General features: G+C 60.9%; 219 protein-coding genes, 1 other RNA gene, 2 pseudogenes and 1 riboswitch (2 of these 223 only partly in view). Of the genes and pseudogenes, 129 read left to right on the top strand and 93 right to left on the bottom strand.

The window, feature by feature from the left end:
• Positions 1–420: the start of an exopolyphosphatase gene (gene ppx / locus PSH76_RS29210; protein WP_003195352.1), read on the bottom strand. Its footprint begins 1083 nt before the window's first position; the window shows 420 of its 1503 coding nt (coding positions 1–420); the start codon lies at positions 418–420; its stop codon lies off the left edge, out of view.
• Between the two features lie 479 nt (positions 421–899).
• Between ppx and PSH76_RS29205 the strand changes: the two genes are divergently transcribed.
• The 4 genes from PSH76_RS29205 (at position 900) to PSH76_RS29190 (ending at position 5400) form a co-directional block, all read left to right on the top strand.
• The gene (locus PSH76_RS29205; RefSeq protein ID WP_032894588.1) at positions 900–1547 is read left to right on the top strand and encodes a DUF1120 domain-containing protein; all 648 of its coding nucleotides are present in this window, start codon (positions 900–902) and stop codon (positions 1545–1547) included.
• Positions 1548–1723: 176 nt separating this feature from the next.
• Positions 1724–2353 carry a fimbria/pilus chaperone family protein gene (locus tag PSH76_RS29200; RefSeq protein WP_305494503.1) on the top strand — a complete coding sequence of 210 codons (630 nt, stop codon included), beginning with the start codon at positions 1724–1726 and terminating at the stop codon, positions 2351–2353.
• 7 nt (positions 2354–2360) lie between these two features.
• Positions 2361–4859, top strand: coding sequence for a fimbria/pilus outer membrane usher protein (locus PSH76_RS29195; RefSeq protein ID WP_305493335.1), 2499 nt, complete (start codon positions 2361–2363; stop codon positions 4857–4859).
• Positions 4825–5400: a hypothetical protein gene (locus tag PSH76_RS29190; RefSeq protein ID WP_370874626.1), complete on the top strand. Its 576-nt coding sequence runs from the start codon at positions 4825–4827 to the stop codon at positions 5398–5400. Before PSH76_RS29195 ends, PSH76_RS29190 begins: the two co-directional genes overlap by 35 nt.
• Here the strand turns inward: PSH76_RS29190 and PSH76_RS29185 are convergent.
• The 4 genes from PSH76_RS29185 to PSH76_RS29170 are packed head-to-tail and all read right to left on the bottom strand — an operon-like array spanning position 5372 to position 8211.
• On the bottom strand, positions 5372–6109 hold the full coding sequence (locus tag PSH76_RS29185; RefSeq protein ID WP_034134034.1) for an amino acid ABC transporter ATP-binding protein: 738 nt from the start codon (positions 6107–6109) through the stop codon (positions 5372–5374). The two genes, PSH76_RS29190 and PSH76_RS29185, sit on opposite strands and share 29 nt — an antisense overlap.
• The gene (locus PSH76_RS29180; protein WP_032894590.1) at positions 6096–6746 is read right to left on the bottom strand and encodes an amino acid ABC transporter permease; all 651 of its coding nucleotides are present in this window, start codon (positions 6744–6746) and stop codon (positions 6096–6098) included. Before PSH76_RS29180 ends, PSH76_RS29185 begins: the two co-directional genes overlap by 14 nt.
• Positions 6743–7411, bottom strand: a complete 669-nt coding sequence (locus tag PSH76_RS29175; protein ID WP_305493334.1) for an amino acid ABC transporter permease — start codon at positions 7409–7411, stop codon at positions 6743–6745. Before PSH76_RS29175 ends, PSH76_RS29180 begins: the two co-directional genes overlap by 4 nt.
• A 14-nt stretch (positions 7412–7425) precedes the next feature.
• Positions 7426–8211, bottom strand: a complete 786-nt coding sequence (locus PSH76_RS29170; RefSeq protein WP_305493333.1) for a transporter substrate-binding domain-containing protein — start codon at positions 8209–8211, stop codon at positions 7426–7428.
• A 255-nt stretch (positions 8212–8466) separates the two neighbouring features.
• Between PSH76_RS29170 and PSH76_RS29165 the strand changes: the two genes are divergently transcribed.
• The 6 genes from PSH76_RS29165 to PSH76_RS29140 all read left to right on the top strand — a co-directional run bounded on the left by PSH76_RS29165 (position 8467) and on the right by PSH76_RS29140 (position 15740).
• Positions 8467–9162, top strand: a complete 696-nt coding sequence (locus PSH76_RS29165) for a FadR/GntR family transcriptional regulator (protein ID WP_056791056.1) — start codon at positions 8467–8469, stop codon at positions 9160–9162.
• Positions 9163–9282: 120 nt separating this feature from the next.
• Positions 9283–9612, top strand: a complete 330-nt coding sequence (trxA, locus tag PSH76_RS29160; RefSeq protein WP_032894595.1) for a thioredoxin TrxA — start codon at positions 9283–9285, stop codon at positions 9610–9612.
• A 234-nt stretch (positions 9613–9846) separates the two neighbouring features.
• Positions 9847–11106, top strand: a complete 1260-nt coding sequence (rho, locus tag PSH76_RS29155) for a transcription termination factor Rho (RefSeq protein WP_003176825.1) — start codon at positions 9847–9849, stop codon at positions 11104–11106.
• Positions 11107–11263: 157 nt separating this feature from the next.
• The gene (locus tag PSH76_RS29150) at positions 11264–13246 is read left to right on the top strand and encodes an acyltransferase family protein (RefSeq protein WP_305493332.1); all 1983 of its coding nucleotides are present in this window, start codon (positions 11264–11266) and stop codon (positions 13244–13246) included.
• Between the two features lie 59 nt (positions 13247–13305).
• Positions 13306–14772: a 4-hydroxy-3-polyprenylbenzoate decarboxylase gene (gene ubiD / locus PSH76_RS29145; RefSeq protein WP_003195329.1), complete on the top strand. Its 1467-nt coding sequence runs from the start codon at positions 13306–13308 to the stop codon at positions 14770–14772.
• Positions 14772–15740, top strand: coding sequence for a CDP-6-deoxy-delta-3,4-glucoseen reductase (locus PSH76_RS29140; RefSeq protein WP_305493331.1), 969 nt, complete (start codon positions 14772–14774; stop codon positions 15738–15740). Before ubiD ends, PSH76_RS29140 begins: the two co-directional genes overlap by 1 nt.
• Before the next feature lie 576 nt (positions 15741–16316).
• Here PSH76_RS29140 and PSH76_RS29135 read toward each other — a convergent pair.
• Positions 16317–16799, bottom strand: a complete 483-nt coding sequence (locus PSH76_RS29135; protein ID WP_032894600.1) for a hypothetical protein — start codon at positions 16797–16799, stop codon at positions 16317–16319.
• 250 nt (positions 16800–17049) lie between these two features.
• On the opposite strand from PSH76_RS29135, the gene PSH76_RS29130 reads away from it, so the two are divergent.
• Positions 17050–17703, top strand: coding sequence for a gamma-glutamylcyclotransferase (locus PSH76_RS29130; RefSeq protein ID WP_032894602.1), 654 nt, complete (start codon positions 17050–17052; stop codon positions 17701–17703).
• Here the strand turns inward: PSH76_RS29130 and glpT are convergent.
• Both glpT and PSH76_RS29120 read right to left on the bottom strand, forming a co-directional pair.
• Entirely contained in the window at positions 17700–19037 is a 1338-nt protein-coding gene (gene glpT / locus PSH76_RS29125) for a glycerol-3-phosphate transporter (protein ID WP_032894604.1), read from the bottom strand. The two genes, PSH76_RS29130 and glpT, sit on opposite strands and share 4 nt — an antisense overlap.
• Before the next feature lie 291 nt (positions 19038–19328).
• On the bottom strand, positions 19329–20306 hold the full coding sequence (locus tag PSH76_RS29120; RefSeq protein ID WP_305493330.1) for an NADPH:quinone oxidoreductase family protein: 978 nt from the start codon (positions 20304–20306) through the stop codon (positions 19329–19331).
• Positions 20307–20456: 150 nt separating this feature from the next.
• Here PSH76_RS29120 and PSH76_RS29115 point away from each other — a divergent pair, with 150 nt between their 5' ends.
• The gene (locus tag PSH76_RS29115) at positions 20457–20864 is read left to right on the top strand and encodes a flagellar basal body-associated protein FliL (protein ID WP_003195317.1); all 408 of its coding nucleotides are present in this window, start codon (positions 20457–20459) and stop codon (positions 20862–20864) included.
• Positions 20865–20975: 111 nt separating this feature from the next.
• On the opposite strand, the gene PSH76_RS29110 is transcribed toward PSH76_RS29115, so the two are convergent.
• Positions 20976–21425 carry an EVE domain-containing protein gene (locus PSH76_RS29110; RefSeq protein ID WP_032894608.1) on the bottom strand — a complete coding sequence of 150 codons (450 nt, stop codon included), beginning with the start codon at positions 21423–21425 and terminating at the stop codon, positions 20976–20978.
• 195 nt (positions 21426–21620) lie between these two features.
• Between PSH76_RS29110 and PSH76_RS29105 the strand changes: the two genes are divergently transcribed.
• Positions 21621–21770, top strand: a complete 150-nt coding sequence (locus PSH76_RS29105) for a hypothetical protein (RefSeq protein WP_010207387.1) — start codon at positions 21621–21623, stop codon at positions 21768–21770.
• A 9-nt stretch (positions 21771–21779) separates the two neighbouring features.
• Here the strand turns inward: PSH76_RS29105 and PSH76_RS29100 are convergent, their stop codons facing one another.
• The 4 genes from PSH76_RS29100 to PSH76_RS29085 form a co-directional block, all read right to left on the bottom strand.
• On the bottom strand, positions 21780–22412 hold the full coding sequence (locus PSH76_RS29100; protein ID WP_305494501.1) for a 5-formyltetrahydrofolate cyclo-ligase: 633 nt from the start codon (positions 22410–22412) through the stop codon (positions 21780–21782).
• A gap of 58 nt (positions 22413–22470) precedes the next feature.
• A non-coding RNA gene (gene ssrS, locus PSH76_RS29095) (6S RNA) lies at positions 22471–22649 on the bottom strand.
• A 30-nt stretch (positions 22650–22679) separates the two neighbouring features.
• Positions 22680–22997 (bottom strand): cell division protein ZapA, encoded by a 318-nt coding sequence (locus PSH76_RS29090; protein ID WP_014720410.1) that lies wholly within the window; start codon positions 22995–22997, stop codon positions 22680–22682.
• Positions 22994–23203, bottom strand: coding sequence for a TIGR02449 family protein (locus PSH76_RS29085; RefSeq protein ID WP_003177365.1), 210 nt, complete (start codon positions 23201–23203; stop codon positions 22994–22996). The genes PSH76_RS29090 and PSH76_RS29085 overlap by 4 nt, the downstream gene beginning before the upstream one ends.
• A 138-nt stretch (positions 23204–23341) precedes the next feature.
• On the opposite strand from PSH76_RS29085, the gene PSH76_RS29080 reads away from it, so the two are divergent.
• The 8 genes from PSH76_RS29080 (at position 23342) to gcvH (ending at position 32360) form a co-directional block, all read left to right on the top strand.
• On the top strand, positions 23342–23899 hold the full coding sequence (locus PSH76_RS29080) for a YecA family protein (RefSeq protein ID WP_014720409.1): 558 nt from the start codon (positions 23342–23344) through the stop codon (positions 23897–23899).
• A 20-nt stretch (positions 23900–23919) separates the two neighbouring features.
• Positions 23920–25242, top strand: a complete 1323-nt coding sequence (pepP, locus tag PSH76_RS29075) for a Xaa-Pro aminopeptidase (RefSeq protein WP_003195303.1) — start codon at positions 23920–23922, stop codon at positions 25240–25242.
• On the top strand, positions 25239–26426 hold the full coding sequence (gene ubiH / locus PSH76_RS29070; protein ID WP_305493329.1) for a 2-octaprenyl-6-methoxyphenyl hydroxylase: 1188 nt from the start codon (positions 25239–25241) through the stop codon (positions 26424–26426). Before pepP ends, ubiH begins: the two co-directional genes overlap by 4 nt.
• A 60-nt stretch (positions 26427–26486) precedes the next feature.
• On the top strand, positions 26487–27704 hold the full coding sequence (locus tag PSH76_RS29065) for a 2-octaprenyl-3-methyl-6-methoxy-1,4-benzoquinol hydroxylase (protein ID WP_305494500.1): 1218 nt from the start codon (positions 26487–26489) through the stop codon (positions 27702–27704).
• Between the two features lie 162 nt (positions 27705–27866).
• Positions 27867–28871, top strand: coding sequence for an extracellular solute-binding protein (locus tag PSH76_RS29060; protein WP_305493328.1), 1005 nt, complete (start codon positions 27867–27869; stop codon positions 28869–28871).
• Positions 28872–29068: 197 nt separating this feature from the next.
• Positions 29069–30685, top strand: coding sequence for an iron ABC transporter permease (locus PSH76_RS29055; RefSeq protein WP_305493327.1), 1617 nt, complete (start codon positions 29069–29071; stop codon positions 30683–30685).
• 156 nt (positions 30686–30841) lie between these two features.
• A complete protein-coding gene (gcvT, locus tag PSH76_RS29050; RefSeq protein WP_305493326.1) occupies positions 30842–31924 on the top strand; it encodes a glycine cleavage system aminomethyltransferase GcvT in 1083 nt (360 codons plus the stop codon).
• Between the two features lie 52 nt (positions 31925–31976).
• On the top strand, positions 31977–32360 hold the full coding sequence (gcvH, locus tag PSH76_RS29045) for a glycine cleavage system protein GcvH (RefSeq protein WP_032894619.1): 384 nt from the start codon (positions 31977–31979) through the stop codon (positions 32358–32360).
• Between the two features lie 130 nt (positions 32361–32490).
• Here the strand turns inward: gcvH and PSH76_RS29040 are convergent, their stop codons facing one another.
• The 6 genes from PSH76_RS29040 to PSH76_RS29015 form a co-directional block, all read right to left on the bottom strand.
• Positions 32491–33633 carry a DegT/DnrJ/EryC1/StrS aminotransferase family protein gene (locus PSH76_RS29040; RefSeq protein ID WP_138762029.1) on the bottom strand — a complete coding sequence of 381 codons (1143 nt, stop codon included), beginning with the start codon at positions 33631–33633 and terminating at the stop codon, positions 32491–32493.
• A gap of 164 nt (positions 33634–33797) precedes the next feature.
• Positions 33798–34112: a DUF2388 domain-containing protein gene (locus PSH76_RS29035; protein ID WP_003176799.1), complete on the bottom strand. Its 315-nt coding sequence runs from the start codon at positions 34110–34112 to the stop codon at positions 33798–33800.
• A gap of 68 nt (positions 34113–34180) precedes the next feature.
• Positions 34181–34627, bottom strand: coding sequence for an NfeD family protein (locus tag PSH76_RS29030; protein WP_098950082.1), 447 nt, complete (start codon positions 34625–34627; stop codon positions 34181–34183).
• Between the two features lie 10 nt (positions 34628–34637).
• Complete coding sequence (locus PSH76_RS29025; RefSeq protein WP_003195285.1) at positions 34638–35558, bottom strand: SPFH domain-containing protein; 921 nt, start codon at positions 35556–35558, stop codon at positions 34638–34640.
• Between the two features lie 76 nt (positions 35559–35634).
• Positions 35635–37329 (bottom strand): GspE/PulE family protein, encoded by a 1695-nt coding sequence (locus tag PSH76_RS29020; protein WP_098950084.1) that lies wholly within the window; start codon positions 37327–37329, stop codon positions 35635–35637.
• A gap of 82 nt (positions 37330–37411) precedes the next feature.
• The gene (locus tag PSH76_RS29015) at positions 37412–37750 is read right to left on the bottom strand and encodes a hypothetical protein (RefSeq protein ID WP_032894623.1); all 339 of its coding nucleotides are present in this window, start codon (positions 37748–37750) and stop codon (positions 37412–37414) included.
• Positions 37751–37877: 127 nt separating this feature from the next.
• Here PSH76_RS29015 and PSH76_RS29010 point away from each other — a divergent pair, with 127 nt between their 5' ends.
• Positions 37878–38351, top strand: a complete 474-nt coding sequence (locus PSH76_RS29010) for an Lrp/AsnC family transcriptional regulator (RefSeq protein ID WP_056783155.1) — start codon at positions 37878–37880, stop codon at positions 38349–38351.
• Positions 38352–38457: 106 nt separating this feature from the next.
• Here the strand turns inward: PSH76_RS29010 and PSH76_RS29000 are convergent, their stop codons facing one another.
• Positions 38458–39825, bottom strand: a complete 1368-nt coding sequence (locus PSH76_RS29000) for an inorganic triphosphatase (RefSeq protein WP_305493325.1) — start codon at positions 39823–39825, stop codon at positions 38458–38460.
• A gap of 158 nt (positions 39826–39983) precedes the next feature.
• Between PSH76_RS29000 and argE the strand changes: the two genes are divergently transcribed.
• Both argE and argA read left to right on the top strand, forming a co-directional pair.
• Entirely contained in the window at positions 39984–41132 is a 1149-nt protein-coding gene (gene argE, locus PSH76_RS28995) for an acetylornithine deacetylase (RefSeq protein WP_278918598.1), read from the top strand.
• Between the two features lie 133 nt (positions 41133–41265).
• Positions 41266–42564 carry an amino-acid N-acetyltransferase gene (gene argA, locus PSH76_RS28990; RefSeq protein WP_003195273.1) on the top strand — a complete coding sequence of 433 codons (1299 nt, stop codon included), beginning with the start codon at positions 41266–41268 and terminating at the stop codon, positions 42562–42564.
• A gap of 133 nt (positions 42565–42697) precedes the next feature.
• Here argA and tauA read toward each other — a convergent pair whose 3' ends face one another.
• Positions 42698–43684, bottom strand: a complete 987-nt coding sequence (gene tauA / locus PSH76_RS28985; protein ID WP_305493324.1) for a taurine ABC transporter substrate-binding protein — start codon at positions 43682–43684, stop codon at positions 42698–42700.
• A 370-nt stretch (positions 43685–44054) separates the two neighbouring features.
• Here tauA and PSH76_RS28980 point away from each other — a divergent pair, with 370 nt between their 5' ends.
• The 8 genes from PSH76_RS28980 to PSH76_RS28945 all read left to right on the top strand — a co-directional run bounded on the left by PSH76_RS28980 (position 44055) and on the right by PSH76_RS28945 (position 51289).
• Positions 44055–45395: an OprD family porin gene (locus PSH76_RS28980; protein ID WP_032894627.1), complete on the top strand. Its 1341-nt coding sequence runs from the start codon at positions 44055–44057 to the stop codon at positions 45393–45395.
• A 275-nt stretch (positions 45396–45670) separates the two neighbouring features.
• Positions 45671–46309 carry a peroxiredoxin gene (locus PSH76_RS28975; protein ID WP_098950086.1) on the top strand — a complete coding sequence of 213 codons (639 nt, stop codon included), beginning with the start codon at positions 45671–45673 and terminating at the stop codon, positions 46307–46309.
• 312 nt (positions 46310–46621) lie between these two features.
• On the top strand, positions 46622–47215 hold the full coding sequence (gene ssuE, locus PSH76_RS28970; protein ID WP_020301824.1) for an NADPH-dependent FMN reductase: 594 nt from the start codon (positions 46622–46624) through the stop codon (positions 47213–47215).
• 97 nt (positions 47216–47312) lie between these two features.
• On the top strand, positions 47313–48281 hold the full coding sequence (locus PSH76_RS28965; protein ID WP_305493323.1) for a sulfonate ABC transporter substrate-binding protein: 969 nt from the start codon (positions 47313–47315) through the stop codon (positions 48279–48281).
• Between the two features lie 26 nt (positions 48282–48307).
• Entirely contained in the window at positions 48308–49456 is a 1149-nt protein-coding gene (ssuD, locus tag PSH76_RS28960) for an FMNH2-dependent alkanesulfonate monooxygenase (protein WP_278918600.1), read from the top strand.
• 9 nt (positions 49457–49465) lie between these two features.
• Positions 49466–50251: an aliphatic sulfonate ABC transporter permease SsuC gene (gene ssuC / locus PSH76_RS28955; protein WP_003195258.1), complete on the top strand. Its 786-nt coding sequence runs from the start codon at positions 49466–49468 to the stop codon at positions 50249–50251.
• On the top strand, positions 50248–51054 hold the full coding sequence (ssuB, locus tag PSH76_RS28950; protein WP_305493322.1) for an aliphatic sulfonates ABC transporter ATP-binding protein: 807 nt from the start codon (positions 50248–50250) through the stop codon (positions 51052–51054). Before ssuC ends, ssuB begins: the two co-directional genes overlap by 4 nt.
• A 19-nt stretch (positions 51055–51073) precedes the next feature.
• On the top strand, positions 51074–51289 hold the full coding sequence (locus PSH76_RS28945; protein WP_003176783.1) for a molybdopterin-binding protein: 216 nt from the start codon (positions 51074–51076) through the stop codon (positions 51287–51289).
• A gap of 521 nt (positions 51290–51810) precedes the next feature.
• Here the strand turns inward: PSH76_RS28945 and PSH76_RS28940 are convergent.
• Positions 51811–52440 carry a TetR/AcrR family transcriptional regulator gene (locus PSH76_RS28940; RefSeq protein WP_003195254.1) on the bottom strand — a complete coding sequence of 210 codons (630 nt, stop codon included), beginning with the start codon at positions 52438–52440 and terminating at the stop codon, positions 51811–51813.
• 231 nt (positions 52441–52671) lie between these two features.
• Complete coding sequence (locus PSH76_RS28935) at positions 52672–54048, bottom strand: glutamine synthetase family protein (protein WP_003195252.1); 1377 nt, start codon at positions 54046–54048, stop codon at positions 52672–52674.
• Between the two features lie 278 nt (positions 54049–54326).
• Between PSH76_RS28935 and PSH76_RS28930 the strand changes: the two genes are divergently transcribed.
• From PSH76_RS28930 to PSH76_RS28895, 8 genes are all read left to right on the top strand, one after another.
• Positions 54327–54566 carry a hypothetical protein gene (locus PSH76_RS28930; RefSeq protein WP_032894633.1) on the top strand — a complete coding sequence of 80 codons (240 nt, stop codon included), beginning with the start codon at positions 54327–54329 and terminating at the stop codon, positions 54564–54566.
• 79 nt (positions 54567–54645) lie between these two features.
• Positions 54646–56004, top strand: coding sequence for a glutamine synthetase family protein (locus PSH76_RS28925; RefSeq protein WP_003195249.1), 1359 nt, complete (start codon positions 54646–54648; stop codon positions 56002–56004).
• Between the two features lie 322 nt (positions 56005–56326).
• On the top strand, positions 56327–57691 hold the full coding sequence (locus PSH76_RS28920; RefSeq protein WP_003195247.1) for an aspartate aminotransferase family protein: 1365 nt from the start codon (positions 56327–56329) through the stop codon (positions 57689–57691).
• Positions 57692–57874: 183 nt separating this feature from the next.
• Positions 57875–58969 (top strand): polyamine ABC transporter substrate-binding protein, encoded by a 1095-nt coding sequence (locus tag PSH76_RS28915; RefSeq protein ID WP_305494499.1) that lies wholly within the window; start codon positions 57875–57877, stop codon positions 58967–58969.
• A 254-nt stretch (positions 58970–59223) separates the two neighbouring features.
• Positions 59224–60318 carry a polyamine ABC transporter substrate-binding protein gene (locus PSH76_RS28910; protein ID WP_138762037.1) on the top strand — a complete coding sequence of 365 codons (1095 nt, stop codon included), beginning with the start codon at positions 59224–59226 and terminating at the stop codon, positions 60316–60318.
• 66 nt (positions 60319–60384) lie between these two features.
• The gene (locus PSH76_RS28905; RefSeq protein WP_003195240.1) at positions 60385–61527 is read left to right on the top strand and encodes an ABC transporter ATP-binding protein; all 1143 of its coding nucleotides are present in this window, start codon (positions 60385–60387) and stop codon (positions 61525–61527) included.
• Positions 61524–62444 (top strand): ABC transporter permease subunit, encoded by a 921-nt coding sequence (locus tag PSH76_RS28900; RefSeq protein WP_003195238.1) that lies wholly within the window; start codon positions 61524–61526, stop codon positions 62442–62444. The genes PSH76_RS28905 and PSH76_RS28900 overlap by 4 nt, the downstream gene beginning before the upstream one ends.
• On the top strand, positions 62441–63325 hold the full coding sequence (locus PSH76_RS28895) for an ABC transporter permease subunit (protein WP_003195236.1): 885 nt from the start codon (positions 62441–62443) through the stop codon (positions 63323–63325). Before PSH76_RS28900 ends, PSH76_RS28895 begins: the two co-directional genes overlap by 4 nt.
• A gap of 138 nt (positions 63326–63463) precedes the next feature.
• Here PSH76_RS28895 and PSH76_RS28890 read toward each other — a convergent pair whose 3' ends face one another.
• A complete protein-coding gene (locus PSH76_RS28890) occupies positions 63464–64105 on the bottom strand; it encodes an HD domain-containing protein (RefSeq protein ID WP_305493321.1) in 642 nt (213 codons plus the stop codon).
• 266 nt (positions 64106–64371) lie between these two features.
• On the opposite strand from PSH76_RS28890, the gene PSH76_RS28885 reads away from it, so the two are divergent.
• The gene (locus PSH76_RS28885) at positions 64372–65337 is read left to right on the top strand and encodes a GlxA family transcriptional regulator (RefSeq protein ID WP_138762091.1); all 966 of its coding nucleotides are present in this window, start codon (positions 64372–64374) and stop codon (positions 65335–65337) included.
• On the opposite strand, the gene PSH76_RS28880 is transcribed toward PSH76_RS28885, so the two are convergent.
• On the bottom strand, positions 65315–65668 hold the full coding sequence (locus tag PSH76_RS28880) for a carboxymuconolactone decarboxylase family protein (protein ID WP_034128991.1): 354 nt from the start codon (positions 65666–65668) through the stop codon (positions 65315–65317). The genes PSH76_RS28885 and PSH76_RS28880 overlap by 23 nt on opposite strands.
• A gap of 99 nt (positions 65669–65767) precedes the next feature.
• Between PSH76_RS28880 and PSH76_RS28875 the strand changes: the two genes are divergently transcribed.
• Positions 65768–66670, top strand: coding sequence for an AraC family transcriptional regulator (locus tag PSH76_RS28875; RefSeq protein WP_305493320.1), 903 nt, complete (start codon positions 65768–65770; stop codon positions 66668–66670).
• 135 nt (positions 66671–66805) lie between these two features.
• Here PSH76_RS28875 and PSH76_RS28870 read toward each other — a convergent pair whose 3' ends face one another.
• Together PSH76_RS28870 and PSH76_RS28865 are read right to left on the bottom strand one after the other, a co-directional pair.
• Entirely contained in the window at positions 66806–69160 is a 2355-nt protein-coding gene (locus tag PSH76_RS28870) for a penicillin acylase family protein (RefSeq protein ID WP_305493319.1), read from the bottom strand.
• A gap of 26 nt (positions 69161–69186) precedes the next feature.
• Positions 69187–69762 carry a DUF6436 domain-containing protein gene (locus PSH76_RS28865; protein WP_032894642.1) on the bottom strand — a complete coding sequence of 192 codons (576 nt, stop codon included), beginning with the start codon at positions 69760–69762 and terminating at the stop codon, positions 69187–69189.
• A 98-nt stretch (positions 69763–69860) separates the two neighbouring features.
• On the opposite strand from PSH76_RS28865, the gene PSH76_RS28860 reads away from it, so the two are divergent.
• Positions 69861–70802: an alpha/beta hydrolase gene (locus PSH76_RS28860; protein ID WP_098950095.1), complete on the top strand. Its 942-nt coding sequence runs from the start codon at positions 69861–69863 to the stop codon at positions 70800–70802.
• Between the two features lie 86 nt (positions 70803–70888).
• Here PSH76_RS28860 and PSH76_RS28855 read toward each other — a convergent pair whose 3' ends face one another.
• A complete protein-coding gene (locus tag PSH76_RS28855) occupies positions 70889–71641 on the bottom strand; it encodes a DUF2059 domain-containing protein (protein ID WP_056783130.1) in 753 nt (250 codons plus the stop codon).
• Positions 71642–71772: 131 nt separating this feature from the next.
• Between PSH76_RS28855 and PSH76_RS28850 the strand changes: the two genes are divergently transcribed.
• Both PSH76_RS28850 and PSH76_RS28845 read left to right on the top strand, forming a co-directional pair.
• A complete protein-coding gene (locus PSH76_RS28850; protein WP_003195222.1) occupies positions 71773–72405 on the top strand; it encodes a 2OG-Fe(II) oxygenase in 633 nt (210 codons plus the stop codon).
• Between the two features lie 2 nt (positions 72406–72407).
• Positions 72408–72890: a DUF523 domain-containing protein gene (locus PSH76_RS28845; protein WP_278918345.1), complete on the top strand. Its 483-nt coding sequence runs from the start codon at positions 72408–72410 to the stop codon at positions 72888–72890.
• Between the two features lie 486 nt (positions 72891–73376).
• On the opposite strand, the gene PSH76_RS28840 is transcribed toward PSH76_RS28845, so the two are convergent.
• On the bottom strand, positions 73377–73850 hold the full coding sequence (locus PSH76_RS28840; RefSeq protein WP_032894645.1) for a transporter substrate-binding domain-containing protein: 474 nt from the start codon (positions 73848–73850) through the stop codon (positions 73377–73379).
• A 134-nt stretch (positions 73851–73984) separates the two neighbouring features.
• Between PSH76_RS28840 and PSH76_RS28835 the strand changes: the two genes are divergently transcribed.
• Positions 73985–74425 carry a DUF4399 domain-containing protein gene (locus PSH76_RS28835; RefSeq protein ID WP_044269662.1) on the top strand — a complete coding sequence of 147 codons (441 nt, stop codon included), beginning with the start codon at positions 73985–73987 and terminating at the stop codon, positions 74423–74425.
• A 136-nt stretch (positions 74426–74561) separates the two neighbouring features.
• On the opposite strand, the gene serA is transcribed toward PSH76_RS28835, so the two are convergent.
• Entirely contained in the window at positions 74562–75791 is a 1230-nt protein-coding gene (gene serA / locus PSH76_RS28830; protein ID WP_003195214.1) for a phosphoglycerate dehydrogenase, read from the bottom strand.
• A 205-nt stretch (positions 75792–75996) separates the two neighbouring features.
• Here serA and PSH76_RS28825 point away from each other — a divergent pair, with 205 nt between their 5' ends.
• From PSH76_RS28825 to PSH76_RS28810, 4 genes are all read left to right on the top strand, one after another.
• The gene (locus PSH76_RS28825) at positions 75997–77391 is read left to right on the top strand and encodes an FAD-binding oxidoreductase (RefSeq protein ID WP_305493318.1); all 1395 of its coding nucleotides are present in this window, start codon (positions 75997–75999) and stop codon (positions 77389–77391) included.
• A 22-nt stretch (positions 77392–77413) separates the two neighbouring features.
• Positions 77414–78079 carry a fumarylacetoacetate hydrolase family protein gene (locus PSH76_RS28820; RefSeq protein WP_305493317.1) on the top strand — a complete coding sequence of 222 codons (666 nt, stop codon included), beginning with the start codon at positions 77414–77416 and terminating at the stop codon, positions 78077–78079.
• A 247-nt stretch (positions 78080–78326) separates the two neighbouring features.
• Positions 78327–79250, top strand: a complete 924-nt coding sequence (locus PSH76_RS28815) for an SdiA-regulated domain-containing protein (protein ID WP_032894651.1) — start codon at positions 78327–78329, stop codon at positions 79248–79250.
• A gap of 121 nt (positions 79251–79371) precedes the next feature.
• On the top strand, positions 79372–80280 hold the full coding sequence (locus PSH76_RS28810; protein ID WP_305493316.1) for an SdiA-regulated domain-containing protein: 909 nt from the start codon (positions 79372–79374) through the stop codon (positions 80278–80280).
• On the opposite strand, the gene PSH76_RS28805 is transcribed toward PSH76_RS28810, so the two are convergent.
• Positions 80281–82227, bottom strand: coding sequence for an autotransporter domain-containing protein (locus PSH76_RS28805; protein ID WP_305493315.1), 1947 nt, complete (start codon positions 82225–82227; stop codon positions 80281–80283).
• A gap of 348 nt (positions 82228–82575) precedes the next feature.
• Entirely contained in the window at positions 82576–83247 is a 672-nt protein-coding gene (rpiA, locus tag PSH76_RS28800) for a ribose-5-phosphate isomerase RpiA (RefSeq protein ID WP_003195201.1), read from the bottom strand.
• Between the two features lie 138 nt (positions 83248–83385).
• On the opposite strand from rpiA, the gene ilvA reads away from it, so the two are divergent.
• Positions 83386–84900, top strand: a complete 1515-nt coding sequence (ilvA, locus tag PSH76_RS28795; RefSeq protein WP_098950103.1) for a threonine ammonia-lyase, biosynthetic — start codon at positions 83386–83388, stop codon at positions 84898–84900.
• A gap of 40 nt (positions 84901–84940) precedes the next feature.
• Positions 84941–85354, top strand: a complete 414-nt coding sequence (locus PSH76_RS28790) for a DUF2269 family protein (protein ID WP_014720366.1) — start codon at positions 84941–84943, stop codon at positions 85352–85354.
• Positions 85355–85459: 105 nt separating this feature from the next.
• Here the strand turns inward: PSH76_RS28790 and PSH76_RS28785 are convergent, their stop codons facing one another.
• On the bottom strand, positions 85460–86116 hold the full coding sequence (locus PSH76_RS28785) for an HAD family phosphatase (RefSeq protein ID WP_305493314.1): 657 nt from the start codon (positions 86114–86116) through the stop codon (positions 85460–85462).
• A gap of 143 nt (positions 86117–86259) precedes the next feature.
• Between PSH76_RS28785 and PSH76_RS28780 the strand changes: the two genes are divergently transcribed.
• On the top strand, positions 86260–86739 hold the full coding sequence (locus PSH76_RS28780; protein WP_305494498.1) for an RNA pyrophosphohydrolase: 480 nt from the start codon (positions 86260–86262) through the stop codon (positions 86737–86739).
• A 22-nt stretch (positions 86740–86761) separates the two neighbouring features.
• Positions 86762–89041 carry a phosphoenolpyruvate--protein phosphotransferase gene (ptsP, locus tag PSH76_RS28775; RefSeq protein ID WP_003195193.1) on the top strand — a complete coding sequence of 760 codons (2280 nt, stop codon included), beginning with the start codon at positions 86762–86764 and terminating at the stop codon, positions 89039–89041.
• Between the two features lie 98 nt (positions 89042–89139).
• Here the strand turns inward: ptsP and PSH76_RS28770 are convergent, their stop codons facing one another.
• The gene (locus PSH76_RS28770) at positions 89140–89886 is read right to left on the bottom strand and encodes an NRDE family protein (protein ID WP_305493313.1); all 747 of its coding nucleotides are present in this window, start codon (positions 89884–89886) and stop codon (positions 89140–89142) included.
• A gap of 216 nt (positions 89887–90102) precedes the next feature.
• Here PSH76_RS28770 and lgt point away from each other — a divergent pair, with 216 nt between their 5' ends.
• Together lgt and PSH76_RS28760 are read left to right on the top strand one after the other, a co-directional pair.
• Positions 90103–90915 carry a prolipoprotein diacylglyceryl transferase gene (gene lgt / locus PSH76_RS28765; protein WP_003195189.1) on the top strand — a complete coding sequence of 271 codons (813 nt, stop codon included), beginning with the start codon at positions 90103–90105 and terminating at the stop codon, positions 90913–90915.
• 51 nt (positions 90916–90966) lie between these two features.
• Positions 90967–91800 carry a thymidylate synthase gene (locus PSH76_RS28760; RefSeq protein ID WP_014720362.1) on the top strand — a complete coding sequence of 278 codons (834 nt, stop codon included), beginning with the start codon at positions 90967–90969 and terminating at the stop codon, positions 91798–91800.
• 131 nt (positions 91801–91931) lie between these two features.
• Here the strand turns inward: PSH76_RS28760 and cadR are convergent, their stop codons facing one another.
• Complete coding sequence (gene cadR / locus PSH76_RS28755; protein ID WP_003195185.1) at positions 91932–92372, bottom strand: Cd(II)/Pb(II)-responsive transcriptional regulator; 441 nt, start codon at positions 92370–92372, stop codon at positions 91932–91934.
• Between the two features lie 85 nt (positions 92373–92457).
• On the opposite strand from cadR, the gene PSH76_RS28750 reads away from it, so the two are divergent.
• The 8 genes from PSH76_RS28750 to PSH76_RS28715 all read left to right on the top strand — a co-directional run bounded on the left by PSH76_RS28750 (position 92458) and on the right by PSH76_RS28715 (position 102144).
• Positions 92458–94764 (top strand): heavy metal translocating P-type ATPase, encoded by a 2307-nt coding sequence (locus PSH76_RS28750; RefSeq protein WP_305493312.1) that lies wholly within the window; start codon positions 92458–92460, stop codon positions 94762–94764.
• Between the two features lie 16 nt (positions 94765–94780).
• A complete protein-coding gene (locus PSH76_RS28745; protein WP_278918632.1) occupies positions 94781–95644 on the top strand; it encodes a LysR family transcriptional regulator in 864 nt (287 codons plus the stop codon).
• A gap of 212 nt (positions 95645–95856) precedes the next feature.
• Entirely contained in the window at positions 95857–96921 is a 1065-nt protein-coding gene (locus PSH76_RS28740; protein WP_305493311.1) for a putative 2-aminoethylphosphonate ABC transporter ATP-binding protein, read from the top strand.
• A gap of 1 nt (position 96922) precedes the next feature.
• Positions 96923–98635: a putative 2-aminoethylphosphonate ABC transporter permease subunit gene (locus tag PSH76_RS28735; protein ID WP_014720359.1), complete on the top strand. Its 1713-nt coding sequence runs from the start codon at positions 96923–96925 to the stop codon at positions 98633–98635.
• Positions 98636–98658: 23 nt separating this feature from the next.
• On the top strand, positions 98659–99672 hold the full coding sequence (locus tag PSH76_RS28730; RefSeq protein WP_305493310.1) for a putative 2-aminoethylphosphonate ABC transporter substrate-binding protein: 1014 nt from the start codon (positions 98659–98661) through the stop codon (positions 99670–99672).
• 123 nt (positions 99673–99795) lie between these two features.
• The gene (locus PSH76_RS28725) at positions 99796–100926 is read left to right on the top strand and encodes a TIGR03364 family FAD-dependent oxidoreductase (protein ID WP_305493309.1); all 1131 of its coding nucleotides are present in this window, start codon (positions 99796–99798) and stop codon (positions 100924–100926) included.
• On the top strand, positions 100923–101477 hold the full coding sequence (locus PSH76_RS28720) for a phosphonate degradation HD-domain oxygenase (protein WP_278918628.1): 555 nt from the start codon (positions 100923–100925) through the stop codon (positions 101475–101477). The genes PSH76_RS28725 and PSH76_RS28720 overlap by 4 nt, the downstream gene beginning before the upstream one ends.
• A 91-nt stretch (positions 101478–101568) precedes the next feature.
• Positions 101569–102144 carry a hypothetical protein gene (locus tag PSH76_RS28715; protein WP_032894668.1) on the top strand — a complete coding sequence of 192 codons (576 nt, stop codon included), beginning with the start codon at positions 101569–101571 and terminating at the stop codon, positions 102142–102144.
• Positions 102145–102189: 45 nt separating this feature from the next.
• On the opposite strand, the gene PSH76_RS28710 is transcribed toward PSH76_RS28715, so the two are convergent.
• Complete coding sequence (locus PSH76_RS28710) at positions 102190–103569, bottom strand: DUF3482 domain-containing protein (RefSeq protein WP_032894669.1); 1380 nt, start codon at positions 103567–103569, stop codon at positions 102190–102192.
• The gene (locus PSH76_RS28705; RefSeq protein WP_305493308.1) at positions 103562–104941 is read right to left on the bottom strand and encodes a DUF2868 domain-containing protein; all 1380 of its coding nucleotides are present in this window, start codon (positions 104939–104941) and stop codon (positions 103562–103564) included. Before PSH76_RS28705 ends, PSH76_RS28710 begins: the two co-directional genes overlap by 8 nt.
• A gap of 69 nt (positions 104942–105010) precedes the next feature.
• On the opposite strand from PSH76_RS28705, the gene PSH76_RS28700 reads away from it, so the two are divergent.
• Positions 105011–105523, top strand: a complete 513-nt coding sequence (locus PSH76_RS28700; protein WP_098950113.1) for a dihydrofolate reductase — start codon at positions 105011–105013, stop codon at positions 105521–105523.
• Between the two features lie 13 nt (positions 105524–105536).
• Positions 105537–105623 (top strand): annotated as a pseudogene (locus PSH76_RS30860) (outer membrane lipoprotein carrier protein LolA); the annotation flags it as partial.
• A 12-nt stretch (positions 105624–105635) separates the two neighbouring features.
• Here PSH76_RS30860 and PSH76_RS28695 read toward each other — a convergent pair.
• On the bottom strand, positions 105636–107027 hold the full coding sequence (locus tag PSH76_RS28695) for an L-cystine transporter (RefSeq protein WP_032894672.1): 1392 nt from the start codon (positions 107025–107027) through the stop codon (positions 105636–105638).
• 242 nt (positions 107028–107269) lie between these two features.
• On the opposite strand from PSH76_RS28695, the gene PSH76_RS28690 reads away from it, so the two are divergent.
• The gene (locus PSH76_RS28690; RefSeq protein WP_262381741.1) at positions 107270–108331 is read left to right on the top strand and encodes a haloacid dehalogenase-like hydrolase; all 1062 of its coding nucleotides are present in this window, start codon (positions 107270–107272) and stop codon (positions 108329–108331) included.
• Positions 108332–108522: 191 nt separating this feature from the next.
• On the opposite strand, the gene ilvD is transcribed toward PSH76_RS28690, so the two are convergent.
• Complete coding sequence (ilvD, locus tag PSH76_RS28685; protein WP_003195159.1) at positions 108523–110364, bottom strand: dihydroxy-acid dehydratase; 1842 nt, start codon at positions 110362–110364, stop codon at positions 108523–108525.
• Between the two features lie 383 nt (positions 110365–110747).
• On the opposite strand from ilvD, the gene PSH76_RS28680 reads away from it, so the two are divergent.
• Positions 110748–111206, top strand: a complete 459-nt coding sequence (locus tag PSH76_RS28680; RefSeq protein ID WP_305493307.1) for a transposase — start codon at positions 110748–110750, stop codon at positions 111204–111206.
• A gap of 123 nt (positions 111207–111329) precedes the next feature.
• Here the strand turns inward: PSH76_RS28680 and PSH76_RS28675 are convergent, their stop codons facing one another.
• Both PSH76_RS28675 and PSH76_RS28670 read right to left on the bottom strand, forming a co-directional pair.
• On the bottom strand, positions 111330–112526 hold the full coding sequence (locus PSH76_RS28675; protein WP_305494497.1) for an MFS transporter: 1197 nt from the start codon (positions 112524–112526) through the stop codon (positions 111330–111332).
• A 188-nt stretch (positions 112527–112714) separates the two neighbouring features.
• Positions 112715–113911: a class I SAM-dependent rRNA methyltransferase gene (locus tag PSH76_RS28670; protein ID WP_005792302.1), complete on the bottom strand. Its 1197-nt coding sequence runs from the start codon at positions 113909–113911 to the stop codon at positions 112715–112717.
• Positions 113912–114209: 298 nt separating this feature from the next.
• Between PSH76_RS28670 and PSH76_RS28665 the strand changes: the two genes are divergently transcribed.
• Both PSH76_RS28665 and mutM read left to right on the top strand, forming a co-directional pair.
• Complete coding sequence (locus tag PSH76_RS28665) at positions 114210–115022, top strand: HDOD domain-containing protein (RefSeq protein ID WP_192901638.1); 813 nt, start codon at positions 114210–114212, stop codon at positions 115020–115022.
• Between the two features lie 21 nt (positions 115023–115043).
• Complete coding sequence (gene mutM / locus PSH76_RS28660) at positions 115044–115856, top strand: bifunctional DNA-formamidopyrimidine glycosylase/DNA-(apurinic or apyrimidinic site) lyase (RefSeq protein WP_003195148.1); 813 nt, start codon at positions 115044–115046, stop codon at positions 115854–115856.
• A 123-nt stretch (positions 115857–115979) separates the two neighbouring features.
• Here the strand turns inward: mutM and PSH76_RS28655 are convergent, their stop codons facing one another.
• The 5 genes from PSH76_RS28655 to PSH76_RS28635 form a co-directional block, all read right to left on the bottom strand.
• Positions 115980–116231 carry a YfhL family 4Fe-4S dicluster ferredoxin gene (locus PSH76_RS28655; protein WP_003195146.1) on the bottom strand — a complete coding sequence of 84 codons (252 nt, stop codon included), beginning with the start codon at positions 116229–116231 and terminating at the stop codon, positions 115980–115982.
• A 102-nt stretch (positions 116232–116333) separates the two neighbouring features.
• The gene (coaD, locus tag PSH76_RS28650) at positions 116334–116813 is read right to left on the bottom strand and encodes a pantetheine-phosphate adenylyltransferase (protein ID WP_003195136.1); all 480 of its coding nucleotides are present in this window, start codon (positions 116811–116813) and stop codon (positions 116334–116336) included.
• Between the two features lie 103 nt (positions 116814–116916).
• Positions 116917–118512, bottom strand: a complete 1596-nt coding sequence (locus PSH76_RS28645) for a GMC family oxidoreductase (protein WP_305493306.1) — start codon at positions 118510–118512, stop codon at positions 116917–116919.
• A 53-nt stretch (positions 118513–118565) separates the two neighbouring features.
• Entirely contained in the window at positions 118566–119111 is a 546-nt protein-coding gene (locus PSH76_RS28640) for a hypothetical protein (RefSeq protein WP_032894686.1), read from the bottom strand.
• Positions 119112–119140: 29 nt separating this feature from the next.
• A complete protein-coding gene (locus PSH76_RS28635; RefSeq protein ID WP_305493305.1) occupies positions 119141–120568 on the bottom strand; it encodes a coniferyl aldehyde dehydrogenase in 1428 nt (475 codons plus the stop codon).
• 145 nt (positions 120569–120713) lie between these two features.
• On the opposite strand from PSH76_RS28635, the gene PSH76_RS28630 reads away from it, so the two are divergent.
• Both PSH76_RS28630 and PSH76_RS28625 read left to right on the top strand, forming a co-directional pair.
• Positions 120714–121385, top strand: coding sequence for a TetR/AcrR family transcriptional regulator (locus PSH76_RS28630; protein WP_032894689.1), 672 nt, complete (start codon positions 120714–120716; stop codon positions 121383–121385).
• 33 nt (positions 121386–121418) lie between these two features.
• Positions 121419–122273, top strand: a complete 855-nt coding sequence (locus tag PSH76_RS28625) for a sulfurtransferase (RefSeq protein ID WP_305493304.1) — start codon at positions 121419–121421, stop codon at positions 122271–122273.
• 118 nt (positions 122274–122391) lie between these two features.
• Here PSH76_RS28625 and PSH76_RS28620 read toward each other — a convergent pair whose 3' ends face one another.
• The 4 genes from PSH76_RS28620 to PSH76_RS28605 all read right to left on the bottom strand — a co-directional run bounded on the left by PSH76_RS28620 (position 122392) and on the right by PSH76_RS28605 (position 126943).
• Entirely contained in the window at positions 122392–123387 is a 996-nt protein-coding gene (locus PSH76_RS28620) for a hydrolase (RefSeq protein WP_305493303.1), read from the bottom strand.
• A gap of 112 nt (positions 123388–123499) precedes the next feature.
• Positions 123500–124105 (bottom strand): 16S rRNA (guanine(966)-N(2))-methyltransferase RsmD, encoded by a 606-nt coding sequence (gene rsmD, locus PSH76_RS28615; protein WP_032894696.1) that lies wholly within the window; start codon positions 124103–124105, stop codon positions 123500–123502.
• Positions 124105–125595, bottom strand: a complete 1491-nt coding sequence (locus PSH76_RS28610; RefSeq protein WP_032894697.1) for a pitrilysin family protein — start codon at positions 125593–125595, stop codon at positions 124105–124107. Before PSH76_RS28610 ends, rsmD begins: the two co-directional genes overlap by 1 nt.
• Positions 125588–126943, bottom strand: a complete 1356-nt coding sequence (locus PSH76_RS28605; RefSeq protein WP_003195117.1) for a pitrilysin family protein — start codon at positions 126941–126943, stop codon at positions 125588–125590. The genes PSH76_RS28610 and PSH76_RS28605 overlap by 8 nt, the downstream gene beginning before the upstream one ends.
• Before the next feature lie 232 nt (positions 126944–127175).
• Here PSH76_RS28605 and ftsY point away from each other — a divergent pair, with 232 nt between their 5' ends.
• The 4 genes from ftsY to rpoH all read left to right on the top strand — a co-directional run bounded on the left by ftsY (position 127176) and on the right by rpoH (position 131248).
• On the top strand, positions 127176–128576 hold the full coding sequence (ftsY, locus tag PSH76_RS28600; protein ID WP_138762063.1) for a signal recognition particle-docking protein FtsY: 1401 nt from the start codon (positions 127176–127178) through the stop codon (positions 128574–128576).
• Positions 128573–129244, top strand: a complete 672-nt coding sequence (ftsE, locus tag PSH76_RS28595) for a cell division ATP-binding protein FtsE (protein ID WP_003195112.1) — start codon at positions 128573–128575, stop codon at positions 129242–129244. Before ftsY ends, ftsE begins: the two co-directional genes overlap by 4 nt.
• Positions 129241–130263: a permease-like cell division protein FtsX gene (ftsX, locus tag PSH76_RS28590; RefSeq protein ID WP_305493302.1), complete on the top strand. Its 1023-nt coding sequence runs from the start codon at positions 129241–129243 to the stop codon at positions 130261–130263. Before ftsE ends, ftsX begins: the two co-directional genes overlap by 4 nt.
• Before the next feature lie 130 nt (positions 130264–130393).
• Positions 130394–131248 (top strand): RNA polymerase sigma factor RpoH, encoded by an 855-nt coding sequence (rpoH, locus tag PSH76_RS28585; RefSeq protein ID WP_003176698.1) that lies wholly within the window; start codon positions 130394–130396, stop codon positions 131246–131248.
• Positions 131249–131822: 574 nt separating this feature from the next.
• Here rpoH and mtgA read toward each other — a convergent pair.
• Complete coding sequence (mtgA, locus tag PSH76_RS28580; protein WP_032894701.1) at positions 131823–132545, bottom strand: monofunctional biosynthetic peptidoglycan transglycosylase; 723 nt, start codon at positions 132543–132545, stop codon at positions 131823–131825.
• A gap of 74 nt (positions 132546–132619) precedes the next feature.
• Here mtgA and PSH76_RS28575 point away from each other — a divergent pair, with 74 nt between their 5' ends.
• The 5 genes from PSH76_RS28575 to PSH76_RS28555 all read left to right on the top strand — a co-directional run bounded on the left by PSH76_RS28575 (position 132620) and on the right by PSH76_RS28555 (position 135750).
• A complete protein-coding gene (locus PSH76_RS28575) occupies positions 132620–132994 on the top strand; it encodes a DUF423 domain-containing protein (protein ID WP_032894704.1) in 375 nt (124 codons plus the stop codon).
• 79 nt (positions 132995–133073) lie between these two features.
• Positions 133074–133274: a sulfur carrier protein ThiS gene (gene thiS, locus PSH76_RS28570; protein WP_032894705.1), complete on the top strand. Its 201-nt coding sequence runs from the start codon at positions 133074–133076 to the stop codon at positions 133272–133274.
• Positions 133275–133328: 54 nt separating this feature from the next.
• The gene (locus PSH76_RS28565) at positions 133329–134123 is read left to right on the top strand and encodes a thiazole synthase (protein ID WP_305493301.1); all 795 of its coding nucleotides are present in this window, start codon (positions 133329–133331) and stop codon (positions 134121–134123) included.
• 9 nt (positions 134124–134132) lie between these two features.
• Positions 134133–134858 carry a tRNA (guanosine(46)-N7)-methyltransferase TrmB gene (trmB, locus tag PSH76_RS28560; RefSeq protein ID WP_003195101.1) on the top strand — a complete coding sequence of 242 codons (726 nt, stop codon included), beginning with the start codon at positions 134133–134135 and terminating at the stop codon, positions 134856–134858.
• Between the two features lie 79 nt (positions 134859–134937).
• Positions 134938–135750 carry a hypothetical protein gene (locus tag PSH76_RS28555; RefSeq protein WP_056783054.1) on the top strand — a complete coding sequence of 271 codons (813 nt, stop codon included), beginning with the start codon at positions 134938–134940 and terminating at the stop codon, positions 135748–135750.
• Here PSH76_RS28555 and PSH76_RS28550 read toward each other — a convergent pair.
• The 10 genes from PSH76_RS28550 to PSH76_RS28505 form a co-directional block, all read right to left on the bottom strand.
• A complete protein-coding gene (locus tag PSH76_RS28550; RefSeq protein WP_305493300.1) occupies positions 135743–136291 on the bottom strand; it encodes an RNA 2'-phosphotransferase in 549 nt (182 codons plus the stop codon). The two genes, PSH76_RS28555 and PSH76_RS28550, sit on opposite strands and share 8 nt — an antisense overlap.
• A 29-nt stretch (positions 136292–136320) precedes the next feature.
• Entirely contained in the window at positions 136321–136644 is a 324-nt protein-coding gene (locus PSH76_RS28545; RefSeq protein ID WP_003195099.1) for a DUF3392 domain-containing protein, read from the bottom strand.
• Positions 136645–136663: 19 nt separating this feature from the next.
• The gene (hemW, locus tag PSH76_RS28540) at positions 136664–137866 is read right to left on the bottom strand and encodes a radical SAM family heme chaperone HemW (RefSeq protein ID WP_138762065.1); all 1203 of its coding nucleotides are present in this window, start codon (positions 137864–137866) and stop codon (positions 136664–136666) included.
• A complete protein-coding gene (rdgB, locus tag PSH76_RS28535) occupies positions 137863–138459 on the bottom strand; it encodes an RdgB/HAM1 family non-canonical purine NTP pyrophosphatase (protein WP_032894708.1) in 597 nt (198 codons plus the stop codon). The genes hemW and rdgB overlap by 4 nt, the downstream gene beginning before the upstream one ends.
• Positions 138456–138890 carry a DUF4426 domain-containing protein gene (locus tag PSH76_RS28530; RefSeq protein ID WP_032894709.1) on the bottom strand — a complete coding sequence of 145 codons (435 nt, stop codon included), beginning with the start codon at positions 138888–138890 and terminating at the stop codon, positions 138456–138458. The genes rdgB and PSH76_RS28530 overlap by 4 nt, the downstream gene beginning before the upstream one ends.
• Before the next feature lie 21 nt (positions 138891–138911).
• Positions 138912–139532, bottom strand: coding sequence for a methionine biosynthesis protein MetW (metW, locus tag PSH76_RS28525; RefSeq protein WP_003195091.1), 621 nt, complete (start codon positions 139530–139532; stop codon positions 138912–138914).
• A 7-nt stretch (positions 139533–139539) separates the two neighbouring features.
• Positions 139540–140679 (bottom strand): homoserine O-acetyltransferase, encoded by a 1140-nt coding sequence (locus tag PSH76_RS28520; RefSeq protein WP_032894712.1) that lies wholly within the window; start codon positions 140677–140679, stop codon positions 139540–139542.
• Between the two features lie 220 nt (positions 140680–140899).
• The gene (locus PSH76_RS28515) at positions 140900–141487 is read right to left on the bottom strand and encodes a YggT family protein (protein WP_003195087.1); all 588 of its coding nucleotides are present in this window, start codon (positions 141485–141487) and stop codon (positions 140900–140902) included.
• Positions 141488–141512: 25 nt separating this feature from the next.
• The gene (gene proC / locus PSH76_RS28510) at positions 141513–142331 is read right to left on the bottom strand and encodes a pyrroline-5-carboxylate reductase (protein ID WP_056783041.1); all 819 of its coding nucleotides are present in this window, start codon (positions 142329–142331) and stop codon (positions 141513–141515) included.
• A 33-nt stretch (positions 142332–142364) separates the two neighbouring features.
• Positions 142365–143051, bottom strand: a complete 687-nt coding sequence (locus tag PSH76_RS28505) for a YggS family pyridoxal phosphate-dependent enzyme (protein ID WP_032894716.1) — start codon at positions 143049–143051, stop codon at positions 142365–142367.
• Between the two features lie 57 nt (positions 143052–143108).
• On the opposite strand from PSH76_RS28505, the gene PSH76_RS28500 reads away from it, so the two are divergent.
• The gene (locus PSH76_RS28500; RefSeq protein ID WP_305493299.1) at positions 143109–144143 is read left to right on the top strand and encodes a type IV pilus twitching motility protein PilT; all 1035 of its coding nucleotides are present in this window, start codon (positions 143109–143111) and stop codon (positions 144141–144143) included.
• Between the two features lie 148 nt (positions 144144–144291).
• On the opposite strand, the gene PSH76_RS28495 is transcribed toward PSH76_RS28500, so the two are convergent.
• Positions 144292–144930, bottom strand: a complete 639-nt coding sequence (locus PSH76_RS28495; protein WP_305493298.1) for a C40 family peptidase — start codon at positions 144928–144930, stop codon at positions 144292–144294.
• 249 nt (positions 144931–145179) lie between these two features.
• On the opposite strand from PSH76_RS28495, the gene PSH76_RS28490 reads away from it, so the two are divergent.
• Entirely contained in the window at positions 145180–145608 is a 429-nt protein-coding gene (locus tag PSH76_RS28490) for a TM2 domain-containing protein (RefSeq protein WP_032894720.1), read from the top strand.
• 145 nt (positions 145609–145753) lie between these two features.
• Here the strand turns inward: PSH76_RS28490 and PSH76_RS28485 are convergent, their stop codons facing one another.
• The 7 genes from PSH76_RS28485 to gshB form a co-directional block, all read right to left on the bottom strand.
• Entirely contained in the window at positions 145754–147025 is a 1272-nt protein-coding gene (locus tag PSH76_RS28485; protein ID WP_305493297.1) for a dihydroorotase, read from the bottom strand.
• On the bottom strand, positions 147022–148026 hold the full coding sequence (locus PSH76_RS28480) for an aspartate carbamoyltransferase catalytic subunit (protein ID WP_014720325.1): 1005 nt from the start codon (positions 148024–148026) through the stop codon (positions 147022–147024). The genes PSH76_RS28485 and PSH76_RS28480 overlap by 4 nt, the downstream gene beginning before the upstream one ends.
• A 24-nt stretch (positions 148027–148050) precedes the next feature.
• The gene (gene pyrR, locus PSH76_RS28475; protein ID WP_032894723.1) at positions 148051–148557 is read right to left on the bottom strand and encodes a bifunctional pyr operon transcriptional regulator/uracil phosphoribosyltransferase PyrR; all 507 of its coding nucleotides are present in this window, start codon (positions 148555–148557) and stop codon (positions 148051–148053) included.
• A gap of 148 nt (positions 148558–148705) precedes the next feature.
• The gene (gene ruvX, locus PSH76_RS28470) at positions 148706–149143 is read right to left on the bottom strand and encodes a Holliday junction resolvase RuvX (RefSeq protein ID WP_003195067.1); all 438 of its coding nucleotides are present in this window, start codon (positions 149141–149143) and stop codon (positions 148706–148708) included.
• Positions 149143–149712 carry a YqgE/AlgH family protein gene (locus tag PSH76_RS28465; protein WP_032894725.1) on the bottom strand — a complete coding sequence of 190 codons (570 nt, stop codon included), beginning with the start codon at positions 149710–149712 and terminating at the stop codon, positions 149143–149145. The genes ruvX and PSH76_RS28465 overlap by 1 nt, the downstream gene beginning before the upstream one ends.
• Positions 149713–149772: 60 nt before the next feature.
• Positions 149773–150678 carry an energy transducer TonB gene (locus PSH76_RS28460; RefSeq protein WP_032894731.1) on the bottom strand — a complete coding sequence of 302 codons (906 nt, stop codon included), beginning with the start codon at positions 150676–150678 and terminating at the stop codon, positions 149773–149775.
• Positions 150679–150755: 77 nt separating this feature from the next.
• The gene (gshB, locus tag PSH76_RS28455) at positions 150756–151709 is read right to left on the bottom strand and encodes a glutathione synthase (protein ID WP_003195061.1); all 954 of its coding nucleotides are present in this window, start codon (positions 151707–151709) and stop codon (positions 150756–150758) included.
• 238 nt (positions 151710–151947) lie between these two features.
• Here gshB and pilG point away from each other — a divergent pair, with 238 nt between their 5' ends.
• The 22 genes from pilG (at position 151948) to madM (ending at position 173482) form a co-directional block, all read left to right on the top strand.
• A complete protein-coding gene (gene pilG / locus PSH76_RS28450) occupies positions 151948–152355 on the top strand; it encodes a twitching motility response regulator PilG (RefSeq protein ID WP_014720321.1) in 408 nt (135 codons plus the stop codon).
• 46 nt (positions 152356–152401) lie between these two features.
• Positions 152402–152767, top strand: a complete 366-nt coding sequence (gene pilH, locus PSH76_RS28445; protein ID WP_014720320.1) for a twitching motility response regulator PilH — start codon at positions 152402–152404, stop codon at positions 152765–152767.
• A gap of 11 nt (positions 152768–152778) precedes the next feature.
• A complete protein-coding gene (locus PSH76_RS28440) occupies positions 152779–153303 on the top strand; it encodes a chemotaxis protein CheW (protein WP_305493296.1) in 525 nt (174 codons plus the stop codon).
• Entirely contained in the window at positions 153300–155351 is a 2052-nt protein-coding gene (locus PSH76_RS28435; RefSeq protein ID WP_032894736.1) for a methyl-accepting chemotaxis protein, read from the top strand. Before PSH76_RS28440 ends, PSH76_RS28435 begins: the two co-directional genes overlap by 4 nt.
• 169 nt (positions 155352–155520) lie before the next feature.
• Positions 155521–161337: an Hpt domain-containing protein gene (locus PSH76_RS28430; RefSeq protein ID WP_305493295.1), complete on the top strand. Its 5817-nt coding sequence runs from the start codon at positions 155521–155523 to the stop codon at positions 161335–161337.
• Complete coding sequence (locus PSH76_RS28425) at positions 161330–161785, top strand: chemotaxis protein CheW (RefSeq protein WP_003195048.1); 456 nt, start codon at positions 161330–161332, stop codon at positions 161783–161785. The genes PSH76_RS28430 and PSH76_RS28425 overlap by 8 nt, the downstream gene beginning before the upstream one ends.
• Before the next feature lie 451 nt (positions 161786–162236).
• Positions 162237–162476 (top strand): DUF6124 family protein, encoded by a 240-nt coding sequence (locus tag PSH76_RS28420; RefSeq protein WP_032894742.1) that lies wholly within the window; start codon positions 162237–162239, stop codon positions 162474–162476.
• Positions 162477–162537: 61 nt separating this feature from the next.
• Complete coding sequence (locus tag PSH76_RS28415; protein WP_305493294.1) at positions 162538–163167, top strand: nucleotidyltransferase domain-containing protein; 630 nt, start codon at positions 162538–162540, stop codon at positions 163165–163167.
• Positions 163130–163567 carry a hypothetical protein gene (locus PSH76_RS28410; RefSeq protein ID WP_305493293.1) on the top strand — a complete coding sequence of 146 codons (438 nt, stop codon included), beginning with the start codon at positions 163130–163132 and terminating at the stop codon, positions 163565–163567. Before PSH76_RS28415 ends, PSH76_RS28410 begins: the two co-directional genes overlap by 38 nt.
• 158 nt (positions 163568–163725) lie before the next feature.
• Positions 163726–163899 (top strand): polymorphic toxin type 44 domain-containing protein, encoded by a 174-nt coding sequence (locus tag PSH76_RS28405; protein WP_370874624.1) that lies wholly within the window; start codon positions 163726–163728, stop codon positions 163897–163899.
• Positions 163880–164296, top strand: a complete 417-nt coding sequence (locus PSH76_RS28400) for a hypothetical protein (protein WP_305493292.1) — start codon at positions 163880–163882, stop codon at positions 164294–164296. The genes PSH76_RS28405 and PSH76_RS28400 overlap by 20 nt, the downstream gene beginning before the upstream one ends.
• Positions 164297–164627: 331 nt before the next feature.
• The gene (locus PSH76_RS28395) at positions 164628–164852 is read left to right on the top strand and encodes a DUF6124 family protein (protein WP_305493291.1); all 225 of its coding nucleotides are present in this window, start codon (positions 164628–164630) and stop codon (positions 164850–164852) included.
• A 696-nt stretch (positions 164853–165548) separates the two neighbouring features.
• Complete coding sequence (locus tag PSH76_RS28390) at positions 165549–166277, top strand: hypothetical protein (protein ID WP_305493290.1); 729 nt, start codon at positions 165549–165551, stop codon at positions 166275–166277.
• Positions 166278–166360: 83 nt separating this feature from the next.
• Entirely contained in the window at positions 166361–168031 is a 1671-nt protein-coding gene (gene mdcA, locus PSH76_RS28385) for a malonate decarboxylase subunit alpha (RefSeq protein WP_138762077.1), read from the top strand.
• Positions 168032–168865, top strand: coding sequence for a triphosphoribosyl-dephospho-CoA synthase (locus PSH76_RS28380; protein WP_120247513.1), 834 nt, complete (start codon positions 168032–168034; stop codon positions 168863–168865).
• The gene (locus tag PSH76_RS28375) at positions 168865–169164 is read left to right on the top strand and encodes a malonate decarboxylase subunit delta (protein WP_305493289.1); all 300 of its coding nucleotides are present in this window, start codon (positions 168865–168867) and stop codon (positions 169162–169164) included. The genes PSH76_RS28380 and PSH76_RS28375 overlap by 1 nt, the downstream gene beginning before the upstream one ends.
• Complete coding sequence (locus PSH76_RS28370; protein WP_138762078.1) at positions 169157–169999, top strand: biotin-independent malonate decarboxylase subunit beta; 843 nt, start codon at positions 169157–169159, stop codon at positions 169997–169999. The genes PSH76_RS28375 and PSH76_RS28370 overlap by 8 nt, the downstream gene beginning before the upstream one ends.
• Positions 169996–170766 carry a biotin-independent malonate decarboxylase subunit gamma gene (mdcE, locus tag PSH76_RS28365; RefSeq protein ID WP_138762079.1) on the top strand — a complete coding sequence of 257 codons (771 nt, stop codon included), beginning with the start codon at positions 169996–169998 and terminating at the stop codon, positions 170764–170766. Before PSH76_RS28370 ends, mdcE begins: the two co-directional genes overlap by 4 nt.
• The gene (locus tag PSH76_RS28360) at positions 170760–171356 is read left to right on the top strand and encodes a malonate decarboxylase holo-ACP synthase (protein WP_305493288.1); all 597 of its coding nucleotides are present in this window, start codon (positions 170760–170762) and stop codon (positions 171354–171356) included. Before mdcE ends, PSH76_RS28360 begins: the two co-directional genes overlap by 7 nt.
• Positions 171353–172252 (top strand): malonate decarboxylase subunit epsilon, encoded by a 900-nt coding sequence (mdcH, locus tag PSH76_RS28355; protein WP_305493287.1) that lies wholly within the window; start codon positions 171353–171355, stop codon positions 172250–172252. The genes PSH76_RS28360 and mdcH overlap by 4 nt, the downstream gene beginning before the upstream one ends.
• A 67-nt stretch (positions 172253–172319) precedes the next feature.
• Complete coding sequence (madL, locus tag PSH76_RS28350) at positions 172320–172712, top strand: malonate transporter subunit MadL (protein WP_032894763.1); 393 nt, start codon at positions 172320–172322, stop codon at positions 172710–172712.
• Between the two features lie 5 nt (positions 172713–172717).
• A complete protein-coding gene (gene madM / locus PSH76_RS28345; protein WP_032897715.1) occupies positions 172718–173482 on the top strand; it encodes a malonate transporter subunit MadM in 765 nt (254 codons plus the stop codon).
• A 532-nt stretch (positions 173483–174014) separates the two neighbouring features.
• Here madM and PSH76_RS28340 read toward each other — a convergent pair.
• A complete protein-coding gene (locus PSH76_RS28340; protein ID WP_032894764.1) occupies positions 174015–174929 on the bottom strand; it encodes a LysR substrate-binding domain-containing protein in 915 nt (304 codons plus the stop codon).
• Positions 174930–175074: 145 nt separating this feature from the next.
• Here PSH76_RS28340 and PSH76_RS28335 point away from each other — a divergent pair, with 145 nt between their 5' ends.
• Positions 175075–175692: a hemolysin III family protein gene (locus tag PSH76_RS28335; protein WP_046069907.1), complete on the top strand. Its 618-nt coding sequence runs from the start codon at positions 175075–175077 to the stop codon at positions 175690–175692.
• On the opposite strand, the gene PSH76_RS28330 is transcribed toward PSH76_RS28335, so the two are convergent.
• On the bottom strand, positions 175673–176596 hold the full coding sequence (locus PSH76_RS28330) for a LysR family transcriptional regulator (RefSeq protein ID WP_032894765.1): 924 nt from the start codon (positions 176594–176596) through the stop codon (positions 175673–175675). The genes PSH76_RS28335 and PSH76_RS28330 overlap by 20 nt on opposite strands.
• A gap of 104 nt (positions 176597–176700) precedes the next feature.
• Between PSH76_RS28330 and PSH76_RS28325 the strand changes: the two genes are divergently transcribed.
• From PSH76_RS28325 to PSH76_RS28310, 4 genes are all read left to right on the top strand, one after another.
• The gene (locus tag PSH76_RS28325) at positions 176701–177942 is read left to right on the top strand and encodes a D-amino acid dehydrogenase (protein ID WP_305493286.1); all 1242 of its coding nucleotides are present in this window, start codon (positions 176701–176703) and stop codon (positions 177940–177942) included.
• Between the two features lie 118 nt (positions 177943–178060).
• A complete protein-coding gene (locus tag PSH76_RS28320) occupies positions 178061–179302 on the top strand; it encodes a D-amino acid dehydrogenase (RefSeq protein WP_098950141.1) in 1242 nt (413 codons plus the stop codon).
• Between the two features lie 10 nt (positions 179303–179312).
• A complete protein-coding gene (locus PSH76_RS28315) occupies positions 179313–179663 on the top strand; it encodes a RidA family protein (protein WP_032894771.1) in 351 nt (116 codons plus the stop codon).
• Positions 179664–179688: 25 nt separating this feature from the next.
• Positions 179689–180591, top strand: a complete 903-nt coding sequence (locus tag PSH76_RS28310) for a transporter substrate-binding domain-containing protein (RefSeq protein ID WP_078468104.1) — start codon at positions 179689–179691, stop codon at positions 180589–180591.
• 135 nt (positions 180592–180726) lie between these two features.
• Here PSH76_RS28310 and PSH76_RS28305 read toward each other — a convergent pair whose 3' ends face one another.
• Both PSH76_RS28305 and PSH76_RS28300 read right to left on the bottom strand, forming a co-directional pair.
• Positions 180727–181446 (bottom strand): 16S rRNA (uracil(1498)-N(3))-methyltransferase, encoded by a 720-nt coding sequence (locus tag PSH76_RS28305; RefSeq protein WP_032894775.1) that lies wholly within the window; start codon positions 181444–181446, stop codon positions 180727–180729.
• 137 nt (positions 181447–181583) lie between these two features.
• Entirely contained in the window at positions 181584–182990 is a 1407-nt protein-coding gene (locus PSH76_RS28300) for an adenosylmethionine--8-amino-7-oxononanoate transaminase (protein WP_032894777.1), read from the bottom strand.
• Positions 182991–183262: 272 nt separating this feature from the next.
• On the opposite strand from PSH76_RS28300, the gene PSH76_RS28295 reads away from it, so the two are divergent.
• Both PSH76_RS28295 and PSH76_RS28290 read left to right on the top strand, forming a co-directional pair.
• Positions 183263–183814, top strand: coding sequence for a cytochrome b (locus PSH76_RS28295; RefSeq protein ID WP_032894779.1), 552 nt, complete (start codon positions 183263–183265; stop codon positions 183812–183814).
• Positions 183815–183846: 32 nt separating this feature from the next.
• Entirely contained in the window at positions 183847–184425 is a 579-nt protein-coding gene (locus PSH76_RS28290; protein WP_032894782.1) for a YceI family protein, read from the top strand.
• A 157-nt stretch (positions 184426–184582) separates the two neighbouring features.
• On the opposite strand, the gene PSH76_RS28285 is transcribed toward PSH76_RS28290, so the two are convergent.
• The 5 genes from PSH76_RS28285 to ahcY form a co-directional block, all read right to left on the bottom strand.
• On the bottom strand, positions 184583–186460 hold the full coding sequence (locus PSH76_RS28285) for a DEAD/DEAH box helicase (RefSeq protein WP_044271888.1): 1878 nt from the start codon (positions 186458–186460) through the stop codon (positions 184583–184585).
• A gap of 222 nt (positions 186461–186682) precedes the next feature.
• The gene (locus tag PSH76_RS28280; protein WP_098950143.1) at positions 186683–187486 is read right to left on the bottom strand and encodes an ABC transporter substrate-binding protein; all 804 of its coding nucleotides are present in this window, start codon (positions 187484–187486) and stop codon (positions 186683–186685) included.
• Positions 187487–187549: 63 nt separating this feature from the next.
• On the bottom strand, positions 187550–188632 hold the full coding sequence (locus PSH76_RS28275; protein WP_032894791.1) for a hypothetical protein: 1083 nt from the start codon (positions 188630–188632) through the stop codon (positions 187550–187552).
• Positions 188633–188711: 79 nt separating this feature from the next.
• On the bottom strand, positions 188712–189557 hold the full coding sequence (gene metF / locus PSH76_RS28270; protein ID WP_003194992.1) for a methylenetetrahydrofolate reductase [NAD(P)H]: 846 nt from the start codon (positions 189555–189557) through the stop codon (positions 188712–188714).
• A gap of 178 nt (positions 189558–189735) precedes the next feature.
• A complete protein-coding gene (gene ahcY, locus PSH76_RS28265; RefSeq protein ID WP_003194990.1) occupies positions 189736–191145 on the bottom strand; it encodes an adenosylhomocysteinase in 1410 nt (469 codons plus the stop codon).
• A 21-nt stretch (positions 191146–191166) separates the two neighbouring features.
• Positions 191167–191273: riboswitch (S-adenosyl-L-homocysteine riboswitch) on the bottom strand.
• A gap of 198 nt (positions 191274–191471) precedes the next feature.
• On the opposite strand from ahcY, the gene PSH76_RS28260 reads away from it, so the two are divergent.
• The 3 genes from PSH76_RS28260 (at position 191472) to PSH76_RS28250 (ending at position 194858) form a co-directional block, all read left to right on the top strand.
• Positions 191472–191876: an acyl-CoA thioesterase gene (locus PSH76_RS28260; RefSeq protein WP_003194988.1), complete on the top strand. Its 405-nt coding sequence runs from the start codon at positions 191472–191474 to the stop codon at positions 191874–191876.
• 100 nt (positions 191877–191976) lie between these two features.
• The gene (locus PSH76_RS28255; RefSeq protein ID WP_305493285.1) at positions 191977–193896 is read left to right on the top strand and encodes a patatin-like phospholipase family protein; all 1920 of its coding nucleotides are present in this window, start codon (positions 191977–191979) and stop codon (positions 193894–193896) included.
• 71 nt (positions 193897–193967) lie between these two features.
• Positions 193968–194858, top strand: a complete 891-nt coding sequence (locus PSH76_RS28250; RefSeq protein ID WP_032894799.1) for a formate/nitrite transporter family protein — start codon at positions 193968–193970, stop codon at positions 194856–194858.
• A 19-nt stretch (positions 194859–194877) separates the two neighbouring features.
• On the opposite strand, the gene PSH76_RS28245 is transcribed toward PSH76_RS28250, so the two are convergent.
• Together PSH76_RS28245 and PSH76_RS28240 are read right to left on the bottom strand one after the other, a co-directional pair.
• Positions 194878–196167, bottom strand: a complete 1290-nt coding sequence (locus PSH76_RS28245) for a cation:dicarboxylate symporter family transporter (protein WP_278916339.1) — start codon at positions 196165–196167, stop codon at positions 194878–194880.
• 34 nt (positions 196168–196201) lie between these two features.
• Positions 196202–196615, bottom strand: a complete 414-nt coding sequence (locus tag PSH76_RS28240) for a VOC family protein (RefSeq protein WP_138762890.1) — start codon at positions 196613–196615, stop codon at positions 196202–196204.
• A 92-nt stretch (positions 196616–196707) separates the two neighbouring features.
• Here PSH76_RS28240 and PSH76_RS28235 point away from each other — a divergent pair, with 92 nt between their 5' ends.
• Positions 196708–197583 carry a LysR family transcriptional regulator gene (locus tag PSH76_RS28235; RefSeq protein WP_098950147.1) on the top strand — a complete coding sequence of 292 codons (876 nt, stop codon included), beginning with the start codon at positions 196708–196710 and terminating at the stop codon, positions 197581–197583.
• Here PSH76_RS28235 and PSH76_RS28230 read toward each other — a convergent pair.
• Positions 197567–198802, bottom strand: coding sequence for a sodium:proton antiporter (locus PSH76_RS28230; RefSeq protein ID WP_098950148.1), 1236 nt, complete (start codon positions 198800–198802; stop codon positions 197567–197569). The two genes, PSH76_RS28235 and PSH76_RS28230, sit on opposite strands and share 17 nt — an antisense overlap.
• Before the next feature lie 103 nt (positions 198803–198905).
• Between PSH76_RS28230 and PSH76_RS28225 the strand changes: the two genes are divergently transcribed.
• Both PSH76_RS28225 and PSH76_RS28220 read left to right on the top strand, forming a co-directional pair.
• Complete coding sequence (locus PSH76_RS28225) at positions 198906–199739, top strand: EamA family transporter (protein ID WP_305493284.1); 834 nt, start codon at positions 198906–198908, stop codon at positions 199737–199739.
• A 29-nt stretch (positions 199740–199768) separates the two neighbouring features.
• Positions 199769–200155, top strand: coding sequence for an MAPEG family protein (locus tag PSH76_RS28220; protein ID WP_003194977.1), 387 nt, complete (start codon positions 199769–199771; stop codon positions 200153–200155).
• A 164-nt stretch (positions 200156–200319) separates the two neighbouring features.
• On the opposite strand, the gene PSH76_RS28215 is transcribed toward PSH76_RS28220, so the two are convergent.
• Positions 200320–201513, bottom strand: a complete 1194-nt coding sequence (locus tag PSH76_RS28215) for a murein transglycosylase A (protein WP_305493283.1) — start codon at positions 201511–201513, stop codon at positions 200320–200322.
• 129 nt (positions 201514–201642) lie between these two features.
• Between PSH76_RS28215 and PSH76_RS28210 the strand changes: the two genes are divergently transcribed.
• Positions 201643–202092 (top strand): cytochrome c, encoded by a 450-nt coding sequence (locus tag PSH76_RS28210; protein ID WP_003194972.1) that lies wholly within the window; start codon positions 201643–201645, stop codon positions 202090–202092.
• A 6-nt stretch (positions 202093–202098) separates the two neighbouring features.
• On the opposite strand, the gene PSH76_RS28205 is transcribed toward PSH76_RS28210, so the two are convergent.
• From PSH76_RS28205 to PSH76_RS28185, 5 genes are all read right to left on the bottom strand, one after another.
• Positions 202099–202494: a DUF1090 domain-containing protein gene (locus PSH76_RS28205; protein WP_032894900.1), complete on the bottom strand. Its 396-nt coding sequence runs from the start codon at positions 202492–202494 to the stop codon at positions 202099–202101.
• A 39-nt stretch (positions 202495–202533) separates the two neighbouring features.
• Positions 202534–204195 (bottom strand): NAD-dependent DNA ligase LigB, encoded by a 1662-nt coding sequence (gene ligB, locus PSH76_RS28200; RefSeq protein WP_305493282.1) that lies wholly within the window; start codon positions 204193–204195, stop codon positions 202534–202536.
• A 99-nt stretch (positions 204196–204294) separates the two neighbouring features.
• The gene (locus PSH76_RS28195) at positions 204295–204462 is read right to left on the bottom strand and encodes a hypothetical protein (RefSeq protein ID WP_305494510.1); all 168 of its coding nucleotides are present in this window, start codon (positions 204460–204462) and stop codon (positions 204295–204297) included.
• A 50-nt stretch (positions 204463–204512) separates the two neighbouring features.
• Positions 204513–205703, bottom strand: a complete 1191-nt coding sequence (metK, locus tag PSH76_RS28190; RefSeq protein WP_003194964.1) for a methionine adenosyltransferase — start codon at positions 205701–205703, stop codon at positions 204513–204515.
• Between the two features lie 19 nt (positions 205704–205722).
• Positions 205723–206718, bottom strand: a complete 996-nt coding sequence (locus PSH76_RS28185) for a metalloregulator ArsR/SmtB family transcription factor (protein WP_003194962.1) — start codon at positions 206716–206718, stop codon at positions 205723–205725.
• Between the two features lie 260 nt (positions 206719–206978).
• Here PSH76_RS28185 and tkt point away from each other — a divergent pair, with 260 nt between their 5' ends.
• The 6 genes from tkt to fba all read left to right on the top strand — a co-directional run bounded on the left by tkt (position 206979) and on the right by fba (position 213332).
• Positions 206979–208976 (top strand): transketolase, encoded by a 1998-nt coding sequence (tkt, locus tag PSH76_RS28180; RefSeq protein WP_034133964.1) that lies wholly within the window; start codon positions 206979–206981, stop codon positions 208974–208976.
• Positions 208977–209145: 169 nt separating this feature from the next.
• Entirely contained in the window at positions 209146–210201 is a 1056-nt protein-coding gene (gene epd / locus PSH76_RS28175) for an erythrose-4-phosphate dehydrogenase (protein WP_032894906.1), read from the top strand.
• A 17-nt stretch (positions 210202–210218) separates the two neighbouring features.
• Positions 210219–211382: a phosphoglycerate kinase gene (locus tag PSH76_RS28170; RefSeq protein ID WP_003194956.1), complete on the top strand. Its 1164-nt coding sequence runs from the start codon at positions 210219–210221 to the stop codon at positions 211380–211382.
• A 31-nt stretch (positions 211383–211413) separates the two neighbouring features.
• The gene (locus PSH76_RS28165; RefSeq protein ID WP_003194953.1) at positions 211414–211641 is read left to right on the top strand and encodes a hypothetical protein; all 228 of its coding nucleotides are present in this window, start codon (positions 211414–211416) and stop codon (positions 211639–211641) included.
• A 61-nt stretch (positions 211642–211702) separates the two neighbouring features.
• On the top strand, positions 211703–212035 hold the full coding sequence (locus tag PSH76_RS28160; RefSeq protein WP_034133963.1) for an MliC family protein: 333 nt from the start codon (positions 211703–211705) through the stop codon (positions 212033–212035).
• 232 nt (positions 212036–212267) lie between these two features.
• Positions 212268–213332 (top strand): class II fructose-bisphosphate aldolase, encoded by a 1065-nt coding sequence (gene fba / locus PSH76_RS28155; RefSeq protein ID WP_003177554.1) that lies wholly within the window; start codon positions 212268–212270, stop codon positions 213330–213332.
• Between the two features lie 244 nt (positions 213333–213576).
• Here the strand turns inward: fba and PSH76_RS28150 are convergent, their stop codons facing one another.
• From PSH76_RS28150 to PSH76_RS28135, 3 genes and pseudogenes are all read right to left on the bottom strand, one after another.
• Positions 213577–214155, bottom strand: a complete 579-nt coding sequence (locus PSH76_RS28150; protein ID WP_138183513.1) for a hypothetical protein — start codon at positions 214153–214155, stop codon at positions 213577–213579.
• Between the two features lie 238 nt (positions 214156–214393).
• Positions 214394–214703: pseudogene (locus PSH76_RS28145) on the bottom strand (fructose-bisphosphate aldolase).
• 205 nt (positions 214704–214908) lie between these two features.
• A complete protein-coding gene (locus PSH76_RS28135) occupies positions 214909–215574 on the bottom strand; it encodes a polysaccharide lyase family 7 protein (RefSeq protein ID WP_305493281.1) in 666 nt (221 codons plus the stop codon).
• 312 nt (positions 215575–215886) lie between these two features.
• Here PSH76_RS28135 and PSH76_RS28130 point away from each other — a divergent pair, with 312 nt between their 5' ends.
• Genes PSH76_RS28130 through PSH76_RS28120 form a run of 3 tightly spaced genes read left to right on the top strand, consistent with a single transcriptional unit; the run spans position 215887 to position 218849 of the window.
• Positions 215887–217992, top strand: a complete 2106-nt coding sequence (locus tag PSH76_RS28130) for a bifunctional diguanylate cyclase/phosphodiesterase (RefSeq protein WP_305493280.1) — start codon at positions 215887–215889, stop codon at positions 217990–217992.
• A gap of 42 nt (positions 217993–218034) precedes the next feature.
• The gene (locus PSH76_RS28125; protein ID WP_003194942.1) at positions 218035–218535 is read left to right on the top strand and encodes a M48 family metallopeptidase; all 501 of its coding nucleotides are present in this window, start codon (positions 218035–218037) and stop codon (positions 218533–218535) included.
• A gap of 17 nt (positions 218536–218552) precedes the next feature.
• Positions 218553–218849, top strand: coding sequence for a helix-turn-helix domain-containing protein (locus tag PSH76_RS28120; protein WP_057710268.1), 297 nt, complete (start codon positions 218553–218555; stop codon positions 218847–218849).
• A 97-nt stretch (positions 218850–218946) separates the two neighbouring features.
• Here the strand turns inward: PSH76_RS28120 and PSH76_RS28115 are convergent, their stop codons facing one another.
• Positions 218947–219399, bottom strand: coding sequence for a GNAT family N-acetyltransferase (locus tag PSH76_RS28115; RefSeq protein ID WP_305493279.1), 453 nt, complete (start codon positions 219397–219399; stop codon positions 218947–218949).
• A gap of 197 nt (positions 219400–219596) precedes the next feature.
• Between PSH76_RS28115 and PSH76_RS28110 the strand changes: the two genes are divergently transcribed.
• On the top strand, positions 219597–220334 hold the full coding sequence (locus PSH76_RS28110) for an ABC transporter substrate-binding protein (RefSeq protein WP_138762881.1): 738 nt from the start codon (positions 219597–219599) through the stop codon (positions 220332–220334).
• 87 nt (positions 220335–220421) lie between these two features.
• Here PSH76_RS28110 and yccS read toward each other — a convergent pair whose 3' ends face one another.
• Together yccS and PSH76_RS28100 are read right to left on the bottom strand one after the other, a co-directional pair.
• A complete protein-coding gene (yccS, locus tag PSH76_RS28105; RefSeq protein ID WP_044271848.1) occupies positions 220422–222605 on the bottom strand; it encodes a YccS family putative transporter in 2184 nt (727 codons plus the stop codon).
• 143 nt (positions 222606–222748) lie between these two features.
• On the bottom strand, positions 222749–223897 hold the 3' portion of the coding sequence (locus tag PSH76_RS28100; protein ID WP_032897743.1) for an NAD(P)/FAD-dependent oxidoreductase. It continues 30 nt past the right edge of the window; the window shows 1149 of its 1179 coding nt (coding positions 31–1179); its start codon lies beyond the right edge, outside the window; its stop codon occupies positions 222749–222751.

The following is a 223897-nucleotide window of genomic DNA, read 5'->3' as shown; positions in this document are numbered from 1 at the left end:
CAGGCGTTTGCCGGGCGTATCGGCCAGGGTGTGGGACACGCCGAGGTAGATCAGGCGCGCCTCTTCACGGCCCGAGATGACTTCCACCGGATGCCCGAGGATTTCCTCGGCGCGATGGATGAACTCGTTGCGGTTGCGCGCTTCGCGCAAGGCGTTGGTGCCAACGATCCGTACCGCGCCAGGCGGCATGCCGTTGATCAACTGGGCGAAACGCTTGAGGCAATCGAGCCCGCGCTGCATGGATTCTTCATTGAGCTTGCGCTCGTCGTCGATCCCGGCGGCCAGTTGCACTTTCTCGCCGAGCCGCTCAAGGATGCGGATCTCGCCGTTCTGGGCCTTGGCCACGACCATATGAAAGCTGTTGGAGCCCAGGTCGATGGCGGCGATCAAGGACAGATTCTTGGCTTGGGATTGCGGCATGGTTTGGGGATCTCGGTCGATAACCTTGCCATCGTGCCACGATCGACCGCTGACGCCAACGCGTTGTGCTTCGGTAATTGGCCCGATGTTGCCCGCGGGGAAATATCTGGGAAGTGTAGGGCGGCTTCGCGCACTTTAAGCGAATAGGTAATCCGATACTGTAAGACGTTTTAACTGTATGTTGTCGTAAGTTGCGTACGACACTGCCTACAAGTAATTGGGGTAATAGATGATTCGGTTGCAGGTAGAGGACTACTTTGCTGGTGGAATAAATTCGCTTCCAGACTTAATAGAGGCCACAGTAAATACCGTGTTGTCTGATTTTTTTACCAAGCACCCAGGCACCAGACTGTCAGTCGGCAATTTTGCCTGGGTGTTATTTATTTATAGTTTTGTATTACGGAAAATAAGGTGTTGGGCGATGGAGTCGCCAGAACCAAAATAAAGAACGCCTGTTAATTCCAAATGACAGGACGAACATGAAAAAGATTATTGGATTAACCGTCGGTATGGCGTGCCTGGCTGCGACCCTCAGTGCCCAGGCAACCACCAGTGCGCAGTTGGTCGTCAGGGGCACGATTACACCGGCTGCCTGTAACCTCAGCCTGGCGGGCAGTGGCATCATCGACTACGGCACGATTCGCTCCGGCGAATTGTCCCAGACAGCGTTCAACCCGCGCGAAGAGAGGACCACTTCGCTGGTGATCAATTGCGGCACCACGCCTGCCAGGTTCGGGCTCACGTTTACCGATTTACAAGCGGGCAGCAAGGTGACGGGCATCCTCGGCGCGGGTTTCACCGAAGCACAGAACTATGGTTTGGGTATGGTGGGCGCCCGGCGTACCGGTGGCTATTCGGTCACTCTCAGGGACCTCAGGTCGTCCGGCACGACGCTGTTTCCGATCATGCGCACCGGCCTTGGGGCCTGGTACAACAGCGATGGCAAGGTGGCCCAGTCGCCCAGCCAGTACTCCTGGCGTAATGGAGCGGCGATTACCCCTGCCGCTATCAGCCAATTGACCGGCACGCTTGCGGTGAAAGCGGTGATCAATAAGGCTCAGGATCTGGATTTAAGCCGCGACATTTCCATTGATGGGCGCGCCACGCTTGTATTGAGCTACATCTAAATAACCGAAAACAGCCGATCAAGAAACTGACCCTTTCTTATTGGCTGTTTTTCTATGGGCGCGTGATTACCAATCGTCAACGGCATGAGTGAGGGGAATACTGAGTGCGTGGGTTTTTAATAAGTTGTGCGCTGTTGTGGCATCTGTTTTTCAGTACTGTTGCCGCCGCCGACGGTATGTTGCCGGAAACGACAGTGGTGGTGCTTTATGAAGAGGACGGCGAAGCTACTCTTAGTATCAAGAACACCGATGCGGGGCCGGCGCTGCTGCATTCCGTTGTTGAGAATGTGCCTGAAGACCTGGAGCCGCTACTGATTGTCACACCGCCGGTTACCCGTGTGGAGGCAGGCGACACCCAACTGGTGCGTTTTATCAGCACCCTGAAACAGCCGCTCAAGACCCAGCGGCTCAAGCGCGTGTCGTTCGAGGGCATACCCCAGGCGCGTGTTGCCGGTGGTGCGACCATCGGCATCACCCTGCGGCAGAATTTACCGCTGATCCTGCACCCCCAAGGCCTGCCGCGTCACCACACGCCCTGGGAGCTATTGACGTGGAAGCGCGTCGGGGACCGGCTCAGCGTCCACAACGACAGCGCCTATGTAGTGCGCCTGGCGCCGGATGTGCAACTGCTGCCACAAGGCACACTGGCGACATTGCCGCGCACTTACATTTTGCCAGGTGAGGCATTGGTGGCGAAGGGCCAAGGTCCGTTGGGCAATGTGGCTCACGTAGAAATCCAGCCCGCCACGGTTTACGGGTTTTCGGTAGATAACTACCGAGCGCCGGTCATCACCGATGAAGGTTGATCGGTTCATGATCCCTTCGAGGCGGGGCATCGCTGGTACTGCCTGGCCCGGTCGGTCCAAGTTGTCCATCGGCTTCGCGGCGCTCTGGAGTTTGCCTGGTATCGCGACCGCACTGGAACTCGGTGAAGGGTTTGACCTGGCGGCCCTCACCACCCACGGCATAGACCCCAAGGTTGCCGATTACTTTCGCAGTGCGGCGCGCTTTCGCGAAGGTGTCCAGGTGGTGGGGTTGCGGGTCAATGGCAACCCGCTTGGGCGGGTGGATGCTCGGTTTGGTCCACAGGGGGAGTTATGTTTCACCCCTGGGTTATTGGAGAAGGCCGGGCTGGTGAAACCCGGCGCAATCCTGCAGCCAGGCGCCAGGCCAGACCAGGCCTGTCATGATTTTCTCGGCGCATTTCCCGCCACGATGGTGCGCCTGCGTCCCGGTACCGATGAAGTGGTGCTGGTGGTGCCGACCCAGGCCTTGCGCGAACCCGAGTGGGATAGCGGGGATTTTTCCCAGGGCGGCGCGGCAGCGTTGTTCAACTATGACGTGCTGGGTTACGACAGCCATTCGCGCAGCGGACCCAGCCGGTTCGTGTCGGCCCACACTGAAGCGGGTTTCAACCTCGACGATTGGATTGTCCGCAGCCGCCAGTTCTATGTGTCGGACAACGGCCAGACCCGTACCGAACACTTGCATGCTTATGCCCAGCGGGATATCGCCGCGTTGCGTTCGACGTTCCAGGCAGGCCAGCTCTCCAGTAATAACCCGCTGTTTGGCGGGATCCAACTGTCTGGCGTGCAGTTTTCCCCCGATGGGCAGTCCAGGACACCCGCAGGCGGCAATATCGCAGTGGTCGAGGGGTTGGCCCAAAGCCAATCTCGCGTCGAGATACGCCAGTCCGGTGTGTTGGTCCACAGTACGTTGGTACCTGAAGGACCGTTCCGGCTGACGGGCTTGCCCCTGCTCAACGCCACCAGCGACCTTGAGGTCAGCGTGATTGATGTGCGGGGCGCCAAGCGCAGTTTCGTGGTACCGGCGGCGTCATTCGCGGGGGCTGCCCCGGCGGCGCCTGGTTACTATTTATCGGTGGGCGAACTGCGCAGAACGACGGGAGAGGAAGGGCCATCCCCGGTGATCGCCATGGGCAGTGGCACTTGGGGCCTGGGGAGTCATTCGTCTGCGGGTTTTGGCTTGTTGAGTACCGATGACTATTGGGCGGCAGGGGGGACCCTGAGCAGCGTGTTTTTCCAGCGGGTTTCTGTCAACGCACGCCATAACCTGTCCCGAGACAGCCATAAGGCCGTGTCCGGCTCACGCAGCAGCCTGTCACTGAGCAGCCCGGTCGGGGCCAATATCGACGTCAACCTCAGCGCCACCACCCAGACGCGTGGTTATCGCGAGGTCACGGAGGTGGGCCAGTCGCTCAGAGCCAATGATCTCAATTCCCACTTCAAAAACCAGTACACCGCAGGCGTGAGCTGGTCCGAACCCACGCTGGGCGTATTTTCTTTGAATTACACCCGCAGCGCGCAATTTGGCGGGCAAACCAGCGAGCATGTGTTTGCCTCATGGAACAAGTCGTTTGGCCGGGCCGACGTGGCACTGATCGCTGATTCCCAAGTGGGCGGTTCACGGGCTGGCCGTGACGCCAACTATGCCGGTAGCCGGCGTGATCGTGCGGTAGATAACGACGTGTCCCTGCGGTTGCAGGTCAGTGTGCCCCTGGGCGGCGATCGCCGTGTGAGCAGCTACACCAGCCGCCGTGGGGAGCAATTTACCGCCGGCACTGCACTGAGCGAACGGGTCAACGAGTATGTGAACTACGAAGTGGCGGTAGAGCGTGACATGCGGGCCCGGGAGCAATCGTTGCGTGGGCAAGTGGACGTGTTGCCACGCTACGCACGAGTGGGCCTGGGCGTCAGCCGCGACCCGTTGGGTAGCAGCTACACAGGCCAGTTGCAGGGGGGCGTGGTGGCTCATGAGGGCGGGCTGACCTTTTCGCCTTACAGCGTGCAGGACACGTTCGGCATCGTCTCGGTCGGCGATATCGGCTCGGCGAAAGTCGAGACGCCACAAGGCCCGGTATGGACCGACTTCAGCGGCCAGGCGGTGATCGCCGGCTTGCCGGCCTACACCAACAGCCGCGTCCAGGTGCAGACCCCTTCGTTGCCCAAGCAGGTAGACCTGAAAAACGGCACCCAGGTCATTGCGGCGGGCCGAGGCTCATTCAATCACGTGGATTTTGACGTGGTGAAAGTGCGCCGGATGCTGGTGACTGCCAACGATCAGCACGGCCGGCCATTGCCTCAGGGCGCCTCGGTGTTCGGCAAGGGCAATCGCTTTGTCACCAGCGTGGTGGGCGAGGGCATGATTTTTCTCAACGACGTCTCCGAGTCGCAAAACCTGAGGGTTTCATTGCCCGACTCTTCCACTTGCCTGTTGCACATCGACCCCGAGGCCAAGCCCGACAATGACAAATTCTATGAAGCTGCATCGGCGGTATGCCAGGGTGGTTAAGCGTACCAGCCTGCCCTTGGCGCTCTCATGCATGCTGCTGGCAACGCTCGATGCGCAAGCTGAAAACTGTCGGCTATCGCTGAGCCCGCCGCGCATCGACTATGGCGCAATACGCCGGGATGCAGTGGTCGACAATGCCGCTGTGGTACTGGCCACTCGCACGTTCAACCTGACTGTGCTCTGCGTTGAGCCGGCGGTAATGGCCCTGCGTTTTGTCGCAGCGCCTGCCGATGGGCAAGGGTTTCGGTTTGGTCGTGAGGGGCGTTTTCGCTTGCGTCTCAAGCATGCCCAGGTCGACGGGCGAGCTGTCGGCTGGGTGTCTGCTCAAGCGCCTGACGAGTCGGCCAATGGCCAGTTATTACCCGGCCAGGCCTTGGTCGCGCGCGCCGCAGGTGCGCCGGTGGCAGGGCGGCGACTCACCGCCCAGGTCGATCTCGACACCGAACTGCCCTTCGATGCGTTGATGGTGCGCGGGGAGGCCCGCCTTGAAGGGCAGGGCAGTTTCGAACTGATCAGCCAGGCTGTTCCACCGAGCCAATGAAGTTAGCGAGCTCGACTGTTTGCGGGTTGGCGAACAACACCTTCGGGTCACCGGTTTCATGCACCTTACCCTGGTGCATGAACACCAGCTTGTCGCCGACCTCACGGGCAAAACGCATTTCGTGAGTCACCATGATCAGGGTCATGCCGTCCTGGGCCAGTTGGCGCACCACGCTCAGCACTTCATTGACCAGTTCGGGGTCCAGGGCCGAGGTGATCTCATCGCACAGCAACACCTTGGGCGACATGGCCAGGGCGCGGGCAATGGCGACGCGCTGTTGCTGGCCGCCGGACAGGCGATCGGGAAAGGCGTCGAACTTCTCGCCCAGCCCGACCCGGTCCAGCATCTGCCGGGCCAGTTCGGCAGCCTTGGCCTTGGGCACTTTCTGCACCACTTGCGGCGCCAGCATCACGTTCTCGCCCACGGTCAGGTGCGGGAACAGGTTGAATTGCTGGAAGACCATGCCGACCTTCTGCCGCAGGCTGCGCAGGTCGGCGCGGGCGGCGTCGAGGTATTCGCCATCGACTTCGATGACGCCGTCGTTGATCGACTCCAGGCCATTGAGGGTGCGCAGCAAGGTGGACTTGCCCGAGCCGCTGCGGCCGATGATCGCCACAACCTGGCCTTCGTCCACCGTCAGGTCGATGCCCTTGAGTACGTGGTGATCGCCGTAATACTTATGCAGGGCAGAAATTCTAAGCAGAGGCATGCAGTCTCCTTTCCAGGTAGCGCGCACTGAGGGACAAGGGATAACAGAGCAAAAAGTAACCGAGGGCCACCAGGCCATAGACCATGAAGGGCTCAAAGGTGGCGTTGGCGAGCATGCCGCCCGTCTTGGTCAGTTCGGTGAAGCCGATGATCGAGGTCACGGCGGTGCCTTTGACCACCTGCACCGAAAAGCCCACCGTCGGCGCGACAGCAATACGCAATGCCTGGGGCAGGATCACATAGCGCAGTTGTTCAAGCGGGTTGAGGGCCAGGCTGGCCGAGGCTTCCCATTGGCCGTGGGCGATAGAGTCAACGCAGCCGCGCCATATTTCAGCCAGGTAGGCGCTGGTAAACAGAGTCAAGGCAATCGCCGCTGCCAGCCAGGGCGATATATCCACGCCAAGCAGGGCAACGCCGAAAAACACCAGGAACAGCTGCATCAGCAGCGGTGTACCCTGGAACAGTTCGATATAGGTGCGGGCCATATTGCGTGGGAACGCTTTGCGGCTGATGCGCAGGGTCATCACCAGTAAGCCGATCAGGCCGCCGCCCACAAACGCCACCAATGACAGCAGCAGCGTCCATTGCAGGCCGGTAAGCAGGTTGCGCACGATGTCCCAGAACGAAAAATCACTCATCGGCTGTTCCTCATGACAAACCGTCGGCCTATCCAGTTGAGCAATTGGCGAATCATCAGCGCCATGCACAGGTACACCAGGGTGGTCAGGGCATAGGTTTCAAAGGCGCGGAAATTACGCGACTGGATAAAGTTGGCGGCAAAGCTCAGCTCTTCAGTGGCGATCTGCGAACACACCGCCGAACCCAGCATCACGATGATGATCTGGCTGCTCAGGGCCGGCCACACCTTGCCCAGGGCCGGTAGCAGCACCACATAGCGAAACGCCTCGAAGCGCGTCATTGCCAGCGCCGCGGCCGCCTCCAGTTGCCCGCGTGGGATGGCCTGGATACCGGCACGGATGATCTCGGTGGAGTAGGCCCCCAGGTTGATCACCATCGCCAGCACGGCGGCTTGCCATTCGGTGATTTTCAACCCCAGGGACGGTAGGCCGAAGAAGATAAAAAACAGTTGCACCAGGAACGGCGTGTTGCGGATCAACTCGACATACACCCCAAAGAACCACGCAAACGGCTGGATCTTCCAAGCCCGTACCACCGCGCCGACAGTGCCCACGGCCACGCCGAGGATGGCGCCAATGGCCGTCAGCTCAAGGGTGAACAGCGCGCCGCGCAGGAGCAGGTCGGTATTGGCCAGCACTGGCACAAAGTCGAATTGATAGGCCATCGTTGAGCTCCGCGTCAGAGGTCGGCAGGCAGCGGTTCTTTGAGCCACTGCATTGCGTTTTTTTCCAGGCTGCCGTCAGCCTTGGCTGCCACCAGGATCTGGTTGACCTTTTCCAGCAGCGCCGGCTCGTTCTTGTTCACGCCCACGTACACCGGCGAGTCCTTGAGTTTCACCTTCAATGCCGGTACGCGTTTGGGGTTGCGTTCGCTGATGGCCACCATGACCACGTTGCCGCTGGCGATCAGGTCCACCTGGCCGGCCAGGTAGGCGGTGATGGTGGAGTTGTTGTCTTCAAAGCGCTTGATCTTGGCTTCCTTAGGGGCCACCGCGGTCAGCTCGATATCCTCGATGGCGCCACGGGTTACGCTGATGGTCTTGCCCTTGAGGTCGTCGAGGCTGGCGATGGCGGCGTCAGGCGGCCCAAACACGGCAAGGTAGAACGGTGCGTAGGCGTTGGAGAAGTCGATGACCTTTGCGCGCTCGGGGTTCTTGCCCAGGCTGGAAATCACCAGGTCGACCTTGCCAGTGGTGAGGAACGGGATGCGGTTGGTGCTGTTCACCGGGGTCAGTTCCAGTTTGACCTTGAGTTGGTCGGCCAGCAGCTTGGCGGTGTCGATGTCCAGGCCGCGTGGCTTCATGTCCGGGCCCACCGAACCAAACGGTGGGAAGTCCTGGGGCACGGCAACCTTCAGGGTGCCGCGGGCGACGATGTCATCCAGACCGTTCGCCTGGGCGGGTGCCTGGCTCAGCATCAGGCTGGCAAACAGGGCAGTGAGCAGGGCGCTGTAGCGCTTGGTCATGGCAACTCTCCGAAAATGGCGAAGGAATTTTCTGAGTTTGCCCAGTGCACAGCCCATGCCAGCACCGTTCGGATCGTCTGCAAGGCTGATGGTTGTTGAGGTGCACAGGTCTTACTGGTCTGAACAGTGGTCAGGTTTTGCGCACCCTTTTCGAGCGTTGGCAAAAAGCGGCGAGCCCCTTTGGGGCGTGGCTTGCAGCCGGCCATGAATAGTTTTACAACGGGTCACACCGCTATCTGGAACCCAGAGCTTTTTATGAATTCCATTGCCCAAGCCGTACCGGAAGCGGCCTTGCAGGCCATCCGCAAACTGATCAAGGAGCAAGGCTTCGGGCCGGGCGACGCGTTGCCGTCCCAGCGCGAGTTGGCGCTGCAATTGGGGGTGAGCCGGGCGTCGTTGCGCGAGGCGCTGTCGTCCCTCAGCGCCTTGGGCGTGGTCAGCGTGCAGCCGGGCAAGGGCGTGTTCGTACAGGACGTGCAAGAGGCGCCGGGGTTCGCCTGGCCCTTTGCGGCGCAGGCCACGCCTCCGGATATCTTCCAGTTGCGCTACGCCTTGGAGGGGTTTGCGGCGGGCTTGGCAGCGGTGACACTAACCCTCGATGCACTGGACAGCCTGCAAGACAATGTTCAAGCCATGCGTAAAGTGCTCAAGGCGGGCGATTTCGAAGCGGCTGCCCGCCTGGATTTCGAGTTTCACCAGCGCATTCTGCTGGCCAGCGGTAACCAGGCCATGGTGAGCATCCTCAGCGCCAGCGCCGAGGTGTTTCTGGAAAGTCAGAAGCTACCGTTCATCCGGCCGGAGCGGGCCATGGAAACCTGGCAGGAACATCGCAGAATCCTGCGCGCCCTGGCCCGCCGCAGCAGTACGGCGGCGCAGAAAACCATGCAGGAACATATACGTAATGCAGCGTTGCGCACGGGCATTGCGTTCGTGACGCCCGCTACGCCGTGACGGGGTCATACCCACACTCATTCAAGTTCATAGCAAGACTCAATCAGACGCGGCTTCCTGAACAGGGGAAGGGCGGCTATGATGGGCAACGTTTTTTTTGCTTACAATCCGGAGACATCCATGAGCAGCGATCTTATCAAGCACGTCACCGACGCGTCCTTTGAAGCCGAAGTCCTCAAGGCTGAAGGCCCGGTGCTGGTTGACTACTGGGCTGAATGGTGCGGCCCTTGCAAAATGATCGCTCCGGTCCTGGACGACATTGCGACCACCTACGAAGGCAAACTGACCGTTGCCAAGCTGAACATCGACGAGAACCAGGAAACTCCGGCCAAGCATGGCGTGCGTGGTATCCCGACTCTGATGCTGTTCAAGAACGGCAATGTCGAAGCGACCAAAGTGGGCGCGCTGTCGAAGTCCCAGCTGCAAGCTTTCCTCGACGCGAACATCTAAGCGTCGTCAAAAAAGCCCCGCAATTTGCGGGGCTTTTTCGTAAAACAGGGCTAGACGCTCCGAAATCCAGGTGGTACATTCGGCCCCGCAGTGGTTTCTCCACTGCCCCCTGCAAGCCGTCGCCGACGCATTCCTTTTCGATTAGTACGCGATCCTGTCGCCTTCTCTGCGGCGCGGCCTCATTAAGCCAAAAGCTTAATTTCCCCCCTCCATAAATGATTACGTCATTCCTATATGAATCTGACTGAACTCAAGCAAAAGCCGATTACCGACCTGCTCCAACTGGCCGAAGAAATGGGCATAGAAAATATGGCCCGTTCGCGCAAGCAGGACGTGATTTTCTCCCTGCTCAAGAAGCACGCGAAAAGCGGCGAGGAAATCTCCGGTGATGGCGTGCTGGAGATTCTCCAGGACGGCTTCGGCTTCCTCCGCTCTGCAGACGCGTCCTATCTCGCCGGCCCAGACGATATCTACGTCTCGCCGAGCCAGATCCGTCGCTTCAACTTGCGCACCGGTGACACCATCGTTGGCAAGATCCGTCCTCCGAAGGAAGGTGAGCGTTACTTCGCCCTGCTCAAGGTCGACACGATCAACTTCGATCGCCCCGAGAACGCGAAAAACAAGATTCTCTTCGAGAACCTGACTCCGCTGTTCCCGACCGTGCGCATGAAGATGGAAGCCGGTAACGGCTCCACCGAAGACTTGACCGGCCGTGTGATCGACCTCTGCGCTCCAATCGGCAAAGGCCAGCGTGGCCTGATCGTCGCACCGCCGAAAGCCGGTAAGACCATCATGCTGCAGAACATCGCCGCGAACATTGCACGTAACAACCCTGAAGTTCATCTGATCGTGCTGTTGATCGATGAGCGTCCGGAAGAAGTGACCGAAATGCAGCGCACCGTGCGCGGCGAAGTGGTTGCCTCGACGTTCGATGAGCCGCCAACCCGTCACGTGCAGGTTGCCGAAATGGTGATCGAAAAGGCCAAGCGCCTGGTCGAGCACAAGAAAGACGTGGTGATCCTGCTCGACTCCATCACCCGTCTGGCTCGCGCCTACAACACCGTGATCCCGAGCTCCGGCAAGGTGCTGACCGGTGGTGTCGATGCTCACGCCCTGGAGAAACCAAAGCGTTTCTTCGGCGCTGCGCGCAACATCGAAGAAGGCGGCTCGCTGACCATTATCGCCACCGCGCTGGTTGAAACCGGCTCGAAGATGGACGAAGTGATCTACGAAGAGTTCAAGGGTACCGGCAACATGGAACTGCCTTTGGATCGTCGCATCGCTGAAAAGCGTGTGTTCCCTGCGATCAACATCAACCGTTCCGGCACCCGCCGCGAAGAGTTGCTGACCGCAGACGACGAACTGCAGCGTATGTGGATCCTGCGCAAGCTGCTGCACCCGATGGACGAAGTCGCTGCCATCGAGTTTCTGATCGACAAGCTGAAAACCACCAAGACCAACGACGAGTTCTTCTTGTCGATGAAACGTAAGTAAATACTGCGTTTCTGGTCCAAAAAAATGGCGCCCCCCAGGGGGCGCCATTTTTTTTGCGTCGAGTTTGTGTGGTTTTTATGGCATAAGTATCAGTTAAGTAACAAAAATTGACGCGTGACTACGCTCATTCCTTTCGTCACAGACTGACCACATTCATATGACCACTCTTGCTTACCGCAGAGACATCGACGGCCTGCGTGCCATCGCTGTCCTTGCAGTCGTGTTGTTTCACTTTGGCGTTCCAGGCATTACTGGCGGTTTTGTTGGCGTTGATGTGTTTTTCGTCATTTCCGGTTTTCTAATCACGTCAATTATTTGGCGAGAGCGTCAAGCCGGACGCTTCAGCTTCATCGACTTCTGGGCTCGCCGCGCCCGGCGTATCTTGCCGGCACTGTTTGTGATGATTGCGGCGACACTGGCAGTGGGTTGGTTTCTGTTGGCGCCCAAGGACTATGAAGAGTTGGGGCGGTCTGCGCACTATCAGGTGACTTTTACCTCGAACCTGTTGTTCTCGCGTCAGCACGGATACTTTGATGCCTCATCGGACATCAAGCCGTTGCTGCATACCTGGTCATTGGCGGTAGAAGAGCAGTTCTATATTTTCTTCCCGTTGCTGCTGGCTTTGCTTTCCAGCCGCTTGAAGCACTGGCGCCTGGCATTGTTCGCGGTGCTGCTGGTGTCGTTCGGCATGAGCGTCTGGGCGGTTCAGCATGAGCCGCAGAAAGCTTTCTTCCTGTTGCACCTGCGGGCCTGGGAGCTACTGGCGGGTGCGATGCTGGCGGTGCAGCCCAAGCGTGAATGGCGCGTCTCGCCGGCCTTGGCCCAAGGCGTCAGCCTGGCTTCCCTGGTATTGATCCTCATCGCTGTGCTGAGCTACGACGCGAAAACCCCGTTCCCAGGCGCGACCGCGTTGTTGCCCGTGCTGGGGGTGGTCGGGTTGATCTGGGCCAACGGCCAGCAACAGACCTGGGTCGCTCGCCTGTTGGGCACGCGGATCATGGTGGGCATCGGGCTGATCTCTTATTCCTGGTACCTGTGGCACTGGCCGGTATTCGTGTACGCCAACTATGCCGCGGTGGATGGCTTGAGCGCCCTGGAACTGGCGGGGCTGATGCTGCTTTCGCTGGTGCTGGGCTACCTGTCTTGGCGCTTCGTGGAAACGCCGTTCCGGGAAAAACGTTTGCTGGCCTCGCGTAAGGCGATTCTGGCTTCGGCGATGGTCGGCATTCTGGGGCTGGGTTTCACTGGCCTGGCGATCCGTGAATTCGACGGCGTGCCTTCGCGCTTGTCCGAACAGGCGTTGCGTTTTGCCCAAGCCAAGAAGTGGAGCCCGGACCTGTTGGCGTGCATGGCCGACAAAGATACCCCCGATGAACGCTTGTTCTGCCATTTCGGCCCCAAAGGCCAATCGGTTTCAGCGTTGGTATGGGGTGACAGCCACGCCACCGCGCTGATACCGGCACTCAAAGACGGCGCTGATCGCCACGATATCAGCCTGGTCGAAGCCAGTTTTGCCGGCTGTATTCCCCTCGATGGCCTGGAAAATATTGCCCGCTGCGCGCATTTCAACCGTCGCGTCGAGAAGGCCATGGCCGAGCAGACATTCAGCGATGTGGTGTTGGCCGCCCGCTGGAGCCTGTATGTGTATGGGCAGATGTCCGGTGACAAGGAGCATGCGCTCAAGGACCCTGGCACCGGCCAGTACGTGCGTGCCGTCGCCGAGCAACGCTTTGCTCAAGGCCTGCGCGAGCGCATCCAGGGTTTGCGCGCTGCTGGGCACAAGGTCTGGCTGGTCAAGGAAGTGCCGCTGCAGGAAATCATCGTGCCTTACCGTCTCAGCCGCCTGGCCATGATGAACCGCCCCGTGGACGGTGAAGGGCTCGCCGTGGCCGAGCATGTGAAGCGCCAGGCGTTTATCACGCAATTGTTTGACGAACTGGCGGCGGCCGACAGCGGTGTCGCGGTGCTGGATCCTGCGCCATTACTGTGCGGCGCCGATGGGTTGTGCCGCGTCGAACTCAATGGCCGCGCACTGTATACCGACGATAATCACCTTTCAGACGTCGGCGCGCGACACATCGAAGCCTTCCTGGAGCCGTTGTTCAGTTCTTTGCAATCACGCGGTTTGACGGCCAATTAAGCTGCCAGCCGCCCTCAGAGCAGGTAGGATGTACGCCTATTTTACGGGTGGCATGGTTAATGAAATTCAAGGATCTTCGGGATTTCGTGCAGCAACTTGAGCAGCGCGGAGAGTTGAAACGTATCCAGATGCCGATTTCTCCGGTGCTGGAAATGACTGAGATTTGCGACCGTACCTTGCGCAACAAGGGCCCGGCGCTGTTGTTCGAAAACCCGACCGGCTTTGATATCCCGGTGCTGGGCAACCTGTTCGGCACTCCCGAGCGCGTGGCCTTTGGCATGGGCGCCGAGTCCGTCAGCGAGCTGCGCGAGATCGGCAAGCTGCTGGCCTTTCTCAAGGAGCCCGAGCCGCCCAAGGGCTTGAAGGACGCTTGGTCCAAGCTGCCGATCTTCCGCAAGATCATCGCCATGGCCCCCAAGGTGGTCAAGGACGCGGTGTGCCAGGAAGTGGTCATTGAGGGCGATGATGTCGACCTGGCCATGCTCCCGGTGCAAACCTGCTGGCCCGGCGACGTCGGCCCGCTGATCACCTGGGGCCTGACCGTCACCAAAGGCCCGAACAAGGACCGCCAGAACCTCGGTATCTACCGTCAGCAAGTCATTGGTCGTAATAAAGTGATCATGCGCTGGCTGAGCCACCGTGGCGGCGCCCTCGACTTCCGTGAGTGGTGCGAGAAGCATCCCGGCAAGCCATTCCCGGTTTCCGTGGCCCTGGGTGCTGACCCGGCGACCATCCTCGGCGCAGTCACGCCCGTACCTGACAGCCTCTCCGAGTACGCCTTCGCCGGCTTGTTGCGCGGCAATCGCACGGAGTTGGTGAAGTGCCGCGGTAACGACCTGCAAGTGCCGGCCACCGCCGAGATCATTCTTGAAGGCGTGATTCACCCAGGTGAAATGGCCGATGAAGGCCCGTACGGCGACCACACTGGTTACTACAACGAAGTCGACAGCTTCCCGGTGTTCACCGTCGAGCGCATCACCCATCGGGTCAAGCCGATCTACCACAGTACCTACACGGGCCGTCCGCCCGATGAGCCGGCCATCCTCGGCGTGGCGCTCAACGAAGTGTTCGTGCCGATCCTGCAAAAGCAATTCCCGGAGATCACCGACTTCTACCTGCCGCCCGAGGGCTGTTCGTACCGCATGGCCATCGTGACCATGAAGAAGTCGTATCCGGGGCATGCCAAGCGGGTAATGCTCGGTGTGTGGTCGTTTTTGCGACAGTTCATGTACACCAAGTTCGTTATTGTCACCGACGACGACATCAATGCCCGGGACTGGAACGACGTGATCTGGGCCATCACCACGCGCATGGACCCCAAGCGCGACACGGTGATGATCGACAACACGCCCATCGACTACCTCGACTTCGCCTCGCCGGTTTCGGGCCTTGGCTCAAAGATGGGCCTGGATGCCACGCACAAATGGCCGGGCGAAACCACGCGTGAGTGGGGCCGGGTGATCGTCAAGGATGAAGCCGTCACGGCGCGGGTTGATGCGATCTGGAAAGAATTGGGAATAGATTGATGCGTGTAACCCTGCAACCTTCCGGTGCTGTGCTGGAACTGGCCCCTGGCGAGCGAATCCTCGAGGGCGCACGCCGCCTGGGCTATGAGTGCCCCCAAGCCTGCCGTAATGGCGTGTGCCATGTCTGCGCGGCGTTGCTGGTGGAGGGCCGCGTACAGCAAGCCGGGGAGGTGCGCGATCATGGTGAGTTCTACACCTGTATCGCCGAGCCGCTGGAGGACTGCGTGGTGTTGTGGGATGGCGTTCTGGCGCCGGGAGAGTTGCCGTTGCGCAAATTGTCGTGCCAATTGATCGAGTGTGTGCAAGTGGGTGGCGATGTGTGGCGTGTGCGCCTGCGCGCCCCGGCAGGCAAGGCGGTGCGTTACCACGCCGGGCAATACCTGATGATCGAGCGGGACAGCGGCGAGAAATCGGCGTTCTCCCTGGCCTCGGCGCCCCATGCCGGGCGTGAGTTGGAGTTGCATGTACTGGCACGGGAAGCCAGTGCGCGCAGCCTCATCGAGCAGTTGCAGCGCAACCAGATGGCGCGCGTTGAGCTGCCGTTTGGTGACACTCACCTGGCCGAATTGCCGGATGGGCCACTGGTATTGATGGCAGCCGGCACCGGCATGGCGCAGATGCACAGCCTGATCGAGCATTGCCGCGCTTCAGGTTTCAAGCACCCGGTGCATCTGTACTGGGGCGTGCGCCTGCCGGAAGATTTTTACGAAATCGAGCATTGGGACCAATGGCTGCATTTACCCAACCTGTTCCTGCACAAAGTGGTCAGCGACCTGTGTGGTTGGGAAGGGCGCTGTGGTTTGCTGCATGAAGCGGTGTGCGAAGACATTGCCGACCTCAATAGCGTGCACGTCTACGCCAGCGGTTCGCCGGCGATGATCTACGGCACCCTGGACGCACTGGTCAACGCCGGCATGGATGCGCACCGGATGCGCGCCGACGTCTTCGCCTACGCCCCAAGGCCCTAATGTGGGAGCTGGCTTGCCTGCGATGACGGCCCCACAGCTGACGCCTATCTACCTGACGTCCTGCGAGCAAACTGTGGGAGCGGGCTTGCTCGCGAAGGCGGCCTGGCAGTCAACACGGTTGGATTGTGTGTGTATCCATTGCTGCGGTAACGGCTACTTAGGGTTCCGCCCTGACGGCGGGTCACTTTGGAAAAGCCCCAAAGTAACCAAAGGGCTCTTGCCCCACCACTCGGCACCTCGCCTAGGCTCGGTGTGCCCGTAATCCGCCAGTGATTTGGGGGGCCGCCGCCACGCGCCATCCATGGCGCGGGGCGGCTAAACCGGCATCCCTGCCGGTTTACCCCCCAAATCCCTGTCGAATTCCGGCCAGCGTGGTTTGACGGGGCGCCTAAGATCAAAAGCAGATCAAGAGCAAGATCAAGAGCGACTCGCTTCGCATCGTGGTTACCGTCTGCTGTTAAAGCCCACAAAGTTGTGTAGATACCTATGCTGCGATAGCGGTGGGTCAGCGCCTCATTTGATGACTGGCACACCGCTATCGCAGGCAAGCCAGCTCCCACCGGGGACTGTGCTGTGTCAGAAGCGCACTCCAGTTGTCACCATTGCCGCGTTGAACCCGAGCAATACCAACTCAGCCGCCACCGGCCCGTAATGCGTGCCCACCGATGGAATGATCACCGGCGCCACGCCGAAGCGGTTCAACGGGATCTTGTCGCGGTACTCGCCGCGATAGCCCTGGAGCAGCCCGCCGGTCAATTTTGCATACACCGGATAGTCGGCCATGTCATAGCGCTTGCCCACATAGGCGTAGTACGAGCGCTGGCGGAACGAGTTGCGAAAAGTCACCCCGCCGTACAGCAGGCCCGATGCCTCGTTGCGTTCCAGGCCGATCAAGTCCTGATTGTTGTTGTGCTCTGGGTCTGGCGCGAAGTGCCGGGTGTAGACGCTGGTCTGGGCGTACCAGAAGCCTTTGTCGTCGTTGGCAGGTGGGGTTTCGCTCGCCAGAGCGGTGGTGGCTTGGGCCAGGAACAACAGCCCAGGCAATCGAAATTTTTTCATGGGGCGACCTCGATAGTCGATGTGATGAACGGCTAAGTGGGTCGTTGTGTGCGCGCTATTTTGACGGCTTGGCGCCCGCCCAGGCTGAACCGGGGCTGACAGTAGCGGGATTAACCGTGCAGATCCTGACGAGTGGTGGGCGTTGATTATGCCCAGTGGTACTTTTTCGCCGTACGGTTACAGCGTTGGGTTTTATTACGGTAAAGTCGCTTACAACTGGTAACACACAGGGGGCGCACCGCATTTCGCCATGACCGTCATTGAAACCGATCTTCTGCAATTGGCTTACCCTCCGCGACTCGATCTTGGGCCGCAACTCACCCACGAACAGTTAATGAGCTCGATGCAAGCCACTATGGCTCGGCATAAGGGTGGGCCGGTGTGGCTATTTGCTTATGGTTCGCTGATCTGGCGCCCTGAATGTTCATCCACCGAACGCGTACGGGCGCGGGTCCACGGTTATCACCGGGGCTTGTACCTGTGGTCCCATGAGCATCGGGGTACGCCGGAGTTGCCGGGGTTGGTGTTCGGGCTGGATCGCGGTGGTTCCTGCAGCGGGTTTGCCTACCGTTTGCCGGAAGACCAGTTGGAGGCCTCGCTGTATGCCCTGTGGCAACGCGAGATGCCTTACCCCTCTTACCGGCCGCACTGGCTCAGCTGCCGATTGCAAGATGGCAGCACCGTGCAGGCGTTAGGGTTTGTGTTGGAGCGCCACTTGCCCAGCTATGCCGGCAACTTGCCCGATATCGTGCTTAATCATGTACTGCAAAGCGCTTGCGGGCGTTACGGCACCACTCGCGATTATGTCGAGCAGACCGTGAACGCCCTGCGTAGCCACGCCATGCCAGATAAAAACCTGGAGGCGCGGCTCAAGCGTTGTGCCAAGGATTGCCCGGGCGGTTAACGCGCCGAGCTGACACTGTTGGTGTGCCACAGCGTAGGGATCAGGAACGCGATCGCCAGTACACAGGCGCTGATCAGCAGTACAAAACCGCCGTCCCAGCCGAAATGGTCAACCGTGTAGCCCATGGCCGCACTGGCTGCCACTGAGCCACCCAGGTAACCGAACAAACCGGTAAAGCCCGCAGCGGTGCCCGCGGCTTTCTTCGGTGCCAGCTCCAGTGCCTGCAGGCCGATCAGCATCACCGGTCCGTAGATCAGGAAGCCGATAGAGAACAGCGCAATCATGTCGATCATCGGGTTGCCCGGCGGGTTGAGCCAGTAAACCAGGGTTGCCACTGTTACCAGGGCCATGAACACGATGCCGGTCAGGCCGCGGTTGCCACGGAAGATCTTGTCCGACATCCAGCCGCATAGCAGCGTGCCCGGAATACCTGCCCACTCGTAGAAGAAGTACGCCCAGGACGACTTATCGACGGTGAAGTGCTTGGCTTCTTTCAAGTAGGTCGGCGCCCAGTCCAGTACGCCGTAGCGCAGCAGATAGACAAACACGTTGGCAAAGGCGATGTACCAGAGCATTTTGTTACGCAGCACGTATTTGACGAAAATTTCCTTGGCACTGAATTCGTCTTCGTGGCTGGCGTCGTAGCCTTCTGGGTAGTCGTTCTTGTATTTCTCGATAGGCGGCAGGCCCACCGATTGCGGGGTGTCGCGCATGGTGATGAAGGCAAACGCCGCCACTGCCAGGGCCACGGTGGCCGGCACGTAGAACGCTGCATGCCAGTCGTTGAACCACGCCATGCCCAGCAGGAACAGCGGGCCGATCAAGCCACCGCCGACGTTATGCGCAACGTTCCACACGGACACCACGCCGCCGCGTTCTTTCTGCGACCACCAGTGCACCATGGTCCGCCCACTTGGCGGCCAGCCCATGCCCTGGGCCCAGCCGTTGATGAACAGCAAAATGAACATCATGGTCACGCTGGACGTTGCCCAAGGCGCGAAACCGAAAATGAACATCACCCCCGCCGAAACCAGCAGGCCGAAGGGCAGGAAATAGCGTGGGTTGGAGCGGTCGGACACCAGGCCCATCAGGAATTTGGACAAGCCGTAGGCAATCGCAATCGCCGACATCGCCAGGCCCAGTTCGCCACGGGTGTAACCCTCGTCGATCAGGTAGGGCATGGCCAGGGAGAAGTTTTTACGCAGCAGGTAGTAGCCGGCGTAACCGAAGAAAATACCCGCGAAGATCTGCCAGCGCAGTCGTCGGTAGGTACTGTCTATTTTTTCTTCAGGCAGGGGCGCCTGGTGTGCGGCAGGACGAAAGAAAGCAAACATTCAAGAGCTCCAAATTTCTTGTTTTGACTGCGGATGCGAATGTTACAGTTTCGTTACCGAAAATAGCATCGCCTCTTATCCGCAAACACAGGAAACGCGAGCAATTGCATGTTCTTTTACGAACATGTCGCTAATAGATAAGTTGTGGGCGTGATTAGGTCCTAAGACCACTGAGTAACCACTGTGGGAGCTGGCTTGCCTGCGATGGCGATCTTTCAGGTTCATCTGTAGCAGCTGACCCACCGCTATCGCAGGCAAGCCAGCTCCCACATGGATTGCATTTCAGGTGTGTTATCGGGTTTGGACAACTATTTTACCCACCGCCTTGCGCTGCCCCAGATCATTGATCGCCTGCGCAGCCCGCTCCAGCGGATACACCTGCGACACCAATGGCTTGAGCTTGCCCTCGCCATACCAGGTGAACAATTGCTGGAAATTCGCCGCATTGTCCTGTGGCTGGCGCTGGGCAAACGAGCCCCAGAACACCCCGACCACCGCTGCGCCCTTGAGCAACGCCAGGTTCACCGGCAGTTCAGGAATACGCCCGCTGGCGAAACCCACCACCAACAGGCGCCCATTCCAGGCGATCGAACGAATGGCCTGGTCAAACAGGTCACCACCCACTGGGTCGTAGATAACATCGGCGCCGTTGCCATCGGTCAGGCGCTTGACCTCATCCTTGAGGTTGGCTTCGCTGTAGTTGATCAGCTCATCGGCGCCGGCGGCCTTGGCGACTGCGAGTTTGTCGGCGCTGCTGGCGGCGGCAATCACCCGGGCGCCCATGGCCTTGCCAATCTCTACGGCAGCTAGGCCCACGCCGCCGGACGCGCCAAGCACCAGCAGGGTCTCGCCGGGTTGCAGGTTGGCGCGTTGTTTCAGCGCATGCATGGAAGTGCCGTAGGTCATGCTGAAGGCGGCGGCGGTGTTGAAATCCATGCTCGGAGGGATCGGCAGCACGTTATAGCCGGGCACCGCGACCTGCTCGGCAAAGCTGCCCCAGCCGGTCAACGCCATCACGCGGTCACCGACTTTCAGGTGGCTGACTTTCTCGCCCACCTCGCTGACTACGCCCGCCGCTTCGCCACCGGGTGAGAACGGAAAAGGCGGCTTGAACTGGTATTTACCTTCGATGATCAGCGTGTCCGGGAAATTCACCCCGGCCGCATGCACGTCCAACAGGATTTCATTCTTCTTGATCGCCGGGCTGGCGATCTCTTCCAGCACCAGGGTTTCGGCGGGGCCGAAGGCTTTGCACAGCACAGCTTTCATCGGACTATTCCTTTTGGCGTCGTGGCCGATAAGTGTAGGAGGGTACGCCCGTGGGTCAACGAGCATGCCCACGCCTGATAAGCCCCCATAAGCTTGTGCTCAGCCTTGCTAGCGTTATGCTACCCGGCAACCGAATTCGAGGAATGAACTGTGAAAGCGTGGATCCTGTTGATGCTGGCCCTGACCTTGCCGATGGCAGCCCAGGCCGAAGAGGCCAAAGAGGGCGAGGCGCCGAAGGTCAGCTATATCAGCCTGAGCCCGCCGTTCGTGGGCAATTACGGCCTGGATGGCACCGCCAAGCTCAAGGTCTACAAGGCCGACATTGCCCTGCGCGTGACCGGAGAAGAAGCGGCGAAGCTGGTCAAGGCCAACGACCCCTTGATTCGCAACCAACTGGTGGCGCTGTTTACCCAGCAGACCAATGAGACCATGAGCAGTGTGGAAGGCAAGGAGAAGCTGCGCCAAGAGGCGTTGAAGCAAACGCAGCAAGTGATGAACGATGAAACCGGCAAGCCGGTGGTGGAAGACCTGCTGTTCAACAACCTGATCATCCAGTAGGAGCGAGCTTGCTCGCGAAAAAACGTCAACGATAACGCGTGCTTCCTGAGTAAACGCGGCGCCTGTGAGTTTTTCGCGAGCAAGCTCGCTCCTACAAGAAGCCGGGGCCAGTTAAAGCAGATGAAGGACCGCTGCCCACTGCTCCGGTGTGACCGCCATGACAGAAAGCCGGCTGCCCTTCTGTACCAGCGGCATTTCAGCCAGCGCAGTTTGCTGCTTTAGATAGCCCAGGCCCAGCACTTTGGGGAAGGTCTGCACATGGGCGACATCGATCGCACTCCATGGGTTTTTCTCCGGCGTGGCCTTGGCGTCGAAATAGTGGCTTTCTGGTTCCAGCGCAGTGGGGTCCGGATAGGCAGCCCGGATGATTTTGCCGATGCCGGCAATCCCAGGCTCCGGGCAACTGGAGTGGTAAAAGAAAAACTCGTCGCCCACGGCCATGGCGCGTAAAAAGTTGCGTGCCTGATAGTTGCGAACCCCGTCCCAGCGCGCTTCGCCGAGCTTTTCCAGGCCGTTGATGGAGAGTTCGTCGGGCTCGGATTTCATCAGCCAGTAGGCCATTTTTGGGCTCCTGAAAAAGGCATTGGGCAAGTTGTCGGGCAATTGCATGACAAACCGACAGTCGGTTCGCGTCAAGGTTTGCGTGTTGGTTCACGTTACCGCAGAATGCGCGCTTTTAAGCTTGACGCAGCTGCAACGGACTACTTTGGAACGTTGTTGTCATCGTGTACGAGGTGCCTGAAAGGGGGGCAATCGATGCAACGTAAGCCGGATTTACTATGGATTTTGGTTATTTTGTTTGGTCTGGGCGTCGTGACCACCGGTTATGCCCAAAGCCTGTGGTCGAACAAGACCGATGCACCGGTTGAACTGGCTCAGCAGCAGCCACAACCGTTCAAGCGTTAACTCAAGCATTCACCAAGGCGCCGCTGTTTCCAGCGGCGTTTTTGCGACATACCACTGCTTATCGGTCACCGTCCCCGCCAACGGCACATCCCAGCTTGCCTGCGCCAGGCGTTCGACTTTCTGGCATTCATGGGCCAGTCCCAGCAGTGTTGGCTTGCGCCAGCTCTGGCGGCGGGCAAGATAGGCCAGGCTGCGGTCGTAAAACCCGCCGCCCATGCCCAGGCGCCCACCTCCATCATCGAACCCCACCAACGGCAACAACACCAGATCCAGCGCCCAGACTTGGCGTTGGCGATGGGCATTGACCCGTGGCTCAAGGATGCGAAAGCGGTTGGGCAGCAACTTATCCCCAGGGCGTACGCGCTGGAACACCATCTTGGTGCGCGGCCAGGCGCTGAGCACCGGTAGGTAAGTGGCTTTGCCGCGGCGCTGGGCTGCACGCAGCAGCAGGCGCGGATCGATTTCACCGTCCGTGGGCAGATATAAAGAGATATGTTTGGCCCGGCGAAACAGCGGGTGCTGTGCCAGTTGCCGGTACAGACCGTGAGCGGCCTGGCGCTGCTCGCTCGGCGTGAGGGCGCGGCGGGCTTTGCGCAACATGCGTCGAAGTTGCGGACGGGAAAGCGGCGCAGGTTCGGTCATGGTTTTCCGGCTCATAAAACAATGCCAGTCCGGAGACTGGCATTGAGTTTGGGAATTCAGGCTCCCCGACAGAGCCGCTGTCGACTTAGCCCTTGAACCCGAAAGTTCAAGGTGGAAGAAGCAGTAGGCTTTAAGGCTTTCCGTCTAGCGGACATGCACACCAGCCCAACGTGCAACTTCCAGGGTAGTGCGAATCGGCTCAGGGACATCGCCGACTGGCAAACACGCCAGGGAGTGGGGCGAGTATACCTTAAACCTGCTCGGCAATCAGCCCTTGGGTGTGTCTGAATCGGTGGAAAGCACCAGATCCACGCGATCGAGCAGGTCACGCACCTGCTCGCGCGTCGAGCCGCTGGCCTGTACGTCCGGGCGCTCCTGCTTATGCAGCAGGTCGTGGGTGATATTCAGCGCGGCCATCACGGCGATGCGGTCGGCGCCGATCACTTTGCCGCTGCTGCGGATTTCGCGCATCTTGCCATCCAGGTAGCGGGCAGCGCTCACCAGGTTGCTGCGTTCTTCCTGGGGGCAGATGATCGAATATTCTTTGTCGAGGATCTGCACGGTAACGCTATTGCTTGAACTCATGAGTCTTGCTCCAGGGCCTTCAGGCGCGAAATCATCGATTCGACCTTACGCCGGGCGATTTCGTTTTTTTCAATGAGGTGAGCGCGTTCCTCGCGCCAGGTCTTTTCCTGAGCTAATAGGAGTCCGTTTTGACTCTTAAGTTGCTCGACCCGATCAATTAGCAGTTCGAGTCTGGCCATCAGCGCTTGCAGGTCGGTGTCTTCCATTGGGTTCCACTGGATTTGTCTGATGAATGGCAACTGCAGGATAAACGATCTGACGCCCTCGATAGTCTTGGTGCGTCTGCCGGTGCTAGGATACAGCGCTCCATTCTAGACATTGCGCCGTCTGGCGCCTAGCTCACCATGCCCATTCAGAACTCCCCGTACGATGCTTTTTCCAAACTGCTGAGCGCCAGCGGCCATCCATGCTCGCCTGCTGAACTGCATGGCGTGCTGTTGGGCCGCAGTTGCACCGGTGTCGGCTTTGATGCCGACAACTGGCTGGCCGATGTGGCCGAGCTGCTGGAAACCGAACCCACCGACAATGTGCGCAACGCATTGATCGGCCTGCAAGAAATGGTCAAGGGCGAGCTGACCGGTGATGACGTCACCGTGGTCCTGCTGCTGCCTACCGACGACGCCCCGCTGGCTGACCGCGCCGCTGCGCTGGGCCAATGGTGCCAGGGTTTCCTCCACGGTTTCGGCGTGAATGCCGGCGGCCTGGAGCTGAGCACCGACGCCAAGGAAGTGCTGCAGGACCTGGCGGCCATCTCCCAGGTGCAAGACGCCCTGGAAGAATCCGAAGACGGCGAAGGCGACTACATGGAAGTCATGGAATACCTGCGCGTCGCGCCGCTGCTGCTGTTCACCGAGACCCGCAAGTCCGCTGAGCCCGCCGCGCCCAAGCCGTCGCTGCACTGAGAAAGGAAGCCCATCTGCCCATGATCCATATCCCCAAAGCGGAATACACCCGGCGTCGCAAGGCGCTCATGGCGCAGATGGAACCCAACAGCATCGCGATCCTGCCGGCCGCCGCCGTGGCCATCCGCAACCGCGATGTCGAGCATGTCTACCGCCAGGACAGCGACTTCCAGTACCTGAGCGGTTTCCCCGAGCCCGAAGCGGTGATCGTGCTGATGCCCGGTCGCCAGCACGGCGAGTACGTGCTGTTCTGCCGCGAGCGCAATGCCGAGCGCGAATTGTGGGACGGCCTGCGTGCCGGCACCGAGGGCGCGATCCGCGACTTTGGCGCTGACGACGCATTCCCCATTACCGATATTGACGACATCCTGCCCGGCCTGATCGAAGGTCGCGACCGCGTGTACTCTGCCATGGGCAGCAATGCCGAGTTCGACCGGCATGTGATGGAGTGGATCAACGTGATCCGCTCCAAAGCGCACCTGGGCGCCCAGCCGCCGAACGAATTCGTTGCCCTGGATCATTTGCTTCACGATATGCGCCTGTATAAATCGGCGGCAGAAGTGAGGGTGATGCGCGAGGCGGCGCGAATTTCCTGTGCAGCCCATGTGCGGGCGATGCAGGCCAGCCGTGCCGGTTTGCATGAGTTCAGCCTGGAAGCCGAACTGGATTACGAGTTCCGCAAGGGCGGCGCGAAAATGCCGGCCTATGGCTCCATCGTCGCCGCCGGGCGCAACAGCTGCATCCTGCATTACCAGCAGAATGACGCGGTGCTCAAGGACGGCGATCTGGTGCTGATCGACGCCGGGTGTGAGATCGACTGCTACGCCAGCGACATCACCCGTACCTGGCCGGTCAATGGCAAGTTTTCGCCCGAGCAAAAGGCGATCTACGAGATTGTGCTGGCCTCCCAGGAAGCCGCCTTCAAGCAGATCGCGCCGAACAAACATTGGAACCAGGCCCACGAGGCGACCGTGCAGGTCATCACCGCCGGCCTGGTGAAGCTGGGGTTGTTGCAAGGTGACGTTGACGAGTTGATCGCCAGCGAAGCCTACCGCGCCTTCTACATGCACCGTGCTGGTCACTGGCTGGGCATGGATGTGCATGATGTGGGCGAGTACAAAGTGGGCGGTGAATGGCGCGTGCTGGAAGTGGGCATGGCCTTGACCGTGGAGCCGGGCATCTATATTTCCCCGGACAACCAGAACGTGGCAAAGAAATGGCGCGGCATTGGCGTGCGCATCGAGGACGACGTGGTAGTGACCAAGCAAGGCTGTGAAATCCTGACCGGCGGGGTGCCCAAGACCGTTGCCGAGATCGAAGCGTTGATGGCGGCTGCCCGATGAGCCGGGTTCACCTGGCGATTATCGGCGGCGGCTTGGTGGGCGCCAGCCTGGCTCTGGCATTGCAAGCGGGGGCCAAGGCTCGGGGCTGGAAGATCGTGCTGATCGAACCCTTTGCAGCGGGCGACAGCTACCAGCCGAGCTACGATGCGCGCTCTTCTGCGCTGTCGTTTGGCGCACGCCAGATTTACCAGCGGCTGGGCCTGTGGCAAGCCATTTCCCGGCGTGCAGAGCCTATCAAGCAGATCCACGTGTCGGACCGTGGGCGTTTCTCCACCGCGCGTTTGTCCGCGATGGAGGAGGGCGTGCCGGCCCTGGGGTATGTGGTGGAAAACGCCTGGCTCGGCCAATGCCTGTGGCAAGGCTTGGACAAGGAGGTGGTCAGCTGGCGTTGCCCGGCAGAAGTCACGCGCATGGAGCCGCTGCCCAATGGCTATCGCCTGACCCTCAACGATGAAACCGTGCTGGAATGCGACCTGGCGGTACTGGCCGATGGCGGCCGCTCCGGCTTGCGTGAGCAATTGGGCATTGGCGTGAAAACCCGGCCCTACAACCAGAGCGCGCTGATCGCCAACATCACCCCGAGCGAAGTCCACAATGGCGAGGCGTTCGAGCGCTTTACCGATGAAGGCCCGATGGCCTTGCTGCCGTTGCCAGACAACCGGTGCGCGCTGGTCTGGACCCGCATCGGCATGGACGCCCAGCGCCTGGCCAGCCTCGACGAACGTAGCTTCCTGAGCGAGTTGCAGGGCGTGTTCGGGTATCGCCTGGGCACCCTCAAGCAAGTGGGCGCGCGTCACCTGTACCCGTTGACCCTGGTGGAAGCCGAAGAACAAGTGCGCTCACACCTGGCGGTCCTCGGCAATGCCGCCCACAGCCTGCACCCGATTGCCGGGCAGGGGTTCAACCTGTCCCTGCGCGATGCCAATGCCTTGGCCGAAGCCCTGTTAGCCGGGCCGGCGGTGCCGGGTGACCTGGCGACGTTGCAAGGCTATCGCGAGCGTCAGCGCCTGGACCAGCAACTCACCGTAGGCTTCTCCGACCAGGTCACGCGCCTGTTCGGCAGTGCTCAGCCGTTGATGGCGCTGGGCCGCAATATGGGCTTGCTCGGCCTCGACCTGTTGCCCCCGGCCAAACGCTGGTTCGCCCGTCAGGCCATGGGCTTGGGCACGCGTTCCGATGTTTGAAGCGGACCACACCTTTACTTGCGGCCTGTGCCGCACACGAGACAAGGCTTGAATATGGACATGCGCGCAGATGTGCTGATTGTCGGGGCCGGAATGGTCGGAAGCGCCCTGGCGCTGGCGTTACAGGGCAGTGGCCTGCAGGTGCTGCTGCTCGACGGCAGCCCATTGAGCGTCAAGCCGTTTGAGCCGGCTGCGGCGTTTGAACCGCGGGTGAGCGCATTGTCGGCGGCCAGCCAGCGCATTCTTGAGCGCCTGGGTGTGTGGGACGGCATCGTCTCGCGGCGTGCCAGCCCCTACGGCGAAATGCAGGTATGGGACGGCAGCGGCACCGGGCAGATCCACTTTTCGGCGGCCAGTGTGCATGCCGAGGTGCTTGGGCATATCGTCGAAAACCGCGTGGTGCAGGATGCCTTGCTCGATCGTCTGCATGACTGCGACCTCGGCCTGCTCGCCAACTCACGCCTGGAACAGATGCGCCGCTCTGGCGATGACTGGTTGCTGACCCTGGCCGACGGCCGCAAGCTGCGTGCACCGCTGGTGGTGGCCGCCGACGGTGCCAACTCCGCCGTACGCCGCCTGACCGGTACACCTACCCGCGAATGGGATTACCTGCATAACGCCATCGTCACCAGCGTGCGCAGCAGTCAGCCGCACCAGCGCACCGCGTGGCAACGCTTCACCGACACCGGCCCGCTGGCGTTCCTGCCGCTGGTACGCGATGGGCAGGAAGACTGGTGCTCGATTGTCTGGTCGACCACGCCCGCTGAGTCCGAGCGCCTGATGGCGCTGGATGATGAACGCTTCTGCCGCGAACTGGAACGTGCCTTCGAAGGGCGCCTGGGCACCGTGGTCTGTGCTGACCCGCGTGTGTGCGTACCGTTGCGCCAGCGCCATGCCAAACGCTATGTGGCCGAAGGCTTGGCGTTGATCGGCGACGCCGCCCACGTCATCCACCCGTTGGCGGGGCAGGGCGTCAACCTGGGCTTCCTCGATGCGGCCGTGCTGGCCGAAGTGCTGTTGGCAGCGACCGAGCGCGGCGAGCGCCTGGCCGATGTGAAAGTGCTGAGCCGTTATGAGCGACGTCGTATGCCCCACAACCTGGCGCTGATGGCGGCAATGGAAGGTTTTGAGCGCTTGTTCCAGGCCGATCAACTGCCGCTGCGCTGGTTGCGCAACGCGGGTTTGAAAATCGTCGACCAGATGCCCGAAGCCAAGGCAGTGTTCGTGCGCCAGGCACTCGGATTGACGGGCGATCTCCCCGAACTCGCTAAACCCTGACCTGACAATACAACCCTCTGTGGGAGCCGGGTTTGCCCGCGATGAGGCCGTCAGCGCCAGCGCATATTCTGGCTGTGCAACATCTGGTAACGCCTCCACCAAGCGTTACCAAATGTGAGTCCTTATCATTTGCCCTCCATTTGCAAATGAGAGACCGCACCCATGTTGGCACCCAAGCGCCTCCTGACTGCCCTGGCACTCACCCTGATCGGCAGCACCACCGTGCAGGCGGCCGACGAAGTCGTGGTCTACTCCTCGCGTATCGACGAGCTGATCAAGCCCGTGTTCGACGCCTACACCAAAAAGACCGGTGTGCAGGTCAAGTTCATCACCGACAAGGAAGCCCCGTTGATGCAGCGCATCAAGGCCGAGGGCGAGAACGCCACTGCCGACCTGCTGCTCACCGTTGACGCCGGCAACCTCTGGCAGGCCGAACAGATGGGCATCCTGCAACCGTTCACCTCGCCTGTCATCGACAAGAACATTCCTTTGCAATATCGCTCATCGGCCCACGCCTGGACCGGTTTGAGCTTGCGTGCGCGAACGATCGCCTACTCCACCGACCGGGTAAAGCCGGGCGACCTGACCACCTACGAAGCCCTGGCCGACAAGCAGTGGGAAGGCCGTCTGTGCCTGCGCACGGCGAAAAAAGTCTACAACCAGTCGCTGACCGCCACGTTGATCGAAACCCATGGCGCGGCCAAGACCGAAGAAATCATCAAGGGTTGGGTGAATAACCTCTCCACCGACGTGTTCTCCGATGACATCGCCGTGCTGGAGGCCATCAACGCCGGGCAATGCGACGTGGGTATCGTCAACACCTATTACTACGGTCGCCTGCACAAGCAGAAGCCAGACCTGGCGGTGAAGTTGTTCTGGCCCAACCAGGGCGACCGCGGTGTGCACGTGAACCTGTCCGGCATTGGCCTGACCCAGTACGCGCCGCACCCGGAAGCGGCCAAGGCGCTGGTGGAGTGGATGACCACGCCTGAGGCACAGCAGATCTTCGCCGACGTCAACCAGGAGTTCCCGGCCAACCCGGCGGTACCGCCATCGGCGGAAGTGGCGACCTGGGGCAAGTTCGTGGCCGATACCTTGCCGGTTGAAGTGGCAGGCAAGCGCCAGGCCGAGGCGATTCGCCTGATGGATCGCGCTGGCTGGAACTGAGTACAATTTGTAGGGGCAAGCTCTAATACCTGTAGGAGCGAGCTTGCTCGCGAAAAACTCACAGACACCGCGTTTATTCAGGAAGCACGCGTTATCGTTGACGTTTTTCGCGAGCAAGCTCGCTCCTACAGGCATCAGGGCCTTCCCACACTGTTTTTTGTCTGCCTTCAGATAGCTTGTTTACAGAGAGTTTGCTCTTGGCCCACCCCGCCCAACGTCGCTGGTACCTGCCGGTCTTCAGCGTCGCCGCCCTGGTGCTGTTGCCGCTGAGCGTGCTGCTGCTGTCCTGGCAAAGCATTGACCCCCAGATCTGGGCGCACCTCTGGGACACTCAGATGCCCCGCTTGCTGGGCAACACCTTGACCCTGGTGCTCGGTGTCGGCCTGGGTGTGACGCTGCTGGGCGTCAGCCTGGCCTGGCTGACCAGCCTGTGCGAATTCCCCGGGCGGCGCTGGCTCGACTGGGCACTGATGTTGCCCTTTGCAATCCCTGCCTATGTGCTGGCCTTCGTGTTCGTGGGCCTGCTGGATTTTGCCGGGCCGGTGCAAACCCTGCTGCGCGAGTGGTTCGGCACCGGGCTGCGTTTGCCACGGGTGCGCTCCACCGGCGGCGTGGTCATCGTATTGGTGCTGGTGTTCTATCCCTATGTCTACCTGCTGGCGCGCAGCGCATTCCTGGCCCAGGGCAAAGGCTTGATGGAAGCGGCGCGGGTACTGGGGCAATCGCCATGGCAAGCGTTCTGGCGCGTGGCTTTGCCAATGGCGCGCCCAGCGATTGGTGCCGGTGTGGCCCTGGCGTTGATGGAGACACTCGCGGATTTTGGCGCGGTCTCGGTGTTCAACTTCGACACCTTCACCACCGCTATCTATAAAACCTGGTACGGCTTTTTCAGCCTGTCCAGCGCCGCGCAACTGGCCAGCCTGCTGCTGCTGGTAGTGATGCTGGTGCTGTATGGCGAACGGCGCGCGCGCGGGGCCAGCCGACCGAGCAATGAGCGCCCACGGGGCAAGGCGTTGTACCACTTGCGCGGATTCAAGGCCGTGGCGGCCAGCGCCTGGTGCGGTCTGGTCTTCGCCTGCGCGTTCGTGATTCCGATGCTGCAACTGGTGGCGTGGTTCTGGCAGCGTGGCCGCTTCGACCTGGATGAGCGTTACACCGGGCTAATCATCCATACCCTCTACCTGGGCGGGATCGCAGCCCTGATCACGGTCAGCGTGGCGCTGATACTGGCCTTTGCCAATCGTCTGGCGCCGACCCGCGCGATTCGCTCCGGTATCAGCCTGGCCAATGTCGGCTATGCCTTGCCGGGCTCGGTGCTGGCGGTGTCGATCATGCTGGCGTTCAGTTACCTGGACCGCGAGCTGGTGGTGCCGGTCTCCGGCTGGTTGGGCGGGGCGGGCAAGCCTTTGCTGTTGGGCAGCCTGTCGGCACTGGTGCTGGCGTATCTGGTGCGGTTCCTGGCGGTGGCCTACGGGCCGCTGGAAAACAGCCTGGCGCGCATCCGTCCGTCATTGCCCGAAGCGGCACGCAGCCTTGGGGTGAGCGGCCCACGACTGTTTTGCAAAGTGTATCTGCCGTTATTGCTGCCGGGCGCGTTGAGCGCAGCGCTGCTGGTGTTCGTGGATGTGCTCAAGGAAATGCCGGCCACCTTGCTGATGCGCCCGTTTGGCTGGGACACCCTGGCGGTGCGGATCTTTGAAATGACCAGTGAAGGCGAATGGGCGCGGGCGTCTTTGCCGGCGCTGACCCTGGTGCTGGTCGGCTTGTTGCCGGTCATCGGGCTGATCCGCCGCTCGGCTCGGCAAATCGGTTAGGTGCCAGTCCTACGGCTTGAGGCTACAATGCGCGGCATTCGGTGCGCTCCGTCTTTCGGATCGACCTGCTGTATGTGGCTGCGGGCCTTGTAATACAAGGTGTTCGGCGCAAGTGGCAGCTCTGCGCGCCTTCGCCAAGCCCGGAAGGAGAAACCCATGGGACAGCGTACGCCTCTGTATGACCTGCATCTCGCCCTCGGCGCGAAAATGGTCGATTTTGGCGGTTGGGATATGCCTTTGCATTACGGTTCGCAAGTTGAAGAACACCATCAGGTGCGACGCGACTGCGGGGTCTTCGATGTATCTCATATGACCGTGATCGATGTCACCGGCCTCCAGGCCAAGGAATGGCTCCAGTACCTGCTGGCCAATGATGTCGACCGACTGCACGGCTGTGGCCGAGCGTTGTACAGCGCCATGCTCAACGAGCAGGGCGGGGTGGTGGATGACATGATCGTCTACCGCACCGAAACCGGTTACCGCCTGGTGGTCAACGCCGCCACGCGCGATCAGGACATGGCCTGGATGCAGGCGCAACTGGGCAGCTACTCAGTGCACCTGCATGAGCGCTCCGAGTTGGCCATGCTCGCCATCCAAGGCCCCCACGCCCGGCAGAAAATCGCCGAACTGGTGACCCAGTCCCGTGGCATCCTGATCCATCAGCTCAAACCGTTCGAAGGCCGGGCCGACGGCGACTGGTATATCGCCCGCACCGGCTATACCGGCGAAGACGGCCTCGAAATCGTGCTGCCGGCCGATCAGGCTCCGGGCTTTTTCAACGACCTGGTAGGCGCTGGCATTTCCCCCATCGGCCTCGGTGCGCGCGACACCTTGCGCCTGGAGGCCGGCATGAACCTGTATGGCCAGGATATTCACCAGGACGTCTCACCCCTGGCGGCCAACATGGCTTGGAGCATCGCCTGGGAACCTGTCGAGCGTAACTTCATTGGCCGCGCCGCGCTGGAAGCAGAAAAAGCAGCCGGCGTGCAGTTCAAACTGGTGGGGCTCGTACTCGAAGAACGGGGTGTGCTGCGTGCTCATCAGGTGGTTCGTATCGCCAATGTTGGCGAAGGAGAGATCACCAGTGGTAGTTTCTCGCCTACGCTAAGCAAATCCATTGCACTGGCGCGTGTGCCGACGGCGACTGCCGACCGGGCCGAAGTGGAAATCCGCGGCAAGTGGTATCCGGTTCGAGTGGTCAAGCCGACCTTCGTGCGCCATGGCAAAACCTTGATCTAACCAATTCCGGCAGGCCAAAGGCCGCTGACATTTCATCTTGAGGACACAGACTATGAGCAATATCCCTGCCGACCTGCGTTTTGCCGAAAGTCACGAATGGGCCCGTCTGGAAGCTGACGGCACCGTGACCGTCGGGATCTCCGACCATGCACAGGAAGCTTTGGGTGATGTGGTGTTTGTTGAGTTGGCGGAAGTGGGTGCCAATTTTGAAGCGCAAGGCCAGGCGGGTGTGGTTGAGTCGGTGAAAGCAGCCTCGGATATCTACTCGCCGGTTGCCGGCGAAGTGATTGCTGTCAACGAAGAGCTGAGTGGCAGCCCTGAGCTGCTGAACTCGGACCCGTACGGCGCCTGGATCTTCAAGCTCAAGCCAAGCGACAAGGCCGACTTGGACAAGTTGCTGGATGCCGCCGGCTACAAAGCCGCCATCGGCGAATAAACCCCATAGTTGCAACGACACAAATCAATGTGGGAGCTGGCTTGCCTGCGATTGGATCACCCGGGTATCACCGATACACCGAGGTGCCAGCATCGCAGGCAAGCCAGCTCCCACAGTTGATTTGTTGTGATCAGTCTCTTTTCAATACAGCTTTAACCGCCGCAACAGCCCGCTCCACATCCGCCTCTGTCATCGCCGTGAACATCGGCAACGACACGATCAAACGCCCAACACGCTCCGCCACCGGGAACATGCCTTCCTTGAAACCCTGTGCCCGATACAGGCTCAGCAGGTGGATCGGCGGGTAGTGGTAGCCGATACCCACCCCGTGGGCCTGCATCTGCTCCATGAACGTTGCACGGGCCGGCAGGCCATCCTGGCGCTCTGGCAACACCAGTTGGAACAGGTGCCAGTTGCTGTTTTCGAAGTCGGCCGGCGGCAGTTGCGCGCCGTATTGGGCTTCGAAATCGCTGCCCAAGCATTTGAAGTAGTGACGTGCCAGGTTCTGACGATGGGTGGTGATCTTCTCGATGTGTGCGAATTGCCCCAGGCCGATGGCGGCGGCAATGTCGGTCATGTTGAACTTGCCCCCCAGCACATCCACATCCAGGCCATCGAAGCCGCTGCGGGTGACGCCTTGCAGGCGGTACTTCTCGGCCAGACGGGCCTCCTCGGCATTGTTCAACACCAGGCAGCCGCCTTCGGACGACGTGATGTTCTTGTTCGCCTGGAAGCTGAAAGACACGAAGTCGCCGGTTGCGCCGATACGCTCCCCATCCCAGCTGGAACCCAGGGCCTGGGCAGCATCTTCGACAATGCGCAGGTTGTACTTGTTGGCCAGCGCGTAGAGCATCGGCATATCCAGGGGCAAGCCGGCCAGGTAGACCGGGATGATCGCCTTGGTGCGCGGGGTAATGGCGGCTTCCACCTGGGCCAGGTCGATATTGCGTGTCACCGGGTCGATGTCGGCAAAAACCGGAGTGGCGCCGACTTCGAGAATCACGTTGGCCGTGGCAACCCAGGAGATTGGCGTGGTGATGACTTCATCCCCAGGCCCGATCCCGGCGATGCGCAAGGCGATCTCCATGGTGCAGGTGCCCGAGTTGAAGGTGCGCACCGGACGGCCGCCAAAATACTCCGACAACTGTGCTTCGAACGCCTGCACCTTTGGCCCGCTGGTGATCCAGCCGGAACGCAGAACATCGCCGACCGCCGCGATGGTGGCTTCATCAATGGTCGGTTTGGAAAACGGCAGGAAAGGCTGTTGGCTCATGACGAAGAAGGCATCCGTTTCAGGTAGGCGATGAAAAATACACGTGTCAGTGGGGCATGGTTGCACGCTGAGACTGAATATAGCCTGTCATCCATGAACGATTCGTCATGCCGCAGGCAAAAAAATGCCGCTTGAAAAAGCGGCATTTTTTATGAGGGCAGTTATTACTCGGTGACAGCATTCTTCGCCAGAATGGCGTTAGCCAGTTCCATGTCCGTGGCTTGGAGGCCAGGGTTGTCGGCGCGGACCTTCTGCATCGCCGCTTCCAGGTACGGGCCGCGAATGCCGCCGTCGCTGGCGACGAAGCTGCCTGCGTCGTCCTGGGCCGCGACCACCAGCTTGTGGTCCTTGAACGTCAGGTAAGTCGAGCCAGTGGTGGCGCCCGACGAGATGACATTACGCCAGAAGCTATCGGCCATGGCTGAGCCGACAGGTAGGGAAAGCACAGCGAGGGTTGCGACAGCATATTTGAGACGCATGATGGGTGACTCCGGTGGGTTATCTGTACGTTTTGATTGTAGTTAACCCGATCCAGTTCCATCACTGACTAAACAGTTTCAACCTTTAAAATCACCCCATCCTGCCCAACCACGCGGACTTGAGCGCCCACGGGGGCGTCGGCACCGGTGACCATCCACACCCCATCGCCGACTTTGACCTTGCCGCGACCATCCACAATGGCTTGATGCACCACGAAAATGCGCCCCACCAGCTCTGAACCGCGCTCGTTCAACCCCGGTTGATCACTGGCCTTGGCACTGCTGCGCTGGCGTTTCCACCAGTACACGGCGGTCAGTATCGACAACATCGCAAACAGCAGCAGTTGCCATTCCAGCCCAAGCGGTGGGAACACGAACTTGATCACGCCCACGGCAGCGGCGGCGATGCCCATCCAGAGCAGGTAGCCTCCGGCACCGAACACCTCGAGAATCAACAGCACGGTGCCCAGTGCCAACCAGTCCCAGAACGACAAATGCAGCAAAAAGTCCCACATGGTGTTGGCCTCAGCCTTTCTGGTTGCCGAAGGTTGCCTTGACGATTTCGCCGATACCGCCCACGGCGCCAATCACCTGGCTGGCTTCCAGGGGCATCAGGATGACCTTGCTGTTGTTGGCCGACGCAAGCTTGCCCAGAGCGTCGATGTATTTTTGCGCGACGAAGTAGTTCACCGCCTGCACGTTGCCCGACGCAATGGCTTCGGACACCACTTGTGTTGCCCGCGCTTCGGCTTCGGCCTGACGCTCACGTGCCTCGGATTCCAGGAACGCGGCCTGACGACTACCTTCGGCCTCGAGGATCTGCGCCTGCTTCTTGCCTTCCGCTGTCAGGATCGCCGACGCCCGCAGGCCCTCTGCTTCGAGGATCTGTGCACGCTTGATTCGCTCGGCTTTCATCTGGCCGGACATGGCGGCCATCAGGTCGGCGGGCGGGCTGATGTCCTTGATCTCGATACGGGTGATCTTGATGCCCCATGGCGCGGTGGCTTCATCCACGGTGCGCAGGAGTTTCTCGTTGATGCCATCACGCTGGCTCAGCATGGCGTCCAGCTCCATGGAGCCGAGTACGGTACGGATATTGGTCTGCAGCAGGTTGCGGATAGCATGTTCGAGGTTGTTGACCTCATAGGCGGCCTGGGCGGTGTTGACCACCTGGAAGAAGCACACGGCATCGATCTGCACGGTGGCATTGTCGGCGGTGATGACTTCTTGAGGCGGGATATCCAGCACGCTTTCCATCACGTTGATCTTGCGACCGATTCGGTCCATGACCGGGATGATGATATTCAGGCCGGGTTTCAAGGTGTTGGTGTAGCGGCCGAAACGCTCGACGGTCCATTGGTAGCCCTGGGGCACCACTTTGAAGCCCATGAACAGGATGGCGATGGCCAAGCCCACGAAAAGAAGCAGTACGGTTCCGATCTGCATAGCGATTCCCTATCTGAAGGTGTCAGTGAACGACATTAGGCCGATTGTAACGGTCTGGTCACGGATAAAGACGGTTTCATGGCCCCGCAAACAAAGGATTTGTTTCTGAATCCCCTGGCGTGACCCGTAATACCTCCGTCATCGTGGTCAGCCCGGCCTTCACTTTCTCGATGCCGGCCATGCGCAGGCTGCTCATGCCCTGCGCCAGTGCACCACGGCGCAGGGCTTGTACGTCCGCACCGGGTGTGACCAGCGCCTGAAGGGCTGGGTCCATGAGCATGATTTCATACAGCCCAGCCCGGCCTTGATAACCGCTGTCACGGCATTGCGCACAGCCGACAGCATCAAAGCCGCCAGCGTCCTCCTGGCCCACGGGGCGCTTGCAGTGGCTGCACAGAACCCGCACCAGGCGCTGCGCCATCACGCCTATGAGCGTGGCTTTGATCAAATAGTGAGCAATGCCCAGCTCCTCTAGGCGGCTGATGGCGCTGGGCGCATCGTTGGTGTGCAGGGTCGAGAGCACCAGATGCCCGGTCAGCGCGGCCTGGATAGCCATCTCTGCGGTTTCCTGGTCGCGGATTTCGCCGATCATGATGATGTCCGGGTCCTGGCGCAGCAGGGCGCGGATGCCGCTGGCGAAGGTGAGGTCGATGTTGTGCTGGACCTGCATCTGGTTGAAGGCCGGCTCGACCATTTCAATCGGGTCTTCCACCGTGCACAGGTTGACCTCGCGGGTCGCCAGTTGCCTGAGGGTGGTGTAGAGGGTGCTGGTCTTGCCTGAGCCGGTGGGGCCGGTGACGAGGATGATGCCGTGGGTGCGTCGCGTCATGGCGTGCCAGCGTTGCTGGTCGGCGTTGGACAAACCCAACTGGTCAAAATCCTTGAGCAGCACCTGCGGGTCAAAAATTCGCATCACCAGCTTTTCGCCGAATGCCGTGGGCAGGGTCGAAAGCCGTAATTCCACCTCGATACCCGCAGGGTTTCGGGTCTTGACGCGGCCATCCTGGGGTTTGCGTTTCTCGGCCACGTTCATGCGCCCCAGGCTTTTGAGGCGGCTGACCACGGCCATGGTGACCTGCGGGGGAAATTGATAGACGTCATGCAGCAGCCCATCAATGCGAAAGCGCACCCGGCCCTGGTCGCGGCCGGGCTCAATATGGATATCGCTGGCCCGTTGGCCAAAGGCGTATTGCAGCAGCCAGTCGACGATGTTGACGATATGCGCGTCGTTGGCATCGGGCTCCTTGTCACTGGCGCCGAGGCTGAGCAAGTCGACATTGCCAGGCGCCGTCATCTTTTGATCCGCACCGCTGACGGACTTGGCCAAGCGGTAAAACTCGTTGATACAGCGTTGGATATCCTGGGGGTTGGCAACCACGCGCTTGATCGTGCGTTTAAGCACCTGGGACAGCCCGGCTTCCCAGGCGGTGATATGGGGTTGGGCACTGGCGACCGTTACGCTGCGGGCATCCACGGCGACTGCAAGAATGCCGTGGCGCTGGGCGAAGGCGTGGGACATCAAGGGCACCACGGCCGCCACGTCGATCTTCAACGGGTCGATGCGCAGGTAAGGCTGGCCGACCTGGCGGGCCAGCCATTGGGTCAAGGTCTCCAGGCAAGGGCCCTGGGCTGCGATGCATTCCAGGGGATGCTGGCTGCCGGACGCTGGCGCAACCTTTTGCGCCACCTGCGCCGTGATCAGCCCTTGCTCGACCAACGCCGGCAACAATTGCTGCAGTTCCAAGGGGTGATCGTGAGCGGCGACGGACATGCAGGTTTTCCTGGGCGGCTTGGGGTGTAATCCCAGGCTAGCCAACCGCTGAAGATCTGGCGTGCGCGTGTATTGCAGGTTTTTACTGCGCCATCGCCGCCAGCGCTTGGGGCCGCTCGGAATCAGCCGACCACAGCTCCAGGGTGCAGACGCTGATCAGGTTTCGAATCTTTTCACCGATCACCTGGGCGCGGTGCCAGCTCAGGCCGGTCATCACGATATCGATGCTCAGCAGGTCGGCTTCCCGGTTCACGCTGACCTGGGTGGGCGTGAGCAATTGCAGCGCGAAGTAGTTGAGCACCCGGCACAGCACGTCCGGTTCGGCCTCGGCGACGATGTGATAGTGCGCCTGGCAGTGGCTGCTATTGGCCGCCCACGCATCGACGCGGGTGGCAGGGTAGGCGGTTTCGACGGCGTGCATGCTGACTCTCCAAATTCGACTGGAGGAATTTTTACATTCGCCTCGGGAGATTTCTTATCTAAGATGAGCCTGTTTGGCGATAAATCGACTCAATCAATTCAAGATCAGCCTATTAACAGGTACGTTTATGCACAGTGAGTTGGACGCCTACGACCGCCGCATCCTGGCCTTGCTGCAAGAGGATGCCTCGCTCTCCAGCGCACAGATTGCCGAGCAGGTCGGCCTGTCGCAGTCGCCGTGCTGGCGGCGCATTCAGCGGCTCAAGGAAGAGGGCGTGATCCGCGGCCAGGTCACCCTGCTGGACCGCAAGAAAATCGGGCTCAACACGCAGATTTTCGCCGAGGTCAAACTCAACGCTCACGGTCGCTCCAATTTCACCGAGTTCACCGAGGCGATTCGCGGGTTTCCGGAAGTGTTGGAGTGTTATGTGCTGATGGGGGCGGTGGATTTTCTGCTGCGTATCGTCACCTCGGATATCGAGGCGTATGAGCGGTTTTTCTTCGAGAAGTTGTCGATGGTGCCGGGGATTCAGGAGGTCAACTCGATTGTGGCGCTGTCGGAGATCAAGTCCACCACCAGCCTGCCAGTATTGCGCTTGTAGGAGCGAGCTTGCTCGCGAAGAACGTTAACGATAACGCGGGAAGCCTGGCTCCCCACATCGCTCTCGGGTTTTTCGCGAGCAAGCTCGCTCCTACAGGTAGAGGGACTTACAGGCGCAGCAGGGTCTTCCAGGCACGATTCTGATACACCGCAATCGCCTGGTGCATACGCGCATCCAGGGATTCATCGGTAATCGGCTGGTTGGCCAGGTGCGCCAGCTTGTTCAGCTCGCCGTACAAGCGGTCCAGTTCAGGAATGTCCACCACGTGGCGCGCATGGTGCAGCCAGGCCTGGATGCGTTCGATGCGCGGCAGTTGCTCGGCAAGATCTTCCGGCTGCTGCTGGTAGCGCTGCAGTTGCAGGGCGACGGCGTCGTCGGCCAACAGGCGTGGCAGCCAGTTGGTGATTTGCGCAGCGCCCTGGCGGTTGCCACGCACGTTACGTTCGGCTGTCCAGGTGCGGGCCAGCAACCAGCGCGAGAGGTTGAGTGAGAACAGGCCCCAGCGCACGTCTTGCAGCTCTTCGATGAACTGTTCCGGCGCGGCTTTGCGAATGTCTTCATCGTCGTCACCGGCCTGGACCAGCGGGCGCCAGTCTTCCAGCAACGCATCCAGGGTGCTGCGCAGTTCGCTGGTGGATTGGCGCGGCGCGGCCTGGCCGAGGCTGCCGATCAGGGCGCGCAATTCACCGAGGTTCTCGACCCAGTCTTGCAGCAGGCGCCAGTGGCCGTTGAAGTGGTACTGCTCGGCGAGGCGCTGGCTGCTGCCCAGCAGGTGCCACAAGATCGCGGCGAAGGCATCGTCCAATGGCATTTCGGCGTGGATCTGTGGCGCCGGCAGGCTCAGGGAGTAGCTGCTGGCGTCATACAGGCGGTAGCCGCGTTCGGCCTTGCTGATGTCGCACGGCATCAGGGCCAGGGTCGCGGCCAGTTCGGCAGCCAGCTCCAGCAGGGCTGCCGGTTCGCCTTCGCGCAGTTCCAGTTCCAGCTCGCAGATTTCTTCTTTCTGCTTGCCGACCACCACGTGGCCCAGGTCCAGGGCGGCTTCGATCACCACCTTGGCCTTGCCGCGGCCCCAGGCGATTTCGGCGCGTTCACGCACGAAGTCGGTGGTGAAGATCGGCTTGAGGGTCTTTTTGTCCAGCTCGGCCAGTTGCTCGGGCCAGCACTCGCCATCGAGTTTCTTCACATCGAGCTTGGCTTTGGGCAGGTCCCAGTTGTATTCGTTGCGTTCCGACAAGCCGGCGACGCTTTGGCCACGGGTCTTGAGGGTCTGGATGATGTCGTCACCGTCCTTGCGCAGGCGCAGGGCAACCTTGGCCTGGGCCAGGTCACGCTCGGGGGTGTCGAAGTACTGGTTCATCAACTCACGGCGTTCCCAGCCACTTTTGTTGCGTTTTTTCAGTAACGGGTGCTCACGCAGCGCGGCGAGTGTTTCGCGGCTGACGCGTAGCTTGATTTCGGTTTCTTTCTGCATGGCCGGAAAATCCAGGATCGGGAGCGCAGCCGGGGAAAAGTGTGGCTGCCAAGGTCGTGCAGTGTACAGGACTGAGCCCGGCAACGCGCCGCAACGGTTTATTGTGTTGCGCAGATGCCTCTATAGTGAGGTTCATCCGGGAAGTTGGGAGACCGCGCATGCCGTTACCGTCCATGAAAGAGCAGTTCGCCGCCTTGATCGCCGCACCGTCGGTGAGTTGCACCCAGGCGTCTCTCGACCAGAGCAACCGCCCGGTGATCGACCTGCTCGCCGCTTGGCTGGGCGACCTGGGCTTCGCCATCGATATCCAACACGTCAGCCCCGGCAAATTCAACCTGTTGGCCAGCTTCGGCAGCGGCCCTGGTGGCCTGGTACTGGCGGGGCATAGCGATACCGTGCCCTATGACGCGGCGTTGTGGAAAACCGACCCGCTCAAGCTAACGGAAGTCGATGGCCGCTGGGTAGGGCTGGGCAGTTGTGACATGAAGGGTTTCTTCGCCTTGGTCATCGAAGCGGTGTTGCCGCTGCTCGACCAACCCTTCAAGCAACCGCTGTTGATCCTCGCCACCTGTGACGAGGAAAGCTCCATGTCCGGTGCCCGTGCGCTGGCCGAGGCGGGGTGCCCGCTGGGTCGCGCAGCGGTGATCGGCGAGCCGACCGGGCTCAAGCCGATCCGCCTGCACAAAGGCGTGATGATGGAGCGCATCGACATCCTCGGGCGCAGCGGCCACTCGTCGGACCCCAGCCTGGGCCACAGCGCCCTGGAAGCCATGCATGACGCCATCGGCGAACTGCGGGGCCTGCGCCTGGCGTGGCAGCGCGAGTACCGCAACGCACAATTCAGCGTGCCGCAGCCGACCATGAACTTCGGCTGCATTCACGGCGGCGACAACCCCAACCGCATCTGCGGCCAATGCTCCCTGGAATTCGACCTGCGACCTCTGCCGGGGATGGACCCCGAAGTGCTGCGCGCAGCCATCCGCCAGAAGCTCGAACCCGTGGCCGAGCGGCATAAGGTCAAGATCGACTACGCGCCGTTGTTCCCCGCAGTGCCACCCTTTGAGCAGCCCGAAGACGCCGAGCTGGTGCGGGTGGCGGAACGTTTGACCGGTCATCGTGCCGAAGCAGTAGCGTTCGGCACCGAAGCGCCTTATCTTCAGCGCCTCGGTTGCGAAACCCTGGTGCTCGGGCCTGGCGACATTGCCTGCGCCCACCAGCCGGGCGAATACCTTGAAATGTCACGCTTGACGCCTACAGTGCGTCTATTGCGGGAACTGATCGAACACTACTGCCTGAAACCTGCATAAATTTACCCCTGCCCATTCGTACATAAGGAGAGTGAGCGTGTCGCCAAGCCTGTTCCGACGATAACCATCAGCCGCTGTGCGCTTTCACGATTGATCCTTTATTTGGCTGCTTTTTATTACAGGCCCAGGTGTTATGCCCGAATACGTCAACTGGCTTCGTCACGCTTCGCCCTACATCAACGCCCACCGCGACTGCACCTTTGTGGTCATGCTGCCCGGCGATGGTGTGGACCACCCCAACTTCGGCAATATCGTCCACGACCTGGTGCTGCTCCACAGCCTGGGTGTGCGCCTGGTGCTCGTGCACGGCTCGCGCCCGCAAATCGAAACCCGCCTTGAAGCACGCGGCCTTACCCCGGCTTACCACGAAGGCTTGCGCATCACCGATGCCGCGACGCTGGAGTGTGTGATCGACGCGGTGGGCCATCTGCGCATCGCCATCGAGGCGCGCTTGTCCATGGACATGGCGTCCTCGCCGATGCAGGGCTCGCGCCTGCGTGTGGCCAGCGGCAACCTGGTTACCGCACGGCCAATCGGCGTGCTTGAAGGCGTGGACTACCACCACACCGGCGAAGTGCGCCGGGTCGATCGCAAGGGTATCAACCGCCTGTTGGACGAACGCTCCATCGTGCTGCTGTCGCCCCTGGGGTATTCGCCCACCGGCGAGATCTTCAACCTGGCTTGCGAAGACGTCGCCACCCGCGCCGCCATCGACTTGGGCGCCGACAAGTTGCTGCTGTTCGGTGCCGATCCTGGTCTGATTGATGAGAACGGCCGCCTGGTGCGTGAATTGCGCCCACAACAAGTGCCTGCGCACTTGCAACGCTTGGGCAGCAACTATCAAGCCGAACTGCTCGATGCTGCTGCCGAAGCCTGCCGCGGTGGAGTAGGGCGCAGCCATATCGTCAGCTACGCCGAAGATGGCGCCTTGCTCACCGAGCTGTTTACCCGCGACGGCGGCGGTACGCTGGTGGCCCAGGAACAATTCGAACTGGTGCGCGAAGCGGCGATTGAAGACGTCGGCGGTTTGCTGGATCTGATCAGCCCGCTGGAAGAGCAGGGCATTCTGGTGCGCCGCTCGCGGGAAGTGCTGGAGCGTGAGATCGAGCAGTTCAGCGTGGTCGAGCGCGAAGGCATGATCATCGCGTGCGCAGCGCTGTATCAGATCGCGGATTCGGATGCGGGCGAGCTGGCGTGCCTGGCAGTGAACCCGGAGTACCGCCACGGCGCGCGCGGCGATGTGTTGCTTGAGCGTATCCAGACCCGGGCACGCGCCCAGGGCTTGAAAACCCTCTTTGTACTCACCACCCGTACGGCACACTGGTTTCGCGAACGCGGCTTTGTGCCGAGCAGCGTGGATCGCCTGCCTTCGGCGCGTGCGTCGCTGTACAACTATCAGCGCAACTCCAAGATCTTCGAAAAGGCTCTGTAACCCCGGCCCTTAAGAATGCTGCAGATCAAAATGTGGGAGCGGGCTTGCTCGCGAAAGCGCAGTGTCAGTCAATACATCAATGACTGAACCACCGCCTTCGCGAGCAAGCCCGCTCCCACACTGGACCGCGCTTTTATTCTGTGACGAATTTATCGGTCACATAGGCCGAATAATCCGGCAGCACCGTCTCCACCTTCCCCTGTTCCTTCAAGAACTTCGCCGTCTCCCCAATCGCCTTCGCCGTGCCGCCCTTGAGCAACGCAGCGGTTTGCTGTGCCTGCGCATCCGGAAACGTTGTGCCCGCCAACAGCTCCGAAATGTCGTCGGCATTGGAACCTGTCAATTTGGCGATTTTCTGCACCGGCTCCGAATCCACCGTCCAGCTGTCTTTGTGGGCGGCATAGTCGGCAAAGGCATCCAGGGTGACCTTGGCAAACTTGGCCACGACGTCAGGATGTTTTTGCGCAAAATCCTTGCGCGCCACCCACACCTCAAACGTCGGCGCGCCCCATTGGCCCACCTGCGCCGCGTCTGTGAGGGTTTTGCCGGTCTTGCGGATTTCGCCCAGGGCCGGCGACCACACGAAAGCCCCATCAATATCACCACGCTTCCAGGCAGCGGCGATTTCGGCCGGTTGCAGGTTCACCACTTTGACTTGCTGGGTGTTCAGCCCCCAGTGTTTCAGCGCGCCGAGCAGGCTGTAATGTGAAGTCGAGACGAACGGGGTGGCGATGGTTTTGCCGATCAGGTCCTGGGGTTTGTCGATGCCACTGCCGTTGCGCACCACCAGGGCTTCAGAAGCGTTGATCTGTGCCGATACGATAAACGCCACAATCGGCAGGTTGCGCGACGCCGCCGCCGCAAGCGGGCTGGAGCCGAGATTACCGATTTGTACATCACCCGAAGCGATGGCTGTGACCACCTCTGGCCCGCTGTTGAAGCGGCGCCAGGCGATTTTTTCGCCAATGGCTTTTTCGTAGAGGCCGTCGGCCTGGGGAACCTTGCTGGGATCGATGCCGGTCTGGTAGCCCACCGTCAGGTCGGCGGCGTTGACACCAAAAGAAAGTAATAGCGATACAAAAACTGTAACAAATTGACGGGAGGATGTGCGTTTGGCCATGATGGCGTCGCCTTTTTGATCGTGAGTGACGTATGCAACCGTACGGCAACACTAATCGATCTAAAAAAGCACCAGTAAATACCCTTTAGGAATTAGCTTATGGAGCGGCGCGTCTATCCTGACCGGCCAGCTTCACGGAAAGACTTATTCCTGGATCGTATGAAAAAGAATGAAATAATTCTTTTTGGGTGTATGAAAAACTCATTACCCTGCAGGGACCAAATCAACTGCGATTAGACGAAGGTAGTAGACACACAAGGTTACGATTGACTTGGTAGTCACTATCTGGCGCTAATCGCGCATCTGTGGATCGAGGGCGTCAGACCCGAGACCAAAGAAATACAAAAATTAGAAATGAGAGGAGCGGTACATGAAGAAGTCCACCTTGGCTGTGGCTGTAGCGTTGGGCGCAATCGCCCAGCAAGCAGGCGCTGCCGGTTTCATCGAAGACAGCAAGGCCACACTGGGCCTGCGCAACTTCTACATCAACACCGATAACCGCGAAGGCGCTGGTGCGAACAAGAACGAAGAGTGGGGCCAAGGCTTCGATCTGCGTTTCATCTCGGGTTACACCCAAGGCACCGTTGGCTTCGGTCTTGACGCAATCGGCCTGCTGGGCGTTCGCCTGGATTCGGGTGGCGGTACCAACGGCGCGACTGCCAGCTCCTACGGCGGCACCATCTTCCCGAGCAAGTCCAATGGCGAAGCCGTTGATAACTACTCGAGCCTGGGCCTGACCGCCAAGGCCAAGATCTCCCAGACCGAACTGAAGCTGGGTACCTTGCAGCCTAAGCTGCCGGTCATCGTCACCAACGATGGTCGTATGCTGCCGCAGACCTTCCAGGGTGGCCAGATCACCTCCAGCGACATCAAGGACCTGACCCTGGTTGCCGGCCAGATCGAAAAAGCCAAGGGCCGTAACTCCAGCAACAACGAAAGCCTGTCCATCTCCGGCGCCAACAGCCGTGGCGTGAACTGGCGTTCGAGCAACAAGTTCTACTACGCCGGTGGCGACTACAAGATCACCAAGGATCTGACCGCCCAGTACTACTACGGCAACCTGGAAGATTTCTACAAGCAACACTTCCTGGGCCTGACCCACAACTGGGCTATCGGCCCTGGCGTGCTGAAGTCTGACCTGCGTTACTTCAACAGCTCCGACGACGGTAACAACGGCAACCAGTCCGCTTACTTCTCGACGGGCAACTACAGCGGCGTGAACTCCGGCCGTGGCAAAGTCGACAACAACCTGTACAGCGGCCTGTTCCTGTACTCGGTGGCCGGTCACACCTTCGGTGGCGGTTACCAGGTCAGCAACGGCAGCAGCGACTTCCCTTGGCTGAACCAGGGTGACGGTTCGTCGGCTTACATCACCACCGACATGCAGATCCAGAAGTTCGCCCGTGCCGGCGAGCGTACCTGGCAAGCTCGCTACTCCTACGACTTCGCCAAAGTCGGCGTACCTGGCCTGACCGCGGGTGTGGTTTACCTCAAGGGCGACCATATCGACACCGTCGCCAGCAACCGTACCGAGTTCACCGGCCAGTCCGAGTGGGAACGTGACATCACTGTTGCCTACGTCGTACCGGAAGGTCCGCTGAAGAACGTCGGCGTGGCATGGAAAAACGCTATGTGGCGCAGCGACATCGCCAACGCGCGTAACCAAGACGAAAACCGCTTGATCGTCAGCTACTCGATCCCGCTGTTGTAAGACTGTAAAACCTTGCCCGGCGCAATGCCGGGCAAGGTGTCTTGCTGTTCAAGTCGGGCTCAACCCCCGCAAGCCCTTCCTGAACCCCTCTTTTTTACAGCGTCTCAAGGCCTTCTCGAACCTTGTAAGCGATGTTGGCCTCAGGCCGTTCCCAAGTCCAATGAACTGATTTTTAATATTCTTTTATCGTCTAGATAAATCGATATTTATTCTTTTTAAATCACCAGAAATCCATGCACAGTGGGCTCCATAAGCACTCACCAGGAGCCATACCCATGAGCCTAAGACTGGGCGACATCGCCCCCGACTTCGAACAGGATTCCAGCGCCGGCAAGATTCGTTTCCATGAGTGGCTGGGCGACAGCTGGGGTGTGTTGTTTTCCCACCCGGCGGACTTCACGCCGGTGTGCACCACAGAACTAGGTTTCACCGCCAAACTCAAGGATGAATTCGCCAAGCGTGGGGTCAAGGCCATCGCCCTGTCGGTAGACCCGGTGGATTCGCACCACAAGTGGATCGACGACATCAACGAGACCCAGAACACCGTGGTCAACTTCCCGATCCTGGCCGACGCCGACCGCAAGGTTTCAGACCTCTACGACCTGATCCACCCGAATGCCAGCGATACCCTCACCGTGCGCTCCTTGTTCGTGATCGACCCGAACAAGAAGATCCGCCTGACCATCACTTACCCGGCCAGCACCGGGCGTAACTTCCATGAAATTCTGCGGGTGATCGACTCCCTGCAACTGACCGACAACCACAAGGTGGCGACGCCCGCCAACTGGCAGGATGGGGACGAAGTGGTGATCGTGCCGTCGCTCAAGGACGAGGAAGAGATCAAAAAACGCTTTCCCAAGGGCTATCGCGCGGTGAAGCCGTACCTGCGCCTTACCCCACAACCCAATCGTTAAGGCTGATATCGCCATCGCGGGCAAGCCCGGCTCCCACAGTTGACCGCATTCCCCTGTGGGAGCCGGGCTTGCCCGCGATAGCGGCCTTATCAACAACACATGTTTCCAAACCGTCTCACACAGCAGGGGTTTTCAGGCCGTTTCGACGGCCTTTTTTTTCGCCTGGCGATTGATTAAACGCTTATGTATTTATGGAATAAACAAATGAATAAATAAGATTTATAGATATATAAATCTGCTGATAAGGTCTATCCCATCTTGGCGCCATCGCCGTACAGCGAACCGCCGACACTTGCTCAAGGAATCTCCTGCATGCTGGTCGTAACACTTGGAGGCAGCCCCAGCCAGCGTTCCCGCTCTGGGGTCTTGCTGGATAAAACCCGTCAGTGGCTGCAACAGCAAGGCGTGGAAGTGGTGAGTTACCAGATACGGGACTTCCCGGCTGAAGACTTGCTGCACGCGCGCTTCGACAGCCCCAAGGTCATCGACCTGCTGCAACAAGTCGCCAATGCCGACGGCTTGGTAATCGCCACGCCGGTGTACAAGGCGTCGTTTTCCGGGGCGTTGAAAACCGTATTGGACCTGCTGCCGGAGCGTGCTTTGGCCCATAAGGTGGTATTGCCGATGGCGACCGGCGGCAGCATCGCCCACATGCTGGCGGTGGACTACGCCCTGAAGCCGGTGCTGTCGGCCCTCAAGGCCCAGGAATTGCTCCACGGTATTTTTGCCGAAGACAGCCAGATCGCTTATGGCGAAGGCAGCGTGCAGGCGCAACTGGTGCCGGTACTCGAGCAGCGTCTGCACGAAGCCCTGGAGCAGCTCTACAGCGCCATGGCGCGCCGGCCAAAACCGCTGGACCCTGACGTATTGAATGAACGTTTGTTGAGTGCTCGCTGGAGCATCTGAGCCTTACCCCGAAAAGCTGGAAACCCTCACCTTACTCAGCCGACAACGGCCAAGCAGGTGCAGCCAAAACCCTAATCGCACAGTTGGAGAGAGCGCCATGCGCACTGTCATCTTGCGTCGTGGTCTGGTCGCACTCTTTGCTGCGGCTGTGTCCTTCGGCGCCATTGTTCAAGCCCACGCCGCCGAGACCTTGCGGATCGGTTATCAGAAGTACGGCACCCTGGTGCTGCTCAAGGCCAAGGGCACCCTGGAAAAACGCCTGGCCGCCCAAGGTGTGCAGGTGCAGTGGACCGAGTTTCCCGGTGGCCCGCAATTGCTTGAGGGCCTGAACGTCGGCTCCATCGACTTCGGCGTTACCGGCGAAACCCCACCGGTGTTTGCCCAGGCGGCTGGCGCCGATCTGCTCTATGTCGCCTACGAACCACCCGCACCTACCAGCGAAGCGATCCTGGTGCCCAAGGACTCGCCGATCAAATCGGTGGCCGAACTCAAGGGTAAAAAGGTCGTGCTCAACAAAGGCTCCAACGTGCACTACCTGCTGGTGCGTGCCCTGGAAGACGCCGGCCTCAACTACACCGACGTGAAGACCGTGTTCCTGCCGCCCGCCGATGCCCGTGCCGCGTTCGAGCGTGGCAGCGTGGACGCCTGGGTGATCTGGGACCCGTACCAGGCCGCCGCCGAGAAGCAACTGCAAGCGCGCACCCTGCGAGACGGCACCGGTATCGCCGACAACCATCAGTTTTACCTGGCCACCAAGCCCTACGCCGAACAACACCCGCAAGTGATCAAGGCGCTGGTGGAAGAAGTGCGTGCGGTAGGCGAATGGTCCAAGGCCAACCCCCAGGAAGTGACTGACCAGGTCGCGCCACTGCTCGGCCTGCCGGCAGATATCACCCTCACGTCGGTGAAACGCCAGGGCTATGGCGCGCTGTTTTTGACCCCGGCAGTGGTCGCCGCCCAGCAGAAAATCGCCGACAGCTTCTACCAACTCAAATTGATCCCCAAGCCCTTGAGCATCAAGGACGTGATCTGGACGCCACCCGCCGCGGTTGCCAAAGCGCCGTAATCCGACTTCATTCAGGAGACAACTCCATGAGCCTCAATATTTTCTGGTTCCTGCCCACCCACGGCGACGGTCATTACCTTGGCACCGCCGAAGGCGCCCGCGCTGTCGACCACGGTTACCTGCAACAGGTGGCTCAGGCCGCTGACCGCCTGGGTTTCGGCGGGGTGTTGATCCCTACGGGTCGCTCCTGCGAAGACTCGTGGTTGGTGGCCGCTTCGCTGATCCCCGTGACCCAGCGTTTGAAATTTCTGGTTGCCCTGCGCCCCGGGATCATCTCCCCGACCGTGGCCGCGCGCCAGGCCGCGACCCTGGATCGCCTGTCTGGTGGTCGTGCGCTGTTCAACCTGGTCACCGGTGGCGATCCGGAAGAACTGGCTGGCGACGGTTTGTTCTTGAGCCATGAAGAACGCTACCAGGCGTCGGTGGAATTCACCCGCATCTGGCGCCGTGTGCTGGAAGGCGAGACCGTGGACTACGACGGCGAACACATCAGCGTCAAAGGCGCCAAATTGCTCTACCCACCGATCCAGCAGCCACGCCCGCCACTGTATTTCGGCGGTTCCTCCGAGGCCGCCCAGGACCTGGCGGCCGAACAGGTGGAAATGGTGCTGACCTGGGGCGAGCCGCCGGCAGCCGTCGCCGAAAAAATCGCGCAAGTACGCGCCAAAGCCGCAAAGCTTGGGCGCACGGTGCGCTTCGGTATTCGCTTGCATGTGATCGTGCGCGAAACCAATGACGAAGCCTGGAAAGCCGCCGACAAACTGATCTCCCACCTGGACAACGAGACCATTGCCCGCGCCCAGGCGTCCTTGGCGCGCTTCGATTCGGTGGGCCAGCAACGCATGGCAGCCTTGCACGGCGGTAGCCGTGACAACCTGGAAGTCAGCCCCAACCTGTGGGCCGGCGTCGGCCTGGTACGTGGCGGCGCAGGGACGGCGCTGGTGGGCGATGGCCCAACGGTTGCGGCGCGGGTCAAGGAGTACGCGGACCTGGGTATCGATACCTTTATCTTCTCCGGTTATCCACACCTGGAAGAGTCGTATCGGGTGGCGGAGCTGTTGTTCCCGCACCTGGATATCGAACGTCCCGAGCTGCCCAAAAGCGCCGGCTACGTCAGCCCGTTCGGCGAGATGGTCGCCAACGACATCCTTCCCAAAGCTGCGTCACAGAGCTGAGGCGCCGTTATGGACTTAGAAAAAATCAGCCATCGCGTGGCGCCCTGGGTGCTGCCGATCTTATTGCTGGCGGTGTGGCAGTTGTCGGTGTCGGCGGGTTGGTTGTCGACGCGCATTCTGCCAGCGCCGAGTGCAGTGATCGAAGCCGGGGTTAACCTGGTGGTCAGCGGCGAAATCTGGACGCACCTGGCCATCAGCGGCTGGCGCGCCGGCCTGGGCTTTGTGATCGGTGGCAGCATCGGCTTGGCCCTGGGCTTTATCACCGGGCTGTCGAAGTGGGGCGAACGCTTGCTCGACAGCTCCGTGCAGATGATCCGCAACGTGCCGCACTTGGCGCTGATTCCGCTGGTGATCCTGTGGTTCGGCATCGATGAGACCGCGAAGATTTTCCTGGTGGCTCTGGGGACCTTGTTCCCGATCTACTTGAACACCTACCACGGCATCCGCAATGTCGACCCGGCACTGGTAGAGATGTCGCGCAGCTATGGCTTGTCCGGTTTCAGCCTGTTCTGGCAAGTGATCCTGCCGGGCGCGCTGCCGTCGATTCTGGTGGGGGTGCGCTTCGCCCTGGGCTTCATGTGGTTGACGCTGATCGTGGCGGAAACCATCTCGGCCAGTTCCGGCATCGGTTACCTGGCGATGAATGCCCGTGAATTCCTGCAAACCGACGTGGTGGTGCTGGCCATCGTCATGTACGCCATCCTCGGCAAACTGGCCGACCTGGCAGCCCGTGGGCTGGAGCGTGTGTGGCTGCGCTGGCACCCGGCGTACCAAGTCAAAGGAGGTGCAGCATGACCGCTCAACAACCTCCGCGCTTGTTGAAGGGCATCCCGCTGGAGGTGCGCAAATTGCGCAAGGCCTTTGGTACCCGCGAAGTGCTCAAAGAGATTGACCTGCATATTCCCGCAGGGCAGTTCGTGGCCGTGGTCGGCCGCAGTGGTTGCGGCAAAAGTACCTTGCTGCGTCTGTTGGCGGGGCTGGACAACGCCAGTGGCGGCGAGCTGCTGGCCGGCTCCGCGCCACTGCACGAGGCGATTGAAGATACGCGGTTGATGTTCCAGGAAGCGCGCTTGCTGCCCTGGAAAAAGATCATCGACAACGTCGGCCTGGGCCTCACGGGCGACTGGCGCCCCAAAGCGCTGGAGGCCCTGGAAGCGGTCGGCCTGGCCGAGCGCGCCAATGAGTGGCCGGCGGCGTTGTCCGGCGGCCAGAAACAGCGCGTGGCACTCGCCCGGGCGTTGATCCACCAACCGCGGCTGTTGCTGCTCGACGAGCCGCTGGGTGCACTGGATGCCCTGACCCGCATCGAGATGCAGCAACTGATCGAGAACCTGTGGCGCAAGCACGGTTTCACGGTGTTGCTGGTGACCCACGACGTCAGCGAAGCCGTGGCGATTGCCGACCGCGTGATTCTGATCGAAAACGGCGAAATCGGCCTGGACCTGACCATCGACCTGCCACGCCCACGGGCCCGTGGCTCACACCGCCTGGCCGCGCTGGAAGCCGAAGTGCTCAACCGCGTGCTGTCGCTCCCCGGTTCCCCACCGGAACCCGAACCTGTTTCACCGCTGCCGACGCAATTGCGTTGGGCTCAATAACCCACACAGGAAAAACACCATGACGATTAAAGCCATCAACGTGCGTAACCAGTTCAAAGGCACCATCAAGGAGATCGTGGTCGGAGACGTGCTGTCGGAAATTGACGTGCAGACCGCGTCCGGCATTGTCACTTCGGTGATCACCACCCGTTCGGTCAAGGAGTTGGAGTTGGTGATCGGCAGTGAGGTGATTGCCTTTGTGAAGTCCACTGAGGTGTCGATTGCCAAGTTGTGATTTTCACCGCCCTTGAGAGCGCTATCGCAGCGATGCGGCGACCCGACAAGCCAGCTCCCACATTTGAATGTATTCACATATCAAAATGTGGGAGCTGGCTTGCCTGCGAAGACGGCCTAACAGTCAATATAGTTGGACCGTGTACATATCCATTCCTGCGGTAACGGCCACCTAGGGTTCCGCCCTGACGGCGGCTCACTTTTGAAAAGCGCAAAAGTAAGCAAAACGCTTCTTGCCCCACCACTCGGCACCTCGCTTAGGCTCGGTGTGCCCGAACACAGGCTTGAATCCGTGGGCCGCCGCCACGCGCCATCCATGGCGCGGGGCGGCTAACCCGGCGTCCTGCCGGGTTACCCACGAATTCAAGCCTGCGTTCGGCCAGCGTGGTTTAACGGGGCGCCTAAGATCAAAAGCAGATCAAGAGCGGCTCGCTTCGCATCGTGGTAACCGTCTGCTGCTACAGCCCACACAGTTGTGTAGATACCTATGCTGCGATGAGGCCGGCCCAGACAACAAAGCATTCAGCGCTTGGGCAGGTAGGCCGGCAAATAAAGCCCCACATACGCATCAAACACCCGCATCCCTTCCTCCGCCATGCGCGGCGTAATCAGCCCATGCTGATGCACCGAGCGCGCGTACACGCGGTCGCTCAACTCCAACGCCAGGGCAAACACATCCACGTCGCTCGGTAGCGTTGGCACTTCAAAGTGGCGATTGAACACCGCCAGCATCAAGTCGCCCAATTCCAGATCATGCTGGCGATCAGCCTGGGTCACTTCGGTCAACCCATGCTGGGCCAGGATCAACTGGCGTGCCGCGGCATCGTTGCTGTAGATGCTGAGCATGCGTTGTTCGACGATGTAGGACAGGTCGCGCCAATGCTTGAGCGATTCATGCTCGATGGGCGCCTGGATGGCAGCGCGAAAGGCCGCGTGAATGTCAGCGGTCAACGCCTCCAGCAACGCCGGCACACTGGCGAAAAAGTGGTACACCGACGACGGCGGAATCTGTGCCCGTTCGGCCACGCTGTAGATCGACAAACTCGCCACGCCTTCGGCGGCCAGCAAGGTGCGGGCGGCGTCGAGGATCGCGTCGATCCGGGCCTGGCTGCGGGCGCGGGGTTTGCGAACAGTGGCGGGGCGGGTGGTCATGGATGTCTCCTACAAGGCAGTGGGCATTGTATGAGTAGGAAGGTTGTGTTGTCTGCCAAGCCGCCTTCGCAGGCAAGCCAGCTCCCACAGTGGATCGCATTTCAAGCTTGGAACTCGGTCAAAGGTGGGAGCTGGCTTGCCTGCGATGAGGCCAACCCGGTTTCCCAAAATAAACCCATAAAAAAACGCCACTGACCAAAATCAGCGGCGTTCTTTTATTGCAGCAACCGCTTACACGGTATGCAGGTACCAGTTGTACTCAAGGTCGGAGATGGAGTGTTCAAACTCCTCCAGCTCACTTTCCTTACAGGCGACGAAGATATCGATGTATTTAGGATCGATGTACTTGGCCATCACCTCGCTGTCGTCCAACTCGCGCAGGGCATCGCGCAGGTTGTTCGGCAGGCTTTGCTCGTTCTGCTCGTAGCTGTTGCCTTCCACCGGAGCGTTCGGCTCGATCTTGTTGGTCAGGCCGTGGTGCACGCCCGCCAATACCGAGGCCATCAGCAGGTAAGGGTTGGCATCGGCGCCCGCCACACGGTGTTCGATACGCACGGCATCGGACGAGCCGGTAGGTACGCGAATCGCCACGGTGCGGTTATCAAGGCCCCAGCACGGCGAGTTCGGCACGTAGAACTGTGCGCCGAAACGACGGTAGGAGTTGACGTTGGGGCACAGAAACGCCATTTGGGCGGGTAGGGTCTCCAGCACACCGCCGATCGCGTGACGCAATGCGGCGTTCTGCTCGGGATCCTCGCTGGCAAAGATGTTCTTGCCGTCCTTGTCCAGAATGGAGATGTGTACGTGCAGCCCGTTGCCTGCCTGGCCTGGGTAAGGCTTGGCCATGAAGGTGGTGTCCATCTCATGGTCGTAGGCGATGTTCTTGATCAGACGCTTGAGCAGTACTGCGTAATCGCAGGCCTTGATCGGGTCGGCGACGTGGTGCAGGTTCACTTCGAACTGCGCCGGGGCACTTTCCTTGACGATGGCGTCCGCCGGGATGCCTTGCTCTTTGGCGCCTTCCAGAATGTCCTGGAGGCAATCGACGTATTCGTCGAGGTCGTCGATCAGGTAGACCTGTGTCGAGTGCGGGCGTTTGCCGGAGATCGGCGAGCGGGGCGGTTGCGGGCGGCCGTTCACGTTCTCCTGGTCGATCAGGTAGAACTCAAGCTCGAAGGCGGCGCAGATGGTCAGACCGAGGTCGTCAAACTTGGTAACAACTTGGCGGAGCACTTCGCGCGGATCGGCGAAGAAAGGTTCACCTTCGAGTTCGTGCATGGTCATCAGCAGTTGCGCGGTAGGGCGCTTTTGCCAGGGTTCATTGCACAGGGTGTCGGGGATTGGATAACAGATTCGGTCAGCATCACCGATGTCCAGGCCCAGGCCGGTGCTTTCCACCGTAGAGCCGTTGATATCCAGGGCAAATAAAGAGGCAGGCAGGTTAATGCCCTTCTCGTAAACCTTGTGGAGGCTGGTGCGTTCGATGCGCTTACCGCGCACCACACCATTCATATCCGCAATTAGAAGGTCTACGTACAGAACCTCAGGATGATCCTTAAGGAACGCGTTCGCTTCGTTAAGCTGAACGGCACGCGGGGGTACCGACATGATGCAACACCTTTGTTGTTAAAAATATCAATCATTGATCTTTTCTGGTTTCAGTCAACCCGAACGGCTAGCCGAAGTCAAGCGAGGCATTTTTTGCCCTAAAAAAGCGCCATGAAGGCTTTTTTGCGGGGTTTTGGGGCGGTTTTTTGGGTTTGAGGGTCTTGGGACCTGCAGGCTTGAGCGGGCCGTGTAGGATTTTTTACGGGGGTGTTGTGTAAAAAAATGAACAAGGCTAAGCTCGATTCAAACCCATAACAGCAATAATACCGGGGTGCTTCATGTTTCACCTGCCGCCAATCGGCGTCTGCGCCTGCTTCAGCCAGGCTTTGTCTGCAGATCGTTCGCCCCGCGTGAATGCCCAGGCACCGGCCAATATTTTTGACGGCCCGGCCGATCTCCTTTTTGCCATCTCCTACGCCACTGACCGGGCCTCATCCGCCGTGCCGATCATAATTGCGCACAACTTTGGCCTGAGGAATGCAACCCATGAGCAAATGGCAGGTAAGCTCCTACCCTGAATGAAAAAACGACGCGGATGCTGCGTCAACCAACGCCTGGCCTTTAATGGATGCCAGGAAACCCAGCCCAGAGGCATTTATGAGTAACAACCTCGACCAGCTCACCGATTGGTTGAAAGACCACAAGATCACAGAAGTCGAATGCATGATTGGCGACCTCACCGGTATTACCCGGGGCAAGATCTCGCCGACCAACAAGTTCATTGCCGAAAAAGGCATGCGCCTGCCCGAGAGCGTTCTGTTGCAGACCGTGACCGGCGACTATGTCGAAGACGACATCTATTACGAATTGCTCGACCCGGCCGACATCGACATGATCTGCCGCCCCGACCAGAACGCGGTATTTCTGGTGCCGTGGGCCATCGAGCCGACCGCCCAGGTGATCCACGACACCTACGACAAGCAAGGCAACCCGATCGAGCTGTCGCCGCGCAACGTGCTCAAGAAAGTCCTCAAGCTCTACTCCGATCGCGGCTGGCAGCCCATCGTGGCGCCAGAGATGGAGTTCTACCTGACCAAACGCTGCGAAGACCCGGACTTCCCGCTGCAACCGCCGATTGGCCGCTCCGGCCGCCCGGAAACCGGTCGCCAGTCCTTCTCTATAGAAGCGGCCAACGAATTCGACCCGTTGTTCGAAGACGTCTACGACTGGTGCGAACTGCAGGAGCTGGACCTGGACACCCTGATCCACGAGGACGGCACCGCGCAGATGGAAATCAATTTCCGTCACGGCGACGCCCTGTCCCTGGCCGACCAGATCCTGGTGTTCAAGCGCACCATGCGTGAAGCCGCGCTCAAGCACGACGTGGCCGCCACCTTCATGGCCAAGCCCATGACCGGCGAGCCCGGCAGCGCGATGCACCTGCACCAGAGCATCATCGACATCGCCACCGGCAAGAACGTCTTCTCCAATGAAGACGGGACCATGAGCCAGCTGTTCCTCAACCACATTGGCGGCCTGCAGAAATTCATCCCTGAATTGCTGCCTTTATTCGCCCCCAACGTGAACTCGTTCCGCCGCTTCCTGCCCGACACCTCGGCGCCGGTAAACGTGGAATGGGGCGAAGAAAACCGCACTGTCGGCCTGCGCGTACCGGATGCCGGCCCGCAGAACCGCCGCGTGGAAAACCGCCTGCCGGGCGCCGACGCCAACCCGTACCTGGCGATTGCCGCCAGCCTGTTGTGCGGCTACATCGGCATGGTCGAAGGCCATAACCCGAGCGCGCCGGTGGTGGGCCGTGGTTACGAGCGACGCAACCTGCGTCTGCCGTTGACCATCGAAGACGCCCTGGAGCGCATGGAAAACAGCAAGACCATCGAGAAATACCTGGGGCAAAAATTCATCACAGGCTACGTCGCGGTCAAGCGGGCCGAGCATGAAAACTTCAAGCGCGTGATCAGTTCGTGGGAGCGGGAATTCCTGCTCTTCGCCGTCTGATGCGCCGGGCGCGCCCTTGGAGGGCGTGATCCCCGTAAATGACGGCCGCGCCGTCGTCCCGCAAAGCGCAAGACTAGGCATGAGGAGTGAGGTTTGGTTTCTTCAAATGAACGACGAGTAACGACGTATTGCGCTTTGCGGGACACGGCCCTCCGGGTTGTTTCTGTGATCGTGCCATGCGGCGTTGCGGGACTCGGCAAGGAAACAACCCTTCCCTTCGTCCCGCGCCTTGCCTGGCACGATCACAGAAACAACGCGGCCGTCATTTACGGGGATCACGCCCTCCAGGCGCGCCCTTCACTGAAAAGTCTAGGAGATTGGTATGTCCAGCAACAACCCGCAAACCCGTGAATGGCAAGCCTTGAGCAATGATCACCACCTGGCGCCGTTCAGCGACTTCAAGCAATTGAAAGAGAAAGGCCCAAGGATCATCACCAAAGCCCACGGCGTTTACCTGTGGGACAGCGAAGGCAACAAGATCCTCGACGGTATGGCCGGCCTGTGGTGCGTGGCGATCGGTTACGGTCGCGATGAACTGGCCGATGCCGCCGCCAAGCAAATGAAAGAACTGCCGTACTACAACCTGTTCTTCCAGACCGCACACCCGCCGGTATTGGAGTTGGCCAAGGTCATTTCCGATGTCGCGCCGGCCGGCATGAACCATGTGTTCTTCACCGGCTCTGGCTCCGAAGGCAACGACACCATGTTGCGCATGGTCCGCCACTACTGGGCGATCAAGGGCCAGCCCAACAAGAAAACCATCATTGCCCGCAAGAATGGCTACCACGGCTCTACCGTGGCCGGCGCCAGCCTGGGCGGCATGACCTATATGCACGAGCAGGGCGACTTGCCGATCCCGGGCATTACCCACATCGCCCAGCCCTACTGGTTTGGCGAAGGCGGCGACATGAGCCCCGAGGAATTCGGTGTGTGGGCGGCCAACCAGTTGGAAGAGAAAATCCTGGAGCTGGGCGTGGACAACGTCGGCGCCTTTATTGCCGAGCCGATCCAGGGCGCCGGTGGCGTGATCGTGCCGCCTGCCACGTACTGGCCGCGCATCAAGGAAATCCTCGCCAAGTACGACATCCTGTTTGTCGCCGACGAAGTGATCTGCGGTTTCGGCCGTACCGGTGAGTGGTTCGGTAGCGATTTCTACGACCTCAAGCCACACATGATGACCATCGCCAAGGGCCTGACTTCGGGTTACGTGCCCATGGGCGGCCTGATCGTGCGCGACGAAGTGGTGGCGGTGCTCAACGAAGGGGGCGATTTCAACCACGGCTTTACCTATTCCGGTCACCCGGTCGCTGCGGCTGTGGCCCTGGAAAACATCCGCATCCTGCGCGATGAAAAAATCGTTAACCGTGTGCACGAAGAAACGGCACCGTATTTGCAGAAACGTCTGAGGGAACTGGGCGATCATCCACTGGTGGGTGAAGTACGCGGCGTCGGTATGCTCGGTGCGATCGAGCTGGTGCAGGACAAGGCCACGCGCAAGCGTCATGAAGGCAAAGGCGCCGGCATGATCTGCCGAACCTTCTGCTTCGAAAATGGCCTGATCATGCGCGCCGTAGGCGACACCATGATCATTTCGCCGCCACTGGTTATCAGCAAGGCTGAAATCGACGAGTTGGTGACCAAGGCCCGTCACTGCCTGGACCTGACTTTGGCTGCCTTGCAGGGCTAAGTGCTAGGCTCAGTGCGCGGTGTACTGGGCAGTTACAAATGCAGGGGCTTTGGTTGAAAGCCGGCCCCTGAACTTGCCAGACTGTCGCCCTGTTTTGTTGCCCTTCGGTTGGGCCGTAAAACATACAACGCTTGTGGCCCAAAAAAGAAAAAATTGGAGCATCACCAAATGAAGGCATTAGGTTTGAAGAACGCTGACAAGACCCTCCTCGCCTTGTCGCTGATGGGCGCAATGGCGGGCGCGGCCCAGGCAGACAGCAAAGTGCTGCACGTCTACAACTGGTCCGACTACATTGCACCGGACACCATCGCCAACTTTGAAAAAGAGTCGGGCATCAAAGTGGTGTACGACGTTTTTGACAGCAACGAGACCCTGGAAGCCAAGTTGCTGGCAGGCAAGTCCGGCTACGACATCGTCGTACCGTCGAACAACTTCCTCGCCAAGCAGATCAAGGCCGGTGTCTATCAGGAGCTGGACAAGTCCAAGCTGCCTGCCTACAGCAACCTGAACGCCTCCCTGCTCAAAGCCGTGTCGGTCAGCGACCCGGACAACAAGCACGCCTTCCCGTACATGTGGGGCTCGATCGGCATCGGCTACAACCCGGAGAAGGTCAAGGCTGCGCTGGGCGTGGACAAGATCGACTCGTGGGATGTGCTGATGAAGCCAGAGAACATCGCCAAGCTGAAAAGCTGCGGCGTGAGCTTCCTCGATTCGCCGACCGAAATGCTGCCGATTGCTTTGCACTACCTGGGCCTGCCGACCGACACCCAGAAGAAAGCCGAGCTCAAGCAGGCTGAAGACCTGTTCTTGAAGATCCGTCCTTCGATCGGCTACTTCCACTCCTCCAAGTACATCTCCGACCTGGCCAACGGCAACATCTGCGTGGCCGTGGGTTACTCGGGTGACATCCAGCAGGCCAAGTCCCGCGCGGCTGAAGCCGGTGGCAAAGTCAAAGTTGCCTACGACATTCCGAAAGAAGGCGCCGGCAGTTTCTTCGACATGGTTGCCATCCCTAAAGATGCCGAAAACGTCGACGCTGCCTATGCATTCATGAACTACCTGCTCAAACCTGAAGTGATGGCGAGCATCACCAACAGCGTGCGTTTCCCGAACGGTAACGAGAAGGCCACCGCACTGGTAGACAAAGACATCACCAGCGACCCGGGCATCTACCCGGCCGCTGATGTGCAGGCCAAGCTCTACGCAATTGCTGACTTGCCGGCCGCTACTCAGCGTGAAATGACCCGTAGCTGGACCAAGATCAAATCCGGTAAATAACGCACAAACCTGTAGGAGCGAGCTCGCTCGCGAAAATCGTCAACGATAACGCGGGGCCTCTGATAGCCCGCGTTGCCTGTGAGTTCTTCGCGAGCAAGGGCTAGCCGCCCGCCTCGCTCCTACAAACAGCGGCAGCCGTACAGAAAATAAATGACAGAAAGTTTTGCCGGATCGGTTTATCGACGGTAAGTTGCGCGCCGGTTTTGTTGCCGGGCAACAACTTCAAGGCCCCAACTATTTAAGAGGACCTCCACTTGCCAATTTCTTTATTTCGCAAAGCCATGCTGGTGGGTGCAGGTATCACGCTGGCCGCCAGCGTGCAGGCCGCACCGACGGTGCATATTTATAACTGGTCGGATTACATCGGCCCCGACACCCTGGCCAACTTCGAAAAGGCCAGCGGTATCAAGCCCGTGTATGACGTGTTTGACTCCAACGAAACCCTGGAAGGCAAGTTGCTCGCCGGGCGCACCGGCTATGACGTTGTGGTGCCGTCCAACCACTTCCTGGGCAAGCAGATCAAAGCTGGAGCGTTCCAGAAGCTCGACAAGTCACTGCTGACCCACTACGCCAACCTCGACCCGGTACTGCTCAAACGCCTGGAAAAGAACGACCCGGGCAACCAGTACGCGGTGCCGTACCTGTGGGGCACCAACGGCATTGGCTACAACGTCGACAAGGTCAAAGAAGTGCTGGGTGTCGACAAAATCGACTCCTGGGCTGTGTTGTTCGAACCGGAAAACATGAAGAAGCTGGCCTCTTGCGGCGTGTCGTTCATGGATTCGGCCGATGAAATGCTGCCGGCGGTACTCAATTACATGGGCCTGGACCCCAACAGCACCAACCCGGCTGACTACAAGAAGGCCGAGGAAAAACTGCTGAAAGTGCGGCCCTACGTGACCTACTTCCATTCCTCCAAATACATCTCGGACCTGGCCAACGGCAACATCTGCGTGGCGGCCGGTTTCTCCGGCGATGTGTTCCAGGCCAAGGCTCGCGCAGCAGAGGCGGGCAAAGGCGTGAACATCGCCTACACGATTCCCAAAGAAGGCGGCAACCTGTGGTTCGACGTGCTGGCGATTCCCAAGGATGCCAGCAACGTCAAGGAAGCCCACGCCTTCATCAACTATTTGCTGCAGCCTGAGGTGATCGCTCAGGTCAGCGATCAAGTCGGTTACGCCAACCCTAACCCAGGGGCGGACAAACTGATGGAGCAGTCGATACGCACCGACGCAGCGGTTTACCCACCGCAGGCGGTTCTCGAGCGGACATTCGTCAACTTTGAGCTACCCCCGAAAGTGCAGCGTTTAATGACCCGTAGCTGGACCAAGGTCAAGACGGGCAAGTAAGGCTCAAACTATCCAAGGCTGGCCTGCATTGGGCCGGCTGCACAGTTTTTTTTGGGAGTTTCGTAAATGGCAGTTGCCTCCGGCGCCTATAAGAAAGCCCTCGAGGGCGACCAGACACCGAAGAAGGTGCTGGTCAAAATCGACCGGGTCACGAAGAAGTTCGACGAGACGATTGCCGTGGACGATGTGTCCCTGGAAATCAAGAAAGGCGAGATCTTCGCCTTGCTCGGCGGTTCGGGTTCGGGCAAATCCACCTTGCTGCGCATGCTTGCAGGTTTCGAGCGCCCAACCGAAGGTCGCATCTACCTCGACGGTGTGGACATCACCGACATGCCGCCCTATGAGCGGCCGATCAACATGATGTTCCAGTCCTACGCCTTGTTCCCGCACATGACCGTGGCGCAGAACATCGCCTTCGGCCTGCAACAGGACAAGATCCCCAAGGCTGAAGTCGACGCACGCGTGGCCGAGATGCTCAAGCTGGTGCAGATGAGCCAGTACGCCAAGCGCAAGCCGCACCAGCTGTCCGGCGGCCAGCGCCAGCGTGTGGCCTTGGCCCGCTCCTTGGCCAAGCGCCCGAAACTGCTGCTGCTCGATGAGCCGATGGGCGCACTGGACAAGAAGCTGCGCTCGCAGATGCAACTGGAGTTGGTGGAGATCATCGAGCGCGTTGGGGTGACCTGCGTGATGGTGACCCACGACCAGGAAGAGGCCATGACCATGGCCGAACGCATTGCGATCATGCACCTGGGCTGGATCGCCCAGATCGGCAGCCCCATCGATATCTACGAAACCCCCACCAGCCGCCTGGTGTGCGAGTTCATTGGCAACGTCAACATCTTCGACACCCAAGTGGTGGACGACGCTGAAGGCCACGCGGTGCTCAAGTGCCCGGACCTGGATCGCGACATCTACGTGGGCTACGGCATCGCCACCTCGGTGGAAGACAAGTCGGTGACCTACGCCATTCGCCCGGAAAAGCTGTTAGTGACCACCGAGATGCCGACCTGCGAGCACAACTGGTCCAGCGGCAAGGTCCACGACATCGCCTACCTGGGCGGCCACTCGGTGTTCTACGTGGAGCTGCCGAGCGGCAAGCTGGTGCAGTCCTTTGTCGCCAACGCCGAACGCCGTGGCCAACGCCCAACCTGGGGTGACCAGGTGTACGTGTGGTGGGAAGACGACAGCGGCGTGGTACTTCGCTCATGAACATGAAGAAATTCAAGCGGCGCTTGGATCGCATCGTGCCCAATGGCAAGCAGGTGGTCATCGGGATTCCCTTCCTCTGGCTGTTCCTGTTTTTCGCACTGCCGTTTTTCATCGTGCTGAAAATCAGCTTTGCCGAAGCCGATGTGGCGATCCCGCCCTATACCGAGATCTATACCTACGTTGAGCAAAAGCTGGAGGTGGTGCTGAACCTGGCCAACTACAGCTTGCTGGCCGGCGACGAGTTGTATATTGCCGCCTATCTGGGCTCGCTGAAGATGGCGTTTTTCAGCACGCTGCTGTGCCTGCTGATCGGCTACCCGATGGCCTACGCCATCGCCACCGCGCGCAAAGAGATGCAGACCGTGCTGGTGCTGCTGATCATGATGCCCACCTGGACCGCGATCCTGATCCGGGTGTATGCGTGGATGGGTATCCTCAGCAACAACGGCCTGCTCAACGGCTTTTTGATGTCCATGGGCTTGATCAACGAGCCGCTGCAGATCCTCAACACCAACATCGCGGTGTACATCGGCGTGGTCTATTCGTACCTGCCGTTCATGATCCTGCCGCTCTACGCCAACCTGGTGAAGCACGACCAGAGCCTGCTGGAAGCCGCTTCCGACCTGGGGTCGAGCACCTTCAACAGCTTCTGGAAAATCACCGTGCCGCTGTCCAAGAACGGCATCATCGCCGGTTGCATGCTGGTGTTTATCCCGGTGGTGGGCGAGTTCGTGATTCCTGAACTGCTCGGCGGCCCGGAAACCCTGATGATCGGTAAGGTGTTGTGGCAAGAGTTCTTCAACAACCGTGACTGGCCGGTGGCATCTGCCCTGGCGGTGGTGATGCTGGCGATCCTGATCGTGCCGATCATCCTGTTCAACCGCAGCCAAGCCAAAGAGTTGGAGGGCAAGATATGAAGCGTTTTCGTTTCTCCAGCTTCATGCTGGTCGCAGGCTTGTTGTTCATCTACCTGCCGATGTTGATCCTGGTGATCTACTCGTTCAACGAATCCAAGCTGGTGACAGTGTGGGGCGGTTGGTCGATCAAGTGGTACGTGGGCCTGTTGGACAACACCCAGTTGATGGGCTCGGTGGCCCGCTCCCTGGAAATCGCCTGCTACACGGCGGTGGCGGCGGTGGCGTTGGGTACCCTGGCAGCCTTCGTGCTGACGCGCATCAGCCAGTTCAAGGGCCGCACGCTGTTCGGCGGCCTGGTGACGGCGCCGTTGGTGATGCCGGAAGTGATCACTGGTCTGTCACTGTTGCTGCTGTTCGTGGCCATGGCGCAGATGATCGGCTGGCCCCAGGAGCGTGGCATCGTCACCATCTGGATTGCCCACACCACCTTCTGTGCGGCGTATGTGGCGGTGGTGGTGTCGGCGCGTTTGCGTGAGCTTGACCTGTCGATTGAAGAAGCAGCGATGGACTTGGGCGCACGGCCGTGGAAGGTGTTCTTCCTGATCACCATCCCGATGATCGCGCCGTCGCTGGCGGCGGGCGGCATGATGTCGTTCGCGCTGTCCCTGGACGACCTGGTACTGGCCAGCTTCGTGTCGGGCCCCGGTTCCACTACCTTGCCGATGGAAGTGTTCTCGGCGGTGCGCCTTGGGGTTAAACCCGAGATCAACGCCGTGGCCAGCCTGATTCTGTTAGCGGTGTCGCTGGTGACCTTCCTGGTGTGGTTCTTCAGCCGTCGGGCCGAAGAGCATCGCAAGAAGGCCATTCAGCAGGCGATTGAAGAAGCGGCGGCGGATGGCTGGCAACAGCCGGACAAGCGCCGGGCGCCAGCCCCGGTCTAACTGCCGGAATAGGGTGAAAATGTGGGAGCTGGCTTGCCTGCGATGGCGGTGTATCAGTCACTTATTAGGTGCTGACCCACCGCCATCGCAGGCAAGCCAGCTCCCACAGTAGTTTTGCGGTGCTTATAAAATCGGGTTTCAGTCAGCCCACGGCGACGTGCGGATCACCTGCACAAAATTCATCGGATTGAACCCCGGTTCCTGGTCCACCAGCACATCGGTCTTCACGTTGCCAAACGTGGTCTGCGGGCGATGGCGCAAGCCGTCGGCGAATGCGCAGATGATGCACTCCTTGAACCCTTCACCCCGTGGATGCGCATGCACCACCGCTTCGCGCTGCACGCTGCTGAAGGCGGCGTAGTCCATGCCCAGCACGTCCATCTCCACACCAGCGGTCACCAATGCCACCGTGGGGCGCAGGTGTTTCGGCACGCCCGGCGTGGTGTGCAGGGCGATGGACAACCACACTTGTTCAATATCGTCATCGCTCAACCCATAAGGCTTGAGGAACGCAGCGGCGGCGTTGGCGCCGTCCACTTCGAAACGCTCGTCGTCACTGCGGTGGCCTTCCATCAGGCCCAGGTCATGGAACATTGCGCCGACGTAGAGCAACTCCGGGTTGTAGGCCAACTGCTTGCGCTCACCGCTCAAGGCGCCGAACAGGAAGACGCGGCGCGAATGGTGGTAGAGCAGGTCGGACTCGACGTCGCGAATGTATTCGGTGGTGGCCCGGGCCAAGGCGCTGTCAGGAATCTGGATACCGGCTATGGTGGTGCTCATGGTGGATCTCCTCTGGAAAGATTCCAGTCTGGTCCCATGACCCTGGAGCGGCTATCGCCACAGGGAGGCGATCCCGGCCAATGTGCCGCCACATCGTGCCAAGTGGAGTAGCCCTTTCAGGCCTAAGGAGATCAAATGTGGGAGCGGGCTTGCTCGCGAAAGTGGCCTGTCAGTTGATGCATGTGTCGGCTGGGCCACCGCCTTCGCGAGCAAGCCCGCTCCCACAGGGGATTTGCGCTCATTCAGTGAGAGAGGTGTTTGTGAGTATGGGCAAAACCGTCGCCATCCTGATCTTTCCCGGTGTCCAGTCGCTGGACGTGACCGGGCCGATGGATGTGTTCTGCGAGGCCAACCGCTTCCTGGCGCCCGAGGATCACTATCGGCTGGAAGTGCTCGGCTTCGGCCACGGCGCCATGGCGGCCTCCAACGGTTTGTCATTGCAGGCGCACAAGCACTACAGCGAAGCCCGACAACCCTACGACCTGCTGCTGGTCGCCGGTGGCCCGCAGTTACCCTTCGAAGATTTCGGCCCCGAGTTTGACGCCTGGCTGCGCGCGGCCGCCGCGAAGGCGCAGCGCTTCGGCTCGATCTGCAATGGCGCCTTCATGCTGGCCCGTGCGGGCCTGCTGGACGGCAAGACCGTCACTACCCACTGGAATGACGCCGCCAGCCTGGCGCGCCTGTGCCCATCGGCTCAGGTCGAAGCCGACCGTCTCTATGTGCAAGACGGTAAGCTCTACACCTCCGCCGGGGTCACGGCGGGTATCGACCTGTCGTTGTACCTGCTGGCCCAGGATCACGGCCCGGAAGTCGCGCTGAGCGTGGCCAAGCGCCTGGTGGTGTTCACTCAGCGCTCGGGCGGGCAATCGCAGTTCAGCCCGTTCCTCACGCCCCATGCCGAAACCACCTCGGCGGTGGCACTGGTGCAGCTGTACGTGTTGGCCAACCTGACGGGAGACTTGACCATTGCCGACCTGGCCAAGGCGGCCAATATGAGTGCGCGCAATTTCTCCCGGGTGTTCGCCCGTGAAGCGCGGATTACGCCAGCGGAGTTTGTCGAGAGGGCGCGTGTGGATGCGGCGCGGGTGATGCTTGAAAGCAGTCACGCACCGCTTAAAACCGTGGCCTATCAATGCGGCTTTCGCGACGCCCAGCACATGCGCAGTGTGTTCAACCGCCGGCTGGGCGTCACGCCGCAACAGTTCAGGCTTAACTTTGCGGCGCCGGTTTGAGCGTGTCGTAGGCTTCCAGAGCGCGCAACGAGTAGATGTAGGCCGCGCCTGCATTCAGCGAGATCGCGGTGGCCAGGGTGGCCGCCACTTCTTCGCGGGTTGCCCCGGCCTTGATGGCGGCATCGGCATGTACGCCGATGCAACCGTCGCAGCGGGTGGTGATCGCCACGGCGATGGAAATCAGTTCACGGGTCTTGGCGTCGAGTACATTGTTTTCCTCGGCAGCTTCCCCCAGCGCCATGTAGGCTTTGACCATCTTCGGGTTGCTCTTGCCCAGTGAGCCAAAGGCTTTCTTCACGGTAGGCAGCAAGTCGGACCAGTTATTGAACATTGCAGTAACTCCTGAACAGGTTGGGTGTGAAGCCAGTCTGCGCTGTTCGGGGCTGGGGCTATTGTTCAATCCGCTCATCTTTTTGACCGATACTCGCAAATGAATGCCATCGACACCCTTATCGCGCTGGCCAACCTGCGCGGCAGCCTGGATTTGCGTTGCCAGTTCCAAGGGGACTGGGCGCTGGACCATGCGCCGGAAAACCTCGGCGTGGCGCCGTATCACATCGTGCTCAGCGGCACCTGCCGCGCCGAGTTGTCTGGCGGGCAGTGTGTGACGCTGGAGGAGGGCGATATCCTGCTGATGCCCGGTGGCGGTACCCACTTGCTGCGCAGCCAGGGCGCGCGGATCCGCCCGATGCAGCCTCGCGTTATTGACGGTGGGGTGCTGACCGTGCACCGTTTGGGCGGCAAACAGCCGGATGTGGATATGCTGTGTGGCAGCTTTCACTACAACCGCCAGTCGCTGTTGTTTGATGCGTTGCCGGACTATCTGGTGGTGTCCAGCCGCCAATGGCAGGGTGATGGGCAATTGGCGGCGTTGATCGCCTTGCTGCGCAGCGAAGCGGACGGGCAGCAATTGGGCGCCCGTTCGTTTATCAATGCGCTGTCTTCAGCCCTGTTCACCTTGATCCTGCGCAGTTGGTTGAGCGACCAGGCGCCAGTGGCGGGTACCTTCGCCTTGCTCGCTGACAAGCGCTTGAGCAAGGCCTGGCAAGCCATGCTGGCTGAACCTGGGTATGAGTGGACCATCGACAGCCTGGCGTTGGCGGCCAGCATGTCCCGCGCCACCTTTATGCGTGCGTTCGTCAAAGTGGCAGGCGTATCGCCCTGGGTGTTGCTCACCCAACTGCGCATGGAGAGGGCGTTCAACCTGCTGCGTCAGTCACGCCTGAGCCTGATCGATATCGCCGCCCAGGTGGGGTATCAGTCTCAAGCGGCATTCAGCAAGAAATTCAAGGACACCTACGGCCAAGCGCCAGGGCGCATGCGGGCAGGCTAGCCCCAATACCTGTAGGAGCGAGCTTGCTCGCGAAGAACGCACAGGCGCCGCGTTCATTCAGGAAGCGCGCGTTAGCGTTGACGTTTTTCGCGAGCAAGCTCGCTCCTACAGACAGGGGGTCGGATAGGTTGGTCCTTATCGGGCGGGCAGCAGTTTCAAGGTGCCGCGGGTATTGGCCGTCACTTCCTCGTCACTGAAGTGCGCCTGCTCGTACCTTCCCTCGATATAGCTCTGCGCCTGGTCGCCATAGTGAGTATCAAACGGCACGCCGCTTTGCCCCACCGGGTTAATGGTGAGGGCGTGGGTCGGGTCGGCGAAGTCGATCAGGCGTCGTGTCGACGGGCCGTAGGTCACCGGCCACGGCGCCGGGCCAATCGGGGCGGTCTGGTTGTTTGGCACTTCGTGGCTGCCCGGTGCCGGGAACGGACCGACGTTGAAGATCTTATCCAGCGGCTTTTGCAGGCCCAGCGGGTGGCCGTGGGTCAGGGTGTGCGCCTTGCCCCACTGCCACTGCGCCGGGTCATCGCCGAACGTCGCCTTGAGGTGGGCCAGGCTGTTGTCCCAGGCGAGCTTGACGGTATCGGCGCGGTTGCCGTTCCACCAGGGCGAGTCTGCCGATGCGGCCAGGCGGGGCAAGGCGGCGTCGATCACGCGGGTGCCGAGCAAAGTCTTGAACAAGGCATCGCCCAGTTTGGGGTGAAAGGTCGCGTCGCTGAGGTTGAACAGCAACTGGTTGAACAGCGTGGCACTGGTGGAGTCCAGCGGGTAGTCACCCTTCCAGTTGGCAAGCTGTTCCACCAATTTGAGTTGCGCCGGGTCCTTGACCCCCTCGCGCAGCACCGGCAACAGCGGCGCCAGCAGGCGCGGGCCATAGGCGGTGGTGGTGCCCAGTTGCAGGGCCTGGCTGTTGGTCACATCCCACTTAACGCTTGTGTCGCTCAACTGCGCATTCAACTGCTCGCCACGGTCAGCCAAATTGTAATAGCCGGGGATCGGCATGCCGGTGGGCGATGCCGGCTGGGCATTGGCGGACACCACGTAGCCGCGCGGCGGGTTTTCTTCCTGGGGGTTGGCACTGAAGGGGTAGAAACCCAGCTTGTCGGCTTGGGCGGTACTGCCGTCGAGGACGAACGCCGGGTTGACGCCAGCCGGGCGGATCGGCAACTGCGCCGCCGCCCACCAGCCGATATCGCCCTTGGCATTGGCCCACACGATGTTCAGGCCCGGCGCCGAGACCTTCGCGGCCGCGGCACGCGCCTTGGCCAGGGTATCGGCACGGTTGAGTTGGTAGAAGCCATCGAGGATCGGGTTTTCGCTGTCGAGGAACGCCCACCACATGGCAATCGGCGTGCTACCGGCGTTCTCACCGAGCACGTCGTTGATGATCGGGCCGTGGGGCGAGCGGCGCAGGGTGAGGGTCACCGGCGCCTGGCCCTTGACCTGGATCTGCTGCTCGCTGCTGCTCATGTCCACCCATTGGTCGTGGTACCAGACCTGGTTGGGGTTGTCTGGGTTGACCTTCTCGGCGACCAGGTCGAGGTCGTCGTTCTGGAACATGGTCAGGCTCCAGCCGAAGTCCAGGTTGTGCCCCAGGAACGCCACCGGTACCAGCGCGTTGTGGTAGCCGTACAACTCAAAGCCTGGCGCCGACAACTGCGCTTCGTACCACACCGAAGGCACCGAAAAACGGATATGCGGATCACCCGCCAGCAATGGCTTGCCGCTTTGGGTATGGCTGCCGCTGACGGCCCAGGCATTGCTGCCTTCGAACTGCGGAAGGCCGTTGTCGGACAGGGCCTGTTCGCTCAGGGCGGCGATGGCGCCAAGGGTCTGCCAATCGCTGGCCGCCAGGTTGAGAGCGCCCTTGGGTTGCCAGTCCAGATCAAAGACCTTCAAGTAGTCGCTGCCCAGCCGGTCGCGCACATAGGTGAGCACCGGTTCGGTGCGAAAGGCCGCGGCAAAGCTGTAGGCCATGTACCCGGCGACGCTGATGCTGTCTTCGGCGGTAAACGGTCGCTTGGCGATGCCCAGCACATCGAACTCCATGGGGCTGGCGTGGCTGTCCTGATACTGGTTGATCCCGTCCAGGTAGGCTTGCAGGGCTTTGGACGAGGCTGAGTCAGGGTCCATGTGCTCCACGTAGCTCAAGGCACGCTCGCGAATGCGCAGGCTGCGAAACAGTTTGTCGGTTTCCAGCAGCTTGGGCCCCAGCACCTCGGCCAGCTCGCCACGGGCCAGGCGCCGCATGATCTCCATCTGGAACAGGCGGTCCTGGGCATGCACGTAGCCCAGGGCGCGGTACAGGTCGGCTTCGTTTTCGGCGCGGATATGCGGTACACCACGGTCGTCGTAGCGCACCGTGACCGAGCCTTGCAGGTGCGCCAGCGTCACCGTGCCCTGGCGCGTAGGTTGTTTGCTGTAGACGTACCAACCGGCGCCCAGGGCGACCAGCACAATCAGCACCGCAAAAACCTGCAAGACGCGCTTCATGAACATTCCTTACCAGAGTGGGCGGACTACAGATCCTTAGGCCACGAACAATAGCAGCCTACCGCGAGAGTGTGAGTGGCATTCACCTCGCGTCCGGCTCCAAGGGCCTTGAGGATCGGCTCGATAAAACTGTTGCTGGCGTTGCACGTGAGGCCTTCGCTGTAGGGGCCGAAATACGCCAGCTTGCCGGTGCGATCCCAAATGCCCACGGCCGGGCTGGCGGGGATCTGGTCCGCGCCGGGCAGGGCATCAAGGACTTTCAGGTGGCGCAGGTTCTCGGGCAACTGGCCGTGGCTGCCGGGTTTTTGCAGGGCATAGAACTCCACCCCCTGGGGCGCGTACTGCTCGATCAATTCGCCCAGGTGTTGCTGGTTACCCACATTGCACGGGCAGGCCGGGTCCCAGAAGTGCACCAGACGAATCGGGCCAGGGCCGCTGAGCGCGGCGGGCAGTTGCAGCGCATCGCCGGAAAATACCGCCGTGTGTTCGCTGAAGGCGCGCAGGTAGCGGCCCTGGAACCAGTCATACGCAGCCCACAGCACCCCCGCGCAGATAACCAGGATCAGGCTGGCGAACAGGGCATTACGGTAGGGCGGTCGCATTGGATGTATCCTCGCAGGTCGCGTAGCTTGCCATGCTTGTCCTGACAGATGAATATCGCAGCTCGATATTCATCTCCACCGCAAGTCTGGAAGCCTTTATGCCCGTCACCTTTGACCCTGATCATCTGCGCGAAAGCTTGCGCCCCCTGGTGGATGCGCAGCCGCTGTCAGCCGAGGCGAGGGTTTACCAGCGTTTCTACGGGCTCGACCTGGCCGCACGCCAGGTGCCGGCAGTGAGCCGCCTGGGGCGTTTTGAGGTGGATGGGTTTGAGGTGGTGGCCCAGGTCTGGTGGCCGCCGGCGCCGGTGGCGACGATGTTCCTGTTCCACGGGTTCTACGATCACATGGGGCTGTATCGCCACGTGGTGGAGTGGGCACTGGACCAGGGCTTCGTGGTGATCGCCTGCGACCTGCCGGGCCATGGCTTGTCCAGCGGCGCACGCGCCAGCATCGATGACTTTGCGGTGTACCAGAGCGTGGTGCAGGCGTTGTTCGTCGAGGCCAAGGCGCTGCAATTGCCGCAACCTTGGCACCTGTTCGGGCAAAGCACCGGCGGCGCCATTGTGGTGGACCACCTGCTCAACCACGGCGCCCAAAGCCCAGCCCAGGGCAAGACCTTCCTGCTGTCGCCATTGGTGCGGCCGCGTGCCTGGGGTTGGTCGCAGGTCAGCTATTACCTGCTGCGCCCGTTCGTCAAAGGCATAGCCCGGCGTTTCAGCGATAACTCCAACGACCCGGCGTTCAAGCCGTTCCTTGAAGCCGACCCGCTACAGCCTCGCCAACTGCCTACCGCCTGGGTGGGGGCGCTGGCGCGCTGGATCAAACGCATCGAAGCCGCACCGCGCAGCCCCCGGCGCCCGGTGATCGTGCAGGGTGAGGAAGATATGACGGTGGATTGGCAGCATAATCTGCAGGTGTTGCGGGGTAAGTTCGATCAGCCTGAGGTGTTGATGCTCAAGCGGGGTCGGCATCACTTGGCCAATGAAATTGCGCAGATTCGCGATGAGTACTTCAGTTTTCTCACCCACCACCTGAAATAACGCAATCCAAATGTGGGAGCTGGCTTGCCTGCGATAGCGGTGTAACTGACAGATCGCAATCGCAGGCAAGCCAGCTCCCACAGGGTTTACTGCGCAAGGCTTGAGGTGCTTTGGCCGACCGCAAGCCCTGCGCGAATGGCTGCAAGGGCGGCCTGGTAATACGCCTTGCCCTGCGGCGACTCGGCAAAGGTGGCGAATTCTTCCAGCTCCGGGTCGGACAAATCCCGGTAGACATACAGCAAGGTGTTGTTCAAATCCTTGTCGATCTGCTGCATCAGCCGCTCGCGCTGGCCATTCAACATGCCTTGCGCCTGACCGCCGCCGAGCAGGCCGGGGATCATCTGGCTCAAGCTGTCGGCCGCTACGCCCGCAATCGCCAGGCTGACCTCGGCACCGGCCTCGCGGGCGGGCAGGGCCTGGGCCAGGTGGCCGATGATCAGGCTGCGGGTGGCATCGGCTTCGAGTTTGGGCAGGCCCTGAGCGTTTTTCGCCAGTTGGTCGCGGCGCGTGGCCAGCAACTCGGCGGCGACGATCTTGCGGCCCAGGGGCGATTGGAAAAACGCCAGGGCAGGTTTCGGGTCGGGCAAGTGCTTGCGCAGTTGCGCCTCGGCACGCTGGTCCATGGCCTGGGCGGCAAAGCGTTTATTGCTGTTGTCCACCAGCGCCTGGTACACCACTGGCGGCAGGCTATTGCGGTAGCGCTGCTGGGCGGCACTGAGGGCGTCATTGAAGTGCGCACGTTGTTCGGCCCAGCCGGCGACCTTGTACAACTGGTCATGGCCGTCTGCCCAGGCGGGCAAAACGCAGAACATCAACACAGAAAAAAACAAACGACGCATAAGGACTCCTGTCAGTCGGCCACTATTGTCCGTGTCGGGCGTAGGATTTGTCGAGAAGTCCTATCAGTCACCTGACTAAAGTGTATTCGGACGCTCAACGGCGCTGTCGGATTTCCAGGCGTATGGATACTATGCGCGCCATGCAAATACCCCTCGATCACCCGCTGCTGCAACGCATCGTCGACGACCTGGCCGAAAAAGGCTGGTCGCAGCAAAATGGCTTCCTGCCCCAGGCTCTGACCCTGGAGCTGGCGGCTGAGTGCCGTAAACGTGCGGCGCAGGGTGAACTGGCACCGGCGGCGGTAGGGCGTGGGCCGGCCCAGGAGATTCGCGAAGGCATTCGCGGTGACCATATCCAGTGGCTGGAGGAGGGTGACGCGCCTATCTGCGATACCTACATGGGCGTGATGGACGGCCTGCGCCTGGCGATGAATCGCAGCCTGTTCCTGGGCCTGGAAGATTTCGAAAGCCACTTTGCGATGTACCCGCCGGGGGCGTTTTACCTCAAGCATGTGGACCGTTTTCGCGACGACGACCGGCGCATGGTCTCGGCGGTGATCTACTTGAACGACGCCTGGCTGCCCGAGCATGGCGGCCAACTGCGCATGTACCTCAAGGGCGGTGTCGAATACGACGTGGTGCCCACCGGGGGGTGCCTGGTGGTATTCCTGTCGGGCGAGGTGCCCCACGAAGTCCTGCCCGCTACGCGCGAACGCCTGTCCCTGACGGGCTGGTTTCGCCGGCGGGGCAACGAGCCGTTTTAAGCATGGAAAAGATTCTGGTCAGTCGCTGCCTGCTCGGGCACAAGGTACGCTATGACGGCGGGGCCAGCGGCCCATTCGACCAACTGGCGGCGTGGCAAGCTGAAGGCCGCGTGGTTGCCATCTGCCCGGAAGTGGCGGGCGGCTTGCCCACACCGCGCCCGCCGGCCGAAATCCCAGGCGGGCAGGGCATCGACGTGTGGGAAGGCCGCGCCCAGGTGCTGACCGCCGAGGGTGAGGACTTTAGCAACGCCTTCCTCGACGGCGCCCGCCAAGCCTTGGCGTTGGTGCAACGCCATCACATCCGCATCGCCATTCTCAAGGCCAACAGCCCGTCCTGCGGCAACCTGTTGACCTATGACGGCACCTTCAGTGGGGTGAAGGTCAGTGGCGAAGGCGTCACGGCAGCGCTGCTCAAGCGCCATGGTGTGCAGGTGTTCAGTGAGCTGCAGTTGCCTGAGGCGGCGGTGGCTCTCACGCAGCTTTAGAAACTTGCATAGATCAAATGTGGGAGCTGGCTTGCCTGCGATGACGGCCTGCCAGGCGACACAGTTGGATTGGGTGTATATCCATTGCTGCGGTAACGGCCACTTAGGGTTCCGCCCTGACGGCGGGTCACTTTGGAAAAGCCCCAAAGTAACCAAAGGGCTCTTGCCCCACCACTCGGCACCTCGCTTGGGCTCGGTGTGCCCGAACGCAGGCTTGAATCCGTGGGCCGCCGCCACGCGCCATCCATGGCGCGGGGCGGCTAACCCGGCGTCCTGCCGGGTTACCCACGAATTCAAGCCTGCGTTCGGCCAGCGTGGTTTAACGGGGCGCCTAAGATCAAGAGCAAGATCAAGAGCGGCTCGCTTCGCATCGTGGTTGCCGTCGACTGCTACAGAGTTGTGTAGATATCTATGCTGCGATAGCGGTGTATCAACAGCTTATGCGTAGCTGACAGATCGCTATCGCAGGCAAGCCAGCTCCCACATTTACTGCATCTCGAACCACTTCTTTGTCAGCGCCTTCAGCCGGCCATCGTCCTTCAGCCGCTTCAACGCCCCATTCAAACTGCTTTTGAACGCCGGGTTGCCCTTCTGAAACGGGATCGCCAATTGCGGCTTCTGGTGATAAGCCTCACTGAAATCGAAACGATCCTCAAGCTCGGCAGTCATAGCGATATGGTTAATGGCCACGTCGTACTTGCCGGTTTCCACGCCGGATAGCAGGTCGGCGTTATCGGTGGTGATAAACGAGGAGCGCACTTCCATTTCCTTGGCCAGCAGTTCACCCAGCTCCACTTCAAAGCCGGCGAGTTTGTCGCCCTCTTTGAAATTGTACGGCGGGGTGTTGGCTTCCAGGGCGATGCGCAGTTCACCGCGATCGTTGACGTCGTCAATCAGTTCGGCATGGGCCAAGGGGCTCAGAAGAGTAAGCAACAGCAACAGGCCAGGCGAAAAGCGCATGGTCACTCCTAAAGAATTCGTACAGGCGAGGCGCCGTTCAGCAACGTTTTGTTATGGTGTCGGGTGCCTTGGACCGCAATTTATCGCGAAGTTGTCATAACCCTACAGATTTCACCGAAAAACTGGAGAAGCGAATGAAAGCCCTTTTGTCCCGTGCAACGATTGCCAGCCTTTTGCTGGGTACCTCGCTGTTGGCCAGCGCCGCAGACCTTCCTCGTACGCCTGCACCCGAAGGCGCCGAAGTGTTTATTGTCTCGCCGCAAGATGGCGCCACCGTAGGCCAAACCTTCACCGTCAAATTCGGGGTCAAGAAGCTGGACCTGGAGCCGATCGACAAGCAAGTGCCTAACGCCGGTCACCACCACCTGCTGGTAGACCAGGAAGTGGGGGCGCTCAACGCCAATGAGGCGATCCCGGCCACGCCTACCTCGATTCACTTCGGCAAGGCGCAAACCGAAACCGAGCTGACCCTGACGCCAGGCAAGCACACCCTGCAACTGGTGGCCGGCGACAACGTGCATCGCCAGTTCGAACCCACTGTTGCATCGAAAGTGATCACTGTTAACGTCAAATAAAAAAACGGGAGCCCTTTGCGGGGCTCCCGTTTTTTATTGGTAGGAGCGAGCTTGCTCGCGAAAATCCCAAGGGCGCCGCGTTTAAACAGGTTAAACGCGTCATCGTTGACGTTCTTCGCGAGCAAGCTCGCTGCTACTAGAACAACACGCGGCTACGAATCGTGCCGTTGATGTGCTGCAGCTTTTCTTGCGCCAGGTCCGAGTACTCGGCGTCGACGTCGATTACCACGTAGCCGACCTTCTCGTTGGTCTGCAGGAACTGACCGGAGATGTTGATGCCGTTTTCCGCGAAGACCTTGTTGATCTCCATCATCACGCCAGGGATGTTCTGGTGGATGTGCAGCAGGCGGTGCTTGCCCGGGTGAGCCGGTAGGGCCACTTCCGGGAAGTTGACCGACGATACCGAAGTACCGTTGTCGCTGTACTTGACCAGTTTTTCCGAGACTTCCAGGCCGATGTTGGCTTGGGCTTCAGCGGTGGAGCCGCCGATGTGCGGGGTCAGGATCACGTTGTCCAGGCCACGCAGCGGGCTTTCGAAGATGTCATCGTTGGAGCGTGGCTCCACCGGGAACACGTCGATGGCAGCGCCGATCAGGTGCTTGTCCTTGATCGCGTCGGCCAGGGCGTCCAGCTCGACCACGGTGCCGCGTGCGGCGTTGATCAGGATCCCGCCTTTCTTGATGGCGCGGATTTCCTTCTCACCGATCATCCACTGAGTCTCGGCCGTTTCCGGAACGTGCAGGGTGACGATGTCGGACATGCCCAGCAGCTCGGTCAGGCTGGCCACCTGGGTGGCGTTGCCCAATGGCAGCTTGGTCAGGGTGTCGTAGAAGAACACCTGCATGCCCAGGCCTTCAGCCAACACCGACAATTGCGTGCCGATCGAGCCGTAGCCGACGATACCCAGCTTCTTGCCGCGGATTTCGAAGGAGTTGGCCGCGCTCTTGATCCAGCCGCCACGGTGGCAGGAAGCGTTCTTCTCAGGGATACCGCGCAGCAGCAGGATGGCCTCGGCCAGCACCAGCTCCGCAACGGAACGGGTGTTGGAGTACGGTGCGTTGAACACCGCGATGCCGCGCTCGCGCGCTGCATTGAGGTCGACCTGGTTGGTGCCGATGCAGAAACAGCCGACAGCCACGAGTTTCTTGGCGTGGTCGAAGATCTCTTCGGTCAGCTGAGTGCGGGAGCGAATGCCGATAAAGTGCGCGTCGGCGATCTTTTCCTTGAGCTGGGCTTCCGGCAGAGAACTGGTGATGTACTCAATGCTGGTGTACCCGGCGGCTTTCAGAACGTCGACAGCCGATGGGTGGACGCCTTCCAGAAGAAGGAACTTGATCTTGCTCTTATCGAGAGAAGTCTTGCTCATCTGCGTAAACCTGTATCCCGGAGAAAATTGGCAGGGAGTCGAGCAGCGCAAGCTGACCCGGACGGCAGGAAAGCCGTCACCGCAGAAACGCCCTTTGGGTCTGTCCTGCGGGGGCGGTATGCTAGCATACGCACCCCGCTAAACACCTATTCCTGCGACGTGAAGCGTTCTCAGGATGACCATGAATTGTTCGAGAGTTCTGTCGATGACCCATCCTGCCCTGATTGATGAGCTAAAGACCCTGGTTGAGCCCGGCAAAGTGCTGACCGACGCCGACTCCCTGGAGGCTTACGGCAAGGATTGGACCAAGCACTTCGCCCCCGCACCTACCGCCATCGTGTTCCCCAAGACCACCGAGCAGGTGCAGGCCATCGTACGCTGGGCCAATGAGCGCAAGGTGGCGCTGGTGCCATCGGGTGGGCGCACGGGCTTGTCGGCGGCTGCCGTTGCCGCCAATGGCGAAGTGGTGGTGTCGTTCGACTATATGAACCAGATCCTCGACGTGAACCTCACCGACCGCACCGCCGTGTGCCAGCCGGGTGTGGTCACCAAGCAGTTGCAGAACGTCGCTGAAGAAAACGGCCTGTATTACCCGGTGGACTTCGCCTCGTCCGGTTCCAGTCAGATTGGCGGCAATATCGGCACCAATGCTGGCGGGATCAAAGTAATTCGCTACGGCATGACCCGCAACTGGGTGGCCGGCATGAAGGTCGTCACCGGCAAAGGTGATGTGCTGGAGCTGAACCGCGACCTGATCAAGAACGCCACCGGCTACGACATGCGCCAGCTGTTTATCGGCGCCGAGGGCACCCTGGGCTTTGTGGTCGAAGCCACGATGCGCCTGGACCGTGCGCCGAAAAACCTCACGGCGATGGTACTCGGCACGACTGATTTCGACTCGATCATGCCGGTGCTGCATGCCTTCCAGAGCAAGCTGGACCTGACCGCCTTCGAGTTCTTCTCCGACAAGGCCCTGGCCAAAGTCCTCGGCCGTGGCGACGTGCCGGCACCGTTCGAAACCGAGTGCCCGTTCTACGCCCTGCTGGAATTCGAAGCCACCACCGAAGAAGTCGCCAACCACGCCCTGGAAACCTTCGAGCATTGCGTGGAACAGGGCTGGGTGCTGGATGGCGTGATGAGCCAGAGCGAAACCCAACTGCACAACCTGTGGAAGCTGCGCGAGTACATCTCCGAAACCATTTCCCACTGGACGCCGTACAAGAACGATATCTCGGTGACCGTTTCGAAAGTGCCGGCCTTCCTGAGCGAAATTGACGCGATCGTCGGCGAACACTACCCGGATTTCGAAATCGTCTGGTTCGGCCATATCGGTGACGGCAACCTGCACTTGAACATCCTCAAGCCGGAAAACCTGAGCAAAGACGAGTTCTTTGCCAAGTGCGCCACCGTGAACAAGTGGGTGTTCGAGACCGTCGCCAAGTACAACGGCTCGATCTCCGCCGAGCATGGCGTGGGCATGACCAAGCGCGATTACCTGACCTACAGCCGTTCACCGGTTGAAATCGAATACATGAAAGCCGTCAAAGCCGTGTTCGACCCTAACGGGATCATGAACCCCGGCAAGATCTTCGCTGTTTAATCGCACCTGAAGGAGTCGTTCCATGAGCTACCAGCACAAGTATGTCGACGGCACCAACATCCACTTCCCGGTGGGCAAAGTGGTGTGCATCGGGCGCAACTACGCCGAACACGCCAAGGAACTGGACAACCCGGTGCCTACCGAGCCGCTGTTGTTCATCAAGCCGGGCAGCTGCGTGGTGCCGTTGGAAGGCGGTTTTGCCATTCCGACCGAACGCGGTTCGGTGCACTACGAAGCGGAAATCGCCGTGTTGATCGGCAAGCCTTTGTCCGCCAAGCCGAGCCGGGAAGAAGTGCTGGACGCCATCTCCGGCTTCGCCCCGGCCCTGGACCTGACCCTGCGCGACAAGCAGGCCGAGCTCAAAGCCAAGGGCTTGCCGTGGGAAATCGCCAAGTCGTTCGATGGCGCGGCGGTGATTGCGCCCTTCGTGGTCAGCAGTACCTTTGCGGACGTGACCGATATCGGCATTCGCCTGAGCATCAACGGCGAAGTGCGCCAGGACGGCAGCAGCGCGCAGATGCTCAACCCGATTGTGCCGATGATCCAGTACATGGCGGGTTGCTTCTCCCTGCAAGCGGGCGACGTGATCCTGACCGGCACCCCGGCGGGTGTAGGCCCGTTGAATGTGGGGGATGAAGTGGTGCTTGAGCTGGCGGGTGTGAACCGCTTCGAAAGTGTCGTGCGCTAAGTAGCAGACAAACTGCGATCAAACTGTGGGAGCGGGCTTGCTCGCGAATGCGCGGTGTCAGTCAATGCATCAACGACTGGACCACCGCATTCGCGAGCAAGCCCGCTCCCACATTGGCTCTTCATTACATCCTGAATCCTTGCTTTTGCATTTTTTTCACACGCCACCCGGATAATTCCCCGCTCTTGCGCGCAGGTCCTTGAATCCTGTGCTATCCCCTACAGCTGACTTTCCGGAAAAGCGCTCAATGGTCGTGCCTCTGCCCACTTCGAAAACCTCGCTTCGCTCTCGCTTGTCCATGCGCTGGTATTCCTGGGTATTTTTGGCCGGTGCCATTTTGTATGGCATCGCCTGGGCCATGCACTGGGACGATCGCGGTGTGCTGTGGGTGCTGGAGCGTTTCGAGAGTTCGGCTGAGCGCCGCGAAAGTGTGTGGCTACCGGACTATCACGCGGTGATCGACGCCAAGTTGCTGCCCGGTATGGAGAAGGATGAGGCTTCGGACCTGTCCTACAACCCCCAGACCAAAACCCTGTTTTCGGTGATGGGCAAGAACCCCTTCCTGGTCGAGCTGAGCCTGCAAGGCGATGTGCTGCGCAAGATGCCGCTCAACGGCTGGAACAACCCGGAAGGCGTGGCGGTGATGGAAAACGGCTTGATGGCCGTGGTCGATGAGCGCGATCACAGCCTGACCGTGGTCAAGGTGGACGCCAGCACCACCGCGCTGAACAAGGCCGATTTTCCCAGTCATGACCTGGGCCCGTCCAAAGACCAGAACAAAGCCTTTGAAGCCGTCACCTGGGACAAGCGCAACCAGCAGCTGGTGCTGGGCGAAGAGCGCCCGCCGGCCTTGTTCACCTGGAAAAGCGATGGCAACACGCTGACTGGCGACAAGCAAAAACTGGCCAGCACCGAACTGGATGTGCGCAACCTCTCGGCTTTGTCCATCGACCCACGTACCGGGCATCTGCTGGTCATGTCGGCCGATTCCCACCTGCTGCTGGAGCTGGATGAAACCGGCGAACAGGTCAGCTTCATGACCTTGCTCGGCGGTTTCAACGGCCTCAAGGACACGATCCCGCGTGCCGAAGGCGTGACCATGGACGAGAGCGGCAATCTGTACATGGTCAGTGAGCCAAACCTGTTCTATCGTTTTGAAAAGCAGAAATAACTGACGAATTACGTCAGACTTTTCTTTATAAACGGCATTAGCCAGACAGTCCGGTGCGTTTAAGTTTAAATTCAGGTGACCTTGATATCTATTCGCCAGTTTTTTCTCTGAGCCCGCCCCGATGCGTCGACTTGCCCGCCCCAAACCTGCTGTTTTTATCCTGCTGTTGCTCGCCCTGGTCGCTGCCGGGCTGGTTGCACAGCAGTTCCGTCTGTTCGAACGCGCCTGGTTCAACTGGCGGGTGTGGTACCAGCCGGCTGATGAGCGTGCCATTGGCTTGGCGGATTACCGCGTCACCCTCGAAGGCCGGGTGATCGAAGGGCTCGACGATGATGTCTCGGCTCTGACCTACGACCCCGTGCGCAAAAGCCTGTTTACCGTCACCAATAAAAACGCCGAACTGGTCGAGCTGTCCCTGGAGGGCAAGATCCTGCGGCGCATTCCCTTGGTGGGCTTTGGCGATGCCGAGGCGGTGGAATTTATCAGCGACAACATCTACGTCCTCAGCGATGAGCGCCAGCAGCGCTTGATCAAGGTGCATGTGGATGACGACACCACGTTCCTCGACGCCGCCGATGCGGAGCAAATGACCCTGGGCGTGCACGTCGGCGGCAACAAGGGCTTTGAAGGGTTGGCCTACGATTCGGTGGGCAAGCGCCTGTTCGTGGCCAAGGAGCGCGACCCCATGCTGATCTACGAGGTGCATGGGTTTCCCCATTTCAAGCCAGAAAAAACCTACTCGGTGCATGTAATCAACAACCCCAAGCGCGATGCCGGGCTGTTTGTGCGCGACCTGTCGAGCCTGCAATACGACGAGCGCAGCGGCCATCTGTTGGCGCTGTCGGATGAGTCTTTTCTGGTCTTGGAGCTGGATATCGATGGTCGCCCTCTAAGCAGTTTGTCGTTGCTTAAAGGGCGCCATGGCCTGAGCAAGCGTGTGCCCCAGGCCGAAGGGATCGCCATGGATGACGACGGCACGCTGTACATGGTCAGCGAGCCCAACCTGTTTTACGTGTTCAAGAAGCCTTGATCAGAACATCCATTGCACGCCCAGCGAATAACCGGTCTGGCTGCCTTCAGCATGCCCCAGGCGACCATTGACCTCGGCAAACACGCCCAACTGTGGGGTGATCGCCAGTTGGCTGCCCAGTTGTGCACGAGCAAAGCTCTTGTCCACTGAGCCCAGCCTGGCGGTGCGGGCCTGGCCATCGGCGCGTGCAGTGAGTTGCAGGTCGTCCAGGCGGCCATCGGCCAATTCCTTGACCCAGGCGATGTCGCCGTAGGGCATCAGGTTCAGACCATAGGGCAGGGCAACCGCGCCGCGCACGCGCCAGCCGAGGCTGGCTTCCAGGGAGTCGAAAGACTGCTCTTCGTATTCCAGGGCTGTGCGCAGGTTCTGCTTTTCGTGGAACTTGTCGATGCGGTAATGGCTGTAGTCCAGGCCGGCGAACGGCCCGCTCTTGATCGCGCCAAAGTCAAAGTCATAGCCACCCAGCACCCGTGCGCCCAGCGCCAGAGCATCGGTGTCGCCCGTCAGTTGCTGGTTGAGCAGGATCGGCCCGCCATTGGCCTGGATGACCAGGTTGCGCTTGGAATCGAAGCGCGTGTGGCCCACGCTCAGGTCACCGGCCAGCCAGCTTGGCCCGCCATCGTTGAGCAGCGCATAGACGGCTGCCTGCCAGGTGTCGCTGTCGAGCTTGCCGCGATGCTCCAGTTTGTCGCGCCCATTGAGGTAGCTGAGGCTGGCGCCGATATTCAGGCTTGAAGTCAGTTGGTAGTCGCCGAGGGCATGCAGCCCCAGACGCCGGGCTTCGGGGTTGGGGGCGCTGTCAAAGCCGCTGTCCGGGTTGTATTCGCCATCCACGCCGATCTCGCCATCAAAGCTGCCGACGTCGCGGCTGGCCGCTTGCAGGGTCAGCCAGCGGCGATCATGCAGGCGCACCAGGGCCTGATGCTGGCGCTGCAGGTTGTCTTGCATATTGCGCGCAACGGCGCCGCCAGAGGCGGTCGAGGCCATCAGGTCGGCGTTGGTCAATTCCAGCACCAGGCGGCTGAGCAGGCGTGAATAGTCACGCAGGCGTTGGTCGATGCGTGCCTGGCCGAATGCATCGGTCAGCACGGCTTTGTTGTCTTCGGTGGGGTCGTGCCAGGTCGAGCCGCCGGGGATTTTCGGGTTGTCGGTCTGGGTGTAGCCATCCAGGTCGCCCAGTTCCCAGTTGGTAGCCTCTATATAAAGGATCGGGACATTCAGCGGTTCGAACGCCTCACCATCGCTGCAGCAGCCAGTGCCCTTCGGGTACTGCGGGTCGAGGCCGGGGTTGCTGAACAGCGGGATGTTCAACTCCTTGGCGATCTGGAAGGTGTGCTCGCGCAAGGAGGCCAAGGCCGGGTTGGCGGTGCTGTTCTGGCCGGCGTGGGCGTACATCATGTCGCCGGTGATCAGGCTGTCGAGGTTGATCATCGCGAGCATGTTGGCGCGCTGGCTGGCGCTGAGTGAGTCGACAAAGGCCCGCGAGCCGCGCAGGCCTTCTTCTTCGGCGCCGAAGCCGACGATTTGCAGGCCATTTTCCAGTGACAGGCCGCCGAGGTTCTTCGCCACCTCAGTCAACACGCTGGCGCCGGAACCGTTGTCATCCAGGCCTTGCAGGGTCGGGCGGCCGAAGTACGTATCGAAATGCGCGCCAATCACCACGTACTGGGGCTTGGTGCCAGCGGCAGAGGCCACCACGTTTTGCGAAGCCCGGCTGCCGTTGTTCCAGGTGAAGTCCTGGCGGCTGAGGCTATAGGTGTTGCCCATCTGGCTCTGCATCCAGTCGGCTGCCCCGGCAAAATTGGCCGTGCCGCGATAACGGCCAGGGTAGTCGTTGATCAGTTTTTCCAGGGTGGTGTTGGCGTGCTGGCCGTAATCATAGGCTTGGCTATGGGTGGGCAGCAGGGCACCGGCAACGCTGATGGCGAGGGCTAGAGGCTTTATCACAAGGTCTTCCTTGAGGTGAGGGGGACGTTCAAGCCCAGACCCTTTGCACAATGCGCGCCTCATTCCATGGGCGGCTGCGAATTGGCGCATTGTTAAACGCGTGGGTCGCGTGGCTGTAATTTGTATCCGATTGGATACCAGGCGGGGCAGGGGATGCCGTGACAGAGCGCACGGTTTTGGCGAGGAGTGCTGCGAAAAGTAGCGTTTTTGTTACATCGCTCTAGCGCCGAGCGCCTAACAAATGTGGGAGCGGGCTTGCTCGCGAATGCGGTGTGTCAGTAACAAAAATAGTGACTGACACACCGCATTCGCGAGCAAGCCCGCTCCCACATTTAGCCCGGTTTGTTCTTAGGCCTTGAGGGTTTTCACGCCTTCCGGGGTGCCCAGCAGCAACACATCCGCCGGGCGCGCGGCGAACAGGCCGTTGGTGACCACGCCCACGATGGCGTTGATCTGCGTCTCCAGCTCCACCGGGTTGGTGATCTGCATATTGAACACGTCGAGGATGATGTTGCCGTTGTCGGTCAACACGCCTTCGCGGTACACCGGGTCGCCGCCTAGTTTCACCAGCTCGCGGGCCACGTGGCTGCGGGCCATGGGGATGACTTCCACCGGCAGTGGGAACGTGCCCAGCACGGGGACCAGCTTGCTCGCGTCGGCGATGCAGATGAAGGTCTTGGCCACGGCCGCGACAATCTTCTCGCGGGTCAGGGCCGCGCCGCCGCCTTTGATCAGGTTCAGGTGCTCGTCGCTTTCATCGGCGCCGTCGACGTAGAACTCCAGGTCGCTTACGGTGTTGAGCTCGTACACCGGGATGCCATGGCCCTTGAGGCGGGCAGCGGTGGCTTCGGAACTGGCCACGGCGCCGTCGAACGCGCCCTTGTGCTGGGCCAGTGCGTCGATAAAGCAGTTGGCGGTGGAGCCGGTGCCGACACCGACGATGCTCTTGTCGTCGAGTTTAGGAAGGATTAAATCGACAGCGGCCTGGGCCACTGCCTGTTTGAGTTGATCCTGGGTCATGCGGGCTCCGGAACGGGCGGGGAATTAACGAGGGCGGCGAGTATAACCCAACAAAACCTCGGGATTCGTGTGGTCGCCCGGCCAAACGCTGGGTTAGACTCCTTGGCCCTGCCCAACCCGTGAAGTAGATGCCTGCCGATGCTTGAACACTACGTCAAAAAAATCCTCACCTCGCGCGTTTACGACATCGCCGTGGAAACCCCCTTGCAGACTGCCCGCCAGCTCTCCGAGCGGCTGGGTAACAAGATTTGGCTCAAGCGCGAAGACTTGCAGCCGGTGTTCTCGTTCAAGATTCGCGGCGCCTACAACAAGCTCACCCAGCTCAGCGCCGAAGAACGTGCGCGCGGTGTCGTCACCGCGTCGGCCGGCAACCATGCCCAGGGCCTGGCCCTGGCGGCCAGGGTGCTGGGGGTGAAAGCCACCATCGTGATGCCCAAGACCACCCCAGAGATCAAGGTCGAAGGCGTGCGCTCCCGTGGCGGCAAAGTGGTGCTGCACGGTGACTCCTTCCCGGAAGCCCTGGCCTACTCGCTCAAGCTGGTCGACGAAAAAGGCTACGTCTACATCCACCCCTACGATGATCCGCACACCATTGCCGGGCAGGGCACCGTGGCGATGGAAATCCTGCGCCAGCACCCAGGGCCGCTGGACGCGATTTTCGTACCGGTGGGCGGCGGCGGCCTGATCGCCGGGATTGCGGCGTATGTGAAATACCTGCGCCCGGAGATCAAGATCATCGGCGTGGAACCGGACGACTCCAACTGCCTGCAAGCTGCCATGGCGGCGGGCGAGCGCGTGGTATTGCCCACCGTTGGCATCTTCGCCGACGGCGTGGCGGTGGCGCAGATCGGTCAGCACACCTTCGACATTTGCAAAGACTACGTGGATGAAGTGATCACCGTCAGCACCGATGAAATCTGTGCGGCGATCAAGGACATCTACGACGATACCCGCTCCATCACCGAGCCGGCCGGCGCGCTGGGCGTGGCCGGGATCAAAAAGTACGTCGAGACCCGTGGCGTCAGCGGCCAGACCTTTGTCGCCATCGACTCGGGCGCCAACGTCAACTTCGACCGTTTGCGCCACGTGGCCGAGCGCGCCGAACTGGGTGAGGGTCGTGAAGCCATCATCGCGGTGACCATCCCCGAGCGGCCGGGCAGCTTCAAGGCCTTCTGCGAAGCGGTGGGCAAGCGCCAGATCACCGAATTCAATTACCGCTACCACTCCGGCAGCGAAGCGCACATCTTCGTCGGCGTGCAGACCCACCCTGAGAACGACCCGCGCAGCGCGTTGGTGGCCAGCCTGACCAGCCAGGGTTTCCCGGTGCTGGACCTTACCGAGAACGAACTGGCCAAGTTGCACATTCGCCATATGGTTGGCGGGCATGCGGCCAAAGTCAGCGACGAGCTGGTGTTTCGCTTCGAATTCCCGGAGCGGCCGGGGGCGTTGTTCAACTTCCTCCACAAGCTCGGCGGGCGCTGGAACATCTCGATGTTCCACTACCGCAACCACGGCGCGGCAGACGGCCGTGTGGTTGCCGGGCTGCAAGTACCGGCGGACGAGCGCCACCTGGTGCCTGCCGCGTTGGCGCAAATCGGCTACCCGTACTGGGATGAAAGCGAAAACCCGGCTTACCAGCTGTTCCTCGGTTGAGCGACTACGCTGACTGAGCGGCCTATAAGGAATAGAGACCATGGAAACGCTGACCACCCTCAAGGTGATCCACATCACCGCCACCGTATTGCTGCTGCTCAGCGGCCTGGGTCTGGCGGTATTGGCGTGGCGTAAACGCAGCGCCGGCCCGGCCGCGACCGTGCAGCGCCCCTGGGCATTTGTATGGCTGCTGATGGGCATTTGCCTGGTCAGCATGCCGTTCACCGGCTGGTGGCTGGTGCACCTGCTCGGCTGGCCATTGGGGCAAACCTGGATCTTGGGCTCCAGCATCCTCTACACCGTGGCGGCACTGGCGTGGTTCTGGCTGGTGGCACGGCTCAATCGGCTGCGCAAGGGCGAGGGCGGGAGCCTGAATTTCACCTTGGTGCTGGCGGTGGTCAGCCTGGTGGGGTTTGTGGCGATTGCAGGGCTTATGGGTGCCAAGCCTGTTTGAAACCGCGTCGCCTTCATCGCAGGCAAGCCAGCTCCCACACTTGACCGGATTCCAACATGAGAACAGGGTCAAAATGAGGGAGCTGGCTTGCCTGCGATAGCGTTGTCAGCCGCGCAGTGTAATCACCGGCCAGTCACGCTTTTCAGCCTCAGCGCGCAAATTCGGATCCGGATCCACTGCCACCGGATGCGTCACCTGCTCCAGCAGCGGCAAATCATTCATCGAATCGCTGTAGAAATAGCTGTCTTCCAGGCTATAACCGGTTTCTTCCAGCCAACGGTTCAAGCGCGTCACCTTGCCCTCGCGAAAGCACGGCACATCGGTGCTGCGCCCGGTGTAGCGGCCATCCACCATTTCGCACTCGGTGGCGATCAGGGTTTCGACGCCCAGGCGTGCGGCAATCGGCGCGGTGACGAAGCGGTTGGTGGCGGTGATGATCACCAGCTTGTCGCCGGCGGCGCGGTGCTTGGCCAGCAGCTCGACGGCCTTGGGGAGCAGGATGGGCTCGATGCAGTCGCGCATGTAGTCGTTGTGCCACTCGTCCAGCTGGGCCATCTCGGTGCGGCCGAGGATTTCCAGGCAGAAGTTCAAGTAGGCGGCGTTATCCAGCGTGCCGGCCAGGTAGTCCTGGTAGAACTCATCGTTGCGGGCCTTGTAGGCCACCGGGTCGAGAAAACCGCGTTCACACAGGTAATCGCCCCAGGCGTGATCGCTGTCACCGCCCAGAAGGGTATTGTCCAAGTCGAATAAAGCCAGGCGCATTGCAGTTACTCGCTGAAAAGTCTGTAAAAAGGCGTCCAGAATACGGTCTTTTCACAAGAGTGCACATAAGGTAAGAAGCCTCGTTGCCGCTGGAACAACCTTTGTGGAACAATGCGGCGACATGCGTTTGCGAGGTTGTTGCCGTGATCGACCCCGATGGTTTCCGTCCTAATGTCGGCATTATTCTGACGAATGATGCCGGACAGGTGCTATGGGCTCGCCGAATCAACCAAGATGCCTGGCAGTTTCCTCAAGGTGGAATCAACCCCGACGAAACCCCTGAAGACGCCTTGTACCGTGAGTTGAACGAAGAAGTCGGCCTTGAGCGCGAAGATGTAAAAATTCTGGCCTGTACCCGTGGCTGGTTGCGCTATCGTTTGCCGCAACGCCTGGTGCGTACCCACAGCCAACCGCTGTGCATCGGCCAGAAGCAGAAATGGTTTCTTTTGCGCCTGATCTCCAACGAGCAGCGGGTGCGGATGGATTTGACCGGTAAACCGGAGTTCGATGGCTGGCGCTGGGTCAGCTATTGGTATCCGTTGGGCCAGGTGGTGACATTCAAGCGCGAGGTTTATCGTCGCGCTCTCAAAGAGCTTGCCCCGCGCCTTTTAGCGCGCGACTGACGACGGAGTTCGACCCCGAGCCATGCTCAATACGCTGCGCAAGATCGTCCAGGAAGTTAACTCCGCCAAGGATCTCAAGGCGGCGTTGGGGATTATTGTGTTGCGCGTCAAGGAAGCCATGGGCAGCCAGGTCTGCTCGGTTTACCTGCTGGACCCCGAGACCAACCGTTTTGTGCTGATGGCCACGGAGGGCTTGAACAAGCGCTCCATCGGCAAGGTCAGCATGGCGCCCAATGAAGGTCTGGTGGGCCTGGTGGGGACGCGTGAAGAACCCCTTAACCTCGAGAACGCGGCCGATCACCCGCGTTATCGCTACTTTGCCGAAACCGGTGAAGAGCGCTACGCCTCGTTCCTTGGCGCACCGATCATTCACCACCGCCGCGTTGTCGGCGTGTTGGTCATCCAGCAAAAAGAGCGTCGCCAGTTCGACGAAGGCGAAGAAGCCTTCCTGGTGACCATGAGCGCGCAACTGGCCGGGGTTATCGCCCACGCCGAAGCGACCGGCTCGATTCGCGGCCTGGGACGCCAGGGCAAGGGTATCCAGGAAGCCAAGTTCGTCGGCGTACCGGGTTCGCCAGGCGCTGCGGTGGGTACCGCGGTGGTCATGCTGCCGCCAGCCGACCTCGATGTAGTGCCGGACAAGAGCGTCAGTGACATCGACGCCGAGATCAAACTGTTCAAGACCGCCCTCGAAGGCGTGCGCGCCGACATGCGCAACCTGTCGACCAAGCTGGCCACCCAGCTGCGCCCCGAAGAGCGTGCGCTGTTCGACGTGTACCAGATGATGCTCGACGACGCGTCCCTGGGTAACGAAGTCAAGACCGTGATCAAGACCGGCCAGTGGGCCCAGGGCGCGTTGCGCCAGGTGGTCACCGATCACGTCAACCGTTTCGAAATGATGGACGACGCCTACCTGCGCGAGCGGGCATCGGATGTGCGCGACCTGGGTCGCCGCCTGTTGGCGTACCTGCAGGAAGACCGCAGCACCAACATGGTCTTCCCCGATAACACCATCTTGGTCAGTGAAGAATTGACCGCCACCCAGCTTGGCGAAGTGCCTGAAGGCAAGCTGGTGGGCCTGGTATCGGTATTGGGCTCGGGTAACTCCCACGTGGCGATCCTGGCCCGGGCCATGGGCATCCCGACGGTGATGGGCCTGGTGGACCTGCCGTATTCCAAGGTCGATGGCATCGACATGATCGTCGACGGGCATCGCGGCGAAGTGTTCACCAACCCCAGCGACGTGCTGCGCAAGCAATACGCCGAGGTGGTGGAAGAAGAGAAGCAACTGGCCCAGGGCCTGGATTCGCTGCGTGAGCTGCCGTGTGTCACCCCCGATGGCCACCGGGTACCGCTGCTGGTCAACACCGGCCTGCTGGCGGACGTAGCCCGTGCGCAACAGCGCGGCGCCGAAGGGGTGGGGCTGTACCGCACCGAAGTGCCGTTCATGATCAACCAGCGTTTCCCGAGCGAGAAGGAGCAGCTGGCGATTTATCGCGAGCAACTGCAAGCCTTCCACCCGTTACCGGTGACGATGCGCAGCCTGGATATTGGCGGCGATAAGTCACTGTCCTATTTCCCCATCAAGGAAGACAACCCCTTCCTTGGCTGGCGCGGTATTCGCGTTACCCTCGACCATCCCGAAATCTTCCTCGTCCAGACCCGCGCCATGCTCAAGGCCAGCGAGGGTTTGAACAACCTGCGCATCCTGCTGCCGATGATCTCCGGCACCCATGAGCTGGAAGAAGCCCTGCACCTGATCCACCGTGCCTGGGGCGAAGTGCGCGACGAAGGCGCCGATGTGCCGATGCCGCCGATTGGCGTGATGATCGAAATCCCGGCGGCGGTGTACCAGGCCAAGGAACTGGCGCGGCAGGTGGACTTCCTGTCGGTAGGCTCCAACGACCTGACCCAGTACCTGTTGGCTGTGGACCGTAACAACCCACGGGTGGCCGATCTTTACGACTACCTGCACCCGGCGGTGCTGCAAGCGCTGCAACACGTGGTGCGCGACGCCCATGCCGAAGGCAAACCGGTGAGTATCTGCGGCGAAATGGCCGGCGACCCGGCGGCGGCGGTGCTGTTGATGGCGATGGGTTTTGACAGCCTGTCGATGAACGCCACCAACTTGCCGAAAGTGAAGTGGATGCTGCGCCAGGTGGAGTTGAGCAGGGCCAAGGATTTGCTCGCCGAGTTGATGACCATCGACAACCCGCAAGTTATCCACAGCTCGCTGCAACTGGCGTTGAAGAACCTGGGGTTGACCCGGATGATCAACCCGGCCTCGGCCAAAACCCTCTAAACCGAGGCGCCTTCATCGCAGGCAAGCCAGCTCCCACAAGGAACCGCATTCCAAATGTGGGAGCTGGCTTGCCTGCGATGACGTCAGCCCAAGCGCCGTCAGATTTTCAGTTCGACCTCACCCAGCCGCCCACCGTGCGGGCCAAAGCTACGCTCCAGCATCCTTCGCGTCCCATCGGCATTTACAATCAGCGCCGTGCTCGCCCGTGTCCCATAACTGGGGCTGGCGATAAACACGCTCGACAGCAGGCTTTCTGTCGCCAGGCCTACGCCGGTGTCCGGCAGCTCAGCAAACGGCGCGATCTGCGGGTCGCTCAGAATCCGCAGCAGGGCCTTAGGCTCTGGGTTCTCCAGCACTGCGCGGAACGCCGCCTTGGCCTTTAGCAACTTCGGCCAGGGCGTATCCAGCCCGGCATTGGATAACCCATACACCCCAGCCTTCAACCGCGTCGGTTCGGTGTCCTTGGCGTTGTAGTGCCACAGCTCATCCCGCGTGCCCACCAGCAGGTTGAACCCGGCGTATTCAATCGAGCGTCCATTCACATCGGCCAAATAATCGTCAATTGGCAGCGAACCACTGAGAAACCGCGCAACCAGTTCGCCGCGAGACTTGCGTGCCGGTGGCTGGTGCGGGTCGCGGATGTTGGTCAAGGCGGCAAAGCGCCCATCCGCGTTCACCCCCAGCCAGGTGCCCCCGGCCTCCTGATCGCGACCGGCGTAGACCCGGGGCGCATCCGCCCACTGGGCCAAGGGCAGGCTGGGGCGGGCGTAGAACTCATCGCGGTTGGCCGCGACGATCAACGGCTGGGCATGGCCCGGTCGCCAGGCGAAAACAATCAGGCACATCGGGTGACCCCTTTTGTGTTTTTGCCACTCTACCCACAGACGCGCAGGTGTTCCATCGTCTCGAAGTTGGGCCGCGCACCTCTGATCCGTTAACATGCCGGGCTGTTTGGTGTGTATGTGAACTTCTTAATTTGATCTCGCAGCTGTAACGCAGGCTTAATCGCACATCGGCATGGTCCGGTGCGTCATGACTAAATGTTTTAACGAGGAGTCGCAATGCTGCCTTACCCGCAGATCGACCCGGTGGCCCTGGCCATCGGTCCGCTGAAAATCCATTGGTACGGGTTGATGTACCTGATCGGCATCGGCGGTGCCTGGCTGCTGGCTTCCCGGCGCCTGAACCGTTTCGACCCGACCTGGACCAAGGAGAAGCTCTCCGACATGGTGTTCTGGATGTCGATGGGCGTGATCGTCGGCGGGCGCCTGGGGTATGTGCTGTTCTACGACCTGTCTGCGTATCTCGCCAACCCGACCCTGATCTTTGAAGTGTGGAAGGGCGGCATGGCGTTCCACGGCGGGTTTATCGGCGTGATGATCGCCGCCTGGTGGTTTGGCCGGCGCAATGGCAAGTCGTTCTTCCAGCTGATGGACTTCGTCGCCCCCTTCGTGCCGATCGGCCTGGGCGCCGGGCGCATTGGTAACTTTATCAACGCCGAGCTGTGGGGCAAGCCGACCGACGTGCCGTGGGCGATGGTGTTCCCGCCGTTCAGCGACCCGGCGCAACTGCCGCGCCACCCGTCGCAGCTGTACCAGTTCGCGTTGGAAGGTGTGGCACTGTTCCTTATCCTCTACATATTCTCGCGCAAGCCACGCCCAACCATGGCCGTGTCGGGCATGTTCGCGCTGTTCTACGGGATTTTCCGCTTTATCGTCGAATTCGTACGGGTACCGGACGCGCAGTTGGGCTACCTGGCATGGGGCTGGCTGACCATGGGTCAGGTGCTCAGCTTGCCGATGATCCTGGCGGGCCTGGGCATGCTGTGGTGGGCGTACAATCGCCCGCAGCCGCTGAAGAACGCCGCGCTTTAAATTCGAATGCCAAGACCAGGAGGTCTTGGCTTCAACGATACGGGTAAAAACATGAAGCAATATCTCGAACTGCTGCAGGACGTCGTGACCAATGGCCTGACCAAGGGCGACCGCACGGGCACCGGCACCAAGGCTGTGTTTGCGCGTCAGTATCGGCATAACCTGGCCGACGGCTTCCCGCTGCTGACCACCAAGAAGCTGCACTTCAAAAGCATCGCCAACGAACTGATCTGGATGTTGAGCGGCAATACCAACATCAAGTGGCTCAACGAAAATGGCGTGAAGATCTGGGACGAATGGGCCACCGAAGACGGCGACCTCGGCCCGGTGTACGGCGAGCAGTGGACCGCCTGGCCGACCAAGGACGGCGGCACGATCAACCAGATCGACTACATGGTGCACACGCTCAAGACCAACCCCAACAGCCGGCGCATCCTGTTCCATGGCTGGAACGTCGAGTACCTGCCGGACGAAACCCAGAGCCCGCAGGAAAACGCGCGTAACGGCAAGCAAGCCCTGCCGCCGTGCCATTTGCTGTACCAGGCGTTCGTGCATGACGGCCATCTGTCGATGCAGTTGTATATCCGCAGCTCCGACGTGTTCCTGGGCCTGCCGTACAACACCGCCGCGCTGGCGTTGCTGACCCACATGCTGGCCCAGCAATGCGACCTGATCCCCCACGAGATCATCGTCACCACCGGCGACACCCACGCCTACAGCAACCACATGGAACAGATCCAGACCCAGTTGGCGCGTACGCCGAAAAAACTGCCGGAATTGGTGATCAAGCGTAAGCCTGCGTCGATCTACGACTACAAGTTCGAAGACTTTGAAATCGTGGGCTACGACGCCGACCCAAGCATCAAGGCCGACGTGGCTATCTAAAGCCTGTTGCGGTCAGAAACTGTGGGAGCTGGCTTGCCTGCGATAGCGCAGTGTCAGGCGACATCAATGTTGCTGGCACACCGCTATCGCAGGCAAGCCAGCTCCCACATGGGTTGCGTGTTCGCTTGAGTTTAGTGGCCGTGGCTTCTGCCCACATGCGAAGGCTCGGCCTCGCTGGCCGCAATCCCGCCGCTGACTTCCAACTGCTGCAAGATCCCGCACTGGTTCCCACCGCCGCAACGTTGGCGCAGGTCCAGCAGTTGCTCCTGCAAGGCCAACAACCCGTCGATCCGCGCTTTCACATGGTGGATATGCTCGTCGATCAACGCATTCACGCTTTCGCACTGGTCCTGGGGGCTGTCGCGCAGCCCCAGCAGGCTGCGGATCTCTTCGAGGGTCATGTCCAGGCTGCGGCAGTTGCGGATAAAGGTCAGCCGCTCGGTGTGCGCCTGGGTGTACACGCGATAGTTGCCGTCGGTGCGGGCCGGGGGCGGCAGCAGGTTTTCCTTCTCGTAATAACGGATGGTTTCCACCGGGCAATCGGTGAGTTTGGCCAGTTCGCCGATTTTCATCGCAGCAATCTCCAAATGGGTGCTTGACCCTATAGTGGCTACAGGGTCTTTACTTGGCAACAGGCACCTTTACGGACGCGACCTGATGAGCCACTCCATTCATACCCCGCACAAGCACGACCACAAGCATGATCACGATCACGATCACGCTCACGCTCATGACCACGGCCATGATCATAAACATGACCATGGGCCCGCCAAACTCACGCCTGTGGATAACCACGGCCATTCCGGCTCCTGCTGCTCCGGCGCTGCCGGGCCTGCCATCGTGACCCTGAGCGAGGCGCCCACCGCCGGCTCGCGCCTGAGCACCTTCCGCATCGAAGCCATGGACTGCCCCACCGAGCAGACGCTGATCCAGAACAAGCTGGGCAAGCTCGCTGGCGTGCAGCAACTGGAATTCAACCTGATCAACCGCATCCTCGGCGTCACCCATGACCTGCCGAACACCGCGCCGATCATCGAGGCAATCAAGTCCATCGGCATGCAGGCCGACCCTATCGAAGAAGGCAGCCCCGCCGCCGCGCCGCCTGCCAAGAAGCATTGGTGGCCGTTGGCGGTGTCGGGCGTGGGTGCCCTGGGTGCGGAGGTGCTGCACTTCACCGGCGTGGCACCCACCTGGGTGATTGCGCTGGTGGCATTGGTGTCGATCCTCAGCGGCGGCCTTACCACCTACAAGAAGGGCTGGATTGCCCTGAAGAACTTCAACCTCAATATCAACGCCTTGATGAGCATCGCGGTGACGGGCGCGATCCTGATTGGCCAGTGGCCGGAAGCGGCAATGGTGATGTTCCTGTTCACCGTGGCCGAGTTGATCGAGGCCAAATCTCTGGACCGGGCGCGCAACGCCATCAGCGGCCTGATGCAGATGACCCCGGAACAGGCCACGGTGCGCCAGGCCGACGGTTCCTGGCTGGAACAAGAGGTCAAAAGCATTGATCTTGGCGCGATTGTGCGGGTAAAGCCCGGCGAGCGCATCGGCCTTGACGGTGAGGTCACGGCCGGCCAGTCCACCATCGACCAGGCACCGATCACCGGGGAAAGCCTGCCGATTGAGAAAACCGTGGGCGATAAAGTCTTCGCCGGCACCATCAACCAGGCCGGTTCCCTGGAGTACAAGGTCACCGCAGCGGCGAACAATTCGACCCTGGCGCGAATCATCCACGCCGTGGAACAGGCCCAAGGCGCACGCGCACCGACCCAGCGGTTTGTCGACAGCTTCTCCAAGGTCTACACCCCGGCCGTCTTCCTGTTTGCCCTCGGTGTGGCGGTGATTCCGCCGCTGTTCATGGCGGGCGTGTGGTTTGACTGGATCTACCGCGCCCTCGTGTTGCTGGTAGTGGCCTGCCCTTGTGCCTTGGTGATCTCCACCCCGGTGACCATTGTCAGCGGCCTGGCAGCAGCAGCGCGCAAAGGCATCCTGATCAAGGGCGGCGTATACCTGGAGGGCGGCTACAAGCTCGATTACCTGGCCCTCGACAAAACCGGCACCATCACCCATGGCAAACCGGTGCAAACCGACTATCTGCCGCTGTTCCCGAATATCGAAGACAGCGCGCCGGCCCTGGCTGCCAGCTTGGCATCGCGCTCTGACCACCCGGTGTCCCTGGCCATTGCCAACGCGGCTGTGGATAAAAACCTGTCGACTCACGCTGTGGATAACTTCGAAGCCCTGGCCGGGCGCGGTGTGCGGGGTGATATCAACGGCCAGACCTATCACCTGGGTAACCACCGCCTGGTGGAAGACCTCGGCCTGTGTTCCGAGGCTCTGGAAGAGAAACTTTTCGCCCTGGAAAAACAAGGCAAGTCGGTGGTGTTGCTGCTGGACAAGTCCGGCCCGCTCGCGCTGTTTGCCGTGGCCGACACGGTCAAGGAGAGCAGCCGCGAAGCCATCCAGCAATTGCACGACCTGGGCATCAAGACCCTGATGCTCACCGGCGACAACACCCACACTGCCCAGGCCATTGCGGCCCAGGTCGGTATCGACCAGGCTCAGGGCGACCTGTTGCCCACCGACAAACTGCAAGCCATCGAAACCCTCTACGGCCAGGGCCATCGGGTGGGCATGGTCGGTGACGGCATCAACGACGCCCCGGCCCTGGCCCGTGCCGAGATCGGCTTTGCCATGGCCGCAGCGGGCACCGACACCGCCATCGAGACCGCCGACGTGGCGCTGATGGACGATGATTTGCGCAAGATTCCGGCTTTCATTCGGTTGTCGCGGCAAACGTCGAGTATCCTCAAGCAGAACATCGCCCTGGCGCTGGTGATCAAGGCGATCTTCCTGGCCGTCACGTTCATGGGCATGGCGACCATGTGGATGGCAGTCTTCGCCGACATGGGCGTGAGCCTGCTGGTGGTGTTCAATGGCCTGCGCCTGGTGCGCAAATAGCGGATGAGAGGGTGGTGTGCTGAGTGCTGAGTTAAAGGCGTTTTTCATGGTCGCCCGCCTGGGCAGCATTACCCAGGCGGCGAAGAAACTCGGCCTGAGCCAGCCCACGGTGACCACCCAGATTCGCAATTTGGAAAGCCAGTATGGCGTCGAGTTGTTCTACCGTGGCGGCCGCCGTCTCACCGTCAGCGACGAAGGCGCGCGGCTATTGCCGATGGTCAAGGCGCTGTTGCAGCAGGAAGCGGATATCGAGTTTTTCCTGCGCAACAACGGCCAGGTCCAGGGCGCGTTGAGGATTGCCGCGACGGCGCCGTATTACATCCTCGATCTGGTCAAAGCCTTTCGCGAGCGCCTGCCCCAGGTGGACGTGTCGGTGGAAATCGGCAACTCCCAGCAGGTGCTTGAGGCGTTGGACGATTACCGCGTCGATGTCGCGGCCTCATCACAATTGCTGGAAGATGCCCGGCTGATCCGCCGCGTGCTGGGCACGGACCCGCTGGTGCTGGCGGTGCACCGCAATCACCCGTTGGCCAAGCTTGATCATGTACCGTTGAGCGCGCTTATCGGGCATACCTTGCTGATGCGTGAAGCGGGCTCCACCACCCGCCGGCTGACGGAAGAGATGTTGAAGAACGCCGGCGTGGGGTACGGGCCGTTGCTGGAGATTGGCAGCCGTGAGTCGATTCGCGAGGCGGTACTGCGCAATATCGGCATCAGCATCATCGCCCGCCAGGAAGTGCCCCATGACCCGCAGTTGCGGGTGCTGACCATCGAGAATGCACCGCAGATTCCGGAGTACCTGTATTGCCTCAAGGAGCGCAAAGGTGCGCGGTTGCCGGCGGCATTCCTTGGCCTGGCGCAGGAAATGTCACCCCTCTGATCGTTCCCACGCTCCGCGTGGGAACGCCGCCCAGGACGCTCCGCGTCCGTGACGCGGAGCGTCACTAGAGACGTTCCCACGCGGAGCGTGGGAACGATCATGAGTCCTACACAAATCCACCAATACCACTATCACCTCCTTTTGCCTTTCTGCCACACCAGCTACGCATTCCCTCCCTAGCATGGCCTTCATCCGTTCGATGAGGTGCCACCATGCACACAGCCCTGACCCAACCCGGCGCACCGATGAAAGTGCGCGCAATCCAGAAACGCTTTGGCGCGTTCACCGCGCTGGACAACGTCTCCCTGGACGTCGCCGCCGGCGAGCTGGTGTGCCTGCTGGGCCCTTCCGGCTGTGGCAAGACCACACTGCTGCGCTGCATCGCCGGCCTGGAGCGCCAGGACAGCGGTGAGCTTTACCTGGGCGAGCGCGACGTGTCCCTGCTGCCACCCCAGGCGCGGGACTACGGCATCCTGTTCCAGTCCTACGCGTTGTTTCCCAACCTCAGCGTTGAAGCGAACATCGGCTACGGCCTCACCGGCAGCGGCCGCGATGAAGTGCGCAAGCGTATCGCGCAGATGCTCGAACTGGTCGGCCTGGTGGGCAGCGAAAAGAAGTACCCCGGCCAACTCTCCGGCGGCCAGCAACAGCGCGTCGCCCTGGCCCGCGCACTGGCGCCGGCGCCGTCGTTATTGCTGTTGGATGAGCCGATGTCGGCCCTCGATGCCCGGGTGCGCGAGCACCTGTGCACTGAACTGCGCCAACTGCAGCGGCGCCTGGGCATCACCACCTTGATGGTGACCCACAACCAGGACGAAGCCATGTTGATGGCCGACCGCATTGCCGTGATGAACAACGGTAAGGTCGAGCAGTACGCCACGCCCCAGGAAATCTACGACCGCCCGGCCACACCGTTCGTGGCGGAGTTTGTCGGCCAGGGCAACTGGTTGCCGTTCAGCCGTAACAGCGCCAGCCATGCCCAGGTGGGTGGGTTGAACATGCGCCTGGCTGAGGACGCGGGTGTCGCCCAGTCGGGCCGCTTGTTCTGCCGCCCGGAAGCGATCTGCGTCAACCCGCCGGTGCACGAAGAAAACCTGTTCCCGGCCAAAGTTCGCGAGATCACCTTCCTCGGCAACCGCTGTCGCATGAGCTTTGAACTGGAGCAGTTGCCAGGCCATCCGTTGCTGGCGGAACTGGCGCCGGAAGCCATGCCGCGCCTGGGCGCCCAGGACATCTGGGTGGCGTTGCCGCCGCGCAGCCTGCAGGTGTTTGCCTGAGATGGGGGCGGTGATGACATTGCCGGTACCGCGTCAGGTGTCCCGCGCCGAGTGGGGCGACCGCCTCTTCGTGGTCGGCGGCAAATGGCTCTGGCTGGGCCTGTTGGTGGTGGCGGTACTGTTGCCGCTGTTGGCGATTTTCTGGCGCGGCTTCAGCAGCGAAGCCGGGCAGGGCGGTGGCCTGGTAGCCGCGCGCGAACTGCTGAGCAGCGCCAACTTCCACTGGTTGCTGGGCAATAGCCTGAAAGTTTCCCTCAGCGTGGCGGCCATCGTCGTGCCGCTGGCCTACTTGTTTGCCTATGCCCTGCAACGCACGCTCATCCCCGGCAAGTCCATCTGGCGTGGCCTGTCATTGCTGCCATTGATGGCGCCGTCGATGCTGCCGGGCATTGCCCTGGTCTATCTGTTCGGCAACCAGGGCCTGCTGCGCGGCTTGTTCTCGGAGAATATCTACGGGTTCTGGGGCATTGTGCTCGGTGAGGTGATCTACACCTTTCCCCATGCCTTGATGATTTTGCTGTCGGCGTTATCCCTGGCGGATGCGCGCTTGTTCGACGCCGCTTCGAGCATGGGCGCCAGCCCGGCCCGGGCGTTTCGCAGCATTACCTGGCCAGCCACGCGCCAGGCGGTGTTTGCCGCGTTTTGCCTGGTGTTTACCCTGACCATCACCGACTTCGGGGTACCGGTGGTGGTGGGCGGCGATTACCAGGTGCTGGCGCTGGAGGCCTACAAGGCCGTGGTGGGCCAGCAACAGTTCGGTCGCGGCGCGTTGATCGGCATGGTGTTGCTGCTGCCGGCGCTGTTCAGCTTTGGCGTGGATGCGTGGTTGCGCCGTCGGCATGGCGACGCGATGAGCGGCCGCGCCCAGGTGTTCCAGCCGGCGCCATCGCGGCTGCGCGACGGGTGCTACCTGGCCATCGTGCTGCTGATCTGCGCGGCGTTGCTACTGGTGTTCGGCATGGCGGTGTACTCCTCGCTGGTGAAATTCTGGCCGTACAACCTGTCGCTGTCGCTCAACCACTACCAGTTCGAAGACACCGCCGGCGGCGGCTGGCTGGCCTATCGCAACAGCCTCACCATGGCGCTGTGCACGGCGTTGATCGGCAGCGTGCTGATCTTCACTGGTGCTTACCTGATGGAAAAGACCAAGGGCCAGAAGAACCTCAACCTGGCACTGCGCATGCTCAGCTTTGTGCCGATGGCCGTGCCGGGCCTGGTCCTGGGGCTGGGCTACGTGTTCTTCTTCAACCTCAACGGCAACCCGCTGCATGTGTTGTACGGCAGCATGGCGTTGCTGGTGGTGTGCACCATTGCCCACTACCTGACCACCGCGCAGATGACCGCGACCACCGCGTTGCGCCAACTGGACGCCGAGTTCGAAGCCGCCGCGCTGTCCCTCAAGGCGCCGCTGTACCGCCACTACCTGCGCGTCACGGTGCCGATCTGCCTGCCGGCGCTGCTGGACATCCTGCGCTACCTGTTTGTGTCGGCGATGACCACCGTGTCCGCCGCGATCTTTCTCTACAGCCCCGACACCATCCTCGCCGCCGTCGCCGTGCTGAACATGGACGACGCCGGCAATGTGGGCGGCGCGGCGGCCATGTCGACTCTGATCCTGTTCACCTCGGCCAGCGTCTCGCTGCTGCTGGCGTGGGCCTCACGTGGCGCGCTGCGCCGCTCCCAAGCCTGGCGCCAGCGCGCACCCGGCCAATAAAACATCCCTGAAGGAGGTGCTCCATGTTCAAGCCCCTGGCGCTGGTCGCTGCAGTTCTCACGGCATTCAGCCTGAATGCCTTCGCCAAGACCGAGTTGACCGTGTACACGGCCCTTGAAGCCGAGCAATTGAAGACCTACAAAAAAGCCTTCGAACAGGCCAACCCCGACGTCGAGATCAAGTGGGTGCGCGACTCCACCGGCATCATCACCGCCAAACTGCTGGCCGAGAAAGATCGCCCCCAGGCTGACGTGGTGTGGGGCCTGGCCGCCTCCAGCCTGGCGATCCTCGATCAGCAAGGCATGCTCGACAACTACGCGCCCAAGGACCTGGACAAGATCGGCAAAAACTACCGCGACGCCGCCAACCCTCCGGCCTGGGTCGGCATGGACGTGTGGGCCGCCACCATCTGCTTCAACACCGTCGAAGCCGAGAAGCAGGGCCTCACCAAACCGGTGAGCTGGCAGGACCTGACCAAGCCCGAATACAAGGGCAAGATCGTGATGCCCAACCCGGCGTCATCGGGCACTGGTTTCCTGGATGTCAGCGCCTGGCTCCAGACCTTCGGCGAGAAGCAAGGCTGGCAGTACATGGACGACTTGCACCAGAACATCGGCCAGTACGTTCACTCCGGCTCCAAGCCGTGCAAGTTGGCGGCGTCCGGTGAGTTTCCGATTGGTATTTCCTTTGAATACCCGGCGGTTCAGCTCAAGCGCCAGGGCGCGCCGCTGGACATCATCCTGCCCAAGGAAGGCCTGGGCTGGGACATTGAAGCCACCGCTGTGATCAAAGGCACGGCCCACGCCGACGCAGCGAAAAAACTCGCTGACTTCTCCGCCAGCACCGCGGCGATGGACCTGTACAAGGACAACTTCGCCGTGCTCGCCCAACCGGGAATCGCCAAGCCACAGACCGAATTGCCGGCGGACTACGAGCAACGGTTGATCAAGAACGACTTTGTCTGGGCTTCCAAGAACCGTGACAGCATCCTGGCCGAATGGCGTAAGCGTTATGACGGCAAGTCGGAAAAACAGTAACCGATCGTTCCCACGCTCCGCGTGGTAACGCCGCTCTGGACGCTCCGCGTCCGCTTTTGAAGGTCGTGACGCGGAGCGTCACCGGATGAATTCCCACGCGGAGCGCGGGAACCAGAGGACAGTATGAGTAGTGATCTGTTAGTCGTCGGCGCCGGAATCCTCGGCCTCTCCCACGCCTATGCCGCCGCCAAACGCGGCCTCAAGGTCAAGGTGTTCGAGCGCAGCGCCACGCCATTGGGCGCCTCGGTACGCAACTTCGGCCAGGCCCTGGTCACCGGTCAACCACCAGGGCCCATGCTGGACCTGGCGCGGGAAAGCCGCGAAATCTGGGGCCAGTGGGCGCAAGCGGCGGGCCTGGCGCTCAAACGCAATGGCGCCTACCTGTTCGCCCGCACCGAAGCCGAAGAACATCTACTCGAAGCCTTCTGCGCCGGGCGGGCGCGGGAGCACGGCTACAACGTCGAGCTGCTGCAAGGCGCTGCCATGAACGACCTGTACGCCGGCCAGTTCCGCCATCACCGCGCCGCGCTGCATGGCAAGGACGACCAGCAACTGTATTCCCGTGAGGCCATCCCGGCGCTGATCCATTACCTGAGCCAGGCGCTGAACGTGGAGTTTCATTTCTCCACGTTGGTACGCGAGGTTGAGCCGGGCCAGTTGCACAGCACGGCGGGCAGCTTTCGCGGCGAGCAGATCATTGTCTGCTCCGGCCACGATTATCAGACCCTGCTGGCCGACGCCATCGCCGCGCTCAACCCGCAAACCTGTCGCCTGCAAATGCTGCGCGCCCGGCCGGTGCTCAATCTGAACCTGCAACATGCCTTGCTCACCGGCTTAAGCTGCGTGCACTACGGCGCCTTTGCCGACCTGCCGGAAGCGGCCGCGGTGCAGGCGCAGATCCTGCGTGAAACGCCGTACCTGCACGAGCACGGCATTCACCTGTTGATCAGCCCAACGCCCCATGGTGAGTTGATCATCGGTGACTCCCACCATTACGACAGCGATCCGTCGCCCTTCAACGCCGAGCAGGTGGATGACTGGCTGATCGAATTGGCGCAACAGACCCTGGGTTGCAAGGTCCAGGTAGTCGAGCGCTGGCAGGGCGTCTACGGTTCGCGCGGGCCTGGGCCGTTTTCGTTTGTGCAGGTGGCACCCGGCGTCAGCGCTGCCTTGATGCACACCGGCGTAGGGATGAGCGTGGGGCCGGCGATGGCCGAGCGTAATATCAGCACTCTTTGGGGCGCGACGCGATGAACCCGGAACAGGCGATTGCCCAGGTGTTTGGCTTGTACGAGCAGCATGGCACGGCTGATTACATCGGCGAGCCAGTGTCGCAGCTCGAGCACATGTCCCAGGCCGCGCAATTGGCCATGGCCGAAGGGTTTGACGACGAGGTGGTGCTGGCGGCGTTCTTCCACGACATCGGCCACCTTTGCGGCCAGGGCGGCGCGAACATGGGCGGTTATGGCGTGGTCAGCCACGAGCGACTGGGCGCCGATTACCTGCGCCGCGCAGGCTTCAGCGAACGCCTGGCCAAATTGGTGGAATACCACGTGCAGGCCAAGCGTTACCTGACCTTCAGCCAGCCGGACTATTTCGCCCGCTTGAGCCAAGCCAGCCGTCGCACCCTGGGTTACCAGGGCGGCGTGATGAGCGCCGAAGAGGCCAGGGCCTTTGAGCAAGACCCGTTGTACGCCGTGAGTTTGCGTATGCGCCACTGGGACGAGCAGGCCAAGCAAACGCAGGTGCCGGTGTTGGATCTGCAACTGCTCAAAGCCATGGCCGCCCGACTACTGGCCGCGTAGACAGGCCTTACACACATCGCAGATACGCCGCCTGGAGCCTCGATAGCCGCCGCACTAAGGTGCTTGCTTCTTAGCCAAGGGAGCAACGCAGATGCGCTATTTAAAGGTTGTTGCACAGGATCAAACGGGAGATGGCCGGGCGAATACGGTGCGGCTTCAGTTCTACCAAAGTACGCCACGCAATCAGGACGAGTTGCTCAATGAGGCCGTGGCCTATGACTTCACCTCAGACGCAAAAGTCGATTACAGCAGAGGAGACGTTACCAATGACGGTCAGGAAAACAGTCTTGATCGAGCGTTGTTGGATCAATTTGCCAATGCCTATTTGAAGATCAATTGGGTGAATCGCGGCGCCAATACCCGGCTTTACATGAAGATATTTTCCGAAGACTTCTATAAAGACGGCACCCCCGACACCGTGCGCCTGCACTTGCATAAAGGCCCAGGGCTGCTGAGTTCGGACGCTCAGGTGTCTTGGAGCGCCGCCTATGATTTTGATAACAACGGTGAACTTGAGTGGAACATTCACGCCGACATCAACTGCGATGGCGTCATCGATGAAGTTGATAAGCACTTGGTCCAGCAATTGGCTGAGCTTTATTTGAAGTTCAATTGGCACACACCTGAGCCCTTCGACGCCAAGGTTGTGGATATCAAGGCACATTGATCAGTAAGCAAAAGACAACCCTATTTGACGCTGCTTACTGAGCGCTCAAGGCACGAGCCCCGGGTCATTCAGTTGCACCGACAATGCCTCGACCTGCTCCTGGCGCTCGGCTTGGCTCAGTTTGGCGTGGGGGTTGAGGGACGACCATTGCGGATAGGCGCGGGCCTTGTGCAAGGCGTCCGGCAGCTTGCCTTCGCGCCAGGTTTTGTCCTGAGGCGTATCGACCTTGATGCTGTGCATCGCCGCATGCCCGCGCAGGTTCAGGGCCTTGAGCAGTTGGCGTTGGCGCAGGGCGAGCAGGCGCAGCACGCTGTCATCGACGGTGAGTTCGCGTTGGCCCTTGATCTTGCCCATCAGGCGGCTGCCATAGCTGCGCGCGGTTTGCAGCGCACCGCCGGCAATCGCGCCTGCCAGGGCAGCAGCGCCCAGCGTCAGGCCGCCGACCAGGAGATCCACGCCCGCACCGGCCGCCGCGCCGGCGGCGATCCCTCCACCCACGCGCACGCCCAGTTGCTTGAGGGTTTCAGGGTTGAACAGGTCGTCGCCCCAGCGCCCGTCCAGCAGTGGCAAGTCGCTGGCGGCGGCGTCCTGTGGGCGGAAGCCGAACAGTTTGAGCAGGGCTTCGACGCACTTTTGTTCGCGCTGGCGCACGGCCTTGCGTAAATCGCTGACGGCTTGGGGCTCATCCTCGGTCGTGACGCTGCGGCGGCACGCGGCGCAGTCGATCAGCAATTCGGCGATCAGCCGTGCCGCGCTTTGCTGGCGAGCCTGGCGCTGGGCTTCTTGGTCGAGGATCAGGCGTTCCAGCTGGGGGCGGGCGTTTTCCAGCAGCAGGGCCAGGCTTTCATACAGCCGCCGTTCGCCGTCTTCGGGTGGTGCCACGCTGTCGAAACGCACCAGCGCATGCAGGCCGAGGCGGGCCAGGGCTTCGCGCCAGTCCGGTTCGCGGTGGTCGCTGCTGCTGACGAAGTTGAGCACCGGCAACAACGGCTTGCCACAACTGGCCAGCACTTGCAGCTCGTCGCGGTACTTGGCCAGCACCGGTTCCCGGGCGTCGATTACGTACAGGCCGGCATCCGAGGCGAGCAATTGGCGCAGCACCTTGGCTTCCTGTTCGAAACGCTGGCGCGCTTCACTGCCCTCCAGGAAACGCGCCAGCCGCGCAGGGCCATCCAGGCGTTCGCCGGGGCGGTCGAGGCGTTCCAGGTAATCGAGCAGGGCGATGGCGTCTTCCAGACCGGGGGTGTCGTACAGCTCCAGCAAGGCTTCGCCATCCACCGACAACCGTGCACCTTCCACATGCCGCGTGGTGCTGGGGCGATGGGACACTTCGCCAAAGCCGACATCGCGGGTGAGGGTGCGCAGCAGTGAGGTTTTGCCCACGTTGGTGTGGCCAACCACGGCAAGCTTCAGCGGTTTAGTCATGACCGGTCTCCAGCCAGCTTAGCGGCGCGCAATCGGCAAACGACACCTCAAGTTGTTGCAGCGCGGCATGCCAGTCGCCCAGGCGCTCGGCGTCCAGCGCCTGGCCTGGCGGCGCCTGCAACAGCCATACGCGGGTGTCGCTGGCGCTGCGTGCCAGCTCGGCGATCAGCGCCAGGCTGCCACGGTCGGGCGAGCGGCGCGGGTCACAGGCGATGGCCAGGCGCGCGGGTGGGAAACGGCTGAGTTGTTCCAGCAATTTATGGCGTGATTCGCGGCTGTCGAGGATGCCGGCGCTCTTGACGTGGGCGGGCAGTTTGGGCGGCCAAGGGTGCTGGTCATCGAGTTCGATGGCGACCAGCAACGCACCGTCGCTCTCCAGCTCGCTCACGCCGCCGCTGACCTGGTGCAGGTGCTCGGGCGCCACATCGTTGACCCCAAGGCGCTCGCTGCTGGGCATCAGGCGTTCGCGCAGTTGGGCGTAGCCGGGCAGGTTGAGGTCCAGGCGCAACGCTGCACGCCCGCGTTTCCATCGCCACAGGCACAGCAGGGCGAGGATCAACCGCGGCAGCAGCCCGTAGACCAGCAACACGCCCACCAGCCAGGCGGCCCAGGCTTGGCGGGCGCTTTCGATATTCAGCGCGGAGTCGCCGCTGGCGCGGATCATCTCAACGGTGGGCACATTAAAACCGAGCAGCGCCGGGAGTGTGCCGAGGGCCTGGGTCACGGCGACAAAGGTATCGGCGCCGAGAATGGTGGTTTCCCACACAAACCCATAGCGGCGGGTGGCGAGCAGGGTCAGCAGGATCACCAGGGCGCTGAGCAAGGCCAGCAACCACAAGCTGTTGACCAGCACACCCACTGCCCAGCGATTGAGTTTTTGCCGTTGCAGCAACAGCAACAACGCCGGCGCCAGTTGCGCGGCCTTGGCGTCGCGCGCCAGTTTCTCGCTGAGCCACAACCACAGCCGGCCGAGGCTGGCGCTGTGTTCACCGGCAAACAGCAGGCCCAGGGCCCAACTGACCAGCAAAATCAGGTTCAGGCCGAGCAGGCTGCCCAAGGCCCAGAACACATTCACCGGGGCCAGGCCATTGCCCAGCGCGGCGAACGCCAAACCGGCGCCACTGATGACGGCGACCACCGCCAGTAACACCAGCGCCAGGCGTGCGCCTTGCAGCCAGCGGCTGAGCGCGGCGGTCAAACCATCGCGTTCGGCCAGGTGCAGCGCACGCTGCTGGATGCGCGAGGGCAGGTCGCCCCCGGCGGTGCGGGCCAGGCGGTTGGCTTCCAGGTCTTCCAGGGGGCCGGCGTGTTCTTCACGCAGGCGCACGGTTTCTGTCAGCCAAAGTCTGTGCAGCGGGTTCAGTGCAGTCACGCGCCGTCCTGTCGTGTTGATGAGGTTGGAGCATAACCGCTGGCTCGCCGCTCTGGTATTCTCGTCGCCATGAAAAAAACTCTCCCTTTAAGCCTGATCGCAGCCCTCGGTGAAAACCGTGTGATCGGCGTCGACAACAGCATGCCCTGGCATTTGCCGGGGGATTTCAAATATTTCAAGGCCACCACGCTCGGCAAGCCGATCATCATGGGGCGCAAGACCTGGGACTCCCTGGGCCGACCGCTGCCGGGGCGCTTGAACCTGGTGGTCAGCCGTCAGACCGATCTGCGGCTTGAAGGTGCGCAAGTGTTTCCGTCACTTGAAGCGGCAGTCGAGCGCGCTGAGGAGTGGGCCAAGGCCCAAGGCGTGGACGAGCTGATGCTGATCGGCGGCGCGCAGTTGTATGCGCAGGGGTTGGAACAGGCCGACCGTTTGTACCTGACCCGCGTGGCGCTGAGCCCGGAAGGGGATGCGTGGTTTCCAGAGTTTGATAGGAACCAGTGGAAGCTGGTGTCGAATGTCGAGAATCCAGCCGAAGGTGACAAGCCGGCCTACACCTTCGAAGTGTGGGAGCGTAACTAGTGTAGGAGCGAGCTTGCTCGCGAAGATCGTCAACGATGACGCGGGCATTCTGAATGAACGCGGCGCCCTCAGGTTCTTCGCGAGCAAGCTCGCTCCTACAGGTTATAAGCCTTTATGCCTGCGCTAACTCGGCATGCTCATCGGCATCCAGCAACGCTTTATCCGTCTGCCCCATGATCTGGCTGGTAATCGCCCCCGCCGTCATCGAACCATTCACGTTCAACGCCGTACGGCCCATGTCGATCAGCGGCTCCACGGAGATCAACAGTGCCACCAGTGACACCGGCAAGCCCATGGCCGGCAGCACGATCAGCGCGGCAAAGGTCGCACCGCCGCCGACGCCGGCAACGCCCGCCGAACTCAAGGTCACAATCGCCACCAGGGTCGCGATCCACAGCGGGTCCAGCGGGTTGATGCCCACGGTCGGCGCGACCATCACCGCCAACATGGCTGGATAAAGACCGGCGCAACCGTTCTGGCCGATGGTCGCGCCAAACGAGGCGGCGAAACCGGCGATGGATTGCGGGATGCCCAGGCGACGGGTCTGCGCTTCAATGCTCAGCGGGATGCTTGCAGCGCTGGAGCGGCTGGTGAAGGCGAAGGTCAGCACCGGCCACACCTTGCGGAAGAAGCGCAGCGGGTTGATCCCGGCCAGGGACAGCAGCAGGCCGTGCACCACGAACATCAGGCCCAGGGCCAGGTACGACACCACGACGAAACTGCCGAGCTTGATGATGTCTTGCAGGTTGGAGCCGGCGACCACTTTGGTCATCAGCGCCAGCACACCATAAGGGGTCAGCTTCATTACCAGGCGCACCAGGCGCATCACCCAGGCTTGCAGGGTGTCGATGGCGTTAAGGACTTTCTGGCCTTTTTCCACGTCGTCCTTGAGCAGTTGCAGCGCGGCAACCCCAAGGAACGCGGCGAAAATCACCACGCTGATGATCGACGTCGGCTTGGCCCGGGCCAGGTCGGCGAACGGGTTGGCCGGTACGAACGACAGCAGCAACTGCGGGATATTCAGGTCGGCGACCTTGCCTGCGTAATCACTCTGGATCACTTGCAGGCGCGCCATTTCCTGGGTGCCGGCCACCAGGCCCTCGGCGGTGAGGCCGAACAGGTTGGTCAGGCCGATACCGATCAGCGCCGCGATGGCCGTGGTGAACAGCAGCGTGCCGATGGTCAGGAAGCTGATCTTGCCCAGGGAAGAGGCGTTATGCAGGCGCGCCACGGCACTGAGGATCGAGGCGAACACCAGCGGGATCACGATCATTTGCAGCAGTTGCACATAGCCGTTGCCGACCAGGTCAAACCAGCCGATGGAGGCTTTGAGCACCGGGTTGCCGTCGCCGTAGATCGTGTGCAACGCCGCGCCGAACAGCACGCCCAGCACCAGGGCAAACAGCACCTTCTTGGCCAGGCTCCAGTTAGTACGGCGGGTTTGTGCCAGGCCCAGCAACAGGGCCATGAACACCAATAAATTGAGAATCAGGGGCAGATTCATTGAAGCTCCGTTGAGAAGGCAGCCAATCGCGTGAGCCTGCGATTGCGAACCGGGAAGCCTAACAGCTTGAAATATATTGATTTAATACCGATATGGAATGGCGACTGTCGTTTTTGGAATAAGCGTATGACGCTCAGGCGTATGCCCTTGGCGCGATCACGACGTCCCTGGTCGTGCTCGGGCGATAACTGTCATACGGATTTGTTAGCGTCGATGTCTTTCACTTGAGGGAGACAACGCCTATGAAGCTCGCGCCGAAACTTTTGGTATCCGCCGCCTTTTGCCTCGGGCTTGCCAGCCAGGCGTTTGCCGCCACCGAGTTGAAACACTGGCCGGCACCTGCCGCCAAACAACTCAACGAAATGATCGCCGCCAACGCCAACAAGGGTAACTACGCGGTGTTCGACATGGACAACACCAGCTACCGCTACGACCTTGAAGAGTCCTTGCTGCCGTTTATGGAAAACAAGGGCCTGATCACCCGCGACAGCCTTGACCCGTCGCTCAAACTGATGCCGTTCAAAGACACCGCCGAGCACAAAGAGAGCCTGTTCAGTTATTACTATCGCCTGTGCGAAGTCGATGACATGGTCTGCTACCCGTGGGTGGCCCAGGTGTTTTCTGGCTTTACCCTCAAGGAACTCAAGGTTCAGGTGGATGAGCTGATGGCCTCCGGCAAGCCGGTGCCGGTCAGTTATTTTGAAGGCGACGCGGTGAAGACATCCGAGGTGCAGCCGCCCAAAGTCTTCACTGGCCAGGCCGAGCTGTACAACAAACTGATGGAAAACGGCATCGAGGTGTATGTGATGACGGCCGCTTCCGAGGAGCTGGTGCGCATGGTCGCCGCCGATCCGAAGTACGGCTACAACGTCAAACCCGAAAACGTCATTGGCGTGACCACCCTGCTCAAGGACCGCAAGACCGGCGAGCTGACCACCGCCCGCAAGCAGATCGCGGCCGGCAAGTACGACCAAGCCGCCAACCTCGGCCTGGAACTGACCCCCTACCTGTGGACCCCGGCGACCTGGATGGCCGGCAAGCACGCGGCGATCCTCACCTACATCGACGAATGGAAAAAGCCGGTGATCGTCGGTGGTGACACGCCCACCAGCGACGGCTACATGCTGTTCCACGATGTGGACGTGGCCAAGGGCGGCATCCACCTGTGGATCAACCGCAAAGACAAATACATGACCCAACTCAACGGCATGATCGCCAAGCACGCGGCGGCGCAAGCCAAGGAAGGGTTGCCGGTGACGGCGGACAAGAACTGGGTGATCGTGAAACCTGACGAAATCCAGTAAAGAGCCTTAAGTCGAAGTGCAGTCACTGTGGGAGCTGGCTTGCCTGCGATGCAGACACCTCGGTATTTCATGTGCTGCGAGGTGATGCAATCGCAGGCAAGCCAGCTCCCACATTTGATCTTCACTGTTTTGGGGATTTTCTCCAGGCAAAAAAAGCCCCGCACCTGGCGGGGCATTTTTATGCGCGGGGCTTACAGGCCGTCGAGCATGGCTTTGTTGCGTACCGCACCTTTGTCGGCGCTGGTGGCCAACAACGCGTAGGCCTTCAACGCGGTGGTGACTTTGCGCGGGCGTTTCTCCACCGGCTTCCAGCCCTTCTTGTCCTGCTCAACCCGGCGTGCCGCCAGTTCTTCATCGCTGATCAACAGGTTGATCGAGCGGTTCGGAATGTCGATCAACACCTTGTCGCCATCCTGCACCAGGCCAATCGCGCCACCGGCAGCGGCTTCCGGCGAAGCGTGGCCGATGGACAAGCCCGAGGTGCCGCCGGAGAAACGGCCGTCGGTCAGCAGGGCGCAGGCTTTGCCCAGGCCTTTGGATTTCAGGTAGGACGTGGGGTAGAGCATCTCCTGCATACCTGGGCCACCTTTGGGGCCTTCGTAGCGGATGATCACGATATCGCCTTCCTTGACTTCGTCCGCGAGGATGCCGCGTACCGAACTGTCCTGGCTTTCGTAGATCTTGGCGCGGCCTTCGAAGACGTGGATGGACTCATCCACACCCGCCGTTTTGACCACACAGCCGTCGAGGGCGATGTTGCCGTACAGCACGGCCAGGCCGCCTTCTTGCGAGTAGGCGTGCTCGACACTGCGGATGCAGCCGTTTTCACGGTCGTCGTCCAGGGTGTCCCAACGGGTCGACTGGCTGAACGCGGTCTGGGTCGGAATGCCCGCAGGGCCGGCCTTGAAGAAGGTGTGCACGGCTTCGTCGTCAGTCTGGGTGATGTCCCACTTGGCGATGCCTTCGGCGATGGACTTGCTGTGCACGGTCGGCAGGTCGGTGTGCAGCAGGCCGCCACGGGCCAGGGAGCCGAGGATCGAGAAGATCCCGCCGGCACGGTGCACGTCTTCCATGTGGTACTTCTGGATGTTCGGTGCGACCTTGCACAGTTGCGGCACGTGACGGGACAGGCGGTCGATGTCGCGCAGGTCGAAATCGATCTCGGCTTCCTGGGCGGCGGCCAGCAGGTGCAGGATGGTGTTGGTGGAACCGCCCATGGCGATGTCCAGGGTCATGGCGTTTTCGAACGCCTTGAAGTTGGCGATATTGCGCGGCAACACCGACTCATCGTTCTCGCCGTAGTAGCGCTTGCACAGCTCGACGATGGTGCGGCCGGCCTGCAGGAACAACTGCTCGCGATCGCTGTGAGTGGCCAATGTGGAACCGTTGCCCGGCAAGGCCAGGCCCAAGGCTTCCACCAGGCAGTTCATCGAGTTGGCGGTGAACATACCGGAGCACGAACCGCAGGTCGGGCAGGCGCTGCGCTCGTATTCCGCGACCTTCTCGTCAGAAGCGCTGGAATCGGCGGCGATCACCATGGCGTCGACCAGGTCGAGGCCGTGGGAGGCGAGTTTGGTCTTGCCGGCTTCCATCGGCCCGCCGGAAACGAAGATCACCGGGATGTTCAGGCGCAAGGCAGCCATCAACATGCCAGGGGTGATCTTGTCGCAGTTGGAGATGCACACGATGGCGTCGGCGCAGTGGGCGTTGACCATGTACTCCACGGAGTCGGCGATGATCTCGCGGCTCGGCAGGGAGTACAGCATGCCGTCATGGCCCATGGCGATGCCATCGTCCACGGCGATGGTGTTGAATTCTTTTGCCACGCCACCGGCGCGTTCGATCTCGCGGGCGACCAGTTGGCCGAGGTCCTTGAGGTGGACATGGCCGGGCACGAACTGGGTGAACGAGTTGGCAATCGCGATGATCGGCTTTTTGAAGTCGTCATCTTTCATCCCCGTGGCACGCCACAGCGCGCGCGCGCCGGCCATGTTGCGGCCGTGGGTGGATGTTTTCGAGCGGTAATCAGGCATTGGAGCACTCCGGGCGGCTAATCAGGTACTAAAGGGGAGTGAGCTTCTATTGACGTCTGGAACACCCGAAAAATGGCCGTAGTGTCCGGAAGTTGCCACTCGCGTCGCGGGATCGCCGCTTGCTTGGGCCTCGAGCTCATAAACCCGCCGGGGGATGACTGGCGATGAATAGGGCCGATTCTACACCGACTTCTTGTAGGAGCGAGCTTGCTCGCGAAAATCGTCAATGATGACGATGTGCTATCAGGTAGCCCGTGTCGTCTGTGGGTTTTTCGCGAGCAAGCTCGCTCCTACAGGGGGACATATTCAGAACTATTGTTTAAAGGCTGGTTGGCGCGGCAGCTCCTACCGTTTCTCTTCCAATCACAGAAGAGGACGAAGGAATGTCCAACCAGCAAAATGCGCATCGGCTGCGTAAAGGGCGCTATTCAGAATCGGGCCGTATCTACTTGCTAACGGCTGTCACCCATCAACGGCAACACATTTTTCAAGACTGGCTTATCGGTCGCTTGCTGGTCCGCGAATTCAGAAAGGCTCAGGAAGACAAAGATGCAACGTCACTCGCCTGGGTGGTCATGCCCGACCATTTCCACTGGCTGGTGGAGTTGCACAGCGGCGATTTGCCCAGGCTCATGCAGCGAACCAAATCGCGAAGTGCCCGTGCAGTCAATAAGGCAAGACAGTCCTCCGGAGTGCTTTGGCAAAAAGGCTATTTCGACCGGGCGTTGCGCCGTGAAGAAGACTTGAAGGCAATGGCTCGCTATATCGTCGCCAACCCCTTGCGCGCAGGCTTGGTCGAGCACATTGGCCAATACCCCCTATGGGACGCCATCTGGCTATAAGACACTGTCCATTGTAGGAGCGAGCTTGCTCGCGAAGATCGTCAACGATAACGCAGCGCTATCAGGTAGCCCGTGGCGGCTATTCGTTTTTCGCGAGCAAGCTCGCTCCTACAGGGGTAGGCTTCAGCGATTGATCCTGGCATTCGTCAGCCAGCCCCACAGGCTGAAAACAATGAAACCGACAGCAATGGTCATCAGTAAATGGGGCCCGGTTTGCGCAAGCAGGGCGCTGCTGATGGCGGCGGTGAGGAACATGATGCTGTTACCCGCTGATGCCGCCGTCCCCGCGCTGCTTGAAAACAACAACATCGCCGCCGAAATCGCAGCCGGGCGCACCAGGGTGACGGCCAGGGCGCTGATCAGCATCGGTATTAGCAGGGTCACGCTGGTGATGGCTTGCAGGCTGACGATCAGCGTTAACAACACACCAGCGACGAGCAACAAGCCGAGCCCGATATTGATCTGCCGGGACAGCGTGATGCGCTTTTGCAGATAAGAGGCCACCACGCCACCGAGCAGATAGGCCACGCCGTACACCATCAACACGAGCGCGTACTCGTATTCAGAGAGCTTCAGCGCGTCCATGAAAATCAGCGGCGTCACACTGATCAAGGCGAAATAGCAGGCGAACACCAGGGCTGCGATCCACCAGTAGCGCAGGAAGTCGTGGTTGGCGGCGACGGCCTTGAGTGTGCCGATGATGGACACTGGTGCCCGATGCGCACTGGCGGATTTAGCAGGCAGGATGCACAGCGCATGGATCAACATGCCGGCTGCCATCAACGCAAAGCCGTAGAAGCTGCCTTGCCAGTCGAGCGTAGTTTGCAGCCAGGAGCCGATCAGCGGTGACAGCGCGACGAATGAGCCACTCAAGGTCATGTAATAGAGGCGCACGCGGGCGCGCTGTTGCTCTTCGAATAGGTCTTCCACCAGCGCGTGGCCCAACACGAAGAAACCACAGCCCATGGCCTGCACCGTGCGAAACAGTAGGAAAGTCAGGTAATCCGGGGCCCATGCACAGCCCAGCGCACCGAAGATGGAGAGCATGATGCAGCCCTGCAGCACTTCCTTGCGCCCCCATTTGTCCGAAAGCGGGCCGGCGACCAGCTGCGAGATCGAAAACACCAGAGTGAACAGGCTGATGGACAGCGTGATGTCTGCGCTGGGTGTGTCGAACTGTGCGGACAGGGCGGGAAACGAAGGGAGCAGGATATTGATCGGGAAGAAACTGATCAGGGAGATGCAGGTGATGAGGATGAAGCGGGGAGAGAGTGGGCCCAGACATTGTTTTTGTTTTCCGGAGTAAAACCAGAAACCGATACTAGTCTGCGAAAAATGGAACTCAATCAATACCGCTGTAGGAGCCTTCCCGTATTGATGTGCGCCATCTTTGTAGGAGCGAGCTTGCTCGCGAAGATCGTCAACGATAACGCAGCGCTATCAGGTAGCCCGTGGCGCCTATTCGTTCTTCGCGAGCAAGCTCGCTCCTACAGAGGGGGCGGTTTTAATCAGCTATTGGGTAGCAACCGGCACGTAATGCTCTTGATGTAGCGCGTCTCGACAATCGCCGGGTGCACCGGGTGGTCCGGGCCTTGGCCGCCGCGTTCGAGCATCTGGATGTTGCGGTCCAGGTGGCGGGCGCTGGTCAGCAGGATGTTTTGCAGGTCGTCTTCCGGCAGGTGCATGGAACACGAGGCGCTGACGAGGATGCCGTCCTTGCTGAGCAGGCGCATGGCTTGCTCGTTGAGGCGGCGGTAGGCGCCTTCGCCGTTTTTCATGTCTTTTTTGCGTTTGATGAAGGCCGGTGGGTCGGCGACGATCACGTCGAAGCGTTCTTCGCTGGCTTTCAATTCTTTGAGCGCTTCGAACACGTCGCCTTCGATGCAGGTCATTTTCTCGGCAAAGCCGTTCAGCGCGGCGTTGCGCTCTACGCCGTCGAGGGCGAAGGCGGAGGCGTCGACGCAGAACACTTCACTGGCGCCAAAGGCCGCCGCTTGCACGCCCCAGCCGCCGATGTAGCTGTACAGGTCCAGTACACGCTTGCCCTTGGCATACGGGGCCAGGCGGGCGCGGTTCATGCGGTGGTCGTAGAACCAGCCGGTTTTCTGGCCCTGGATGACCGGGGCTTCGAATTTCACGCCGTTTTCTTCCAGCGCCACCCACTCCGGTACCAGGCCGAATACGGTTTCGACGTAGCGGTTGAGGCCTTCGGCGTCACGCGCGGCGGAGTCGTTCTTGAACAGGATGCCGCTGGGCTTGAGCACTTGGGTCAGCGCGGCGATCACATCTTCTTTATGGGCTTCCATGGTCGCCGAAGCGATCTGTACCACCAGAATGTCGCCGAAACGGTCGACCACCAGGCCCGGCAACAGGTCGGAGTCACCGTAGACCAGGCGGTAGAACGGCTTGTCGAACAGGCGGTCACGCAGGGACAGGGCCACGTTGAGGCGGTGTACCAGCAGCGACTTGTCCAGCGGCAACTTGATGTCGCGCGACAGTAGGCGGGCGCAGATCAGGTTGTTGGGGCTCATGGCCACGATGCCCAAGGTCTTGCCGCCGGCCGCTTCCAGGATAGCCTGGTCGCCTGCCTGGAAGCCGTGGAGTGGGGTGGCGGCCACGTCGATTTCGTTGCTGTAGACCCACAGGTGGCCGTTGCGCAAACGACGATCGGCGTTGGCTTTGAGACGCAGGCTTGGCAGGGACATGACGTCGCTCCGGAAAAAAGAGCGGGAGTATAGCGTGTTGTGTATTACTTGGCGGCACCGCCGGACATGTGGGAGCGGGCTTGCTCGCGAAAGCGGAGTGCCAGTCGCCACATTCATTGCCTGGTCCACCGTATTCGCGAGCAAGCCCGCTCCCACATTTGATCCGATTTCACAGTGAGGTTTTTGGGTGTCGGCCATGTCGGCATAAGGGGTAGAATTCGCGCCTAGCCCAGAGTGTGTACTTATGTCCCAAGAGCTTTCCCCCGAGCAGATCCAACAGGCCCTGCAAGGCATCAGCGTGCCGCCTCAACCGCAAATCATGGTGGATTTGCAGATGGAGCAGTACATGCCCGACCCGGACCTGGAAGTGATTGCGCGGCTGATCTCCCAGGACCCGGGCTTGTCCGGTGCGCTGCTCAAGATTGTCAATTCGCCGTATTACGGCCTGAGCAACAAAATCGCTTCGATCCAGCGTGCGGTGAACCTGCTGGGCAGCCGTTCGATCATCAATCTGATCAACGCGCAGTCGATCAAGGGCGAGATGTGCGACGACACCATCGTCACCCTCAACCGCTTCTGGGACACCGCCCAGGATGTGGCCATGACCTGCCTCACCCTGGCCAAGCGCACCGGTTCCCAGGCCGTGGACGAAGCCTATGCCTTGGGCCTGTTCCATGATTGTGGCGTGCCGCTGATGCTCAAGCGCTTCCCCAATTACATGGCGGTACTGGAAGAAGCCTACGCCAATGCCGGCCCGGATTGCCGCGTGGTCGACACTGAAAACAACGCGTTTCACACCAACCATGCGGTGGTCGGTTACTACACCGCCAAGTCCTGGCGCCTGCCGGAGCATGTGACTGACGCCATCGCCAATCACCACAACGCCCTGGCGATTTTCAGCGATGAGACGTCGCGCAACCCGCAGCTCAAGAACCTGCTGGCCATTTTGAAGATGGCCGAGCATATCTGTTCGTCCTATCGCGTACTGGGCAACCAACCGGTGGATCATGAGTGGAATGCCATTGGCCACCTGGTGCTGGATTACGTGGGCCTGTCGGACTACGACTTCGAGAGCTTGAAGTTGTCGATCCGCGAACTGGGCGCGCACTGACCCGTTATTCAAGAGGTACACATGCCCGAGTTACCAGAAGTCGAAACCACCCGTCGCGGGATCGCCCCACACCTGGAAGGCCAGCGCGTCAGCCGCGTGGTGGTGCGTGAGCGGCGCCTGCGCTGGCCGATTCCGGAAGACCTGGATGTGCGCCTGTCGGGGCAGCGCATCGTGCTGGTGGAGCGCCGGGCCAAGTACCTGTTGATCAATGCCGAAGTGGGCACCTTGATCAGCCACCTGGGCATGTCGGGCAACTTGCGCCTGGTGGAAGTCGGCATGCCGGCGGCCAAGCATGAACATGTGGATATCGAGCTGGAATCGGGTATGGCACTGCGCTACACCGACCCGCGGCGTTTCGGCGCGATGCTCTGGAGCCTCGACCCGCACAACCATGAGTTGCTGATGCGGCTGGGGCCAGAGCCGTTGACCGACCTGTTTGATGGCGAGCGCTTGTTCCAGCTGTCTCGCGGCAAGTCGATGGCGGTGAAGCCGTTCATCATGGACAACGCGGTGGTGGTGGGCGTGGGCAATATCTATGCGACAGAGGCGCTGTTTGCGGCGGGGATTGACCCGCGCCGCGCCGCCGGGGGGATTTCACGCGGGCGTTATTTGAAGCTGGCGATTGAGATCAAGCGGGTGCTGGCCGCCGCTATCGAGCGGGGCGGCACCACGTTGCGGGACTTTATCGGTGGCGACGGGCAGCCGGGGTATTTCCAGCAGGAACTGTTCGTGTATGGCCGGGGCGGCGAGGCGTGCAAGGTCTGCGGCACTGAGCTGCGCAATGTGGTGCTGGGGCAGCGGGCGAGTGTGTTTTGCCCTAGGTGTCAGAGCTGATTGTTGGGTGAGGGCTGATAGTGCTATCGCTGGCAAGCCAGCTCCCACAGTTGGATATGTAAATACATTCAATTGTGGGAGCTGGCTTGCCTGCGATGACGCCCTTGCAAGCACCGAAAATCTTCAGGCCTTACCGGTAATCTTGCGGTACTTCTCCATCAACTGCTCTTCAGTCTCAGGGTGTGCCTCATCCAGCGGAATGCAATCCACCGGGCATACCTGCTGGCACTGCGGTTCGTCGTAGTGACCGACGCACTGGGTGCACAGGTTAGGGTCGATCACATAGATCTCTTCGCCCTGGGAAATGGCGGCGTTCGGGCACTCGGGTTCGCAGACGTCGCAGTTGATGCAATCGTCGGTGATGATCAGGGACATGGAAACTCCTGCCAGGGCACTCTGCCAAGGCATCTGAAAACTAATGCGCGCAATTGTGCCGCATTGGCGCCCGCAGTGCGAGCAGGCACCGACCGGGCAACATTACTTCTTGAAGCGTAGCGTCAGCGCATCGGCCACGGCTGGATGGACGAACTTGGTGATATCTCCGCCCAAAGCGGCGATTTCACGAACCAATGTCGAGGAAATGAACGAATAACGCTCCGACGGCGTGAGGAACAGGCTTTCCACGTCCGGCGCCAATTGGCGGTTCATGTTGGCCAGCTGGAATTCGTATTCGAAGTCCGACACCGCGCGTAGGCCACGCAGGAACACATTGGCGTTCTGCTCCTTGGCAAAATGCGCCAGCAATGTCGAAAAGCCCACTACTTCCACATTCGGCAGGTGCTTGGTGACCTCTTGCGCCAGCTCCACACGTTGTTCCAGGGGAAACAGCGGGTTTTTCTTGGGGCTGGCCGCGACCGCGATGATCACATGGTCGAACAGGCGAGAGGCGCGTTCGACCAGATCGCCATGGCCTTTGGTAATCGGGTCGAAGGTACCTGGGTACAACACTCGGTTCATCGCGTCGTCCTGGCGGAGTCCGTTGGGGAACCGGATGGTATCGCAGCATTACCGGTGGGCCAAGTCGACTTATGTAGATAGATACCGTGAATACCCTGTCTTTTCATGCCCTTTTCAGACGTTCGGCCAATGCGCTCGCCAGTTGCGCGGTCAATCCGTACACCGACAATTGCGGGTTGGCGCCAATGCTGGTGGGGAACAGCGAGCCGTCGTGGATCGACAGATTGCGCAACTGATGGTGGCGACCCAGGCTGTCGGCCACGGCATTTTTCGGGTCTTCACCCATGGCACAACCACCCATCACGTGGGCACTGCCCAGGGTAGTGCGATGCAGTTCCAGGTTTAAACCGTCGATCACGCTGCGCGCTTCGGCCAGGTTGTTCACAAAGCGCGCGTCGTGATGCAAGGGCTTGACCGATTTGGCGCCCGCCGCGAACTGAATCTCGGCCATGCTGTGGAAGGCCCGGCGCAGGCCGTCCCAGGCGTAGGGCGAGACCTGATAGTCGAGCACGGGCGTGCCGTCACCGCGTAACTCCACGGTGCCGCCCGGGCTGTCGGGGTGAAAGCCGTCGCGTAGCAGAGCGAGCATGGCGTGGGTGTTGGGCAATTGGTTCATGTCCAAGGCGTTCTGCTTGCCGTAGCCACCGAACAGGGTGCTCGCCAGGCCTGGATGCAGGGGCGGTGCTTCCAGTTTGTAGGACATTTTGCCGGTGGTGCCGTCCTGCCACTGGAAATGGTCGGAGTAGATGGATTGCGGTGCACCGTAGAAGGGGTTGATCACCTCGTCGAACAGCCCGGCGGAGAAATTGACCAGGTGCAGGAAGGTGCGCTTGCCCAACCGCGAATGCGGGTCGGGGGCGTCCGAGCGCATCAGCAGGGCCGGGCTGTTGATGCCGCCGCCCGCCAGCACATAGTGCTTGGCTTTCACGCTGATCTTGCGCCCGGTGGGCGCTACACAGCGTTCGTCCATGGCCACGCATTCAAGGCTGCTGATGGTGTCGCCGCTGTAGATGAGCCGCTCGGCGCGGGCCAGGTAAAGCAGTTCGCCGCCCTGTTCCAGGGTGGACGGGATGGTCGTCACCAGCATTGACTGCTTGGCGTTGACCGGGCAGCCCATGCCGCAATACCCCAGGTTGAAGCAGCCGCGCACATTGCGCGGGATCACATGCCAGCTGTAGCCGAGCTTTTCGCAGCCTTTGCGGATCACATCGTTATTGGCATTCGGCGGCAGCGCCCAGGGCGCGATGCCCAGGCGCTGTTCCATTTTTTCGAACCAGGGCGCCATTTCGGCGCTGCTGTGGCCTTTGACCGCATATTCGCTGGCCCAATGCGAGAGGGTAGCGTCAGGGGTGCGAAAGCTGGAGGTCCAGTTGATCAAGGTGGTACCGCCCACGGCCCGGCCCTGCAGGATGGTGATAGCGCCGTCCTTGCTCATCCGCCCGATGCCTTCCTGGTAAAGGCTGGCGTAGGCTTCGTCTTCCAGCAGCTTGAAGTCGCTGCTGGTCTTGAGCGGGCCTTCTTCGATCAGCAACACTTTGTAGCCGGCGGCGCTGAGGATTTCGGCGGTGGTACCGCCCCCGGCGCCGCTGCCGATGATGGCGACATCCGCTTCCAGGGTGAGGTCGCTATCCAGGGCGGCGCCATTGTGGGTTTTCCAGCCACGGGCCAGGCCGTCGCGGAACAGATCGGGTACGGGCATAGGTGTGCACTCTTATTCTTGTAGGAAGATGCAATCTTGGAAGATTGCCCAGGCTAGATCTTCGGCGGGCCGGGGTAGCCGCAATGGGCCCAGGACTCGGGCCGGAAGTACCAGGCCATGATCACCAGCTTGAGCAGCGAGCCCTGGCCCATGCGCAAAAGGTTCAGGTAGCTGTTTTCCCAGCGGTGCAGGAAATTGCGGATCTGCTCGCTGCTGGCGTTTTCCCAACTGCCCCATATACCGGTCAGCGGGCCGCGAGTGATGCCCATGCCCAGCACGTCGAATAATTGCTGGGTGAGCTTGAACATCTCGGGCGACAAGTGCTGCAGGCTGTAGTCGAGCTTTTTCAGGGTGTCCTCAATGCCGGCAAACACTTGCTCGGTGCTGGCCGCGCCTTCCAGCAACACCGGGATCACCGCCCGCAAGAACGGCAAGTCGCTGGTGCGCAACATCGCAAAGCCGCTGGCCGGCGTACTGCTGGAGCAGCCGCTGAGGCTGGCCCCCAGCCCGGCGGTGGCGAGGAAGGCGCTGGCACACAGGCCGATTTTCAAGACGCCGCGCCGTGACAGCGCGGGTGAATCAGTCAGGCTGGGGTTCATTGTTTTTATTGTCCCGAAGGTGGCGATTATCAGCGGATAAACAGCTTCTGGATCAGCTTCTGGATCGACTTGCCATAGGGCGGGTAGATCAACTTCGCCGCGTTCAGGCGCTGTTTGATCAGCACACCCTTGGCCTTGCTGAACGTCAGGAAACCTTCGTGACCGTGGTAATGGCCCATGCCCGACGGGCCGATGCCACCGAACGGCATATCGTCCTGGGCGACGTGCAGCAAGGTGTCGTTCAGGCACACACCACCGGAATGGGTTTCGTGGAGCACCCGCGCTTGTTCGCCTTTGTTGTAGCCGAAGTAATACAAGGCCAGTGGGCGTGGGCGCTGGTTGATGTAGGCAAAGGCTTGGTCAAGGCCGCGATACGGCACGATGGGCAGGAGCGGGCCGAAAATTTCGTCCTGCATCACGGTCATGTCGTCACTGACATTCAACAGCAGGCTGTGGGCCATTCGCCGCGCCTGGCCTTGCTCGTACAGTGGGATCAGGGTGGCGCCTTTGTCGGTGGCGTCCTTGGCGTACGCATTGAGCCGAGCCAGTTGGCGTTCGTTGATGATGGCGGTGTAGTCGGGGTTGTCGGCCAGCGTCGGATAAAACCCACGCACGGCCTTGGAATACGCCTCGACAAAGCCCTCCACGCGATCTTCCGGTACCAGCACATAATCCGGTGCCACGCAGGTTTGCCCGGCGTTTAAGGCTTTGCCGAAGGCGATGCGTTCGGCGGCGTCCTTGAGCGGCACATCGGCCGAAACGATCGCCGGCGATTTGCCGCCCAACTCCAGGGTCACTGGCGTGAGGTTTTCGGCTGCCGCACGCATCACGTGCTTGCCTATGCTGGTAGCACCGGTGAACAGCAGGTGATCGAAGCGCAACTTGGAAAACGCCATGCCCACGTCAGCTTCGCCCAGCACCACGCACACCAGGTCCTCGGGGAAAATCTTGGCCAGCAACGCCTTGAGCAGTTCACCGGTGGCCGGTGTGGACTCGCTGAGTTTGAGCATCACCCGGTTACCGGCCGCCAACGCCCCCACTAACGGGCCGATGGCCAGGTACAGCGGGTAGTTCCACGGCACGATGACCCCGACGACGCCCAGTGGTTGGTAAATGACTTTGGCTGAGGCGGGCTGGAAGGCAATGCCTACAGCGCGGCGGGAAGGTTTCATCCAGCCCTTGAGGTGTTTGCTGGCGTAGTGGATGCCATGCAGGCTGGGCATCAATTCGGCGAACAGGGTTTCGTCGGCGCTGCGATGGCTGAAGTCCTGGCTGATGGCATTGATCAGCGCCTGGCGTTCGTCGCTCAGCAGATCCCGCAGGGCCTTGAGCCATTGCTGGCGCTGCCCGGCCGGCGGCATCGGGTTGGCGGCATAGGCGCGGCGTTGGGCGTCGAACAGGTCCTGGAGTTGATCCAGCGCCTGGGAATCTTGCAGGTAAGCAACGTTGGCAGACATGGCACGGCACCGATTGTTATTGGTCTGCCTGGATTTTTAGAGTCATTGCTCTAAATTGTCAAATAACATTGCAGTAACATCCAGATTTATCCTGGCCGGGTTAGGCCGTAAGATGCCCCATCCCGTGTATAGAAGCTGATCCCCTATGGCACCACGAGTAAAGACCAGCGAGCGCATTGTGCAAACCAGCCTGGAGCTTTTTAACCAGCAGGGCGAGCGCAGTGTCAGTACCAACCACATTGCCGCCCACATGGAAATTTCCCCGGGCAACCTGTACTACCACTTCCCTAACAAGCAGGCGATCATCGCCGTGCTGTTCCGCGAATATGAAGCCTTGGTAGACAGTTTCCTGCGCCCACCTCAAGGGCGGGGGATGCTGGTGGAAGACAAGCGTTTTTACCTGCAAGCCGTATTGGCCGGCATGTGGCGTTATCGCTTCCTGCACCGCGACCTCGAACACCTGCTGGAGAGCGACCCGGAACTGGCGACCGGCTACCGGCGTTTTTCCCAGCGTTGCCTGATCCAGGGCGGCGCGATCTACCAAGGCTTTGTCGACGCCGGCATTCTCAATATGGACCCGGTGCAAACCGAAGCCCTGACCCTCAATGCCTGGATCATCCTCACCTCGTGGGTGCGCTTTTTGTGCACCACCAATGAAAAATCCACCCACCTGAGCGCCGAGGCGATCAAGCGCGGGGTCTATCAGGTGCTGGTGCTGGAGGCGGGGTTCGTTACGCCACAGGCCAAAGAGGCGGTGGACGCCTTGTTCAAAGAGTTTTACGTGCCGTTGAATCAGGCACTGGAAGAAGTTAAGTAAGACCTTTCCCCTTTGTATTCACAGGAGTCAGTCATGCCGCTTGCCCAACTGATCAGCCCCCAGCAATTGGCCGAGCGCCAGCAGTCTACCGGGTGGGTGATCCTGGATTGCCGCTTTGCCCTGGAAGACCCGGACTACGGTTTGTGCAGTTACGCCGAAGGGCATATCGACGGGGCGCAATACGCCGACTTGGAGCGCCACCTGAGCGGCCCGGTGACCAAAGGCGTGACCGGTCGTCATCCTTTGCCGGCAGCGGACACGTTCGCCAAGCAACTGCGGGCCTGGGGCATCAGCGCCGATACCGATGTAGTGCTGTATGACGACGGCCCCGGTGCCTACGCCGCCCGTGCCTGGTGGTTGCTGGCCTGGTTGGGCAAGCGTGATGGCGTGTTTATTCTCGATGGTGGCCTCAAGGCCTGGCATGCCGCCGGTTTCCCCCTGAGCCTGGACGCGCCTGTGGTTGAGCCAGGTACCTTCGTCGGTACGCCGGATCATCGCCTGTTGCTGGATGCCGAACACCTGCAAAAACGCCTGGGCCAACCCGGCCTGACCTTGATCGATGCCCGCGCCCAGCCGCGCTTTCGTGGCGAAGTGGAGCCCATCGACCCGATTGCCGGGCATATCCCCGGCGCGCAGTGCGCGACGTTCAGTGAAAACCTGGGCAGCGACGGCCGCTTCCTGCCGGCCGAGCAGCTCAAGCAGCGCTTCGCCGCGCAGTTGCAAGGGCGCTCGGCGCAGGAATTGGTGGCGTATTGCGGGTCTGGGGTGACGGCGTGCCATAACCTGTTTGCGTTGAGCCTGGCGGGGTACCCGTTGGGCAAGTTGTATGCGGGGTCGTGGAGTGAATGGATTACTGACCCAGCCCGGGAAATTGCCACTGGCGACTAAGGCTAGCTCTGCAAACCCAATCAAAATGTGGGAGCGGGCTTGCTCGCGAATGCAGGGTGTCAGTCGATACAAGTGTGACTGATATACCGCATTCGCGAGCAAGCCCGCTCCCACAGTTTTAACCGCGTTGTGTCAGTAACCAGTCAGGGATCCGGCGTTCCAGGTAGTAACCAGGACGCTTCAACGAACCCTCCACAAACCCCACATGCCCGCCCTTGGCCAGCAACTCGAACTCGGTGCAGTCCGACAGCTCACTGGCGTCAGGCAAGCTGTGCGCAAACACAAACGGGTCATCGGCCGCCTGGATAATCAAAGTGGGCGTACGGATATCGCCCAGGTAATAACGGCTCGAGGCGCGGCGATAGTAGTCTTCGGCACTGATGAAACCGTGCAGCGGCGCGGTTACCCGCCCGTCGAAGTCCCAGAACGTGCGCATCTTTTCCAGGGAGCCAAGGGCCTCCAGGGTTTTGAGCCCATCCTCACGACCGTCCTGCAGGAATTGGCGCTGCTTGACGCGGATATACGCCAGCATCTCGCGCATGAAGTGCTTCTGATACACCCGCGAGAACCCCAGGCCGATGCGATCGGCGCATTGATCCAGGCGAAACGGCACCGACACCGCCGCGGCGCCCTGCAAGCCCGACGCCTGGCCGGTTTCCCCCAAGTGCTTGAGCAACACATTGCCGCCCAGGGAATAACCCACCGCATACAAAGGCGCCAACGGCCGCTTGGCGCGCAGATGAGCAATCGCCGCCGCCAGGTCTTCGCTGGCGCCGGAGTGATAGCTGCGAGCCAGCAGGTTGGGTTCGCCCGAGCAGCCACGCCAGTTCAGCGCAGCGCTGGCCCAGCCTTGGGCGGCCAGGACTTTTTGCAGGCCGGCCACATAGGGCGAATTGGACGAGCCGGTCAGCCCATGCAACACCAGCACCAAAGGCGCTTGCACGTCATGCGGCCCGTGCCAGTCAAGATCAAGGAAGTCGCCATCCTCCAGCCACAGGCGCTCGCGTTGGCGTTCGATGTGGGTGGTCGGACGCCACAGCGGCCCCCACAGTGTCTGCAAGTGGGGGTTGCCGAGGCCGAAGGCGGGTTTGAAGCGGTCTGTCGATGGAATCATGAATTACCCGCTGCCGTGTAGGCGCGAGCTTGCTCGCGAAAAACGTTAACGATAACGCAGCGCTGTCAGACAGCCCGTGTCGCCTGTTCGATCTTCGCGAGCAAGCTAGCTCCTACAGGGCGCGATGCCACAACGCGTAATACACCCGCCCGGATTTCTGCTCCCGGTGCAGGCGCCAGCCACTGGGCAGGCCGAGCGTGGAGGGCGCAGTCTCGCTCTCAGTGTAGATCCAGGCATCCGGTGCCAGCCACTGGCGTTCTTCCAGCAGGGTGCAGACGGTCGGCAGCAGGTTCTGGTTGAACGGTGGGTCGAGGAACACTACGTCGTATTCAGTCGCCGCCTGGGTTTCCAGGTAGCGCAGCGCGTCGGCCGTCTGCACCTGGCCGGTGGTGCAACGCAGCGTGCCCAGGTGCTCCTTGAGGCTGGACACCGCCACATTGCTGGCGTCCAGCGCCTGGCCCTGGGCCGCGCCACGTGACAGCGCCTCCAGGAACAGCGCGCCGCTGCCGGCGAACGGGTCCAGTACCTTGGCCCCGCCAATGTACGGCGCGAGCCAGTTGAACAGGGTTTCGCGCACGCGATCGGGCGTCGGGCGCAGGCCCACGACGTCGGGGAAGCTCAGCTTGCGGCTGCCCCATTCACCGCCAATGATGCGCAGTTGGCCCACACCGTTATGCACGTTGTGGACAGGTTTTTTCGGGCGAGATGAACTGGCCATTAATGCTCCGGAACCCCGAGCGGCTGCTCGGCAGGTTTATCAGTGGGGGGCGGTAGTGGCTTTTGCGCAATCGTCGGGCCGGCGGTCACGATGACCATCTTGTCGGCGCTCAAGTGTTTGTTCATTGCAGCCTTGACCTGATCGACGGTCAGAGCCTGGGATTGTTTCATGAAATCTTCCAGATAGCTCAGCGGCAGGTTGTAGAAACCCATGGCGCCCAACTGCCCGACGATATCGGCATTGCTGGCGGTGGACAGCGGGAAGCTGCCGGCCAGCTCGCGCTTGGCGTCATCCAGTTCCTTTTGCGTCGGGCCGGTCTTGAGGTAGTCAGCCAGCACGTCCTCCACCAGGCGCAAGGTGCCACCGCTCATTTCGGCGCGGGTCTGCAGGTTGATCATGAACGGGCCGCGCACCTGCATTGGTGAGAAGCCGGAGTACACGCCGTAGGTCAGGCCGCGTTTCTCCCGCACTTCGCTCATCAAACGGGTGCCGAAGCCGCCGCCGCCGAGGATCTGGTTACCCAGGGACAAGGCTGCGTAGTCCGGGTCGGCGCGGTCGATGCCCAACTGTGCAAACAGCAGGTGGGTTTGCTTGGACGGGAACTCGATACGGCTCAGGCCGGCTTTTGGCTCGGTCGGCTGGGCGATCTTGGCCATGGCCGGGCCCTTGGGCAGCGAGGCGGACACCTTGGCCGTCATGGCTTCAGCTTCGGCGCGGGTAAGGTCGCCCACTACTGCAATTACCGCGTTACCCGCCGCATAGGCCTTGGCGTGGAACGCCTGCAACTGCGCCAGGGTAATCTTCGGCACGCTCTCGGGGGTGCCTTCGCTCGGGTGCGCGTAAGGGTGGTCGCCGTACAGACGCTTGAACAGCTCGATGCTCGCCAGTTTGCCGGGGTTCTGCTTCTGGTACTCGAAACCGGCCAGGATCTGGTTCTTGATGCGTGCCAGGGAGTCTGCCGGGAACGTCGGCTGGCCGATCACCTGGTTGAACAGTGACAGGGCTGCGTCGCGCTTGGCGCTGTCGCTCAGGCTGCGCAGGGTCACCAGCGCCATGTCGCGGTAGGCGCCGTTGCCAAAGTCGGCCCCCAGGCCTTCGAACCCGCTGGCGATCTGGCTGACATCCTTGCCCGGTACGCCTTCGTTGAGCATGGCGTTGGTCATCAGCGCCAGGCCTGGCACGTCGCCATCCTGGCTGCTGCCGGCGGCGAACAGCAGGCGCATGTCGAACATCGGCAATTCGTGGGCTTCGACGAACAGCACCTTGGCGCCTTCGGCGGTGGTCCAGGTTTGTACATCGAGCTTGCGGTTGGTCGGGGCCTTGCCATCCAGTTCCGCCAGAGATTGCAGGGTGCTGGCCGTTTGGGCCTTGTCCAGGGCCTGGCTGGCGACCGACTCGCTGGGGCGCAAGAAGTAAACGGCGCTGGCCGCCATCAGGGTGACGGCGATCAGGCCGGGCAGGATCAGGCGGCTGTTTTTGCGATCACTCATGAGCGGTCTCCTCAGGCAAAACATGGGCGACGCTCAGACGTTCGCGGGTGAAATAGGTGCGTGCGGCCTTCTGGATGTCTTCCGGGGTCACGCTTTGCAGGTCGGCGAGCTCGGTGTCCATGAGTTTCCAGGACAGGCCGACCGTTTCCAGGGAGCCAATGGCCGTGGCCTGGCTGGTGATGGAATCACGCTGGTACACCAGGCCGGCAATCACTTGGGCGCGGATGCGCTCCAGTTCTTCGGCGGTCGGTGGCTTGGCCTTCAACTCATCGAGCAGGCGCCACAGGCCGGCTTCGGCCTGGGCGACGGTTTTCTTCTTCTGCTGGTTCGGCGTGGCCGAGAGGGTGAACAGGCTGTCGCCACGGGTATAGGCGTCGTAGTTGGTGGAAGCGGCGGACACCAGCTCCTCACCGCGCTCCAGCTGCTCGGAGATCCGTGCACTGTAGCCGCCGTCGAGCAGGGCCGAGATCAGGCGCAGGGCCTGCACCGAACGTTTGTCTTCAGCGGTGGCCAGGCCTGGCACGTTGAAGCCCAGGAACACGCTCGGCAGTTGGGTCTGCACGTGCAAGGTCAGCAGGCGCTCGCCGGGCTCGGCCAGTTCCATCGGGATTTTTGCCGGTGGCACGTCACGCTTGGGGATCGGGCCGAAGTAACGTTGGGCAAGGTTTTTCACCTCGTCCGGGGTCACGTCGCCGACCACCACCAGGGTGGCGTTGTTCGGCACGTACCAGGATTGGTACCAGTGGCGCAGTTCCTCGACCTTCATGCGGTCCAGGTCGGCCATCCAGCCGATGGTCGGCGTGTGGTAGCCGCTGGCCGGGAACGCCATGGCCTTGAAGCGCTCGAACGCCTTGGACATGGGGTTATCGTCGGTGCGCAGGCGGCGTTCTTCTTTGATTACCTCGATTTCACGGCTGAACTCGTCGGCCGGCAGGCGCAGGCTGGCCATGCGGTCGGCTTCCAGCTCGAAGGCCACACCCAGGCGGTCACGGGCCAATACCTGGTAGTACGCGGTGTAGTCGTCGCTGGTGAACGCGTTTTCTTCGGCGCCCAGGTCGCGCAGGATCAGCGAGGCTTCGCCGGGGCCAACCTTGGCGCTGCCCTTGAACATCATGTGTTCCAGGGCGTGGGACAAACCGGTCTGGCCCGGGGTTTCGTAGCTTGAGCCAACCTTGTACCAGACCTGGGAAACCACCACTGGCGCGCGATGATCTTCGCGCACGACCACTTTAAGGCCGTTATCGAGGGTGAATTCATGGGTGGGTTGTGGATCGGCAGCCAAAGCTGAGAGAGGCAGACAAACTGTGCTGAACAGCAGGCCTGCGGCGCGGCGGGCTAGAGCATTCATTCGTTTTTAAACCTGTTGGGCTGCCCGCTTGGTCTTAGCGTCGGCGGGCGAGGAGGTGCTAGGATACTGATCCGACCTAGGGACGGCCACTGTGGCTGTCTTGTTAAGGCCCGATTTAGGCCTTACAAAATGTTGCGCATGAACGAGCTGGCTAAAAAACAGTCTGTTACGCATCGAATTTTATTTACCGACGCGCCCTGTGGCGCGTCGCTACCTTGAGATAGCCGTCTCCATGTTTGGTTCCAACGACGACAAGAAGACCCCAGCTGCGGCTGGCGAGAAGAAAGGCCTGTTCGGATGGCTGCGCAAAAAGCCGCAGGAAACCGTCGTCGAACAGCCACAGGTTCACGCTGAACCGACCCCTGAACCCGTAATAGAAGCCGAACCGGTTGCCGAGACGCCCGTTCCGGTGGTGTTGCCGATGGCTGAGCCGGTGTTGCAGCCGGTCGTCGAGGCCGAGCCGGAACCTGCGCCTGAGCCTGAGCACAAGCCCTGGCTGGAGCTGCCCGTGGCCGAAGAGCCCGTGGCATTGGTGGAGGATGTTCAGGCCGAGCACGTCGTGCCGCCGATTCCTGCAGTGGTCGAGCCGGTGCCGGTAGAGGTTGTGGCTGAAGTACCGCCCGTCGTTGAAGTGCCTGCACCGGTTGTCGCTGCACCTGCCGTTATCGAGCCAGAACCCGCCGTTGCCGCAACCGAAACCAGCAAAACCGGATTCTTTGCCCGCCTCAAGCAGGGCCTGAGCAAGACCAGCGCCAGTATTGGCGAAGGCATGGCCAGCCTGTTCCTGGGCAAGAAAGTCATTGATGACGAACTGCTGGAAGACATCGAGACCCGCCTGCTCACCGCCGACGTGGGCGTCGAAGCCACTGCCGTGATTATCCAGAGCCTGACGCAGAAGGTCGCGCGCAAGCAGTTGACCGACGCCGATGCGCTGTACAAATCCCTGCAGGCTGAGCTGGCCGCCATGCTCAAACCGGTTGAAGCGCCGCTGGTGATCACGCCGAAAAAGCCGTTCGTCATCCTCGTGGTAGGCGTAAACGGCGCTGGCAAGACCACCACCATCGGCAAACTGGCCAAGAAGCTGCAGGGTGAGGGCAAGAAAGTCATGCTCGCCGCCGGCGACACCTTCCGTGCCGCGGCCGTCGAGCAGTTGCAGGTGTGGGGTGAGCGCAACAAGATCCCGGTGATCGCCCAGCACACCGGTGCCGACTCTGCGTCGGTGATCTTCGATGCCGTGCAAGCCGCCAAGGCGCGCAACATTGATGTGCTGATCGCCGATACAGCCGGCCGCCTGCATACCAAAGACAACTTGATGGAAGAGCTGAAGAAGGTGCGCCGCGTGATCGGCAAGCTCGACGCCGATGCACCCCATGAAGTCTTGCTGGTGCTCGACGCCGGTACCGGCCAGAACGCCATCAGCCAGGCCAAGCAATTCAACCAGACGGTGCAGCTGACCGGCCTGGCATTGACTAAGCTCGACGGCACGGCCAAGGGCGGTGTGATTTTCGCCCTGGCCAAACAGTTCGGGTTGCCGATTCGTTATATCGGCGTCGGTGAAGGCATCGACGACCTGCGCACCTTTGAAGCCGAACCCTTTGTACAGGCACTGTTTGCCGAGCGGGAGCGTTCATGATTCGATTCGAACAGGTCGGTAAACGCTATGCCAACGGGCATGTGGGCTTGCATGAGCTGAGCTTTCGAGTGCGTCGCGGCGAATTCTTGTTTGTCACCGGCCATTCGGGCGCGGGCAAAAGTACGCTGTTGCGCCTGCTGCTGGCCATGGAGCGCCCGACCACCGGCAAGTTGCTGCTGGCGGGCCAGGACCTGGCCACTATCAGCAATGCGCAAATTCCATTCCTGCGCCGCCAGATCGGCGTGGTGTTCCAGAACCACCAATTGCTGTTCGACCGCACGGTGTTCAACAACGTGGCCCTGCCGTTGCAGATCCTCGGGCTGTCCAAGGCCGAGATCGTCAAACGCGTGGATTCGGCACTGGAACGCGTGGCCTTGTCGGACAAGACCGACCTCTTCCCCGGCGACCTGTCCACCGGCCAGCAACAGCGTGTCGGTATCGCCCGCGCCATCGTCCATCGCCCGGCTTTGCTGCTGGCCGACGAACCCACCGGTAACCTCGACCCGCGCCTGGCGGCCGAGATCATGGGGGTATTCGAAGACATCAACCGCCTGGGCACCAGCGTATTGATCGCCAGCCACGACCTGGCCCTGATTGCCCGTATGCGCCATCGCATGCTGACCCTGCAACGCGGTCGCCTGATCGGCGATGGGGAGGCTGGCGTATGAGTGCTACACGAAGCCATAAAGTATCCGAACGGGTGGCTCCGAAACCGGCCGACCCGCAACCGAAAAAGAAAAAACACGACGAAGACGAGGGCCCGGACTTCGGCACCCTGGTGCACGCCTGGATCGAAAGCCACCGCGCCAGCCTTCTGGACAGCCTGCGTCGCCTGGGCAAGCAACCGATCGGCAGCTTTTTCACCTGCCTGGTCATGGCGGTGGCCTTGAGCCTGCCGATGGGCTTGTCGCTGTTGCTTAACAATGTGGAGCGCCTGGGCGGTTCCTGGCAGCGGGCGGCGCAGATTTCGCTGTACCTGAACCTGGACACCAGCAGCAAGGAAGGCGAAGCGCTGCGCGATGACATCAAGAACATCCCAGGGGTGGCCGAGGCCGAGTACATTAGCCGCGACCAGGCCCTTGAGGAGTTCCAGCAGCAATCCGGCCTGGGCGAGGCGCTCAAGGAGCTGCCGCAGAACCCGCTGCCGGGCGTGGTGCTGGTAACGCCGAACGAGGTCGACAAGCCGGCGCTGGAAGCCCTGCGACAAAAACTCGCAGAGATGCCGAAGGTGCAACAGGCGCAACTTGATCTAGTCTGGGTAGAGCGCCTGGCCGCGATCCTCAAGCTGGGTGACCGCTTTGTGTTCGGCCTGACGGTGTTATTAGTGTCTGCATTACTTTTGGTGATAGGTAATACCATTCGTCTTCATATTGAAAACCGTCGCACCGAGATAGAAGTGATTAAACTGGTGGGCGGCACAGACAGCTATGTGCGTCGGCCTTTCCTGTACATGGGCGCGCTGTATGGCCTGGGTGCGGGGATCTTGTCCTGGGGCGTACTGGCGTTTGGCCTGGATTGGTTGAACGACGCGGTGGTCGGCTTGGCCGGGCTTTACGGCAGTGATTTCGCGCTGGCCGGTGTGCCGGTAGCCGATGGTCTGAGTCTCTTGCTTGGCGCGGTGTTGTTGGGGTATATCGGTGCGTGGATTGCGGTGGCACGGCATTTACGTGAGCTGGCGCCGAAGTAGTTAATGTCAGATTAATCTGGTTTCGTTTGTATTGACCGTATCAGCGGTTTAGGGAACTTGTCCTACGGTTCCCAGGTCAATTTTCGCAGTGCTGAACTGCACGAGTTATGTGAGTCGGAGGTTTTTTCGTATGACCACTTCTTTGCAACCTGCTTATGCCTTGGTCCCGGGTGCGAACCTGGAAGCCTATGTGCACACGGTCAACAGCATTCCATTGCTGACGCCCGAGCAGGAGCGTGAACTGGCCGAGAGTCTCTACTATGAGCAGGATTTGGGGGCGGCTCGGCAGATGGTGCTCGCCCACCTGCGTTTTGTCGTACATATCGCCCGTAGCTATAGCGGCTACGGTTTGGCCCAGGCCGACCTGATTCAGGAAGGCAACGTAGGCCTGATGAAGGCTGTGAAGCGTTTCAACCCTGAAATGGGCGTGCGCCTGGTGTCGTTTGCCGTGCACTGGATCAAGGCGGAAATCCACGAGTTCATCCTGCGCAACTGGCGCATCGTGAAAGTGGCCACCACCAAGGCCCAGCGTAAGCTGTTCTTCAACCTGCGCAGCCAGAAAAAACGCCTGGCGTGGCTGAACAACGAAGAAGTCCACCGCGTGGCCGAAAGCCTCGGCGTGGAGCCGCGTGAAGTGCGCGAGATGGAAAGCCGCCTGACCGGCCATGACATGGCCTTCGACCCAGCCGCCGAAGCGGATGACGACAGCGCCTTCCAATCGCCGGCCAACTACCTGGAAGACCACCGGTACGACCCGGCGCGTCAACTGGAAGACGCCGACTGGAGCGACAACTCCAACCACAACCTGCACGAAGCGCTGGAAGTGCTGGACGACCGCAGCCGTGACATCCTCTACCAGCGCTGGCTGGCAGAAGAAAAAGCCACGCTGCACGACCTGGCGCAGAAGTACAACGTGTCGGCCGAGCGGATTCGTCAGCTTGAGAAAAGCGCGATGAACAAGCTGAAGTTGTCGATCGCTGCGTAAAGCGCTGTGAACAAAAAATGCCCTGGTCGAAAGATCGGGGCATTTTTGTATGTGCTCGTAAATTTCAAATCCACCACAGTCCACTGTGGGAGCTGGCTTGCCTGCGATAGCGGTGTGTCAGTTTGCAGATAAGTTGGCTGACCTGCCCTCATCGCAGCATAGGTATCAACACAACTCTGTAGCGCTCAACGCTAACCACGATGCGAAGCGAGCCGCTCTTGATCTTGATCTGCTTTTGATCTTAGCCGCCCCGCGCCATGGATGGCGCGGGGCGGCGGCCCCCCAAATCACTGGCGGATTACGGGTACACCGAGCCCAAGCGAGGTGCCGAGTGGTGGGGCAAGAGCGTTTTGCTTACTTTTGCGCTTTCAAAAGTGAGCCGCCGTCAGGGCGGAACCCTAAGTAGCCGTTACCGCAGCAATGGATATGTACACAATCCAGCTGTGTTGACTGTTAGGCCGTCTTCGCAGGCAAGCCAGCTCCCACATTTGGACTGTGGCGCGTCAGGTAGATATGCGCTGGCCGCCGGGGCCGTCACGGGAGCAAGCTCCCTCGCCACAGGTCCCGTATTGTGTCATTCGGACCAGGGGGCCTTTCGAGAGTTGTTCAGCTCAACCAGATAACCATCCCCACCCAACTGGCTCATCTGCTGACGAATCCATGCCGCTCTACGTGCCACATAGGCCGTCGGATGGCTGGCACTCCACACCCGTGGATTGGGCAACACCGCCGCCAGGTAACTGGCCTGCTGCCGCGAAAGTCCCTTGGCACTCACGCCAAAATGGTGCCGCGCCGCCGCCTCTGCGCCAAACACACCTTCATCCCATTCCACGCTGTTGAGGTACACCTCAAGAATCCGCTGCTTGGGCCACAACACTTCGATCAAGCCGGTAAACCAAGCCTCCAGGCCTTTACGCAAATAGCTGCGCCCGGCCCACAGAAACAGGTTTTTCGACACCTGCTGGCTCAAGGTGCTGGCACCGCGAATCGAACCGCCGCGTTCGTTGTGCAGAATCGCCGCCTGGATCGCGCCGAAATCAAAACCCCAATGTTGCGGGAAGCGCTGATCTTCACCGGCCATCACCGCGACTTTGAGATCATCGCAGATTTCGTCCCACGGTACCCAGCTGCGTTGCAGGTCAATGGGTTCGCCATCTATCCAGGACTCAACCTTGCGCTCCACCATCAGCGCAGTGAACGGCGGCGGCACCACACGAAACAGCAGCACCAGCAACACACTGCCGATGGCAAACCATTTCACGACGTTGAGAAAGCGTTTGAAGAGGACACGCAGCATAGAGATGGCTTGGCCGAACCCGTTGAGCGGGCCATTATACAGACCCTGCCCGATGAGTCTGACTGGAGTTCCCCATGCTGCGTAGCTTTCTGATGCTGGCTGCCTTTTTCGGCTTTACCGGCGTTGCGCTGGGCGCGTTCGCCGCCCACGGCCTGAAAAACCGCCTGAGCGCCGACTACCTGGCGATCTTCCATACCGGCGTGACCTACCAGTTGGTGCATGCCCTGGCACTGTTCGGCGTGGCCTTGCTGGCGGCGCATATTCCGGGCCGGCTGGTGACCTGGGCGGGTGTTTCGTTCACCGTCGGCATCCTGCTGTTCTCGGGCAGCCTGTATGTGCTGACGATGACCGGCATCAGTAAACTGGGGATCATCACGCCGTTTGGCGGGCTGGCGTTCCTGCTCGGCTGGTTCTTTCTGGGCCTGGCGGCGTGGCGCTTGCAGCTTTGACCGCTTGACGCTTGGAGCTGACCTTCAGGTTCCAATCGCGCTAGAATGCGGGCCCCTAAAAACGATGGCGGCCCGTGGCATGCGCATTCAGTTGAACGGCGAACCCTATGAACTGCCCGACGGCGAAACCGTTGCGGCCCTGCTGACCCGTCTGGACCTGACCGGGCGTCGCGTCGCAGTGGAGCTCAACCTGGATATCGTCCCGCGTAGCCAGCACGCCGAGACCTCGCTGAAAGAAAACGACCAGGTCGAAGTGGTCCACGCCATCGGCGGCGGCTAGCCCGCCACGGCCGTAACGCATTCTGCAGAACCTCATCCAACCAGAGGATTTCCCATGAGCATCGTTCGTAGCGACAAGCCTTTCGTCCTGGCCGGTCGTACCTACCAGTCCCGTCTGCTGGTCGGCACCGGCAAGTACCGCGACATGGAAGAAACCCGCCTGGCCATCGAAGCCTCGGGTGCCGAGATCGTCACCTTCGCCGTGCGCCGCACCAACCTCGGCCAGATCAAGGGCGAGCCGAACCTGCTCGAAGTGCTGTCGCCGCAGCGTTACACATTTTTGCCAAACACCGCTGGTTGCTACGACGCCATCGAAGCCGTGCGCACCTGCCGCCTGGCCCGTGAGCTGCTCGACGGCCACAATCTGGTGAAGCTGGAAGTGCTGGCCGACCAGAAAACCCTGTTTCCCAACGTGATCGAAACCCTCAAGGCCGCCGAGACCCTGGTCAAGGAAGGCTTCGATGTGATGGTCTACACCAGTGATGACCCGATCATCGCGCGCCAACTGGCAGAAATCGGCTGCATCGCGGTGATGCCGCTGGCCGGTCTGATCGGTTCAGGCCTGGGTATCTGCAATCCGTACAACCTGCAGATTATCCTCGAAGAAGCCAAGATTCCGGTACTGGTGGATGCAGGCGTAGGCACAGCCTCCGACGCGACCATCGCCATGGAGCTGGGCTGCGACGCCGTACTGATGAACTCGGCCATTGCCCATGCCCAGCAACCAATCATGATGGCCCAAGCCATGAACCACGCCATCGTCGCGGGCCGCCTGGCCTACCTCGCCGGGCGCATGCCGAAAAAACTCTATGCCAGCGCCTCTTCGCCGCTGGATGGTCTGATCAAGTAAGAGCTATTGATGACTGAATCAAACGAAACGCCGAACACCGTGGAAGAGGGCGACGAGTCCAAGCACCGCCGCATCAAGAGTTTTGTGATGCGCGCCGGTCGCATGACCGAAGGCCAGCAAAAGGGCCTGGAGCAGGGCACGCCGCTGTTCGTGTTGCCCCTGGCCGATGCGCCGGTGGATTACGACCAAGTGTTTGGCCGTTCGGCCCCGCGCTCCCTGGAAATCGGTTTCGGCATGGGCCATTCCCTGCTGGAAATGGCTGCGGCCGCCCCGGAGCAGGATTTCATCGGTGTGGAAGTCCACCGCCCAGGCGTCGGCGCACTGCTCAACGGCGTACTGACCCAGGGCCTGAAAAACCTGCGGGTCTACGACTGCGACGCGATTGAAGTGCTCAACCGCTGCATCGCTGACAACAGCCTCGACCGCCTGATGCTGTTCTTCCCCGACCCATGGCACAAGGCCCGTCACCACAAGCGCCGCATCGTCCAGGCCTCCTTCGCGGAGCTGGTGCGCAGCAAGCTGAAAGTGGGCGGCATCCTGCACATGGCCACCGACTGGGAACCGTATGCGGAATACATGCTGGAAGTGATGAACGTTGCCCCTGGCTACCGCAACCTGGCCGAAGACGGCAAATGCGTGCCACGCCCGGCCGAGCGGCCGATCACCAAGTTCGAACGCCGTGGCGAGCGATTGGGGCATGGGGTGTGGGATTTGAAGTTTGAGAAGCTGGCTTAACTCGCGTTGCTAATCACGGCGGTGGAATCGCTGCGTTCCACTGCCGCTTCGCTTTTTACTTGTAAAGGAATACAAGCGCTTGAAAACCCTCCTTTCCAGTCTACTGTTGCTCAGCCTGCTGTCTGCGACAGCCTTCGCGGCCAGCACATCCTCTTTGCCAGTGACTTCCAGTGACGACTACTTTGAGCGTGCTCAGAAGAAGGCGGAACAACTCAAGCTGATGTTCGATGAGAGCGTCAAGCTGGAAACCAGTGGCAAGCTGGATAAAGCCACGTTGCCCGAAGAACTCAAAGAGGTTCAGGGTGTCATGACTGCGTTCCAAGATGATCTGAAAATGGCCTCGGAGGGCGGGCATGTTGTTGCGACCTATATGCTGGCCAATATCCAAAGCCGGTTCGGCATGTCCGAGGAAGAACGCAAACAGGTGTGTGAGCCGATGCACAAGGCAATGGATCAAGGTTTATTAGCCGCCGGCGTGGGGTATTACTATCAATGTGATATGGCGTACATGCGTCTAAATCTGCTTGATCCTGGGCACGTAAAGTACCTGGAAGCGCTCAAGCAGATGCTTCTGAACGTTGATCCCAACCATGACTATTATCCGCTGTACACCAATCGTTCGCTTTGTTTCGAAGGTGATCGGCTAGCTGAGATCAAGGAAGAAAGAACCTTGGGCAACATGCAAGCACGCGCCAGCGCGCGGATGCTGACCTATGATCAGTACCGGGCGGATGCCTACTACATCTTGGCGGCGACTCGTATGAACGACAAAGGTGAGCCCGACAGCGTGAATTTGACCTACCTGAATCAGGCGCTCGCGCTGGGTTGCAAAGACCCGATGACACTTAAAGAGTATTACGAAAAAGCATTTGGCAGTCAGGCCTCTAAATAGCTTCGAGGAACTGGGCAGGAACCTGCTCCGTCAGCCAAACCCCATTCTGCGCCTGATAAAACTTGAAACCCTGGGCCAGCATCTTCGAAGTGTTGATCTTCAGAATAACCACTTTCCCATAGCGCTGCCCAACTTCCCTGGCCGTCTCAAGCTGTTCACTGAGATGCACATGATGTCGTGACCCGGGAATCAGGCCCTTTTGGTTGATTGACTCGATGAAGCGCGTTGCGGTGCCGTGGTACAGGACGGCTGGTGGTTGTCTTTCATCGAGTTGCAGCTGGACGCCTTGGTTGGAGTGACCCTGCACGGCGCGGATGTGTTGACCGTCCTCGGAGAACGAAAAGCGCTTCTTCTCGTTTGTGCGTACCACCTGCTCCAGCAGCTCTCGGCTAAGGCTGCGCCCGTCGCGGGTGGCCGCCTCAATCAGCTCTGCAATGCCTGCCCAGCCTTCTGAATCCAATGAAAGGCCAATTGCCTGAGGCTCATGGCGCAGTACATAGCTGAGAAATTTGCTAGTGTCGTCCAGAAGCTTTTTGCTCATGAGATGTCCTTGCCTTCATCTGGATGAAATCAGCGGCGGTCTGCAACAACGCCAATCAACACCAGCACCACGATCAACACCGGCGCCAGGCTGTAGTTATTGAACTGGCTCAATCCCCGCACAATCCACGGAGTGGCGTAGATCAACGCCGCGCCGCTGCCGATCAGGCACAGCAGGGCCATCAAGGGTACGCGCAAGGCGCCGGCGATGCTGCCCAGGCGCGCTTCGACCCAGCCCTTGATGTCGGCGCCGAACAGCACCAGCAAACAGCCCACAAGGGCCAACGAGATTTCCGACAGGTTGCTACGGCTCCAGCGGGATACGGTGGCGAGCAGGTCGAGTACCAGATCCATTCGATTTCCTTAAGAGCTATCAGCTCAAAAACTTCTGCAACAGGTCATTGAGAAAGAGTTGCCCACGGTCGGTGGCCGCCAGGCGTGACGGTTCGACCTGCATTAATCCACTTTGTTCTGCCTCGCGGCGGCCTTCGTCGAGGCTGGCCAGATCAAGGCCGGTGCGCTCGGCGTAGAGCTTGGCATCAACCCCTTCGGTGAGGCGCAGCGCGTTCATCAGGAACTCGAACGGCAGTTCATCGTTGGTCAGTTCTTTCGCGCCGGCCTGGAAGCTTTTGGCCGGGTTGAGGTAGTCCTTCGGTGCACGGGTTTTCCAGGTGCGCACGATGCGCCCGTCCGGGTGGCTGAGCTTGCCGTGGGCGCCGGCGCCGATGCCGATAAAGTCGCCAAAGCTCCAGTAATTGAGGTTATGCCGCGCCGGCCGCCCCGGTTGGGCGTAGGCCGAGACTTCATATTGTGCGTAACCGTGTTCGGCGAGCAGTGCCTGGCCGGCTTCCTGGATATCCCACAGCGTGTCGTCTTCCGGCAGCGCGGGTGGCTGGTTCCAGAACACGGTGTTGGGTTCCAGGGTCAGTTGGTACCAGGACAGGTGCGTGGGCTTGAGTGCAATGGCCTGGCGCAGGTCACCTAGGGCGTCGTCCAGGGACTGGTTGGGCAAGCCGTGCATCAAGTCCAGGTTGAAGTTGTCGAACCCGGCCTGGCGCGCCATGCCGGCGGCGCGCACGGCTTCATCGCCATTGTGGATGCGGCCCAGGGCTTCAAGCTTCTCTTGCTGGAAGCTCTGGATGCCGATGGACAGGCGATTGATCCCCAGCTTGCGGTACGCCACGAACTTTTCTTGTTCGAACGTCCCTGGGTTGGCTTCCAGGGTGATCTCGATATCGTCGGCAAACGGGATACGCGCTTCAACGCCCTTGAGCAGGCGGCCCAGTGCAGCAGCGCTGAACAGGCTGGGCGTGCCGCCGCCAAAGAAGATCGAGCTCAGCTCCCTGCCATACACGGCGTGCAGGTCTTGGTCGAGGTCGGCCAGCAAGGCGTCCACATACTCTTGTTCCGGCAGCACTTTACTGGCGGTGTGGGAGTTGAAGTCGCAATACGGGCATTTGCGCACGCACCACGGAATGTGGATGTACAGCGCCAGGGGCGGCAGATGGGGCAGGGCCGCCCGGGGTGTTTGCGCGCCACCGTGAATCAGCGGCTGCGCAGAGGTGTTCTGGGTCATTTCAAACCCAGGCGCTGGCGCAGTAATGCCATGGCGCGGGCGCGGTGGCTGATCTGGTTCTTGTCGGCCGGGCTCAGTTCGGCGCTGGAGACATTGCGCTCCGGCACCCAGAACAGCGGGTCATAGCCAAACCCATGCTCACCGCTGGCGGCTTGCAGGATGCGCCCGTGCCACAGACCTTCACACAGGATCGGCAATGGGTCATCGGCATGTCGCACCAGGGCCAGCACGCAGACGAACTGCGCACCACGCTCGGCCTCCGGTACGTCCTTGAGCGCGTCGAGCAGCTTGGCGTTGTTGGCTGCGTCGCCCTTGCCGTCGGCGTAACGGGCGGAGTAGATGCCAGGGGCGCCGCCGAGAAAGTCCACGGCCAGGCCCGAATCATCCGCCAGGGCTGGCAGGCCAGAGATACGTGCGGCATTGCGGGCCTTGAGGATGGCATTCTCGACGAACGACAGGCCGGTCTCTTCCGGTTCGACCTGGCTGAACTCACCGATCGAACGCAGTTGCACTGACTCACCGAGCATGGCCTGCAGTTCTTTGAGTTTGCCGGCGTTGTGGCTGGCGAGTACGAGTTGGGTAAGGTTCATCATTGGGCCGGGAACAGTTCTTGGTTGAATTGGAAGCCGTGGGCCTTGCCGCCGGTTTCAACATTGATGGTGAAGGTCTTGTATTCCCGTTGCGTCACGGTGTAAGGCGCGAGGTAGCTGATGCCGCCTTTCTCTTCGATCTGCTTGAACGTCAGGATCTCGCTCTTGCCACCCAGGTCCTTGATGGTACCGGTGACTTGCGCGGCCACTGGGCTTACGCCCTTGATCACGGTCACGTTGATCAACCCCTTCTCCTTGCTGCGCACCACGCCGACTTTCTGGGCGGTCTCGGGTGGCAGGAAGCTTGAGGTGAAGGTGTTGTAATGAACGGTGATATCGCCGAAGTCTTTTTTGCGATTAGCGTCGATAGTGTCGGCGGCCATGGCGCTGGCGCCCAGGCATGCGGTCAATAGAAAAATAGCCAAACGACTCATGAACGTCCCTCTTGAAGATGATTAGACGGCAACTTTGTGGTCGGTCAGGCCAGGACTGCTGACCCGGTAAATACCAATTTCGCCCAACAGGTTGGGCCATAGCTTACTCGCCCAGCCGTGGCGGTGCTGTTGATCGACGGCAAGGCGGTTGATCACCTTGGCTTCACGCTCGCCACACAGGGCTTCGAAGTCTTCGAAGGTGCAAAAGTGGATGTTCGGCGTGTTGTACCAGGTGTACGGCAGGAAGTCGGAGACCGGCATGCGCCCCTTGGTGGCCAGGTACCAGCGGCAGCGCCAGTGGCCAAAGTTGGGGAAGGTGATGATGCATTGGCGGCCTACGCGCAGCATTTCGTCGAGGATGCGGTCCGGGTAGTGCACCGCTTGCAGGGCTTGGGTCATCACCACGATATCGAAGCTGTTGCTGGCAAAGTTGCCCAGGCCCTTGTCCAGGTCCTGCTCGATCACGTTGATGCCCTTAGCCACGCACTGGGCGATGTTGTCCGGGTCGTTCTCCAGGCCGTAGCCGGTGACTTGCTTGTGGTCGCGCAGCCAGCTCAGCAGTTCGCCGTCGCCACAGCCCAGGTCGAGCACGCGGCTGCCGGCGGGGATCCAGTCTTGGATGATTTCCAGGTCGGCTCTCATGGCGTTCTCACAAAGTAATGCGGTTCATGTAGTTACTGAACGCCTGCAGGTAGCGTGGGATCGGAATCAGGAAGGCGTCGTGGCCTTGCGGTGCATCGATCTCCAGGTAGCAGACGTCTTTCTTGGCGGCCATCAGGGCATCCACCAGCTCACGGGAGCGTGCCGGCGAAAAGCGCCAGTCGGTGGTGAATGACATCACGCAGAACTTGGCCGTGGCGTGCTCGAAGGTTTTTGCCAGGTCGTCATCGTGATTGGCGGCCGGGTCGAAGTAGTCCAGGGCCTTGGTCATCAGCAGGTAGGTGTTGGCGTCAAAGCGCCCCGAGAATTCCTCGCCCTGATAACGCAGGTAGCTTTCCACCTGGAACTCGACGCTGTGGAAGTCGTAGTTGAGCTTCTCGCTCTTGAGGCCGCGGCCGAATTTCTCGCCCATGGAATCGTCGGACAGGTAGGTAATGTGGCCGACCATCCGCGCCAGCATCAAGCCACGCTTGGGGATCACGCCCGCTTCCTGGAACGAACCGCCGTGGAACTCGGGGTCGGTGAGGATCGCCTGGCGCGCCACTTCGTTGAAGGCGATGTTCTGCGCCGACAACTTGGGCGCCGAGGCGATAGCCAGGCAATGACGCACGCGGTCCGGGTAAGTGATGGTCCATTGCAGGGCCTGCATGCCGCCCAGGCTGCCGCCAATCACGGCGGCCCACTGGCTTATGCCCAGCAGGTCGGCCAGGCGTGCCTGGCTGTGCACCCAGTCCTCTACCGTCAGCACCGGGAAGTCGGCGCCGAATGGTTTGCCGGTTTCCGGGTTGAGGCTGCTGGGGCCGGTGGAGCCGTTGCAGCCACCGAGGTTGTTCAGGCTGACCACAAAGAACTTGTTGGTGTCGATGGGCTTGCCGGGGCCGATGCAACTGTCCCACCAGCCGGGCTTGCGGTCGTCAACGCTATGGAAACCGGCGGCGTGATGATGGCCGGACAAGGCATGGCAGATCAGCACGGCGTTGCTCGCCGTGGCGTTCAGTTGGCCATAGGTTTCGTAGATCAGGTCGTAGGCTGGCAACGAACGGCCGCAGGCCAGGGCCAGGGGTTCGCTGAAATGCGCCACTTGTGGCACGACCAGTCCAACAGAATCGGGGGGGAAGGCAGCTGGCATCGACCCTGCTCTCGTTTAAATGAGGCGTAAGTCTAAAGAGCGGGGACCCTAGCGGCAAGCAAAGGTCGGGGGTAAGCGTGATCGTTCCCACGCTCCGCGTGGGAATGCCTCTTGGGACGCTCTGCGTCCTGCCCTGGTGACGCGGAGCGTCACGGGCTGCATTCCCACGCAGAGCGTGGGAACGATCAGCACAAGCCAGCCCGCCATAAGGGTATGGCGGTCAGATCAGGCCAAACAACTCTTTTGGCATGTAGGCAAAGTAGGCCAGGCGTGGAATCACCCAGCTTTGCAGCAGCTGAATCACGATAAACGCGAAGATCGGCGAGATATCCAGGCCACCCAGGTTCGGGATCAGGCGACGGAAGGGTGCCAGCACGGGTTCGGTGATTTGAGCCACCAACTCGGCACCCGGGCTACGGCTGCCGGGTGCGACCCAGGAGAGAATCACGCTGATGATCATCGACCAGAAAATGATCTTCAGGAACAGCGAGAAAATCCCGATCAGGCCCCATGGCAACAGCAGCACGGTGAAGGCCTGGTAGCCATTGAGCATCAGGATCACCACGAACAGCAAAATCTGCAGCAACAGCGCCAGCACCAGCGACGACATGTCCAGGCCGAACAGGCTCGGGATCACCCGGCGCAGCGGCTTGAGCAGCGGTTGGGTGGCCTTCACCACGAACTGGCACAGCGGGTTGTAGAAGTTTGCACGCACCAGTTGCAGGATAAAGCGCATCAGCACGATCAGCAGGTACAGGCTGCCCAGGGTCTGGATGATGAAAATGGCAGCGTCATTGATTCCGAGCATGTTTGATTACCTTGGTAAGAGACGACTATTTGCCCAGTTGCTCAGCCATCTCGGCTGAACGATGTGCGGCGGCACCCAGTGCTGTTTCCACCAGGGCTTCAAAGCCCCCGGCCTGGAACGACTCGATAGCCGCTTGTGTGGTACCGCCCGGCGAGGTGACGCGACGGCGCAGTTCGGCGGCATCCACCTCGCTGCCGACTGCCATCTTGGCGGCGCCCAGGGCGGTTTGTTCCGCCAGTTGCTCGGCCACGTCGTGGGGCAGGCCCAGCTTGACGCCGGCGGCCGTCATGGCCTCGATCAACAGGAAGAAGTAGGCCGGGCCGCTGCCGGAGACGGCGGTGACCGCATCCAGTTGCTGTTCCTGCTCCAGCCACACGGCGATGCCCACCGCAGACAGCAGTTCCTGGGCCTGGTCACGTTGCTGTGCGGTCACTTCGCCAGTGGCATACAAACCGCTGACGCCCTGGCGCAGCAGCGCCGGGGTGTTGGGCATGCAGCGCACAATGGGCTGGGCGCCGAGCCAGTTGGTCATGCTGGCGCAGGTGATGCCAGCGGCAATCGACACCACCAGTTGATGGGGTTGCAGGCTCGGGCGTAGGCTCTCGCACACGGCCTTCATGGCCTGGGGCTTGACCGCCAGCACGATTACATCGACGCCGTGGATGGCCTCGGCGTTATCGGCGAAGGTTTTTATGCCGTGTTCGGCGCTGACGCGCTCGCGGGTCTCGGCGCCCGGGTCGCTGGCGCGGATCTGCTCGGCGTCCAGGCCCTTGGCCCGCAGGCCACCGATCAGGCTGGCCGCCATGTTACCGGCGCCGATAAAGGCAATACGCGTGTTGCTCATGACAGGTCCTTATTTCGAGGGATGTCAGCCATTTCACGGCTGGCCGTAGTCGCGGGCGCCAAACAGGGCGGTACCGATCCGCACCCAGGTGGCGCCTTGGGCAATGGCCGACTCAAGGTCGTGGCTCATGCCCATGGAAAGTGTGTCCAGCGCCAGGTTCAAGCTGGCTTGCAAGTCGCGCACCGTGGCGAACGCCGCATCCTGTTCGGCCCGATCTTCAGTCGGCTCGGGAATCGCCATCAAGCCCCGCAGCTTCAAGCGCGGCAGGGCGCTGATCGCAGTGGCCAGGGCCGGCAGGTCGGCGGGTGTGCAGCCGGACTTGCTGGCTTCGCCACTGACATTGACCTGGATGCAGATATTGAGCGGCGGCAGGTCGGCCGGGCGTTGTTCGGACAGGCGTTGTGCGATTTTCAGGCGGTCCACGGAATGCACCCAAGCGAAGTGCTCGGCGATGGCGCGAGTCTTGTTCGATTGAATGGGGCCGATGAAGTGCCAACTCAAGGGCAGGTCGGTTAATTCCGCCTGTTTGCCCAGGGCTTCCTGCAGGTAGTTTTCACCAAAGTCGCGCAGCCCGGCGGCGTAGGCTTCACGCACTGCCTGCGCGGGTTTGGTCTTGCTCACGGCCAGCAGGTGGATGCTGCTTGCGTCACGTTGCACGGCGTCGGCTGCGGCGCGGATGCGCTGGCTAACCAGGCCGATGTTGTCTGCTATCGTCGACATTCAAGATGCGCCCGTGGATATGGAGTCCGCGGCATTCTACTGGAAATGGAAAGCCCTATGGATATCACGCAATTGCTGGCGGCCAGCGTAAGCCGAGGCGCCTCAGACCTGCATCTGTCAGCCGGCCTGGCACCGATGCTGCGCATTGATGGCGAGGTTTGGCCCCTGGATGGGCCGGCGCTGAACGCTACCCAGGTGGTCGACTTATTGAGCCCTTTGCTGAATAAACATCAACAAAAGGATTTCGAAACATCTCTTGAAACGGATTTTTCCTTCGAATTGCCAGGCGTCGCCCGGTTCCGGGCGAACGTGTTCCGCCAGGATCGCGGCGTGGGTGCGGTGTTTCGGGCTATCCCGGCTGAGGTACAGAGCCTGGAGGACCTGGGATTGAGCGAGGTGTTCCAGCGAATCGCCCGCCTCCCGCGCGGCCTAGTGCTGGTGACCGGGCCTACCGGCTCCGGCAAATCCACGACCCTGGCGGCGATGATCGACGACCTCAACCGGCATCGACGCCAGCATATCCTCACGCTGGAAGACCCCATCGAGTTTATCCACAGGCCGAAAATGGCCTTGGTCAACCAGCGCCAGGTGCATCGCGACACCCACAGTTTCTCGGTGGCCCTGCGTTCAGCCCTGCGCGAAGACCCGGATGTGATCCTGGTGGGTGAACTGCGCGACCTGGAAACCATCCGCCTGGCGCTGACGGCGGCAGAGACCGGGCACCTGGTGTTTGGCACCTTGCACACCTCGTCGGCGGTAAAGACAGTAGACAGGCTGGTGGACGTCTTCCCGGCCGGGGAGAAGGCGATGGTCCGCTCGATGCTGTCGGAGTCGCTGCAGGCGGTGGTGTCTCAGGTGCTGGTGAAGAAGGTGGGCGGCGGGCGCGTGGCCGCCCATGAAATCATGCTGGGCACCCCGGCGATTCGTAACTTGATTCGCGAAGACAAGGTGGCGCAGATGGTTTCGGCTATTCAGACGGGTGGGGCGTTGGGGATGAAGACCCTGGATATGAGTTTGAAGGCGTTGGTCGGCGCGGGAGTGATTAGCCGGGAAGAGGCGCGGGAGAAGGCGAGGGTGCCGGCAGATATCTAAAACGCACAGACACACAATGTGGGAGCTGGCTTGCCTGCGATAGCGGACTGTCAGGCGCTCTCTCTGCCAACTGACACACCGTCATCGCAGGCAAGCCAGCTCCCACATTTGATTGCATTTCAAATGGGGAGCTTCAGTGGCGCCTGGCTTAGCGCTGCACGATCCGCAAGTTGCTGTTCTGCTCTTTAGGCAGTACCCGCTTGGCAATCACGTAGTTCTTGTTCCAGAACGGCTTTTTCAGCGTGTCGATGCTCACCGACTTGCCACGGCGCGGTGCGTGGATAAAGCGGTCGTTGCCCAGGTAGATGGCAACGTGGTTGACCTGGCGGCTCTTGAGCTTGAAGAACAACAGGTCGCCAGGTTTCAGGTCCTTGCGGTCGACCTTCAACCCATGGCCGGCCGCCATGGCGTTGGAGGTGCGGGGCAGGTCCACTGCTTTTACATCGTTAAATGCGTATTTCACCAGGCCGCTGCAGTCGAACCCTTTACTTGGGCTGCTGCCGCCCCAACGATAAGGTGTACCGAGCACGTTGACGGCACGGCTCAAGACGTTGCTGCTTTGCTTGGTGTTCACGGCCAGTTGGGTGGAAAGCGCTTTGCCGTTGGCCTTGCTCAGTTGAGTCGGGCGGCTGACGGTTGGCTTTGCCGATTTGGCAGGGCTGGGCGTGCTATGGACTTTAGGGGTGAAACCGTTAACGTTCGGAAGTCGTTGCTCACGATTGGTGGCGTGGGCGGCCAGTGGCATTAATAGGCAAATGGTTAGCCATGTCTTGAAAAATGGTCGCATTAGGCGTGGCTCTTATGGGTTTGCGCGCAACTTTATAACAGCTTTTTGTGCTGTTCTCAGGCCGTTTGTCGACTGAACCTTGGGGTCAAACTCAGGAAAAACGCGACGATTCGCCGCAATTGTCCTACACAAGGCAGGTGGCACAAGGCTTTGAGGGCAGGAAGATACCATTTACCGTACGTCGGGCGCCCGTAAAAAAGTCACAAAGAAAATGAAAAAATTTATCTATCGAAGCAAAAGAGGTCCTTCATGAACACCTATCAACAGGTTGGTCAGCAGCACGATACCCACAGTAAGGCGATTGGTTACCTGCTGTGGATTTTCGGTTTTACCGGGGCTCATCGCTTTTATTACGGCAAGCCCGTGACCGGTACGATCTGGTTTTTCACTTTCGGCTTGTTCGGCATTGGCTGGCTGATCGACTTGTTCCTGATCCCGGCCATGGACCGTGAAGCCGACCTGCGGTTTACCGCTGGGCCCATCGAATACAACGTGGCCTGGATTCTGTTGGCGTTCCTGGGGGTGTTTGGTGTGCACCGCATGTATCAGGGCAAATGGATCACCGGCCTGATCTACCTGCTGACCGGCGGTTTGTTCCTGGTCGGGGTGCTGTATGACTTCTGGACGTTGAACACGCAGATCTCGATCCGCAATGCCGAGCGCAACAGCGGCCGCTGAGCACTGATCGTTCCCACGCTCCGCTGATCGTTCCCACGCTCCGCGTGGGAATGCAGCCCAGGACGCTCCGCGTCCACCTTTGGAGTGCTGACGCAGAGCGTCACAGGATGCGTTCCCACGCAGAGCGTGGGAACGAGCTTGCGCGTCAAGCCTGGTAGCTGATCCGCCCATCCATCAAGGTATACCGCACCGTCGCCGGCAGGCTGTGGCCGATGAACGGGCAGTTTTCGCCCTTGGACAACCAACGCTCCCCGGCCACCGTCGAGCTTGCCAGGTCGAACAGCACCAGGTCCGCCGGTGAGCCCACCGCCAACTGGCCCGCCGGCAAGCGCAGGGCTTCGGCCGGGCCGGTGCTCAGGCGTGCCAGCAGTGTCGGCAGGTCCAGCAAGCCGTCTTCGACCAGCGTCATCGCCAATGGCAGCAACAACTCCACACTGCTGATGCCCGGCTCGGTCGCGCCAAACGGTGCCAGCTTGGCGTCTCGCTCGTGAGGTTGGTGATGGCTGGAAATCGCCGACACCACACCCGACTTCACCGCCGCACGCAAACCATCACGGTCAGCCTTGGTGCGCAGCGGGGGCTGTACGTGGTACAGGCTAGAGAAGTCGATCAGCGCCTCATCCGTCAGGATCAGTTGGTACAGGGCGACATCGGCCGTTACCCGCAAGCCACGGGCCTGGGCCTGGGCGATCAGGGCCACGCCCCGGGCGCTGGTCAACTGGCTGAAATGCGCACGCACGCCGCTTTGTTCCACCAGCAACAGGTCGCGGGCGAGGGCCACGGTTTCTGCGGTTTCCGGAATGCCCGGCAGGCCGAGGAAGCTGGCCACTGCGCCTTCATGGGCCAGGCCACCTTCGGCCAGGTCGCGGTCCTGGGAATGGAAGATCACCGTCAAGTCGAAGGTGGCCGCGTATTCCAGGGCGCGGCACAAGGTGCGTGTGCTGCGAAAGCTTTCCAGGCCATTGCCGAAGGCCACGCAACCGGCGTCACGCAGGGCGATCAGTTCGGCAAGTTGTTCGCCGTCCAGGCCCTTGCTCAAGGCGCCAATGGGAAACACTTTGCAATTGCCGGCTTCGCGGGCGCGGTCGAGGATCAGCTCGGTCACGGCCGACGTGTCCAGCACCGGCTTGGTATTAGGCGGGCAGCACAGGCTGGTCACGCCACCGGCGGCGGCGGCCTGGGTTTCGCTGGCGATGCTGCCTTTGCGGCTGTAGCCCGGCTCGCGCAGGGCGACATTCAGGTCCACCAGCCCAGGCGCGGCCACCAGGCCCTTGGCATCGATGCTCTGGCCGGCGTTGAAGCCTGCGGGGGCGGCGCCGATGGCGACGATCTTGCCGGCGTCCAGGTGTAGATCGGTAACTTGGTCCAGGCCACTGGCCGGGTCGATGACTCGGGCGCCGAGAATGCTGAGCTTCACTGGGCCTGCTCCTGCTCGAATTGACGTTGCGCGGTTTGCCCGCTCATGGCCATGGACAGCACAGCCATGCGCACCGCGATGCCGTAGGTCACTTGGTTGAGAATCACCGATTGCGGGCCGTCGGCCACCGCCGACTCGATTTCCACGCCACGGTTGATCGGCCCCGGGTGCATCACGATGGCATCCGGCTTGGCCTTGGCCAGGCGTGCGGTGGTCAGGCCGAACAGTCGGTAGAACTCACCTTCGCTGGGCAACAAGCCCCCGGCCATACGCTCGCGTTGCAGGCGCAGCATGATCACCACGTCCACATCCTTGAGGCCCTCGGCCATGTCGGTGTAGACCTTCACGCCATACTGTTCGATACCGATGGGCAGCAAGGTTTTGGGCGCGATCACGCGAATATCCGGGCAACCCAGGGCCTTGAGGGCCAGCATGTTCGAACGTGCTACCCGCGAATGCAGGATGTCGCCGACGATGGCCACCGAGAGGTTTTCAAAGCTGCCTTTGTGCCGACGAATGGTGAGCATGTCGAGCATGCCCTGGGTCGGGTGCGCGTGGCGGCCGTCGCCGCCATTGATGATTGCCACGTTCGGGCACACATGCTCGGCGATGAAATGCGCAGCGCCGGAGTCGCCGTGGCGTACTACGAACATGTCGGCCGCCATGGCTTCCAGGTTGCGCAGGGTGTCGAGCAGGGTTTCGCCCTTGCTCGCCGACGAGGTGGACACGTTCAGCGTGATCACATCGGCCGACAGCCGCTGGGCCGCCAGTTCAAAGGTGGTGCGGGTGCGGGTGGAGTTCTCGAAGAACACGTTGCAGATGGTTTTACCGCGCAGCAGCGGGACTTTCTTCACCGCCCGGCCACCGACTTCCAGGAACGAGTCGGCGGTGTCGAGGATTTCGGTGAGCAGTTCGCGGGGCAAACCGTCGAGGGACAAGAAGTGTTGCAACTGGCCCTGAGCATTGAGCTGCAGCGGGCGCTTGGCATCTAGAGGCGTCATCGCGGGGACTCTGTACAAGGCGGTTTAAAGGGCAAGGTCTTGCAGTTCGAGTTCGAGCGGCGTGGGACCGGACAATTTTACCCGCTGCTGGGGGGCAAGCGACAGGGTTGCGCCTACGACGTCCGGGCTGATCGGCAGCTCGCCGGCATCCAGGTCCAGCAGGCACACCAGGGTCACGCTGGCCGGGCGGCCATAGTCGAACAGCTCGTTCAGGGCGGCGCGGATGGTGCGGCCGCTCATCAGCACGTCGTCGATCAATACCAGGTGCTGGCCTTCGATCTCGAAGGGCAGGGCCGAAGGGCGCACCTGCGGATGCAGGCCGTTCTGGCTGAAGTCGTCGCGGTAGAAGGACACGTCCAGGGTGCCCAGGGGCGAATCACTGCCCAGTTCTTTGAGTAGCGCCTGGGCCACCCACACGCCACCGGTGCGTATGCCGATAAAACGCGGTTCGCTGATGGCACGGTGTTCCAGGTGCGCCTTGAGGCGTATCGCCATCTGGCTGATCAGTTCGGCAGGGTTCGGCAAGCTCATGGTGGCTCCTTGTTAAGTGTGTAGGAGCGAGCTTGCTCGCGAAAAACGTCAACGATAACGCGTGAAAACCTGGAAGTGCGCGGTGCCTGTGAGTTCTTCGCGAGCAAGCTCGCTCCTACAAAAACGGCATAGCAGCAAGCCGCGTCAGTCAGGATTCAAATAAAGCGGTGTTTTCATCCAGCCAGCCCTGCAACAGCAAGGCGGCGGCGATGGCGTCCACCGGGTTGTCGCGATAACTGCCCTTTTGCCCGCCACGGTCACGGCGCTCACCCTTGGCTTCAAAGGTGGTGAGGCGTTCGTCGTGGGTATAGAAGGGCAGGTTGTAGCGGCCATTGAGGCGGCGCGCGAACTTCTCGGCGCGCAGGCACATGTCACTGGGGGTGCCATCCATGTTCAGGGGCAGGCCGACTACCACTGCGTCAGGCTTCCATTCTTTGATGAGGGCTTCGACCTGGTTCCAGTCCGGCACGCCGTTCTGGGCCTTGAGGGTGCACAGCTCGCGGGCCTGGCCGGTGATGACCTGGCCAACTGCTACGCCGATCTGTTTGGTGCCGTAGTCAAAACCGAGGATCAGACGCAAAGCCATCAGGCGTGCCCCGCCTGGCTGGTCAGCAGGCTGAGGTTGACCCGCAGCTTGGCCGCGGCCGCTTCCAGGCGCAGTTCGCTGGCGGTGTTGAACAGGATGTCAGCGTCGAACGGGCAGGTCAGCCAGGCATTGCTGGCCAGTTCGGCCTCCAGTTGCCCGGCTTCCCAACCGGCGTAGCCCAGGGTGATCACACTTTGCTCAGGGCCGACGCCATCGGCGATGGCGAACAGCACGTCCTGGGACGTGGACAGTGACACGCCTTCAAGGTCTACCGTGGCCTGGTACTTCGGCCCGGTGGGGTGCAAGACAAAACCGCGATCGGTCTGCACCGGCCCGCCGATGTAGATCGGCACGTGCTGGCAGCTTGCCGGCGGGTCGATTTCCGGGCGCAGTTGCTCAAGGATATCGGCCAGGTTCAGCTCCTGCGGGCGGTTGACCACCAACCCCATGGCACCATTGGCCGTGTGCTCGACGATGTAGGTCAAGGTCTGCGCAAAGTTCGGGTCGGCCATATGGGGCATGGCGATCAGGAATTGGTGCTTGAGGTAAGTCGGGCTGACGTTTTTCATGTCCGCTAGTGTGGCGTTGGAGGGGCGAACTGACAAGTGCGGGCGCGATCAGCAGGGGAGTCAGTTACTGGACAACCGATCGCCCTTGGCAAACCGCCAAGTGCGGATGATTTCCAGGCGGTCCACGTCGTTCAAGTCGCCGCTGAACGGCGCAAAGGGCGCGGCCAGCCGTACGATGCGTTGCGCGGCCTGGTCCAGCAGCGGCTGGCCGGAGGACTCCAGCACCTGCACTTCATACAGCGAGCCGTCACGGTTGATCGACACCAGTAAGCGCAAATTGCCATAAATCTGCTGGCGCCGCGCCTCGTCCGGGTAGTTGAGGTTGCCAATGCGTTCGACCTTCTTGCGCCACTCGTCCTTATACCAGGCGCCTTTGTCGCGCATGGTTGAGGCGGCGTTCAGGCGGTAGATGCGCGGGCGCTTGGCATACAGCTGTTGCTCGTGGGCCAGCTCGGCTTCCAGGCTGGAAATTTCGTCGGACAACGTCGAGCTGTCGAACGTCGGCGCAGGTTTCACCGGTTCGGGCTTGGGTTCGGTCTTGGCCTTTTCGCGCTGGGTCGGGGCTTTTTGCGGCTTGGGCGCGACGGTGGTTACCGCAGCCTTGGGCGCGGCCTGCCTGACCTCGGGCTTGGGCGCCGGCGGCGGGGTGACCTTCTTGACCTGGTTGTCGTGAAAGGGCGCCACTTCGGTGGTCTTGGGCACGGCTTTCTTGTCGAGGGTGCCGCTGCCCTGCTGGTTGTCCTGGGCGAGAAAATCAGCCTTTTCGGGCTTCTTTTCGCTCTTGAACGTGGCGAGGGTGATTTCCAGGGTCTTGGTAATCTGCTTGGGTTCGACCAGGGTGAACCCCACCCCCAGGAGCAGGGCGAGGTGAATCAGCGCAGCGAGAAACAGGGTAAATCCGAGACGATCAGCCGGGCGCACGCCGCTATGGGTGAATTCGGGGGGCAGATCGGACGGGAGTGTCATGACAAGAAAACCAACATCGCGCGTTTCACAGGTGGCGCATGATAACGCAATGTTGGTGTGTGTCCGGCTGTTCTATGTCACTTGGCTTTTAGCTTGCGCTCAATGGCGGCCATCAGCATTTCGCCGATGTTCGTGCCAAATGCATTGTCGATCTCGCGAATACAGGTCGGGCTGGTGACGTTGATTTCAGTGAGGTTCTCACCAATTACGTCGAGTCCGACAAACAGCAGGCCTTTTTCCCGCAGGGTCGGGCCGACTTGAGCGGCGATCCAGCGGTCCTTGTCCGACAACGGCCGCGCTTCACCGCGACCACCGGCGGCCAGGTTGCCACGGGTCTCGCCGGCTGCCGGGATACGCGCCAGGCAATAATCCACCGGCTCGCCGTCGATCATCAGGATGCGCTTGTCACCGTCCTTGATCGCCGGCAGGTAGGCCTGCCCCATGATCTGCTGGGTGCCCAGGGCGGTCAGGGTTTCGAGGATCACCGACAGGTTCGGGTCGCCGGCGCGGTGACGGAAGATCGAGGTGCCGCCCATGCCGTCCAGCGGCTTGAGGATCACATCGCCATGCTTGGCGGCGAATTCACGCAGTACATCGGCGCGGCGGCTGACCACGGTCGGTGGCGTGCACTGCGGGAACAGGGTGGCGAACAGCTTTTCATTGCAATCGCGCAGGCTTTGCGGCTTGTTGACGATCAACACGCCAGCCCGTTCGGCCTGCTCCAGCAGGTAGGTGGAGTACACAAACTCCATGTCGAACGGCGGGTCCTTGCGCATCAGGATCACGTCGAGGTCGCTCAGCGGGCTGTCGATTTCGTCCGAAAGCTCGAACCACTTCTCAGGGTTGGCGAACACCTGCAGCGGGCGCATGCGTGCGCGGGCCTCGCCGTCACCCTGGTAAAGATCGCGCTGCTCCATATAGAACAAGGTCCAGCCGCGGGCCTGGGCGGCCAGGAGCATGGCCAGCGAACTGTCCTTTTTATAGGAAATGCTGGCGATAGGGTCCATGACAATGCCGACGCGAACGCTCATGGGGATTTCCTCTAGCAAATTAGGGCGCATAAAAGTGGCGTCAGAGTGGCGCTGCGGCTGTTGTGGGTCAAGGAAAAACCACTGGGCGGGTGCCTCGATAGATTGCGCCAGGAGACTGTGCTAAAAAGGCTGGCACGGCGCAGCAGCCCTTGTATTCCAAGGCTTGCGGCGTTCATCCTGTGCAACATCAGGCAGTACACACCGAAAACCGATTCGCTGTGGCGATGGTAGAGCAGATATGGAACAGCATTCCAACGCCTTGAAGGTGATGGTGATCGACGATTCGAAAACGATCCGCCGCACCGCCGAGACGCTGTTGAAGAACATGGGGTGCGAGGTCATCACGGCGATCGACGGTTTCGACGCCCTGGCCCGTATTGTCGATCATCACCCGCACATTATCTTTGTCGACATCATGATGCCGCGCCTGGATGGCTACCAGACCTGCGCCCTGGTGAAGAACAACCCGGCGTTCAAATCGATCCCGGTGATCATGCTGTCCTCCAAGGACGGCCTGTTCGACAAGGCCAAGGGGCGCATCGTGGGTGTCGATCAGTTTTTGACCAAGCCTTTCAGCAAGGAAGAACTGCTGGGGGCGATCAAGGCCTATGTGCCTGGGTTCGCCGCAGTAGAACAAGCACACTGACGCCGCCTCACGAGGGCCGGCGCCGACCAATGTAGCGGGGAAAACCATGGCACGTGTTCTGATCGTCGACGATTCGCCGACTGAAATGTACAAACTCACCGGCATGCTGGAAAAGCATGGCCACCAGGTGCTCAAAGCCGAAAACGGCGCGGATGGCGTGGCCCTGGCCCGCCAGGAAAAGCCCGACGCGGTGCTGATGGATATCGTGATGCCTGGCCTCAATGGCTTCCAGGCCACGCGCCAGTTGTCCAAGGAGCCGGAAACCAACGGTATCCCGATCATCATCATTACCACCAAAGACCAGGAAACCGACAAGATCTGGGGCGCGCGCCAGGGCGCCAAAGACTACCTGACCAAGCCGGTGGATGAAGAAACCCTGATTGCCACCCTGAACAAGGTGCTGGCCGGCTAAGGCTTGCGATCATGACCGAGTCGCAAACCGCCTTCGAGCTGCTGCTGGACATCGACCGCCGCTGCCGCTTGCTGGCCGCGGACCTGCCGTCCCAGGAAACGCGCCTGCAACGCTGGAGCGGCATCGCTTTTCGCGTAGGGCCAAACGCCTACGTGGCGCCCATGGGCGAAGTCGCCGAGGTATTGCATGAGCCACGTTGCACCTTGATGCCGGGGGTCAAGCCCTGGGTCAAAGGCGTGGCCAACCTGCGCGGGCGCTTGCTGCCGGTGATGGACCTGGGCGGTTTCCTGGGCCTTGAGTTATCCAAGGCGCGCAAGCAACGGCGGGTGCTGGTGGTGGAGTTCAACGACCTGTTTGTCGGGCTGCTGGTAGACGAGGTGGTAGGCATGCAGCATTTCCCATTGGACGCCTGGGTGGCCAGCACCGCCTCGAGCGCGCCGTTTATTCAGGGCCAGTTCGACGGCGACCCGCCGTGGCAGGTCTTCAGCCCCTTCGCCCTGGCCCAGGCCCCTGGCTTCATGGATGTTGCCGCATGAGCACCGCTACTACGCCCAAACCCCAGGCCGCTTCGCGCAGCCGTTCGCAGATCATCGTGCTGTTTATTGCCTTGATCGTGTTCATCATGTTGCTGTTCGCCAACTTCGCGTACCTCAACACCCAGTCCACCTACGACAAACAGTACATCGGCCACGCCGGTGAGCTGCGCGTGCTGTCCCAGCGCATTGCCAAGAACGCCACCGAAGCTGCCGCGGGGAAAGCGGCGGCGTTCAAGCTGCTGGGCGATGCGCGCAACGATTTTGCCCAGCGCTGGGGCTACCTGAAAAAAGGTGACCCGCAAACCGGCTTGCCGGCGGCGCCCAGTGCGGTGCGCGCTGAAATGCGGGCGGTACAGACCGACTGGGAGGCGCTGCTGAAAAACACCGACGCGATCCTGGCCAGCGAGCAGACCGTGTTGTCGTTGCACCAAGTGGCGGCGACCCTGGCCGAAACCGTGCCGCAACTGCAGATCGAGTCGGAAAAAGTCGTGGATAGCCTGCTGCAACGCGGCGCCCCGGCCAGCCAGGTGGCCTTGGCCCAACGCCAGTCGCTGCTGGCCGAACGTATCCTGGGGGCGGTCAACACCGTGCTGGCGGGGGATGAAACCGCGGTGCAGGCCGCCGATGCTTTCGGCCGCGATGCCAACCGTTTCGGCGTGGTGCTCAATGGCATGCTCAATGGCAACCCGGGGCTGCGTATCACCCAGGTCGAAGACCCGGACGCCCGGGCGCGGCTGGCGGACATTGCCGAACTGTTCGAATTTGTCTCCGGCTCCGTGGATGAAATTCTCGAGACTTCGCCGCAGTTGTTCCAGGTGCGCGCCTCGGCGAGCAATATTTTCAACCTGTCGCAAACCCTGCTCGATGAAGCCTCGCACCTGGCCACCGGTTTTGAAAACCTCGCCAGCGGGCGCAGTTTAGACACCATCGGCGGTTACGTGCTGGGCTTGCTGGCGCTGGCCTCGATCATCCTGATCGGCTTGGTCATGGTGCGCGAGACCAACCGCCAACTGCATGAAACCGCGCAGAAGAACGAGCGCAACCAGAACGCTATCATGCGCCTGCTGGATGAAATCGAAGACCTGGCCGACGGCGACCTTACCGTCACTGCCTCGGTCACCGAAGACTTCACCGGCACCATCGCAGACTCCATCAACTATTCGGTGGACCAACTGCGTGACCTGGTCGCCACCATCAACCTCACCGCCGGGCAGGTCGCGGGCGCGGTGCAGGACACCCAGGCTACCGCGATGCACCTGGCCCAGGCGTCGGAGCATCAGGCCCAGCAGATTGCCGAAGCGTCCACGGCGATCAACCAGATGGCGCAGTCCATCGACCAGGTATCGGCCAACGCGGCCGAATCCTCGGCGGTGGCCGAGCGTTCGGTGGAGATCGCCAACAAAGGCAACGAGGTGGTGCACAACACCATCCACGGCATGGACAACATTCGCGAACAGATCCAGGACACCGCCAAGCGCATCAAGCGCCTGGGCGAGTCGTCCCAGGAAATTGGCGACATCATCAGCCTGATCGACGACATCGCCGACCAGACCAACATCCTCGCCCTCAACGCCGCGATCCAGGCCAGCATGGCCGGTGACGCCGGGCGCGGCTTTGCGGTGGTGGCCGATGAAGTGCAACGGCTGGCCGAACGCTCCTCGGCGGCCACCCGGCAGATCGAAACCCTGGTACGCACCATCCAGGCCGACACCAACGAAGCGGTGATCTCCATGGAACAGACCACCACCGAAGTGGTGCGCGGCGCGCGCCTGGCCCAGGACGCCGGGGTGGCGCTGGAAGAGATCGAAGGCGTGTCCAAAACCCTGGCGGCGCTGATCCAGAGTATTTACAACGCGGCGCAGCAACAGACCTCATCGGCGGGGCAGATTTCCCTGACCATGAACGTGATCCAGCAGATCACCACGCAGACTTCGTCGGGTTCCACCGCCACCGCCGAAAGCATTGGTAACCTGGCGAAGATGGCCAGCCAGTTGCGCAGGTCGGTGTCAGGTTTCACCTTGCCGCCGCCCAAGCAGGTGGACGATTGAAATGCAATCAAAATGTGGGAGCGGGCTTGCTCGCGAATGCGGTATATCAGTCACCTGATCTATAAACTGACCCACCGCTTTCGCGAGCAAGCCCGCTCCCACATTGGATCTCCTCTTGATTTGAGATCTGAGTAACACACGCAACTCATGAATTCTAAGCGGAGCAGTTATGGTTGATCGGCACGACTACGTGGCCCTCGAATGGGTCAAGGGCGATATTGCCGAAACCCTGAAGCAGGCCCGGTCGGCCCTGGACGCGTACGTTGAAACCCATGACGACGACGCCCTCAACGAATGCCTGGCCGGTATTCACCAGGTGCATGGCGCGCTGCAAATGGTCGAGTTCTACGGCGCGGCGCTGCTGGCCGAAGAGATCGAAGAACTGGCCCTGGCGCTACAGGCCGGGCACGTCGGCCAACGCGATGAAAGTATCCGCCTGCTGCAACAAGCCCTCGGCCAATTGCCGCTGTACCTCGACCGCGTGCACAGTGCCCGCCGCGACTTGCCGCTGGTGGTGCTGCCGCTGCTCAACGACCTGCGCAGCGCCCGTGGTGAAAGCCTGCTATCGGAAACCAGCCTGTTCAGCCCGCAACTGCTATCGATCGAGCCGTTGCCAGAGCAAGCCCTGGCCCAACGGGCAACGCCGGATCTGCATGAACAGTTGCGCCAATGGCGCCACCTGCTGCAACAAGCCCTTGCCGGGTTGCTGCGTGAAGACCACGGCCCCAGCAACCTGGAAGACATGGCGCGGGTGTTCGCACGCCTCGAAGCGCTGTGCCAGGGTGCGCCGCTGCTGCCGTTGTGGCAGGTCACCTCGGCGCTGGTCGAAGGCATGCTCACCGGCGTGGTCGCCAACAGCCCGGCGCTGCGCAGCCTGCTCAAGGCCAGCGATAAACAACTCAAGCGCTTGCTGGTTCAAGGCGTCAATGGCATCAACCAGCCGGCGCCGGACGAGTTGCTCAAGAGCCTGTTGTTCTACGTCGCCAAAGTGACCCGGCCGACGCCGCGTATGCAAAGCCTGAAGGAACGCTACGGCTTGGACGAAGCCTTGCCCGACAGCGCCGTGGTCGATGCTGAACGTGCGCGGCTGGCTGGGCCGGATCGCAATGCCATGGGCTCGGTGCTCGGGGCGTTGTGTGAGGAACTGGTGCGGGTCAAGGAACGCCTGGATCTGTTCGTGCGCAGTGATCGCCAGCACACCCAGGACCTCGACCCGTTGCTGGCGCCATTGCGCCAGATCGCCGATACCCTCGCGGTGCTGGGTTTCGGCCAGCCGCGCAAAGTGATCATCGACCAACTCGCGGTGGTGTTGAGCCTGGTCCAGGGGCAGCGTGAACCCAATGACGCGGTGTTGATGGATGTGGCCGGCGCGTTGCTGTATGTCGAAGCGACGCTGGCCGGGATGATCGGCACCGTCGAACCGCAAAGCCGTGAAGACAGCCGCTTGCCCACCACCGACCTGACCCAGATTCACCAGCTAGTGATTCGTGAGTCGTGCCAGTGCCTGCGCCAAGCCAAGGAGCTGGTGATCGACTGCATCGAGGCCGACTGGGACCGTCAGCGCCTGGAATCCTTGCCCGAGCTGTTGAGCCAGGTACGCGGTGCCCTGGCGATGATTCCTTTGCCACGCGCCGCAAGTTTGATGCGCGGTTGCACCGACTACGTCGATGAGCAGTTGATGGTCAATGACGCCGCGCCTTCGGCGGCGCAACTGGGGCATTTCGCCGAGGTGGTCAGCAGCCTGGAGTACTACCTCGAACGCATGCTTCAAGACCCCGACGCGGCGGGCGAAAAAGTGCTGGAACTGGCCACCCAGGGCTTGAATGCACTGGGCTACCTGCCGGCGGAAAAACCCTGGCGCCAGGCCCTGGCCGCGCCCGAGGGGGCACTGTCCGAGGCCGCACCCAGCCAGTCCCAATTCGATGCGCTGGCGAGCCCAACCTCACGTCTCAACCCTCCGGCCTTGCAGCGTCCCGGCAGCCTGTTGCCGCCGCCGGCCGATGAAGAACCGATTGACGATGAGCTGCGCGAAGTCTTCCTTGAAGAAACCGATGAAGTCCTCGACGTGCTGCATCGCTACCTGCCCGACAGCGCGGACAAAACCGCCCAGGGCGAAATGCGCCGCGCCTTCCATACGCTCAAGGGCAGCGGCCGCATGGTGCGCGCCCTGGTGCTGGCCGAGCTGGCCTGGGCCGTGGAGAACCTGCTTAATCGCGTGCTGGAACGCAGCGTAGTCCTTGGACCTGAGGTGCAGCAGGTATTGGATGAGGCCGTGGCCCTGCTGCCGGAGCTGATCGCCGATTTTGCCACCGACGACCAACGCCAGCGCGATGAGGTCGATGCCTTGGCCGCCCGAGCCCATGCCCTGGCCAGTGGCGCCGTCACGTCGGCCACCGAGCCCCATGACCCGATGCTGCTGGAGATCTTCCGCAACGAAGCCCAAGGCCATCTGGACAGCCTCGAGTACTTCCTGCAACAGGCCGCCGAGCAGGTGCCGCTGCAGGTCAGCGATGAACTGCAACGCGCCTTGCACACCCTCAAGGGCAGCGCCTACATGGCCGGTGTGTTGCCCATCGCCGAACTGGCGCGCCCGCTGGACCACCTCACCCGTGAATACAAGGCCCACCGCCTGCCGCTGGACAAGGACGAAGTGGCGTTGCTACTTGAAGCACAAGCGCTGTTCCAGCGCGGGCTGGGTGACCTGGACCACAACCCCCTGGCGCCGATCAATGGCGCGGCCGACCTGATCAGCCGCACCCAACGCCTGCTGGACCATCAACTCGCCGCCTTGCTCGACGCGCCCACGACCGGCCTGCGCGTCAGGCGTGACCCGCACTTGATCACCAACTTCCTGGCCCAGGGCATGGACATCCTGCTCGACGCCGAAAGCCTGCTGCGTCGCTGGCAGCAACACCCCGGCGACCGTCAGGAACTCACGGCGTTGCTGGACGAGCTGACCACCCTGGGCGAGGGTGCGCACCTTGCCGACCTGCACCCTATCGACGCGTTGTGCGAAGCCTTGCTCGACCTGTATGGCGCGGTGGAAGAAAGCAGCCTGGCGGTCAGCGCCCGGTTTTTCCAGGAGGCCGAACAGGCCCATGACGCGCTGATCAACATGCTCGACCAGTTGGCCGCCGGCCAGGAAATCAGCCCCGCGCCCGCACGGTTGCAGACGTTGCGCGAGCTGCTCGATGAAGCACTGGACCCGTCCGCTACAGGCCTGATCAAAAGCGACGGCAGCCGCGCCCTGAGTATCGCCGAGTTGGGCGCGGCCACTGCGCAGCTGGATCACGCAACGGCGATGGACGACGAAATTGTCGAGATCTTCCTTGAAGAGGCCGTAGACATCCTCGACAGCGCCGGCCAGTCGCTCAAGCGCTGGCTGCTGGAACCCGAAAACGCCGCGCCCTTGTCCTCGTTGCAGCGGGACCTGCACACCCTCAAGGGCGGTGCGCGCATGGCCGAAATCGACCCGGTGGGCGACTTGGCCCATGAGCTCGAATGCGTTTATGAGGGGCTGGTGGACCGCCGCTACAGCTATTCGGCCGAGCTGTCCCAGGCACTGATGGCCAGCCACGAACGTCTGGCCCAACAGTTGGACGAACTGCAACGGCAGCAACCCTTGAGTGACGGCGCCGAGCTGGTCGAAAGGCTGCGCGAATTGCGCCAGGCCAGCAGCCCGGCAGCGCCGACTGCGGTGGCGCCTGCCTCGGGTGCCGACCCGGAATTGCTGGATATCTTCCTCGAAGAAGCCGCCGATATCCTCGACAGCTCAGGCAGCGCGTTAGTGCGCTGGCAGGCCGAGCCGGGCAATCGCCAAGAAGTGGAAACCCTGCTGCGGGACCTGCACACCCTCAAGGGTGGCGCACGCATGGTCGAGATCGGGCCAATCGGCGATCTGGCCCATGAGCTGGAGTTTCTCTACGAAGGGCTGTCCGCCGGTTTGCTCGCGCCGACCCCTGAGTTGTTCGCTCTGCTGCAAGGTTGCCATGACCGCCTGGCGCAGATGATCGACGCCGTGGCCGAGGGCTTGCCGGTGGGCTCGGTGGATAAACTCATCGAGCGCATCAAGAGCCTGGTGCACCCCAGTGATGAGCCGGTGACACCCGTGGCGCTGCCGGCTGGCAAGGCCGAAGCGGTCGCCGATCCGGCTGCCGACATGGTGAAAATCTCTGCTGACTTGCTCGATGACCTGGTCAACCTGGCCGGTGAAACCTCGATCTTCCGTGGCCGTATCGAGCAGCAAGTCAAGGATGCGCGCATTGCCTTGAGTGAGATGGAAACCACCATCGAGCGCATGCGCGACCAACTGCGCCGGCTCGACAGCGAAACCCAGGGCCGCCTCTTGAGTCGCCAGCAAGCCGAGGCCGAACGCCTGGGCTACGAAGAATTCGACCCGCTGGAAATGGACCGCCATTCGCAGCTGCAACAGCTGGCCCGTGCGCTGTCCGAATCTGCCTCCGACCTGCTCGACCTCAAGGACACCCTTGAGCGCCGCAACCAGGATGCCCACAATCTGCTGCAGCAACAGGCGCGCATCAACACCGAGTTGCAGGAAGGCCTGATGCGCACGCGCATGGTGCCTTTCGAGCGCATGTTGCCACGCCTCAAGCGCATCGTGCGGCAAGTGGCGGGCGAGTTGGGCAAGGACGTGGAGTTTATCGTCGGCAATGCCGAAGGCGAGATGGACCGCAATGTGCTGGAGCGCATGGCGGCACCCTTGGAGCATATGCTGCGCAACGCCGTCGACCACGGCCTGGAGTCGCGCGAAGTGCGGCTGGCGGCGGGCAAACCGGAGAAGGGCCGCATCACCCTGGACCTGACCCACGAAGGCGGCGACATCGTCTTCGACATGCGTGACGACGGCGCGGGTGTGCCCCTTGAAGCGGTGCGGCGCAAGGCGATCAAGCGCGGCCTGCTCGCGCCCCATCAAGAGATGAGCGACCGTGACGTGTTGCAGTTCATCCTGCAACCGGGCTTTTCCACCGCCGAAAAAATCACCCAGATTTCCGGGCGCGGCGTGGGCATGGACGTGGTGCATGAAGAAGTGCGCCAGCTCGGCGGCTCCATGGTGATCGACTCGACGCCGGGCATGGGCGTGCATTTTCGCATTCGCCTGCCGTTTACCGTGTCGGTCAATCGTGCGCTGATGGTGCACTGCGCGGACGACCAATACGCGATCCCCCTCAACACCATCGAAGGCCTGGTGCGCGTGCTGCCCCATGAATTGGCCGGGCACTACCAGCAAGACCCGCCGCACTATGAATACGCCGACCAGCGCTACGAGTTGTTCTACTTAGGCGACCTGCTGCACACCGCCAGCCGCCCGAAACTGCTGGGCCAGTACCAGCCCGTGCCGGTGCTACTGGTGCACTGCAATGAACGCCGCGTGGCGGTGCACGTGGATGCCATGGCCGGTACCCGCGAGATTGTGGTCAAAGGCTTGGGGCCGCAGTTCTCCGGGGTGCAGGGCGTGACCGGCGCGACCATCCTGGGCGACGGCCATGTGGTGCTGATCATCGACCTGCTGGCGCACATCCGCGCTCGGCAACCGGCGTTGCCGGCCCAGGCGGTGGATGCGCCGCTGATCCTCAACGATCCGCTGAAAAAACGCCCGCTGCTGGTACTGGTGGTGGACGACTCGGTCACCGTACGCAAAGTCACCAGCCGCCTGCTGGAGCGCAACGGCATGAACGTGCTCACCGCCAAGGACGGGATCGACGCCCTCGCCATCCTGGAAGAACACACCCCGGACTTGATGCTGCTCGACATCGAAATGCCGCGTATGGACGGCTTCGAAGTAGCCATTCAGATACGCAACGACCCACGCCTGATGCGCTTGCCGATCATCATGATCACCTCACGCACCGGCCAGAAACACCGCGACCGCGCCATGGCCATTGGCGTCAACGACTACCTCGGCAAGCCATACCAAGAGTCGGTACTGCTGGAAAGCATCGCCTACTGGAGCAAGTCCCATGCTTGAGCACCGCACCAGCCAACTCACCGGACTGCTGCTGCCCCTGGCCGACCGCCACCTGGTGCTGCCCAACGTTGCCGTGGCCGAGCTGATCGACTTCCAGCGCGGCGAACCGGCCAGCGATGCACCGCCGTGGTACCTGCGGCAGGTTACGTGGCGCGATCGGCAGATTCCACTGATCAGCTTTGAAGCGGCCTGCGGCGAAGCCAGCATGACGGGCGAACGCTCACGTATCGTGGTGTTGAATGCACTGGGCGGGCGACCGACGTTGAAATTCATTGCCCTGGTGATCCAGGGCATTCCGCGCTCGTACAAGCTCGACAGCGAATTGAGCTATGTGGACGTGCCCCTGTGCCCACTGGAACTGGCAGCGGTGCAAGTGGGCGAGCAGGTGGCGAAGGTGCCGGACTTGATGGGCCTTGAAGCGCTGCTGGTAGAGTCCGGCCTGGCCTGACTGATCGTTCCCACGCTCCGCGTGGGAATGCCGCCGGAGACGCTCCGCGTCCCGCCAGTCAGCACAAGGGTGACGCAGAGCGTCACAGGATGCATGCCCACGCGGAGCGTGGGAACGATCAGTGCGGCTGCGCCTTCGGATTTTTCCTGCAAGTTTTTGGGCTGTGCATGAACTTGTCGTGATTGATCGTCGCGCCTAGTCTTCACTCCGTCATCGCAAAAAACGGTGACACGGACGTGCAAGTCCGACGAAACTGTTTAGGCGTACAAACGCCCAGCCAAACAACGGGCGTTTTTTGTGCTCGCTGCTTTATGGCGGCTGCGCGCAGGAGGTCTTCGGACCTGCTGGGTGTCCTAAACAGGCCCGGTCTTGCACACCTGCGCACGGTCGCCACCCTATTCGCGTGCAAGCGAACGGTGGCGCTCCTTACTGACTGTTTAGGAGTTTCATCATGATCAAACCTACGCCCAATCCACCGCTCTTCACCGTGAACCCCCACCAAAACACCGAAACCCTGCTGGTCAATGCCAGCGAAACCCTGTCCTCGCTCAATGCGCTCACCTGCAACCTGGCCTTCGACCTGGACACTTCCCAGCGCGCCATCATGCTGGGGATTCAGCAAATGGCAGAGCTAGGCCAGCTATTGGTGGATCGAGCACTGGAACAGATATCCCCCTCCCCAGCGGCTTAAAACTTGATCGTTCCCAAAAAGGGACCTATCGTTCCCTTTTTGGGACTCATTGGCCGCTGCCATGCACACCTTGCCACTCAGTACTGCGCTCTTCACGGCCACCCAGCAAAAAGTGCTGGGCCTGCTTTTCGGCAAGCCCGACCAAAGCTTTTTCACCAATGAAATAGCCCGGTGGGCCCAGGTGGGTAAGGGTAGCCTCACCCGAGAGCTGGAGCGTTTGCAGTTGGCGGGCATCTTGAATATGACACGCCAAGGTAACCAGACTCACTACCAAGCCAACCCTCAGTGCCCGATCTACTCGGAGCTGTTGGCTATCGTGCGCAAGACGCTGAGCCTGGATGAGCCATTGCGCAATGCACTGGCACCGTTTGCCGAGCAGATAACCTGGGCGTTTATCTACGGCTCCATCGCCAAGGGTGAGGCGCACTCATCCAGTGACATAGATCTGATGCTGATTGGTCAAAGCCTCAACTACAGTGAAGTCATGGAGCAACTCATGCCGCTGGAAGAGCAACTGGGCCGCCCCATCAACCCGACGCTTTACACCCCTGAAGACTGGATCGGTAAATGGAATGCCGGGAACAGTTTCGTGCAGCGGGTTGTGCAGCAGGACAAGATCAATCTAATTGGGGGCAACCCCCTGGAATCCACGGATGGACAGCAAGGCAAACCTGGAGAATCTGCAACGTAGTGGTGGCTTGAAGGCTGAGCCGCCGGATCGCAAGGAGTGTGATGGGCTGATGCGTTCAGCCAGGGACCGTTTAAAGGATGCTGGTAATCCACAACTATCATTCGCCAGTCGTTTCGACCTGGCTTACAACGCTGCCCATGCTATCGCCCTCACGGCTTTACGTTTAAAAGGTTATCGCTCTGACAAGCGCTATCTGGTCTTTCAATGCCTGGTTCACACTGCCGAGGCGAGCAAGATGCAAGTGAGGTTATTGGCGTTGTGTCATGAGCGTCGCAACCTGGCCGAATATGAAGGTTACATGGACGAAGACGAGGCGCTTTTAGGTCAATTGATGGAGAGGGCAGCAACGCTGATGAGTAACGTGGAAGGTTTGCTGGCTAAGGTCCCCAAAAGGGACTGATCGTTCCCTCTTTGGGACCGCTATCTATCCAACACCACCGACCAATGTTGGAGTCGGCTTGCCTGCGATGGCGGACTGTCAGTCAACATCTCAGTAGCTGACCTACCGCCATCGCAGGCAAGCTGCTCCCACGCTTCAATTACGGTGCCACAGGCACGGTGCTGGGCATTCCCGAGAATGTGTTGCTGCGAGCCGCCGGTGTGGCTCAAACCGTCGCCAGAACGACTCGTCCGGATTTTGGATCATTGTGGGGCGGTGAACCTTTTGGTGATGACCCACGGGACCAATATTGGATAAGAAGAGGTATCGAATATGCCACGCAAGGCCACTAAGCGCCTCATACCTGTTCTGCGTAATTGCCTGCTTGTGATCTGCCTGCTCTATATCGGCGGCAGTTGGGTCCTGTCGCCCGGAACACCGGACCTGGATGAAGTGGTGTTGAAGCATTCCCTGGGCAACGGTATGTCGATCTATGGTGCGCGAGATGGCCAAGGTGGCGCGACGGTGGGGTTTTCCTACAGGTACTACGTGCATAAGGATTTGGGAAGTGATCAGGAAATACTCAGCGTATTAGCGTCTGCACCTCCTTTTCTCAAAACAAAAGAGCCCGATGTTCAAGTCAATAATGAGGGCGGCACCCTGCATCTGGTTATTCAGGGAGAAGTGTATGAGTACCACAGTTATGCGCTGGAGGGCCTGGGGAAGGTCAGGGTGATGATGGTGTTGTGAGAAGCTAGCGCTCAGATTTTTCCTGCAAGATGTCGGGCTGTGCATGAACTTGTTGTGATTGATCATCGCGCCTAGTCTTCGCTCCGTCATCGCAAAAAACGGTGACACGGACGTGCAAGTCCGGTTACATGTCGGCGCACCAACGCCCATAGCCATTCGACGGGCGTTTTTTATGCCTGCTGTACTCGTTATGGCGGCTGTGCGTGGGAGATTCTTCGGAGTCTGCCGGGGTCCGATATGCCCGGTCTTGCACACCTGCGTACAGCTGCCACCTTCATTCGTGTGCAAGCGGAGAGAGGGCAGCCTCCATCACATATCGGAGCTGTAAATCATGGTCAAACCTACGCCCAATCCACCGCTCTTCACCGTAAACCCCCACCAAGGCACCGAAACCCTGCTGGTCAATGCCAGCGAAACCCTGTCCTCGCTCAATGCGCTCACCTGCAACCTGGCCTTCGACCTGGACACTTTCCTGGGGATCCAGCAAATGGCCGAGCTGGGTCAGTTGTTGGTCGATAGAGCGCTGGAGCAAATCAGCCCATCGCCAGCAACTTGAACCGGTCCCAAAAAGGGACTGATCATTCCCTCTTTGGGACCGCTATCTAACCAACACCACCGACCCATGTGGGAGCTGGCTTGCCTGCGGCCATAGGTATCTACACAACTTTGTGGGTTGTAACAGCAGACGGTAACCACGATGCGAAGCGAGTCGCTCTTGATCTGCTTTTGATCTTAGGCGCCCCGTTAAACCACGCTGGCCGGAATTCGACAGGGATTTGGGGGGTAAACCGGCAGGGATGCCGGTTTAGCCGCCCCGCGCCATGGATGGCGCGTGGCGGCGGCCCCCCAAATCACTGGCGGATTACGGGCACACCGAGCCTAGGCGAGGTGCCGAGTGGTGGGGCAAGAGCCCTTTGGTTACTTTGGGGCTTTTCCAAAGTGACCCGCCGTCAGGGCGGAACCCTAAGTAGCCATTACCTAAATAACGGATATGTACTCAATCTAATCCCACATCCCGGTCGGCTGTCAGGCCGCTTTCGCGAGCAAGCCCGCTCCCACAGTTTGATCGCGGGGCGTCAGGTAGATAAGCATCGGCTATCCGGTCGTCACGGGAGCAAGCTCACTCACCACAGGTTCAGCGTCGTAACGAAATTGTGTAGATACCTATGGCCATCGCAGGCAAGCCAGCTCCCACATCAAGCTTTATGTGCTACGGCCGATAAGGAGGATTCAGTTTTAGGGATGGAGTGATGTGGGCGTGATGGAATTTCTTGGCGCAGTAGGCAACAGTTTTTCATTTCTCTACAACATGGTAACCGGCGCTTTGATCTTATGGGTCCTGACAGTGACCGCAACAGCGTCCGCAGTCAGGTCATTGGCTGAGGGGCGTGGTGCGCTATGGGGGGCCATGATTTCCACTGTAGGTGCAGTGATTATCCTACTGCTTATCCAGTTGATCGGTGTTCCCGAAGACACAACTAACGTTTTAAACAACTTCATCATCATGACCCTTGGAGGGCTGGGGTCCGGTCTGCTGGCTGTTGCACTCGTGACAAAGCCGAACGCGGTCGAGGCGTTGAAGTTCAAACGGGCGTTGTTCAACATCCTTGATTACGCCTTTGTTTGGTTATGGCTGTCCTCTTTGTCCATGATTTTTCTTTTCCTTATATCGAAGCTCTCTGGCCGCATAGTGGCAACTGATCATGCGCTCGGAATCATGCTTATCACCTTCTTGTTCACCTTTTTGAGCATTGTGCTGCTTGAGTGCCGTAACAAATTCGCTAAATGGGGAGAGTCGGTCGGACTGGGTCTATTTCTCATACTTGTTGTGCTCTTGGTGCTTTATGTAGGGACGCTTGCCTCGGTATGGTCCAAGGCACCGGGTTGGATACTGACGTTAAATAGTCTGGTGGCTTGCTCGATAGTGAGCACATCGCTGTATTACCGCAGGCGTGGCGCTGTACCGTTACTCCAGCCGTAACGATCCAGCACCCAGCTTGATTGATGCCTCTCCACATTCGCTCCTAAGGTACAGCCCACGACAGCAAACCCCGTGGAGCGACCATGACAACAACCATCACCCCCGACTCGCGCTGGACGCGGCGGCGCGACGAGAAGCAGCGGCGGCTCGGGCTGGTCAAAAAATACGCAGACGGTGCGGTGTTGCCCAGTGACAAGATCGTCGAGGCGCTTGAAGCCTTGATCCTCCCCGGCGACCGCGTGGTGCTGGAGGGCAACAACCAGAAGCAGGCCGATTTCCTCTCGCGTTCCCTGGCCAAGGCCGACCCGGCCAAGCTCCACGATTTGCACATGATCATGCCCAGCGTGGGCCGAGCCGAGCACCTGGACCTGTTTGAAAAGGGCATCGCCCGCAAGCTGGATTTCTCTTTCGCCGGCACCCAGTCCCTGCGCATCAGCCAGTTGCTGGAAGACGGCCTGCTGGAAATCGGCGCGATCCACACCTACATCGAACTCTACGCACGGCTGGTGGTGGACCTGATCCCCAACGTGGTGCTCTCCGCCGGTTTCATGGCCGACCGCGCCGGCAACATCTACACCGGCGCCAGCACCGAAGACAGCCCGGCGTTGATCGAGCCCGCCGCCTTCAGCGATGGCATCGTCATCGTGCAGGTCAACCAGTTGGTGGATGACGTCACCGATTTGCCCCGTGTCGACATCCCCGCAAGCTGGGTGGATTTCGTGGTGGTGGCCGACAAGCCGTTCTACATCGAACCGTTGTTCACCCGCGACCCACGCCATATCAAGCCGGTGCATGTGCTGATGGCGATGATGGCGATCCGAGGCATCTACGAAAAACACAATGTGCAGTCGCTCAACCATGGCATCGGCTTCAACACCGCTGCCATCGAATTGATCCTGCCCACCTACGGCGAATCCCTGGGTCTGAAAGGCAAGATCTGCCGCAACTGGACCCTCAACCCGCACCCCACATTGATCCCGGCGATTGAAAGCGGTTGGGTGCAAAGTGTGCATTGCTTCGGCACCGAACTGGGCATGGAAAACTACATCGCCGCACGCCCGGATGTGTTCTTCACTGGCAGCGATGGTTCGATGCGCTCCAACCGCATGTTCTGCCAACTCGCCGGCCAATACGCCGTGGACCTGTTTATCGGCGCCACCCTGCAAGTGGATGGCGACGGGCATTCCAGCACCGTGACCCGTGGCCGCCTCGCCGGTTTTGGTGGTGCGCCGAACATGGGCCACGACCCACGCGGCCGCCGCCATGGCACCCCAGCCTGGTTGGATATGCGCCACGACGATGCGCCAGAAGCCCTGCTTGAACGCGGCAAAAAACTGGTGGTGCAGATGGTCGAAACCTTCCAGGAAGGCGGCAAACCCACCTTCGTCGACACCCTGGACGCGGTGGAAGTGGCGCGCAAAAGCGGCATGCCCCTGGCGCCGATCATGATCTACGGCGACGACGTCACCCACTTGCTCACCGAAGAAGGCATCGCCTACCTGTACAAGGCGCGCTCCCTGGAAGAACGCCAGGCGATGATCGCCGCCGTCGCCGGGGTGACCGCCATCGGCATGCGCCACAACCCCAAGGACACCGCGCGCATGCGTCGCGAAGGCTTGATTGCCTTGCCCGAAGATTTGGGTATTCGCCGCACCGACGCCACCCGCGAGTTGTTGGCCGCCAAGAGCGTAGCCGACCTGGTGGACTGGTCCGGTGGCCTGTACAACCCGCCCGCCAAATTCAGGAGCTGGTAAATGCGCGCGCTCAAACTGCATGAACTCAGCCTCGCCGATCGCCTCGCGGATATGGCCGTTGATGCGCTGATCGATGAAGCCGACCTGTCGCCCAAGCCTGCGCTGGTGGACCGGCGTGGCAATGGTGCCCACAGCGATTTGCACCTGGGGCTGATGCACGCTTCGGCGCTGTCACTGTGGCCGATGTTCAAGGAAATGGCCGAGGCTGCGCTCGACATCGGCGAAGTCGGCCTGCCGTTGCGCGAAGCGCTCGGGCGTATTGGCCGTGAAGGCGAGCAAGCCATGCTTGCTACCACCCAGGGCGTGAACACCCATCGCGGTGCGATCTGGGCGCTGGGTTTGCTCACCGCTGCGGCGGCCTTGGAACCTCGTGCCATAACCCTGACCGCCGCCAAGCTGGCGCTGCTCAACGACCGCTACGCACCGCAACCCATGAGCCATGGCGCCCAGGTTGCCCAGCGCTACGGCGCACGCGGTGCCCGTGAAGAAGCCCAGCTTGGCTTCCCCTCGGTGACCCAACGCGGCCTGCCGCAGCTGCACAAAAGCCGCCGCGAAAATGCCGGTGAACAGAACGCCCGCCTGGATGCCTTGCTGGCGATCATGACGGACCTGGCAGACACCTGCGTGCTCTACCGCGCCGGTACCCAAGGCTTAGCCGCCATGCAACAGGGCGCCCAGGCCGTGCTCGACGCCGGTGGCAGCGCAACCCTCGCGGGGCGCCGCCAATTGCATGAGCTGGACCTGCAACTGCTGGCCTTGAATGCCTCCCCCGGTGGCGCCGCCGACCTGCTGGCCGCCTGCCTGTTTATCGACCGCCTCGACGGAGCGTTGTGATGGAAACCTTGTCCTTTGAATTCCCCGCCGGGCAGCCCCCCAAAGGCCGTGCGCTGGTGGGTTGCGTCGGCTCGGGCGACCTGGAAGTGCTGCTGGAGCCGGGCACGGCCGGCACCCTGACCATTCAGGTGCAAACCTCGGTCAATGGCGCGCAGCAACGCTGGCAGCACCTGTTCGAACGCATCTTCCAGGAGCAGACGCCGCCGGCCCTGAACATTGATATCCACGACTTCGGTGCCACGCCCGGCGTAGTGCGCTTGCGCCTGGAGCAAGGTTTCGAGGAGATCGGCCATGACTGACTTACTCGCCAAACACAGCTTTGTGGAGCTCGGTGCCCGGCAGCGCGCCAAGGCGTTGTTGGATGCGGGTACCTTCCGCGAGTTGATTGACCCGTTCCAGCGGGTAATGTCGCCGTGGCTCAGCCGCCAAGGCGTGGTGCCCCAGGCCGACGACGGTGTGGTGATCGCCAAGGGCAGCCTCGGCGCCAAGCCTGTGGTGATTGCCGCGATTGAAGGCAATTTCCAGGGCGGCAGCCTGGGTGAAGTCGGCGGCGCAAAAATCGCGGGCGCCTTGGAACTGGCCGCCGAAGACAACCGCAACGGCATCCCCACCTGCGCCGTGCTGCTGCTGGAAACGGGCGGCGTACGTTTGCAGGAAGCCAACCTCGGCTTGGCCGCGATTGCCGATATCCACGCGGCGATTGTTGACCTGCGCCAGTACCAGCCGGTGATCGGCGTGGTGGCCGGCAGTGTCGGTTGCTTTGGGGGCATGTCCATCGCGGCCGGGTTGTGCAGTTACCTTGTGGTCACTCGCGAAGCACGCCTGGGCTTGAATGGCCCGCAAGTGATCGAACAGGAGGCGGGCCTGGAGGAATACGACTCCCGCGACCGGCCTTTTATCTGGAGCCTTACCGGTGGCGAGCAGCGCTTCAACAGCGGCTTGGCCGACCGTTATGTGGCGGACGATGTGGCGCAGATCCAGCAGACCGTCAGCGCACTGTTGCAGCAAGGTGTGCCCGCACAACCTCGCAGCCGGCGCGCTGATTTCTACCTGGCGCGCCTAGCCGAACTGGACGCCACGGCGCAGATCGAGCCCGGCGCGGTTCGCGCGCTGTATCAGGGAGAACGCTCATGAGAGGCTTGCAGTGGTTCAACGCATTGAGCACCAACGCTACGCCCGTTGAGGGTTTGCCGGGCTCATTGAAAGTGGCGGACGGAGTATTGGGTGAACAGGCGGTGCGCTATATCGCCGTGGTTCCCGACCCGCACAACCGCTTCCCCCGTGCCCGTAATGGTGAAGTCGGCCTGCTGGAAGGCTGGGGCTTGGCCAAGGCGGTGGACGAAGCCATCGCCCGGGGTGACAAGCGGCCCATCATCGCTATCGTCGACGTACCCAGCCAAGCCTATGGCCGCCGCGAAGAAGCCCTGGGCATTCATCAGGCCCTGGCCGCCGCTGCTGACAGCTACGCTCGCGCCCGGCTTGCCGGTCACCCGGTGATCGCCCTGCTGGTGGGCAAGGCCATGTCCGGCGCGTTCCTGGCCCACGGCTACCAGGCCAATCGCCTGATCGCCCTGCGCGATCCTGGCGTGATGGTGCATGCCATGGGCAAAGCCTCGGCGGCACGGGTGACCTTGCGCAGCGTCGAAGAATTGGAAGCACTGGCCGCCAGCGTGCCGCCGATGGCCTATGACATCGACAGCTATGCCAGCCTGGGTTTGCTGTGGGAGACGCTGACAGTCACCCAGATTGAACAGCCCACGGCGGATGACGTGGCACGGGTTCGCGATTGCCTGGTGCAGGCGGTCAAGGACATCGGCAGTACCGACTTGAGTTCACGCCTCGGCGCGACCAACCGGGCTGCCTCCAGCCACGTGCGCCAGCTGTTGCGGGAGCAATGGTGAACGCCCACGACTTGCTCTGGGGCATGACCCTGGCGCATCTGCCTGCCGATGCCCCGGCCTGGGCGCGGGAGGCGATCCGTGCCGGGCATCCGGTAGTGGTGCGGCGCGCCATCGTCGAGCCGGGCCATGTGGCGGTCGGGGTGCGTGGGCGTTTGCGTGAGCAGCGTTTTGCCGCCCAGATGCCTGTAGCGGCGGTGCAACGGCGGGTGGCGCCGCAAGCCTTGCGAGAGGTGCTCTCAGCACGGGATTTACCGGCACTGCGGGCCCTCGATCAACTGCGGCCGGTGCTGGCGCAGCAAGACTGGGGCGTCAGCGGCAGTGCCGGGTTTGAATTGGCCAGTGGCATTGAAGCGCTGCATGCCAACAGTGACCTGGATTTGATTCTGTGCACGCCCAATCCTTTGGCTCGTAGCGAGGCGCAAGCGTTGTTGGCGATCCTGGACACCGCGCCCTGCGCCGTCGACCTGCAACTGCAAACCCCTTTCGGCGCCGTCGCCTTGCGCGAATGGGCCGGCCCCTCACGCCGTGTACTGCTCAAGACCGTCAGCGGTGCGCACCTTGTACTCGACCCTTGGCAGGCCGTGGCATGAGCAGCCTTCTGGTGTTTCCGGGGCAGGGCGCCCAACGCAGCGGCATGCTCCAGGCGTTGCCCGCCGACATTGTGCAAGAGGCCAGTGATGCCCTGGGTGAAGACGTTCGTCAGCTCGACTCGGCGCAGGCGCTTGAATCGACGAGGGCTGTGCAACTGTGCCTGTTGATCGCCGGCGTGGCCCATGCGCGGCAATTGGCGTGCACGCCGGATTACGTGGCGGGCCTGTCCATCGGCGCCTACCCAGCCGCGGTGATCGCCGGCTCCCTGGGTTTTGCTGATGCGATAAAACTGGTCAGCTTGCGTGGCGAATTGATGCAGCAGGCTTATCCACAGGGCTATGGCATGACCGCGCTGATCGGTCCTGATCTGTCCAGCGTCGAGGCCTTGCTGGCGGATATCCACAGCCCACAAATGCCGGTGTACCTGGCCAATATCAATGCCGACAACCAGACCGTCATCGCCGGCAGCAACGAGGCGATGAAGCGGGTTGCCGAGCGCATCAAAGGCAGCGGCGTCGCCAAGCGCCTGGCCGTCAGCGTGCCGTCTCACTGCCCGTTGCTGGAGCAACCCGCCCAGGCTCTGTTCCAAGCCTTCGTCCGACTCAAGGCGCCGCGCATCACCTACCTGAGCAGCACCCGCGCGCGACCTATCCACAACCCCGAACACCTGCGTGACGACCTGGCCTTCAATATGTGCCGCGTTGTCGATTGGCGCGGCACGGTGCAAAGCGCCTACGAGCGCGGTGTGCGCCTGCAAATCGAACTGCCTCCGGGCGCGGTGCTCACTGGTCTGTCACGCCGTGTTTTTGAACAAGGCACGGTGATCGCCTGCGAAGGCGCCCGCCTGGACACCTTGCAGGCCTTGCTGCAAGAGGAGGAGCGCCGCCACCGATAACGCAGTACCCAAGGCTTTCGAAGCACAAAAACAACAATTTCGAACGAGCACTTTGAGGACAACAACCATGATTATCTACGGTGTGGCTTTTTTGGCGTTCTGCACGTTGGCAGGGCTGTTTGTAGGTGAACTGCTGGGCAAGCTGCTGGGTATCCCGGCCAACGTCGGCGGGGTGGGTATTGCCATGCTGCTGTTGATCGGCCTGGGCAGCTACCTGAGCAAACGCGGCCTGTTTACCGGCAAGTCAGAGCAAGGCGTGAGTTTCTGGGCGGCGGTGTATATCCCGATTGTGGTGGCGATGGCTGCCCAGCAAAACGTGTATGGCGCCATCAGCGGTGGGCCGATGGCAATTCTGGCCGGAACCCTCGCCGTGGTGCTCGGCTTTGCCTTGGTGCCCGTGCTGGTGCGTATCGGTAACCGCGAGCCGGTTGCTCCTGTTCCCACCAAAGAAGCCGGGTGATCGCCATGTACGAATCGATGATGAAAGTGATCACCGGCTACGGCTTGATCAGTGGTTTCGCCGTGATCGGCCTGACCATGTGGGTGTCCTATTGGATCTCCGATACCTTCACCAAGGGCCGCCTGCATGGTTCGGCCATTGCCATTCTGCTGGGGTTGGCGCTGTCGTATGTGGGCGGTGCGTTTACCGGTGGTTCCAAGGGCGTGGTGGACATTCCGCTGTTGTCGGGCATCGGCCTGCTCGGTGGTGCGATGCTGCGGGACTTTGCGATTGTCGCCACGGCGTTTGGCGTGAGTGTCGATGAGCTCAAACGTGCGGGCTTCGTGGGTGTGTTGGCGCTGTTTGTCGGCGTGGGCTCGTCGTTCGTTGCCGGGGTAGGGGTGGCGATGGCGTTCGGGTACACCGATGCGGTGAGCCTCACCACCATCGGCGCCGGGGCCGTGACCTATATCGTCGGCCCGGTGACTGGCGCGGCGATTGGGGCCAGCTCCGAGGTGATGGCGCTGTCCATTGCCGCAGGGTTGATCAAGGCCATTCTGGTGATGGTGATGACGCCGTTCGTGGCGCCGCTGATCGGGCTGAACAACCCACGTAGCGCGGTGATCTTCGGTGGCTTGATGGGCACCTCCAGCGGCGTGGCCGGCGGCCTGGCGGCGACAGATCCGAAGCTGGTGCCTTATGGGTGTTTGACGGCGGCGTTCTATACGGCGCTGGGGTGCTTGCTGGGGCCGTCGTTGCTGTTTTTGCTGATGCGGGGGTTGGTGGGCTGACAGGTCGGGCCTCATCGCAGCATAGGTATCTACACAACTCTGTAGCGCTCAACGGTAACCACGATGCGAAGCGAGCCGCTCTTGATCTTGATCTGCTCTTGATCTTAGGCGCCCCGTCAAACCACGCTGGCCGGAATTCGACAGGGATTTGGGGGGTAAACCGGCAGGGATGCCGGTTTAGCCGCCCTGCGCCATGGATGGCGCGTGGCGGCGGCCCCCCAAATCACTGGCGGATTACGGGCACACCGAGCCCAAGCGAGGTGCCGAGTGGTGGGGCAAGAGCGTTTTGCTTACTTTTGCGCTGTTCAAAAGTGAGCCGCCGTCAGGGCGGAACCCGAGGTGGCCGTTACCTAAATAACGGATATGTACCCGGTCCAACTGTGTTGACTGTTAGGCCGTCTTCGCAGGCAAGCCAGCTCCCACAGTTGGATCGTGGGGTGTCTGGTAGATTGGCGTCGGCTGTCTAATCGTCACGGGAGCAAGCTCCCTCGCCACAGATTTAGCGTCGTGCCGAAGTTGTGCGATGGCGGCCTCAAACCTGGCGATTGGCATACATCCGACACTCCGCCAACAACGCCAGCAAGTTCGGATCGCGCTCTTTGGCTTTCAAAAACACCACACCGATCTGCTGCTGCAACCGATACCTGGGCTGCAGCGGTATCAGCTTCACGCGGTTCTCATACACCGCCGCGATCCGCCCTGGCAGCAGTGCATAACCCACCCCTGAACTGACCATGCTCAGCAAGGTGAAGATATCGTTCACCTGCATCGCCACCTTCGGTTCGAACCCTGCCTGATGGAACACTCGGTTGCCGTCCTGATGCGTGGCGAAGCCCTGGGTGAGGGTGATGAAGGTGGCATCGCGCACGTCGGCCAGGTCGATTTCCTGATTGCGGTCCAGGGGCGAATCGGCCGGGGTGGCGAGGAAGATGTCATCGCTGAAGAGCGCGATCTGCTCACAGTCGGGGTCGTGGGCGTGTTCGTCGAGGGAGATGAGGATCGCGTCCACTTCCATGTTCTTGAGCTTGTAGAGCAGGTCGAAGTTGGAGCCCAGGATCAGGTCGATATTGAGTTCGCTGCGCCGGATTTTCAGGCCCATGATCAATTGCGGCACGGTCTTGACCGTGAGCGAATACAGCGAGCCGAGCTTGAAGCGTTCGGCCGAGAACCCGGCGGCTTCGCGGGTCAGGCGCACGCTGTCGACCACATCCGCCACCAGTTTCTGCGCACGCTCTTCGAGCACGTAGGCGCTTTCCAGCGGGGTAAGGTTGCGCCCCTCGTGTTTGAACAGCGGGCAGCGCAGGGCATTTTCCAGGGAGTGAATGGCGCGGTGCACGCTGACATTGCTGGTTTGCAGCTCGGCGGCGGCGCGGGCCAGGTTGCCGGTGCGCATGAACGCCAGGAAGATCTCCAGCTTCTTGAGGGTGAATTCTTCGTCGATCAGCATGGCCTTGGGCTCTTGTTCGATTGCACTCGATTGTGCCCGTAAACGCCGCCGTCGTCGCCGGAACGTCACGTGCCGCTTGCACTCTGATGCGCAAGGCTGGACGCTTGTCCGCCTGTTCTTAAGGGTGACGGGAGGTCAGTGACAGATGTACCACGGGGAACGATTCAACGCCTGGAGCCATTTGCTCGGTGCAGTTGCGGCCTGTATTGGCGCCGTGTGGATGTTGGTGGTGGCGAGCCTGGACGGCAGCCCCTGGAAGATCGTCAGCGTGGCGATTTATGGCTTTACCCTGATGGTGCTGTACAGCGCGTCAACGGTGTACCACAGCGTGCAGGGCCGGCGAAAAGCGATCATGCAGAAGGTCGATCACTTTTCCATCTACCTGTTGATCGCCGGCAGCTACACACCGTTCTGCCTGGTGACCCTGCGCGGGCCGTGGGGCTGGACGCTGTTCGGGATTGTGTGGGGGCTGGCGGTGATCGGCATCCTGCAGGAGATCAAGCCGCGCTCGGAGGCGCGGATTCTGTCCATCGTGATCTACGCCGTAATGGGCTGGATCGTCCTGGTGGCGGTCAAGCCGTTGATGGCGGCGCTGGGCACGGCCGGTTTTATCTGGTTGGCGTCCGGTGGGGTGCTGTACACCGTAGGCATTATCTTTTTTGCCTTGGAGGATCGCTTGCGCCATTCCCATGGCATCTGGCATCTGTTTGTAATCGGCGGCAGCCTGCTGCATTTCGTGGCGATCATGCATTACGTGCTTTGAGCGCTGGCAGCTCCAGCAACTCGCGGGCCCGGCTGCCAAATATTTGCAGCAAGTGAGTGAACATATGCGGGGGTGGCGCACCGGCGCGGGTCAGGGCGTAGAGGGTGATGGGCAGCGGCGGGGTGAACGGGCGGATACAGGTGGTGGCCGTTGAGGCGCCGAGGGCCGTAAAAGGGTCGATCACGGCAAGGCCGGCACCGGATTCCACCATGGCGCGGGCCAAGGAGTAGGTCTGTACCGAGATCGTTACCCGAGGCGCGGGCTCGACATTCTCCAGGTAACCGGCGAGCTTTGCCGCCAACGGATCGGCGCTGGAGAGGCCAATCAACGGCGCGTCGGCCAGGTCCGCCAAGGGCAACGGCCGGTTCAACTCGGTTTCGGGCCAGAACCCCTTGGAAGCCAGCGCGACCAGCGCGCCGTTCGCCAGCACTTGGGAGGTCAACCCTGGATGGCCGGAGAAGTTGAGGGTCAGTGCCAGGTCGATTTCGCGTACCAACAGCTTTTGCACCAGTTCACTGCTGTGGTCGCTGGACAGCTCGCAGGCCATGTTCGGATAATCGCGTGTCCATTCCAGAATCGCCGGCGGCAGCAGTGAAAGTGCCAGTGCCGGGATCGCGCCAATGCGTATGCTTTGCCCAGGTTCGCGGCGCAAGCTTCTGGCCAGGCGCCTTACGCCTTGCAAGCTTTCGGTGACTTTCTCGACCTCGCCTTCCAGCGCCAGGGCTTCCGGCGTGGGTTGTAATTTGCCGCGCACGCGCAAAAACAACGGAAAACCCAGTTGCAATTCGGCGTGCTGCAGCACTTTGGTCACTGCTGGTTGCGACACGTGCAGCAACTGCGCGGCGCCGCTGACGGAGCCGGTCTGTCGGATCGCCTGGAAGATTTCGATATGACGTAGACGCATAAAGCCATAACCTTGGTTTATAAACGTCCTACTTTTATTCATTGTGCAAGCGTTGTCACTCACCCTTAGTCTCGATTTAGTTTCGTGACGTGTGAGGTGACACTTTGGCAAAGCAGGTTTGTATCATCGGTGGGGGCGTCATTGGCCTGACGAGTGCGTACGCGCTGGTGCGTGCGGGCATGGACGTCACGCTGATCGAGGGGCATAAAACCCTGGGGAGCGCCACCAGCTTCGCCAACGGGGGCCAACTTTCCTATCGGTATGTCACGCCACTGGCGGATGCTGGCATCCCACTTAAGGCGCTCGGCTGGCTACTGCGGGGCGAGTCGCCGGTTAAACTCAGGCCGCGCATGGACCCGCTGCAGTGGCGCTGGCTGACGTCTTTCCTGGGCGCCTGCCGCTCCTCGGTCAACCACACCAACTCTGAACACCTCCTGCGCTTGGCGGCCCTGAGTCAGCAGACGCTGGAAAGCTGGCGTCATGAGGATAAGCTCGAAGGGTTCAACTGGCAGCGTAACGGCAAGCTGCTGACCTTTCGCTCCTCCGAGAGTTTTGCCCAGGCCCGCCGTAAATTGAGCGACCCTTTACAGCAGCAAGTATTGTCGGCTGAGGACTGTCGACGGTTGGAGCCCTCATTGAGCCCAGGCACGTTCATCGGTGGCATTTACAACCCTACCGAAGAAGCGGCTGATTGCCACGGGTTTTGCCAGCGCCTGACCGATCATCTCCAAGCCTCCGGACGATGCCGATTCATGCTCGGGTGCAAGGTATTGAAGATCCACGAGGCCTTTGGTTCGGTGGTGGCCCTTGAGTTGCAGGATGAGGTGTTGCCGGTGGATAACCTGGTACTGGCCGCCGGACATAACAGCCAAAGCCTGTGCTTGCCGGCCCTGCATTTGCCGTTGTATCCGCTCAAAGGCTATAGCCTTACCGTGCCGATCGAAAACCAGCATACGGCGTTGAACATCAATGTTACCGACTATGACCGCCGTACCGTCTATGCCCGTATCGGTAAGCAATTGCGCATCGCGGCAATGGTCGACATCGTCGGGTTCAACAGTGCTCCGGCGCCCAAGCGGCTGGCGGTCATAAAACGTCTGGCCCGCCAGACTTTTCCTATGGCTGGGAACTATGACGCCGCTGTTGAATGGGCGGGTATGCGCCCGGCTACGCCCACGGGCCTACCGCTGATTGGCGCCACGGCGTATCGCAATCTTTGGCTCAACCTTGGCCATGGTGCCCTGGGGTTCACCCTCGCGTGTGGCAGTGGGCAAATATTGGCCGAAATGATTGACGCACAGTCAACGTCTATCGATACGCGGGCGTTTCTTCCCAAAGTGGCATGATCTATATGCAAAACTAAGCCTATAACCTTCGGTTATGGGCTGCCTTTCTTTATTCATTTCCGGCTGTATGCCTGATGCCCCTACGCTGAGCCCTCTTAATCAACAGCTGGGGGCTGGGATGGCCAGGCAGGTTTGCATCATTGGCGGCGGTGTCATCGGCTTGGCGAGTGCTTATGCGCTGGTACGAGCCGGCCATGAAGTGACGGTAATCGATGCGCGCGACAGTCTGGGCAGCGAGACCAGCTTCGCCAATGGCGGGCAGTTGTCCTATCGGTATGTCGCACCGCTGGCGGATTCCGGCGTGCCGCTGCAGGCGATAGGCTGGCTGTTGCGCGGTGACTCGCCCTTGAAGCTTCGCCCTCGCCTCGACCCCCAGCAGTGGCGCTGGATGGCGGCCTTTATCGGCGCGTGCCGGGGTTCGGTCAACCGGCGTAACGGTGCCCATCTTCTGCGCCTGGCTACCCTGAGCCAGAGCACGTTACAGCAGTGGCGCGAGGATGATCGCCTGGGCGGCTTCGACTGGCGGCGCAATGGCAAGCTGGTGATGTTTCGCAGCGCCAGCACCTTTGAACATGCGCGCGCCAAGGTCGCAAATTTCCTGCAGCAACAGGTGTTGTCGTCTGTTGAGTGCGCTCGCCTGGAGCCCGCATTGGCGGACGGCGGCTTTGTCGGCGGCATCTATACGCCGAATGAGGAGGTGGGGGATTGCCACGCTTTTTGCCGGCAGTTGGCGGCCCGTCTTGACGCGTCGGGGCGTTGCCGGTTCTTGCTCGGGCGCAAGGTCACCGGGTTGCGCCATGCTGGCGGTGCGGTACAGGCCATCGAACTGGGTGACGAGGTAATGCCGGTCGAGCAGTTGGTCCTCGCGGCGGGTTATCGCAGCGCTGAGTTGGCACTGCCGGGGCTGTCACTGCCCGTATATCCGCTCAAGGGCTACAGCCTGAGCGTGCCGATTGGCCCGCAACACCAGGCGCCGAACGTGAGCATCACCGACTACGACCGCAAGATCGTCTACGCGCGCTTAGGTGAGCAACTGCGGGTCGCGGCCATGGTGGATATTGTGGGATTCGATGCCGGCCTTGAGCCTTCGCGTCTGGCATTGATGAAGCGCCAGGCAGTAGAGACATTTCCTCTGGCAGGCGACTACCGGCACGCGGTCGAATGGGCGGGCATGCGCCCAGCCACGCCAACGGGCGTGCCGCTGATTGGTGCCAGCCGCTATCGCAACCTGTGGCTGAACCTGGGGCACGGTGCCCTTGGCTTTACCTTGGCCTGTGGTAGCGGCCAACTGCTGGCCGAGTTGATCGACCAGCGCACCCCTTCCATTGATATGCAGGGCCTGACGCCCCGCGCCGCTTGAGGATGCAGCCATGACCATTACCCGAATTAATAGCAACGAACGACTCAGCGGTGCCGTGACGTTCAAGGACCTGGTGTTCCTTTCGGGCCAGGTCCCCGGCGACGGCCTGGATGTGGCCACCCAGACCGGGGAAGTGCTGGCCAGGATCGACACGCTGCTGGCCGAGGCGGGCAGCGATAAGGACCATTTACTCAACGCGACGATTTACCTGAAGGACATCGGTACCGGTTTTGCACCGATGAATGAAGTCTGGTCCGCATGGCTCTCGCCAGGCATGGCGCCCACGCGCACCACCCTGCAGGCAGAGCTGGCACGGCCGAATGTGCTGGTGGAAATCAGCGTGATTGCAGTACGTAAATAACCTCAAAGACCAACGGAGAATAACAATGAAAAAAATCCTGTTGACCGGCTGCGCGCTGGGGCTTTTGTTGAGCGCACAGGCCCATGCAACCGAAGCGCCGCTGGAGGGCACCTTGAGCAAGATCGCCAGCGCCAAGTCCATCACCCTGGGCTATCGCGATGCGTCGGTGCCGTTTTCCTACGTGGGGGATAGCAGTGGCAAACCGATGGGTTACTCGGTGGATCTGGCAAACAAGATCGTCGAACGCATCCAGCAAAAAACCGCAGTGGGCGACCTCAAGGTGAAGTACAACCTGGTGACGTCCCAAACCCGCATCCCACTGGTGCAGAACGGCACTGTGGATTTGGAGTGCGGCTCCACCGGCGTGACGGCTGAACGGCAGAAGCAGGTGGCGTTCTCCTACGGGTTTATCTACGTAAAGGGCCAGTTGCTGACGGCCAAGGACAGCGGGATCAAAGGCTTTGCCGACCTTGCGGGCAAGAATGTGGTGACCACCGCCGGCACCACCAATGAGCGCTTCCTCAAAAGTTATAACGCTGAACACAAAGCCAATATGTTCGTGATCAGTGCCAAGGACCATGGCGAAGCGTTCAAGATGCTCGAGACTGGCCGGGCCGTAGCGTTCTATATGGACGACGCGTTGCTCTACGGCGAGCGCGCCAAGGCCAGGGACCCGCATCATTGGGTGGTGGTGGGCGAGGAGCAATCACGGGAGATTTACAGCTGCATGGTGCGCAAGGATGACCCGCAGTTTCTGGCGGTGGTCAACCAAACCCTGGGCGATCTGTACCGCTCGGGAGAGATCAACGGGATTTACCAACGCTGGTTCGAGCAGCCGATTCCGCCCAAGGGCTTGAACTTGGAGTTCCCGATGACCAGCGAGTTGAAGGCGATCATCGCCAAGCCGGTGAGTGACCCGGTGGAGTGAAACGTTGATAACCCGATCACACTGTGGGAGCTGGCTTGCCTGCGATAGCGGTGGTTCAGGCAGTTAATCTGTAACTGACAGACCGCTATCGCAGGCAAGCCAGCTCCCACATTTGATTGGGTTTGCAGGGTGAGCTTAGAAGTCGCCCCAAAGTTGCTGGGCGACTGCCAGCGCGACTACAGGCGCTGTCTCGGTACGCAACACCCGCGGGCCGAGGCGGGCGGCGTGGTAGCCGGCGCCCTGGGCGGTCTCGACTTCATTGTCGGTCAGCCCACCTTCGGGGCCAATCAAGAATGCCAGGCTGGAAGGCTTGGCGTGGCTGATCATCGGTTCTGCCACCGGGTGCAGCACCAGCTTCAAGTCCGCCTCGGTTTGCTTGAGCCAGTCTGCCAGCAAGAGCGGTGGGTGAATCACCGGCACCGTTGAGCGCCCACATTGCTCGCACGCGCTGATTGCTACCTGGCGCCAGTGCAGCAAACGCTTGTCGGCGCGTTCATCCTTGAGGCGCACTTCGCAGCGGTCGCTGAAGATCGGTGTGATCGCGTTGACGCCCAGTTCAGTGGCCTTCTGGATCGCCCAATCCATACGCTCGCCCCGGGACAGGCCCTGGCCGAGGTGAATGTGCAGGGGAGATTCGGCCTGGCCGGCAAAGCTTTCCGTGAGTTGCACGGTGACGCGTTTTTTACCGACTTCCAGCAAGGTGCCACGAAATTCCTGGCCAGAGCCGTCGAACAATTGCACGGCATCGCCCTCAGTCATGCGCAACACACGGCTGATGTAATGCGCCTGGGCTTCGGGCAATTCGTGATCACCGAGGCTCAGCGGGGTGTCGGTGAAAAAGCGGGACAGTCTCATGTCTGTTCTCTGCAGAGGTTGTTTATGTAGGAGCGAGGGGGACGTCTAGTTCTTGCTCGCGAAAAATGTACATCCGACGCAGCGGTGCGCCTGGAATGCCTTCGCGAGCAAGCTCGCTCCTACAAGGATTTGGGCAATCAGCCTGGGTCGCGGAAGCCTGGGTGAAAATCTTTCGGCACCGACACGCTGACCTTGCTGTTAGTGGCGATATCGATGCCTTCGCTGGCCACCTCGGCCAGAAAGTCGATCTGTTCGGGTGTAATCACATACGGCGGCAGGAAATACACCACGCTGCCCAGCGGCCGCAACAATGCACCACGTTCCAACGCGTGCTCGAAAACCTTCAAACCACGGCGCTCCTGCCACGGGTAGGCGGCCTTGGTGGCTTTGTCCTGCACCATCTCGATGGCCAGCACCATGCCGGTCTGGCGCACTTCGGATACGTGAGGGTGGTCCACCAAGTGCGCGGTGGCGGTGGCCATGCGCTGGGCCAGGGCCTTGTTGTTCTCGATGACGTTGTCTTCTTCAAAGATATCCAGCGTCGCCAACGCCGCCGCACAGGCCAGCGGGTTGCCGGTGTAGCTGTGGGAGTGCAGGAAGGCACGCAGTGTGGGGTAGTCGTCGTAGAAGGCGCTGTAGACCTCTTCGGTGGTGACCACGGCGGCCAGCGGCAGGTAACCGCCGGTAAGGGCCTTGGACAGGCACAGGAAATCCGGGCGGATGCCGGCTTGTTCACAGGCGAACATGCTGCCGGTACGGCCAAAGCCCACGGCGATCTCGTCGTGGATCAAGTGCACGCCATAGCGGTCGCAGGCTTCGCGCAGCAGCTTGAGGTACACCGGGTGGTACATGCGCATGCCACCGGCGCCCTGGATCAGCGGCTCGACGATCACGGCAGCGACGGTGTCGTGGTGCTCGGCCAGGGTCTGTTCCATGGCCAGAAACATGTTGCGCGAATGTTCTTCCCAGCTCATGCCTTCGGGGCGCAGGTAGCAGTCCGGGCTCGGCACCTTGATCGTGTCGAGCAGCAGCGCCTTGTAGGTCTCGGTAAACAGCGGCACGTCACCCACCGACATCGCGGCGATGGTTTCGCCGTGGTAACTGTTGGTGAGGGTGACGAAGCGCTTTTTATTCGGCTGGCCGCGGTTGAGCCAGTAGTGAAAGCTCATTTTCAGCGCCACTTCGATGCAGGACGAACCGTTATCGGCGTAGAAGCAGCGGGTCAGCCCTTCGGGCGTCATCGCGACCAGGCGCTCGGACAGCTCGATCACCGGCTGATGGCTGAAGCCGGCGAGGATCACGTGCTCCAGTTGATCGACCTGGTCCTTGATGCGCTGGTTGATACGCGGGTTGGCGTGGCCGAATACGTTGACCCACCAGGAACTGACGGCGTCGAGGTAGCGCTTGCCTTCGAAGTCTTCCAGCCATACGCCTTCACCGCGTTTGATGGGCACCAGCGGCAGTTGCTGGTGGTCTTTCATCTGGGTGCAGGGATGCCACAGCACCGCGAGGTCGCGTTGCATCCACTGGTTGTTCAAGCCCATCGGTGATCTCCTCGAAGCGGTCCTGCGGCCGGCGCAGGCGAAACAATCGCGCAAGCCTATGCAATGGTGGCTTGGCTCACAAGCCATTGTGGGGAAATTCGCGGTAAATGCAGGACGGTCTGTCACGTTTCTTGGGAATAGTCTTAATCCCTTGTTAATTTATTATGCATAGCCTCTTTATCGTATTTCTCGATATTTCAAAGCAAAATTTTCCGCTTTAATTCGATAGGTAAAGCGCTAGTCTTGGGCACAGTTCTTACGGGATTAAGTACATGCAGCTACGCAATTCGCCGGCCCGCTATGGTTGGGTCAGCATGGTTCTGCACTGGGGCGTCGCCCTGGTGGTGTTCGGTTTGTTTGCCTTGGGCTTGTGGATGGTCGGCCTCGACTACTACAGCGCTTGGCGCAAAGATGCGCCCGACTTGCACAAAAGCATTGGCATCACGCTGTTCGCCATCATGCTGGTGCGGATCGTCTGGCGCCTGGTCAGCCCGCCGCCACCACCGCTGACCAGCTATAGCCGCATGACGCGGATCGGTGCCGCATTTGGGCACGCATTCCTTTATGTTGGGCTGTTTGCCGTGATGATTGCCGGTTACCTGATTTCCACCGCAGACGGTGTCGGTATCCCGGTGTTTGGTCTGTTTGAAATTCCTGCCGTGGTTTCCGGTCTACCGGACCAGGCAGATACCGCCGGTTGGGTGCACCTGTACCTGGCCTGGGTGTTGGTGGTCTTCGCCGGCTTGCACGGCGTGGCGGCACTGAAACACCACTTTATCGATCGTGATGCGACCCTTACGCGAATGCTGGGACGCAAAGCCTGATGTTCAACCTCGACTCACAAGGAATAGAAAGCATGTTGAAAAAAACACTCGCTGCGCTGGCAATCGGTTCTGCCCTGCTGTCCGCAGGTTCGGCGATGGCCGCTGACTACAAGATCGATAAAGAAGGCCAGCACGCCTTCATCGATTGGAAAATCAGCCACCTGGGCTACAGCTACATCCACGGTACCTTCAAGGACTGGGATGGCACCTTCAGCTGGGACGCAGCCAAGCCTGAAGCCAGCAAAATCGCGGTCGACGTGAAAACCGCCAGCCTGTGGTCCAACCACGCAGAACGTGACAAGCACATCGCCAGCAAAGACTTCATCGATGTGGCCAAATTTGCCGATGCCAAGTTCGTGTCTACCGCCGTCAAATCCACTGGCGAAAAGACAGCTGATGTGACTGGCGACCTGACGTTCCACGGTGTGACCAAGCCTGTGACCTTCAAGGCCACCTTCAACGGTGAAGGCAAGGATCCATGGGGCGGCGAACGTGCCGGCTTCAACGCCAAGACCACGATTGACTTGAACGACTTCGGCGTGAAAGGCCCAGGCCCGACTTCGCAGACTGTCGACTTGGACATCTCGCTGGAAGGCGTGAAGCAGAAGTAATTTCTGCCTACACACAAAAAACCGGATTCTGAGATCCGGTTTTTTTGTGTCTGAAATGCAGTCAATGTGGGAGCTGGCTTGCCTGCGATGCAGGCACCTCGGTACATCAGGTGCACCGGGTTGATGCCATCGCAGGCAAGCCAGCTCCCACAGAAAATCAGCGGTTGCGAGTCAGCAGCGCTGGTTTCTCACCACGAGGACGGCCTGGCAGTTGGTCCAACTGCTCAGGTGTCGGGAAGCGATCTGCTTTGGACTCCTTGTGGATGATCTTCGGCGCCGGGCCACCGCGCGGGTTTTGTACCGCAGGCTCGGACGAACGAGGCTGATCGTCACGGGCCGGGCGGCGGTTGTTGCTGCGCGAGTCTTCGCGACGGGCCTGGCCGTCACGCGGTGCGCCATTACGCGGGCCGCTGCGCTTGGCAGGCGGGGTACCGGTGGTGCCGCCGCTGCTGTTGCGCGGGGCGTTCTGACGACCGCCCTGTGGCTGGCCGCTACGTGGAGCGCCTGCGCCCTGGGCCGGAGCCCCTGGACGACGGCCACGGCCCTGGGCCGGTTTGGCTTGGGGCACGTAGTCGACGCGATTACCGAAGTTATCGATATCGTCGTCAAGGAACTCGTCCGGGGCACGGTCGGCCGCGGCGCGTGGTGGCTGGCTCGGCTGGCGCTGTTCGCGGGCCGGGGTGCCTTCACGGGGCTTCTGCTCACGGGCCGGGCGTTCGCCACGGCTGCTGGTTGCGGATTTTTCCTTGCCCTTGTCCTTGCCTTTGTCGCGCCGACCACCGCCACCACCGCCGCCGTTCGGGCCATCGCCTTTGGGGCCGCGTGGGTTGCGTGGGTTACGCACGTCTGGGCGTTCGCGCGCTTCTGGCTTCTCGGCCTCCACGGCGCTGGCATCGAAGCCCATCAGGTCGCCGTCGGCGATTTTCTGCTTGGTCATGCGTTCGATGCTTTTCAGCAGTTTTTCTTCGTCCGGCGCGACCAACGAAATGGCCTCGCCCGAACGACCGGCACGGCCCGTACGGCCGATACGGTGCACATAGTCTTCATCGACGTTTGGCAGCTCGAAGTTGACCACGTGTGGCAACTGGTCGATATCCAGGCCGCGTGCGGCGATATCGGTGGCCACCAGGATACGCACGGTCCCAGCCTTGAAGTCGGCCAGGGCTTTGGTGCGTGCGTTCTGGCTCTTGTTGCCGTGGATGGCAACGGCGGTGAGGCCGTGCTTGTCCAGGTACTCGGCCAGGCGGTTGGCGCCGTGCTTGGTGCGAGTGAACACCAGCACCTGTTCCCAGGCACCGTGGGTGATCAGGTGCGCCAGCAGCGAGCGCTTGTGGCTGGCGGCCAGGCGGAACACGCGTTGCTCGATACGCTCGACCGTGGTGTTCGGTGGCGTGACTTCGATGCGCTCGGGGTTGTGCAGCAGCTTGCCAGCCAGGGCAGTGATGTCCTGGGAGAACGTTGCCGAAAACAGCAGGTTCTGACGTTTGGCCGGCAGGCGGGCGAGGACCTTTTTCACGTCATGGACAAAGCCCATGTCGAGCATGCGGTCGGCTTCGTCCAGCACGAGGATTTCCACGTGGGACAAATCGACGCTGCCTTGGCCGCACAGGTCGAGCAAGCGACCCGGGCAGGCTACCAGCACGTCGACACCACGGGACATGGCCTGAACCTGTGGGTTCATGCCGACGCCGCCGAAGATGCAGGCGCTGACGAACTTCAAGTCGCGGGCATACAGCTTGAAGCTGTCGTGCACTTGGGCTGCGAGTTCGCGGGTTGGGGTCAGGACCAGTACACGCGGTTGGCGCGGGCCGTGACGTTGGGATTTGTCCGGGTGACCGTTGGGAAACAACCGCTCCAGGATCGGGAGGGCGAAACCGCCGGTTTTACCAGTACCTGTCTGAGCCGCGACCATCAGGTCGCGACCTTGCAACACGGCGGGAATGGCCCGCTGTTGCACCGGAGTAGGCTCGGTATAGCCCGCTGCCTCGATGGCGCGGACTAAAGCCTCGGAGAGACCGAGGGAAGCAAAGGACATGAGTAATCCTGTTTTAGTTAGGGCTTGGCCCAAAGGGATAATCTTGCCGGGCGTGAATGGCGCTTAGGGGAGCGCAACCCCGTCCGGTCCTGCTGCGTCTGGCGGGCACTCCACCGGCTCGCGCGGGCCGCAAAGCTGCGCAGTAGCTGGGTTGGGTGCCGTTTTCAAGACCCGAGCGGCCGGGCGTAAGCCTGGCGGAAAGGCCGCAGTATAACAGAGCAATCACTGCGCGCTGCTTTCCTGCTGCTCAACGGCGTGTTCGGGGGCCGGTATGGGTGCCGTTTGCTCGTGCATCCGGCCATATTTAGCACTCAAGGTGGCATAGGCCGGCTCTTGCTTGAAGCGCTTGAGCTCGGCGGCAAAGCGTTGCACCAGCAGGTCCATGCCTGCGCCACGGCGTACCGCAAGAAATTGCTGCTGGCGACTGACCACCACCGACGCCTGGCTGACCTTACCTTCCAGGCCCAGCGCCTTGATCACGTAGTGCCCCACGCGCCGGTCAGTCACCACCATATCGACGCGCCCCAGCATGAGTTTGCCAAAATTGGCTTCATGGCTGGGCGCAGGTTCACGCTGGAAGGTGTTGGACCCACTGAACGCGTCGCCATAGAGGTAGCCGGGGGAAACGCCAACCGTCAGGCCACGCAGGTCGTCGAGGGCGGCGGCGGGGTGGGGGCGGTCGTTGGCATAGAACAAGACAAATTCGACTTCCGACAACGGCTCGCTGGGATAGAGCAGCAAGGCGTCGCGCTCCTGGCTGTGAAAAATATCCAGCGCGCCGTCGGCGTGGCCCTGCTCGAGCATCGCCAGGCAGCGCTTCCAGGGCAGGAACTGCCATTGCACCTCCACCCCCAGGCGCTGGAACACGATCAGGGTGGTTTCATAATCCAGGCCGGCCATGGTGCCGTTGTCTTCGTAGACATAGGGCGCCCAGGGTTCGGTGACAATGCGCAGCTTCTCGCCATGAGCGGCCAGGCTCAGGCAAGAAAACAGCACAGCGGTGAACAGCTTGAAGAGGACGGGCATACCCTGAGGTTACGACGCTGCCCACAGAAAGAGAAGCTCTGGCACGCGCATTGGCGGGCGGTCTTACTTCGCGGGAGCGTTCAACAGGTGTTCCTGGATCGCGGCGCGGCGTTCACCCAGAATCAAACGCACCACGGGGTTGGCGAACCAGTGTTGCAACTGGTGGGCATCAAGCGGGCGCTTCTGGCGTTCTTCCTGATTTTGTCGGGCTTTGTCCCACCAGACCGGGCCGCAGGCCTGGTCGAACTCGTTTTCGTGTTCGTAGCAGCCGTAAAGAATCTCGCGGATGAACTGTTGCTGATGCTTGGGCAACAGCAGGGTGATCAGCTTGTACATCAAACGCTGCAAACGCGGCGGGCGCGGCAGGTGCGAGGAGACCTGGCGCGTATCGGCCAGGGCTTGTGCGCTGGTGGGCGCGCTGGCGTGCTTGGCGATCCACGCCTTGACCTTGGCCCGGAACAGCTGTTTACGGCTCCAGTAATGGTGGATCAGGTCCGGGCACTCGCGCACCTTCACGGTGCGGTAGGCGGCGATGGACAGGCAGAACTCTTCCAGGGTGTAGGCGCCTTGGGCATGGGGGAACAGTTCATCCATCAACTCGATGGAGCGGTCGAGGATGTGCGCATCCTGTTGGGTCAGGCCCATGACGCCGGAGTTGAGGGTCATCATGTCATCGTCGGCCACGCCCATATCCAGCAGGCGCTGGCGCAGGGCGGTGTACAGGATGCTTTCGTGGTTGTCGCCGTACTTGGTGTAGAAGGCGTTGCACAACAGGGTGCCGGGCTGGACGCGTTCGAACAGGGCCATGGGCGAATGATGGAAGAAAGTGTCGGTGTCGATCAGCAGCGCCACCGGGGATTCTTGCAGCACTTGGCGCAGCACTACGTGTTTGGTGCGAAAGTGATAGCCGTGAGGCTCGCTCCAGCGCTTGCGGGTGGCCTCGTCCAATGGGCGCACGCGCACCGGCAGCAGGCGATAGGGCTCGGGGTTGTCGCTAAATACCTGGATGTCGATGTTCGCGTCCGGGGTGTCCTGCAGGAACGCCAGTGCGCTGGCGATGCTGAATACGGCTTCCTGATGGTAGGTGTCGGCGCCGAAGACCAGGTAAACCAGTTGCGGGCGGGACGTCGGGGGCACTGTATTCATGGACTGCGGGGTTCCGTGGGTAACGTAAAACGACAAAGGCCCTCGTCAGAACGAGGGCCTTGGTACAACCGGTCAAGCGTTAACGTGGCAGCTTGAGGTTGTTCCAGATGGCAAGGCTGGGTTCAGCCTGGTTCAGGGTATAGAAATGCAACCCTGGTGCACCACCTTGCAACAATTGCTCACACATCTCGGTGATGACCTGCTCGCCGAACGCCTGGATGCTTTTGACGTCATCGCCATAGGCTTCCAGTTGCTTGCGCACCCAGCGTGGGATCTCGGCGCCGCAGGCGTCGGAGAAGCGCGCCAGCTTGCTGTAGTTGGTGATGGGCATGATGCCCGGCACGATGGGGATGTTCACGCCCATCGCCCGTACACGCTCGACGAAGTAGAAGTAGCTGTCGGCGTTGAAGAAGTACTGGGTGATTGCGCTGTCGGCGCCGGCATTGGCCTTGCGCACGAAATTCTGCAAATCGTCTTCGAAATTGCGCGCCTGGGGGTGCATCTCCGGATAAGCGGCCACTTCGATATGGAAGTGATCACCGCTTTCTTCGCGGATGAAACTCACCAGGTCGTTGGCGTAGCGCAGCTCTCCGCTGGCCATGCCCATACCCGATGGCAGGTCGCCACGCAGCGCAACGATGCGCTTGATGCCGGCGGCTTTGTATTGGGTCAGCAGGCTACGCAGGTCGGCCTTGCTGTCGCCCACGCACGACAAGTGCGGAGCGGCGGGAACTTTGACTTCACTTTCCAGCTGCAACACGGTGTTGATCGTGCGGTCACGGGTCGAACCGCCAGCGCCGTAGGTGCAGGAGAAGAAATCAGGGCTGAAGCTGGCCAACTGCTTGGCAGTGGTCATCAGTTTTTCATGCCCAGCATCGGTCTTGGTCGGGAAGAACTCGAAGCTGTAGCGACGGTCTTGGGACATGGTCATACCCTTGGAAACTCGAAAGCCTGGAAGGCATACGCAATCGATGCGGGTGCCTGGCTTTCTGTGGGAGCTGGCTTGCCTGCGATAGCATCAGCTCGGTGTTACTGGAACACCGAGGCGCCTGCATCGCGGGCAAGCCCGGCTCCCACAGAAGAGCCGGCGCCAGCAAGGTCGATCAGTAGCGGTAAGCGTGCGGCTTGAACGGACCTTCAACCGTCACACCGATGTAGTCGGCCTGGGTCTTGGTCAGCTGAGTCACCACGCCGCCGAAGCCGCGGACCATTTCCAGGGCCACTTCTTCGTCGAGTTTCTTGGGCAGTACTTCCACGGTCAGGCGCTCGGCTTTCTGGGCGGGCGACAGGTCGGCGTACTTCTGTTCGAACAGGAAGATCTGCGCCAGTACCTGGTTGGCGAACGAGCCATCCATGATGCGGCTTGGGTGGCCGGTGGCGTTGCCCAGGTTTACCAGGCGGCCTTCGGCCAGCAGGATCAGGTAGTCATCGTTCTGTGGGTCGAAATCGCCAGCGCCGGTACGGTGAACCTTGTGTACCTGCGGCTTCACTTCTTCCCATGCCCAATTCTTGCGCATGAAAGCGGTGTCGATCTCGTTGTCGAAGTGACCGATGTTGCAGACAACGGCGCGCTTCTTCAAAGCCTTGAGCATGTTCGCATCGCACACATTCACGTTACCGGTGGTGGTAACGATCAGGTCGATCTTGCCCAGCAGGGCTGCGTCGATGCAGGCGGAGGTGCCGTCGTTCTGGCCGTTGATGAACGGCGAAACCACTTCGAAACCGTCCATGCAGGCTTGCATGGCGCAGATCGGGTCAACTTCGGAGACCTTGACGATCATGCCTTCCTGACGCAACGACTGGGACGAACCCTTGCCCACGTCACCGTAGCCGATTACCAGGGCTTGCTTGCCCGACAGCAGGTGGTCGGTGCCGCGCTTGATCGCATCGTTCAGGCTGTGACGGCAGCCGTACTTGTTGTCGTTCTTGCTCTTGGTCACCGAGTCGTTGACGTTGATGGCCGGGATTTTCAGCTCACCCTTGGCCAGCATGTCCAGCAGGCGGTGTACGCCGGTGGTGGTCTCTTCGGTCACGCCGTGGACGCGGTCGAGGATCTGCGGGTACTTCTTGTGCAGCAGCTCGGTGAGGTCGCCGCCGTCGTCAAGAATCATGTTGGCATCCCAAGGCGCGCCATCTTTGAGGATGGTTTGCTCCAGGCACCACTCGTACTCTTCTTCGGTCTCGCCTTTCCAGGCAAATACCGGGATACCGGCAGCAGCGATAGCGGCGGCGGCCTGGTCTTGAGTCGAGAAGATGTTGCAGGACGACCAACGCACTTCGGCACCCAGGGCAACCAGGGTTTCGATCAGCACGGCAGTCTGGATGGTCATGTGGATGCAGCCGAGGATCTTCGCACCCTTGAGCGGCTGCTCAGCGGCGTACTTGCGACGCAGGCCCATCAGGGCTGGCATTTCGGATTCGGCGATAAAGGTTTCGCGACGGCCCCAGGCAGCGAGGGACATATCGGCGACTTTGTAGTCATTGAAATCAGCAGGCGTCATTACAGCGCTCATAGAGAGCCTCCATTCGTAGGGTGCGAATGGGCGCCGTTGTGCGTTTAGTATCAGGCCAGGGCAACCAGGCCGGACAACGCCCCATCCGAGCCTGACAGGTTGAACCTGCTGCAGCGCCCCTCGGACAGGTGGCGGGAGAACGGTATCAATCGAAGATGACCGTTTTGAAGCGGAGGCGATTATAGCCGTGTAAGCGGCACTTCCCAAGCCTTTCTGTCGGCGGCATGAAGATCGCTCATGGGCCTGATAGCTAATGGCTCATAGAGCTTGGGCCCTGGCTCTGCCATGATGTTGCCCATCATTTGGCAAGACGCTTTGGAGTGATCATGAACTTCCACACCCGCAAATGGGTAAAACCCGAAGACCTCAACCCCAACGGCACCCTGTTCGGCGGCAGCCTGCTGCGCTGGATCGACGAAGAAGCGGCCATCTACGCCATTGTCCAACTCGGCAACCAGCGCGTGGTCACCAAGTACATCTCGGAAATCAACTTTGTCAGCGCCTCGCGCCAGGGCGACATCATCGAACTGGGCATCACCGCCACCGAGTTCGGCCGCACCTCCATCACCCTGACCTGTGAAGTGCGCAACAAGATCACGCGCAAAAGCATCCTGACCGTGGAAAAAATGGTCTTCGTCAACCTGGGCGAAGACGGTTTGCCGGCACCCCACGGCCGCACCGAGATCAAGTACGTGAAGGACCAGTTCAAGGACGACAGTCTTCCCGAGTAACACCTACGTGGCGTGATTTGCGTGACCAAATCATTCCACATGGATCTATCCGAGGCTCTCTCATCACTCAGGCCTACACCCTGTAGAGAGAGCCTCGTGTATGAAAGTCTCCAGTTCTGTTGTACAGAATCAGCCCCCTCAGCCTCAGACCACCGGCCAGGACGTAAAGACGCCTCTGGTCAAAGGTGTGGGCGAGCGCAACCTGAGTATTTATCGTTACAGTGACGGGCGGGTGGAGGTGGTGCTGTCACCGCCGCCGCCTGCTCACTTGGTGCTCAGTGGCGGTGGCGCCAAGGGCATCGCCTTTCCAGGGATGGTGCAGGCGCTTGAAGAGGCCGATAAGCTCAAAGGCGTCAAAGTGGTTTCCGGCTCTTCTGCCGGCGCTATTTCGGCAGCGCTACTCGCCAGCGGCATGGATGCCAAGGCCTTTACGCAACTGTCGAATAACCTTGACCTGCCCAGCCTGCTCAATAGCAAAGACCCGGTCACGGCGTGGTTGCAGGAGGCCAGTTCCCAGATCGGCAAACTCGTCGGGAAAGTGCCAGGGCCGGCGGGTAATATCTCTCAACTGCTGCTGACGTTGCTGCCGCGCCTGCAAACCGAGGGGCAGCCGCTGGAAGACTTGATTCGTAATGAATCACGTAAGTCTGTTCTCGCCCATATCGCGGGTATGCCCGCAGCCAACCGCCCCCCGGAAGTCACCGCAATTGCCGAACGGCTCAGCGCTGGCGGTGGCCCCACTTTTCGCGACTTGGAGATCTTGAGCCGGCATATTCCGGCGATCAAGCAACTGAACATCACCGGCACGGGCATGTTCGACGGTCGCCCGCAGTTGGTGGTGTTCAATGCCAGCCTCACACCGGATATGGATATCGCCCGCGCCGCGCTTATTTCGGGGGCGCTGCCTGGGTTGTTTAAGAGCCCTTCCGAACAGGGCCAGGGGTTTCAGGCTGCTTCAGAGGTCACGGCGTTTCAGGACGGCGGGTTGCTGCTCAATACCCCGGCGCCAGGCATTATTGAACGTTCTTTCCCGCAAAGCCCCCTGGGCAAGGACGAAGCCCTGATCGTCAAGTTCGAGTCTGACAAACCATCAGCGCCCCGCCAAAGCGGTGGTTTTTTCAGCTATCTGACCGACACGTTCACCGGCACGCCACACACCGCCGCTGAAAGCTATCAGGATGACCGGCTCAAAGCGTATTCGGAGCAAACCGTAACGTTGCCGTTGAACTCCGATAAAGGCGACTATCGCGGCCTGCTCGGTGGCACCGTCAACTTCACCATGACCTGCGAGCAGAAACAGCATTTGCAGGCCCAGGCCCGCCAGGCGGTGTCAGGGCATCTGCAAAAACGTGAGCTGGAGCGCGAGCGCCATGAATTCCCCTCGCTGAACGATGCCGTGATGGCGATGGATGATCAAATGCTCGCCAGCGTGCAGGACGAACTGCAAAAGGACCCGGCCGGCGCCGAGGCGTTGCGTTTTCGCAAAGACGCACAACAGGCGTTAAAGGCATTGGACAGTGCGATTGCCGAAGCGAATCAATCCGACACGTCGCTGGTGATGACGCCAAAAATAGCCTCGGCGCTGCGCAATCTGGACGCCCTCGCCCGTAGACCCGAGGATATCGACTGGCTGGGCAAGCGCCTGAATGCGCCAGGCCAGCGTAATTTTCAGCAACTGCTGCAGGTGGGCGCCAAACGCGGGACGGGCAATGGCTCTGGCCTGTCCAAGGTGTTGAGCAGCGCCGTCACTGAAATGCAAAAACGCGATATCGGGGTGAAGGCAGCGAATTTTATCCGCGAAGTCATTTATCCCTCGCTATACCGCCCTGGTCAGCCGGCTGCCAACGTCGAGTTATTGCAACGCGCGGTGCGTGATTTGGGCGAGGCGACGACGCCAGCGGAGTTTAACCGTGTGCTTGATGGCATCGTCAAACACTACCGGGCGCGCAATAAACCGTGGGGTAAACCCTTGAGCTCTACCACCGTGGAGCAGGCCAAGGCCTGGCGTATTCCGGTTTAGTTGCGGTGCCACTGAACACCCATCGTCGCGGCGTGTCGTAGCTACAGGCACCCCTTGGACTCTGGTACATCATGGCCACTCAAGCAGACGGCAAGACCCCCAACCTGTCGCAGGAAGAGCAGCAGGACGTTGATGACAACCAGCCGCCTCGCGCGGCTGTATTACACGAAATTATCCGCACCCAAGGCGACCAGGAGCTGGAGCGCAATGTGGCCGCGCTGTGGTGGTCGGCGCTGGCCGCCGGCTTGACCATGGGCCTGTCGCTGATGGGTATGGGCCTGCTCAATTCGCGCCTGCCGGATGGTGAGGAATTCAAGGTGATCGCCAGCTTTGGCTATTGCGCAGGCTTTCTCGCAGTAATTCTTGCCCGTCAGCAGTTGTTTACCGAAAACACCCTGACCGCCGTGCTGCCGGTGATGAGCAAACCGACCCTGGCCAATGCCGCGCGCTTGTTGCGGCTGTGGACAGTGGTGCTGGTGGGCAACCTGTGTGGCACCTTGCTGGTGGCCTACGTGATGCTGCACCTGCCGATCTTCGATACCAAGACCGACCTGGCCTTCCTCGAGATCGGGCGCAAGGTCATGGAGAACGACCCTGCGCAGATGTTTGCCAAGGGCATCGTCTCCGGTTGGATGATCGCCACCATGGTCTGGATGATCCCGTCGATGGAGAGTGCCAAGGTGTGGATCATCATTCTGATCACCTACTTCATGGCGCTGGGGGACTTCACCCATATCGTCGTCGGTTCGGCCGAAGTGTCCTATCTGGTGTTTGCCGGCGAGTTGCCGTGGAAGGATTTCTGGCTGGTCTTCGCCGGGCCGACCCTGGCCGGCAACATCATCGGTGGTAGTTTCATCTTTGCGTTGATCAGCCATGCCCAGGTTCGCAGCGAGGCGTCCGTGCCTGCTGTTACTCAATCTCATACGCGGGCCAAGCCCCGTCAGGATAAGGACAAAGCCTGACATCACCCTGGCTGCCGCGTCAGGCCTTGAATGGCACGCTGGGAGGCTCGGAGGCCGGCGTGCTGTCGGGTGCCTTGAGCTGGCCTTCCCAGCGTGCGATGACCAAGGGTGCCAATGCGTTGCCCAGTACGTTCAGTGCGGTGACGGGCATATCCATCAGCCGATAGATGCCTGCGATGATCGCCACGCCTTCCACCGGCAGCCCTGCGGCGGTCAAGGTCGCGGTCAGGATGATGAACATGAAGCCTGGCACGCCTGCCGCGCCCTTTGATGTCAGCACCATGATCAAGACCAGCATGCCTTGATCCGCCAGGCTCAAGTCGATGCCATACGCCTGGGCGATGAACAGCGTGCCCAGTGCGGCAAACAGCGATGCGCCATCCAGGTTGAACGAGTAACCCAGCGGGATCACCATGCTGGTAATGGGCCGAGGCGCGCCATAACGCTCCATCTTCTCGATCAGTTGAGGCATGACCGTCGCCGAGGCGGCGCTGCTGAAGGCCAGTAACAGTTCACTGCGTATTTCTCGCAGCAGGTGAAAAAAGCCGACGCCGGCCAGGCGTGCCACTGCCCCCAATACACACAGGGCAAACAAGAGCACCGCGACATAGGTGGTGCCGATCAGTTTGGCCAGTGGCAGCAACGCGCTGAGGCCAAAGCTGGCGACGGTGACCGCGATCAGCCCGAAAATACCTATCGGCGAGTAATGCATGACCAGGTGGGTAACCTTGAACATGGTGTCGGAAACGCCTTGCATCACGCTGATCAACGGCGCTTTGCGCTCCTCGGGCAGCAACGACAAGGCACAACCGAACAGGATCGCGAAAAACAGTACCGACAGTAGTTTGCCCTGCGACATGGCCAGGATGATGTTGTCCGGCACGATCGCCAGCAGTATCTGGCCCAGGTTCTGCGGGCTGCCACTGGAGGCCAGCCCCGTGGCCGGTGCCTGCAGCGTGCTGCCGAATTCGGCGCCCGAACCCGGCTGCACCACATTGCCAACCAGCAGGCCGAAGACGATGGCAATGCTGGTGATGGTGAAGAAGTACGCGAAGGTCTTCAGGCCGACGCGACCCAGGGCAGCCGGGTTGCCCATGCCGGCGATGCCGACGGTCATGCAGGCGAAGACGAGCGGCACGACGATCATCTTCATCAGCTTGATGAACAGGTCGCCCGCCGGTTGCAGCAGGTTGTCGATGAACCAGGCTTTTTGCTCGGGAAACTGGTTGAGCAGGATGCCGACGATTATCCCGGCAACCAGGCCGATCATGATGCGGGTGATGAGGCTGGTGGGTTTTCTGACGGTCATGGGGGTGGCCCTTATTGTTGTGGTGGTCAGGAATTTACTGGGCGAACAACCCTTCGAAGTGCTTGAACCCTTTCACTTCTATGGGATTACCGCTGGGGTCGAGGAAAAACATCGTGCGCTGCTCGCCCGGTTCGCCGGCAAAGCGCGTCACGGGTGGGATCTCGAAGCGTGTGCCCAGGCGGGTGAGGCGCTCGGCAAGCGTTAACCACTCATCAAGTGGCAACACCACGCCCAGGTGCGGCATCAGTACCCGGTGCTCACCGACCAGGCCGGTACGTGTAGTGGGGAAGGGCGTACCCAGGTGCAGTGAAAGTTGATTGCCGAAAAAGTCGAAGTCGATCCAGGTCGCGCTGCACCGGCCCTCGGTGCAACCCAAAACATCTCGATAAAAAATGCGCGCCTCGTCTAAGTCATAAACATGGTATGCAGCGTGGAAGGGTCTGTTCATGGCTGGCTCTCCAGATGGTGAGCTGTCAGGTTAAACAGGCGGTGCCGCCAGGGTAAAACGGGTTTGCCTTGGTCTGAGCGAAAGGAAAACTTATGGATGTTCGATTCCTGAGGAGCCTGGTCGCTGTCATTGAAACCGGGTCCATAGCCGCTGCTGCACGGCGTGAAAACCGCAGTGCGGCGGCGATCAGCCAGCGGGTCAAGGCGCTTGAGCGCACGCTGGGTTGTACGCTGCTCATGCGCACCGCACATGCCGCGTGGCCTTCGGACCAATGCTTGCTGCTTTTGCCCAGAATCCAGGCCGTCATTGAACAGGCGCGCCAGTTGCAGGAGCACCTGAGCCAGGACGAGTTATCGGGGGAGATTAAAATCGGGGCCATTTCCACGGCGCTGACCGGCATCTTGCCCGGACTGATCGAGCGGCTGACAGTGTCGGCACCCAAGCTGAGGCTGAAGATCACACCCGGCGATTCCAGAAGCCTCTATGAGAAGTTGCTCAACCAGGAATTGGATGCAGCGATACTGGTGCGACCGCCCTTTCAACCGCCCAAAGCCTTGTCGATGGCTTTGCTGCGTGCCGAACCCTTGATTCTGATTGCGCCCGCCGAGTGGGGGGCGCAGTCACTGGCAGCCTTGTTAGGCGAACGCCCGTTTATCCGCTATGACGCTCGCTCCTGGGGTGGGCAGATCGCCCAGCGCTTTCTCGATGAACAGTCCTTTGAGCCCGAGGTGTTATGTGAGCTGGATGCGCTGGAAACTATCCTGATGCTGGTCGCCCAGGGGATGGGGGTATCGCTGGTGCCGCAGTGGGCGGGCATGCCCTGCAACGGCATCCGTGTGTTACCGGCCGGCGACCGGCTGTGCTATGCACGCGAGATGGTGGTCATGTACAGCTCGACACCGCGCCGCCCGTTGGCGATGCGGCATCTGCTTGACGTGTTGCGCGGCGCGGTTACTGCGGCGCAGTGACACGGCTGACAACGCGACCAATCGTCAACCCCTGCAACAGGATCGAAGACAGCACCACGATGTAGGTGATGCTCAGCAACAAGTCGCGCTCCGGGCCCAAGGGCAGGGCCAAGGCCAGTGCCACCGAGACGCCGCCACGCAGGCCGCCCCAGGTGAGGATGCGGATTGTGCCGCGTGGCACCGAGCGCCAACGGCGCAGCAACAGGATCGCCGGGGCCACGGTCAGCAGGCGCGAGAGCAGGATCGCCACCGCCAGCAGGCTGGCCGCGAACACGTGCAGCCAGTTGAATGGCAATAGCAGCAGCTCCATGCCGATCAGCGCAAACAGCAGCGCGTTGAGCATGTCATCGAGCAGTTCCCAGAAGCCATCCAGGTAGCGACGCGTCATGTCGTTCATCGCCAGCTTGCGCCCCAGGTTGCCGATGATCAGCCCCGCGACCACCATCGCAATCGGTGCGGACACATGCAGTTCCGAAGCCATGGCCGAGCCGCCGATCACCAGGGCGAGGGTCAGCATGACTTCGATCTGGTGCTGTTCGATGCTCTTGATCATCAGGTACACGAGGTAGCCGATCAGCCCGCCAAACAGCACGCCGCCAATGGCTTCGTGGGCAAACAGCATGGCCGTGGCGCCGACGGTGGGCGTTTCACCCAACTGCGCGATGCCCAGCAGCACGGTAAACACCACCACGGCGGTGCCGTCATTGAACAGCGACTCGCCGACGATGGTGGTTTTCAGCGGTTTGGAGGCATTGGCGGTCCGCAGCACGCCGAGCACCGCAATGGGGTCGGTGGGGGAGATCAGCGCGCCGAATAGCAGGCAGTAAAGGAAACTCACGTGCCAGCCAAACAGGGCGAAGATGTAGTACGCCAGGCTGCCGATCACCACGGTGGCGATCAACACGCCAAAGGTTGCCAGCAGGCCGATGGGCCAGCGGTAGCTGCGCAGGTCGTTCAAGTTGACGTGCAAGGCGCCGGCGAACAGCAGGAACGACAGCATCCAGTTCATCAGCAAATCGCCAAAGTCGATCTGGCCGATCAGCTGTTGGACGCGTTCCTCTAAACCTGGGTAGCCGAGCACGCTCAGGCCTTGCAGGATCAGCGAGAACAGCAGTGCAGTGACCATCACGCCGATGGTGGGCGGCAGGCCGATAAAGCGGAAGTTCACATAAGTGAGCAGGGTGGTGAGGCAGATGAAGGCGGCGACAAGTTCAAGCATCCGGGGTCCTTGGAGCAGGGAAATATAGGCGCACGGGGTGCGTCGAATCGGTGGTTAGTATAAACAGGTGCTGTTACATGACGTATCAATTAAGGAGGTTCGGGTGGTAGCGACAGCTCTGGTGCTGGTAGCGGCGCTGTTGCATGCGACGTGGAACACCTTGATCAAGTTCAGTGGCGAGCGCCTTTTGGTCATCGCCTGCATGGACAGCGTGGCGCTGCTGTTCGTGGTAGTGGCGGTGGGGTTCGTGTCCTTGCCGCCGCTGGACATTTGGCCGTGGATCGCGGCCTCGGCGCTGTTTGAATTGCTCTATCGCTATTTGTTGATCCAGGCCTATCGGGTGGGGGACCTGGGCCTGGTGTATCCGTTGATGCGCGGTTTGTCGCCGCTGGTGGTGCTGGTGCTGACGCTGGTGTTTGCTGGCGAAGTGTTGAGCACCCAGCAGATTCTGGGGATCCTGCTGATCCCGTTCGGCATGGTATGCCTGTTGTGGCAGGGCGGCGGCGGTGACCGGTTGCCCTGGTCGATGCTGCCGGTGGTGTTGCTGATCGGCCTGTGCATTGGCTGCTACACCTTTCTGGATGGGCAGGCGCTACGGCGCTGGTCGCATCCGCTGGATTACCTGGTGTGGCTGACGCTGGTCAGTGCGTGGCCGTTTCCGTTGCTGGCGCTGGTGCGCAAGCGTGCAGCCTTCAGCCTGTTCTGGCGCACCCAGTGGCGGTTGGGCTTGAGCGTGGGGCTGTGCGTATTGTTGAGCTACGCTTTGGTACTTTGGGCCATGCAGTTGGGCTCGATTGCCGAAGCCGCCGCGCTGCGCGAAGTCAGTGTGATCCTGGTGGTGCTGTTCGGCATGCGTTACTTGAAAGAACCTTTTGGCCGTCCACGGCTCATAGCCTGTGGGTTGGTGTTGATTGGCATGTTGGTGATGAAACTCTAACCGTCGGATAAAACTAAAAGGAATCGGTGATGACAGTCGCTTTATGGTGTGTGTTGATCGCAATTTTTCTGCCGTACATTTGCACCGGTGTGGCCAAGTTCAGTACAGGCAAGTTCGGGCCACGGGATAACCACGACCCGCGTGCCTTCCTCGATAGCCTGGAAGGCGTCGCCAAGCGTGCTCATAGCGCGCAACTCAACAGTTTCGAAGTGACACCGGCGTTTGCCGCCGCAGTGATCGTTGCGCACCTGGCCGGCAACGCCGACCTGGTGACGATCAACGTGCTGGCAGTGCTGTTTATCACCAGCCGCCTGCTGTACATCATCTGCTACCTGGCGGACTGGGCGATCTTGCGGTCGCTGGTGTGGGCCGTGGGTATGGCGTTGATTGCGAGTTTCTTCTTCGTTTCGATGTAAGTGGGGGGCGGCAAACCCGACTGTAGGAGCGAGCTTGCTCGCGAAGAACGTCAACGATTACGCGTGCTTGCTGAGTAAGCGCGGCGCCTGTGCGTTTTTCGCGAGCAAGCTCGCTCCTACATGGAATTAGGGCAAGTCCCTCCCACATTGATTACTAGCGGTTGTCAGGTTCCGGCAGGCGCATCCGGCACCTGGGGCAATGCCGCACCTTTGGGCCACAGCATCCAGATCTGCCCTTGCTGTTTCATATTTCCCGCCAACTCGCCTGCGGCATTGCCTGTGCCCCAGAACAAATCTGCGCGCACTTCGCCGGTGATTGCGCCGCCGGTATCCTGGGCTGCGACGGGGCGTGCCAGTGGCGTGCCGTCTGGCTTGGTGGTCGACAACCACAACAGGCTGCCCAGCGGAATCACCTTGCGATCCACCGCCACACTGTAGCCGGCGGTCAATGGCACGTTCAGCGAGCCGCGCGGGCCTTCGTTGCTGTCGGGGCGGGCACTGAAGAATACGTAGCTGGGGTTGCTCGCCAGCAGTTCTGGAATGCGCTGCGGGTGGGCCTTGGCCCAGGCGCTGATGGCGCCCATGGTCACGTCTTCTTTTTTCAGCTCGCCTTGTTCCACCAGCCAGCGGCCGATAGGGCGGTACGGGTAGCCGTTCTGGTCGCCGTAACCCACACGCAGTTGGCGCCCGCCGGCCAGTTGAATACGCCCCGAGCCCTGGATCTGCAGGAATTGCAGGTCCATCGGGTCGGTCAGCCAGGCGATCGGCTTGGCGGTGGAACCTTGGCTGTTGAGGGTGCTGGCATCGTCATACGGCTTGAGCACGCGACCTTCCAGGCGCCCGCGCAGGCGCTTGCCTTTGAGTTCCGGGTAGATGCTCTCAAGGTTGACGATGATCAGGTCATCCGGCACGCCGTATACCGGCACGTGGGCGGTGGCGGTCTTTGTCAGGCTGCCGGGGTAGACCGGCTCGTAATAGCCCGTGATCAAGCCGTTTGGCGTGTTGTTGGCCGAGCGCAGGCCGAAGACATCCAGGTGTTCCTTGAGAAAGCCGCGAACCGCCACGGCATCGCCCGGTACGCTGGCCGCGGCCGCGCAGGTCGCGCCCCAGATCGGGTCGGCCTTGAGGCGCTGGCAGGCGCTGCGCCAGGATTCAAACCCGGCGAGCAAGTCGCTGTCGGAAACGCTCGGCAGGGCTTCCCACGGTGCGCTCACATAGGTGGCAACGGCGTGAGGTTTGGTGGGCTCCTGGGCAACTTCTTTGCCGGTGTCTTTACCGCCATCGCAGCCGGCCAGTAGCGCGAACATCGGCAGAGCCCACGCCAGGCGCCGGCCCCAGGGTTTGAAGATGACATTCATGTAGGTAGTTCCTGAAACGATTGCCCGTGCTTCACTGCATCCGGGCAACCCTTATTATTAATAGGGCTATTGGTCTTTGTAGGCGGTGCGAGGATACTGGCCGCCGTTTCCCGTGACCTTGAAGCCATGATGATGTTAAAAAAATTGACTGTTGTATTGCTGGCCTGCCTGGCGGTGTCTGCCTGTGGCGGTGTTGACCCCAATTCTCCCTTGGGCCAGCGCAAGGCGATCTTCAAGCAGATGCTCAAGACCGGTGAAGACCTGGGCGGCATGCTGCGCGGGCGTATCCCATTCGATGGCGCCAAGTTCGCCGAGGGTGCGGTCAAGCTGGATGCGTTGTCCCATGAGCCGTGGAAACATTTCCCGAGCGTGCGCGAAGAAGACCACACCAGTGCCAAAGATGATGTGTGGCAAAAACAGGCGCAGTTCCAGCAACTGGCCCGCGACCTTGAGGCGGCCACCGGTGAATTGGTGATCGCCAGCCAGGTGCAGCCTTATAAAGCCAGCAACCTTCAGCCTGCGGTGCAAAAAGTTGAAGATGCCTGCAGCGCTTGCCATAAACAGTTCCGCGATCATTGATCGGTTTTACTGGTCGAGTTCTTCCACCGCGTCTTGCAGCTCTTTGCGCGCTTCGGCCAGCTTCTCCTTGCGCTTGTTGATCTTGTCCGGGTCACCTTTTTTCATGGCCTTGTCGAGGTCGGCCTGACGGCGGCTGACATCATGCTTGGCGTCGAGCACCTTGTTTTCACGTTCTTTCTTCAAGCCGGCATCGGTGCAGTTGGCGGTGACTTCGGCCAGGGCTTTTTCCAGGCCGGCCTGTTGGTAGCTGTTGCCGTGGGCCTTGGCCTGTTCGATCTGGCTGCTGATGGCCTGGCGTTTGGCGGCGCAGCCTGTGAGGGGTTGCGCGTCTTCGGCGGCCAACAGTGGCGTGCTCATGAAGCCTGCGAGGGTCAGCAAGGCAAAGGGGGCGAGAAATTTCATATAAAGCTCCAGGTTCGCAATCAGGTGGCCGGGTGGTGTTCAAAACCCATCTACCCCGGCTGCGCGTAATGTTTCAGCCATGGCTTGTACCTGCGGGTCGCGAAAAAAAGCGCTGAGTTGCGCCGCGCGTCCCGGGCCGATGCCATCTGAGGCCAGCCAGGCTTGGGTGTCTTTGGCGACCAGCGTCTGCCAGTTGCCTTCCAGGTTGTTGCGCGCCGCTGGCGGTATGCCCAAGGCGCAGAGCCATTGTAAAAAAGGGCGTTGCCGGGCGCTTTGAATACTGTCGAGCATCCGTGCACGGGTACGCTCGCCTAAGCCCTCAATGGTAGCAAGCTCGGCCGCATCCAGGGTTAACCAATCGAGAAAGCCTGCGATTAGACCCGCCTGGATCAATACGTTCCAGGTTTCACGGCCCATATGGGGCAAGGCCAGGCCGTGTTTGCCGCTCAACCAGGTGAGGCGGGCGAGCAGTTGATCTTCGCAACCGGGGTCCAGTTGCCAGCAGCTCAAGGCGTGGAAGTCTTGAGGGTCGGGGACCTGCACGTCCACGCGTGTCTTGTTGCGCAGGATGACTTCGTCCAGCCGCGGTATCACCTGGCCCGCCAGGCTGATCGACACATGATCGCCTGGGCGGATATCCAGGGCTTGCCAGCGCTTGAGCGAGCTGACGCTAACCCGGCTGATCTGCCGATCATCCAGCCGTACGGGCTCCAGTTCGAGGATTGGGGTAATTCGCCCGGTGCGCCCCACCCTGAACTGCACCTTGCGCACCAGCGCCAGTGCCTTGATGGCCGGGTACTTCCAGGCAACCGACCAGTAAGGCGCACTGGCTTGCCAGCGCTCGGCGGGTGCTCGCGCAGCCTGGTGCAGCACCACGCCATCGCTGGCGAAGGGCAATGGCGCGTTGTACCAATGGGTACGCCAATGCGCGGCTTCGCTGATGGTGCCGACGGGCTGGCTGTACTGTTGACTGTCGGTGAACCCCCAGCGCGCCAGGGTGGCCAGGCGTTCGGTGAAGTCCGTCGGGCCGTGGGGCCATGCCCAGACGAACAGGCCGATCCCGGCAGCCTCGGCATCGTTCAACTGGCGACGGTTCATCAGGCCGGCCACTTTGCTGCGGGCATTGAGCCCGCCCTTGAGCGATTGCACATGGTGGTCGAGGCGCCAATAGAGTTCGCCTTGCAGCACCACATCAACGGCGTCGGGCAGTTGCTGGACAATGCCGGGGATCTTGGCGGCGGAGGCTGACCAGTCGTGACCCAGCAGGCCGTCGCCCCGACTGATGAGCTGGTGCAAGCGGCCCTGGCGATACACCAGGGTCACCGCAACGCCATCCACCTTGGGTTGCACCCAGACATCCTGTCGAGTGCTGAGCCAGTCACTGACGGCCGGCTCGCTCGGCAGCTTTTGCAAACCCGTGTGCGCGACCGGATGACGTAAGGTGCCGCGCGCCCTGGCCAGTGGGTTATCAGCCTTGGGTGTCTGCTGGCGGGCGCATTCCTGCCAATGCGCCAGGCGTGTGCGGGCCTGGTCGTAGAGCTCGTCGCTGATCAGGGATTGGCCCTGTCGATGGTAGCTGTCGTCCCACTGCTGGATTTGCCTGGACAAGGTTTCCAACTGTGAGTGAACGTCATCGGGGCAGGTTTCGGCCCAGGCCCAGGCTGGCAGGGCGCTTATGAGAACAGCCAGTAAGACTTGCATCAGGAGCATCCTTGCTCGAAAAGGGGTGCCCAGCCTAAGTGATCCACGCGCCCACAAAAAAGCCCCGACCGAGCGGGGCTTTTTACCGGGTATTTCTGTTTACTTGAACAGGCCGCCCAAGGCCTTCACCGCGTCGTTGTTTTCAGCCTTGGCCTGCTGCTTTTGCTGCTTGGCGTCGACTTTTGCCTGGCTGTCGGCGAGTTTGTTGCAAGCTTTGTTGACCTGCCCCAGCGAGGCCTCCAAAACCGCACGCAGTCTGGCAGGCAATAAAAAGCCCCGCCGGGCAGAGCTGGCGGGGCTTTATTTACCGCGAACGATTACAGGCCGGCGGCGGTACGCAGGTCGTTGGCGCGGTCGGTTTTTTCCCAGGTGAAGGTGCTGAAGGTGTCATCGCCCACAGTCTTCTGCGCAGGGGTACGGCCGAAGTGGCCGTAGGCTGCGGTTTCCTGATACATCGGGTGCAGCAGGTCGAGCATGGTGGTGATCGCGTAAGGGCGCAGGTCGAAGATCTCGCGCACCAGCTTGACGATCTTGTCATCGCTGATCTTGCCGGTGCCGAAGGTATTCAGCGAGATCGACGTAGGCTGGGCCACGCCAATGGCGTAGGACACCTGGATTTCGCAGCGCTCGGCCAGGCCGGCAGCGACGATGTTCTTGGCCACATAACGACCGGCGTAAGCCGCAGAGCGGTCAACCTTGGAAGGGTCCTTGCCGGAGAACGCGCCACCGCCGTGACGGGCCATGCCGCCGTAGCTGTCGACGATGATCTTGCGGCCGGTCAGGCCGCAGTCGCCCACCGGGCCACCGATGATGAACTGGCCAGTCGGGTTGATGTGGAACTGGGTGTCCTTGGTCAGCAGTTCGGCAGGCAGCACGTGCTTGACGATCAGCTCCATCACGCCTTCACGCAGGTCGGCGTAGGACACGTCGGGGTTGTGCTGGGTCGACAGTACGACGGCGTCGATGCCCACCACTTTGCCGCCTTCGTAGCGGCAGGTCACCTGGGACTTGGCGTCCGGGCGCAGCCATGGCAGTACGCCGGATTTACGCGCCTCGGCCTGGCGTTGTACCAGCTGGTGCGAGAAGGTGATCGGTGCAGGCATCAGCACGTCGGTTTCGTTGCTGGCGTAGCCGAACATCAGGCCCTGATCGCCCGCGCCCTGGTCTTCTGGCTTGGCGCGGTCAACGCCCTGGTTGATGTCCGGGGATTGCTTGCCGATGATGTTCATCACGCCGCAGGTCGCGCCGTCAAAGCCAACGTCGGAGCTGTTGTAGCCAATGTCGGTGATCACGTCACGTACGATCTGCTCCAGGTCAACCCAGGCAGTGGTGGTGACTTCGCCGGCGATGATCGCCACGCCCGTTTTCACCAGCGTCTCGCACGCCACACGGGCGAACTTGTCTTCAGCGATGATAGCGTCCAGCACCGCGTCAGAAATCTGGTCGGCGATTTTGTCCGGATGCCCTTCAGACACGGACTCGGAGGTGAAAAGGGAGTATTCGCTCATCTCGATGTTTTCCTGATATTTACCGATGGTGAGTGTCGCCAGCCGGTCGCTGAAAATGGCGGACCTGAATCTGGAAACCATTACGTAAACCTACATAGAGGCTTTCCCCGGGAACGAGTCCCGCAGCGGTGGCCCAACGGGCCAGATCGTCCTGTTCAAAACCCAGCCAGAGATCACCGCAGGCCTCCTTGGCCCAATTCTGGTTGTGGCTGCATAAATCCGTAACCAGCAGGCTACCGCCGGGGTGCAGCAACCCGGCCATTTGCTTGAGGGCTTCTGCCGGTGCGGCGAAATGGTGCAAGACCATGTTCAGCACCACGCAATCGGCCCGCAGGCCGGTGTCACTCAGGGCGTCGGCCAACTGCAGGCGCACATTGCCCAGGGCTTCGCGCTCACAGAGTTGGCGTGCCAGTTCAAGCATTGCCGGGCTGTTATCCAGCGCCGTGACCTGCTCGAAGCGGCGCGCCAGTTCGGGCAGGAAACCGCCGTCGCCAGGGCCGACTTCCAAGGCCGTGGCTTCTTCACTGAAGCTCAGCTTGTCCAACAGCGCCAGTACGCTTTCGCGGTACTGGGCCAAGCCGGCGATCAGGTCCTGTTGGGCGCGAAACTTGTCGGCCACCCGTGAGAAAAAATCCTGGCTGGCGGCGGCGCGTTGCCCGTGCACCTGGCCGATGCGCGACTGCACATCACCGGGCAGGCATAAGTTGTCCACTTCGTCGAGCAGGGCGGCGTGCAATTTGCCGCCAAGCAGTTCGGTGTGGGGCAGGGCGCGTCGGTAGAAAATCGCATTGCCTTCACGACGGGTGGCCACCAGGTCGGCCTGGGCCAGCACCTTCAAATGGTGGCTCATGCCGGACTGGCCGATGGCGAAGATCTGCGCCAGCTCCAGTACCCCGAAAGAATCGTTGGCCAGTGCGCGCAATACGTTCAAGCGCAACGGATCGCCAGCGGCCTTGCACAAGGCAGCCAGTTCATCGCCGTCGTCAGGACGCAGGGAGGGCACGGGTAGGTTCATAAGGCCAGCAGTCTAGTGACGGGTGTAGATCCCCGCAAGGCCAATATCAAAAAGTTTTGATATTGATCGATAAGTGGCGGTTATAAGCCATCGCTATAACCTTTAGACGAACCGGTTAAAGGTTTCTGCAAGGGATTGGTGCCCAAAGCACAGGAAAAACGCCCACAAGTGACTATCTGTCATTGCCCGCAGGCGGTGGCTGAGGGAAAATGCCGGTCCTTTTTTCCGTTTCTTTATAAGCAAACTCCAGGAGATCAGCGATGCCCAGCCGTCGTGAGCGTGCCAACGCCATTCGTGCCCTCAGCATGGATGCCGTGCAAAAAGCCAACAGCGGCCATCCCGGTGCCCCGATGGGCATGGCGGATATCGCCGAGGTACTTTGGCGTGACTACCTGAAACACAACCCGAGCAACCCGTCGTTCGCCGACCGTGACCGCTTCGTGCTGTCCAACGGCCACGGCTCGATGCTGATTTATTCGCTGCTGCACCTGACCGGCTACGACGTCACCATCGACGACCTCAAGAGCTTCCGTCAGCTGCACAGCCGCACCCCGGGCCACCCGGAATTCGGCTACACCCCAGGCGTTGAGACCACCACCGGCCCCCTGGGCCAAGGCCTGGCCAATGCGGTTGGTTTCGCTCTGGCGGAAAAAGTCCTGGGGGCGCAGTTCAACCGCCCTGGCCACGACATCGTTGACCACCACACCTACGTATTCCTGGGTGATGGCTGCATGATGGAAGGCATTTCCCACGAAGTCGCGTCCCTGGCCGGCACTCTGGGCCTGGGCAAGCTGATTGCCTTCTACGATGACAACGGCATCTCCATCGACGGCGAAGTCGAAGGCTGGTTCACCGACGACACGCCAAAGCGTTTCGAAGCCTACAACTGGCAGGTGATCCGCAACGTCGACGGCCACGATCCGGAAGAGATCAAGACCGCCATCGACACCGCTCGCAAGAGCGCGCAGCCAACCCTGATCTGCTGCAAGACCACCATCGGTTTCGGCTCGCCGAACAAGCAAGGTAAAGAAGACTGCCACGGCGCCCCACTGGGTGACGCGGAAATCGCCCTGACCCGCGAAGCGCTGAAGTGGAACCACGGCCCGTTTGAAATCCCGGCCGACATCTATGCCGAATGGGATGCCAAGGAAAAAGGCCTGGCCGCCGAAGCCGAGTGGGACCAGCGTTTCTCGGCCTACTCTGCCGAATTCCCGGAATTGGCCAACGAACTGGTACGCCGCCTGGCCGGTGACTTGCCTGCCGACTTCTCGGAAAAAGCCTCGGCCTACATCGCTGAAGTCGCGGCCAAGGGCGAGACCATCGCCAGCCGTAAAGCCAGCCAGAACACCCTGAACGCCTTTGGCCCGTTGCTGCCTGAGTTCCTCGGCGGTTCGGCTGACCTGGCCGGTTCCAACCTGACCCTGTGGAAAGGTTGCAAAGGTGTCTCGGCCGAAGACGCCAGCGGCAACTACATGTACTACGGCGTGCGCGAGTTCGGCATGAGCGCCATCATGAACGGCGTGTCCCTGCACGGCGGTTTGGTGCCTTACGGCGCGACCTTCCTGATGTTCATGGAATACGCTCGTAACGCCGTACGTATGGCCGCGCTGATGAAGAAGCGCGTGATCCACGTCTACACCCACGACTCCATCGGCCTGGGCGAAGACGGCCCGACGCACCAGCCGGTCGAGCAATTGACCAGCCTGCGCACCACGCCGAACCTGGATTGCTGGCGCCCAGCCGATGCGGTGGAATCCGCCGTGGCCTGGAAGCACGCCATCGAGCGCAAGGACGGCCCTTCGGCGCTGATCTTCTCGCGTCAGAACCTGCAACACCAGGTGCGTACCGACGCGCAGATCGCCGACATCAGCCGTGGCGGTTATGTGCTCAAGGACTGCATCGGCGAGCCGGAGCTGATCCTGATCTCCACCGGTTCCGAAGTGGGCCTGACCGTTCAGGCGTACGACAAGCTGACTGCCCAAGGCCGCAACGTACGTGTTGTGTCCATGCCCTGCACCAGCGTGTTCGAAGCCCAGGACGCCGGCTACAAGCAATCGGTATTGCCGTTGCAGGTCAGCGCGCGTATCGCCATCGAAGCGGCCCACGCCGACTACTGGTACAAATACGTGGGCCTGGAAGGCCGCGTGATCGGCATGACCACCTACGGTGAGTCGGCGCCGGCGCCAGCCTTGTTCGAAGAGTTCGGTTTCACCCTGGAAAACATCCTGGGTCAGGCTGAAGAGTTGCTGGAAGACTAAGGCGCTAACGCGGTGGCCAACTGGTCACCGCATCTACTGTAGGAGCGAGCTTGCTCGCGAAGATCGTTAACGATAACGCAGCGTTTCTGGTTTAACGCGGCGCTCTCAGGTTCTTCGCGAGCAAGCTCGCTCCTACAGTGGTTTGTGTCGCCCACAATGCGAGAACCCCATGCCCCAACTGCGTCCCTACAAAGTTGCACTCAACGGCTACGGCCGCATTGGTCGTTGCGTCTTGCGTGCTCTGTTCGAGCGAGGGGCGGCGGCCGGGTTTGAAATTGTCGCGATCAATGATTTGGCCGACATGGCTAGCATCGAATACCTGACACGCTTTGACTCCACGCACGGCCGCTTCCCGGGCGAAGTGCGGGTTGAAGGCGATTGTCTGCATATCAATGGCAACTGCGTGCAAGTGTTGCGCAGTGCCACCCCCGAAGGCATCGACTGGAAAGCACTGGGCGTCGACCTGGTGCTGGAATGCTCCGGTGTCTATCACACCCGTGCCGATGGCCAGCGTTTTCTCGACGCCGGCGCACCGCGTGTGCTGTTTTCCCAGCCGATGGCCAGCGAGGCGGATGTCGACGCCACCATCGTCTACGGCATCAACCAGGATTGCCTGACCGGCGATGAGCTGTTGGTGTCCAACGCGTCGTGTACCACCAACTGCAGCGTGCCGTTGTTGCGCCTGCTGGACCAGGCGATCGGCCTGGATTACGTGTCGATCACCACGATTCACTCGGCGATGAACGACCAGCCGGTGATCGACGCCTATCACCACGAAGACCTGCGCCGCACGCGTTCGGCGTTTCAGTCAGTGATTCCGGTGTCCACCGGCCTGGCGCGCGGCATCGAGCGACTGCTGCCGGAACTTGCCGGGCGAATCCAGGCCAAAGCCGTACGGGTGCCGACGGTGAACGTGTCTTGCCTGGATATCACCATGCAAACCGTGAGCGACACTGACGCGGCCGAGGTCAACCGGATCCTGCGCGACGCTGCCACCAGCGGCCCGCTCAAAGGCCTGTTGGCCTACACCGAGTTGCCCCACGCCAGCTGCGATTTCAACCATGACCCGCACTCGGCGATTGTCGATGCCAGCCAGACCCGCGTTTCCGGCCCCAGGCTTGTGAACATCCTGGCCTGGTTCGACAACGAATGGGGCTTTGCCAACCGCATGCTGGATGTTGCCGAACACTATCTGCACATCGCTTCTAAACAACCTCAACAGTAATTCAGGAACTGCGACCCATGACCGTGTTGAAGATGACCGACCTCGATCTGCAAGGTAAGCGCGTACTGATCCGCGAAGACCTCAACGTCCCCGTCAAGGACGGTGTTGTCACCAGCGATGCGCGAATCCTGGCCTCGCTGCCGACCATCAAGCTGGCCCTGGAAAAAGGCGCGGCCGTGATGGTCTGCTCCCACCTGGGTCGCCCGACCGAAGGTGAGTTCTCTGCTGAAAACAGCCTTAAGCCTGTCGCCGAGTACCTGAGCAAGGCCCTGGGCCGTGACGTGCCATTGGTCGCAGACTACCTGGGCGGCGTGGACGTGAAAGCCGGCGATATCGTGCTGTTCGAGAACGTGCGCTTCAACAAGGGCGAGAAAAAGAACAGCGACGAACTGGCCCAGCAATACGCCGCCCTGTGCGACGTGTTTGTAATGGACGCGTTCGGCACCGCCCACCGCGCCGAAGGTTCGACCCACGGCGTGGCCAAGTTCGCCAAGGTCGCAGCCGCTGGCCCGTTGTTGGCTGCCGAGCTGGATGCGCTGGGCAAGGCCCTGGGCGCTCCGGCCCAGCCAATGGCCGCTATCGTTGCCGGCTCCAAGGTCTCCACCAAGCTGGACGTGCTCAACAGCCTGAGCCAGATCTGCAACCAACTGATCGTCGGCGGCGGCATTGCCAACACCTTCCTGGCCGCTGCCGGCCACCCGGTGGGCAAGTCCCTGTACGAGCCAGACCTGCTCGACACCGCCCGCGCCATCGCCGCCAAGGTCAGCGTGCCGCTGCCGGTAGACGTGGTAGTTGCCAAGGAATTCGCGGAAAGCGCCGCCGCTACCGTCAAGCTCATCGCTGACGTGGCCGACGACGACATGATCCTGGACATCGGCCCGCAAACCGCGGCCAACTTCGCCGAGCTGCTCAAGGCATCCCAGACTATCCTGTGGAATGGCCCGGTGGGCGTGTTCGAGTTCGACCAATTCGGCAACGGCACCAAAGTACTGGCTAAAGCGATCGCTGAAAGCTCGGCGTTCTCCATTGCTGGCGGCGGCGATACCTTGGCGGCTATCGATAAATATGGTGTGGCTGATCAGATCTCCTACATTTCTACCGGTGGTGGCGCTTTCCTCGAGTTCGTCGAGGGCAAGGTGTTGCCAGCCGTGGAAGTGCTGGAAACCCGAGCCAAAGGTTAAGGCTCGCGTGATCAGGAAAAGGAGCGTTCCCATGATCAAGTCGTTGGCACTGGTGATCGCAGCGGGCCTGTTGGCCGGCTGCGGCAGCACCCCCAGCGCGGCGCCCGAGGCGGATAATGCCAAGGCACCGTTGAGAAAAAGCTGTTACCAGGCTGACTGGCAAGCCGAGACCATGCCGGTGATCAACAAGCGCATCGGCAACGAACGGCTGGAGAAATACGACTCCGCGCCCAACGGTCAGGAACAGGGTTGCCCATGACGGGTCTGATCCACTAACCGACAGCAACGGCGGCCCATAGGCCTCCCTGCGAGGATTGGCAATGAAAGGCGTTTTCGCCCTGGCAGCCCTGGCCCTGTTGGCCGGCTGCAGCAGCATGAACCTGTTTGACAAGGCAGAGCCAGCCGACAAATGGACCACCTGGACCTGCGACAGCAAGGCCGAGGTGAACTGGCGCTTTGCCAACCCGGCCCGTTCCGAAGTGGATGTACGCCTCGGCGGTTCGGACCAGGTTTACCGGCTCAAGCAAGAAGTAGCCGCCTCCGGCGTGCTGTACAGCGACGGCCAGTTGGCGTTTCACACCAAAGGTGAGGAAGGCCTGGTTTACTGGGTGGCGACGGATGATTTGATTGGGCGCGGCTGTAAGGCCCAATAGGATTTTGGATTTGATGAGAAGCAAATGTGGGAGCGGGCTTGCTCGCGAATGCGGTGGGTAAGCTGACGAATCCGGTGACTGATACACCGCTTTCGCGAGCAAGCCCGCTCCCACATTGATCCGGCTCCAATCTCACAGAGGTTGTGCGCCGAGCACTGCAATAACTTGAATAGCAGCCGCCGCTACGGCAGGCTTGCACGATTAACGACCCTCGACCGGGAGAGACAACACAATGGCACTTATCAGCATGCGTCAAATGCTGGACCACGCAGCCGAGTTCGGCTACGGCGTCCCAGCCTTTAACGTCAACAACCTTGAGCAGATGCGCGCCATCATGGAAGCCGCTGACAAGACCGACTCCCCAGTGATCGTCCAGGCTTCGGCCGGTGCGCGCAAATACGCCGGCGCCCCGTTCCTGCGTCACCTGATCCTCGCCGCGATCGAAGAATTCCCACACATCCCGGTGTGCATGCACCAGGACCACGGCACCAGCCCTGACGTGTGCCAGCGCTCGATCCAACTGGGCTTCAGCTCGGTAATGATGGACGGCTCCCTCGGCGAAGACGGCAAGACCCCAACCGACTACGAGTACAACGTACGCGTGACCCAACAAACCGTGGCCATGGCCCACGCCTGCGGCGTATCGGTTGAAGGCGAGCTGGGCTGCCTGGGTTCGCTGGAAACCGGCATGGCCGGCGAAGAAGACGGTATCGGCGCCGAAGGCGTGCTGGATCACAGCCAGATGCTGACCGACCCGGAAGAAGCCGCCGACTTCGTCAAGAAGACCCAGGTCGACGCCCTGGCTATCGCCATCGGCACCAGCCACGGCGCCTACAAGTTCACCAAGCCGCCTACCGGCGACGTGCTGGCCATCGACCGCATCAAGGAAATCCACAAGCGCATCCCCAACACCCACCTGGTGATGCACGGCTCTTCCTCGGTACCGCAAGAGTGGCTGGCGATCATCAACCAGTACGGCGGCGACATCAAAGAAACCTACGGCGTACCGGTGGAAGAAATCGTCGAAGGCATCAAGTACGGCGTGCGCAAGGTCAACATCGACACCGACCTGCGCCTGGCATCCACCGGTGCGATGCGTCGCCTGATGGCCACCAACCCGAGCGAGTTCGACCCGCGTAAATTCTTCGGCGCTACCGTTACCGCGATGCGTGATGTGTGTATCGCACGTTATGAAGCGTTTGGTACTGCGGGCAATGCTTCGAAGATCAAGCCGATCTCGTTGGAGGCGATGTACCAGCGGTATTTGAAAGGTGAGTTGAACGCTAAGGTGAATTGAGTCTTAGGCGTTTGAAAGAAGCCCGCAGCGATGCGGGCTTTTTTGTAGGGGCTGCGTGATTTGTTATATGTAACGTCAGCTAGGGCCGGTATTTCATAGCATCCGTCGCAAAGTTTAGATATGGATGACATTGTTTAGATTGGCCTGTCGTTAGTGCGGGGCGAGATATCAAATCAAAAAAACCGCACTGATGCGGGTTTTTTTAAAGTGCTCGGCATGGTTGCTCGATTATGAAATGAATATATCAAACCTCTTCTGGGTTGCCCACGTAAGGTACGTTTGTTTCTACAATCTCAAAGTTAAACGGAATTGATTTTCTTCCTCCATGTGTAACAAGAAAGGAGTGTGAGAATGAGTGGTCACATGCTACGTAATCGTAGTCCTGAACCAGCCCTCGCTCACTTTGGAGACAAAGCTGCTGGCTGGTGGCGCCTGGGAAATCATCAAGTGTCATTACTTGGTTGTGATTGTTTGGATTTACCAAGTTGAATGATACTCCGTTGTCTCCAGCTAATAGCCAACCATTTGATTGATCTATCACTTTTCCATAGTGCGTTCCTTGCTCACGAACGTAGATGATGTATTTGCCATTTCTGTAGCGAAAATAAAAGAGGTCACCCTCGTTTGTGTACAGTTTATCGTTCAAGCATAGGTATTGGCTTGGTTTTAGGCCTGCAAAGCCACTAACGCCCTGCACTGTAGTTGGTCTACCTCTGAAATTTGCGGTAAACGAAACTGCCTCTAATGTAAGCTCATAGAAACACACGGCGAATGTGTTATGTGACAGGCGTGCAGTAAACGATTTTTGGCGATCGGTGCTCATGGCTTTGTCTCTCTAAAGTTGGCGATGATTGCGATTGTATGCAGGATGTTTTTGATGTCTGCGAAATAAAGGTAAAATATTTTTTAGGTTGGGGTACCTGTGAAAATTGACAGTTATTTATAATTTTTTGCTATTGGTGATATTTCCGTACGTATTTTGAGTGTGTAATTTTGATAGCTGGTGAACGCTGCCGGTCGATTTTTGCTCGCCAAAAAACCGCAAGAGTGCGGTTTGTTGTTTAGCTTGCCGATAAAGTATCGAAACTACGGTTTTTCAATGACTCGAACCACATCACTCACATCCCGCACCAGAATACGTGCGGTATTGGCCACGTTATTCAGGTCGCGCTCGGCGAAGTCCGGCAGGCTGGAGCACGCCATCAGGTTTAGGTGTTCCAGAGCGGCGTTGAGACGTTCGCGCAGGCAGGCGTGGAGGTCGAGCAGTGGGGCTTCGCTGTCGATCAACAGTACGGGGTAGTCGGTGGCGGTTTCTGTGCAGGGGCTAAAGAGGCGATGTGGCTTGTCGCAATGGTGCTGTAGGACCCGCACAGGATCCTCAGGCCACACAGAACCTTTGTGGGAGCGGGCTTGCTCGCGAATGCGGTGTATCAGTCAATATAGATTTTGGCTGATCCTGCGCATTCGCGAGCAAGCCCGCTCCCACAGGGGGGGCAGTGGCTTTAAGTGATTGGATTACTCGCGAAGGATCCTTGTACTCATCGGGCATTGCCTACTTGAAATGAGGCCAATCCCCTTACTCATGATCAATATCCAACTTCGCAAACGTCACCCGCGCGCCCTCATTGGTGTCGCCCGTATTGTCCTGCACGTACACCCCCGCCTTGAAGTACAACGGCTTGTCGCCCCAGGCCGCGCCGATCCGTTCATTCCACTCGCTGTCGGCGGCATACACGCTGAGCAACCCGGCTTTGTTGAGGTTGATCACATAGGTGAAGCTTTTCTCCAGCGGCACGTTGGAGGCGACGATGATCACCCGGCTTTCGGCCTCGTCCGGGCGCATGCGCACTTTGGCGACGATGTTGCCGGTCTGGGTTTTCTCCTTGAATTGGTACTCCAGCTTGATCAACGGTTTCTGGCTGTCGTACGCGTGGATCTGGCCGATCACGATCTTGCCGGAGGAGGGCACCTGGTTGACCGTGAGAGTGGCGCGCAGGAAGTTGTCGGCTTCGGGGTAGGTCCAGTTGCGCAGGCGGCCGTCGGCGTAGGTTTCGCGCAGTTCGCTGCGTGGGTAGATGGCGTTTTCGGTGCGCGAGCCCGTCACAGGTGTCCAGAACTGCACGTCGCTGCCTTCGGCCTGGAAGTATTGATCGTTGAAGCCGCTCATCAGCCTTGGCGTTTCAATGGTCGTGGGTGGGGAGCCGACCGGAATGCTCAGGTTCCAGGTGGAAAGGTCGATCATGGTGTTGGCCTTTTTACAGAGGGTGTAGGCATTGGCCCAAAGGGCCTTCCAGGTTCTTTATAGGCGGTGCTGGTGAGATTGTTAAACAATTGCTGGCAATTTATTGGCGTCAGAGGAATGCCAAAAAGCCATGTTGCCCGTGAACCGCGGGCTACAGGGCCTTACCGTTAGTCGGCTTCCTGGCCTTTGGCACAATGATGGCCCCTACGTCACTTCTGCTTTTTTGGCCGCGCGGCTAGAGTGAGCCCTCAGTGTTTATCCGGCCTTGGTAGCAAAAGTGACCGGTGTAGCTCCCTAAGGAAGAGACGTAGCATGGATGGCGCTCCACAACACGACGATGCAATTTCGGTTCTGTTGGTGGTCGATGACTACCCGGAAAACCTCGTCAGCATGCGTGCGCTGTTGCAGCGTGACGATTGGCGTGTGATCACCGCCGCGTCTGGCCTGGAGGCCCTGGAGTTACTGCTGGCCCACGACGTCGACCTGGTGTTGCTTGACGTGCGCATGCCGGGCATGGACGGCTTTGAGGTGGCACGCCTGATGCGGGGCAGCCAGCGCACGCGCATGACGCCGATTATCTTTCTGACCGCCACCGCCCATTCCCCCGACGCGGTGCTTGAAGGCTATGCCAGCGGGGCGATCGACTACCTGTTCAAGCCCTTCGACCCGCATATCCTCAAGCCCAAGGTGCAGGCGTTGCTGGAGCACCAGCGCAATCGCCGTGCCTTGCAGCGCCTGAGCCATGACCTGGAGTTGGCCCGCGCCTTTAATGCCTCGGTGCTGGATAACGCCGCCGAGGGCATTTTGGTGGTGAGCGAAGCCAGTGTGATCGAGTACGCCAACCCGGCCATTTCGCGGCTGTTGAATGCGACGATGGCTGAGTTGCAGGGCGAGAGTTTCCTCAGTTTTCTGCAAAAGCCCCATGTTCCAGCCTGGTTGGGTTTCCCCATGTACGAGGCGTATCGCCGGGGCGAGACGTGGCGCCAGCACGATGCCATTTTGCGCACCGGTCGGGGCCAGCAGGTGCCGGTGGCGTTGTCCTGCGCGCCTTTGCCTGCCGAGCAGAAGGCGATGGTGGTGACGGTGCTGGACATGTCTGAAGTAAGGCACCTGCACCAGCAACTGGAGTTCCAGGCTGTGACCGACCCGCTGACCGGGCTGTTGAACCGGCGTGGTTTCCATCAGGCGATGGAGAACACCTTGCTGCGCAGCGAACGTAGCGAGCAGGCGCTGGTATTGCTGTACCTGGACCTAGATGGCTTCAAGCGGGTCAACGATACGCTGGGCCATGACGCCGGGGATCGCGTGTTGCGTTGGGTCTCGGAGCAAATGCAGGCGTGCCTGCGTTCCTACGACATTCTGGGGCGCATGGGCGGGGATGAGTTCACCGCGTTGCTGGAGCTGGAGTTTCCCGAGCAGGCCGCGAAGATCGCGGAAAAGCTCATCGAACGGGTATCTGTGTGCCAGCAGGTCGATGGGTTGGAGGTGATGCTTGGGGTCAGTATCGGCATCGCGACCTTCCCGGATTGCGGCTCGGACTTGAGCGGCCTGCTGCGGGCGGCGGATATTGCCATGTACGAAGCCAAGCGCGCCGGCCGTCAGCAGTATCGTTACTACGACCAGGAAATGAACGGCCGCGCCCGCTCGCGGCTGATGCTGGAAGACAGTGTGCGTACCGCCATTGCCAACAAGGATTTCACCTTGGTGTACCAGCCCCAAGTCTCCCTGGAAGACGGGCGTTTGCGCGGCGTGGAGGCGCTGTTGCGCTGGCAGCATCCCAGCGTCGGTGATGTGCCGCCGGGCCTGTTCTTGCCGCTGCTGGAAGAGGCGCGGTTGATCAACCAGTTGAGTGCCTGGATCTACCAGCAAGTCGCCGCTCAGCGCCAGGCCTGGCAAGCCACCTTCGACCCCGAACTGGTGTTGAGCGTGAGCCTGAGCATCAGCCAGTTCAACATGCCCAACCTGGCCAACCAACTGCAGCAGATGCTGGAGCGGCATGGGTTACAGGCACGGCAACTGGAGGTGGAAATCGGCGAAGACTGCTTGATGAGTAATCTTGCCGAGTCTACCAAGCAACTTCAGTTACTGCGCCGGATCGGGGTGCGGATTGCCCTGGACGACTTTGGCTGCGGCCAGTGCTCCCTGGCCCATTTGCGCGACCTCAAGTTCGATACCCTCAAGCTTGACCCTCAACTGGTGGCGCGCCTGCCTGGCTCGGCGCGGGATGCGGCGATGGCGCGCAGCATCATCCAACTGTGCGAGCATTTTGGCGTGCTGGTGATCGCCGAAGGCGTGGAGAGCCTTGAGCAAACACAGTGGCTCAAGGCCAATGGCTGCGCGTATATCCAGGGGCCGTGGGCGGCGCTGCCGTTGATGGCCGAAGACGTTGCCGGCTGGTCGTACCCTCGCGCGCTTTGAATTCGCTACACTGGCGCCCGTCCCAATTGCGTTGCCGAGCCCATGACCGCGTTGAAATACCTCCAGGCCTACCCCGCCGCGCTCCAGGAGCAAGTGCGCCAACTGATCGCCAAGGACCAGTTGGGTGCGTACCTGGAACAGCGTTACCCCGAGCGCCATGCGGTGCAGAGTGACAAGGCCCTGTATGCGTACGCCCTGGCCTTGAAGCAGGAGCACCTGCGCAACGCGCCGTCTATCGACAAAGTGCTGTTCGACAACCGCCTGGACCTGACCCATCGTGCCTTGGGTTTGCACACCACGATTTCCCGAGTGCAGGGCGGTAATCTCAAGTCCAAGAAAGAGATCCGCATTGCTTCGCTGTTCAAGGAGGCGGCCCCGGAGTTTCTGCGCATGATCGTGGTACATGAACTGGCTCACTTCAAGGAGTCGGACCACAACAAGGCGTTCTATAAACTCTGCCAATACATGATGCCGGGCTACCATCAGGTGGAATTCGACCTGCGTGTGTACCTCACCTGGCGCGATTTGCAGGGCAAGCCCTAACCCCAAGGCGACTGACCATGGATGTGAGCAAGACCAAAAGCAGCTTCTACCGCCGCCTGTACGTGGCGTACTTGATCGACAGCCAACTGGCCAGCAGCGTCCCGGCGCTGACCGAGGCCACCGGCATGCCTAGGCGTACCGCCCAGGATACGATTGCGGCGTTGGCCGACCTGGATATTGTCTGTGAGTTCGAGCAGGAGGACGGTGCGCGCAACCATGCGGGGCGCTATCGGATTCGGGATTGGGGGGCGATTGATCGGGGGTGGATCGAGGCTAATCTGGCGTCGATCAAGCAGGTGTTGGGCTATCCCTGAGTTCAGCGGTGGCAGGGCTGACGCTATCGCGGGCAAGCCCGGCTCCCACAGTTGAATGCGTTCCAATGTGGGAGCTGGCTTGCCTGCGATGGCGCCCTCAGATGCGCCGCATGCCGATATGGGGAATATCGTCCTCCAGGTATTCCTCACCCGCCACTACAAACCCATACCGCCCGTAGTACTCCTGCAAATGCGCCTGAGCTGACAGAAAGATCGGTGTCTCGGGCCAGATTTCTTCAATCTGCTTGAGGGCCTCTTCCATCATCGTGTGCCCCAACCCGATGCCGCGTGCCGATGGCGCAACGATCACCCGGCCAATCACCACGTCGCCGCCCTGGGACTCCGGGTCCAGCAGGCGCAGATAAGCCACTAGCTCATTATCCTGCCAGGCCATCAGGTGATGGGTGTCACCCCCCAAGTCTTGCCCGTCGATGTCCTGATACGCGCATTTCTGCTCGACGACGAATACCTCGCTGCGCAAACGCAGGACGGCATATAGCTGGTCCTTGCCCAAGTCGTTGTGATGTTTACAAACCCAATCAACCGTCATGATGTGTGCTCTTATAAAGACGTGCCTGGATAGTAAGCGTGACGGGCGCCGCTGTCTAAAATTGGCAAATGTGTGAATGGCGTCAATTTGCCATCATTCAGTGCGTGCGCCGTTGGCTGCTTTGTGTAATCTGCAATGCAAGCTTATTGATGAGCTACTGTTATCAGGCCACCGCCTGCCCGCCAAGGACTTTGAGCATGCCGCGATTGACTCGTGCCGTTGCTTTGATCGCAGTGCTGTTGCTGGCCCAGCCGGTGCTGGCACAGCGTCTGCGCCTGGTGGCGGATGGCTGGCCACCGTTCACCGATGCAACCTTGATCAATGGCGGCTTGGCCACCGATATCGTCAGCACCGCCCTGGCCCGTGCGGGGTACGCCAGTGATTTTGAGCAGGTGCCCTGGGCCCGTGCGCTCAAGGGCGTGGGCGATGGGCGCTACGATGTGCTGATCAACGCCTGGTACGACGAGGCCCGCACGCAGTTTGGCCAGTTTTCTGCTGAGTACCTGCTTAACCGTGTGCGCTTTCTCAAGCGCAGCGACGATGACATCGCTTATCAAAGCCTGGCCGAACTGCGCGACGAGACTATCGCCGTGGTACGCGGTTATGCCTATTCGGCGGCGTTCGATCAAGACACCCAGCTACAGAAAGTACCCGTGCACAACTTCGCCATGGCAGTGCGCATGCTCGCGGCGCGGCGGGTGCGGTTGACGCTGGAAGATGAATACGTGGCGCGTTATTACCTGGCTCGGGAGTCGCCGCGGGTGCGCAATACCGTGGCGTTTGTGGGCAAGCCTTTGAGCGAGAACAGCCTGCATATTCTGGTCAGTTTGAAGAACCCCGAGCATGCGCAGATTGTCGCCAGCTTTGATCGGGAGATTGCCAGGATGAAGGCTGATGGCAGTTATGCGCGGTTGATGAAGGCGCATGGGATGTAGGGTGCTTGCGGGCCTCATCGCGGGCAAGCCCGGCTCCCACAGTTGAATGCGTTCCAATGTGGGAGCCGGCTTGCCTGCGATAACGGCCTAAGCCGCACCGGTATCCTTGATCAAATGCGCCGCCAACGTACGCAACGGCCCCAACTGCCGGCAAATCAACGCCAACTGCGTCTGTACCAACCGCTGCCCTTCGTCGATTTCATCCGGCATTTGCTCAAGCTCGGCGGCCAGCGCTTCCTCGGCATCGCTCTGGATCGCAATCGACTGTTTATTGGCCAAGCCGGTGGCGATCTCATCGATGCTCGCCGCCAGGCTGTTGCCCGCGCCTTCGATCAAGTGTTCACGCACATCGCTCGGTAGCGAAGTATCGCGATGCGCACCCAGCCCCGACAAATAGCTGAGCAAGGTGTGAGACAGCACCAGGAAGCGAAAGCCCACGTCGGCTTCCTTACGGAAGTGCCCCGGCTCCATCAGCATATTGGCCAGGGTGGTGGACAACGCGGCGTCGGCGTTGTGCGCGTTGCGGCGGGCCAGGCGGTAAGCCAGGTCGTCGCTCTTGCCGGCGGCGTATTGCTGCATGATTTGGCGCAGGTAGATGCTGTTGCAGGTCAGGGTGTTGGCCAGCACTTTGTTCAAGCGTCGGCCTTGCCAGTCTGGCAGGAACAGGAACACCGCCAGGCCCGCGATCAGGCTACCGAGCAAGGTATCGAACAGGCGCGGCAGGAACAGCCCGTAGCCATCGCCCACCTGGTTGAAGCAGAACAGCACCATCAAGGTTATTGCCGCCGTCGCCAGGGTGTAGCGGGTGGTGCGGTTGATAAAGAACACCAGGCCTGCGGCGATAGCGAACATCGACTGCACCACCGGGTTGGGGAACAGGTCGAACAGCGCCCAGGCCACGGTGAGGCCGATGGCGGTGCCGATGATCCGCTGGCCGAGTTTGCGCCGGGTGGCGCCGTAACTCGGCTGGCACACGAACAGGGTAGTGAGGATGATCCAGTAACCCTGAGACGCATGGATGGCATGCAGGGTGGCGTAGCCGACGGTCAACGCCAGGGACAGGCGCAGGGCGTGGCGAAACAGCAACGAAGTGGGCGTGAGTTGGGTGCGCAGGCGCGTCCACATTTCCTTGAGGTTGCGCGGTGCGCGGTCCAGCAGGTTGCTGTCGGTGGCGTCGGCCAGGGCATCGGGGTTGCTGGCGTCGCCCAGCAGGCGGTCGAGCGTGGACAGGTTGGCCGCCAAGGCGCGCAAGGAGCGCAGCAGGCCACGCCAGGCCGGGTTGCTCTGGATGCGCAGGTGCTCCAGGGATGCGTTGAGGTCGCCCAGGGCTTGGGCAAAACTGTCGTCATAGATAAACGGTTGGCGCAGTTGGATCGACTCGGCCAGGGTCTGGCAGGCCTTGCCTTGCTGGCGCAGCAAGCGCTGGCAACGAAACAGCACATCGCTGTGGAAGAAGGCTTCGGTGAGGGCGTTGTAGGGGTAGTGGGAGGAACTGGCGCGCTCGTGGATGTCCTGGGCCAGGAAGTAGAGTTTCAGGTAACGGCTGACCTTCGAGCCCGGCCGGCCATTGCCGACGCGGTGCAGGATGATTTCCTTCGCGGCGTTCAGCGCAGCGACTACCCGGCCATTTTGCTGGGCCAATTCCAGGCGCCGCGCTTCTACATCCAACTGCCGGATCGGTTCGAACAGGGAGGACTTGAGCTTGAGGTAACGCCCCAGCTCGCGGAACAACCGCGCCAGGCTCTGCTGCACCGGCTGGTTGGAAAACAGCGCCTGCCACAGCACCGACAACGCGCCGTACCAGGCGGCACCGGCGACCAGCAGCAGCGGCTCATGCCAAAAGTCCGTGACGGCGCCGCCGCGCTGGTCCACGCCGATCATGGTGTAGACCGACAGAATCAAGGTGGCCGAAGCAATCGCGCCATAGCGTTCGCCCAGCGCGCCGAGCATGGTCAGGCCGAAACTGGCCAAGGCCAGGGCGATGGCAAATATCCAGGGGTAAGGGAACAGCAGCTCTACCGACAGCGCGGCGATGCTGAAACACACCAGTGTCACCGCCAGCGCGTTGAGGCGGCCTTGCCAGCTGTCATCGGTCTCGGCCAGGGCGCTGGCGATAATCCCCAGGAACAGCGGGATCAGCAGCGTCATTTCATCCTGGTACCAACACAACGCCATGCTGCCGGTGAGGGCGATGAACACCCGTACGCTGTAGCTGAATTTATCCAGCGCCCACAGGCGCCGCATGGACTGCTTGAACGAGGTCGATGACATGAAGTCTGGAGTCTTCCGGGACATTGTCGCTAAATTGAGCCAGTAATGACGCCACGGCAAGCGCGGCGATCACATCGGACAGCAAAATGTTCAGTATCACTGCAAAACCAGCTCCCACAGGGGATTGCATTTCAAAGTGCAAGTCAGGCGTATTGCGCGGCCGCGTAGCCCGAGGCCCAGGCCCACTGGAAATTGAACCCGCCCAGGTGGCCGGTCACATCCAGCACTTCGCCGATAAAGTACAGGCCGGGGCTTTTCAGCGATTCCATGGTCTTGGACGACACTTCCCGCGTATCCACCCCGCCTAATGTCACCTCGGCGGTGCGATAACCCTCGGTGCCGGCCGGTACCAGTTGCCAGCTCCCCAGCTTTTGCGCGATATCGGCAATTTCAGCGTGGGTGTACTGCTTCATCGGCTTGGATTCGAACCAGCTTTGGGCCAGCAGGTTGGCCATCTTCTTGGTGAAGATCTCCCCCAGCAGGGTTTTCAACTCGCTGTTGGGGTGTTCGGCCTGTTGCTGTTGCAGCCAGGCATGGGCGTCGTGGTCGGGCAGCAGGTTGATTTCCACCGTGTCGCCGGAGTGCCAATACGAGGAAATCTGCAAAATTGCCGGCCCGCTCAGGCCGCGGTGGGTGAACAGGATGTTCTCGCGAAAACTCTGGCCGTTGCAGCTCACCAGGCAGTCGACCGAGGTGCCGGACAACTCGCCGCACAACTCCTTGAGCTGGTCGGTGATGGTGAACGGCACCAGCCCGGCGCGGGTCGGCAGCAGTTCGTGGCCGAATTGCTTGGCCACTTGGTAACCGAAACCGGTGGCGCCCAGTGTCGGGATCGACAAACCGCCCGTGGCGATCACCAGCGATTCACAGCGCAGTTCGCCCAGGGTGGTTTGCAGTTGATAGCCGCTTTCGAGCTTGGCGATGGCCTCGATGGAGGTGTCCAGGTGCAGGCTCACGCCGGTCTGGATGCACTCATCAAGCAGCATGCCAAGGATGTCGCTGGACTTGTTGTCGCAGAACAGCTGGCCGAGTTTCTTCTCGTGGTAGGGCACGCCGTGCTTGGCCACCAGCCCGATGAAATCCCACTGGGTGTAGCGGGCCAGGGCGGACTTGCAGAAGTGCGCGTTATGCGAGAGGAAGTTGGCCGGCTCGGTGTACATGTTGGTGAAGTTGCAGCGGCCGCCACCGGACATCAGGATTTTCTTGCCGGCCTTGTTGGCGTGGTCGATCAACATCACTTTGCGCCCACGCCCGGCGGCAGTCAGCGCGCACATCAAGCCTGCGGCGCCGGC

The organism is Pseudomonas sp. FP215 (assembly GCF_030687795.1).
Taxonomy (GTDB): Bacteria; Pseudomonadota; Gammaproteobacteria; order Pseudomonadales; family Pseudomonadaceae; genus Aquipseudomonas; species Aquipseudomonas salmasensis.
The sequence above is the reverse complement of the archived record's forward strand: the minus strand, read 5'-3'. Positions and strand labels throughout refer to the sequence as shown.

What these genes read in the sequence shown, in the direction of transcription:
- PSH76_RS29040 (WP_138762029.1), bottom strand. Translation starts at nt 33,633, where the DNA reads ATGAGCCAACAGCCTTTCCTGCCGTTTTCCAAACCGACCATTGATGAA.
- PSH76_RS28550 (WP_305493300.1), bottom strand. Translation starts at nt 136,291, where the DNA reads ATGAGCAAAAAGCTTCTGGACGACACTAGCAAATTTCTCAGCTATGTA.
- PSH76_RS28790 (WP_014720366.1), top strand. Translation starts at nt 84,941, where the DNA reads ATGGAAACGCTGACCACCCTCAAGGTGATCCACATCACCGCCACCGTA.
- PSH76_RS28720 (WP_278918628.1), top strand. Translation starts at nt 100,923, where the DNA reads ATGAACCCGGAACAGGCGATTGCCCAGGTGTTTGGCTTGTACGAGCAG.
- epd (WP_032894906.1), top strand. Translation starts at nt 209,146, where the DNA reads ATGCCCCAACTGCGTCCCTACAAAGTTGCACTCAACGGCTACGGCCGC.
- PSH76_RS28750 (WP_305493312.1), top strand. Translation starts at nt 92,458, where the DNA reads ATGAGCCACTCCATTCATACCCCGCACAAGCACGACCACAAGCATGAT.
- PSH76_RS28250 (WP_032894799.1), top strand. Translation starts at nt 193,968, where the DNA reads ATGGCCACTCAAGCAGACGGCAAGACCCCCAACCTGTCGCAGGAAGAG.
- PSH76_RS28120 (WP_057710268.1), top strand. Translation starts at nt 218,553, where the DNA reads ATGGATGTGAGCAAGACCAAAAGCAGCTTCTACCGCCGCCTGTACGTG.
- PSH76_RS29200 (WP_305494503.1), top strand. Translation starts at nt 1,724, where the DNA reads ATGTTGCCGGAAACGACAGTGGTGGTGCTTTATGAAGAGGACGGCGAA.
- PSH76_RS28255 (WP_305493285.1), top strand. Translation starts at nt 191,977, where the DNA reads ATGAAAGTCTCCAGTTCTGTTGTACAGAATCAGCCCCCTCAGCCTCAG.
- PSH76_RS29100 (WP_305494501.1), bottom strand. Translation starts at nt 22,412, where the DNA reads ATGACCGAACCTGCGCCGCTTTCCCGTCCGCAACTTCGACGCATGTTG.
- PSH76_RS28890 (WP_305493321.1), bottom strand. Translation starts at nt 64,105, where the DNA reads ATGAGCACCACCATAGCCGGTATCCAGATTCCTGACAGCGCCTTGGCC.
- pepP (WP_003195303.1), top strand. Translation starts at nt 23,920, where the DNA reads ATGATCCATATCCCCAAAGCGGAATACACCCGGCGTCGCAAGGCGCTC.
- PSH76_RS28670 (WP_005792302.1), bottom strand. Translation starts at nt 113,911, where the DNA reads ATGTCCCTGCCAAGCCTGCGTCTCAAAGCCAACGCCGATCGTCGTTTG.
- PSH76_RS28375 (WP_305493289.1), top strand. Translation starts at nt 168,865, where the DNA reads ATGGAAACCTTGTCCTTTGAATTCCCCGCCGGGCAGCCCCCCAAAGGC.
- PSH76_RS28695 (WP_032894672.1), bottom strand. Translation starts at nt 107,027, where the DNA reads ATGAATCTGCCCCTGATTCTCAATTTATTGGTGTTCATGGCCCTGTTG.
- trxA (WP_032894595.1), top strand. Translation starts at nt 9,283, where the DNA reads ATGAGCAGCGATCTTATCAAGCACGTCACCGACGCGTCCTTTGAAGCC.
- PSH76_RS28400 (WP_305493292.1), top strand. Translation starts at nt 163,880, where the DNA reads ATGCCACGCAAGGCCACTAAGCGCCTCATACCTGTTCTGCGTAATTGC.
- PSH76_RS28515 (WP_003195087.1), bottom strand. Translation starts at nt 141,487, where the DNA reads ATGCTCGGAATCAATGACGCTGCCATTTTCATCATCCAGACCCTGGGC.
- argA (WP_003195273.1), top strand. Translation starts at nt 41,266, where the DNA reads ATGCCCGAATACGTCAACTGGCTTCGTCACGCTTCGCCCTACATCAAC.
- PSH76_RS28715 (WP_032894668.1), top strand. Translation starts at nt 101,569, where the DNA reads ATGCGCTATTTAAAGGTTGTTGCACAGGATCAAACGGGAGATGGCCGG.
- PSH76_RS28360 (WP_305493288.1), top strand. Translation starts at nt 170,760, where the DNA reads ATGGTGAACGCCCACGACTTGCTCTGGGGCATGACCCTGGCGCATCTG.
- metK (WP_003194964.1), bottom strand. Translation starts at nt 205,703, where the DNA reads ATGAGCGAATACTCCCTTTTCACCTCCGAGTCCGTGTCTGAAGGGCAT.
- PSH76_RS29025 (WP_003195285.1), bottom strand. Translation starts at nt 35,558, where the DNA reads ATGCAGATCGGAACCGTACTGCTTCTTTTCGTGGGCTTGGCCATCGCC.
- PSH76_RS29165 (WP_056791056.1), top strand. Translation starts at nt 8,467, where the DNA reads ATGAATTCCATTGCCCAAGCCGTACCGGAAGCGGCCTTGCAGGCCATC.
- rpiA (WP_003195201.1), bottom strand. Translation starts at nt 83,247, where the DNA reads ATGACCCAGGATCAACTCAAACAGGCAGTGGCCCAGGCCGCTGTCGAT.
- PSH76_RS28770 (WP_305493313.1), bottom strand. Translation starts at nt 89,886, where the DNA reads ATGTGCCTGATTGTTTTCGCCTGGCGACCGGGCCATGCCCAGCCGTTG.
- tkt (WP_034133964.1), top strand. Translation starts at nt 206,979, where the DNA reads ATGCCCAGCCGTCGTGAGCGTGCCAACGCCATTCGTGCCCTCAGCATG.
- PSH76_RS29170 (WP_305493333.1), bottom strand. Translation starts at nt 8,211, where the DNA reads ATGACCAAGCGCTACAGCGCCCTGCTCACTGCCCTGTTTGCCAGCCTG.
- serA (WP_003195214.1), bottom strand. Translation starts at nt 75,791, where the DNA reads ATGAGCAAGACTTCTCTCGATAAGAGCAAGATCAAGTTCCTTCTTCTG.
- PSH76_RS28215 (WP_305493283.1), bottom strand. Translation starts at nt 201,513, where the DNA reads ATGAATGTCATCTTCAAACCCTGGGGCCGGCGCCTGGCGTGGGCTCTG.
- PSH76_RS28170 (WP_003194956.1), top strand. Translation starts at nt 210,219, where the DNA reads ATGACCGTGTTGAAGATGACCGACCTCGATCTGCAAGGTAAGCGCGTA.
- ptsP (WP_003195193.1), top strand. Translation starts at nt 86,762, where the DNA reads ATGCTCAATACGCTGCGCAAGATCGTCCAGGAAGTTAACTCCGCCAAG.
- PSH76_RS29000 (WP_305493325.1), bottom strand. Translation starts at nt 39,825, where the DNA reads ATGCAGAAAGAAACCGAAATCAAGCTACGCGTCAGCCGCGAAACACTC.
- pilH (WP_014720320.1), top strand. Translation starts at nt 152,402, where the DNA reads ATGGCACGTGTTCTGATCGTCGACGATTCGCCGACTGAAATGTACAAA.
- PSH76_RS28465 (WP_032894725.1), bottom strand. Translation starts at nt 149,712, where the DNA reads ATGAAAAACGTCAGCCCGACTTACCTCAAGCACCAATTCCTGATCGCC.
- PSH76_RS28245 (WP_278916339.1), bottom strand. Translation starts at nt 196,167, where the DNA reads ATGACCGTCAGAAAACCCACCAGCCTCATCACCCGCATCATGATCGGC.
- PSH76_RS28885 (WP_138762091.1), top strand. Translation starts at nt 64,372, where the DNA reads ATGGGCAAAACCGTCGCCATCCTGATCTTTCCCGGTGTCCAGTCGCTG.
- PSH76_RS28575 (WP_032894704.1), top strand. Translation starts at nt 132,620, where the DNA reads ATGCTGCGTAGCTTTCTGATGCTGGCTGCCTTTTTCGGCTTTACCGGC.
- PSH76_RS28165 (WP_003194953.1), top strand. Translation starts at nt 211,414, where the DNA reads ATGATCAAGTCGTTGGCACTGGTGATCGCAGCGGGCCTGTTGGCCGGC.
- PSH76_RS28740 (WP_305493311.1), top strand. Translation starts at nt 95,857, where the DNA reads ATGCACACAGCCCTGACCCAACCCGGCGCACCGATGAAAGTGCGCGCA.
- PSH76_RS28645 (WP_305493306.1), bottom strand. Translation starts at nt 118,512, where the DNA reads ATGCCCGTACCCGATCTGTTCCGCGACGGCCTGGCCCGTGGCTGGAAA.
- PSH76_RS28760 (WP_014720362.1), top strand. Translation starts at nt 90,967, where the DNA reads ATGAAGCAATATCTCGAACTGCTGCAGGACGTCGTGACCAATGGCCTG.
- PSH76_RS28690 (WP_262381741.1), top strand. Translation starts at nt 107,270, where the DNA reads ATGAAGCTCGCGCCGAAACTTTTGGTATCCGCCGCCTTTTGCCTCGGG.
- PSH76_RS29110 (WP_032894608.1), bottom strand. Translation starts at nt 21,425, where the DNA reads ATGGCCTACTGGCTGATGAAATCCGAGCCCGACGAACTCTCCATCAAC.
- PSH76_RS29130 (WP_032894602.1), top strand. Translation starts at nt 17,050, where the DNA reads ATGACCGTCATTGAAACCGATCTTCTGCAATTGGCTTACCCTCCGCGA.
- PSH76_RS29190 (WP_370874626.1), top strand. Translation starts at nt 4,825, where the DNA reads ATGAAGCTGCATCGGCGGTATGCCAGGGTGGTTAAGCGTACCAGCCTG.
- ssuC (WP_003195258.1), top strand. Translation starts at nt 49,466, where the DNA reads ATGGACTTAGAAAAAATCAGCCATCGCGTGGCGCCCTGGGTGCTGCCG.
- ruvX (WP_003195067.1), bottom strand. Translation starts at nt 149,143, where the DNA reads ATGGCTTTGCGTCTGATCCTCGGTTTTGACTACGGCACCAAACAGATC.
- PSH76_RS28810 (WP_305493316.1), top strand. Translation starts at nt 79,372, where the DNA reads ATGCGTCGACTTGCCCGCCCCAAACCTGCTGTTTTTATCCTGCTGTTG.
- PSH76_RS28490 (WP_032894720.1), top strand. Translation starts at nt 145,180, where the DNA reads ATGAACACCTATCAACAGGTTGGTCAGCAGCACGATACCCACAGTAAG.
- PSH76_RS28925 (WP_003195249.1), top strand. Translation starts at nt 54,646, where the DNA reads ATGAGTAACAACCTCGACCAGCTCACCGATTGGTTGAAAGACCACAAG.
- PSH76_RS28845 (WP_278918345.1), top strand. Translation starts at nt 72,408, where the DNA reads ATGGAAAAGATTCTGGTCAGTCGCTGCCTGCTCGGGCACAAGGTACGC.
- ftsY (WP_138762063.1), top strand. Translation starts at nt 127,176, where the DNA reads ATGTTTGGTTCCAACGACGACAAGAAGACCCCAGCTGCGGCTGGCGAG.
- PSH76_RS28565 (WP_305493301.1), top strand. Translation starts at nt 133,329, where the DNA reads ATGAGCATCGTTCGTAGCGACAAGCCTTTCGTCCTGGCCGGTCGTACC.
- trmB (WP_003195101.1), top strand. Translation starts at nt 134,133, where the DNA reads ATGACTGAATCAAACGAAACGCCGAACACCGTGGAAGAGGGCGACGAG.
- PSH76_RS28610 (WP_032894697.1), bottom strand. Translation starts at nt 125,595, where the DNA reads ATGAGTGATCGCAAAAACAGCCGCCTGATCCTGCCCGGCCTGATCGCC.
- PSH76_RS28605 (WP_003195117.1), bottom strand. Translation starts at nt 126,943, where the DNA reads ATGAATGCTCTAGCCCGCCGCGCCGCAGGCCTGCTGTTCAGCACAGTT.
- PSH76_RS28150 (WP_138183513.1), bottom strand. Translation starts at nt 214,155, where the DNA reads ATGAGCACCGATCGCCAAAAATCGTTTACTGCACGCCTGTCACATAAC.
- ubiH (WP_305493329.1), top strand. Translation starts at nt 25,239, where the DNA reads ATGAGCCGGGTTCACCTGGCGATTATCGGCGGCGGCTTGGTGGGCGCC.
- PSH76_RS28725 (WP_305493309.1), top strand. Translation starts at nt 99,796, where the DNA reads ATGAGTAGTGATCTGTTAGTCGTCGGCGCCGGAATCCTCGGCCTCTCC.
- PSH76_RS29175 (WP_305493334.1), bottom strand. Translation starts at nt 7,411, where the DNA reads ATGGCCTATCAATTCGACTTTGTGCCAGTGCTGGCCAATACCGACCTG.
- PSH76_RS29105 (WP_010207387.1), top strand. Translation starts at nt 21,621, where the DNA reads ATGCAACGTAAGCCGGATTTACTATGGATTTTGGTTATTTTGTTTGGT.
- rho (WP_003176825.1), top strand. Translation starts at nt 9,847, where the DNA reads ATGAATCTGACTGAACTCAAGCAAAAGCCGATTACCGACCTGCTCCAA.
- PSH76_RS28835 (WP_044269662.1), top strand. Translation starts at nt 73,985, where the DNA reads ATGAAAGCCCTTTTGTCCCGTGCAACGATTGCCAGCCTTTTGCTGGGT.
- PSH76_RS28295 (WP_032894779.1), top strand. Translation starts at nt 183,263, where the DNA reads ATGCAGCTACGCAATTCGCCGGCCCGCTATGGTTGGGTCAGCATGGTT.
- ubiD (WP_003195329.1), top strand. Translation starts at nt 13,306, where the DNA reads ATGAAATTCAAGGATCTTCGGGATTTCGTGCAGCAACTTGAGCAGCGC.
- madL (WP_032894763.1), top strand. Translation starts at nt 172,320, where the DNA reads ATGATTATCTACGGTGTGGCTTTTTTGGCGTTCTGCACGTTGGCAGGG.
- PSH76_RS28850 (WP_003195222.1), top strand. Translation starts at nt 71,773, where the DNA reads ATGCGCGCCATGCAAATACCCCTCGATCACCCGCTGCTGCAACGCATC.
- ssuD (WP_278918600.1), top strand. Translation starts at nt 48,308, where the DNA reads ATGAGCCTCAATATTTTCTGGTTCCTGCCCACCCACGGCGACGGTCAT.
- PSH76_RS29195 (WP_305493335.1), top strand. Translation starts at nt 2,361, where the DNA reads ATGATCCCTTCGAGGCGGGGCATCGCTGGTACTGCCTGGCCCGGTCGG.
- PSH76_RS28965 (WP_305493323.1), top strand. Translation starts at nt 47,313, where the DNA reads ATGCGCACTGTCATCTTGCGTCGTGGTCTGGTCGCACTCTTTGCTGCG.
- PSH76_RS29085 (WP_003177365.1), bottom strand. Translation starts at nt 23,203, where the DNA reads ATGGAAGACACCGACCTGCAAGCGCTGATGGCCAGACTCGAACTGCTA.
- PSH76_RS28160 (WP_034133963.1), top strand. Translation starts at nt 211,703, where the DNA reads ATGAAAGGCGTTTTCGCCCTGGCAGCCCTGGCCCTGTTGGCCGGCTGC.
- PSH76_RS28420 (WP_032894742.1), top strand. Translation starts at nt 162,237, where the DNA reads ATGATCAAACCTACGCCCAATCCACCGCTCTTCACCGTGAACCCCCAC.
- PSH76_RS28480 (WP_014720325.1), bottom strand. Translation starts at nt 148,026, where the DNA reads ATGACGCCTCTAGATGCCAAGCGCCCGCTGCAGCTCAATGCTCAGGGC.
- PSH76_RS28280 (WP_098950143.1), bottom strand. Translation starts at nt 187,486, where the DNA reads ATGCCCGTCCTCTTCAAGCTGTTCACCGCTGTGCTGTTTTCTTGCCTG.
- PSH76_RS28110 (WP_138762881.1), top strand. Translation starts at nt 219,597, where the DNA reads ATGCCGCGATTGACTCGTGCCGTTGCTTTGATCGCAGTGCTGTTGCTG.
- PSH76_RS28635 (WP_305493305.1), bottom strand. Translation starts at nt 120,568, where the DNA reads ATGTCTGCCAACGTTGCTTACCTGCAAGATTCCCAGGCGCTGGATCAA.
- pilG (WP_014720321.1), top strand. Translation starts at nt 151,948, where the DNA reads ATGGAACAGCATTCCAACGCCTTGAAGGTGATGGTGATCGACGATTCG.
- PSH76_RS29120 (WP_305493330.1), bottom strand. Translation starts at nt 20,306, where the DNA reads ATGAAAGCTGTGCTGTGCAAAGCCTTCGGCCCCGCCGAAACCCTGGTG.
- PSH76_RS28825 (WP_305493318.1), top strand. Translation starts at nt 75,997, where the DNA reads ATGACCCATCCTGCCCTGATTGATGAGCTAAAGACCCTGGTTGAGCCC.
- PSH76_RS28235 (WP_098950147.1), top strand. Translation starts at nt 196,708, where the DNA reads ATGGATGTTCGATTCCTGAGGAGCCTGGTCGCTGTCATTGAAACCGGG.
- pyrR (WP_032894723.1), bottom strand. Translation starts at nt 148,557, where the DNA reads ATGAGCTTGCCGAACCCTGCCGAACTGATCAGCCAGATGGCGATACGC.
- rdgB (WP_032894708.1), bottom strand. Translation starts at nt 138,459, where the DNA reads ATGATGAACCTTACCCAACTCGTACTCGCCAGCCACAACGCCGGCAAA.
- PSH76_RS28290 (WP_032894782.1), top strand. Translation starts at nt 183,847, where the DNA reads ATGTTGAAAAAAACACTCGCTGCGCTGGCAATCGGTTCTGCCCTGCTG.
- mtgA (WP_032894701.1), bottom strand. Translation starts at nt 132,545, where the DNA reads ATGCTGCGTGTCCTCTTCAAACGCTTTCTCAACGTCGTGAAATGGTTT.
- madM (WP_032897715.1), top strand. Translation starts at nt 172,718, where the DNA reads ATGTACGAATCGATGATGAAAGTGATCACCGGCTACGGCTTGATCAGT.
- PSH76_RS28640 (WP_032894686.1), bottom strand. Translation starts at nt 119,111, where the DNA reads ATGAACCCCAGCCTGACTGATTCACCCGCGCTGTCACGGCGCGGCGTC.
- PSH76_RS29015 (WP_032894623.1), bottom strand. Translation starts at nt 37,750, where the DNA reads ATGCACGCCGTCGAAACCGCCTACCCTGCCACCCGCGTCGATGCGTGG.
- PSH76_RS28410 (WP_305493293.1), top strand. Translation starts at nt 163,130, where the DNA reads ATGGACAGCAAGGCAAACCTGGAGAATCTGCAACGTAGTGGTGGCTTG.
- PSH76_RS28855 (WP_056783130.1), bottom strand. Translation starts at nt 71,641, where the DNA reads ATGCGTCGTTTGTTTTTTTCTGTGTTGATGTTCTGCGTTTTGCCCGCC.
- ftsE (WP_003195112.1), top strand. Translation starts at nt 128,573, where the DNA reads ATGATTCGATTCGAACAGGTCGGTAAACGCTATGCCAACGGGCATGTG.
- PSH76_RS28860 (WP_098950095.1), top strand. Translation starts at nt 69,861, where the DNA reads ATGCCCGTCACCTTTGACCCTGATCATCTGCGCGAAAGCTTGCGCCCC.
- ftsX (WP_305493302.1), top strand. Translation starts at nt 129,241, where the DNA reads ATGAGTGCTACACGAAGCCATAAAGTATCCGAACGGGTGGCTCCGAAA.
- gcvT (WP_305493326.1), top strand. Translation starts at nt 30,842, where the DNA reads ATGGGACAGCGTACGCCTCTGTATGACCTGCATCTCGCCCTCGGCGCG.
- PSH76_RS29150 (WP_305493332.1), top strand. Translation starts at nt 11,264, where the DNA reads ATGACCACTCTTGCTTACCGCAGAGACATCGACGGCCTGCGTGCCATC.
- ssuE (WP_020301824.1), top strand. Translation starts at nt 46,622, where the DNA reads ATGCTGGTCGTAACACTTGGAGGCAGCCCCAGCCAGCGTTCCCGCTCT.
- PSH76_RS28115 (WP_305493279.1), bottom strand. Translation starts at nt 219,399, where the DNA reads ATGACGGTTGATTGGGTTTGTAAACATCACAACGACTTGGGCAAGGAC.
- PSH76_RS29205 (WP_032894588.1), top strand. Translation starts at nt 900, where the DNA reads ATGAAAAAGATTATTGGATTAACCGTCGGTATGGCGTGCCTGGCTGCG.
- PSH76_RS28320 (WP_098950141.1), top strand. Translation starts at nt 178,061, where the DNA reads ATGGCCAGGCAGGTTTGCATCATTGGCGGCGGTGTCATCGGCTTGGCG.
- metW (WP_003195091.1), bottom strand. Translation starts at nt 139,532, where the DNA reads ATGAGAGCCGACCTGGAAATCATCCAAGACTGGATCCCCGCCGGCAGC.
- PSH76_RS28185 (WP_003194962.1), bottom strand. Translation starts at nt 206,718, where the DNA reads ATGAACCTACCCGTGCCCTCCCTGCGTCCTGACGACGGCGATGAACTG.
- PSH76_RS29090 (WP_014720410.1), bottom strand. Translation starts at nt 22,997, where the DNA reads ATGAGTTCAAGCAATAGCGTTACCGTGCAGATCCTCGACAAAGAATAT.
- PSH76_RS29180 (WP_032894590.1), bottom strand. Translation starts at nt 6,746, where the DNA reads ATGAGTGATTTTTCGTTCTGGGACATCGTGCGCAACCTGCTTACCGGC.
- PSH76_RS28305 (WP_032894775.1), bottom strand. Translation starts at nt 181,446, where the DNA reads ATGAGACTGTCCCGCTTTTTCACCGACACCCCGCTGAGCCTCGGTGAT.
- metF (WP_003194992.1), bottom strand. Translation starts at nt 189,557, where the DNA reads ATGTCCCAAGACCGTCGCTACAGCTTCGAGTTCTTCCCGACCAAGACC.
- gcvH (WP_032894619.1), top strand. Translation starts at nt 31,977, where the DNA reads ATGAGCAATATCCCTGCCGACCTGCGTTTTGCCGAAAGTCACGAATGG.
- PSH76_RS29185 (WP_034134034.1), bottom strand. Translation starts at nt 6,109, where the DNA reads ATGCCTCTGCTTAGAATTTCTGCCCTGCATAAGTATTACGGCGATCAC.
- PSH76_RS28260 (WP_003194988.1), top strand. Translation starts at nt 191,472, where the DNA reads ATGAACTTCCACACCCGCAAATGGGTAAAACCCGAAGACCTCAACCCC.
- PSH76_RS28785 (WP_305493314.1), bottom strand. Translation starts at nt 86,116, where the DNA reads ATGCGCCTGGCTTTATTCGACTTGGACAATACCCTTCTGGGCGGTGAC.
- tauA (WP_305493324.1), bottom strand. Translation starts at nt 43,684, where the DNA reads ATGGCCAAACGCACATCCTCCCGTCAATTTGTTACAGTTTTTGTATCG.
- thiS (WP_032894705.1), top strand. Translation starts at nt 133,074, where the DNA reads ATGCGCATTCAGTTGAACGGCGAACCCTATGAACTGCCCGACGGCGAA.
- PSH76_RS28700 (WP_098950113.1), top strand. Translation starts at nt 105,011, where the DNA reads ATGAAAAAAACTCTCCCTTTAAGCCTGATCGCAGCCCTCGGTGAAAAC.
- mdcA (WP_138762077.1), top strand. Translation starts at nt 166,361, where the DNA reads ATGACAACAACCATCACCCCCGACTCGCGCTGGACGCGGCGGCGCGAC.
- PSH76_RS28125 (WP_003194942.1), top strand. Translation starts at nt 218,035, where the DNA reads ATGACCGCGTTGAAATACCTCCAGGCCTACCCCGCCGCGCTCCAGGAG.
- ahcY (WP_003194990.1), bottom strand. Translation starts at nt 191,145, where the DNA reads ATGAGCGCTGTAATGACGCCTGCTGATTTCAATGACTACAAAGTCGCC.
- PSH76_RS28865 (WP_032894642.1), bottom strand. Translation starts at nt 69,762, where the DNA reads ATGCGACCGCCCTACCGTAATGCCCTGTTCGCCAGCCTGATCCTGGTT.
- PSH76_RS28135 (WP_305493281.1), bottom strand. Translation starts at nt 215,574, where the DNA reads ATGATCGACCTTTCCACCTGGAACCTGAGCATTCCGGTCGGCTCCCCA.
- PSH76_RS28920 (WP_003195247.1), top strand. Translation starts at nt 56,327, where the DNA reads ATGTCCAGCAACAACCCGCAAACCCGTGAATGGCAAGCCTTGAGCAAT.
- PSH76_RS28340 (WP_032894764.1), bottom strand. Translation starts at nt 174,929, where the DNA reads ATGCTGATCGACGAAGAATTCACCCTCAAGAAGCTGGAGATCTTCCTG.
- PSH76_RS28330 (WP_032894765.1), bottom strand. Translation starts at nt 176,596, where the DNA reads ATGCGTCTACGTCATATCGAAATCTTCCAGGCGATCCGACAGACCGGC.
- PSH76_RS28275 (WP_032894791.1), bottom strand. Translation starts at nt 188,632, where the DNA reads ATGAATACAGTGCCCCCGACGTCCCGCCCGCAACTGGTTTACCTGGTC.
- PSH76_RS28620 (WP_305493303.1), bottom strand. Translation starts at nt 123,387, where the DNA reads ATGATTCCATCGACAGACCGCTTCAAACCCGCCTTCGGCCTCGGCAAC.
- gshB (WP_003195061.1), bottom strand. Translation starts at nt 151,709, where the DNA reads ATGAGCGTTCGCGTCGGCATTGTCATGGACCCTATCGCCAGCATTTCC.
- PSH76_RS28505 (WP_032894716.1), bottom strand. Translation starts at nt 143,051, where the DNA reads ATGTCGACGATAGCAGACAACATCGGCCTGGTTAGCCAGCGCATCCGC.
- proC (WP_056783041.1), bottom strand. Translation starts at nt 142,331, where the DNA reads ATGAGCAACACGCGTATTGCCTTTATCGGCGCCGGTAACATGGCGGCC.
- mdcH (WP_305493287.1), top strand. Translation starts at nt 171,353, where the DNA reads ATGAGCAGCCTTCTGGTGTTTCCGGGGCAGGGCGCCCAACGCAGCGGC.
- PSH76_RS28820 (WP_305493317.1), top strand. Translation starts at nt 77,414, where the DNA reads ATGAGCTACCAGCACAAGTATGTCGACGGCACCAACATCCACTTCCCG.
- PSH76_RS29140 (WP_305493331.1), top strand. Translation starts at nt 14,772, where the DNA reads ATGCGTGTAACCCTGCAACCTTCCGGTGCTGTGCTGGAACTGGCCCCT.
- PSH76_RS28840 (WP_032894645.1), bottom strand. Translation starts at nt 73,850, where the DNA reads ATGCGCTTTTCGCCTGGCCTGTTGCTGTTGCTTACTCTTCTGAGCCCC.
- PSH76_RS28630 (WP_032894689.1), top strand. Translation starts at nt 120,714, where the DNA reads ATGGCACCACGAGTAAAGACCAGCGAGCGCATTGTGCAAACCAGCCTG.
- PSH76_RS28310 (WP_078468104.1), top strand. Translation starts at nt 179,689, where the DNA reads ATGAAAAAAATCCTGTTGACCGGCTGCGCGCTGGGGCTTTTGTTGAGC.
- PSH76_RS28240 (WP_138762890.1), bottom strand. Translation starts at nt 196,615, where the DNA reads ATGAACAGACCCTTCCACGCTGCATACCATGTTTATGACTTAGACGAG.
- argE (WP_278918598.1), top strand. Translation starts at nt 39,984, where the DNA reads ATGCCGTTACCGTCCATGAAAGAGCAGTTCGCCGCCTTGATCGCCGCA.
- coaD (WP_003195136.1), bottom strand. Translation starts at nt 116,813, where the DNA reads ATGAACCGAGTGTTGTACCCAGGTACCTTCGACCCGATTACCAAAGGC.
- PSH76_RS28335 (WP_046069907.1), top strand. Translation starts at nt 175,075, where the DNA reads ATGTACCACGGGGAACGATTCAACGCCTGGAGCCATTTGCTCGGTGCA.
- PSH76_RS28520 (WP_032894712.1), bottom strand. Translation starts at nt 140,679, where the DNA reads ATGCCAGCTGCCTTCCCCCCCGATTCTGTTGGACTGGTCGTGCCACAA.
- PSH76_RS29035 (WP_003176799.1), bottom strand. Translation starts at nt 34,112, where the DNA reads ATGCGTCTCAAATATGCTGTCGCAACCCTCGCTGTGCTTTCCCTACCT.
- PSH76_RS29010 (WP_056783155.1), top strand. Translation starts at nt 37,878, where the DNA reads ATGCACAGTGAGTTGGACGCCTACGACCGCCGCATCCTGGCCTTGCTG.
- PSH76_RS28655 (WP_003195146.1), bottom strand. Translation starts at nt 116,231, where the DNA reads ATGTCCCTGATCATCACCGACGATTGCATCAACTGCGACGTCTGCGAA.
- PSH76_RS28980 (WP_032894627.1), top strand. Translation starts at nt 44,055, where the DNA reads ATGAAGAAGTCCACCTTGGCTGTGGCTGTAGCGTTGGGCGCAATCGCC.
- PSH76_RS28370 (WP_138762078.1), top strand. Translation starts at nt 169,157, where the DNA reads ATGACTGACTTACTCGCCAAACACAGCTTTGTGGAGCTCGGTGCCCGG.
- PSH76_RS28870 (WP_305493319.1), bottom strand. Translation starts at nt 69,160, where the DNA reads ATGAAGCGCGTCTTGCAGGTTTTTGCGGTGCTGATTGTGCTGGTCGCC.
- PSH76_RS28975 (WP_098950086.1), top strand. Translation starts at nt 45,671, where the DNA reads ATGAGCCTAAGACTGGGCGACATCGCCCCCGACTTCGAACAGGATTCC.
- PSH76_RS28940 (WP_003195254.1), bottom strand. Translation starts at nt 52,440, where the DNA reads ATGACCACCCGCCCCGCCACTGTTCGCAAACCCCGCGCCCGCAGCCAG.
- PSH76_RS28945 (WP_003176783.1), top strand. Translation starts at nt 51,074, where the DNA reads ATGACGATTAAAGCCATCAACGTGCGTAACCAGTTCAAAGGCACCATC.
- glpT (WP_032894604.1), bottom strand. Translation starts at nt 19,037, where the DNA reads ATGTTTGCTTTCTTTCGTCCTGCCGCACACCAGGCGCCCCTGCCTGAA.
- PSH76_RS29065 (WP_305494500.1), top strand. Translation starts at nt 26,487, where the DNA reads ATGCGCGCAGATGTGCTGATTGTCGGGGCCGGAATGGTCGGAAGCGCC.
- PSH76_RS28495 (WP_305493298.1), bottom strand. Translation starts at nt 144,930, where the DNA reads ATGCGACCATTTTTCAAGACATGGCTAACCATTTGCCTATTAATGCCA.
- PSH76_RS28425 (WP_003195048.1), top strand. Translation starts at nt 161,330, where the DNA reads ATGCTTGAGCACCGCACCAGCCAACTCACCGGACTGCTGCTGCCCCTG.
- PSH76_RS29080 (WP_014720409.1), top strand. Translation starts at nt 23,342, where the DNA reads ATGCCCATTCAGAACTCCCCGTACGATGCTTTTTCCAAACTGCTGAGC.
- PSH76_RS28880 (WP_034128991.1), bottom strand. Translation starts at nt 65,668, where the DNA reads ATGTTCAATAACTGGTCCGACTTGCTGCCTACCGTGAAGAAAGCCTTT.
- PSH76_RS28730 (WP_305493310.1), top strand. Translation starts at nt 98,659, where the DNA reads ATGTTCAAGCCCCTGGCGCTGGTCGCTGCAGTTCTCACGGCATTCAGC.
- PSH76_RS28415 (WP_305493294.1), top strand. Translation starts at nt 162,538, where the DNA reads ATGCACACCTTGCCACTCAGTACTGCGCTCTTCACGGCCACCCAGCAA.
- ilvA (WP_098950103.1), top strand. Translation starts at nt 83,386, where the DNA reads ATGCTTGAACACTACGTCAAAAAAATCCTCACCTCGCGCGTTTACGAC.
- PSH76_RS28205 (WP_032894900.1), bottom strand. Translation starts at nt 202,494, where the DNA reads ATGAAATTTCTCGCCCCCTTTGCCTTGCTGACCCTCGCAGGCTTCATG.
- PSH76_RS28220 (WP_003194977.1), top strand. Translation starts at nt 199,769, where the DNA reads ATGACAGTCGCTTTATGGTGTGTGTTGATCGCAATTTTTCTGCCGTAC.
- cadR (WP_003195185.1), bottom strand. Translation starts at nt 92,372, where the DNA reads ATGAAAATCGGCGAACTGGCCAAACTCACCGATTGCCCGGTGGAAACC.
- PSH76_RS29135 (WP_032894600.1), bottom strand. Translation starts at nt 16,799, where the DNA reads ATGAAAAAATTTCGATTGCCTGGGCTGTTGTTCCTGGCCCAAGCCACC.
- PSH76_RS28440 (WP_305493296.1), top strand. Translation starts at nt 152,779, where the DNA reads ATGACCGAGTCGCAAACCGCCTTCGAGCTGCTGCTGGACATCGACCGC.
- PSH76_RS28935 (WP_003195252.1), bottom strand. Translation starts at nt 54,048, where the DNA reads ATGTCGGTACCCCCGCGTGCCGTTCAGCTTAACGAAGCGAACGCGTTC.
- ilvD (WP_003195159.1), bottom strand. Translation starts at nt 110,364, where the DNA reads ATGCCTGATTACCGCTCGAAAACATCCACCCACGGCCGCAACATGGCC.
- PSH76_RS28460 (WP_032894731.1), bottom strand. Translation starts at nt 150,678, where the DNA reads ATGACACTCCCGTCCGATCTGCCCCCCGAATTCACCCATAGCGGCGTG.
- PSH76_RS28930 (WP_032894633.1), top strand. Translation starts at nt 54,327, where the DNA reads ATGTTTCACCTGCCGCCAATCGGCGTCTGCGCCTGCTTCAGCCAGGCT.
- mdcE (WP_138762079.1), top strand. Translation starts at nt 169,996, where the DNA reads ATGAGAGGCTTGCAGTGGTTCAACGCATTGAGCACCAACGCTACGCCC.
- rsmD (WP_032894696.1), bottom strand. Translation starts at nt 124,105, where the DNA reads ATGGCCAGTTCATCTCGCCCGAAAAAACCTGTCCACAACGTGCATAAC.
- PSH76_RS28530 (WP_032894709.1), bottom strand. Translation starts at nt 138,890, where the DNA reads ATGAGTCGTTTGGCTATTTTTCTATTGACCGCATGCCTGGGCGCCAGC.
- PSH76_RS29030 (WP_098950082.1), bottom strand. Translation starts at nt 34,627, where the DNA reads ATGTGGGACTTTTTGCTGCATTTGTCGTTCTGGGACTGGTTGGCACTG.
- PSH76_RS28380 (WP_120247513.1), top strand. Translation starts at nt 168,032, where the DNA reads ATGCGCGCGCTCAAACTGCATGAACTCAGCCTCGCCGATCGCCTCGCG.
- PSH76_RS28895 (WP_003195236.1), top strand. Translation starts at nt 62,441, where the DNA reads ATGAAGCGTTTTCGTTTCTCCAGCTTCATGCTGGTCGCAGGCTTGTTG.
- PSH76_RS28905 (WP_003195240.1), top strand. Translation starts at nt 60,385, where the DNA reads ATGGCAGTTGCCTCCGGCGCCTATAAGAAAGCCCTCGAGGGCGACCAG.
- PSH76_RS28315 (WP_032894771.1), top strand. Translation starts at nt 179,313, where the DNA reads ATGACCATTACCCGAATTAATAGCAACGAACGACTCAGCGGTGCCGTG.
- PSH76_RS28435 (WP_032894736.1), top strand. Translation starts at nt 153,300, where the DNA reads ATGAGCACCGCTACTACGCCCAAACCCCAGGCCGCTTCGCGCAGCCGT.
- PSH76_RS28680 (WP_305493307.1), top strand. Translation starts at nt 110,748, where the DNA reads ATGTCCAACCAGCAAAATGCGCATCGGCTGCGTAAAGGGCGCTATTCA.
- PSH76_RS28815 (WP_032894651.1), top strand. Translation starts at nt 78,327, where the DNA reads ATGGTCGTGCCTCTGCCCACTTCGAAAACCTCGCTTCGCTCTCGCTTG.
- PSH76_RS28300 (WP_032894777.1), bottom strand. Translation starts at nt 182,990, where the DNA reads ATGGGCTTGAACAACCAGTGGATGCAACGCGACCTCGCGGTGCTGTGG.
- PSH76_RS28900 (WP_003195238.1), top strand. Translation starts at nt 61,524, where the DNA reads ATGAACATGAAGAAATTCAAGCGGCGCTTGGATCGCATCGTGCCCAAT.
- PSH76_RS28500 (WP_305493299.1), top strand. Translation starts at nt 143,109, where the DNA reads ATGGATATCACGCAATTGCTGGCGGCCAGCGTAAGCCGAGGCGCCTCA.
- fba (WP_003177554.1), top strand. Translation starts at nt 212,268, where the DNA reads ATGGCACTTATCAGCATGCGTCAAATGCTGGACCACGCAGCCGAGTTC.
- ssuB (WP_305493322.1), top strand. Translation starts at nt 50,248, where the DNA reads ATGACCGCTCAACAACCTCCGCGCTTGTTGAAGGGCATCCCGCTGGAG.
- PSH76_RS28735 (WP_014720359.1), top strand. Translation starts at nt 96,923, where the DNA reads ATGGGGGCGGTGATGACATTGCCGGTACCGCGTCAGGTGTCCCGCGCC.
- rpoH (WP_003176698.1), top strand. Translation starts at nt 130,394, where the DNA reads ATGACCACTTCTTTGCAACCTGCTTATGCCTTGGTCCCGGGTGCGAAC.
- PSH76_RS28130 (WP_305493280.1), top strand. Translation starts at nt 215,887, where the DNA reads ATGGATGGCGCTCCACAACACGACGATGCAATTTCGGTTCTGTTGGTG.
- lgt (WP_003195189.1), top strand. Translation starts at nt 90,103, where the DNA reads ATGCTGCCTTACCCGCAGATCGACCCGGTGGCCCTGGCCATCGGTCCG.
- PSH76_RS28285 (WP_044271888.1), bottom strand. Translation starts at nt 186,460, where the DNA reads ATGTCCTTTGCTTCCCTCGGTCTCTCCGAGGCTTTAGTCCGCGCCATC.
- ligB (WP_305493282.1), bottom strand. Translation starts at nt 204,195, where the DNA reads ATGCAAGTCTTACTGGCTGTTCTCATAAGCGCCCTGCCAGCCTGGGCC.
- PSH76_RS29020 (WP_098950084.1), bottom strand. Translation starts at nt 37,329, where the DNA reads ATGTCCGTCGCCGCTCACGATCACCCCTTGGAACTGCAGCAATTGTTG.
- PSH76_RS28430 (WP_305493295.1), top strand. Translation starts at nt 155,521, where the DNA reads ATGGTTGATCGGCACGACTACGTGGCCCTCGAATGGGTCAAGGGCGAT.
- hemW (WP_138762065.1), bottom strand. Translation starts at nt 137,866, where the DNA reads ATGACCCAGAACACCTCTGCGCAGCCGCTGATTCACGGTGGCGCGCAA.
- mutM (WP_003195148.1), top strand. Translation starts at nt 115,044, where the DNA reads ATGCCCGAGTTACCAGAAGTCGAAACCACCCGTCGCGGGATCGCCCCA.
- PSH76_RS28210 (WP_003194972.1), top strand. Translation starts at nt 201,643, where the DNA reads ATGATGTTAAAAAAATTGACTGTTGTATTGCTGGCCTGCCTGGCGGTG.
- yccS (WP_044271848.1), bottom strand. Translation starts at nt 222,605, where the DNA reads ATGTCATCGACCTCGTTCAAGCAGTCCATGCGGCGCCTGTGGGCGCTG.
- PSH76_RS28230 (WP_098950148.1), bottom strand. Translation starts at nt 198,802, where the DNA reads ATGCTTGAACTTGTCGCCGCCTTCATCTGCCTCACCACCCTGCTCACT.
- PSH76_RS28875 (WP_305493320.1), top strand. Translation starts at nt 65,768, where the DNA reads ATGAATGCCATCGACACCCTTATCGCGCTGGCCAACCTGCGCGGCAGC.
- PSH76_RS29060 (WP_305493328.1), top strand. Translation starts at nt 27,867, where the DNA reads ATGTTGGCACCCAAGCGCCTCCTGACTGCCCTGGCACTCACCCTGATC.
- PSH76_RS28395 (WP_305493291.1), top strand. Translation starts at nt 164,628, where the DNA reads ATGGTCAAACCTACGCCCAATCCACCGCTCTTCACCGTAAACCCCCAC.
- PSH76_RS28625 (WP_305493304.1), top strand. Translation starts at nt 121,419, where the DNA reads ATGCCGCTTGCCCAACTGATCAGCCCCCAGCAATTGGCCGAGCGCCAG.
- PSH76_RS28710 (WP_032894669.1), bottom strand. Translation starts at nt 103,569, where the DNA reads ATGACTAAACCGCTGAAGCTTGCCGTGGTTGGCCACACCAACGTGGGC.
- PSH76_RS28545 (WP_003195099.1), bottom strand. Translation starts at nt 136,644, where the DNA reads ATGGATCTGGTACTCGACCTGCTCGCCACCGTATCCCGCTGGAGCCGT.